201 protein-coding genes and 1 pseudogene (1 of these 202 cut by a window edge) are annotated in these 230,686 nt (G+C 63.5%); 71 read left to right on the forward strand and 131 right to left on the reverse strand.

The annotated features are described in order from the left end of the window. The first annotated feature begins 328 nt into the window (after positions 1-328). The 3 genes from F757_RS0129820 (at position 329) to flhC (ending at position 2,987) form a co-directional block, all read left to right on the forward strand. Positions 329-1,552, forward strand: coding sequence for a YeeE/YedE family protein (locus F757_RS0129820; RefSeq protein ID WP_027214521.1), 1,224 nt, complete (start codon positions 329-331; stop codon positions 1,550-1,552). Positions 1,553-2,082: 530 nt separating this feature from the next. After that, positions 2,083-2,403, forward strand: a complete 321-nt coding sequence (gene flhD / locus F757_RS0129825) for a flagellar transcriptional regulator FlhD (protein ID WP_006052742.1) — start codon at positions 2,083-2,085, stop codon at positions 2,401-2,403. 14 nt (positions 2,404-2,417) lie between these two features. Continuing rightward, a complete protein-coding gene (flhC, locus tag F757_RS0129830) occupies positions 2,418-2,987 on the forward strand; it encodes a flagellar transcriptional regulator FlhC (RefSeq protein ID WP_013342731.1) in 570 nt (189 codons plus the stop codon). A 181-nt stretch (positions 2,988-3,168) separates the two neighbouring features. Here flhC and F757_RS0129835 read toward each other — a convergent pair whose 3' ends face one another. The 10 genes from F757_RS0129835 to F757_RS0129880 all read right to left on the reverse strand — a co-directional run bounded on the left by F757_RS0129835 (position 3,169) and on the right by F757_RS0129880 (position 17,287). Then, positions 3,169-4,497 carry an Nramp family divalent metal transporter gene (locus F757_RS0129835; protein WP_027214522.1) on the reverse strand — a complete coding sequence of 443 codons (1,329 nt, stop codon included), beginning with the start codon at positions 4,495-4,497 and terminating at the stop codon, positions 3,169-3,171. 58 nt (positions 4,498-4,555) lie between these two features. Then, positions 4,556-5,758, reverse strand: a complete 1,203-nt coding sequence (locus tag F757_RS0129840; protein ID WP_027214523.1) for an acyl-CoA dehydrogenase family protein — start codon at positions 5,756-5,758, stop codon at positions 4,556-4,558. Between the two features lie 200 nt (positions 5,759-5,958). Then, positions 5,959-6,615: a methionine ABC transporter permease gene (locus F757_RS0129845; protein ID WP_027214524.1), complete on the reverse strand. Its 657-nt coding sequence runs from the start codon at positions 6,613-6,615 to the stop codon at positions 5,959-5,961. Then, complete coding sequence (locus tag F757_RS0129850; protein WP_027214525.1) at positions 6,608-7,768, reverse strand: methionine ABC transporter ATP-binding protein; 1,161 nt, start codon at positions 7,766-7,768, stop codon at positions 6,608-6,610. Before F757_RS0129850 ends, F757_RS0129845 begins: the two co-directional genes overlap by 8 nt. A gap of 13 nt (positions 7,769-7,781) precedes the next feature. Then, complete coding sequence (locus F757_RS0129855) at positions 7,782-9,185, reverse strand: LLM class flavin-dependent oxidoreductase (protein WP_027214526.1); 1,404 nt, start codon at positions 9,183-9,185, stop codon at positions 7,782-7,784. A 41-nt stretch (positions 9,186-9,226) separates the two neighbouring features. Further along, positions 9,227-10,066 (reverse strand): MetQ/NlpA family ABC transporter substrate-binding protein, encoded by an 840-nt coding sequence (locus F757_RS0129860; RefSeq protein WP_027214527.1) that lies wholly within the window; start codon positions 10,064-10,066, stop codon positions 9,227-9,229. A gap of 214 nt (positions 10,067-10,280) precedes the next feature. Beyond that, positions 10,281-11,858: an efflux transporter outer membrane subunit gene (locus F757_RS0129865; protein ID WP_027214528.1), complete on the reverse strand. Its 1,578-nt coding sequence runs from the start codon at positions 11,856-11,858 to the stop codon at positions 10,281-10,283. Positions 11,859-11,871: 13 nt separating this feature from the next. After that, on the reverse strand, positions 11,872-15,057 hold the full coding sequence (locus tag F757_RS0129870; protein WP_027214529.1) for an efflux RND transporter permease subunit: 3,186 nt from the start codon (positions 15,055-15,057) through the stop codon (positions 11,872-11,874). 70 nt (positions 15,058-15,127) lie between these two features. Continuing rightward, positions 15,128-16,336: an efflux RND transporter periplasmic adaptor subunit gene (locus F757_RS0129875; RefSeq protein ID WP_027214530.1), complete on the reverse strand. Its 1,209-nt coding sequence runs from the start codon at positions 16,334-16,336 to the stop codon at positions 15,128-15,130. Positions 16,337-16,432: 96 nt separating this feature from the next. After that, positions 16,433-17,287: an alpha/beta hydrolase gene (locus tag F757_RS0129880; RefSeq protein ID WP_027214531.1), complete on the reverse strand. Its 855-nt coding sequence runs from the start codon at positions 17,285-17,287 to the stop codon at positions 16,433-16,435. 172 nt (positions 17,288-17,459) lie between these two features. Between F757_RS0129880 and F757_RS0129885 the strand changes: the two genes are divergently transcribed. Both F757_RS0129885 and F757_RS0129890 read left to right on the forward strand, forming a co-directional pair. Further along, entirely contained in the window at positions 17,460-18,464 is a 1,005-nt protein-coding gene (locus F757_RS0129885) for a LysR family transcriptional regulator (protein ID WP_013342720.1), read from the forward strand. 223 nt (positions 18,465-18,687) lie between these two features. Next, a complete protein-coding gene (locus F757_RS0129890) occupies positions 18,688-18,990 on the forward strand; it encodes a DUF4148 domain-containing protein (protein ID WP_027214532.1) in 303 nt (100 codons plus the stop codon). 224 nt (positions 18,991-19,214) lie between these two features. Here the strand turns inward: F757_RS0129890 and F757_RS0129895 are convergent, their stop codons facing one another. From F757_RS0129895 to F757_RS0129915, 5 genes are all read right to left on the reverse strand, one after another. Next, positions 19,215-20,288 (reverse strand): purine-nucleoside phosphorylase, encoded by a 1,074-nt coding sequence (locus tag F757_RS0129895; RefSeq protein ID WP_027214533.1) that lies wholly within the window; start codon positions 20,286-20,288, stop codon positions 19,215-19,217. 208 nt (positions 20,289-20,496) lie between these two features. Beyond that, complete coding sequence (locus F757_RS0129900) at positions 20,497-21,402, reverse strand: cation diffusion facilitator family transporter (protein ID WP_027214534.1); 906 nt, start codon at positions 21,400-21,402, stop codon at positions 20,497-20,499. A 117-nt stretch (positions 21,403-21,519) separates the two neighbouring features. Continuing rightward, positions 21,520-26,388, reverse strand: coding sequence for an NAD-glutamate dehydrogenase (locus F757_RS0129905; protein ID WP_027214535.1), 4,869 nt, complete (start codon positions 26,386-26,388; stop codon positions 21,520-21,522). A gap of 158 nt (positions 26,389-26,546) precedes the next feature. Beyond that, positions 26,547-27,365: an alpha/beta fold hydrolase gene (locus F757_RS0129910; protein WP_027214536.1), complete on the reverse strand. Its 819-nt coding sequence runs from the start codon at positions 27,363-27,365 to the stop codon at positions 26,547-26,549. Continuing rightward, positions 27,365-28,396 carry a M14 family zinc carboxypeptidase gene (locus F757_RS0129915; protein WP_027214537.1) on the reverse strand — a complete coding sequence of 344 codons (1,032 nt, stop codon included), beginning with the start codon at positions 28,394-28,396 and terminating at the stop codon, positions 27,365-27,367. The genes F757_RS0129910 and F757_RS0129915 overlap by 1 nt, the downstream gene beginning before the upstream one ends. A gap of 269 nt (positions 28,397-28,665) precedes the next feature. Between F757_RS0129915 and F757_RS0129920 the strand changes: the two genes are divergently transcribed. From F757_RS0129920 to gabD, 3 genes are all read left to right on the forward strand, one after another. Beyond that, complete coding sequence (locus F757_RS0129920; protein WP_027214538.1) at positions 28,666-29,502, forward strand: DMT family transporter; 837 nt, start codon at positions 28,666-28,668, stop codon at positions 29,500-29,502. A 146-nt stretch (positions 29,503-29,648) separates the two neighbouring features. Further along, positions 29,649-30,938 (forward strand): 4-aminobutyrate--2-oxoglutarate transaminase, encoded by a 1,290-nt coding sequence (locus tag F757_RS0129925; RefSeq protein WP_035467711.1) that lies wholly within the window; start codon positions 29,649-29,651, stop codon positions 30,936-30,938. 11 nt (positions 30,939-30,949) lie between these two features. Next, positions 30,950-32,410: an NADP-dependent succinate-semialdehyde dehydrogenase gene (gene gabD, locus F757_RS0129930; RefSeq protein WP_027214540.1), complete on the forward strand. Its 1,461-nt coding sequence runs from the start codon at positions 30,950-30,952 to the stop codon at positions 32,408-32,410. Positions 32,411-32,509: 99 nt separating this feature from the next. Here the strand turns inward: gabD and F757_RS0129935 are convergent, their stop codons facing one another. Further along, positions 32,510-32,833 carry a DUF4148 domain-containing protein gene (locus F757_RS0129935; RefSeq protein ID WP_027214541.1) on the reverse strand — a complete coding sequence of 108 codons (324 nt, stop codon included), beginning with the start codon at positions 32,831-32,833 and terminating at the stop codon, positions 32,510-32,512. A 109-nt stretch (positions 32,834-32,942) separates the two neighbouring features. Further along, a complete protein-coding gene (locus F757_RS0129940) occupies positions 32,943-33,998 on the reverse strand; it encodes a GlxA family transcriptional regulator (RefSeq protein WP_027214542.1) in 1,056 nt (351 codons plus the stop codon). 418 nt (positions 33,999-34,416) lie between these two features. Here F757_RS0129940 and F757_RS0129945 point away from each other — a divergent pair, with 418 nt between their 5' ends. The 6 genes from F757_RS0129945 to F757_RS0129975 all read left to right on the forward strand — a co-directional run bounded on the left by F757_RS0129945 (position 34,417) and on the right by F757_RS0129975 (position 39,916). Beyond that, complete coding sequence (locus F757_RS0129945) at positions 34,417-35,430, forward strand: choline ABC transporter substrate-binding protein (RefSeq protein WP_027214543.1); 1,014 nt, start codon at positions 34,417-34,419, stop codon at positions 35,428-35,430. Positions 35,431-35,473: 43 nt separating this feature from the next. After that, positions 35,474-36,403 carry a 3-keto-5-aminohexanoate cleavage protein gene (locus F757_RS0129950; protein ID WP_027214544.1) on the forward strand — a complete coding sequence of 310 codons (930 nt, stop codon included), beginning with the start codon at positions 35,474-35,476 and terminating at the stop codon, positions 36,401-36,403. Between the two features lie 41 nt (positions 36,404-36,444). Beyond that, the gene (locus tag F757_RS0129955; RefSeq protein WP_027214545.1) at positions 36,445-37,410 is read left to right on the forward strand and encodes an L-carnitine dehydrogenase; all 966 of its coding nucleotides are present in this window, start codon (positions 36,445-36,447) and stop codon (positions 37,408-37,410) included. 195 nt (positions 37,411-37,605) lie between these two features. Then, positions 37,606-38,115 carry a thioesterase family protein gene (locus F757_RS0129960; protein ID WP_027214546.1) on the forward strand — a complete coding sequence of 170 codons (510 nt, stop codon included), beginning with the start codon at positions 37,606-37,608 and terminating at the stop codon, positions 38,113-38,115. Further along, positions 38,108-39,055: an alpha/beta hydrolase gene (locus F757_RS0129965; RefSeq protein ID WP_027214547.1), complete on the forward strand. Its 948-nt coding sequence runs from the start codon at positions 38,108-38,110 to the stop codon at positions 39,053-39,055. The genes F757_RS0129960 and F757_RS0129965 overlap by 8 nt, the downstream gene beginning before the upstream one ends. A gap of 363 nt (positions 39,056-39,418) precedes the next feature. After that, entirely contained in the window at positions 39,419-39,916 is a 498-nt protein-coding gene (locus F757_RS0129975; RefSeq protein ID WP_027214548.1) for an acyl-CoA thioesterase, read from the forward strand. Between the two features lie 22 nt (positions 39,917-39,938). Here F757_RS0129975 and F757_RS0129980 read toward each other — a convergent pair whose 3' ends face one another. The 8 genes from F757_RS0129980 to F757_RS0130015 all read right to left on the reverse strand — a co-directional run bounded on the left by F757_RS0129980 (position 39,939) and on the right by F757_RS0130015 (position 49,206). Next, positions 39,939-41,369, reverse strand: coding sequence for a sensor histidine kinase (locus F757_RS0129980; RefSeq protein ID WP_027214549.1), 1,431 nt, complete (start codon positions 41,367-41,369; stop codon positions 39,939-39,941). A 23-nt stretch (positions 41,370-41,392) separates the two neighbouring features. After that, positions 41,393-42,364, reverse strand: coding sequence for a response regulator (locus tag F757_RS0129985; protein ID WP_027214550.1), 972 nt, complete (start codon positions 42,362-42,364; stop codon positions 41,393-41,395). 290 nt (positions 42,365-42,654) lie between these two features. Continuing rightward, positions 42,655-43,329: an HAD family hydrolase gene (locus F757_RS0129990; RefSeq protein WP_027214551.1), complete on the reverse strand. Its 675-nt coding sequence runs from the start codon at positions 43,327-43,329 to the stop codon at positions 42,655-42,657. Between the two features lie 58 nt (positions 43,330-43,387). Further along, positions 43,388-44,179, reverse strand: coding sequence for a DUF2894 domain-containing protein (locus F757_RS0129995; RefSeq protein ID WP_027214552.1), 792 nt, complete (start codon positions 44,177-44,179; stop codon positions 43,388-43,390). A gap of 16 nt (positions 44,180-44,195) precedes the next feature. After that, a complete protein-coding gene (locus F757_RS0130000; RefSeq protein WP_027214553.1) occupies positions 44,196-44,846 on the reverse strand; it encodes an OmpA family protein in 651 nt (216 codons plus the stop codon). Positions 44,847-44,851: 5 nt separating this feature from the next. Continuing rightward, entirely contained in the window at positions 44,852-47,644 is a 2,793-nt protein-coding gene (locus tag F757_RS0130005; protein WP_027214554.1) for a DUF802 domain-containing protein, read from the reverse strand. 10 nt (positions 47,645-47,654) lie between these two features. Beyond that, positions 47,655-48,383 carry a DUF3348 domain-containing protein gene (locus F757_RS0130010; protein ID WP_027214555.1) on the reverse strand — a complete coding sequence of 243 codons (729 nt, stop codon included), beginning with the start codon at positions 48,381-48,383 and terminating at the stop codon, positions 47,655-47,657. Positions 48,384-48,558: 175 nt separating this feature from the next. After that, a complete protein-coding gene (locus F757_RS0130015; RefSeq protein ID WP_027214556.1) occupies positions 48,559-49,206 on the reverse strand; it encodes a helix-turn-helix domain-containing protein in 648 nt (215 codons plus the stop codon). A gap of 104 nt (positions 49,207-49,310) precedes the next feature. Between F757_RS0130015 and F757_RS0130020 the strand changes: the two genes are divergently transcribed. From F757_RS0130020 to F757_RS0130030, 3 genes are read left to right on the forward strand one after another with little or no spacing between them, the layout of a single operon-like run. Further along, positions 49,311-50,597, forward strand: coding sequence for an MFS transporter (locus tag F757_RS0130020; protein WP_027214557.1), 1,287 nt, complete (start codon positions 49,311-49,313; stop codon positions 50,595-50,597). Between the two features lie 12 nt (positions 50,598-50,609). After that, positions 50,610-52,148 (forward strand): amidase, encoded by a 1,539-nt coding sequence (locus F757_RS0130025; protein WP_198021453.1) that lies wholly within the window; start codon positions 50,610-50,612, stop codon positions 52,146-52,148. A 3-nt stretch (positions 52,149-52,151) separates the two neighbouring features. After that, positions 52,152-53,393 (forward strand): NAD(P)/FAD-dependent oxidoreductase, encoded by a 1,242-nt coding sequence (locus tag F757_RS0130030; RefSeq protein ID WP_027214559.1) that lies wholly within the window; start codon positions 52,152-52,154, stop codon positions 53,391-53,393. Positions 53,394-53,424: 31 nt separating this feature from the next. Here F757_RS0130030 and F757_RS0130035 read toward each other — a convergent pair whose 3' ends face one another. Continuing rightward, positions 53,425-53,697 carry a hypothetical protein gene (locus F757_RS0130035; protein WP_013342691.1) on the reverse strand — a complete coding sequence of 91 codons (273 nt, stop codon included), beginning with the start codon at positions 53,695-53,697 and terminating at the stop codon, positions 53,425-53,427. Between the two features lie 113 nt (positions 53,698-53,810). Continuing rightward, entirely contained in the window at positions 53,811-55,238 is a 1,428-nt protein-coding gene (locus tag F757_RS0130040) for a putative bifunctional diguanylate cyclase/phosphodiesterase (protein ID WP_027214560.1), read from the reverse strand. 250 nt (positions 55,239-55,488) lie between these two features. Here F757_RS0130040 and F757_RS0130045 point away from each other — a divergent pair, with 250 nt between their 5' ends. Further along, entirely contained in the window at positions 55,489-56,442 is a 954-nt protein-coding gene (locus tag F757_RS0130045; RefSeq protein ID WP_027214561.1) for a LysR family transcriptional regulator, read from the forward strand. A gap of 101 nt (positions 56,443-56,543) precedes the next feature. On the opposite strand, the gene mctP is transcribed toward F757_RS0130045, so the two are convergent. Together mctP and F757_RS0130055 are read right to left on the reverse strand one after the other, a co-directional pair. Next, the gene (gene mctP, locus F757_RS0130050) at positions 56,544-58,025 is read right to left on the reverse strand and encodes a monocarboxylate uptake permease MctP (protein ID WP_027214562.1); all 1,482 of its coding nucleotides are present in this window, start codon (positions 58,023-58,025) and stop codon (positions 56,544-56,546) included. Beyond that, positions 58,022-58,219, reverse strand: a complete 198-nt coding sequence (locus F757_RS0130055; protein ID WP_025596763.1) for a DUF3311 domain-containing protein — start codon at positions 58,217-58,219, stop codon at positions 58,022-58,024. The genes mctP and F757_RS0130055 overlap by 4 nt, the downstream gene beginning before the upstream one ends. A 342-nt stretch (positions 58,220-58,561) precedes the next feature. On the opposite strand from F757_RS0130055, the gene F757_RS0130060 reads away from it, so the two are divergent. From F757_RS0130060 to F757_RS0130070, 3 genes are read left to right on the forward strand one after another with little or no spacing between them, the layout of a single operon-like run. Then, positions 58,562-59,983, forward strand: coding sequence for a cache domain-containing protein (locus F757_RS0130060; RefSeq protein WP_027214563.1), 1,422 nt, complete (start codon positions 58,562-58,564; stop codon positions 59,981-59,983). Then, positions 59,980-60,627: a response regulator gene (locus tag F757_RS0130065; protein WP_027214564.1), complete on the forward strand. Its 648-nt coding sequence runs from the start codon at positions 59,980-59,982 to the stop codon at positions 60,625-60,627. The genes F757_RS0130060 and F757_RS0130065 overlap by 4 nt, the downstream gene beginning before the upstream one ends. Positions 60,628-60,669: 42 nt before the next feature. Beyond that, the gene (locus F757_RS0130070) at positions 60,670-61,239 is read left to right on the forward strand and encodes a hypothetical protein (RefSeq protein WP_027214565.1); all 570 of its coding nucleotides are present in this window, start codon (positions 60,670-60,672) and stop codon (positions 61,237-61,239) included. Between the two features lie 44 nt (positions 61,240-61,283). On the opposite strand, the gene F757_RS0130075 is transcribed toward F757_RS0130070, so the two are convergent. The 3 genes from F757_RS0130075 to F757_RS0130085 form a co-directional block, all read right to left on the reverse strand. Then, complete coding sequence (locus F757_RS0130075; protein ID WP_027214566.1) at positions 61,284-61,769, reverse strand: hypothetical protein; 486 nt, start codon at positions 61,767-61,769, stop codon at positions 61,284-61,286. Between the two features lie 22 nt (positions 61,770-61,791). After that, positions 61,792-62,640, reverse strand: a complete 849-nt coding sequence (locus F757_RS0130080; RefSeq protein WP_027214567.1) for an H-NS family nucleoid-associated regulatory protein — start codon at positions 62,638-62,640, stop codon at positions 61,792-61,794. A 260-nt stretch (positions 62,641-62,900) separates the two neighbouring features. After that, positions 62,901-63,239 (reverse strand): hypothetical protein, encoded by a 339-nt coding sequence (locus F757_RS0130085; RefSeq protein ID WP_027214568.1) that lies wholly within the window; start codon positions 63,237-63,239, stop codon positions 62,901-62,903. A gap of 249 nt (positions 63,240-63,488) precedes the next feature. Here F757_RS0130085 and F757_RS0130090 point away from each other — a divergent pair, with 249 nt between their 5' ends. Then, positions 63,489-63,797: a hypothetical protein gene (locus tag F757_RS0130090; protein ID WP_027214569.1), complete on the forward strand. Its 309-nt coding sequence runs from the start codon at positions 63,489-63,491 to the stop codon at positions 63,795-63,797. A 140-nt stretch (positions 63,798-63,937) separates the two neighbouring features. Here the strand turns inward: F757_RS0130090 and F757_RS0130095 are convergent, their stop codons facing one another. The 3 genes from F757_RS0130095 to F757_RS0130105 form a co-directional block, all read right to left on the reverse strand. Next, positions 63,938-65,011, reverse strand: a complete 1,074-nt coding sequence (locus tag F757_RS0130095) for a DUF6765 family protein (RefSeq protein WP_027214570.1) — start codon at positions 65,009-65,011, stop codon at positions 63,938-63,940. Between the two features lie 216 nt (positions 65,012-65,227). Further along, positions 65,228-65,578: an FKBP-type peptidyl-prolyl cis-trans isomerase gene (locus F757_RS0130100; RefSeq protein WP_198021460.1), complete on the reverse strand. Its 351-nt coding sequence runs from the start codon at positions 65,576-65,578 to the stop codon at positions 65,228-65,230. Positions 65,579-65,686: 108 nt separating this feature from the next. Beyond that, positions 65,687-66,541: a carbon-nitrogen hydrolase family protein gene (locus F757_RS0130105; RefSeq protein ID WP_027214572.1), complete on the reverse strand. Its 855-nt coding sequence runs from the start codon at positions 66,539-66,541 to the stop codon at positions 65,687-65,689. Positions 66,542-66,753: 212 nt separating this feature from the next. Between F757_RS0130105 and F757_RS0130110 the strand changes: the two genes are divergently transcribed. From F757_RS0130110 to F757_RS0130125, 4 genes are all read left to right on the forward strand, one after another. Then, the gene (locus tag F757_RS0130110) at positions 66,754-69,453 is read left to right on the forward strand and encodes a ligase-associated DNA damage response DEXH box helicase (RefSeq protein WP_027214573.1); all 2,700 of its coding nucleotides are present in this window, start codon (positions 66,754-66,756) and stop codon (positions 69,451-69,453) included. Beyond that, positions 69,450-70,112, forward strand: coding sequence for a ligase-associated DNA damage response endonuclease PdeM (gene pdeM / locus F757_RS0130115; protein ID WP_027214574.1), 663 nt, complete (start codon positions 69,450-69,452; stop codon positions 70,110-70,112). Before F757_RS0130110 ends, pdeM begins: the two co-directional genes overlap by 4 nt. Before the next feature lie 364 nt (positions 70,113-70,476). Beyond that, entirely contained in the window at positions 70,477-71,865 is a 1,389-nt protein-coding gene (locus F757_RS0130120) for an FAD-binding oxidoreductase (protein WP_027214575.1), read from the forward strand. Between the two features lie 199 nt (positions 71,866-72,064). Next, positions 72,065-72,655, forward strand: a complete 591-nt coding sequence (locus tag F757_RS0130125) for a BPSL1445 family SYLF domain-containing lipoprotein (RefSeq protein WP_027214576.1) — start codon at positions 72,065-72,067, stop codon at positions 72,653-72,655. A gap of 159 nt (positions 72,656-72,814) precedes the next feature. Here the strand turns inward: F757_RS0130125 and F757_RS0130130 are convergent, their stop codons facing one another. Next, positions 72,815-73,354 carry a YbaK/EbsC family protein gene (locus F757_RS0130130; protein ID WP_027214577.1) on the reverse strand — a complete coding sequence of 180 codons (540 nt, stop codon included), beginning with the start codon at positions 73,352-73,354 and terminating at the stop codon, positions 72,815-72,817. A 199-nt stretch (positions 73,355-73,553) separates the two neighbouring features. Between F757_RS0130130 and F757_RS0130135 the strand changes: the two genes are divergently transcribed. Continuing rightward, complete coding sequence (locus tag F757_RS0130135; protein ID WP_027214578.1) at positions 73,554-74,885, forward strand: YihY/virulence factor BrkB family protein; 1,332 nt, start codon at positions 73,554-73,556, stop codon at positions 74,883-74,885. Between the two features lie 392 nt (positions 74,886-75,277). Beyond that, complete coding sequence (locus tag F757_RS0130140; RefSeq protein ID WP_027214579.1) at positions 75,278-76,444, forward strand: porin; 1,167 nt, start codon at positions 75,278-75,280, stop codon at positions 76,442-76,444. 134 nt (positions 76,445-76,578) lie between these two features. Here F757_RS0130140 and F757_RS0130145 read toward each other — a convergent pair whose 3' ends face one another. The 7 genes from F757_RS0130145 to F757_RS0130175 all read right to left on the reverse strand — a co-directional run bounded on the left by F757_RS0130145 (position 76,579) and on the right by F757_RS0130175 (position 85,502). Next, a complete protein-coding gene (locus tag F757_RS0130145; protein ID WP_027214580.1) occupies positions 76,579-77,451 on the reverse strand; it encodes a proteasome-type protease in 873 nt (290 codons plus the stop codon). 386 nt (positions 77,452-77,837) lie between these two features. Then, positions 77,838-78,638, reverse strand: a complete 801-nt coding sequence (locus F757_RS0130150) for a transglutaminase family protein (RefSeq protein ID WP_027214581.1) — start codon at positions 78,636-78,638, stop codon at positions 77,838-77,840. Between the two features lie 10 nt (positions 78,639-78,648). Next, entirely contained in the window at positions 78,649-79,599 is a 951-nt protein-coding gene (locus F757_RS0130155) for an alpha-E domain-containing protein (RefSeq protein WP_027214582.1), read from the reverse strand. 139 nt (positions 79,600-79,738) lie between these two features. After that, positions 79,739-81,148, reverse strand: coding sequence for a circularly permuted type 2 ATP-grasp protein (locus F757_RS0130160; RefSeq protein ID WP_027214583.1), 1,410 nt, complete (start codon positions 81,146-81,148; stop codon positions 79,739-79,741). A 392-nt stretch (positions 81,149-81,540) separates the two neighbouring features. Beyond that, complete coding sequence (locus F757_RS0130165) at positions 81,541-81,993, reverse strand: HU family DNA-binding protein (protein ID WP_025596741.1); 453 nt, start codon at positions 81,991-81,993, stop codon at positions 81,541-81,543. Positions 81,994-82,308: 315 nt separating this feature from the next. Then, positions 82,309-83,784 carry a MocR-like pyridoxine biosynthesis transcription factor PdxR gene (pdxR, locus tag F757_RS0130170; protein WP_027214584.1) on the reverse strand — a complete coding sequence of 492 codons (1,476 nt, stop codon included), beginning with the start codon at positions 83,782-83,784 and terminating at the stop codon, positions 82,309-82,311. Between the two features lie 161 nt (positions 83,785-83,945). Further along, positions 83,946-85,502 (reverse strand): peptide MFS transporter, encoded by a 1,557-nt coding sequence (locus F757_RS0130175; protein ID WP_156923798.1) that lies wholly within the window; start codon positions 85,500-85,502, stop codon positions 83,946-83,948. 391 nt (positions 85,503-85,893) lie between these two features. Here F757_RS0130175 and F757_RS0130185 point away from each other — a divergent pair, with 391 nt between their 5' ends. The 7 genes from F757_RS0130185 to F757_RS0130215 all read left to right on the forward strand — a co-directional run bounded on the left by F757_RS0130185 (position 85,894) and on the right by F757_RS0130215 (position 93,942). Then, on the forward strand, positions 85,894-86,466 hold the full coding sequence (locus F757_RS0130185; protein ID WP_013342661.1) for a cupin domain-containing protein: 573 nt from the start codon (positions 85,894-85,896) through the stop codon (positions 86,464-86,466). A 169-nt stretch (positions 86,467-86,635) separates the two neighbouring features. Next, positions 86,636-88,264, forward strand: a complete 1,629-nt coding sequence (locus tag F757_RS0130190) for a peptide ABC transporter substrate-binding protein (RefSeq protein ID WP_027214586.1) — start codon at positions 86,636-86,638, stop codon at positions 88,262-88,264. 15 nt (positions 88,265-88,279) lie between these two features. Further along, the gene (locus F757_RS0130195) at positions 88,280-89,218 is read left to right on the forward strand and encodes an ABC transporter permease subunit (RefSeq protein ID WP_013342659.1); all 939 of its coding nucleotides are present in this window, start codon (positions 88,280-88,282) and stop codon (positions 89,216-89,218) included. A 2-nt stretch (positions 89,219-89,220) separates the two neighbouring features. Continuing rightward, positions 89,221-90,135 (forward strand): ABC transporter permease, encoded by a 915-nt coding sequence (locus tag F757_RS0130200; RefSeq protein WP_027214587.1) that lies wholly within the window; start codon positions 89,221-89,223, stop codon positions 90,133-90,135. A gap of 1 nt (position 90,136) precedes the next feature. Beyond that, positions 90,137-91,147 carry an ABC transporter ATP-binding protein gene (locus tag F757_RS0130205; RefSeq protein WP_027214588.1) on the forward strand — a complete coding sequence of 337 codons (1,011 nt, stop codon included), beginning with the start codon at positions 90,137-90,139 and terminating at the stop codon, positions 91,145-91,147. Further along, on the forward strand, positions 91,144-92,184 hold the full coding sequence (locus F757_RS0130210; RefSeq protein ID WP_027214589.1) for an ABC transporter ATP-binding protein: 1,041 nt from the start codon (positions 91,144-91,146) through the stop codon (positions 92,182-92,184). The genes F757_RS0130205 and F757_RS0130210 overlap by 4 nt, the downstream gene beginning before the upstream one ends. 159 nt (positions 92,185-92,343) lie before the next feature. Continuing rightward, positions 92,344-93,942 (forward strand): OprD family outer membrane porin, encoded by a 1,599-nt coding sequence (locus F757_RS0130215; protein WP_027214590.1) that lies wholly within the window; start codon positions 92,344-92,346, stop codon positions 93,940-93,942. A gap of 84 nt (positions 93,943-94,026) precedes the next feature. Here F757_RS0130215 and F757_RS0130220 read toward each other — a convergent pair whose 3' ends face one another. Then, entirely contained in the window at positions 94,027-94,917 is an 891-nt protein-coding gene (locus F757_RS0130220; protein WP_027214591.1) for an IclR family transcriptional regulator, read from the reverse strand. 277 nt (positions 94,918-95,194) lie between these two features. Between F757_RS0130220 and F757_RS0130225 the strand changes: the two genes are divergently transcribed. From F757_RS0130225 to F757_RS0130255, 7 genes are read left to right on the forward strand one after another with little or no spacing between them, the layout of a single operon-like run. Next, the gene (locus F757_RS0130225) at positions 95,195-96,286 is read left to right on the forward strand and encodes an ABC transporter ATP-binding protein (RefSeq protein WP_027214592.1); all 1,092 of its coding nucleotides are present in this window, start codon (positions 95,195-95,197) and stop codon (positions 96,284-96,286) included. After that, a complete protein-coding gene (locus F757_RS0130230) occupies positions 96,279-97,193 on the forward strand; it encodes an ABC transporter permease (protein WP_027214593.1) in 915 nt (304 codons plus the stop codon). Before F757_RS0130225 ends, F757_RS0130230 begins: the two co-directional genes overlap by 8 nt. A gap of 28 nt (positions 97,194-97,221) precedes the next feature. After that, positions 97,222-98,016, forward strand: a complete 795-nt coding sequence (locus F757_RS0130235) for an ABC transporter permease (RefSeq protein WP_027214594.1) — start codon at positions 97,222-97,224, stop codon at positions 98,014-98,016. A gap of 23 nt (positions 98,017-98,039) precedes the next feature. Continuing rightward, a complete protein-coding gene (locus F757_RS0130240; protein WP_027214595.1) occupies positions 98,040-98,420 on the forward strand; it encodes a (2Fe-2S)-binding protein in 381 nt (126 codons plus the stop codon). Then, positions 98,417-99,850 carry an FAD/NAD(P)-dependent oxidoreductase gene (locus F757_RS0130245; RefSeq protein ID WP_027214596.1) on the forward strand — a complete coding sequence of 478 codons (1,434 nt, stop codon included), beginning with the start codon at positions 98,417-98,419 and terminating at the stop codon, positions 99,848-99,850. The genes F757_RS0130240 and F757_RS0130245 overlap by 4 nt, the downstream gene beginning before the upstream one ends. Next, positions 99,843-100,982 (forward strand): NAD(P)/FAD-dependent oxidoreductase, encoded by a 1,140-nt coding sequence (locus F757_RS0130250; protein WP_027214597.1) that lies wholly within the window; start codon positions 99,843-99,845, stop codon positions 100,980-100,982. The genes F757_RS0130245 and F757_RS0130250 overlap by 8 nt, the downstream gene beginning before the upstream one ends. A gap of 32 nt (positions 100,983-101,014) precedes the next feature. Then, the gene (locus tag F757_RS0130255) at positions 101,015-102,061 is read left to right on the forward strand and encodes an ABC transporter substrate-binding protein (RefSeq protein WP_027214598.1); all 1,047 of its coding nucleotides are present in this window, start codon (positions 101,015-101,017) and stop codon (positions 102,059-102,061) included. 77 nt (positions 102,062-102,138) lie between these two features. On the opposite strand, the gene F757_RS0130260 is transcribed toward F757_RS0130255, so the two are convergent. The 11 genes from F757_RS0130260 to F757_RS0130315 all read right to left on the reverse strand — a co-directional run bounded on the left by F757_RS0130260 (position 102,139) and on the right by F757_RS0130315 (position 112,878). Further along, positions 102,139-102,438, reverse strand: coding sequence for a hypothetical protein (locus F757_RS0130260; RefSeq protein WP_027214599.1), 300 nt, complete (start codon positions 102,436-102,438; stop codon positions 102,139-102,141). Positions 102,439-102,487: 49 nt separating this feature from the next. After that, a complete protein-coding gene (panE, locus tag F757_RS0130265) occupies positions 102,488-103,423 on the reverse strand; it encodes a 2-dehydropantoate 2-reductase (protein WP_027214600.1) in 936 nt (311 codons plus the stop codon). 175 nt (positions 103,424-103,598) lie between these two features. After that, positions 103,599-104,564, reverse strand: coding sequence for a nucleoside hydrolase (locus F757_RS0130270; RefSeq protein WP_027214601.1), 966 nt, complete (start codon positions 104,562-104,564; stop codon positions 103,599-103,601). Then, the gene (locus F757_RS0130275) at positions 104,561-104,950 is read right to left on the reverse strand and encodes a cytidine deaminase (protein ID WP_027214602.1); all 390 of its coding nucleotides are present in this window, start codon (positions 104,948-104,950) and stop codon (positions 104,561-104,563) included. Before F757_RS0130275 ends, F757_RS0130270 begins: the two co-directional genes overlap by 4 nt. Before the next feature lie 15 nt (positions 104,951-104,965). Continuing rightward, positions 104,966-106,243, reverse strand: coding sequence for a NupC/NupG family nucleoside CNT transporter (locus F757_RS0130280; protein WP_027214603.1), 1,278 nt, complete (start codon positions 106,241-106,243; stop codon positions 104,966-104,968). A 76-nt stretch (positions 106,244-106,319) separates the two neighbouring features. Continuing rightward, on the reverse strand, positions 106,320-106,529 hold the full coding sequence (locus F757_RS0130285; protein WP_027214604.1) for a hypothetical protein: 210 nt from the start codon (positions 106,527-106,529) through the stop codon (positions 106,320-106,322). A gap of 402 nt (positions 106,530-106,931) precedes the next feature. Then, positions 106,932-107,564, reverse strand: coding sequence for a response regulator (locus tag F757_RS0130295; protein ID WP_027214605.1), 633 nt, complete (start codon positions 107,562-107,564; stop codon positions 106,932-106,934). Continuing rightward, entirely contained in the window at positions 107,561-109,192 is a 1,632-nt protein-coding gene (locus tag F757_RS0130300; RefSeq protein WP_027214606.1) for a hybrid sensor histidine kinase/response regulator, read from the reverse strand. Before F757_RS0130300 ends, F757_RS0130295 begins: the two co-directional genes overlap by 4 nt. Beyond that, positions 109,189-111,351, reverse strand: coding sequence for a hybrid sensor histidine kinase/response regulator (locus F757_RS0130305; protein ID WP_027214607.1), 2,163 nt, complete (start codon positions 111,349-111,351; stop codon positions 109,189-109,191). Before F757_RS0130305 ends, F757_RS0130300 begins: the two co-directional genes overlap by 4 nt. A gap of 156 nt (positions 111,352-111,507) precedes the next feature. Next, positions 111,508-111,828 carry a hypothetical protein gene (locus tag F757_RS0130310; RefSeq protein WP_027214608.1) on the reverse strand — a complete coding sequence of 107 codons (321 nt, stop codon included), beginning with the start codon at positions 111,826-111,828 and terminating at the stop codon, positions 111,508-111,510. 144 nt (positions 111,829-111,972) lie between these two features. Continuing rightward, complete coding sequence (locus F757_RS0130315) at positions 111,973-112,878, reverse strand: hypothetical protein (protein WP_027214609.1); 906 nt, start codon at positions 112,876-112,878, stop codon at positions 111,973-111,975. 350 nt (positions 112,879-113,228) lie between these two features. On the opposite strand from F757_RS0130315, the gene F757_RS0130320 reads away from it, so the two are divergent. Next, entirely contained in the window at positions 113,229-114,575 is a 1,347-nt protein-coding gene (locus tag F757_RS0130320; protein WP_027214610.1) for a class I SAM-dependent methyltransferase, read from the forward strand. 51 nt (positions 114,576-114,626) lie between these two features. Here the strand turns inward: F757_RS0130320 and F757_RS0130325 are convergent, their stop codons facing one another. After that, entirely contained in the window at positions 114,627-115,130 is a 504-nt protein-coding gene (locus F757_RS0130325; protein ID WP_027214611.1) for a universal stress protein, read from the reverse strand. Between the two features lie 255 nt (positions 115,131-115,385). Here F757_RS0130325 and F757_RS0130330 point away from each other — a divergent pair, with 255 nt between their 5' ends. The 3 genes from F757_RS0130330 to F757_RS0130340 all read left to right on the forward strand — a co-directional run bounded on the left by F757_RS0130330 (position 115,386) and on the right by F757_RS0130340 (position 118,911). Further along, complete coding sequence (locus tag F757_RS0130330) at positions 115,386-116,552, forward strand: HPP family protein (RefSeq protein WP_027214612.1); 1,167 nt, start codon at positions 115,386-115,388, stop codon at positions 116,550-116,552. Positions 116,553-116,692: 140 nt separating this feature from the next. Then, a complete protein-coding gene (locus F757_RS0130335; protein WP_027214613.1) occupies positions 116,693-117,109 on the forward strand; it encodes a MarR family winged helix-turn-helix transcriptional regulator in 417 nt (138 codons plus the stop codon). Between the two features lie 2 nt (positions 117,110-117,111). Continuing rightward, a complete protein-coding gene (locus F757_RS0130340) occupies positions 117,112-118,911 on the forward strand; it encodes a chloride channel protein (RefSeq protein WP_027214614.1) in 1,800 nt (599 codons plus the stop codon). Positions 118,912-118,931: 20 nt separating this feature from the next. Here the strand turns inward: F757_RS0130340 and F757_RS0130345 are convergent, their stop codons facing one another. From F757_RS0130345 to F757_RS36005, 10 genes are all read right to left on the reverse strand, one after another. Beyond that, positions 118,932-119,477 (reverse strand): DUF488 domain-containing protein, encoded by a 546-nt coding sequence (locus tag F757_RS0130345; RefSeq protein WP_027214615.1) that lies wholly within the window; start codon positions 119,475-119,477, stop codon positions 118,932-118,934. A gap of 143 nt (positions 119,478-119,620) precedes the next feature. Further along, positions 119,621-121,054, reverse strand: a complete 1,434-nt coding sequence (locus tag F757_RS0130350) for an efflux transporter outer membrane subunit (RefSeq protein ID WP_027214616.1) — start codon at positions 121,052-121,054, stop codon at positions 119,621-119,623. A gap of 10 nt (positions 121,055-121,064) precedes the next feature. After that, entirely contained in the window at positions 121,065-122,636 is a 1,572-nt protein-coding gene (locus F757_RS0130355) for a DHA2 family efflux MFS transporter permease subunit (RefSeq protein WP_027214617.1), read from the reverse strand. 6 nt (positions 122,637-122,642) lie between these two features. Then, complete coding sequence (locus F757_RS0130360) at positions 122,643-123,743, reverse strand: HlyD family secretion protein (protein ID WP_027214618.1); 1,101 nt, start codon at positions 123,741-123,743, stop codon at positions 122,643-122,645. A gap of 175 nt (positions 123,744-123,918) precedes the next feature. Continuing rightward, on the reverse strand, positions 123,919-124,338 hold the full coding sequence (locus F757_RS0130365) for a MarR family winged helix-turn-helix transcriptional regulator (protein WP_013342626.1): 420 nt from the start codon (positions 124,336-124,338) through the stop codon (positions 123,919-123,921). A gap of 87 nt (positions 124,339-124,425) precedes the next feature. Further along, the gene (locus F757_RS0130370; protein WP_027214619.1) at positions 124,426-124,848 is read right to left on the reverse strand and encodes a MarR family winged helix-turn-helix transcriptional regulator; all 423 of its coding nucleotides are present in this window, start codon (positions 124,846-124,848) and stop codon (positions 124,426-124,428) included. A 72-nt stretch (positions 124,849-124,920) separates the two neighbouring features. Then, positions 124,921-125,811: a transglutaminase family protein gene (locus tag F757_RS0130375; RefSeq protein ID WP_027214620.1), complete on the reverse strand. Its 891-nt coding sequence runs from the start codon at positions 125,809-125,811 to the stop codon at positions 124,921-124,923. After that, complete coding sequence (locus tag F757_RS0130380) at positions 125,808-128,477, reverse strand: circularly permuted type 2 ATP-grasp protein (RefSeq protein ID WP_027214621.1); 2,670 nt, start codon at positions 128,475-128,477, stop codon at positions 125,808-125,810. Before F757_RS0130380 ends, F757_RS0130375 begins: the two co-directional genes overlap by 4 nt. Before the next feature lie 30 nt (positions 128,478-128,507). Continuing rightward, positions 128,508-131,990, reverse strand: coding sequence for a transglutaminase family protein (locus tag F757_RS0130385; RefSeq protein WP_027214622.1), 3,483 nt, complete (start codon positions 131,988-131,990; stop codon positions 128,508-128,510). 75 nt (positions 131,991-132,065) lie between these two features. Next, positions 132,066-132,239 (reverse strand): hypothetical protein, encoded by a 174-nt coding sequence (locus tag F757_RS36005; RefSeq protein WP_156923788.1) that lies wholly within the window; start codon positions 132,237-132,239, stop codon positions 132,066-132,068. Between F757_RS36005 and F757_RS0130390 the strand changes: the two genes are divergently transcribed. Then, positions 132,238-133,344, forward strand: coding sequence for a zinc-binding metallopeptidase family protein (locus tag F757_RS0130390; protein WP_027214623.1), 1,107 nt, complete (start codon positions 132,238-132,240; stop codon positions 133,342-133,344). The two genes, F757_RS36005 and F757_RS0130390, sit on opposite strands and share 2 nt — an antisense overlap. A 3-nt stretch (positions 133,345-133,347) precedes the next feature. Here the strand turns inward: F757_RS0130390 and F757_RS0130395 are convergent, their stop codons facing one another. The 3 genes from F757_RS0130395 to F757_RS0130415 all read right to left on the reverse strand — a co-directional run bounded on the left by F757_RS0130395 (position 133,348) and on the right by F757_RS0130415 (position 136,051). Then, positions 133,348-134,625, reverse strand: a complete 1,278-nt coding sequence (locus F757_RS0130395) for a DUF3443 domain-containing protein (protein ID WP_051376903.1) — start codon at positions 134,623-134,625, stop codon at positions 133,348-133,350. 10 nt (positions 134,626-134,635) lie between these two features. Next, positions 134,636-135,085 carry a DUF2844 domain-containing protein gene (locus tag F757_RS0130400; protein WP_027214625.1) on the reverse strand — a complete coding sequence of 150 codons (450 nt, stop codon included), beginning with the start codon at positions 135,083-135,085 and terminating at the stop codon, positions 134,636-134,638. Positions 135,086-135,610: 525 nt separating this feature from the next. Then, positions 135,611-136,051 carry a phasin family protein gene (locus F757_RS0130415; protein WP_027214628.1) on the reverse strand — a complete coding sequence of 147 codons (441 nt, stop codon included), beginning with the start codon at positions 136,049-136,051 and terminating at the stop codon, positions 135,611-135,613. A gap of 748 nt (positions 136,052-136,799) precedes the next feature. On the opposite strand from F757_RS0130415, the pseudogene F757_RS34425 reads away from it, so the two are divergent. Beyond that, positions 136,800-137,382 (forward strand): annotated as a pseudogene (locus tag F757_RS34425) (DUF4410 domain-containing protein); the annotation flags it as partial. Between the two features lie 30 nt (positions 137,383-137,412). On the opposite strand, the gene F757_RS35555 reads toward F757_RS34425, so the two are convergent. Continuing rightward, positions 137,413-137,805 (reverse strand): response regulator, encoded by a 393-nt coding sequence (locus F757_RS35555; RefSeq protein ID WP_084531132.1) that lies wholly within the window; start codon positions 137,803-137,805, stop codon positions 137,413-137,415. 271 nt (positions 137,806-138,076) lie between these two features. Continuing rightward, on the reverse strand, positions 138,077-140,113 hold the full coding sequence (locus F757_RS0130425) for a cytochrome c biogenesis protein DipZ (protein WP_027214629.1): 2,037 nt from the start codon (positions 140,111-140,113) through the stop codon (positions 138,077-138,079). 391 nt (positions 140,114-140,504) lie between these two features. Between F757_RS0130425 and F757_RS0130430 the strand changes: the two genes are divergently transcribed. After that, positions 140,505-141,056, forward strand: coding sequence for a thioredoxin family protein (locus F757_RS0130430; RefSeq protein WP_013342614.1), 552 nt, complete (start codon positions 140,505-140,507; stop codon positions 141,054-141,056). Between the two features lie 85 nt (positions 141,057-141,141). Then, positions 141,142-142,056 (forward strand): LysR substrate-binding domain-containing protein, encoded by a 915-nt coding sequence (locus tag F757_RS0130435; protein WP_027214630.1) that lies wholly within the window; start codon positions 141,142-141,144, stop codon positions 142,054-142,056. 74 nt (positions 142,057-142,130) lie between these two features. Here F757_RS0130435 and F757_RS0130440 read toward each other — a convergent pair whose 3' ends face one another. Both F757_RS0130440 and F757_RS0130445 read right to left on the reverse strand, forming a co-directional pair. Then, complete coding sequence (locus F757_RS0130440; RefSeq protein WP_027214631.1) at positions 142,131-142,385, reverse strand: tautomerase family protein; 255 nt, start codon at positions 142,383-142,385, stop codon at positions 142,131-142,133. 59 nt (positions 142,386-142,444) lie between these two features. After that, complete coding sequence (locus F757_RS0130445) at positions 142,445-143,155, reverse strand: SDR family NAD(P)-dependent oxidoreductase (protein WP_027214632.1); 711 nt, start codon at positions 143,153-143,155, stop codon at positions 142,445-142,447. Positions 143,156-143,589: 434 nt separating this feature from the next. Here F757_RS0130445 and F757_RS0130450 point away from each other — a divergent pair, with 434 nt between their 5' ends. Beyond that, positions 143,590-144,528, forward strand: coding sequence for a YihY/virulence factor BrkB family protein (locus tag F757_RS0130450; RefSeq protein WP_027214633.1), 939 nt, complete (start codon positions 143,590-143,592; stop codon positions 144,526-144,528). A gap of 28 nt (positions 144,529-144,556) precedes the next feature. On the opposite strand, the gene F757_RS0130455 is transcribed toward F757_RS0130450, so the two are convergent. From F757_RS0130455 to F757_RS0130500, 10 genes are all read right to left on the reverse strand, one after another. Continuing rightward, positions 144,557-145,453: an ABC transporter permease gene (locus F757_RS0130455; RefSeq protein WP_027214634.1), complete on the reverse strand. Its 897-nt coding sequence runs from the start codon at positions 145,451-145,453 to the stop codon at positions 144,557-144,559. Next, positions 145,450-146,298 (reverse strand): ABC transporter ATP-binding protein, encoded by an 849-nt coding sequence (locus F757_RS0130460; protein ID WP_027214635.1) that lies wholly within the window; start codon positions 146,296-146,298, stop codon positions 145,450-145,452. The genes F757_RS0130455 and F757_RS0130460 overlap by 4 nt, the downstream gene beginning before the upstream one ends. Before the next feature lie 84 nt (positions 146,299-146,382). Then, the gene (locus F757_RS0130465; RefSeq protein WP_027214636.1) at positions 146,383-147,465 is read right to left on the reverse strand and encodes an ABC transporter substrate-binding protein; all 1,083 of its coding nucleotides are present in this window, start codon (positions 147,463-147,465) and stop codon (positions 146,383-146,385) included. A 74-nt stretch (positions 147,466-147,539) separates the two neighbouring features. Next, positions 147,540-148,457 carry a TauD/TfdA dioxygenase family protein gene (locus F757_RS0130470; protein ID WP_027214637.1) on the reverse strand — a complete coding sequence of 306 codons (918 nt, stop codon included), beginning with the start codon at positions 148,455-148,457 and terminating at the stop codon, positions 147,540-147,542. A 173-nt stretch (positions 148,458-148,630) separates the two neighbouring features. Then, positions 148,631-149,230, reverse strand: a complete 600-nt coding sequence (locus F757_RS0130475) for a c-type cytochrome (protein WP_027214638.1) — start codon at positions 149,228-149,230, stop codon at positions 148,631-148,633. Further along, on the reverse strand, positions 149,223-150,500 hold the full coding sequence (gene soxC / locus F757_RS0130480; protein WP_027214639.1) for a sulfite dehydrogenase: 1,278 nt from the start codon (positions 150,498-150,500) through the stop codon (positions 149,223-149,225). The genes F757_RS0130475 and soxC overlap by 8 nt, the downstream gene beginning before the upstream one ends. Positions 150,501-150,603: 103 nt before the next feature. Continuing rightward, complete coding sequence (locus F757_RS0130485) at positions 150,604-151,947, reverse strand: ATP-binding protein (RefSeq protein ID WP_027214640.1); 1,344 nt, start codon at positions 151,945-151,947, stop codon at positions 150,604-150,606. Beyond that, positions 151,944-152,684, reverse strand: a complete 741-nt coding sequence (locus tag F757_RS0130490) for a response regulator (RefSeq protein ID WP_027214641.1) — start codon at positions 152,682-152,684, stop codon at positions 151,944-151,946. The genes F757_RS0130485 and F757_RS0130490 overlap by 4 nt, the downstream gene beginning before the upstream one ends. A 7-nt stretch (positions 152,685-152,691) precedes the next feature. After that, positions 152,692-152,814 (reverse strand): hypothetical protein, encoded by a 123-nt coding sequence (locus F757_RS36900; protein ID WP_269661507.1) that lies wholly within the window; start codon positions 152,812-152,814, stop codon positions 152,692-152,694. Then, complete coding sequence (locus F757_RS0130500) at positions 152,811-153,194, reverse strand: GFA family protein (RefSeq protein WP_027214642.1); 384 nt, start codon at positions 153,192-153,194, stop codon at positions 152,811-152,813. Before F757_RS0130500 ends, F757_RS36900 begins: the two co-directional genes overlap by 4 nt. Positions 153,195-153,558: 364 nt before the next feature. Here F757_RS0130500 and F757_RS0130505 point away from each other — a divergent pair, with 364 nt between their 5' ends. After that, on the forward strand, positions 153,559-153,969 hold the full coding sequence (locus F757_RS0130505) for an organic hydroperoxide resistance protein (RefSeq protein WP_027214643.1): 411 nt from the start codon (positions 153,559-153,561) through the stop codon (positions 153,967-153,969). A gap of 75 nt (positions 153,970-154,044) precedes the next feature. Here F757_RS0130505 and F757_RS0130510 read toward each other — a convergent pair whose 3' ends face one another. The 3 genes from F757_RS0130510 to F757_RS0130520 all read right to left on the reverse strand — a co-directional run bounded on the left by F757_RS0130510 (position 154,045) and on the right by F757_RS0130520 (position 155,963). Beyond that, complete coding sequence (locus F757_RS0130510) at positions 154,045-154,380, reverse strand: DUF190 domain-containing protein (protein WP_027214644.1); 336 nt, start codon at positions 154,378-154,380, stop codon at positions 154,045-154,047. 59 nt (positions 154,381-154,439) lie between these two features. Continuing rightward, positions 154,440-155,324, reverse strand: coding sequence for a protein-L-isoaspartate(D-aspartate) O-methyltransferase (locus tag F757_RS0130515; protein WP_027214645.1), 885 nt, complete (start codon positions 155,322-155,324; stop codon positions 154,440-154,442). A 192-nt stretch (positions 155,325-155,516) separates the two neighbouring features. After that, positions 155,517-155,963: an SRPBCC family protein gene (locus tag F757_RS0130520; protein WP_027214646.1), complete on the reverse strand. Its 447-nt coding sequence runs from the start codon at positions 155,961-155,963 to the stop codon at positions 155,517-155,519. 214 nt (positions 155,964-156,177) lie between these two features. Between F757_RS0130520 and F757_RS0130525 the strand changes: the two genes are divergently transcribed. Continuing rightward, a complete protein-coding gene (locus F757_RS0130525; protein WP_027214647.1) occupies positions 156,178-157,050 on the forward strand; it encodes an endonuclease/exonuclease/phosphatase family protein in 873 nt (290 codons plus the stop codon). A 56-nt stretch (positions 157,051-157,106) separates the two neighbouring features. On the opposite strand, the gene F757_RS0130530 is transcribed toward F757_RS0130525, so the two are convergent. Next, positions 157,107-157,415 carry a hypothetical protein gene (locus F757_RS0130530; RefSeq protein WP_025596677.1) on the reverse strand — a complete coding sequence of 103 codons (309 nt, stop codon included), beginning with the start codon at positions 157,413-157,415 and terminating at the stop codon, positions 157,107-157,109. A gap of 423 nt (positions 157,416-157,838) precedes the next feature. Here F757_RS0130530 and F757_RS0130535 point away from each other — a divergent pair, with 423 nt between their 5' ends. After that, positions 157,839-159,200: a PQQ-dependent sugar dehydrogenase gene (locus F757_RS0130535; protein WP_027214648.1), complete on the forward strand. Its 1,362-nt coding sequence runs from the start codon at positions 157,839-157,841 to the stop codon at positions 159,198-159,200. A 214-nt stretch (positions 159,201-159,414) separates the two neighbouring features. Here F757_RS0130535 and F757_RS0130540 read toward each other — a convergent pair whose 3' ends face one another. Both F757_RS0130540 and F757_RS0130545 read right to left on the reverse strand, forming a co-directional pair. Continuing rightward, complete coding sequence (locus F757_RS0130540) at positions 159,415-160,431, reverse strand: alcohol dehydrogenase (RefSeq protein WP_027214649.1); 1,017 nt, start codon at positions 160,429-160,431, stop codon at positions 159,415-159,417. 446 nt (positions 160,432-160,877) lie between these two features. Then, positions 160,878-161,642 carry an SDR family NAD(P)-dependent oxidoreductase gene (locus F757_RS0130545; protein ID WP_027214650.1) on the reverse strand — a complete coding sequence of 255 codons (765 nt, stop codon included), beginning with the start codon at positions 161,640-161,642 and terminating at the stop codon, positions 160,878-160,880. Positions 161,643-161,783: 141 nt separating this feature from the next. Here F757_RS0130545 and F757_RS0130550 point away from each other — a divergent pair, with 141 nt between their 5' ends. The 4 genes from F757_RS0130550 to F757_RS0130565 all read left to right on the forward strand — a co-directional run bounded on the left by F757_RS0130550 (position 161,784) and on the right by F757_RS0130565 (position 165,586). Further along, positions 161,784-162,701, forward strand: coding sequence for a LysR family transcriptional regulator (locus F757_RS0130550; protein WP_027214651.1), 918 nt, complete (start codon positions 161,784-161,786; stop codon positions 162,699-162,701). Between the two features lie 139 nt (positions 162,702-162,840). Next, positions 162,841-163,338 carry a DUF305 domain-containing protein gene (locus F757_RS0130555; RefSeq protein ID WP_027214652.1) on the forward strand — a complete coding sequence of 166 codons (498 nt, stop codon included), beginning with the start codon at positions 162,841-162,843 and terminating at the stop codon, positions 163,336-163,338. Next, positions 163,335-164,813 carry a YncE family protein gene (locus F757_RS0130560; RefSeq protein ID WP_027214653.1) on the forward strand — a complete coding sequence of 493 codons (1,479 nt, stop codon included), beginning with the start codon at positions 163,335-163,337 and terminating at the stop codon, positions 164,811-164,813. Before F757_RS0130555 ends, F757_RS0130560 begins: the two co-directional genes overlap by 4 nt. Positions 164,814-164,959: 146 nt before the next feature. Beyond that, positions 164,960-165,586: a LysE family translocator gene (locus F757_RS0130565; RefSeq protein ID WP_027214654.1), complete on the forward strand. Its 627-nt coding sequence runs from the start codon at positions 164,960-164,962 to the stop codon at positions 165,584-165,586. A gap of 18 nt (positions 165,587-165,604) precedes the next feature. Here the strand turns inward: F757_RS0130565 and F757_RS0130570 are convergent, their stop codons facing one another. Further along, positions 165,605-167,020, reverse strand: coding sequence for an aminotransferase-like domain-containing protein (locus F757_RS0130570; RefSeq protein WP_027214655.1), 1,416 nt, complete (start codon positions 167,018-167,020; stop codon positions 165,605-165,607). A gap of 220 nt (positions 167,021-167,240) precedes the next feature. Between F757_RS0130570 and F757_RS0130575 the strand changes: the two genes are divergently transcribed. Further along, complete coding sequence (locus F757_RS0130575) at positions 167,241-168,569, forward strand: aspartate aminotransferase family protein (protein WP_027214656.1); 1,329 nt, start codon at positions 167,241-167,243, stop codon at positions 168,567-168,569. Between the two features lie 142 nt (positions 168,570-168,711). Here F757_RS0130575 and F757_RS0130580 read toward each other — a convergent pair whose 3' ends face one another. Next, positions 168,712-169,239: a DUF6496 domain-containing protein gene (locus F757_RS0130580; RefSeq protein ID WP_027214657.1), complete on the reverse strand. Its 528-nt coding sequence runs from the start codon at positions 169,237-169,239 to the stop codon at positions 168,712-168,714. Between the two features lie 151 nt (positions 169,240-169,390). On the opposite strand from F757_RS0130580, the gene F757_RS0130585 reads away from it, so the two are divergent. Continuing rightward, the gene (locus F757_RS0130585; protein WP_027214658.1) at positions 169,391-169,642 is read left to right on the forward strand and encodes a hypothetical protein; all 252 of its coding nucleotides are present in this window, start codon (positions 169,391-169,393) and stop codon (positions 169,640-169,642) included. A gap of 604 nt (positions 169,643-170,246) precedes the next feature. On the opposite strand, the gene F757_RS34430 is transcribed toward F757_RS0130585, so the two are convergent. The 15 genes from F757_RS34430 to F757_RS0130660 all read right to left on the reverse strand — a co-directional run bounded on the left by F757_RS34430 (position 170,247) and on the right by F757_RS0130660 (position 191,836). Further along, complete coding sequence (locus tag F757_RS34430) at positions 170,247-171,656, reverse strand: hypothetical protein (protein ID WP_035467725.1); 1,410 nt, start codon at positions 171,654-171,656, stop codon at positions 170,247-170,249. Between the two features lie 11 nt (positions 171,657-171,667). Beyond that, positions 171,668-171,958, reverse strand: a complete 291-nt coding sequence (locus F757_RS35560) for a PAAR domain-containing protein (RefSeq protein ID WP_084531090.1) — start codon at positions 171,956-171,958, stop codon at positions 171,668-171,670. 1 nt (position 171,959) lies between these two features. Next, positions 171,960-173,270 (reverse strand): hypothetical protein, encoded by a 1,311-nt coding sequence (locus F757_RS0130600; RefSeq protein ID WP_232221486.1) that lies wholly within the window; start codon positions 173,268-173,270, stop codon positions 171,960-171,962. 94 nt (positions 173,271-173,364) lie between these two features. Then, positions 173,365-176,982: a type VI secretion system Vgr family protein gene (locus tag F757_RS34435; protein ID WP_051376904.1), complete on the reverse strand. Its 3,618-nt coding sequence runs from the start codon at positions 176,980-176,982 to the stop codon at positions 173,365-173,367. A gap of 706 nt (positions 176,983-177,688) precedes the next feature. Further along, positions 177,689-178,897, reverse strand: coding sequence for an ABC transporter substrate-binding protein (locus tag F757_RS0130610; protein WP_027214660.1), 1,209 nt, complete (start codon positions 178,895-178,897; stop codon positions 177,689-177,691). Between the two features lie 92 nt (positions 178,898-178,989). After that, complete coding sequence (locus F757_RS0130615) at positions 178,990-182,625, reverse strand: molybdopterin cofactor-binding domain-containing protein (protein ID WP_027214661.1); 3,636 nt, start codon at positions 182,623-182,625, stop codon at positions 178,990-178,992. Next, entirely contained in the window at positions 182,622-183,149 is a 528-nt protein-coding gene (locus F757_RS0130620; RefSeq protein WP_027214662.1) for a (2Fe-2S)-binding protein, read from the reverse strand. The genes F757_RS0130615 and F757_RS0130620 overlap by 4 nt, the downstream gene beginning before the upstream one ends. Positions 183,150-183,180: 31 nt before the next feature. Next, a complete protein-coding gene (locus F757_RS0130625) occupies positions 183,181-184,380 on the reverse strand; it encodes an amidohydrolase family protein (protein ID WP_027214663.1) in 1,200 nt (399 codons plus the stop codon). Positions 184,381-184,409: 29 nt separating this feature from the next. Then, a complete protein-coding gene (locus tag F757_RS0130630) occupies positions 184,410-185,123 on the reverse strand; it encodes an ABC transporter ATP-binding protein (RefSeq protein WP_013342565.1) in 714 nt (237 codons plus the stop codon). Continuing rightward, positions 185,120-185,929: an ABC transporter ATP-binding protein gene (locus tag F757_RS0130635; protein ID WP_027214664.1), complete on the reverse strand. Its 810-nt coding sequence runs from the start codon at positions 185,927-185,929 to the stop codon at positions 185,120-185,122. Before F757_RS0130635 ends, F757_RS0130630 begins: the two co-directional genes overlap by 4 nt. Further along, positions 185,926-187,872 (reverse strand): ABC transporter permease, encoded by a 1,947-nt coding sequence (locus F757_RS0130640; RefSeq protein ID WP_027214665.1) that lies wholly within the window; start codon positions 187,870-187,872, stop codon positions 185,926-185,928. Before F757_RS0130640 ends, F757_RS0130635 begins: the two co-directional genes overlap by 4 nt. A gap of 162 nt (positions 187,873-188,034) precedes the next feature. Next, entirely contained in the window at positions 188,035-188,619 is a 585-nt protein-coding gene (locus tag F757_RS0130645; protein ID WP_027214666.1) for an amino acid synthesis family protein, read from the reverse strand. Between the two features lie 80 nt (positions 188,620-188,699). Beyond that, the gene (locus tag F757_RS0130650) at positions 188,700-189,290 is read right to left on the reverse strand and encodes an amino acid synthesis family protein (protein WP_013342561.1); all 591 of its coding nucleotides are present in this window, start codon (positions 189,288-189,290) and stop codon (positions 188,700-188,702) included. After that, the gene (locus F757_RS0130655; RefSeq protein ID WP_027214667.1) at positions 189,266-190,210 is read right to left on the reverse strand and encodes a UPF0280 family protein; all 945 of its coding nucleotides are present in this window, start codon (positions 190,208-190,210) and stop codon (positions 189,266-189,268) included. Before F757_RS0130655 ends, F757_RS0130650 begins: the two co-directional genes overlap by 25 nt. A gap of 30 nt (positions 190,211-190,240) precedes the next feature. After that, on the reverse strand, positions 190,241-191,836 hold the full coding sequence (locus tag F757_RS0130660) for a hypothetical protein (RefSeq protein ID WP_027214668.1): 1,596 nt from the start codon (positions 191,834-191,836) through the stop codon (positions 190,241-190,243). A 415-nt stretch (positions 191,837-192,251) separates the two neighbouring features. Here F757_RS0130660 and F757_RS34440 point away from each other — a divergent pair, with 415 nt between their 5' ends. After that, on the forward strand, positions 192,252-193,016 hold the full coding sequence (locus tag F757_RS34440; RefSeq protein WP_232221487.1) for a TetR/AcrR family transcriptional regulator: 765 nt from the start codon (positions 192,252-192,254) through the stop codon (positions 193,014-193,016). A 96-nt stretch (positions 193,017-193,112) separates the two neighbouring features. Here F757_RS34440 and pcaC read toward each other — a convergent pair whose 3' ends face one another. The 5 genes from pcaC to F757_RS0130690 form a co-directional block, all read right to left on the reverse strand. Further along, the gene (pcaC, locus tag F757_RS0130670) at positions 193,113-193,505 is read right to left on the reverse strand and encodes a 4-carboxymuconolactone decarboxylase (protein ID WP_027214669.1); all 393 of its coding nucleotides are present in this window, start codon (positions 193,503-193,505) and stop codon (positions 193,113-193,115) included. Beyond that, on the reverse strand, positions 193,502-194,293 hold the full coding sequence (pcaD, locus tag F757_RS0130675; protein ID WP_027214670.1) for a 3-oxoadipate enol-lactonase: 792 nt from the start codon (positions 194,291-194,293) through the stop codon (positions 193,502-193,504). The genes pcaC and pcaD overlap by 4 nt, the downstream gene beginning before the upstream one ends. 4 nt (positions 194,294-194,297) lie before the next feature. After that, complete coding sequence (locus F757_RS0130680) at positions 194,298-195,677, reverse strand: 3-carboxy-cis,cis-muconate cycloisomerase (protein WP_027214671.1); 1,380 nt, start codon at positions 195,675-195,677, stop codon at positions 194,298-194,300. A 126-nt stretch (positions 195,678-195,803) separates the two neighbouring features. Beyond that, complete coding sequence (locus F757_RS0130685) at positions 195,804-196,463, reverse strand: 3-oxoacid CoA-transferase subunit B (protein WP_027214672.1); 660 nt, start codon at positions 196,461-196,463, stop codon at positions 195,804-195,806. A 13-nt stretch (positions 196,464-196,476) separates the two neighbouring features. Then, entirely contained in the window at positions 196,477-197,184 is a 708-nt protein-coding gene (locus F757_RS0130690; RefSeq protein WP_027214673.1) for a 3-oxoacid CoA-transferase subunit A, read from the reverse strand. Between the two features lie 341 nt (positions 197,185-197,525). Between F757_RS0130690 and F757_RS0130695 the strand changes: the two genes are divergently transcribed. Next, on the forward strand, positions 197,526-198,455 hold the full coding sequence (locus F757_RS0130695; RefSeq protein ID WP_027214674.1) for a LysR family transcriptional regulator: 930 nt from the start codon (positions 197,526-197,528) through the stop codon (positions 198,453-198,455). Between the two features lie 123 nt (positions 198,456-198,578). Beyond that, positions 198,579-199,217, forward strand: coding sequence for a GTP cyclohydrolase I FolE (gene folE / locus F757_RS0130700; RefSeq protein WP_013342551.1), 639 nt, complete (start codon positions 198,579-198,581; stop codon positions 199,215-199,217). 46 nt (positions 199,218-199,263) lie between these two features. Here folE and F757_RS0130705 read toward each other — a convergent pair whose 3' ends face one another. Continuing rightward, a complete protein-coding gene (locus tag F757_RS0130705) occupies positions 199,264-200,169 on the reverse strand; it encodes a DMT family transporter (protein WP_027214675.1) in 906 nt (301 codons plus the stop codon). A gap of 240 nt (positions 200,170-200,409) precedes the next feature. Between F757_RS0130705 and F757_RS0130710 the strand changes: the two genes are divergently transcribed. Then, a complete protein-coding gene (locus F757_RS0130710) occupies positions 200,410-201,534 on the forward strand; it encodes a VTT domain-containing protein (protein ID WP_027214676.1) in 1,125 nt (374 codons plus the stop codon). A gap of 51 nt (positions 201,535-201,585) precedes the next feature. Here F757_RS0130710 and F757_RS0130715 read toward each other — a convergent pair whose 3' ends face one another. Further along, entirely contained in the window at positions 201,586-203,166 is a 1,581-nt protein-coding gene (locus tag F757_RS0130715; RefSeq protein WP_027214677.1) for a GGDEF domain-containing protein, read from the reverse strand. A 106-nt stretch (positions 203,167-203,272) separates the two neighbouring features. Further along, on the reverse strand, positions 203,273-204,151 hold the full coding sequence (locus tag F757_RS0130720; protein ID WP_027214678.1) for a CHAD domain-containing protein: 879 nt from the start codon (positions 204,149-204,151) through the stop codon (positions 203,273-203,275). A 219-nt stretch (positions 204,152-204,370) separates the two neighbouring features. On the opposite strand from F757_RS0130720, the gene F757_RS0130725 reads away from it, so the two are divergent. Further along, positions 204,371-205,957: an inorganic phosphate transporter gene (locus tag F757_RS0130725; RefSeq protein WP_027214679.1), complete on the forward strand. Its 1,587-nt coding sequence runs from the start codon at positions 204,371-204,373 to the stop codon at positions 205,955-205,957. Between the two features lie 103 nt (positions 205,958-206,060). Here F757_RS0130725 and ppk2 read toward each other — a convergent pair whose 3' ends face one another. Together ppk2 and F757_RS0130735 are read right to left on the reverse strand one after the other, a co-directional pair. Then, a complete protein-coding gene (ppk2, locus tag F757_RS0130730; protein ID WP_027214680.1) occupies positions 206,061-206,987 on the reverse strand; it encodes a polyphosphate kinase 2 in 927 nt (308 codons plus the stop codon). Between the two features lie 141 nt (positions 206,988-207,128). Next, on the reverse strand, positions 207,129-207,548 hold the full coding sequence (locus F757_RS0130735; protein WP_051376905.1) for a VOC family protein: 420 nt from the start codon (positions 207,546-207,548) through the stop codon (positions 207,129-207,131). 199 nt (positions 207,549-207,747) lie between these two features. On the opposite strand from F757_RS0130735, the gene F757_RS0130740 reads away from it, so the two are divergent. Continuing rightward, positions 207,748-208,791 (forward strand): S1C family serine protease, encoded by a 1,044-nt coding sequence (locus F757_RS0130740; RefSeq protein WP_027214682.1) that lies wholly within the window; start codon positions 207,748-207,750, stop codon positions 208,789-208,791. Between the two features lie 104 nt (positions 208,792-208,895). Here the strand turns inward: F757_RS0130740 and ggt are convergent, their stop codons facing one another. The 9 genes from ggt to ehuR all read right to left on the reverse strand — a co-directional run bounded on the left by ggt (position 208,896) and on the right by ehuR (position 220,206). After that, a complete protein-coding gene (ggt, locus tag F757_RS0130745; RefSeq protein WP_027214683.1) occupies positions 208,896-210,629 on the reverse strand; it encodes a gamma-glutamyltransferase in 1,734 nt (577 codons plus the stop codon). Between the two features lie 140 nt (positions 210,630-210,769). Continuing rightward, on the reverse strand, positions 210,770-212,185 hold the full coding sequence (locus F757_RS0130750) for an aspartate aminotransferase family protein (protein WP_027214684.1): 1,416 nt from the start codon (positions 212,183-212,185) through the stop codon (positions 210,770-210,772). A gap of 41 nt (positions 212,186-212,226) precedes the next feature. Then, positions 212,227-213,729 (reverse strand): NAD-dependent succinate-semialdehyde dehydrogenase, encoded by a 1,503-nt coding sequence (locus F757_RS0130755; protein ID WP_027214685.1) that lies wholly within the window; start codon positions 213,727-213,729, stop codon positions 212,227-212,229. A gap of 143 nt (positions 213,730-213,872) precedes the next feature. Continuing rightward, the gene (locus F757_RS0130760) at positions 213,873-214,364 is read right to left on the reverse strand and encodes an Lrp/AsnC family transcriptional regulator (RefSeq protein WP_027214686.1); all 492 of its coding nucleotides are present in this window, start codon (positions 214,362-214,364) and stop codon (positions 213,873-213,875) included. A 4-nt stretch (positions 214,365-214,368) separates the two neighbouring features. Then, positions 214,369-215,391 carry a N(2)-acetyl-L-2,4-diaminobutanoate deacetylase DoeB gene (doeB, locus tag F757_RS0130765; protein WP_027214687.1) on the reverse strand — a complete coding sequence of 341 codons (1,023 nt, stop codon included), beginning with the start codon at positions 215,389-215,391 and terminating at the stop codon, positions 214,369-214,371. A gap of 4 nt (positions 215,392-215,395) precedes the next feature. Continuing rightward, positions 215,396-216,622, reverse strand: coding sequence for an ectoine hydrolase DoeA (gene doeA / locus F757_RS0130770; RefSeq protein WP_027214688.1), 1,227 nt, complete (start codon positions 216,620-216,622; stop codon positions 215,396-215,398). A 9-nt stretch (positions 216,623-216,631) separates the two neighbouring features. Further along, positions 216,632-217,633 (reverse strand): cyclodeaminase, encoded by a 1,002-nt coding sequence (locus tag F757_RS0130775; RefSeq protein WP_027214689.1) that lies wholly within the window; start codon positions 217,631-217,633, stop codon positions 216,632-216,634. Then, complete coding sequence (gene eutB, locus F757_RS0130780) at positions 217,630-218,634, reverse strand: hydroxyectoine utilization dehydratase EutB (protein WP_027214690.1); 1,005 nt, start codon at positions 218,632-218,634, stop codon at positions 217,630-217,632. Before eutB ends, F757_RS0130775 begins: the two co-directional genes overlap by 4 nt. Before the next feature lie 174 nt (positions 218,635-218,808). Continuing rightward, the gene (ehuR, locus tag F757_RS0130785; protein ID WP_027214691.1) at positions 218,809-220,206 is read right to left on the reverse strand and encodes a MocR-like ectoine utilization transcription factor EhuR; all 1,398 of its coding nucleotides are present in this window, start codon (positions 220,204-220,206) and stop codon (positions 218,809-218,811) included. Positions 220,207-220,603: 397 nt separating this feature from the next. Here ehuR and ehuB point away from each other — a divergent pair, with 397 nt between their 5' ends. From ehuB to ehuA, 4 genes are all read left to right on the forward strand, one after another. Next, positions 220,604-221,458, forward strand: coding sequence for an ectoine/hydroxyectoine ABC transporter substrate-binding protein EhuB (gene ehuB / locus F757_RS0130790; protein WP_027214692.1), 855 nt, complete (start codon positions 220,604-220,606; stop codon positions 221,456-221,458). Positions 221,459-221,545: 87 nt separating this feature from the next. Next, positions 221,546-222,205, forward strand: coding sequence for an ectoine/hydroxyectoine ABC transporter permease subunit EhuC (gene ehuC / locus F757_RS0130795; RefSeq protein ID WP_027214693.1), 660 nt, complete (start codon positions 221,546-221,548; stop codon positions 222,203-222,205). Then, positions 222,202-222,861 carry an ectoine/hydroxyectoine ABC transporter permease subunit EhuD gene (gene ehuD, locus F757_RS0130800; RefSeq protein ID WP_027214694.1) on the forward strand — a complete coding sequence of 220 codons (660 nt, stop codon included), beginning with the start codon at positions 222,202-222,204 and terminating at the stop codon, positions 222,859-222,861. Before ehuC ends, ehuD begins: the two co-directional genes overlap by 4 nt. A 62-nt stretch (positions 222,862-222,923) precedes the next feature. After that, on the forward strand, positions 222,924-223,751 hold the full coding sequence (gene ehuA, locus F757_RS0130805; protein ID WP_027214695.1) for an ectoine/hydroxyectoine ABC transporter ATP-binding protein EhuA: 828 nt from the start codon (positions 222,924-222,926) through the stop codon (positions 223,749-223,751). A gap of 77 nt (positions 223,752-223,828) precedes the next feature. Here the strand turns inward: ehuA and F757_RS0130810 are convergent, their stop codons facing one another. The 5 genes from F757_RS0130810 to F757_RS0130830 form a co-directional block, all read right to left on the reverse strand. Beyond that, positions 223,829-225,232, reverse strand: coding sequence for an MFS transporter (locus F757_RS0130810; RefSeq protein ID WP_027214696.1), 1,404 nt, complete (start codon positions 225,230-225,232; stop codon positions 223,829-223,831). Between the two features lie 222 nt (positions 225,233-225,454). Beyond that, positions 225,455-226,219 carry a phosphocholine cytidylyltransferase family protein gene (locus tag F757_RS0130815; protein WP_027214697.1) on the reverse strand — a complete coding sequence of 255 codons (765 nt, stop codon included), beginning with the start codon at positions 226,217-226,219 and terminating at the stop codon, positions 225,455-225,457. 27 nt (positions 226,220-226,246) lie between these two features. Continuing rightward, positions 226,247-227,275 carry a lysylphosphatidylglycerol synthase domain-containing protein gene (locus F757_RS0130820; protein ID WP_027214698.1) on the reverse strand — a complete coding sequence of 343 codons (1,029 nt, stop codon included), beginning with the start codon at positions 227,273-227,275 and terminating at the stop codon, positions 226,247-226,249. Then, entirely contained in the window at positions 227,272-228,102 is an 831-nt protein-coding gene (locus F757_RS0130825; protein ID WP_027214699.1) for a HalD/BesD family halogenase, read from the reverse strand. The genes F757_RS0130820 and F757_RS0130825 overlap by 4 nt, the downstream gene beginning before the upstream one ends. Next, positions 228,099-228,809 carry a CDP-alcohol phosphatidyltransferase family protein gene (locus F757_RS0130830; protein ID WP_027214700.1) on the reverse strand — a complete coding sequence of 237 codons (711 nt, stop codon included), beginning with the start codon at positions 228,807-228,809 and terminating at the stop codon, positions 228,099-228,101. The genes F757_RS0130825 and F757_RS0130830 overlap by 4 nt, the downstream gene beginning before the upstream one ends. A gap of 270 nt (positions 228,810-229,079) precedes the next feature. On the opposite strand from F757_RS0130830, the gene F757_RS0130835 reads away from it, so the two are divergent. Continuing rightward, positions 229,080-229,550 carry a hypothetical protein gene (locus F757_RS0130835; RefSeq protein WP_027214701.1) on the forward strand — a complete coding sequence of 157 codons (471 nt, stop codon included), beginning with the start codon at positions 229,080-229,082 and terminating at the stop codon, positions 229,548-229,550. Between the two features lie 34 nt (positions 229,551-229,584). Here the strand turns inward: F757_RS0130835 and F757_RS0130840 are convergent, their stop codons facing one another. Continuing rightward, positions 229,585-230,686, reverse strand: the 3' portion of a protein-coding gene (locus F757_RS0130840) for a PhoX family protein (RefSeq protein ID WP_027214702.1). 854 nt of this gene lie beyond the right edge of the window; the window shows 1,102 of its 1,956 coding nt (coding positions 855-1,956); the start codon falls outside the window, past its right edge; its stop codon occupies positions 229,585-229,587.

Below are 230,686 nucleotides of genomic sequence, written 5' to 3' on the forward strand. Positions count from 1 at the left end.
GGCCTGAGCTTTTGGCCTGAGCTTTTGGCCTGAGCTTTTGGCCTGAGCTTTTGGCCTGAGCTTTTGGCCTGAGCTTTTGGCCTGAGCTTTTGGCCCGAGCTTTTGGCCCGAGCTTTTGGCCTGAGCGTCCGGCCTGAGCTTCTGGCTCGCGCTGCTGGGCCGCGCCGTTGGCCTGAGCTACTGGCCTGAGTTGCGACCCAACTTCAACGCTAAATTCCGACCCGGCGCCTAACCGCAACGCTCCAACCTCATCGACGACAAACGCCCCGAAAACCCAACCCAACCCCACTCCCAACCGTCACCTCGCCCTGCTGTCCGCCTGCCCATCATGTCCGATCTCTCCCCCGCCCTCACCCGCCCGCCCCGCCGTTTCGGCATGAACCCCAAGCCGCTCGCCGCAGCACTTCTACTTATCGCGCTCGGCGCCATCTACCTCGCGCAGGCGGTCAGCGGCCGCCAGGCCGCGCTGTATATCGTGGGCGCGCTGCTCGGCATGTCGCTATATCACGCGGCATTCGGCTTCACGTCGGCCTGGCGCGTTTTCATCGCGGACGGCCGGGGCGCCGGGCTTCGCGCGCAGATGCTGATGCTCGCCGTAGGCGTCGTCCTGTTCTTCCCGACGCTGGCCGCCGGCAACCTGTTCGGGCATCCGGTCGTCGGACTGGTGGCGCCCGCCGGCACGTCCGTGCTGGTCGGCGCTTTCATGTTCGGCGTCGGCATGCAACTTGGCGGCGGTTGCGCGTCGGGCACGCTGTACACGGTCGGCGGCGGCAGTACGCGGATGATCGTGACGCTCGCGGCATTTGTAACCGGCTCGGTCGTGGCGACCGCACACATGCCGTTCTGGACTGCGCTACCGTCGTTAAAGCCGCTTTCCATGGTCAAGACGCTCGGCGCGGGCGCCGCCATTGCGCTCAACCTCGCGATCTTCGCGGCCATCGCCGCGCTGACCGTACTCGTCGAGCGGCGCCGGCACGGACGCCTCGTCAACGAGCCCGCGCGGGCACCCAGCGCCTCGCCGTGGCTGCAAGGGCCGTGGCCGCTCTTCGTCGGCGCGCTCGCACTCGTGCTGCTCAATTTCGCGACGCTCGCCCTGTCGGGCCGCCCGTGGGGCGTCACCTCCGCGTTCGCGTTGTGGGGCGCCAAGATCTTTGCCGCCCTGGGCGTGGACGTCGTCAACTGGCCGTACTGGGCGACGCGCGCGAATGCAGGCGCGCTTGCCGCGCCTGTTACACACGACGTCACCACGGTAATGGACGTGGGCATCATTCTCGGCGCAATGGCCGCCGCGGCGCTGGCCGGGCGTTACGCGCCGGTGTGGAAGGTGCCGGCGCGCTCGCTTATTGCGGCCGTGGTCGGCGGCTTGATGCTTGGCTACGGCGCGCGCCTCGCCTATGGCTGCAACATCGGCGCGTACTTTAGCGGCATCGTCTCGGGCAGTCTGCACGGTTGGCTGTGGCTGGTCGCGGCTTTTGCCGGCAACGTGCTGGGTACGCGGCTGCGGCCCGCTTTCGGACTGGAAGTGGAGCGCGCGCGCAGCACCGGCTGCTGATTCCTAGCCAGGAAGTTACAAAGTCCCCTCCTTTGTAACTGGGTCCACATCATCCGGTTACAACTTTGCTCTGTCCCCAAACGCCCCAAAGTACGCGGTATTAATTACACGCTTCGCTTGGGGTTTTCGTTTTCTGTTTCATTCAGTCTTATTTACCGGTTGTGCGCACAACCATCGCGTGTTGCGCGGATAAGACGCCTAGTGGCCCGCCCTACAAGGGTTTTCATGGATCGTACGATTGCTCACGAGGGCCAAAAACCCGCGTAGCATGGCCTATTACAGGCCTGTGAAATTCTTACCGAAATTTGATGCATCTTTCTGAGATATTTTTTTGAGAAGGGATTGATTTCTTGTTTTGCCCTTCATACAATTCGTCCCAAGCTGTTACGAAATGTAACGCGATGTATCAAACGGTCGCCATCTGTATCAAGGGGGCGACCCGTAGCCGAAGGACAACGTTTTCGGCGAGGCACAAAAGACATAACGGCAAAAAGCCGACTTAGTAATTCGGGGCTTCGGAAACAGAGAAAATGGACCGTAGCAGCGAGACGCTGGACTCAATCCGCGAGATTAACCTGTCGTACATCATGCTTGCGCAACGCATGTTGCGTGAGGACAAACCGGTCGGCATGTTCCGCCTCGGCTTGTCGTCGGAACTGGCTGATCTGCTTGCCGGGCTGTCGCTCGCGCAGATCGTCAAACTGGCCTCTTCCGACCAGCTTTTGTGTTTCTTCCGCTTCAACGACCACTCGATGTTGTCGGCGTTGACGCAAACGACGAAGCACACTGCAGTTGCACCGACTCACGCGGCGATCCTGCTTGCAGGCCAGCCCGCCGAGCAATTTGCCTGATCGAGGTGACTGCGATGCAAAAGCGTAGCCTGACGGAAGACGCACAAGAAGTTTTTCGCGCCATCGCGCTGATTGAACTGGGCGCACGCATGCAGGTGCTGGAGAGCGAGTTGACGCTCTCGCGCGACCGCATGATCCGCCTGTACCGCGAGGTGAAGGGCGTATCGCCGCCCAAGGGCATGCTGCCGTTCTCGGCGGACTGGTACATGACGTGGCTTGCGAACATTCACGCGTCGCTGTTCTATAACACGTACCTGTTCCTGAAGAACGAAGCGCGCTGCTCGCATCTCGACGCGCTGACGAAGGGATACCGCCTGTATCTGGAGCACTGCAAGCACAGCGAAACCGAACCGGTGCTGGACTTGACGCGCGCGTGGACGCTGGTGCGTTTCTTCGACGCCGACATTCTGCAGTTGACGAAATGCTGCCGTTGCACCGGCAAGTTTGTCGCGCACAAACACGATCTGCAGCACAACGTCGTGTGCGGTGCATGCCAGCCGCCTTCGCGCGCCGGCAAGACGAAGAAGGCCGCGGCGGCTCGTCAGGAAGCAATCGAAGCAACCCAGGTCGCCGAAGCCGCCTGACAGCGGCAACCCGCCTTACTTGCGATGAGGGCTGGTCCGCCCGATTCGTACCGAAGCCTGAAAAAAGTCCGCGCAGTTCACTGCGCGGACTTTTTTTGTTTGATGCTCAGTTGCGTGATGCCGAGCCGTCGTTCGAGCCGCGCCGTTTTCCCCCCGATGACGCGGCGCCGCCCAATCCAACTCAGTCCACCAGTCCCACCGTCTGAACCACCAGCCACAGGTTCGCGGCGGTAATCACCGCAAAGAGCGTCCACGCAACGATTCGCGTGAGAAGCGTGTTCGCAAACTCGCCCATCAGCGCACGGTCGCTCGTCATGCGAATGAGCGGATAGAGCGCGAACGGCAATTGCAGGCTCAATACCACCTGGCTTGCGACGAGCAGCTTGCCGACCGCGCCGTTGCCCAGCATCTGGACGCCTATCAACGCAGGAATCAACGCAAGCGCGCGCGTAATGAAGCGCCGCTGCCAGCAAGGAATCTTCAGGTTGAGGAAGCCTTCCATGATGACCTGCCCTGCCACGGTGCCCGTAAAAGTGGAGCTTTGCCCCGAGGCGAGCAGCGTGATCGCGAACAACACCGCCGCAAACCCAGTGCCGACAATCGGCGCGAGCAGTTTGTAGGCGTCTTCGATTTCGGTCACCTGGTTATGACCGGTCGCGTGAAAGGCGGCAGCCGCGAGAATCAGGATCGCCATGTTAATCATCAGCGCGAGCAGCAGCGAAACGATGGTGTCGATGCGCGACATGCCGATTGCCGAACCGATGCTCGCGGAATCGCGCTTGACCGCGCGCGTCTGCACGATCGACGAATGCAGATACAGGTTGTGGGGCATCACGGTCGCGCCGAGAATGCCGATCGCCAGATACATCGGCTCGCGTGAACTCAGCGCCTGCCACGAGGGGATCAGCCCTTGTGCCACCGACGGCCAATGCGGCTTCACCAGCGCGAGCTCGACGATATAGCCAACGCCGATTGTCGCGATCAGCCCAAGCATGATTGCTTCGAGGTCGCGAAAATTCTTGCCCTTCAGGCCGAGCACGATCAGCGTATCGAATGCCGTGAGCAATACGCCCGTAGTAAGCGAGCATTTGAAGAGCAGATGGAAGGCAAGCGCGCCGCCCAGCACTTCCGCCAGATCGCACGCGATGATCGACAGCTCGGCCAGCAGCCATTGCCCCCGCGCGACGGCCGGTGAATAGCGCGCTTTGGACAACTCGGCCAGATCGCGCCCGGTGACAATGCCAAGACGCATGCTCAGACACTGCAGCGCCATTGCCGCGAGACTGGAGAGCATGACCACGAACAGCAGGCTATAGCCGTAACGCGAGCCGGCTTCAATGTCGGTGGCCCAGTTGCCTGGGTCCATATAGCCGATCGAAACCAGCAGGCCAGGGCCTGCGAACTGCAGGATCTTTTTCCAGAAAGGCGCGCCAGGCGAGACGGCGACCGAGCCTTGCACCTCGGACGGGCAGAATGGCGCTGTGGCCGTAGTCGGTAGTTTGAACTGCAATCCGGGAGTCTCTTGAGGATGAATGAAACGGCGCAGACGGGCTGCGCCGCGAACCGCCTCAAGTGTACAAAGAAACTTCCGGCAATGTCCCGTTCAGTGCAAACCGGCCGACGTCGCGTACGCGATAGTCGAGCGGATCGTGCAGCGTATGCACGCGCGCGTTGCGCCAGAAGCGGTCGAGCGCAAGCGGCCCATGCGTTGCGCGCGCGCCGCACGCGTCGAAGAGTTTCTCGCTAACATCGAGCGCCGCACGGTGCGCGACGATTTTCGCCTCCGATGTGGCGAGTGCCACATGCGCACGCGCCTGCGCGCTAAGCGAAGGACCTTCGCGCCATGCGGCATCCAGCGCCTGTGCGGCGCGCACGGCCAACGCCTCGGCGCTCACCGCCTGGATGCGCATTTCGCCAAAGCGCTGGATCAGGTACGGATCGTCGGTGGCTTTCGCCACGCCCGAAGTCAGCCACGGTTTGCCGTGCTGCGTGACATAGGCGCGCGCTTCCTCCAGCGCGCCTTGAGCAATGCCGACGAACAGGTTCGTCATTACCTGCTGCGAGACGAGCGTGCGTAAACTGGCGTAGGGTGTGTCGGCGCGGTCCAGCACCTCGTCCGGCTCCACCCTGACCTGCGCAAAAGAAACGCTGCCGCTGTCGGTCTGCCGCTGGCCGATCGGATTCCAGTCGTCGTTCGCGGTGATGCCCGCGCGCGCGGTCGGCACCACTGCAAACAGTGTCGTGCCGGACTGAGGGTCCTGCGCGGAAACCGTCATCATTTGCGAACCGCGCGTGCCGGAGCAAAAGCCTTTTTGTCCGTTCAGAACATAACCGCCGTCGCCGGTTGCAGTTGCAGCGAGCCGCGTATCCAGCGGATTCACCGCGTTGCCCCACCACCAGCGCTCTTTCACCGTCCCCCTGAGGTAGCGCTCGCGTTGCGCGGGATTGCCCCACACATAAACGCTCACTTCCTGCAAAAAAGTGAAGCCGAGCAGATGCGCGAGCGCGCTGTCCACCTGGGCGATCTTGCGAATGACCTCGTAGATCTCCGGCCACGGCGCGCCTTCCCCGCCGAATTCGCGCGGAATGGCGAGCGTGAGCAAGCCTGCCTCGGCGATCCACTGTTTTTCCTGTGCGGCATGCCCGCCGGCGTGATCGCGTTGCGCAGCGTTCGCATGCAAGGCTGCAAGCAGCGCGGCAAGATCGCGCGAGACGGGCGCGGCGGACGGCTCGCGCGCTCGCAGCGCGCCGGCTTGAGCAGAATCGTTCATGCTGTTTCCACGTGAGGACGTTTGAAGGGCGAATGAGGAAAGCGGAAGAGGACGAAGCGCGGCGGAAGGCTCGCGCCCGTCGTCCAGCAGGTTTCATGATAGGCGGTGACGCCGCCAACCGGTAGGAGCGGCGCTATTCGTCATGCGAAAGCGCTGTTGCGCCGACGCGAGATCGGCGTGCTCTCGCGCACCGCAGGACATCAGGCGCGCTGCTCGAGCCGCCGCACGAAGCGGTCGCCAACCAGTTGCACCGCGGTGACAATTGCGATGAGCAGCACGATCACCGTCACCATTACCGTGGTGTCGAAGCGCTGATAGCCATAGCGGATCGCGAGATCGCCGAGGCCGCCCGCGCCGACGGCTCCCGCCATCGCGGAGGAGCCGATCATCGCCACCACGGTTATCGTGAAGCCGCCGACGATGCCAGGCAGCGCCTCGGGCAACAGCACATGCCAGACAATGTGCCGGCGCTGCGCGCCCATTGCCTGCGCCGCCTCGATCAGACCGCGATCCACTTCGCGCAGACTGACTTCCGCCACGCGTGCAAGAAACGGAATAGCGGCGATGCTAAGCGGCACGATTGCAGCCCATACGCCGATAGTCGTGCCAATCAGCAAACGCGTGAGCGGCAGCAGCGCGACGAGCAGAATGATGAATGGCGTGGAGCGGAATGCATTCACGAGCGCGCCGAGCGTGCTGTTCACCGCGCGTTTTTCGAAAATGCCGCCGCGCGTGGTCGTAACCAGCACCAGCGCGAGCGGAATGCCGACGAGCGCCGCGATCACTGCGGAGACGCCGACCATCACGAGCGTATCGCGTATCGCGCCGACGAGTTCAGACAGCCAGAGTTCAGACATAGCCCAGCACCTCGACATGATTCGCGTGGCGGCGCGCCCGTTCGAGCAATGCGCCTATCTGCGCGTGCAACGCGCTGCGTCCGCTTGCGCGCAGCTGCGCGGACACGATAAGGCGGCCTTGCGCGTGCCCCTGAATGCGGTCGATACCGCCATGCACGAAACTCACGCCGCTGCCCTCCACGCTCAACGCTGATGCGAGGCCGGCGAGATCGGGATCGCGCGCATCGTCGCCGGTGAAGCGCACGTCGAGAAGAACGCGAGCGTCGCCTTGCGCAATGTCGGCGAGCGGCTTCACCCGCTCGGCCAGATCCGCCGGCAGATCGTGCACCAGCGTGCGCAACAGCGCACGCGTCGCGTCGTGCTGCGGAGCGCCGAACACGCGCCACACCGGGCCCGTTTCGACCACGCGGCCACGCTCGATCACAGCCACCGTATCGCACACTTCGCGAATCACCTGCATTTCATGTGTGATCAGAACGACGGTCAGATTCAGCCGCCGGTTGATGTCGCGCAGCAAGGCGAGAATTGCTTGCGTCGTTTCGGGATCGAGTGCGGACGTGGCTTCGTCGCACAACAGAATGTCGGGGTCCGTGACCAGCGCACGCGCAATGCCCACGCGCTGTTTCTGTCCACCCGACAAGCTCGCCGGATACGCATCGCGCTTTGCGGCAAGCCCGACGAGTTCGAGCAGCGCGTCCACTTTTTTGTCGATGGCCGGCTTCGGGACACCGGCAATTTTCAGCGGCAACGCAATGTTCTCTCGCACGGTCTTTGCCGAGAGCAGATTGAAGTGCTGAAACACCATGCCGATGCGCCGGCGCAGCGTAACCAGTCCGCGTTCGTCGAGTTCGACGACACTCACGCCGTTCACCCGCACCGCTCCCGAACTCGGCCTTTCAAGGCCGTTGACGAGCCGCAGCAGCGTCGACTTGCCCGCGCCGCTGCGCCCGATAATGCCGAATACCTCGCCGCGCGCGACGTTCAGCGTCACGTCCGCGAGCGCCGTGGTCGACACACCGCGCGAGTCCGCGAACACTTTCCCTACGTTGTCGAACACCACGGCGGCCTGCGTCGGCGCTGCATGCGCGCGCTCATCCGCTGCGAGCGCCGGCGAATCTTCAATGAACTGCGGTGCGTCGAAAAGAGTGGCCACGGCTTCGCTCCTGTCAGGCTTCCACTGTTTGTTTGACGCCGCTTTGCGGGCGGCGTTGCTGCGCACCGGCATGCACTGCCGGCAAACGCGCGCGTCCGCCGCCGAACAGCTTCTCGCGCAACGTCGGCGCCGGGTCGTAATCTTCCTTGTAGACGCCGCGGTTTTGCAGCTCAGGCACGACCAGATTCACGAAGTCCTCGAACGATTCAGGCATGACCGTGCGTGTCAGATTGAAGCCATCCACGCCCGCTTCGTCGATCCACGAAACGAGCTCGTCCGCAATCTGTTGCGGCGAGCCGACCACGGGTTTCGCGCGGCCGCCAAGCGTCATCTGTTCCAGTACTTTGCGTTTGGTCCACACGCCGCTCACGCTCTTGCTCGAAATGGCCTCGACCGCGGATTGCATGGAGTCCGTCTTGACATACGAGATCGGTTCATCCAGCGCGTATTGCGAAAAGTCGATACCTGTCGAACTGGAAAAATGCGCGATGCCACCTTCCGCGCTGGCATAGCGCCGATACTCTTCGAACTTTTCCTGCGCGGCGCGCTCGGTTTCGCCTACCACGACGGTTATGCCCGCGAAGATCTTGATGTCGTCGCGCGCACGCCCGAAGCTCACCGCCCGTGCGCGAATGTCGTCGACAATAGACCGCGTCAACTGCTTGTTCTGTCCACCCACGAACACACATTCCGCATGACGTGCCGCGAAATCGACACCGCGGCTCGACGAACCGGCCTGATACAAAACCGGCGTGCGTTGCGGCGAGGGCTCGCTCAGGTGAATCGCGTCGATCGAATAGTAGGGGCCGTCATGCTTTACGCGGTGCACCTTGCCCGGCTGCGAAAACACTCGTGCCGCGCGATCGCGCACCACTGCGTCGTCTTCCCAGCTTTGCTCCCACAGCTTGTAGACCACATCCATGTAGTCGTCGGCGCGCTCGTAGCGGTCGTCGTGGCTGATCTGCTGCGCGAGACCCATGCCGCGCGCGGCGCTGTCCAGATAGCCGGTCACGATGTTCCAGCCGACGCGGCCTTTCGTGAGGTGATCGAGCGTCGACATGCGGCGCGCAAACAGATACGGCGGCTCGTAAGTGAGATTCGACGTGACGCCAAAGCCGATATGCCGCGTGACGTGTGCCATCGCCGGCACGATCAGCGCCGGATCGTTGATCGGTATCTGCACGGCTTCGCGCAACGGCGTGTCGGGGCCGCCTTCGTAGACGTCGTATACGCCCACAATGTCGGCGAGAAAAATGCCGTCGAACTTGCCGCGTTCAAGTGTTTGCGCAAGACTCGTCCAGTACTCAAGGTCCGTATAACGAGCAGACTGGTCTCGCGGATGCGTCCACAAACCGTGATTGATATGGCCGACCGCATTCATGTTGAACGCGTTCAGCAGGATCTTTTTCTTCGGCATCGCGCGGCTCCTGTGGTTCTCTTCAGTATGAAAGGCGCCGCTTACCAGGCGACCGCGTAAAGATCGCCAAATGCCTTGTCGAGCGCGGCGCGCACGGCCGGCGAATGCTGATAGATCGAAATGAATTTGCGAATGCGCGGATCGTTTGCGCTCTCCGGACGCACGACCCATTGAATCGCATAGTTCCTGTTTTCCAGCCCGTCGAACAGCAGTGCGCTATTCGGATCTGTGGTGCCTGCGAGTTTGATGAAGCTCGGGTAGCCCTGCGCAAGGTCCACGTCGTCAAGCGAGCGCGCCAGTTGCGACGCCTCGAGCTGAATGATCTTCAGATGCTTCGGGTTCGCGGTTATGTCGAGCGTAGTGGCGCGATAGTCGATGCCCGGCGTAAGCTTGATCAGACCGGCTCGTTGCAGCAGCAACAAGCCGCGGCCGCCGTTGACCGGATCGTTTGCGATGGCCACCGTCGCGCCGTCCTTCAGTTCGTCGAAACGTTTTATCTTTTTCGAGTACAGCCCGATCTTCATGATCGTGCCTGGCGCGATTGCCACGAAGTTATAGCCGCCCTGCTTTTTCGCGTTTTCCAGAAACGGAATGTGCTGGAAGTAATTGACGTCGATGTCCTTGTTCGCAAGCGCCGCGTTCGGCGTATTCCAGTCGGTGAATTCGATTACCTTGACGTCGAGCCCCTGCTCTTTCGCTTCGCGCACCGCGACTTTGAGCGCCTCGATTTGCGGGCTGGTGGCAGTGCCGATCTTCAGCGTCGGCGCATCCGCCGCAAGCGCGGGCGCGGCGGATACCGCAAGTACAACACCCAATGCGCTGAGCAGCGCGAGCGTCGGCGCACGCAAAAAGCGCCGCGCGTTGAGAAGAAAAATACGCATGGTGGACTCTTGTTGACGATATGTTGAGTTCGCGGCGAGCCAGACCGGCAGTCTGCGCCAAAGTGCGAATCATCATAGTGGCCACGATGCGCGCGGGTCTACGAAGCGATTTTCGAAAGGAAAGTGCGAAAAATGATTTGCGCATAAAAAAAGCCGGACCGCGCTCGTGGCGCGGTCCGGCTTTTTCGAACACTCGAATGGGTAACGGAAGCCTTTAACGCTTCGCCACCTGTTCTCCGGTCACACCGGCAGAAGCAGGCGTTGCTGCAGGAGCCGCCGACCCCACCGCGGTGCCGGACGCTGCCACATCGCCCCAGCCACCGCCGAGCGCGCGAATCAGGTTCACGGTCGCCACTGCCTGCGTACCCTGCAAGTGGCTCGCCTGCAGTTGCGTGCTGAGCACCTGCCGCTCGCCGTCGATCACGTCCAGATAGCTGACCGCGCCCTCCGTGTACTGCGTACGGGACAGACGTGCGGCACGCTGCGACGCCTGCACGGCGTTGTTCTGCTCGCGCATCTGATCTTCCAGCAGCCGCAGATCGGCCAGGTTGTCTTCGACTTCGCGGAACGCCACGAGTACCTGCTGACGATACTGCGCAACGTCTTCGTCATAGCGCGCGCGAGCCTGCGCCAGATTCGCCTTGCGCCGGCCCCCGTCGAAAATGGGCACTGTCAATGCGGTACCTGCAAGCGGACCGAGAATGAACGCCCGGCTCGACCACATGAACAGATCGCCCAAGGTCGCCGACTCATAGCCGAATGCACCCGTGATGTCGAGCTTCGGGAAGAACGCCGACTTCGCCAGACCCACGCGTGCGTTCGCCGCCGCCATCGCGCGCTCAGCCGCCGACACGTCCGGCCTGCGTTCCAGCAGCGCCGAAGGCAGGCCAGGCGGCACCCGCACCGTGACCGGCGTAAGCGGCGCTTCGGCAAAGGAGAACTCCGCAGGCGGCTTGCCAAGCAGAATCGCAAGACTGTGTTCCGAAGCCGCGCGCTGACGCGCGATACCCACCGCATCGGCGCGAGCGCTCGCGAGTTCATTGCGCGCGCGCGACACGTCGAGCTCGCTGATGTCGCCTTCCTTGAAGCGGCGCTCAACGAGCTTGAGCGTGTCTTCACGCAACGCCACCGTGCGGCGATACAGATCCTGGTCGGTATCGAGCTCGCGCAACTGGAAATAGTTTTGCGCAACGTCGGCCTGCAACGACAACTGCACCGAACGGAACAGCGCTTCGCTTTGCTGCTCATCCGCGCGCGAAGCGTTCACATTCGAGCCGACACGCCCGAACAGATCCGCCTCGTACGACGCGCCGACCTGCGCGCGCCAGATGGTGCCGGTCGTGCCGCCCACGCTGTCCGGCTGCAATTGCGAAGCCGCCGACGCTCGCTCGCGAGTCGGACCAAAACCCGCGTCGAACTTCGGAAACCAGTCCGACTTCGCTGCGCGCGTCACCGCCCGGGCCTGCTGCACGCGCGCCGCTGCGGCCTTCAGGTCCTGATTCGCGGCGGCCGCCTGCTCCTCGAGGGCATCCAGTTGCGGATCGCCGAAAATCTTCCACCATTCGCCGCGATGCGCGTCGTCGGCGGGTTGCGCCGTTTTCCACGTGCCGGTGTCCTGCGCCGAGGCGGCTGACGTTCCTGACGCCGCAACCGGCGCCTCCTTGAAGGCAGCGGGCGTGTCCACTTCGGGACGCTTGTAGGTGGGTTCCACCGAGCAGGCCGCGAGCAGCGCGAGCAGCAAACCACTCGCTGCCGCACGGCCCCATCCGCTCAAAAACTCATAGCGTTTCATTGTTGTTCTCTCCTCAGGCGTCCGTGACCGGCGCGCCAATGCGCGGCGAGTCTTTCTGCGCGACATGAATCGTCCCGCCGGCCATCGTACGCAGCACCACATAGAACACCGGCGTCAGCATCAGCCCGAACAAGGTCACCCCGAGCATGCCGAAGAACACGGCGACACCCATTGCATGACGCATTTCCGAACCGGCCCCGGTCGACAACACCAGCGGCACGACACCCATGATGAACGCAATCGATGTCATCAGAATCGGCCGCAGACGCAAACGGCTTGCTTCAATCGCCGCCGAAAGCGGGGTATGTCCGTCGTGCTCCAGTTCGCGGGCGAATTCCACGATCAGAATCGCGTTCTTCGCGGACAGGCCCACCAGCACCATCAAGCCGATCTGCGTGAAGATGTTGTTGTCGCCGCCGGTGAGCCACACGCCGGTCAGCGCGGACAACACGCTCATCGGCACGATCAGGATGACCGCGAGCGGCAGCGTCAGGCTTTCATACAACGCGGCGAGCACGAGGAACACGAGCAGCACGCTGATCGGGAACACCCACAGACCCGCATTGCCCGCAAGAATCTGCTGATAGGTCAAGTCGGTCCACTCCAGCTTCACGCCGCGCGGCAGAACTTCAGCCGCCACCCGCTCGGCCGCGGCCTGAGCCTGACCCGACGAGAAGCCAGGCGCCGGCCCGCCGTTGATGTCCGCAGCCGTATAGCCGTTGTAACGCACCACCATTTCCGGACCATACGTCGGAGTGACCGTGACGAGCGACGACAACGGCACCATGTCGCCCGCCGAATTGCGCGTCTTCAGTTGCAGGATGTCGTCGGCGTGTTGACGGAACGGCGCGTCTGCCTGCACCCGCACCTGATACACGCGGCCAAAGCGGTTGAAGTCGTTCACGTACAGCGAGCCGAGATAGATCTGCATCGTGTTGAACACGTCCGTGACCGGCACGCCAAGCTGCTTCGCCTTCACACGGTCGAGGTCCACGTTCAGTTGCGGCACGTTGATCTGATAACTGGAGAAGGTCGGCCCAAGCTCAGGCGTTTGCGCCGCCTTCTTCACGAATGCCTCCGCTGCCTTGTTCAACTCCGCGTAACCGAGCGCGCCGTGATCCTCCAACTGCATCTTGAAGCCGCCGAGCGTGCCGAGACCGAGCACCGGCGGCGGCGGGAACACGGCGACGAACGAGTCCTTGATCGCGCCATACTGCTGATTCAACGAGCCTGCAATTGCGCCCGCAGAGAGCTTCTTGTCGCCGCGCTCCTTGAACGGCTTGAGCGTGACGAACACGATGCCCGCGCTCGAACTGTTCGTGAAGCCGTTCACCGACAAGCCAGGGAACGCCACCGCGCTTTCCACGCCCTTTTGCTTGAGCGCGATGGCGCTCATGTCGCGAATCACTTTCTCCGTGCGATCCAGCGACGCACCGTTCGGCAACTGTGCGAACGCAATCAGATACTCCTTGTCCTGCGCGGGCACGAAGCCGCCTGGCACGATACGCGCGATCAGCACCGTTGCGCCGAGCAGAATCGCGTACACCGCGAGCATTGCGCCCTTACGGCGCAGCACGCCCGTCACGCCGCGGCCATAACCTTCCGAGCCGCGATGAAACACCTTGTTGAAGCCCTTGAAGAAGCGGCCCAGCACACGGTTCATCACACGCGTCAGGAAGTCTTCCTTCGCGCCGTGGCTGCGCAGCAGCATCGCGGACAATGCCGGCGACAGCGTCAGCGAGTTGAACGCCGAGATCACCGTTGAGATCGCGATGGTCATCGCGAACTGCTTGTAGAACTGACCCGTGAGGCCCGTCATGAACGCAAGCGGCACGAACACGGCGACGAGCGTGAGCGCAATGGCGATAATCGGCCCGCTCACCTCCTGCATCGCCTTATACGTTGCGTCGCGCGCACTCAGTCCGTTTTCGATGTTCCGCTCGACGTTCTCCACCACCACGATCGCATCGTCCACCACAATCCCGATGGCGAGCACCATGCCGAACAGCGACAGCGCATTGATCGAGAAGCCGAATGCAAGCAGCAGCGAAAAGGTACCGACAATCGACACAGGCACCGCGATCAACGGAATGATCGACGCGCGCCACGTCTGCAGGAACACGATCACGACGATCACCACCAGCGCGATAGCTTCGAGCAGCGTATGCACGACCGCCTCGATACTCGAACGCACGAACTGCGTGGGGTCGTAGACGATCTTGTATTCGACGCCCGCCGGCATGTCTTGCGCGAGTTCCTTCATCGCGGAGCGCACCTCGTCCGAAATCGCGAGCGAGTTAGCGCCCGGCGCCTGGTTGATTGCGAGCGCAACCGCCGGCTTGTTGTCGAGCAACGAACGCAGGCCGTATTCCGACGCCGCCAGTTCGACACGCGCAATATCGCGCAGGTAGGTCACGCCGCCGTCCGGCGCGGTCTTCACGATGATGTCGCCGAATTCGCCCTCCGTTTTCAGACGGCCGCGCGCATTCACCGACAACTGCAATTGCGTGCCCGGCACCGAAGGCGACGCGCCGATCACACCGGCTGCCACCTGAATGTTCTGCTCGCGGATCGCGTTGACCACTTCGGTTGCCGTCAAGCCGCGCTGCGCGACTTTCTGCGGATCGAGCCATACGCGCATTGCGTAGTCGCCCGAGCCCCACAACTGCACTTCGCCCACGCCCTGAATGCGCGCAAGCCGGTCCTTGACGTTGAGCAGCGCGTAATTGCGCAGATACGTCATGTCGTAGCGGTTGTTCGGCGAGATCAGGTGGACCACCATGGTGAGCGTAGGCGAGCTCTTGATGGTCGTCACGCCAAGCCGTTGCACGTCTTCCGGCAAGCGCGGCAGCGCCTGGTTCACGCGGTTCTGCACGAGCTGCGTGGCAAGGTCCGGGTTGGTGCCGAGCTTGAAGGTCACCGTCAGCGTGAGATTGCCGTCGCTATTTGCCTGCGACTGCATGTACAGCATGTTCTCCACGCCGTTGATCTGCTCTTCGAGCGGTGAGGCGACGGCTTCCGCGATCACTTTGGGATTCGCGCCCGGATACTGCGCGTGCACCACGACCGACGGCGGCACCACTTCCGGGTACTCCGAGATCGGCAGCTTGAAGAGCGAAATCACGCCCGCCAGCAGAACCAATACCGATAGCACGCCCGCGAAGATCGGCCTGTCGATGAAGAATTTGGATATATTCATTGGAAGCTCTTGATGTTTGGAGCAAGCGGTTGGAGCATGCGCCGCGCGTTGCCTGCCGCGGCCGCGACGCTCACGAGTTCTTGTCCGCTTTGGCGCGCGTCTGTGCGAGCGGCGCGCTGTTCGGGTCCTGGTCGGTCGTCATGGGCACCATGTGCGCGCGCACCGCATCGCCCGGCCGCACACGCTGAATACCGTTGACGACAATCCGGTCGCCTGCCTTCAGACCGCCCTTCACCACGCGCAGATTGCCCTGCATGTCGCCCACCGAAATCTCGCGATACGCGACGTGATTGTTCTGGTCCACCACCAGCACGAACTTCTTGTCCTGGTCGGTGCCTACTGCTGCGTCGTCGATCAGCAGCGCCGGATGCGGCTCGCTGCCGCCCACTTTCACGCGCGCATAAAGGCCCGGAATGAGCGTGCCGTCCTGGTTGTCGAAACGCGCCCGCACGCGGATCGTGCCCGACGACGTATCCAGACGGTTGTCCACCGACTCGATCGTGCCGCTGCGTGAATAGCCGGTTTCGTCGGCGAGGCCGAGCTCCACCGGCACCTTGCTGCCGTCTTTCGCGCGACGCAGGTATTGCAGGTAGGTCTGCTCGTCGGCGTCGAACGATGCGTAGATCGGCGAAACGGATACGAGCGTGGTGAGCGGCGCGGAACCTGCACCGGCCGACACCACATTGCCTACCGTGATTTCCGCGCGCGACACGCGGCCCGACACCGGCGCGACAATCTTCGTGTAGCCAAGATTGATGCGCGCGGTTTCAAGCGCGGCTTGTGCGGCCTTCAGGTTTGCACTCGCTTCGCGAGCGGCGTTCTGCTTCTCGTCGTAATCGCGCTTGGCGATGGCGTTGTCGGCGATCAGGCGTTGCGCGCGTTCCCAGTCGCTTTGCGTATAGCCCGTGCGCGCCTGAGCCGCCGCGAGCTGCGCTTCGGCACGGTCCACTTCCGCCGCGTACGGACGCGGGTCGATCACGAACAGCGTGTCGCCCTTCTTCACGAGCGCGCCGTCCTTGAAGTTGACGGACACGATCGTGCCAGGCACCTGCGAACGTACGTCCACTTTTTCTACTGCTTCGAGGCGGCCCGAATAGCTTTGCCAGTCGGTAATCGTCTTTTGCACCACCGTGGCTACATCGACTTCCGGCACGATGGTCGGCGCGGCGGGCGAGCTCGCGTCCACACGGATCGCGCCAAAGGTGCCAAGTCCGGCAAGGACCACGACGGCAAGCGCGGCAACCGCCACACGGCGGCGAGAAAGAGGAAGAATGGTCATGTGTAGCTCCCGGTATCGTTGATTAATGTTTTGCCTGGTTCTGTTTCAGTGCTGATTCCAGCCGGTGGTTTTAGCCGCTGGGATCAGCCGCTGGGATCAGCGATATGCGCGCGCATCGAAGCGCCACTGAAAAAATCTCACTGCCTCCTGCAAGGCGGGCGGATGATCGGCCAGTGCCGCATGCGAGACCGCCGGATAGCGGACCACCTGCGTCAGCACACCCGCGTCGATCAGACTGCTCGCGTATTTCTCCGCCTCGACGTGCAGCACGTCGTTTTGCGCCGTCGCGATCAGCGTGGCCGGCAAGCCGGCAAGCCGCGACGACTCCAGCGGCGCCGCATACGGATGCATGCGTTGCGACGCCTGCGGCAGGTATGCGCGGTAGCAGGCCGCGCATTCTCTTGCCGTGATGTCCGAGCCGAGGCGCTTTTCATCGCCAAGGCGCGTGAGGCTCGGGTCCAGCATCGGCCCGAACAAAGCCTGCGCGGCAATCTGCACGTCGCCGCGATCGCGCGCGATGAAAGCGAGGCAATTGGCCAGCTGGCCGCCCGCATCATGGCCCGCCACGCCAACCTTTCTGCTATTGCCGCCAAACGCACGCGCCCGCGTCTGCACCCACAACGCCGCGCGGTGTGCGTCTTCCGGCGCTGCGGGAAACGGGAACTCCGGCGCGAGCGAATAGCCCACCGACACCACTAATGCAGGTAAATGTTCCGCGAAATAGCGCGACGCGAAATCCGCCTGCTCGATCGACCCCTTCGTGAAGCCGCCGCCGTGAAAGTAAAGCAGTACCGGCAGTGCGGTTTTCCTGGCCTGCCGGTACAAACGCAACGTGATGTCCTGCGCGTGTCCTTCTATCTGTACGTCAGTCACTTCCAGTGCCGTGCTGTCGGCCTCCGCCGGCTCGTTGGCGGCGGGCGTAAAAGAGAACGGCGGTTTGAATGCATCCATGTGGAGCCGCGCAATGCGCAAAGAACTTCAATGGTGCGAATTGTGGGTTCGGCAGACTCGTAAATAAATGCCTATAATCCGGCAACACAATTCGGCCCCTCTGAACAATCGAACAGATTGCCCGGTGGATCCGAACCCTGCTCAGTACGCCTGCCCCTTCTGGAGGTTTGCAATGGACCGGCTTCAGGCCATGCAAGTGTTCACGCGTGTCGTCGACACAAACAGCTTTACCCGCGCGGCGGAAACGCTCGACCTGCCGCGCGCCTCCGTTACCACGATCATTCAGAACCTCGAAGCGTTCCTCGGTACACGGCTCATGCACCGCACGACGCGCCGGCTGTCGCTCACGCCGGACGGCGCCGCGTACTACGAACGCTGTGTGCGCATTCTCGCGGACGTCGAAGAAACCGAGGCCAGTTTCCAGAGCGGCAATAAAAAACCGCACGGGAAGCTGCGCATCGACATGCCTGGCTCGATTGGCCGCTTGCTGGTCATTCCGAAGCTGTGTGAATTCCACCAGCGCTATCCGGACATCGATCTGCAACTCGGCCTCTCGGATCGACCCGTCGACCTGCTGCAGGAAGGCGTGGATTGCGTCGTGCGGGTCGGCGCGCTGCAGGATTCCTCGCTGGTGGCGCGGCGTATTGGCCTGTTTGAAGGCGTAACGTGCGCGGCTCCGTCATACATTGAGCGGGCCGGCATGCCGACTTCGCTCGAGGACCTGGAAAATCACAAAGCAGTCAATTACTTCTCGAGCCGTACCGGACGCACGCTCGATTGGGCATTCATGGTTGATGGCAAAGAGGTTGAAGTAAAGATGAAGAGCATCGTCTCGGTCAACGACGCCGATGCCTACGTGACCTGCGGGCTGGAAGGTTTTGGCCTGATTCAGCCGGCGCTATTCATGGTGCTCCCGCAACTGCGTTCAGGCCAACTCGTTGAAGTACTGCCCGAACTGAAGCCTTTGCCGATGCCCATTTCCGCAGTCTATCCGCACAGTCGGCATCTGTCGCCTAAAGTCCGTGTTTTCGTAGACTGGATCGCCGAAGTATTCGATCGCTGCCCATTGCTGAGCGGTCGAGGCACACTCGACGCTACCTGCTCGAAGCGCACGCTCGAAGAGCGGGAGTTTTCTCCCGCACTCGACACACCGGTCATTTCGGAATGGGTCGCGTGAGGCCGTTCAATTGAAGTGCAGAAAGTGAAACAGTGAATTCCAACCGCGGCGCTAATGCCGCGGTTGTTCTTTGTGCCTTGGTTTTTAGGGCTCTTAAAGCGATTGTTCTGGAATCGCGACAATTCATTTCGCGAAAGCGCAGTTTATCGACACGCGCCCGAAGTCTACATTTCACCCTGTCCGCAGCGCCCTCGTGCTGCCAATGAATCGACAGGAGTGAATCATGAAACGCAATCTTCTCGCAGGTCTTGCTCTCTCGCTGCTTGCCAGCGCGCCGGTTTTCGCACAAGGCAATGGCATTGGCCATGCCGGCAGTTATCAGACTCAGCCCGCCGCAACGACGAGCGGAAAAACGCGCGCCGAAGTGAAGGCCGAACTGGTCGCCGCGTATCGTGACGGCTCGCTGCCTTCGCTGAACCGCACGACGTATCCGAACAAAGGACTGATCGGCCAGACGCAGGCTGCACGCATCGCATTGCAGGAAGGCGCGAGTGGCGAAGTGACACGAGTGGCGACGGGGCAATAAGCCTGCGGAACAATGAACCGCTCTAATATTTAGCGATCCGGAATTATTTCGGCCCGCAGTAATAGACCGAAGCACATCTGCAAAGGAGTAGATCATGGCACCGTCGGAACTCGACAACTGGGATACGGACGCGGCAGTATGGACACCGTATCGCGCACCGCAAAGGTAATGCGCGGCGCAATTGCAACAAGGGCCGCTTGAAGCGGCCCTTGTTGCAGGAGTCGTTAGCGCTTTGGTACGCCGTCGCGCCATTCGCTCCAGTGCGTGACGATATCCTGCACGAGCGGATTGCCCGAGCGGTACAGGTTCTCCAGAGCAATCGTAAAGCCGCCTTGCGCGGCATAGTTCAGCAGATTGTCGGCACTCGTCTGTCCATCGTAAGGGCGGTCGAAATCGGAGCCCGCGCGCACTACGGCCACGCGGTTCAGATCGACCTTATGGACGGAAGCCGCGCGTTTGAGCGCTTCATAGGTCGCATTGTCTTCCTGCTGCGTCGTGCAATAGACGCCCTTTCCATCGGTCAGTATCTTTGTCCAGTCGCGTGCGCGTTGCCCTAGAAGCGTGCCGGACCACCAGGTGTCGCCCGCGAGCGTATCGCATTGAATGACGGTGGGCGGGCGGTTAGCCGGCGCATACGAATACTTGGCGCGCGCAGCCTGCGCCTGCGCATTGTCGGAAAGCACGACGTTGCGCGACAAGGCGAATGCCGTATCGGCCAGTTGCGTATTGAGCTGGAATACTTCCGTCCGGTAATCGAGAGGCGGCTTTTCCGAAGGGCTTTTCGTGTTGATGCCGAGATAGCCGGTGTTCCAGCCGGCTGGAACCTCGCGCCCGTCTATTTCCCATTGAATGCCGAAATCCACGAGGTATTTGGCCCATGCAGCGGAACCGACCGTGCCCTGCTGCGGGTCGATGCCGGCAATGCCCGCCACCATAAAGTACGTATGGCGCAAATCGAAACGCGGCGAGAACGTCAACGCCATGATGGAGGCCGCGGCATTGGTGTGTCCCATGCCGGTGGTCATCACGCACACGTCCTGGCGGTTGCAATGCACTGCTGGATAGTCCGGCGACAGGCCGTCCACTGGAATATCGCGCCACGGGCCGAGCTTGTCGAGCCACACCTGGCCTTCCGGGCCAAACATGGAGATGATCATCACCTTGACGGGCCGGCCGCGCGAAGCACTGTCTTCATGCGAGAAAGCGCTGCTGTCGTCCGCGCTGGCGGGTCCCGAATTAAAGGCCGCGCATGCCGCGAGTGCAATGACGGATAGCGCGCCAAATGTGCGAGTCAGCATCAGTGATCTTCCTTTTGCCTGTCATGCAGTTGGGGAGAGTGCCGCTTCAAGCCGGAAGAAGTATAGATGCGACGAAATGATTGTCTAGCGGATTACGCGGCAATTTCGCCACTCGCGCGAAGCTCTGCGCGAGCCGCATGCACCAAAAGAATGAAACCCACGGAAGAAGCTCACGAAGAAGGGCAAGGAACAAGCGCAGTGAATAAACTCAAACGCGTGGAATGTCCGGTTCGAAAAACACCCAGCGCACCTGCGGAAAGGCAGCCTGCAAGTCGGCCTCGATTACGTTGATTGCATCGACCATGGCCCGGCCGCTCGCATAGTCGATCATTTCTGCCTGCACCGCCACCACCACATGGCGTCCCCATTGCAGCGTGATCATATTGATGATGCTGCGAATTTCGCTGCGTGCGCGCAAATGCGCCTCGATTTCGCGGCGCACCTCCGGACTCGCCGATTCGCCGACGATCATCGACTTCACTTCGCGCGCCACCAGCCCGGCAATCACCATCAGCAGCAGCCCAACCGCGACCGAACCCAATGCGTCGTAGACCGGATTGCCGGTCACGAGCGTCAGCAGCACGGCAATGAAGGCCATGGCAAGCCCCATCAGCGCTGCAATGTCTTCGCCGGCTACCACCAGCAGTTCCGACTCGCGCGTCTCCCTGAACCAGCGCCACATGCTTTTCTCGGGATACACGCGGCGGATCTCCTTGAGCGCGCCCCACAGCGACAGCGCCTCCAGCACCACCGACACGCCCAACACCACCAGCGCCACATAGGCATACTGCAAAGGCTCACGCGCAACAATTCGATGCACGCCTTCGTACACGGAAAACGCGCCGCCCACGAAAAACAGCAGCAGCGCGACCAGCAGCGAATAGAAATTGATCTCGCGGCCGCCGCCCATCGGATGCAACGGGCTCGCCGGCCGGCGCGCCTGACGCAGACCGAACAGCAGCAGCAGTTGATTACCGCAGTCGGCGGTGGAGTGAATGGCTTCGGCAAACATCGAACCGGAACCGGTGAACGAAGCGGCGGCGAACTTGCAGACGGCAATGCCAAAGTTGGCGGCGAGCGCGTAAATAATGGCTTTCGGCGATTCTTCTTTCATCGTCGTAGAGGGCGTTGGACTGATTGCAAAAGGCTTTAACCGGCCAGGAACCCGTATTATGGCGATGCCGGGCGGCATGGTCCAATAGCAGCGCGCGACGCATGGGGTCCCCGACGCTCACGCCCTCTCGAGCGCCGCCATTTCGCGCACGATCACCAACAGCATCGACAGACTCGCGCCGCCCGTAGCCCGCAAGTCCGCCAGCAGCCGCGCATAGCGCTCTAGCTGCGCGGCCCGTTTGTCGCGCCATGCATGCACCAGGCCCTCCGGCGTGGAGGCGGCGTCGGCCCCGGCGAGCGCGCTCATCGTGAGCGCGCGTTTCAGGCGCGCGAGCTCGGCCAATGCGGTTGCGCGCGCCAGCATGTCCCAATGCGACGGCGCAGGCAATGCGGCCGCCCGCTCGCTGATCCAGTGATAGTTGAGCAGCGTACCGAGCGCGAAGTAGACGCCCGCCACGAGTTCGAGCTTGCGCTCGCAGGACGACGCCACCTCCGCGATGTCGAGCAGCGCCGCTGAAATCTCGCCGCTTGCTATGCGTACCGCGAGGTCGCTGTCGACACCCGCATCCACCAGCACGCGCTGGCGCTCGGACAGCGCCTCGAGGTCGGCGGCCGGCAAGAGCGCGGGCCATTGCGGCGCGAGACGCTGCGCGGCGTCGCGGCAACGCGCCAGCAGATCGCTCACGTCGTCGCTGTTCACCGCCGGCGACGACAGATGCCGCAGGAACCACAACGCCGAACGTTCGACGAGCCGCGCGACTTCGACGAACATGCGCGCCTGCACGTCGTCGGCGACGCGGTTGTCGAGCGCGTCGATGCTGCGCCACACGTCGTCCAGATCGAACACGTCGCGCGCCATGATGCACGCGCGCACGATGTCGCCCGGCCGCGCGTCGGTCTCTTCCATGAGCCGGTGCACGAACTCGCAGCCTACGCGGTTCACCAACGCATTGGTCAAGTGCGTCGCAAGAATTTCACGGCGCAGCGGGTGGCGCTGCATCGGCTCGCTGAAACGCTGGCGCAAAGGCTTCGGAAAGTATTCGATCAGCATGTCGCCGACGAGCGGGTCTTCCGGCACCGACGATTCGAGCAGCGCGTCGTACAGCCACATCTTGCTGTACGCGAGCAGCACCGCGCGCTCAGGCGTGGTGAGCCCCTGTTTCGCGGCCTGCCGCTCGGCCACTTCTTCGTCGCTTGGCAAGAATTCGATGGTGCGGTTCAGGCGCCCTGCGCGTTCGAGGTAGCGCATCAAACGCGCTTCCGCGTCGAGCAGTTCGACACCGTAGCGGCCGGCAATGGAAAGCGCCTGGGTCTGGTAGTAGTTGTCTTTCAGGACCAGCAGGCCGACTTCGTCGGTCATTTCCGCGAGCAGCGCATTGCGCTGCTTGTCGGTCATCTCGCCGTCGGCCACGACGAGTCCGAGCAGAATCTTGATGTTGACCTCGTGGTCCGAGCAGTCGACGCCCGCTGAGTTGTCGATTGCATCGGTATTGATGCGCCCGCCGCGCTGCGCGAATTCTATGCGCCCGAGTTGCGTGAGCCCGAGGTTGCCGCCTTCGGCGACCACCTTGCAGCGCAGATCGGCGCCATTCACGCGGATCGCGTCGTTCGCGCGGTCGCCCACTTGCAGATGCGTTTCGCGCGTCGCCTTCACATACGTGCCGATGCCGCCGTTATAAAGCAGATCGACGGGCGCCTGCAAAATTGCACGCATCAGTTCGGCGGGCGACAGCGCAACCGCACTGATACCGAGCACCGACTGCACCGCGGGCGAAAGCGGAATGGTCTTGGCGGTACGCGGAAACACGCCGCCGCCGGCCGAAATGAGCGAGGGGTCGTAGTCCGCCCAGCTCGATCGATCGAGCAGAAAGAGCCGGCCGCGCTCGGCAAGACTGCTTGCCGGATCGGGATTGGGGTCGAGAAAAATGTGCCGGTGATCGAACGCTGCAACGAGCCTGATATGCGGCGACAACAGCATGCCGTTGCCGAACACGTCGCCGGACATGTCGCCGATGCCGACCACCGTGAAGTCCATCGTCTGCGTATCGACGCTCATTTCGCGGAAGTGCCGCTTCACCGACTCCCATGCGCCGCGCGCGGTGATCGCCATCTTCTTGTGGTCATAACCGACCGAGCCGCCGGACGCAAACGCGTCGTCGAGCCAGAAGCCGTATTCCTGCGAAATCGCGTTCGCGTAGTCGGAGAACGTGGCCGTGCCCTTGTCGGCAGCCACCACCAGATACGGGTCGTCGGGATCGTGACGGACCACGTCGCGCGGCGGTACGACGGTCGTGCCCGCCAGGTTGTCGGTGAGATCGAGCAGGCCGCGCAGGAAGGTCTGATAGCAGGCAATGCCCTCGCGCATCCACGCGTCGCGCTCGCTTTGCGGCGGCGGGTTCTTCACGACGAAGCCGCCCTTCGAGCCCACCGGCACGATCACCACGTTTTTCACCATCTGTGCTTTCATCAGGCCGAGCACTTCGGTGCGGAAATCCTCGCGACGGTCGGACCAGCGCAGGCCGCCGCGCGCCACGCGTCCGCCGCGCAAATGCACGCCCTCCACGCGCGGCGAGTACACCCATATCTCGAACATCGGCTTGGGCTCGGGCAAACCGGGCACTTGAGGGGGATTGAACTTGAACGACAGATACGGTTTCGGCTTGCCTTGCGCATCGAACAGGTAGTAGTTGGTGCGCTGAGTCGCCTTGATGACGCCGAGAAACTGCCGCAGTATGCGGTCCTCGTCGAGATTGGGCACCTGGTCGAGCGCGCCGTCTATCGTTTTCAACAGAGTGGCGACGCGCGCTTCGCGCGTGCCCTCGAGCGTCGGATCGAAGCGCGCGACAAACAACTCGACCAGCATGCGGGCAATTGCCGGGTTGCCGGTTACCGCGCGCTCGATATACGCGTCGCTGAATGTCGAGCCCACCTGCCGCAGATACTTCGCATAGGCACGCAGGATCGTCACTTCGCGGGCGCTCAACTGTGCGCGCAGAACGAGTCGATTGAAGTCGTCGCTTTCCACCGCGCCGGTCCACACTTGGGCGAACGCGTCTTCGAAAAGATCTTTCACGCGCTCTATATCGAACTCTGCGTCGTCCGCCAGTTCAAGGCCGAAATCGTGAATCCACGCAGGCGTCGCGCCGAGCGCTTCGATCAGATACGGCCGCTCTTCGTCTACCCGCACGCCGAGATGTTCGAGCATCGGCAAGCTGCGCGACAGTGCGATCGGCATGCCCGCGCGATACACCTTGAAGCGGAATGCACGCGGCCCGGCTTCGATAGGGCGGTACAGGTTCATCGCGAGCCGCTCGCTACCCTGCACGCGCTCGATCAGCTCAATATCGCGCACTGCCGTGCGCGCGGCATAGTCGTCGCGATAGCCCGCAGGAAATGAATCGGCATAGTGTTGCAGCAGACGGTTGCCCTGCTCCTCGCCGAACGCGTCGAGCAATGCATCGGCGAGATCGTCCTGCCAGCGGCGCGCAACCTGCACGAGACGTGCTTCGAGTTCGCGCGTATCGACATCGGGCATGCCGCCGGCTTTCGCATGGACGACGAAGTGAATTCGCGCGAGCGTCGACTCCGAAAGCAGCGGCGTGAATTCGACGCTCTCTCCGTTGAACGCGTCCGCAAGCAGATTGGCGATACGCTGCCGCAAATCGGTGTTGTACTTGTCGCGCGGCACGAACACGAGGCACGACACGAAACGGTCGAAGCGGTCGCGCCGCACGAACAGACGTGTGCGCTGATGCTCCTGCAAACGCAACACGCCGAGCGCGATGTCGTAGAGCTGGTTTTCGTCGGCCTGGAAAAGCTCGTCGCGCGGATAGGTTTCGAGCACCGTGAGAAGCGACTTGGCAAGATGACCTTTCGGCAGGAAACCGGCCCTTCTCACGATGTTCGCGCATTTGCGCCGCACGATCGGAATCTCCGCCGCAGACACGAAATATGCGGTCGATGTATACAGGCCAATGAAGCGCCGCTCGCCGACCACCTTGCCGTCCGCACCGGTCAGCTTGATGCCGACGTAGTCCAGATAACCTGGGCGATGCACGGTCGCGCGCGAGTTGGCCTTGGTCAGGAAGATGGGCGAGGCGCTCGAAATGATCTCGGCGGCGGCCGGCGGCAACGCCGTGACTTCCGAGGCCGCCGCGCCGCCGGGCGCCATACCGCCGGGCTGCGCGCGCAAGCCGTCGCGCAGAATGCCGAGCCCCGAGCCGGGCACCGCGCGCAAGCCGTAGCCCGTGCCGTGTTGCACCAGTTCATAGTCGCGCTGGCCGAGAAAGGTGAAATGATCGGCCACCATCCACTCAAGGAACGCGCGCGCTTCCATTGCATCCGGGCCGCTCTCGCCCGCCTTCATGCTTTTTATCGTGATGCGCGCGAGCTCCACTATCTTCGGCCAGTCTTCGACTGCGGCCCGCACGTCGAGCAGTACCTTGGCGATGTCCTCGCGCAGTGCGTCGAGCTTCGCCGCGTCGCCGCAACGGTCCACTTCGAAATGAATGAACGAGGCCAGTTGCGAGCGTGTGTCGGCGGCTTCCTCGGCGCCCTGCGTGACACGCACAATGTCGCCGTCGGCACCGCGCCAGATGCGAAACACCGGATGCACGACCGAATGCAGCGCGAGCCCGTGGCGGTTCACCGCCATTGAAACGGAATCGACCAGAAACGGCATGTCGTCGTTGACGATCTCGATCACGGTGTGATCGGAATGCCAGCCATGTTGCTCGAGAATCGGGTTATAGACGCGCAGCCTTTCCTTGCCCGGCACGAAGCGCTGCGCGGTCTGCCAGTGGGCGAGCGCGGCGCCGTACAGATCGGCGATGGAGCGGCTTTGCAGGTCGTCGGCGTCGACGAAATCGTAGTAGTGCCGCAGAAAAGGCTCGACAATGTGAAACGCCGGCTCGGGCAAGCGCGTTCGTGCAAACTCGACGACATCGTTCAGCAAGTGCGTGACAGCTTCTTCGTTCTTTGCTTGCATGATGAACTCCCCCGGCTGGCGGCAATGGCGAGGATCGCCCGGATCGGATGCATCGTCTGAAGAACGATTATGCACCCGCATGGCGCCATGCGACCGATGCCGCGAGTTAGGTTATACCCGCTGCTCTCCTTGCTCATGCCGCAATGGCCACGCGCTGCCTAGCGCATGTTTGCGCTTCGGGTGCTTCCGGTGCCTGCGGTGCTTCCAACGCTCTCGTGCGCGAGCCATGCGCCCACCTGTTGCGCGACCCACGCCGGATCGTCGTGCGGCAAATCATGGCCCGCCCACGGATGCACGCGATGCGCGACGCCCCACGCCGCGGCGAGCTTTGTGGAACACGCCGGATCGACAAGCCGGTCCTCGCGCGAGGAAAGCAGCAGCAGCGGACAAGCCGGCTTCGCCGCGCCTGCGCGAAACCGCGCTGCCGCCCACAGTTGCCGGCATGCATTCGCAAGGCTCACCGGCGCGCTGCGGCGAATCATGCACCAGGAGTCGAGATCCGCTTGGAGCGTGCCGACGTCATTGCATGTCAGGCGATGAATGCCGCGCTCGGCACGCGGCGCGTCGTGCCAATGGCTCGCCACTTTCACCAGGTGCGGCCATGCACCCGGACGCAAGCGCTCATGCGCCCGACTGAACGGACGCATACTGGTGTTGATCAGCACCAGTCGCGCGATTTCGTCGGGGTACCGTTGCGCCCATGCTGTCGCGACCATGCCGCCGAGCGACATCGCCAGTATGTTCAATGGCCCGCTCGTGGCCTCGTTCGGCGCGCGCTCTTGCTGCGCGGCAATGCGCACGGACTCGACCATCGCGGCAACGGTAGCGGGCGCGCGCGCATGCGCAAGCGCACCGTTGCCCGACAAGTCGGGCAACAACAGACGCGACGCGCCCGTGGCTTCGCGCAACAGCTCGGGCAAGCGGCCCCAATGACGCGCCTCGCGTGTGAGCCCGCGCAGCAATATCCACGTACTCATCAAGTGTTCGGCCTGTACCAGTGATCAATCGCGCTTTGCAGCAATTGCTCGCGGCGCTGGCCTTGTGGCAGCCAACGCTGCGACGAAAAAGCGGCACGTGCGAGAAAATCGAGCAGGTTCGCGTGGCGCCGCAACACGCGCGCCGTGCGATGCGCCTTCACGGGATTGAAGAAGCCCTGGCGCGAGAACAACTGGCGCGGGTTCTTCTTGATCCACAGCCAGGAGCCGAGTTCGAGCGTCATCGGCAGAAAGACGTTGGCGGCCGGCGCACGGTCGTACGCGCAGTCCCACAGATCGCCGTGCAGCAGGTATTGATGGCTTTGCGGCTCGAACGTGTAGCCATGATGCGGATGCGCGCGCTCGAACATGGTTTTCAGCACGTACATTTCCGGCAGATGCGGCATCAGCTTGCGCGTGCGCGCGTACGGAAACCAGATGCTGTCGCTCCAGCCGTAGCCCGAATGGCAGTCGAGCGCAATGCTCATTGGCCGCGCGGCCAGCTCGGTTTCGACCACTTCGAGCAGCGCGGCGGCCTCGGCTTCCATTGGACCGCCGCGGCGCCCGCGATACCACGGCAACCATGCGCCGACGCGCTGGCCGCCTGCCAGGAGCGGCACGCGCTCGTCTGCGTTTTGCGGCGCATTGCGCATCAGGTCGACGCCGTTCGGGTTGGCGCGCGTGGCCGCCCACATTCCGCCAGGATTGACGATCGGCATGAATACGAGGCGGATGGATTGCAGTTGGCGAACCAGCAGTTCGTCCCATTCGAGCCGCGCGAGCAGCGCGCGCATGTAATCGAGCACGAGTTGCGAGCCGATGCGCTCCAGCCCATGAATGCCGGCAAAAAAGCCGATGGCGGGCGCCTGCGGATCTGTCGAACCAATGCTCGCCGTATGCACGCTGAAGCGCCGGCCCCGCACCGCCGTCTCGCAGACGGTGCGGATCGCAAGACTCGCGCTGCCCTGATCGAGGATCGTCTTGAGATCTTCGTACTCCGCAAAGGTGTCGGGAAGAAAGCTCAAAGGCTGCATGTGGGCGTCGCTGAGTATCGAGGACGGCAGGGCGAATGACGCAATATAGCCTGGCTGTCTGTCAGCCTGTATGACGGCCGGGCCAATGCACACGCCGTCACGCCGGTGTCATTCCACTGTCATGCCCCCGGGCGTAAATTTCCGCCTTTCGCCTCGCAAAGCCCCTTCGCATGAGTCGCCCACTCATCGGTCCATGCGTTCTGCTGGAATAATCACGGGCTTGCGGCCAGCTCTCAGGCGAGCCCACCCGCGCCCACTGTTCGACTTCCATGCAAACCTCCGTCGTCTTGCTGGTCCTGCTGTCGGCGCTGCTGCACGCCAGCTGGAACGCGTCGCTGCATCTGTCGCAAGACCGTGTGTGGCTGCTGGGTATGATGGCCATTCCGTACCTCGCCGTGAGCGCCGTCGGCGTGCTCGTGTTACCCATGCCCGCGCCGGCTGCATGGCCGTATATCTTCGCGTCGGTGCTGCTGGAGTTCGGCTATCTGCTCGCGCTGATCCGCGCTTACCGAAGCGGCGACTTCGGCCAGATCTATCCGATTGCGCGCGGTCTGTCGCCCATGCTGGTGTTTGTCGGCGCACTCGTATTTGCGCAGGAGTCGCTGAAGCCGCTCGCTGCCACCGGCGTCGCGCTGGTGTCGTGCGGCATCGTCTCGCTCGCGTTTCGCCGCGGTATGCGCTTTTCCGGCGAAAGCGTACCGTTCGCGCTTCTCACCGGCTTGTTCATCGCGACGTATTCGGTTGTGGACCGCATCGGTGCGCGCGTCGCGGGCAACGGCCTGAGTTACATCATGTGGGTCTATCTGCTCTGGAACGTACCGCAGTTCCTGCTTGCGTGGCATTGGCGCGGCGGCGCGAAAGGACTGTTCGTCAGCCGCGCGGCGGTGACGAAGGGCATTGCGGCGGGCGCGCTGGCGCTCATCGCCTATTGCCTGATTATCGAGGCGTATCGCTATCTGCCTATCGCAATGGTGTCGGCGCTGCGCGAGTTGAGCTCGATCTTCGCGGTGCTGATCGGCTGGCTCTTCATGCACGAGAAGCTCACGCCCCGGCGTGTCGCGGCCTGCGCGCTCGTCACGTTGGGCGCGGTGCTGATCCGCATCTGACGCGGTTGTTCGCGCCGCTCGCCCGCGCAAATGGCTCCTACATTCTTATAGAAATGGCTCTGAAGTCCAGAGCCAAATCTCACTATAGTCGCTGCATGTGCCGCGCCTTCATGCGCGGCGTCCGCCGACCAGCGAGGAGCCACGCGATGAACCTGAAGAACGCAGAATTGAAGAGCCGCAAGGACGCAGCCACGCCGCGCGGCGTCGGCGTAATGTGCGATTTTTACGCCGAGCGCGCGGAAAACGCCGAGCTGTGGGATGTGGAAGGCCGCCGCTTTATCGACTTCGCCGCGGGCATCGCGGTGTGCAATACGGGCCACCGTCATCCGAAGATCGTCGCGGCGCTGCGCGACCAGATGGATCATTTCATACACACCGCGTATCAGATCGTGCCGTATGCGTCCTACGTGGAGCTTGCGGAAAAACTCAACCAGCGCGCACCCGGCGATCATCCGAAGAAGACTGCCTTTTTCACCACCGGCGCCGAGGCTGTCGAAAACGCGATCAAGATTGCGCGCGCCGCGACCGGCCGTCCGGGCGTGATCGCCTTCACGGGCGGCTTTCACGGCCGCACGCTGATGGGCATGGCGCTCACCGGCAAGGTCGCGCCGTACAAGCTCGGCTTCGGCCCGTTTCCGTCCGACGTGTTCCATGCGCCGTTTCCCAATCCGCTGCACGGCGTGAGCACCGCCGATTCTCTGAAAGCGCTCGAATTCCTGTTCAAGGCCGACATCGACCCGAAACGCGTGGCCGCGATCATCTTCGAGCCGGTCCAGGGCGAAGGCGGGTTTTATCCGGCGCCAGTCGAGTTCGTGCGCGCGCTGCGCAAGCTGTGCAACGAGCACGGCATTCTGCTGATCGCAGACGAAGTGCAAACCGGCTTTGCCCGCACCGGCAAACTGTTCGCTATGCACCACTACGACGTGGTGCCCGACCTGATGACGGTCGCCAAGAGCTTGGCGGGCGGCATGCCGCTGTCGGGCGTGATTGGCCGCGCCGACGTGATGGACGCCGCGGCGCCCGGCGGTCTAGGCGGCACATATGCCGGCAATCCGCTCGCGCTCGCCGCCGCGCATGCGGTGCTAGACATCATCGACGAAGAAAATCTGTGTGAACGCGCTAGCGTTCTGGGCGAGCGCGTCAAAGCCAGACTGCTCGCGCTGCAAAAAGACGCGCCACACATCGCCGATGTGCGCGGCCCCGGCGGCATGGTGGCCGTCGAGTTCTGCAAGCCAGGCAGCAGCGAGCCGGACGCCGACTTCACGAAGCGCGTGCAGGCACGCGCGCTCGAACGCGGCCTGCTGCTGCTCGTATGCGGCGTCTATTCGAACGTGGTGCGCTTCCTGTTCCCGTTGACGATTCAGGACGCCGTGTTCGACGAGGCGCTCGCCATTCTCGAAGACGTGATTAAGGACAGCGTTGCTGTCGCCGCGTGAGGAATGCAAACATGGCCACACTGACTCTGCAAGATCCGGCTCTGCTGAAGAGCACCGCGTACATCGCCGGAGAATGGCAAGGCGCGGACGACGGCGCGAGCTTCGAAGTCGTGAACCCGGCAACGGGAGAAACGATCGGCACGGTGCCGCGCATGGGCACGGCGGAAACGCGCCGCGCCGTCGCCGCAGCGAACGCCGCGTGGCCCGCCTGGCGCGCGAGCACCGCAAAGCAGCGCGCGGCGATCCTGCGCAAATGGCACGACCTGATGGTCGAGCATGCCGACGATCTCGCGCTGATCCTGACCACCGAGCAGGGCAAGCCGCTTGCCGAGGCGAAGGGCGAGATCCAGTACGCGGCGTCCTTCCTCGAATGGTTCGGGGAAGAAGCGAAGCGCGTGACCGGCGACACCATCCCGACGCCCGCGAGCGACAAGCGCATTGTCGTGACGAAGGAGCCGGTCGGCGTCTGCGCAGCCATTACGCCGTGGAATTTCCCGGCTGCAATGATCACTCGCAAGGTCGGTCCGGCACTCGCGGCGGGCTGTCCGATCATCGTCAAACCGGCTGAAGCCACGCCGCTCTCGGCGCTCGCGCTCGCCCTGCTGGCCGAGCGCGCGGGCGTGCCGCGCGGCGTGTTCAATGTGGTGACCGGCGAGCCCAAAGCGATCGGCGCGGAAATGACCAGCAACCCGATTGTGCGCAAGCTCTCGTTCACGGGCTCGACGCCGGTTGGACGTTTGTTGATGGCGCAGTGCGCGCCCACTGTGAAGAAGGTATCGCTGGAACTGGGCGGCAACGCGCCGTTCATCGTGTTCGACGACGCCGATCTCGACGCCGCCGTGGCCGGCGCGATCGCGTCGAAGTATCGCAACAGCGGCCAGACCTGCGTTTGCACCAACCGCTTCTACGTGCACGACAAGGTGTACGACGCATTCGCCGAAAAGCTGTGCGCCGCCGTCGAGCAACTGAAGGTGGGGCGCGGCACCGAGGCGGGGGTCACGCAAGGTCCGTTGATCAACGAGGCGGCTGTGCTCAAGGTCGAATCGCATATCGAAGACGCGCTTGCCAAAGGCGCGCGGGTGGTCACGGGCGGCAAGCGTCACGCGCTCGGTCACGGCTTTTTCGAGCCGACCGTGCTCGCGGACGTGACACCCGACATGAAGGTTGCGCGCGACGAAACCTTCGGTCCGCTTGCGCCGCTGTTCCGCTTTTCATCGGACGAGGAAGTAATCCGGCTGGCGAACGATACGGAGTTCGGCCTCGCGTCGTACTTCTATAGCCGCGACATTGGGCGCGTGTGGCGCGTTGCCGAGGCGCTCGAATACGGCATGGTCGGCATCAATACCGGCCTGATCTCGAACGAAGTCGCGCCGTTCGGCGGCGTCAAGCAATCCGGTCTTGGGCGTGAAGGCTCGCACTACGGGATCGACGATTACGTCGTCATCAAGTACATGTGCGTGGGGGGTGTCTGAACGTGAAAACGGCACGCCCTGGCGTGCCGTTTTTCTTTGGCGCCTGTCTTTGGCGCCTGTCTTTCACACTTATGGCGCGGCCAGCAGCGCCGCGCTCACTTAGTGGGCGACATACACCGGAGCCGAATACGAGCTCGACGTAACCTCGGCGCGGCTCCCCCCTTGCGATGAACCGTTGGTCGCCGAACCGTAACCGCTCGTCTGGGCCGTACCGTTCTGCGCGGCAACGCGCGCTTCGGCGGCCTGGATGTTCTCCGGGTACTCGTAGTCGTTCGCAGTGGCCGGATTGTAGCCGGCCTTTTCCAGTTGGATCAGCTCGGCGCGAACCTGAGCGCGCGTGACCGGCTGGTTCGACTGCGCGAAGGCCGCAAGCGGTGCGGAAATAAGAGCAGCAATAACAGCGGCTTCGATCAGCGATTTCATGATAACTACCTCCAGAGATTGTTTTGTCAGGCGCTGAAGGCGGTTGTCTTCAGCAGATGGACACAGTCTAGGAGGCAGACGACCTAGGGTAAACCCCGAATCCGCGAATTCACTGTTGCGGGACGCGCGCCAATTCGCCGGCTCGTGCGCCGATTTGCGCTTTGGGCGGCACCAACCCGCCGCCCGGTTGCCGGTCGCTTCTCGGACTCATGCCGAAGCGCGCACGATACGTCCGCGAAAAATGCGACGGGGACTCGAACCCGCAAGCGACGCAAATCGACGTGATCGACATGTCGGTCTGTTGCAGCAGTTCGCGCGCGCGGCCAAGCCGCAATTGCAGATAGAAGTGCGTGGGGGTGTCCTTCAGCGACGCGCAGAAGAGCCGTTCCAATTGCCGGCGCGTCACGCCGATTTCCTGAGCGAGCCGGTCGGGCGTGAGCGGCTCTTCCATATGCTGCTCCATCACGCCGATCACCTGTATCAGCTTGCGATTGTGCACGCCGTAGCGCGCGGCAATCTCCATGCGCTGATGATCGGAACGCTGGCGGATGCGGCTCACCACGAATTGCTCCGACACCGCCGACGCCAGAGCGGCGCCATGCTTGCGGCCGATCAGGTCGAGCATCATGTCGATCGACGCAGTGCCGCCCGCGCAGGTGATGCGCCGCGCGCCGATTTCGAAGAGTTCCTGACTGGCATCCAGCGACGGGTAACGCTCGCGAAATGCCGACAGCGCCTCCCAATGCACGGTCACGTTGTCCGCGCTGCCGAAAAGCCCCGCTTCCGCAAGCACGAAGCTGCCGGTGTCGATGCCGCCGAGCGTCGCGCCCGCGCGCGCGAGCCGCTTTAGCCGCTCGCCGAGTTCGCGCGTGTAGTACGCGAGCGGCTCGAAGCCCGCGACCACAAAGAGCGTGGCGCCGCCGCGAGACTTTTCCCCGTCGCTACCCTTGCTCACGTTGCCCGCTTCGTCCAGCTCGCCAATTGCCGCGTCGGCGTTGATCGAAATGCCGTTGCTGGCCGCGACCGGCGCGCCGTCCAGACTGACAATGCGCCAGCGGTACAGCTCGCCGCGAAAGCGGTTCGCCACGCGCAACGGCTCGACAGCCGACATGAAGCCGATCGCCGAATAGCCCGGCAGCAGCAGGAAAGATATTTCTTCAGGCATCTCGCGGGAATCCGAAAAGGGCACACAAGCCGGGCGCGCAGGCGAACGTGAACGCGCGGTTCCCGGCGAGCGTAGCAAGCGCGCAGCGAGCGGACAAGGCGCGCCAAAAATCGTTGTGGGCGCATGCTGCGTTGCAATGCAGGCGCGTGCCGCCACCGCGAACTCGGGCCGACGCATGCCACCGCATGCCCCTGGTGGTTTTCCCTCGTTGTCGCGCAGAAGCAAGAAGGGGTCGCTGACGGTCGCTTTGGCAGCAATATGGGGCATTAACGTTAGTGCCATTCCGTACGCACGATTCACCGGTTCATGTAGCACCTCGTGCATCACTTGCCGGCGGGCCGCCCTTTGCATTGGAACATCGGGGCGACTCCTTTCGAAAACGCTAACAGACGTACATCGGCGTCAATAGGGGAAGGTCATGAAGTCACGCATCAAAACGCTGCTCGCCCAATTTGCCCGGCGCGGCCAGTCCACACAAGCTGGGCGACGGGCCCGGCTCGCTTGCACCGCGGCCGCCGCCTGCGTTGCCGCCGTCACCGCGCTGCCTGCGTCGGCCCAAGACCCGGCCGCCTGCCGTGCCGTGCGCTTCGCGGACATTGGCTGGACCGACATCACGTCGACCACCGCGCTCGCCTCCACCGTCTTCGAAGGGCTCGGTTACCAGCCGGTGACAACCGTCGCTTCGGTGCCCATTTCGTTTGCCGGCCTGAAGAGCAAACAGCTCGACGTGTCGCTCGGCTACTGGTGGCCTGTCCAGGAGAAAGCGATCGCGCCGTTCGTCGAGTCCAAAGCCATCGATGTGCTGCAACCGCCGAACCTGACCGGCGCGAAGGCCACCTTCGCGGTGCCAGGCTATGCGTATGACGCGGGCCTGAAAACCTTCGCCGACATCGCCAAACATCGCGATCAGCTCGACGGCAAGATCTACGGCATCGAGCCCGGCAGCAGCGCCAACGCGGCCATTCAGAAAATGATCGCCACCAACAAGTTCGGCCTCGGCGGCTTCAAGCTGGTTGAATCGAGCGAAGCGGGCATGCTGGTTTCAGTGGAACGCGCGATCCGCGACAAGAAATGGGTAGTGTTTCTCGGCTGGGAACCGCATCCGATGAACATTCAGATCGACATGAAATATCTGTCCGGCAGCGACGGCGTATTCGGCCCGAACGACGGCGAGGCTCGCGTGTACACGCTGACCTCCCCCGACTATCTGACGCGCTGCCCGAACGCGGGCAAGCTCGTGAGCAACCTGCGCTTTTCCACGCAGTTGGAAAACGTGGTGATGCAGTCGGTCATGAACAAGGAAAAGCCCGCCGATGCCGCAAAGGCGTATCTGAAGAAAAACCCGCAGGTACTCGACGCATGGCTCGCCGGCGTGAAGACCTACGACGGCAAGGACGGTCTGCCCGCGGTCAAGGCTTACCTCGGGCTTTAAGTTTCACGAGTGGCGCACTGAACAACCAGAGGAACCTGTACGCATGAACCATGAAGTCATCGTGACCTGCGCGGTCACCGGCGCCGGCGATACCGTCGGCAAGCACCCGGCCATTCCCGTTACGCCGAAGCAGATCGCCGAGGCCGCAATCGAAGCGGCGAAGGCCGGCGCCACCGTTGCGCATTGCCATGTGCGCGATCCGCAGACCGGCCGCGGCAGCCGCGACCCGCAACTGTATCGCGAGGTGGTGGACAGAATCCGCTCGTCGGGCACGGACGTCATCATCAATCTGACCGCGGGCATGGGCGGCGATCTGGAGATCGGCCCCGGCGAAGACCCGATGCGCTTTGGCGCGAACACGGACCTGGTGGGCGGCCTGACGCGCCTCGCGCACGTCGAGGAACTGCTGCCCGAAATCTGCACGCTCGACTGCGGCACGCTCAATTTCGGCGACGGCGACTACATCTACGTGTCGACGCCTGCGCAATTGCGCGCGGGCGCGAAACGCATCCAGGAACTGGGCGTGAAGCCTGAACTGGAGATCTTCGATACGGGCCACCTGTGGTTCGCCAAACAGTTGCTCAAGGAAGGACTGCTCGACGCGCCACCGCTTTTCCAGTTGTGCCTGGGCATCCCCTGGGGCGCGCCCGCCGACACCACGACGATGAAAGCGATGGTTGACAACCTGCCCGCCGGCGCGCAATGGGCCGGCTTCGGCATAGGCCGCATGCAGATGCCGATGGTCGCGCAGGCCATTCTGCTCGGCGGCCATGTGCGCGTGGGCCTCGAAGACAACATCTGGCTCGATAAAGGTGTGCACGCAACCAATGGGACGCTGGTGCAGCGCGCGGTGGAAATTATCGAGCGTCTCGGCGCACGCGCGCTGACGCCTGCCGAGGGCCGCCGCAAGCTCGGCCTGCCCGCGCGCGGCGAACGGCCGCTCGAACGGCGCGTGGCCGACGCATACGCTTGAGCACCCGGAAAAACTCATAGGCAAACAAGGAAACCTTAGCAATGGCAGTGATCGTCGATATCAAAACATTCGCCGCAATCGGCGCGGGCGTGATCGGCAGCGGCTGGGTGGCGCGCGCGCTCGCCCACGGCCTCGATGTATTCGCCTGGGACCCGGCACCCGGCGCGGAAAAGCAGTTGCGCGACAACGTGGCGAATGCGTGGCCTGCGCTCGAGCGGGTCGGACTCGCGCAAGGCGCTTCGCAAGCGAGGCTGCGCTTTGTCGATACGATCGAAGCCTGCGTCGCGCAAGCCGACTTCATCCAGGAAAGCGCGCCCGAGCGCGAGGAACTGAAGCTCGCGTTGCACGAGCAGATCAGCCGTGCCGCGAAGCCGGACGCGATCATTGCCTCGTCGACCTCGGGCCTGTTGCCGAGCGACTTCTATGCGCGGGCCGTCAACCCGCAGCGCTGCATCGTCGGGCATCCGTTCAATCCGGTCTATCTGCTGCCGCTCGTCGAAGTGCTCGGCGGCGAGAGCACGGCAGCCGACACCATCGACGCCGCGCTGCGCATCTATCGTTCGCTTTCTATGCGACCGCTGCGCGTGCGCAAGGAAGTGCCGGGCTTCATCGCCGACCGGCTGCTCGAAGCGCTGTGGCGCGAGGCGCTGCATCTGGTCAACGAAGGCGTGGCGACCACTGGCGAAATCGACGACGCCATCCGCTTCGGCGCGGGCATCCGCTGGTCGTTCATGGGCACCTTCCTCACCTACACGCTGGCAGGCGGCGACGCCGGCATGCGCCATTTCATGCAGCAGTTCGGCCCCGCGCTGGAGCTGCCGTGGACTAAACTGGTAGCGCCGAAGCTGACGGACGAGCTGATCGACCGCGTCGTGGACGGCACTGCGGAACAGGTCGGCCCGCGCTCGATCAAGGCGCTGGAGCGTTATCGCGACGACTGCATCACGAGCGTGCTGGCGGCAATCAGCGAAGCCAAGGCCCGGCATGGGCTGCAGCCCGCCGATTGAAGCTCCGGCTGCAAGAGAGCGCAGCTGCGCCGCGCAAGCGGCGCAGCGAGCGGAGCGGGCACGGCGCCCGAGGAGCCCGCTCAGGGGCCCGCTCGTGCCCGCTCATGGGCCAGGTCAGGGGCTCGCCAGCGCGCCCAGCCATGCTCCCGCTCGCGCTCCCGACCACGCCCCCCACATACCAGGAGACCTCGCACCATGCCGCAAACCGCTTCCCTGCCCTGCTACCGCGACACGGTGCGCGCGGAATGGGTCGACTACAACGGCCATCTGCGCGACGCGTTCTACATGCTGATTTTCAGCTTCGCGACCGACGAACTGATCGACCGCATCGGTTTGCCCGACGCCGTGCGCAAGCAACGCGGGCGCTCTATCTACACGCTCGAAGCGCACATCAACTATCTGCACGAGATCAAGGAAGGCACGCGTGTGCGCGTCGATATGCGCGTGCTCGCGCATGACGCGAAGCGGCTGCATCTGTATCTGGAGATGTTCGCCGACGAAGGCGGGACGCCGGTGGCCGCGGGCGAGCAGATGCTGCTCCACGTCGACACCAGCGGGCCGCGCTCCGTCGCGTTCGATCCTGACGTCGCGGCGCGCGTCAAAGAACTGGCCGACGCGCACGCCGCTCTCCCGGCTGCCGCCTATGCGGGCCGCATGATCGGCCTGCCGGCAGCGGCCCAACGCAGCCGGAGCCACCATGCTTGAGCCGCAAATGGCCGCGTTCATTGCGCGCGCCGCCGCTGTCTATCCGGGGCACAGCACGTCTTTGACGCCGCGCGAGCAGCGCGACATCTACGACCGCTATGCGGCCGCTTTGACGCCGCCATTGCCGCCGCATGTCGTCACGGAGGACGCGCCTTTCCAGACCGCCGCCGGCCATTCGATAGCGCTGCGCCTGTATCGCAACCGCGCCCGCGCGCAGGGTTCGCCGCACGGCGTCGTGCTGTACTTCCACGGCGGAGGCTTCGTGCTGGGGTCGCTGGACAGCCATCAGCTCATCACTGCGCGCCTTGCGGCGGATACTGGCCTCGACGTGATCGCCGTCGACTACCGGCTCGCGCCCGAACACCGCGCACCGGCCGCGCACGACGACTGTCTGGAAGTCACACGCGCGGCGTTGCAACACCGGTTGCCTTTCGACCTGCCCGCGAACGCCACACTGCAACTCGCCGGTGACAGCGCCGGCGCGACGCTCGCAGCCAGCGTGGCGATGCTTCTGCGCGATGAAGGCGTTGCCGGCATCGGCGGCGTTGCGCTGATCTACCCGATGCTCGGCACGGACCCACAGCCACCCGCACGCGATACCGAAGCGCACGCGCCCATGCTGACACTCGCCGACGTTCACGCGTTTCGCGACATGTACTGGGGCGAAGCCGCGCCGCGCGCCGACTGGACCATTCCGCTCGCTGCCGCGCGGTATGACCTGTTGCCGCACACGCTTGCCATCGGCGCCGAACACGACCCGCTCAGAGACGACGCACGCGTGTTCGTCGAACGCATTCAGGCGGCCGGCGGACAGGCGCGGCTGTGGATCGGTGCGGGACTCGTTCACGGCTGCTGGCGGGCAATCGATTCAAGCCCCGGCGTGCAAGCCATGCACGCCGAAGTGTGTCGCTTTCTCTCGGAACAGGCCGGGCTCGCCTGATCACCAGGATCGGCAACAAAAGTTATGCGCTATCAATAAATCACTTGTCACGCGCAGGCGAAACGTCCGTGCTTGCCCATAACTACTTCACCTGCTTCTTATGCTCATGCGCGCATTCGACCGCGCGCTTGCGCGTGTTCTGTTGGCTGACCCACTGAACAAAAGAATCGCAGCGTCAACACTGTCGTCGGCCGGATGCATCGTCATCCAGGCGCCCCTGTGCAAGCCGCGCCTGAATCGCATGGCGCTTATCGCGCGCCAATAGCCACATCGTCCATTTCCCCAAGAGAATGGGATGTGCCCGCCTTGTCGGCAGGCATGTGTGGCTGCCACCAGCAGCCGTTCCTGTAAAAGGAAAATCGTATGTTGATGCGAGAAGTCATCCCTCAAGCTCTGAATCGCGGCAACGCTCACCTTTCGGATAATCCGCTGGCAACGGATGCGCCGAAAACCTTCGTTCATTCGTTCGACATCTATCTAAAAGACTCGAATGCCTTCATGAACACGTATTTCGCTCGCTACTTCGAATGGCAGGGCGTGTGCCGGGAGCGGTGGTTCCACGAGTGCATTCACGATGATCTGCTCGGCTCGGACGGCATGTTCGTCACCAAACGCGCTCACCAGGAATACGTGCATGAGACGTTTCCGTTCCAGCGTGTGGACTGCTATCTGAACACCGTGCAGGTCAGGCAATGCTCGGCGTACTTGCTGTTCCGCTTTTGCGTCGACGGGCGCAAGGTGTCGCAGGGGTATCAGCAGATTCTGTACGCAGGGCGCGACCGCAAGATCCGGCGCTTTCCGGATGGCATAGTCGAGCGTGTGAAGGAGTATGAGTTGCCGTTGTCCGCGCTGAAGGATTAGGCCGCGGCCCATCCACCGGGCCTTAACGCCGGCGTGCCTCGCGCGCCGGCAGTTCAGGCAACGCCCTGTCCGCTGCCGAGCCCGGCAGCGGCAGGCGCACGGTAAACGTAGTGTGCACGCCGCGCACAGAAGCGCATTCGATACTCCCGCCGAGCAGCTCGGCTGCGCGGCGGCAAAAGGCGAGCCCCATTCCCGCGCCGCTGCCGTGGCGCTTGGTCGAAAAGAAGGCGTCGAAGATATGCGGCAGGACATCGGGCGCAATGCCCGGACCCGTGTCGCGGAATTGCAGCACGCAGAATTCCTGGTCCTCCAGCGCGCCAATCGTAATCTGCCCTTCGCCGCTCACATGAATCGCGTGCAGCGCGTTTTTCAACAGATTGAACAACACGAACACGACCACGGTGTCCGAGCCGGAAAAGCGCAGGGTTGCGTCGATGGGCAGCACGGTGACGCGCTCGCGTTCGCTGGCGCGAAACGGATAACGCTCCAGAGCGGAATTCACGCACTGCTGCACGGCGTGCGCGCTGAAACGGCTGCGATCGAGGCGGTCGAGCGTAAACGAAGCGAGCGCCATTTCCACCATCGCGCTCGTGCCCGACACTTCGCGCCGGATTGCGGTGGCAAGTTGGCTAATGCGCTCTGACTGTGCGGAATGCTCATGATCTTCGTAAAGGCCGTGCGCGACGGCAAGGCGATAGCCGTTGAACACATGACTCCACACGCTCGCAATTTCGTCCGCGTGCATGCCGATGGTGGCGAGCGGCGTCGCGATTTCATGCGCGATGGTGGCCGCGAGCGCATACGGATGAATCAGGTCATAGCGCACGATGGTGACGGCGAGCAACCCGAGGCTCAACGCGATAAAAAGCACGCCGGGCGGGTAGAACGGATAGCCGTAGTTGACCGCGTAGTCGACGGCGGCAAATGAGTAAAGACCCAGCGCCGCCAGGCAAAGGTCGAGACGCCGTCGCGCCTGGCCGCCCGCCTGCTTGCGCGCGCCGAAGAGAAGCTGCGCGCTGCGCACCGCGAGCAACACCGTTTGCAGCACATGCAACGGATGCAGGGGACCGGCGAGCGGATAATAGCCGAAGAAATAGTGCCGATAGCCCGACACCACCTCATTGCCGGGCAGCAGGACCGCGAGCACGAAACACAACCCATATGAGGCCAGCAACACCGGCCGCTCGCGGCGCCGCGCCGCCACTTCGGTGACGAAGTGATAGAACGTGGTGGGCAGAAAAAGAATGAACAGATAGCCGGCGCGCACCAGCAGGCCCGCTACGTGCGGGTCTTCTGTCTGAAACAGCAAGGTCCATGTGCCCTGCCACGCGAAAGTGGCCGAGCACATCAGCAGGAACGGCACCGACAGCCTCGTGATGCCTTGCGTGATGACCACGTAAAGGCCGAACACCACGAACATGGCCGACACGAAGGCGGTTGGAATGGCGTACATGGAGCTCGGCGTGCCGGCAGACGTTAGCGTGCGCGCTCACTCCGCCACTGCGCAAAGGTCAGCGGCCTGATGCCGGCTTCGGCCACTTCGGGCGACTCTATCGGGCTCCAGCAGTAGAACGCCTCGCCCCAGCCGGGAATGGGCTGCGGCTTCAGCATCCGGAACTCGACATTCGAGCGATAGGCGAGATGCGGCCAGAAGAGCGGCATGATGTCGCGCACCGCCATCTGCCTGAGCAACTCGGCGGGGCCGCTTTCGTCCGCGACGATCTCGCCTTGCGCGATCCAGTCGTGCTCGGCCCACGCGACGAAGACACTTGCCCTTCCCTCGCGGTCGAACATCAGAATGGCATTCTGCTCGGGCCGCCAGTAATACTCGACGATACCCTTGTCCTTCACCACTTCGTCGATCACCTTATGGGTGCGCGGATCGCAATAGGTGATGCCGTTCTCGCCCAGCGCGAGCCAGCCTGCCTCGGAGCAATGGCGGCTCTTTGCGTCCTTCAGGAAGTGGACGAGCCGGTTCGCCGAATCGGCGTCGGTCTTGCGCAGATACAGATCGACAATGCCTGCGTTGAATGCTTTCACGGCAACGGTCTCGTCCGCGACGCCCGTGAGCAGAATTTTCGCGCAATGCAGATTGGATATGGATGACAGAAATTCGACGCCGCTGACGCCAGGCATGTCGTAATCGACTACGACGGCGGCTACTTCGGCGAAGCGCGAATGGCGCGCCAGCACGTCCCGCTGCGGCGAAGTTTCGACGAAGCGATCAAAACCCGTTTCGCTCAAACATGCGGAAGCCGGCGCGAATTCCAGCGAATTCTCGCGCGCGTGCTGGCGAATGAACGCAAGCGCCGTTTGCGGGCGCGAGAAAAACAGATTGGTGGAAACATCCGGAAAGAACCGGCGCAGCGCGTCGAGGTAGTTGTCGTTGTCGTCTACGAAAACAACCGTGGTCGGATACGAGACGGGTGGTCGAATAAACTTGTTCATATTTTCACGTGGTTCGTCAGACCGCCGCAGCGGATCAGCGTGACAGGCTCGCCAGTCGCCGCATGCGCTCACGTGGAACAGGCCGGCGTGCCGCAGCCGGTGCTGCTATTGCTGGCGCCGGGCCGGTCTCCGTTGAACGGTATAGTACAGGGCTACCGGCTCTAACAGTACAAAGTTAAGCGCATTTGCGGCGGCGTATGCGGCCTGAATAAAACCGGATAAGCGAAGCAGATTGTCGAACGGCGGCCGCCTGGTTGCGTCGCGGCCGCGCGCTGTGCGCGTGCCGCCGGCTACGGACGTGCGGCCACTTCGTCGAGATGATCCAGCAGCGCCGCGGGGTCGTCGTAGACCCTGAGGGCACCGGCGCGCTCCAGCTCTTCTGTGCCGTAGCCGCCCGAGAGCAGGCCCACGCCGAGCGCGCGGCAGCGCCGCGCCGCGAGCATGTCCCAGATGCTGTCGCCCACCACCACCGAGTGTTCGATCTCGACGCCAAGACGTTCGGCTGCTGCAATGAAGAGGTCGGGGTCGGGCTTCGCGTATTTGACGTCGTCGCGCGTCACGACGACGGCTTTCGACGGATCGACGCCGAGCGCCTCGAGATTGACCGCTGCGGTTTCCATGCGGCCGCTGGTGGCCACGGCCCACGGCGTGCCCGCTTGCGTGAGCGCGTCGAGCAGTTCGCGCGCGCCCGGCAGCGGACATACTTGCGCGCGCAACCTTTTATACGCGGCCGCATGTGCCTGGCGAAGACGCTCGCTGCGCTCAGGGCTGATATCGCCGTGCGTCTCGCGTAGAAGCTGGTTGGTGAAAAGGCCGCCGCTCATGCCGATCTTTCGATGAATGCGCCACACGGACAGCGAAATGCCTTCGCTGTCGAGCGCTTCTTTCCAGGCCAGCACGTGCTGGTAGACACTGTCGACGAGCGTGCCGTCGAGATCGAACAGAAATGAGGTCTGGATACGCATGGTGGGCTCCTTTCGATGGCTACGCCCGCCAATATGCCACGTCACGCGCTGCGAGGCATCAGCGCGTCTTGCCGCGCCCGCCCTTGCCGCCCGTCGCCGCGCGCGGCGCATCCTTGCTGGCGGGCGCGTTGCCGCTCAATTGCTCCATCCACGACAACGCGTCGACATACGACAGAAACTGTTTCAGATAGCCCGGCGACAACTCGCGCATCAGCGATAGGGAGCGGTGCACGAGACTGCTTGAGTTGAGCGGCCCGGCGTTTCCGGGCGCCGGTTGCAGCGACTGCCGCACCTGCCCCTCGGCGCGAACCCGGGCCCACGTCTGCCGGAAATAGTCCAGCTCGGGGAGTTCGGGGTAGGCCGCGTCAACGCGTTGAAGATGTCGCGCCGTAGCTTGCAATTCGGCGACGAGTCCGGCGAGCGCGCTGGGTGTCGGCTCGTTTCGGGAAGCGGGGGCGACGGGCGCAGTTGCTGTGTTTGCGACGGGTGGGTTGGTGTTCTCGTCGTTGGGCCGGGCGGGCTGGGCGCGTTTGCCTTGATCGCCTTGGTCGCCTTGGTCGCCTTGGTCGCGTTGGTCGCGTTGGTCGCCCTGGTGGCGTTGGTCGCGTTCGTCGCGCTGACCGCTCCCGTCACCAGCGTCACGGCGTTCCACGTCCCGCGCATACGCTTCGAGCAGCGCGGCAAGCTTCGCGTCGAGCACACGCCGGGCCTCGCCGCTGTGCGCGGCGGCGCGCCGCTCGAACGCGTCCATGAAACGAAACCGCAGCGGGTCGACCCGGTCGGCGCCGCGCGCGGCCCAGGCGTCGAGGATCGCGCGCGATGTCTGCGGCGTGGCGGCTCCTTCTGTCATATCGTCGCTCTGTGTATCACTCGCGGGGCTTTCCCGCCGCGGCCGTGGAAAGCCGCGGAACGGGCGCGATCTCCACGCGGCGGTTGCGCGCGCGCCCTTGCTCGTCGGCATTCGAACTGACCGGCTGGCCGGAGCCGAACGCCGCAGCGAAGACCGACGACACCGGCACGCCCGCGTCGATCAACGCGCGCGTAACGGTCAGCGCCCGCTGCGCGGAGAGTTCCCAGTTGTCCGCGAAACGACGATTGCCCTCGCGCAAGCGCTGGTCGTCGGTAAAGCCGCTCACCATCAGCATCTCGTCGTTCGCGCGCAGATAGGCGGACAACGGGCCGGCGAGACTCTTCAACAGATCGCGCCCTTGCGGCTGCAACTGGTCGGAGTTCAGCGCGAACAGCACGTTGCCGCTAATGCCGATGCGTCCGTTGACGAGCGTCACGCGGCCGGCCGCGAGCGGGCCCGCCAGCGCCTCTTCGAGTGTCTTGCGGCGTTGCGTTTCCAGCTGACGCTGCTTGACCTCCTGCTCGAGCTTGTTCGACAGTTCGAGCTGCACGCCGATTACAGCCACCAGAATCAGCATGAACGCGCCGAGCAGCACGGACATCAGATCGCCGAACGCCGCCCAGATCGGCGTGCCCGGCTCGACGCCGCCGTCGATGTCCTCGCTCATGCCGCTCATGCCGCCTCGACTCCGTCCACGGTGCGCCGCGCCGCGAGCTGCTGCAGATCTTCAACAATCTGCTTTTGCGACATCACGCTCAGATCGACCACCTCGCGCGCCTGCGCGACGTAGTACGCAAGCTGTTCGTCACTGCGCGCAAGCGACTTGTCGAGCGCCGCTTCGATCCTTTCCAGGTGCGCGACGAGCTTGTCGTTGGATTCGCCGAACGACTGCACGGCCGCGCCGAACGCTTCGCCGAGGCTCGCCACCTCGACGGCGCCGCCGGTGATCTGCGCGGCAATCGTGCCGATCTTGTCCGCCTCGGCCTCGACCTTCTCCGTGAAGCGGGTGCCGACGCGCTCCAGCAGATCCGCGGACGTCGCAACCAGCGCGTCCACTGCCACGCGCTGTTCCGTGGATGCATGGTTGACCGCGTCGAGCAGCGTCTCCAGCGTTTCCAGCAGGCGGCTGCGCTCCTGCAGCATCGCCGTGTCGCGCACCATGCTGTCCGACAGCTTCTGGCGCAATTCGGCGACCACTTCGGCTGCGGCTTTCGGCGCCTCGGAGGCCGCTTGCACGAGGCCCCCAATCTCAGCGATGGTTGCGCTCGCATGCGCCTGGGTCTGCGCGGAGATGTCGCGCGCGGTCTGCTCGAACGTGTCGCAGATCTGCTGCTGACGGCTCGCGGTGCGCTCGCCCGCCTGCTGCCACTGGTCGCCGAGCGTCGCCGCGAGCGAATCGAGTTTCGCGGTCCATGCGGCGAGGCGCGCTTCGTTCTGGTGGCCGGCTTGTTGCCATGTATCGTCAAGCCTGGTTGCGAGCGCGTCGAGCTTCGCGGTCCATGCCGCGAGGCGTGCTTCGTTTTGCTCGCCGGATTGTTGCAGTGTTTGTCCAAGCGTGGTCGAGAGCGAATCGAGTTCCGCGGTCCATGCTGCGAGGCGCGCTTCATTCTGCTCGCCGGATTGTTGCCATTTCTCGCCAAGCGAAGTCGCGAGCGAGTCGAGCTTCGCCGTCCATGCTGCGAGGCGTGCTTCGTTCTGCTCGCCCGCCTCGCGCCATGTCTTGCCCAGCGAAGTCGCGAGAGCGTCGAGCTGCGCAGTCCATGCTGCGAGGCGTGCCTCGTTAAGCTCGCCGGTTTCTTGCCATGTATCGCCGAGCCTGGTTGCGAGCGAATCGAGCTTCGCGGTCCACGCCGCGAGACGCGCTTCGTTTTGCTCGCCGGATTGCCGCAGTGTTTCTCCAAGCGTGGTCGATAGCGAATCGAGTTGTGCGGTCCATGCCGCGAGCCGCGCTTCGTTCTGCTCGCCGGCTTGGTGCCATGTCTCGCCAAGCGAAGTCGCGAGCGCGTCGAGCTTCGCTGTCCATGCCGCAAGCCGTGCTTCGTTCTGCTCGCCAGCCTGCTGCCACTCGTTGCCGAGCGTGGCCACCATCGTGTCCAGCTTCGTGGACCACGCCGCGAGGCGCTCTTCGTCGCGCGACGCCATCACCGTCTGCATGTCCGCATGCGACTCGCCGACGGCGCGCAGCAACGACGCCGAATGCTGCTCGAAGGTCGCCGCGGCCGCAGCCAACGCCTGCTCGTGCCGCGCCGCCATTGTCTCGCCTGTCTGCTGCTGCTGCGCCAGCGCCGCCGTCCAGGCCTCGGAGACCTGCCCCGCCGCAGCTTCGAGGCGCGTGGACACGCCGCTCACCAGTGCGCCCGAACGCTCGTCGAAAGTCTGCGCGAAGCCCTCCAGCGACGCGCGCAGTTGCCGCGTCATGTCCTCGTTCGAACGCTGCTGGCCGGCGAGCGCCTCGTTCCAGATGCCGGCGACCTTGGCCGTAGCCGACTCGAATCCGCTCGACAAACCGTCCAGTTGCCGCTGCACCGCCTGCGAAACGTTCGCCTGCAAGGCCGCACTCTCGCGCGCGAGGCCGGCCATGGTTGCCTGCATCACAGGCTCGAGCGCTTCGCCGGCGGCGCGCGTGCTGTCGGCGACGCTTTGCTTCAACGACTGTTCGACGGACGCCGCGAGCCGTGCATAAGCAACCTGCGCCTTGCTGTGAAATGCTTCCTGGCTTGCCAGTTGACGCTCGTTGAACACAAGGCTGTGCTGCTCCATTGCGGCCATCATGGTTTGCAGACGGTCGACGAGCGTCGGCATCAGCTCCGCTTGCCGCTGCAAAAGGCGCAAGCTCTCGTCGCGCTGATGTGCCTGCGAATAGATGCGCAAAGTGGTCGCGCTAGTCGCGTCGAGCCGCTGCGCAGCCTCAAGCCGATCGCGGCGGCACAGCGCGGACAGCAGACCGAGCATTGCCGAACTCGCGACGCCCGCAATGGAAGTGCCGAACGCAAAACCCAGACCCTTGACCGGCGCGGCGAGTGAAGCGCGAATCGCAGCCAGATCGGTCGCGCTGTCGAGCGCGAGGCCCGTGCCGCGCAACGTCACAACCATGCCGAGCAGCGTGCCGAGCATGCCGAGCAGCACCAGCAAACCGACCAGATACGGGGTGAGCGCCGGACCCGGCAACGCAACCCGCTCGCCCTCGATACGCAGTCGCGCCGCATTGCGCAAGCTCGGATGCAACTGCGCGAGCCACGCGTCAAGCCGCGGCGGCGGCTCGGACAGGCCGTCGAGCGCGCGTGCGAGCGTGGCCGTGGCCGCGCCGTAGCGCCGCAATTCGAGCGCGCCCGCCAGATAAAACGCGCCGATCAGCAGCGTGACGGCCAGCGCGAGCCAGTTGGAACCGACATAGCCGACGGCAATGCCGCACACCGCGGCGAGACCTGCCGCGAACACAACGAGATCAATACGATATCTGGACATAGTGTCCCAGTTAGCGAGCACGAAGGGCAGCGAGCAACCCTTCGACCGGTTGTAAACGAACATCCAGCTCGGCAAGCAACACGCTTCGCATGTCCTTGCGGAACAGGTCGAGCCACGCGCCGGGCACACCGGGCGCGCCCGGAGTCGGCGGCTGCGCGGCCTCCGCCTGCTGCCCCGCGTCGCGCAGCCGCTCGAAGTGTCCGGCGAGCAGCACCGGCAGACTAGCCAGCAGGCTGCGCTCGCGTTCGGCGAGCGCACGCTCCATTACGGCGTCCAGCACCGCAAGGCGGCCCATCGCGGGCGTCCTCGCGGCGAGCAGCGCGCGCAGCCGGCCGCGCAGGTTGCCGACACCCGTTTCCATCGATTGCTGCATGGCCTGGTAGCGCTGGCGAAACAGTGCGTAGTCCACGGGCGCGGCGGGCGCAGCGACGTGCGCGGAACCGCGGCGCCTCGCGGTCACGAACGCGCTGTCGCCGCTAATCGTGTGGACGAGCGAGGTCCGAATGCGCGCGCATTCCGCTTCTTCCGCGCTGCCGAAGGTCCGCGCACCCGCCGGCACGGCGGGCGGCGCGCCAGTCAGCGCCGAGGACAGCGCGATCGCGTCCGTCCAGCCGAGCCACTGGCTCAGCCGGTCCGATAGCGATTGCCGCGGTTCGGGAACGTCGACTTGCGCGAAACGCGCCAGCAGGCGAACGAGCTCGGGGCCGCTGAGTGCTGTGCGTTGGGGGGCTTGCAACATACCGCCGGATGCAAAAAAGTCAGCAGTTTACACGCTGATGCCCGCAACGGCTTCGGTCCCTATAAGAACGTCGCGCGACGCGGACATCCTGGCGTCTGTGAATGGACGTTTTGTGCGACACCTGCCAGTGGTCACAGCCGCGCGCTCCGTGCTGCCGCCACCCATGTCCATCCGCTCAGATCGCCCCGCGCGGCCGCGGCGGGTCCGTATCGACGCAGCACACGAGCGCATCGGCATCTTCATCGCCCACGCTCAGGTAGATATGCCCAACCGAGCTGTCGAAATAGAGACTGTCGCCCGGCATCAGCCTGAACGACTTGCCGTTCTCGAAGCGCAATTCGAGCTCGCCTGCGAGCAGAAACACGAACTCCTCGCCCGAATGCCGGATGTACTCGGGGAAATCCGCCACGGCGCGCGCGTGAATGTGCGCGCGCATCGGCATCATGCGCTTGCCGGTCAGATTGTTGGCGAGCATGCCGTACTCGTAGTTCGGCGTGTCGTACACGTGCTGCTTGCCCGCCGCGGTGAACGACGGCTTCATCGCGCCCGCGGCGGGCTTGCGACGCCGGCCGAAGATCGCATCGAACTCCAGCTCGAGCGAATGCGCGAGCGCCGCGAACTTGTCGTAGGTGAGCGCGATGTCGCCGCGCTCGGCCTTCGAGATCGTCGAAACGGCAATGCCCGAGCGCTCCGACAGTTCGGCGAGCGTCAGTCCGCGCGCCTTGCGCGCCTGTCGCAAATGCCCGCCCACCAGCTTGTGATCCAGCGCAGGCGGTGCTTCGCGCGCGGGCGACTTGGGTTTTTCCACTACGGCTTTGGCCATCTCGACTCATTCCATTTGCCAGAAAATTTCTCATATGCGAGAAATTATTTTTTTCTCGTATATGATAACTCACGTCGATTCCACCATTCTGTGGGGGCCGTACCGTGTCTACCCTTGCGCTCAGTAAGTCTGGCTTGACCAGAACCCGCGTCATCACTGCCACGACCATCGGCACGGCGCTCGAATTCTACGATTTCACGATCTATAGCTTCTTCGCCATCCAGATCGGGCAGTTGTTCTTTCCGGGCGAGTCTTCCGTCAATCAGTTCCTGCTGTCCATTGGCGTGTTCGGCGTGGGCTTCGTCGTGCGGCCGCTGGGCGGCGTGGTGATCGGCGCCTACGCGGACCGCGCGGGCCGCAAGAACGCGATGGTTCTCACCATCATGCTGATGGCGCTCAGTTGCGCGATGATCGCCTGTGCGCCGGCCTACGCGGTCGCGGGACTTGTCGCGCCGCTGATCGTGCTTCTCGCGCGTCTGATCCAGGGTTTCGCGGCGGGCGGCGAGTTCGGGCCGGGCACGACGCTGCTGGTCGAATACGCGACCGACAATACGCGCGCCTTCTTCGCGAGCTGGAATTTCGCGGCTACCGCAGCGGGCCTCGTGCTCGGCGCGCTGGTCGCGACTCTCGTCAACGTCTCGTTGCCGAAGCAGGCCGTGCTCGAGTGGGGCTGGCGCATTCCGTTCGTGCTCGGCATCGTCGCCGCGCCGGCAGGCATGCTGATCCGCCGGCGCCTCGAAGAAACGCTCAACTCGCGCGAGCCTCACGAAGCGGCGCCGCGCGGCGCGCTGAGGGCCGCGCTAACCACTCATCTGAAGCTGACCATTCTCGGCACCTTCGCCGAATTGGGCGGCTCCGTGTCCGTGTACATCACCGCGTTTTTTCTACCGAGCCACGCGGTGCGTGTGCTGCATCTTTCGTCGACGTCGGCGGTCATCTCGGGTGTCGTCAGTTCGCTTGCGCTGTTCGTCGCGGCGCCGCTTGCCGGTATGCTGGCCGATCGCTACACCCGCAAGCGCGTACTGGTGATCTCGCGCGTCGCGATGCTGTTGCTCGTGTATCCGGCATTCGCATTCCTGAGCGCACATCCGTCGATGACCGCGCTTTGCATCGTCTCCGCGCTGCTCGCCGTGTTCGTCTCAGGGCAGATCGTGCCAGTGCTGGTGATGATTCCAGAACTATTCCCGAAGCATGTGCGTGCAACAGGAATCGCGTTGACCTATGTGGTCAGCGCATCGTTTTTCGGCGGTTTTTCGCCGTTTATTGCAAGCTGGCTGGTGGCGCGCACCGGCAATCTGCTTGCGCCGGCCTGGTATGTCGCCGCCGCGTGCGCAATTTCACTGGTGCCGCTAATCTGGCTGAAGGACCGGACAGGCGAAGCACTTGCATAAGGAGACGCAACGATGCAGGACAACGTGAATCAGGACGACGGATTGCCGAGCCGCAGCGCAGTCGAACTGCGCCGCATGATCGGCACGAAAGAAATCTCGCCCGTCGAACTGCTCGATGCGTGCATCGCGCGCATCGAGGCCGTGAATCCGGCGGTCAACGCAATTACCGCAACTGATTTTCCAGGCGCGCGAGCCGCGGCGAAACGCGCCGAGAAACAGGTGCTCGACGGCGAGCCGTTGGGTCTCCTGCATGGCCTGCCACTCGGTGTAAAAGACCTGGAAAATACCGCCGGACTCCTGACTACTTATGGTTCGCCCATGTCGCGCGGCAACCTTCCCACCCAGGACGTGGTGCTTGTCGAGCGCCTGCGTGCCGCCGGGGCGATCGTCACCGCCAAGACCAACGTGCCGGAACTGGGCGCGGGAGCCAACACGCGCAATCCGGTATGGGGCGCAACCGGCAATCCGTTCAATCCAGCTTTGAATGCGGGTGGCTCGTCCGGAGGTTCCGCGGCGGCGCTTGCCTGCGACATGCTGCCTGTATGCACCGGCTCGGACACGGGTGGCTCGCTGCGCATTCCCGCTTCCAAATGCGGCGTGGTGGGCTTTCGTCCGACGCCGGGGCTCGTGCCGAATTCGCGCAAGCTGGTGGGCTGGTCGCCGATCTCCGTGGTCGGTCCAATGGGTCGCACGGTTGCCGACGCATGCCTGCAACTCGCCGCGACCGCGGGCATCTCGTCAGGCGATCCACTCAGTTTTGCCGTCGATCCGCTCGGCTTTGCGGTGCCCGCCGACATCGACCTCGGCACTCTGCGAGTGGGTTGGACAGAAGACTTCGGCAGCTGCGACGTGGATGCGTCGATTCGCACTGTGTTTCGCGAGCGCATCGCGCTGATCGCGCCGTTTTTCCGCTCATGCGAGGAGGTGCACTTCGATCTGGGCGACGTGCACCGCTGCTTCGACGTGATTCGCGCAGAGAGTTTCGTCGCCGGTCTGCACAACGCCTACACCCGCGACCCGAATCAGCTCGGCCCCAACACGCGTGCCAACTACGAGCTCGGCGCGAGCATGAGCCTCGCGGACAGCGCCTGGGCGCAAGCGGAGCAAACGCGCATCTTCAAACGCTTCCAGGCCGCGTTCCAGCAGTACGACGTGATTTTCTCGCCGACCACGCCGGTGTCGCCGTTTCCATGGCAACAGCTCTACGCCGCGCAAATCGACGGGCGCGAGCAGGACAACTATTACCGCTGGCTCGCGCTCACCTATGTGGTCACGCTCACTACGCACCCGGCCGTGTCACTGCCATGCGGTCTCGATCACGCGGGCATGCCGTTCGGCTTGCAGATCGTCGGGCCGTTTCATGGCGATCGCAAGACCCTGGCGGTCGCGCACGCGCTGGAGCAGATCTTTGCGCAATCGCCCGTGCTGCGGCGTCCGCGACCCGATCTGTCGAAGCTCACGAGGCCGGATGCGTCGTTGAAATCCATCGTGACCTCGCCTCCTCTTTTCACCGACTCCAGCGCCAGCAGCGCGGGCCTTTCCGCGGTCTAACCGATGACAGCAACCAGATTCGATACGGTAGTGTTGGGCGCCGGCATTGTCGGCGTGTGCGTGGCCGTTCATTTGCAAAAGCGCGGCCGGCGCGTTGCACTGGTGGACCGCAAGCCGCCGGGCAACGAGACTTCGTTCGGCAACGCCGGGCTGATTCAGCGGGAAGGTGTCTACCCGTATGCATTTCCGCGCGGACTGGGTACGTTGCTTCGCTATGCGCGCAACCAGTCGCTCGACGTTCGCTACCACGCCGACGCGCTGTTTCGCGCCGCGCCGTTCCTGTGGCGATACTGGCTCAATTCGGAGCCCACAAGACACGCGGCCATTGCCAGGTCGTATTCGACGCTGATCGAGCACTGCGTGAGCGAGCACCGCGCGCTGGCCGCAGCTGCCGGCGCAAGCGCATTGCTGCGTCCAACAGGCTGGATCAAGGTGTTTCGCAGCAATGCCGCTCGAGATGCGGAATTCGCGCACGCAGAACAATGGCGGCGCGAATACGGCGTCGCATTCGAAACGCTCGACGCGGCCCGCCTGCAGCAGGTCGAGCCTGATCTCGACAAAACGTTGCTGGGTGCGTTGCGCTACACGCAGGCAGATTCGGTGAGCGATCCCAATGCGCTCGTCACGGCCTACGCGAAATACTTCGAGAGCCTTGGCGGACGATTCTTTACCGGCGACGCCAATACGCTGCGCGACGGCTGGGAGGTCGCGACCAGCGAAGGGACGATTGCGGCTTCGTCGGCGGTGGTCGCGCTAGGGCCGTGGTCAGGCATGCTCAGCTCGCGGCTGGGTTATCGCCTGCCGCTCGGCGTCAAGCGCGGCTATCACATGCACTATGCGCCACGCACGGGGGCACGCCTGAATCATCCGGTGCTCGACGCCGAGCGCGGCTATTTACTCGCGCCAATGGCGCGCGGCATACGCCTGACGACCGGCGCCGAAATTGCGCTGCTCGACGCACCCAAAACGCCGACACAACTCGCCGCCGTCGAGCCGATTGCACGCACGCTGTTTCCGCTCGACAAGCGCCTCGACGATCAACCGTGGATGGGCGCGCGGCCTTGTACGCCGGACATGATGCCGGTTATCGGGCGCGCTGAACAACACCAGGGTTTGTGGTTCGCATTCGGCCACGCGCACCACGGACTCACGCTAGGACCGGTGACAGGCCGCCTGATCGCCGAAATGATGACGGGCGAAGAAACGCTCGTGGACACCAGGCCCTTCAGGGTGAACAGGTTCTAGCGGCCGATAGCGGCGGCGCACGCGGCTTCTATCAGTGCAGAGGTTGCAACGCCGTCCATTGCGTCCAGCCGGTATCGCCTTGGGCCGCGCTGATACGCAACGCACGCGAACCATCCGCGAAAATGATCGATTCGGCACAACATGCTTCGGGGTCCGGAAGATCGCGCACGCCCACAAAGCCAATCTCGTGTTTGAATGCCAGATTGCCCTCGCGCAATATGTCGAGATAAGACGGCTCATCGTCGTCGAATGGCTGAGCCGTGCAACGATTCAACAGCACGGCAGCGACTTCTGCATCACACATGTCTCTCTCCTGACCAGGACAACACCGCTCGACCCGGCGGCGTTCAAGCTTGTCTTCCTGATGAAATCATTCTAGAAGTCGTGGCCGAAAAAGCCACCTGCAGCACCGCCCGCCTAACGCCGCCCACGCCGCCTTGCAAAGCGGCTGGCGCCCGACAGTTTGCCGCTGCAATCAGCAGCGCTGCCGGGGCGGCCGAACAGAAAGCCTTGCAGAAAATCGCAACCCATCTCGCGCAGCAGCGACGCCTGCTCCTCGGTCTCCACGCCTTCCGCCGTGACGGACATTGCGCATGCGTGGGCCATTCTCACAAGTGCATCTGCAATTGCCGCGCAGTCCTTGTCGTGCGGCAAGCCCGCCACAAATGAGCGGTCGATCTTCAGGCCGTGCGGCGAAAAGCGCTTCAGGTACGACATGGACGCATAACCGGTGCCGAAGTCGTCGATTGCGAGCCTCGAGCCCAGCCTGGTTAGCGCGGATATCGTCTCGCGTACGGTTAGGTCGTCCGGCATCAGCATGCCTTCGGTAATCTCCAGTTGCAGAGCGGACGGTTCAAGCCCCGTGTTCGCGAGGCACGCACCGACATGCCGCACGAGGCGTTCGTTGAACTGAGCCGGCGAGATATTGATGGAAACAGCCAGGTCCGGCGCAATGCTCCAGCGCCAGTCAGCAACCTGCGCGCATGCCTGCTCCAATACCCAGCCGCCGATCCTTTCCATCAGGCCCGCCTGTTCCGCGATGGGGACGAATTCCGCTGGTGAGACGTCGCCAAGCTCGCCGCTGGTCCAGCGCAATAATGCCTCCACCGCTACGGTCTTGCGAGACGCGGCGTTCACGACTGGCTGATAGGCCAGTGTGAATTCGCCCGCGTCGAGTGCATCGCGCAGCAGTTCCTCGATTGCAAAGCGGCGCTGCGCCGCTTCGCGCATGTCGCCCGTGAAAAACTGCAAGCTACCGGGGCCCTGCGCTTTCGCGCGGCGCATCGCAGCGCCCGCATCGCGCATCAACAAAGCCGCGTCGCGCAACTGGCCGGCGCAAAGCGCAACGCCGCCCGACGCACTTACGCGGTACTCGCGGCCCGCAATCACGAACGGCTCGGCAAACAGCGCGAGTATCTGGCGCGCATACGCCGGCAGCGTCGACACTTCGCGGTGACCGTCTGTAACAATCACAAACTCGTCGCCGCCGATGCGTGCAAGCAGGTCGTTCGCCGCCACGCAGCCCGCGAGCCGCTGCGCCACACTGCGCAACAGCCGGTCGCCCAGGTCGTAGTCGGCCATGTCGTTGATCCTGCTGAAGCAGTCCAGGTTGATGACCAGCATCGCGACATGCGCGGCCCGCGCGGATCTTAGCCACTGCTGGGCTCGTCCTGTCGCGTAGGCACGGTTGTAGACGCCGGTGAGGGAATCGATGAACGAGCCGCGCGCAGCGTGACCATGCGCATGCGTTCGCGCAGTTGCAGCTCTGAATGCCGCGTCCGCGCATGCAGGGTGCAATCTGAAATCGGAACGAGTTTCCGATAGCACGGGAACTTGCTCAGTCATCGTTACACTCCTATGCTAAGCGTTACATATCAATCTGCTGACATCCAGCTTATGTAGTCAGATACCTTTTAAAAACATCTAGGACTACGTCGCAAATGACTTCGTCATGACAGGAAAAAAAGCACTCAGACCTTGCAGCCGTGCCTCCACGATATGCCGGCATAGGACACTTGAGAATGGGCCGCGTTGATGAACGCGTAAACCAACACCGAACGCTCCGCCGCATGCCCCAAACCGCTAAGCCACACTTATGAAAATCCACCAACTGCGTGTACTGATCGCGATTGCAGACGCGGGCAGCGTCAGAGGCGCCGCTCGTGCGCTGGCTTCTTCGCCCGCTGCCGTGACGCAAAACATCCAGCAGCTTGAAGAAACGGTGCACATGCAGCTAGTTGTACGCACTTCGTCGGGCGTGACGCTCACGGCGTGCGGGCAAACACTGCTGGCCCATGCGCGGCTCGTCGCCGCTCAGATGACGCGCGCACATCAGGCTATGGACGCCATGCGCGGCGAACCGAGTGGGCGTCTTTCAATTGCCGTGACCGCGTGGGTCGCGTTGACCTTTCTGCCCGAAGCCGTGGAGCGTTTTCGCGCCAGAATGCCCGCAATCCAGCTGGAATTGTTCGAGGGGCTGCTCGCCATCGCAACACCGCGTCTACGCGACGGCAGTCTGGACATTTACGTGGGGCGGCAAGCGCCTGGCGCGACAACCACTTGCGATTTCAACTATCAGCCGCTCTTCGCCACCAGCCGCGCGATCGTGGCTCGCCGCGGCCATCCGCGTGCAGAAGCCCGTTCTCTCGCGGACCTGCTCGACGACGACTGGCTGGTTGCGCTCGATCCTGAGACGGAAGGGCAGGCGTCCTATCAGATGTTCGCCCGCTATGGCTTGCCCGTGCCGCGCAGCATCCATTTTCTGCACTCGCTCACGGTAGCGCTCGCCCTCCTCAAGCGCACGGACATGGTGAGCATTTTCCCGTGGCCGCTCGTCGAGCTGTGCGCCGCGCGCGACGGTTTGTGCGCGATCCCGCTACGGGAAGAACTGGACGACTCCACCGTCGGCATCATCATGCGCACCGGCGAGCCTGCCGATGCTGCGGCGCGATGCTTTATCGAGTGCCTGCTCGAAACGATCCGCGACGAATCATGGGACCGCAGCCCGGACATCCGCCGGGCCATGCAATCCGTGGAAGTACTGGTGTGATGCATGAGCCCTTCCGGGCGCGAGGCTCGTGCTGCTGCAAATGAAAAACGCCGCGAGCGTACGGCTCGCGGCGTCGGTAACGCTGAGTCAGAAGCGGACGATCAGGCGGTCGCAGCCACTCGCCGAGGCGACACGGCCGAGACGACAAACGCCACCACAACGTTCGCCACGAGTGCGATCAGGCCAATGTAGACGGGATATACCGCATCGCCGAGATGCAGTGCGAACACCGGCTTGAGCCCTTGAGACACCGCAAGCGAAGTGCCGAGCACGATGCCGACCAGCCAGCCGCTAAAGAGCCCAGGCGTGTTCAGGCGACGCGTGTACAGCGAGAAAACGATCGCCGGGAAGATCTGCAAGATCCACACGCCGCCGAGCAGTTGCAGGTCGATTGCGTATTGCGTCGGCAGGAACACGATGAACAGCAGCGCACCGAACTTCACGACGAGCGAGACGATCTTCGCATTGGCCGCTTCGGCTTCAGGCGTGATGTTCGGCGAAACTAGCGGACGCCACAAATTGCGCGTGAACAGGTTGGCCGCGCCGATCGACATGATCGCCGCGGGCACCAGCGCGCTGATTGCAATGGCTGCCGCCGAAAAACCGACGAACCACGACGGGAACAGCGTGCTGAAGAGCGCCGGCACTATGTCCGAAGCAGACTTCACGTGTACGCCGGCCGCGATCGCCATATAGCCGAGCAACGCAATCAAGCCCAGCAGCAGCGTATAGGCCGGCAGGAAGATCGCGTTCTTGCGCACCGTATTCGCCGACGATGACGACAGCACGGCCGTCATCGTGTGCGGGTACATGAAGGCCGCGAGCGCCGAACCCAACGCGAGCGATGCATACGCGGTGAACTGCGCAGGCTTCAGGATGATGCCGGTTGCGCCGCCCTTGGCCTTGAAGTACGTATCCGCTGCGTCGAACACATGAGCGTAGCCGCCGAGCTTGGCCGGAATCAGCCACACCGCCGCAATCACGACGATGTAGATCATGATGTCCTTCACGAACGCGATCATCGCCGGCGCGCGCAAGCCGCTTGCGTACGTGTACAGCGCGAGAATCACGAAGGCGACGATCAACGGCAATTCGCCGGTCACGCCGAGCCCCTTGATCACCACCTGCATGCCGACCAGTTGCAGCGCAATGTACGGCATGGTCGCGACGATGCCGGTCAGCGCGACCGCTGCCGGAAACCACTTGCCGCCATACTCGCCGTGCACGTAGTCTGCTGCGGTGATGTGGTGTTTTGCATGTGCGATTTTCCACAGCTTCGGCATGACTGCGAACACGAACGGGTAAACGATGATCGTGTACGGTAGTGCAAAGAAGCCATACGCACCGACGGAATAGACCAGTGCCGGCACGGCGATCACCGTATATGCGGTGTAGAAGTCGCCGCCGACCAGGAACCAGGAGATGACCGTGCCGAACTGCCGGCCGCCCAGACCCCACTCGTGCAATTGCGTCAGATCCCCGCGTTTCCAGCGAGCGGCAAAGAAGCCGATGACCGTGACAAGAACAAAGAACGCGATGAAGACGGTCATCGCCACCGGATTGACGGGATTCAGGTCGCTCATTTGACACCTCGGTACACGACGTAAATCAGTAGCGAGGTCAACGGCACCCACAGAAACTGATACCAGTAGAAAAACGGAAAACCGGCGAACGACGGACGCGTGTCGTTATAGAAAGGCAGCCACAACAGCGCGATATACGGGAGCAAAAGAATGAGCCAAAGCCAGGACCGGCCGGCCGGTGGGGAGGTCTCCATGTACTTCTCCTAGATCTATTATTGACGCCGCGTTTCAGGACTCACAGTCCCGCGCGCGGAAAACCGGTACGGGCATCGGCGTGGGGTACCCAACCAACGACGCTACCGAAACCGGAGCCTGCTGTTTACCCGTTGCCGGCGCACGAGGAGAAAGAGCATGAACCACGCCCGACATCGTCATACGAATGGCGGAGGTGATTGCGCCGGCAGCACGGCAAAGCGTCCGCGAGACGCCATACGCCGCGGGGATGTAGTATTCGCCTTCGTACGCGTCGTTACAAGCGCGCAACTACGTAAGCCGGCTACGTATTACTACGTAGCCTGGTGGCGGTCTTTTCAACGATGAAACTCAAAGCCAAGATTGTTCTGCTGGCTATCGTGCCCTTCCTCGCGGCTATTTCCAGCATCGAAATCGGTGTGCGCCGCGAAGCGACGGCGCTCGCGCACGCGCAGCATGCGACCACCCAGACCGCCTATATGGCCAGCAAGAAAATCGAGCTCAAGCATTACGTCGAGCTGGCGACATCCGCGATCGCACCGTTGTACGAAGAAGACCAGGACAACGCACGCGACGATGCGCTGCGCCGCGCGCGTGCACTCGGCATTCTGGAGAAGATGGACTTCGGCAAGGACGGCTATTTCTTCGTCTATGACATGCACGGCCGCTCGCTGATGCATCCGCGCGAGCCGGATCTCGTTGGGCGCGATCTGTCGGAGCTGCGCGATCCACAAGGCGTGCCGACCATTCAGAAGCTGCTGGCCGCCGCCGCGCAAGGCGGCGGCTATGTGCGCTATCTGTGGCATCGTCCCTCGACGGGCAAGATGGCTTCCAAGCTCGGCTACGTGGTGCCGCTCGAACGCTGGGGCTGGATGATCGGCACGGGCATCTATCTGGACGACGTGGACAACGCGCTCGCGGACATTGACCAGCGGGCAGCGACCAATATCGACAGCACGATGATGTGGATCGACACAATGGCGCTTGCCGGGCTCGCTGCGATTGCGCTGTGTGCGCTCGTGCTCAATATCACCGAGTATCGCAGTGCGGACGCCAAACTCAAGCGGCTCGCGCAGCAGGTCGTCGAATCGCAGGAAAACGAACGCGCGCGGCTCTCGCGTGAATTGCACGACGGCATCAGCCAGATGATGGTGTCGGTAAAACTGCTGCTCGAATCGGCACTCGCCCGCTTCGAGCGCAGCGAGACGCGCGTGCCCGCTGCCGAAGCCGCCCTGTCGACCAGTCTCACGCGGCTCGGCGATACACTGCGTGAAGTACGGCGCATTTCTCATGCATTGCGTCCCTCGATGCTGGACGACCTTGGCGTGGCGGCCGCAATCGAGCAACTCACGCGCGAACTGGGCGAACAGTCGGGCATTGAGATCGGCTTCACACAGATCACGCATACGCACGCCGCCTCGTTGACGGATGCCGTGAACACGGTGCTGTTCCGTATTGCGCAGGAAGCGTTGACCAACATCGTGCGCCACGCGCATGCGTCCAATGCTGCGCTTGCGCTGGAAATCTCGAACGACGCGGTCACGCTCAGCATCGCCGATAATGGCCGCGGTTTCGACGTCACGCATGCGTTTGTCGGCCGCCGTTCGGGTGTGGGCTTACGGAATATGCGCGAGCGCGTGGAAGCCCTTGGTGGTACGCTCGCGCTCAGTTCGCAGCCTGGCCACACGCTCGTCACCGCGCGCGTGCCGCTCGGCGCTGCGGCAATGCAAGTCGATAGGCAGAGTCTGCAGGAAACCTCTTCATGAACGACACATCACATCCAACCGCCCGCCTGATTCTGGTCGACGACCACCCGCTCGTTCGCGACGGCTTGCGGGCGCGGCTCGAAGCCGTGCGCAATCTCGAAGTGGTCGGAGAGGCAGGCAACGCTCAGGAGGCGCTCGCACTTGCCGCAAGTCACGAACCACATCTGGTGTTGATGGACGTCGGCATGAATGGAATGAACGGCATCGCGCTAGCCGGCATGTTCCATGAGCGTTTTCCCGCCATCCGCGTGCTGATGCTGTCGATGCACGACAACCTGCAATACGTCACCCAGGCCGTGCGCGCAGGTGCCAGCGGTTACGTGCTGAAGGACTCGCCGGCAACCGAAATCATTCAGGCCATCAGCGCGGTGCTCGATGGCAAGACGTATTTCAGCGCCGGACTCGGCGCGCGATTGATCCAGGCGTCGGCCATGCAATCGCCGGTTGAACGGCTTACACCACGCGAACGCGATATTCTGGATGCGCTCGCGGAAGGTTTGTCCAGCAAGCAGATCGCGCAGCGCACTGATCTGTCAGTGCGCACAGTGGAAACGCATCGCCTGAACCTGAAACGAAAGCTCGACATTGAAGGCCAGGCCGAGCTGATCAAGTTTGCGGTTGAGAACCGGCGCACGAGTCGCTAATGCAAAGCATGTCTCGCTGCGCAATGAGTGGAGACAATCACGATGACACGCTTCATGCCGGCGCGGGCACGTACTTTGGAGCGCGCCGCTTCAGGTTTATGTCTTGCGCTGACTTTCGCTGTGTCTGCGGCAAAAAGTGAAGAACCGCGGATTAATCGAGGACATGATCCGTTCTTTCAGATTTCCAAAGCAATAGAAGACTGTCCGGTGCCCTTGGGGCCGCTCGAAACGGAACAGGAATGGCTTGCCGACAGCCATTACCGCATTGAACGCGGCAACAGTTGCTGGATTGAAGGTCGCTGCCGCTTATCGAACGCTTACCTGTACGATAAGGAAATCGCCGAAGCGGTGCAGCGGCGTCTTGCCAATATCAACGCCGCGACTCACTGGCGCGAACAGTCGACATTGTGGCTTACGCTGCAACGCCGGTTCATTTATGTGCAAGGCTGCATTGCGTCAGGCTTCGACAAGCAGACGTTCCTCAGCGAACTCGCGAAGACCGCGGACGTGGAACGCGTGATCGACGACACGACAATTCATCCGCGTGCCTCCCAACTGCCTTATAAAACGCGTGATGACCCGGATCGGCCGGTAGTCGATCCGGGAAACTAGCTCAACTAGCTCATGGCAAAAATAGAATCCAACGGCAACCAAGGCTAACGTACGAGTGCAAATGCCTCGCGGCTCGCTATTTCGGCAGCGCCATACACGCCCACAACGGTGTAGTCCGACGCGACACACTCGAATGTGGAGTCCATAAATGTAATGACGAAATGGCGCTTGCCCAACCCCGGCAATGACACGCTCGAGAGTTCATCCACGAGAGAGGAATGAATCACTTCATGCGCCGAGTATGCGGCCAGACCGTTCGACGCAAGCGGATGAATCCGGAGGTCGCGCTCTCCCGGCGGGCCAAGCCGGTGAAATGCGGCGTCGGGAAATAGCACTGCACAGAAGGGATCGTCGTCGGGATTGAATGGACCGAACCGCTCGAAGTCGGACTCCGCTATCGGATAAGCGAGAATCACGCGGCGGTCGCTCGCGACAATGAATGGCTCGGCAGCGTCGGCTGCCGGATGAGGAACCGACTCCAGCAGGAGAACCTGGTCCTCCTGCCGGGATGATTCGAGCGTGCTCGTCATGTACTTCGCAATTTCCGTACGATTACGCGCTCGCCGCGGTCGAGGCCAGCGGAGCTGCAGCGCTCGTGGCAGGTAGTGAAGCCGCGGCTTTTCTGCGGCCCGGCGCTTTAGTTGCGGTTTTAGTTGCGGTTTTAGTTGCAGCCTTCGTTGCGGCTTTTTTAGCGCTGACCTTTCGCACTACCGCTTTCTTCGCAGCGGTTTTTACTGCGGCCTTTCCACTTCCAACAGTTTGCTTGCCCGCCCTCGCCTTTTTCGCCACCGTTTTTTTCACGGCAGCTTTCTTGCTGACTGCGCCACTCGGGGCGGAAGATTTCACGCTACCAGCTTTGCCCGCCGCCGACGCCGCGCTCACGTCGATCAGAAATTTGCTGCGATCTTTCACCGATGCAAGCCAGGCAGGGGCGGGGCCACGTCCGCTCCACGTCGCGCCGGTAGTCGGGTGACGGTACTTCGGCGGCTGGGCGCCTTTCGGCTGGCCTTTGCCTTTCGCGCGCGTCGCGAGAATGCTGCCGGACTGCACGGCCTGGCTCGCGCCGTCGATCAGAAACAGGTTACGGTTTTTCGCAGCGGCGATCCAACCGGGCGCGCGACCGTGCCCTGTCCAGGTCGCGCCGGTTTTCGGGTCCCGATATTTCGCGACCTTCTGCGCGCCTGCCGCGGACTTCGCTTTGCCGATTCCTGCATGGCCATTAACACCATTGGCCGCGCGCCGCGCTTTTGCTCGTGCTTCGATATCCGCGGTGGTCAGGCCATGCTTGAGCATCAATTCGCGAATCTGGTCGATTGCGATTTGTGCTTTTCTTGCAATCAGGGCGTCAGCTTGCGCCTGAAGCTTCTTAAGCTTTGCCTGAATCTGCTCTAACGTGGGCATTGGATTGCTCCTTATGTGGTAATCGGTCGAACTATGCCATGAATAGCGTAAGAAAGGCATAGGCCACTGGCCGGACAAACCCCAATTCGCTTGCACAACGCATGCTGGAGTACGAAATTTTTTTCTTTGATGCCCTGTGTAGACGCCTTTCGCCTGCCTTCGTTCTCTGCCTGCCCTTCTTTTATGTCGTCTGTATTGCGTGTCGCCTCTTCTCAGCCTGTTCGCCATCTCTCGTGTATTTCCAATTGTTGCAGGCTGGCTCAGGTCGGCGTAAAAACCGCGACCTGACGATCGGCAATGTACCGGACACTGCGCAAGAAGCGGTATTGCTGGTCGTCGGCGGTTATCCGGTTGAGTCCTATGCGGGTCAGCGCCAGAATCTCGTCAGCCTGGCGGGCGTCGATTACGCCTTCGTCGCGCAGATCCTCCAGAGCGTGCGACGGATCGCCAACATAGACGCTGCGCACGTTTGCGCCAATTCTCATCAGAACCACGCTTGCACCCTTGTCGAGCGCCAGTTCCAGGTAGACTGCCAGCGTTCGCAACGACTCGGGCGTGCAAGTCTGGGCCTGATAGATCGCGGCATTCGATGGCGTCATGTCGGTTCCCCGTCACCTGTAGAGAAAAGGCGGCCACTGTGCGTTGCGGCAATAGCCGCTTCTACTATAGGCAAGCATTCGGAGATTCAAAGCTTTCGGATTCATTTTTTAACGCCGCATTGGCCGGTAATCGTGCGTTACCGATCTCGCAATGCTGTTTCACCTGTGTCACAGGCGCCCTTCTACACTTCAGACGTCCATCGGGACAAAGAGCTTTGGCACCGCACATCAAGTGCAAGGAGAAGGGAAATGGACAAGAAGATCGTTGGCGCGGCACTCGGTCTGGCAGTTCTGGCGGTATCGTCGCTGGCTTCGGCACACGTGAACCTGGCCGTCGGCGTAGGCGTTCCGGTCGGCGTGTATGCACCGGCGCCACCCGTCTATGTTGCCCCTCCGGTTGCCTATGGCCCGGCTCCGGTCGCGGTAGCTTATGGCGGTTATCGCCCGTACGGCGACCGCAGCGCGTGGCGCGAGCGGCGTGAATGGAGGGAGCGTGAATGGCGCCGCGAGCATTGGCGCGAACAGCAATGGCGCGAGCATGGGCGCTGGGGTTATTGAAATGGCGCTAGCGGTTTTCAGCGCTAACCAATGAGTACTTTCAACCGAAAGTCAGCCCATAACGGAGCCGCCCCGCATGGCGGCCCGTTATCCTGGCCAGCTCCGGTCGGCCACGCGCGAGGCTTGCGCGAGCAAAGATGTCATGCGATTCGCAGGCCATACGCCGGCAGAACTTCTTGAGTCGTCACGAAACGGTGCTGTTTCACCGCGTCGTGAAAAAGCCGGTAATCGCTTTTCTCGAATGCCTCGGTCCATACAGGTCTCTCGCCCGAATCGTCTTCCGCGCGAAGCCCGGTGGCTTTGTACTTCCATGAGCCCACTCCTTTGGGCACATAATCGGCAATGGCCTCTTTCAGACCCGGAATGCCGCCTTCCCGAACAAACTCGCAGATCGCGCGCAAGCGCTCGTTGTCGTCCATGATCCGGTTCGTATCGAGTAGCTCCGTGAGCGCCGCTTTTACGTTTTCCGGCATTCCCTCTTCGTTTCCAAAGTCTTCGCGGCCGGCCACGTACGCGCGCACTGCGCGGCACGCCATTTCGGCAGCCTCGACGAATTCGGGCAGGTTGTGCCTCTGTATGAACATATTCCTGCCGTCGATGTAATGCCACTTCGCCCACGGCTGATCCGGATAGTGCAAGGCGGCCCCATGACCCACCGGTAGTGCGAGAGTGATCACGTCTTCCTCGACGTGCTGGATCAGGTGCTGCATCGCGAGTGTGAGGTTCGCCACCCAGCCCGTGCGCGTGCAGTCTTGCGCCTCCAGAGAATGGACCCGGTTGCCTGGACTTTCTATGCCGGCGAACCCCTGGTGCGCCCACGTATCCACATACGTATGCAGCGTCACGCCGAGACGGTGCAAACCCGTTTCCGTGCCGCGCTGCCGGATGGCGCGCCGCACGACCTCGCGCGCAACCGCGCTGTCCGCCCGGCATACGGCTTTTTCTTCGAGCGTCGCTCCTTCCCCTGCCGGCAGAAAATGAAACGGCGCCCACACTAGCCGGTTCTGGTCGTTCTCGGTATTCGCGTAGTCGAAGGTCTTGTGCGCAGTGGCAAAACGCTCAAACGTTTCGCCGCCCTGAAACCGTAAGATGCCCGGCGTCGTCGCGTCGTCGACATACTGGCACGCGTGGGCGACGGTCAGCGCCTCACGTTCTGTCATTCCGGCCACACGCGCGACAATGTAGATCACGCCGTAATGGAAGTCTATATTCATGGCAGACGCTCCTCATGCACGTTGAATGACAACAGCAGCATTGGTAAACGAGCGCGTGGGCGGCGAGTTGAAAAAATGTCGTTGTCGATTGCCGTGGCTGTGCTCTTACGTTCTATTCCATCTTCCATCTGGCTGGCGGATAACGCCATGGTCATAAAAAAACCCCGCTGCGTTGCTTCGTAGCGGGGTTGCGTTTCAGCGTACGTGGGCGGCGCCTTATTTGACGATGTCGATTAGTTCGACCTCGAACGTCAAGTCGCTATTCGGCGGAATGGTGCCCACGCCACGGCTGCCGTAAGCGGTGGCAGCCGGGCAGGTCAGTTTGGCCTTGCCGCCCACTTTCATGGTCTGCACGCCCTGAGTCCAGCACGGAATCACGCGGTTCAGCGGAAACGTTGCAGGACCGCCGTGTTTCGCGGACGCGTCGAATTCAGTGCCGTTGGCAAGCGTGCCGCGATAGTTGACCTTGACGACATCCGTGGCCGCCGGCTGCGCGCCAGTGCCTTGCACCAGATGTTCGACCACCACGCCCGAAGGCAGCTTCTCCGTAGTAGAAGCGGCAGCCATTGCCGTCGAGGAAAGTACTGTAGCGGCGAGCAGAGCAACGATAGATTTCAAAACCAGTCTCCAGATGGGTAGGACAGCTCATTCTAGCGCACCGCTCAGCGCGCGCCGTCAATTCAGCCGCAGCACTGAGACGGTGCTCGTGGCCTCGCCACGCGCGACAAAATCCGCGAGCGCAGTTTCGCGTTCGCGGACATCGGCGAGCGCGGCGGGATCGAGCAGCGCGGTAATCACTTCCTCCCGCTCGCGGCTTGCCTGCGCGATCACGTCGCCATAGGGGCTCCAGATCGCGCTCGCGCCGCAGGTGTCCCAGCCGCCGGTCGTCCCGACGTGATTCGACAGCAATACATACAGCGTATTGTCGAACGCGCGTGCGGGGAACCAGATGCGCGACTGGTGATAGCCGGACTTGACGCTGAACAGTCCGCTCACCAGATAGGCGTGCGCACCGTTCACTGCGGCAGTCCGTGCATGTTCGGGAAAGCCCGAGTCGTAGCAGGCGCCGAGCGCGAGCCGCCATCCGTCTAGTTCGAGCATGCAGCCTCGCGTGCCTGGCCGGTAGATCTGCGCTTCGCTTCTATATAGATACTGCTTGTGATACGGCGCAACGTCCTCGCCGCGGCAGTCGAATATCAGCGACGAAATATGCAGGCCGTCCGCGCCGTGCGTGGCCGCGCCGACGACTGCCGCAATGGCGTGCCGGCGGCATGTCTCGCGAAGCGGATCGAGGCGGGCATCCAGTGCCTCGAACGCGTATTTCGCAGGGTCGCCAGCAATCAGGCCGGGCTCATAGCCGCTCAGGAATTTCTCGGGAAAAACCACCAGTCTTGCGCCGCGCTCAGCCGCAATAGCAGTCAATTCGACCGTCCTGGCGATGTTCGCCGCTGTGTCCCCGCAAACCGGCTGTGCCTGCGCGGCCGCAATCTGCAAGGGCATTCGGGGCAACGCAGAGAGCTTGTTATCCACGTAAACTCCTTTGTATCGAAGCGCGACGCCGTGCGCCGACGCAATAGCCGATGGCGTTCAGCCAGGGCGGGTGCAAAGCTCCGGCATTTGAACACGGCGCGTTGCAACCTGTCAGTGCAATTCTTGTGAACCCACGCTTCGCGCACGCGGTCCATAGGGAAGCTGCAGCGACTAATCGCCGTGCGCGAACCCGATGCCAACGAACGCTTGCAATGAACGAACCGCCAGACCCCGATGACCCGGACGTTGCGTTGCCGGCGGCCGTGCCAGAACGGCGCCGCGCGCCGCGGCCGCGACGCATTCCGCGCAGCCGGGAGCAGCAGGCGCGGCTCGATGCCCGTGAACCGGGTTTCGAACCGCTCCCCTTTTCCATCGACGAAGACGAGGCGCGCCGCCCGTTCTCCGCGAAGCTGCACCAGTGGTTCGAAACACGCCGCTGGCAACCGTTCGATTTTCAGCGCGAAGTGTGGCGCGAAATGGAACGAGGCGCGAGTGGCTTGTTGCATGCCACTACGGGCGCTGGAAAAACGTGGGCGGTGTGGTTCGGCGCGCTGGCAGCGTTCACGCGAGCCACGCGCGAGATCGCCACGAATGAGCCGACCGCCCGGCCCACGGCTGCGCCCCGATCCGCGCTTGCCCGCAAGCGGCCCGCCGTCGTGCAGCCTGAGCCGCTCACAGTTCTGTGGATCACGCCAATGCGCGCGCTCGCGGCCGACACGGCCCGCGCATTGCAAAGCTCGGCCACGGAACTCGCCGTGCCGTGGACCGTGGGCTTGCGAACCGGCGACACCACTCCTGCCGAACGCACGCGGCAAAACCGCCGCATGCCGTCCGCGCTGATCACCACGCCCGAGAGCCTGTCGCTCATCCTCACGCGGCCGGACGCACGCGAAGTGCTCTCGCACGTGAGGCTGGTCATCGTCGACGAATGGCATGAACTGCTCGGCAACAAGCGCGGCACGCAAACGCAGCTGGCGCTCGCACGGCTTGCGCATTGGCGGCCCGATTTGCAGGTATGGGGTTTGTCGGCCACGCTCGGCAATCTTCCTTTCGCCGCCGATGTACTGCTCGCGCCCGTCAGGACACCGCGCGTGAGCGTGCACGGTCAGTTGCCGAAAGCATTCATCGTCGATACGGTCATTCCCGACACTATCGAGCGCTTTCCATGGGGTGGTCACATGGGCATGCGCCAGGTCGAGGCAGTGGCGGACGCAATCGGCGAGGCACGCACATCGCTCGTGTTCACCAACACGCGCTCGCAATGCGAAGTCTGGTATCAGGCTCTGCTCGAAGCGCGGCCCGAATGGGCCGGATCGATTGCGCTGCATCACGGGTCGCTCGACCAGGAAGTGCGCGAATGGGTCGAGCGCGGCCTGAAGAACGGCCTGCTCAAGGTAGTTGTGTGCACATCGAGCCTGGACCTCGGCGTCGACTTTCTGCCTGTCGAACGAGTCTTTCAGATTGGCTCGCCCAAAGGCGTCGCGCGTTTGATGCAGCGCGCGGGCCGCTCTGGCCACGCGCCCGGGCGGCCCTCGCGCGTGACGATAGTGCCCACGCACGCGCTCGAACTCGTCGAAGCGGCAGCTGCGCGCGAGGCGGTCGACAAGCGCCAGATAGAAGGCCGCGAAACGCCTGAGAAACCCTTCGATGTTCTGATTCAGCATCTGGTGACCATAGCGATTGGCGGCGGCTTCGAGCCGCAGGATCTATTCGACGAAGTCCGCAGTGCCTACGCATACCGGCAACTGACGCAGAGTGAATTCGACTGGGCATTGAGCTTCGTCGAAGGCGGCGGCACTGCGCTGCGCGCGTATCCGGACTATCACCGCGTGGTGCGTGAAAGCGACGGCCTGTACCGCGTGCCTCGCGAAGATCTCGTGCGTCGGCATCGCAACAACGTGGGCACGATCGTCGCCAACGGCACGCTGAACGTCGCGTATCTTGCCGGTGGCCGCATAGGCGCAATCGAGGAGTCATTCATTTCGCGGCTCAAACCCGGCGACATCTTTACGTTCGGCGGACGCGCGCTCGAGCTGATCCGGGTGCAGGACATGACCGCCTGGGTCAAACGCGCAACGTCCTCGCGCGGCGCGATGCCGCAATGGGCAGGAAGCCGCATGCCGCTCTCGTCCGAACTGGCGGACGCCACGCTCACCATGCTCGCGCGCGCCGCCGCCGGCATCTATGACGAGCCGGAAATGCGCGCGGTTCGACCACTGCTCGAATTGCAGCAGAAATGGTCGGCGCTCCCCGCACCCGGCGTGCTGGTAGCGGAAGTACTCAAGTCGCGCGAAGGGCATCACTTCTTCTGTTATCCGTTTGCGGGGCGCACCGCGCATATCGGTCTGGGTGCATTGCTCGCATGGAGAATCGCGCGGGACAAGCCGGGCACTTTCTCTATTTCAATGAACGACTATGGCTTCGAGTTGTTGTCCGCGCAACGATTTGACTGGGCTGCGGAGCTGGGGAGAGGTTTGCTCTCCGTGAAAGAACTGGATCACGACATACTGGCGAGCCTCAATTCGTCGGAGCTGTCGCGGCGCCGCTTCCGTGAAATTGCGCGCGTGTCGGGACTGGTGTTTCAGGGACACCCTGGGCAGCAGAAAAGCGCGCGGCAACTACAGGCTTCCAGTGGCCTCTTCTACGAAATATTCCGCAATCACGACAGCGGCAATCTGCTTCTCGACCAGGCCGATGCGGAAGTCCTGCTGCAGGAACTCGACGCCAAACGCATTCGCACCGCGCTGCAACGGATGAACGCAAGCCGCCTCGTTCTCACGCACCCTAAAAAGCCGACGCCGTTTGCGTTTCCGCTGATTGTCGGACGTCTGCGCGAGAAAGTCAGCACCGAAAAGCTCGCAGATCGCGTAGAGCGGATGCTCGCGGAACTCGAGAAGGCGGCCCGCGTATGAACCCTGCTTCGTTGGCAGTCGATATTGCGGGCCATGCGCTTGTGCTGTCGAGCTTGCGCGCGGCCTTCGATCCCGCGCTGCACTGCCTTTTCGTCGCGGATGCGCATTTCGGCAAGGACGCGGTATTTCGCGCGCGCGGCGTGCCGGTTCCGGTCGGTTCCACCGCCGACAACCTGATGCGTCTGGACATACTGATCGCCACCTTCGAACCCGCCACGCTCGTTTTTCTCGGCGATCTGCTACATGCACGCGAGGCACACGCCGAGGAAACGCTCGACGCGTTGCACGTCTGGCGCGCCCGGCACGCGGGTCTGCGGATCGTGCTCGTGGAAGGCAACCATGACCGGCATGCGGGCGCATTGCCCTCGACCTTGCGCGTCGACTACGTGCAGGAGCCGTGGCGGATTGGACCGTGGGCGCTATGTCATCACCCCCAGACGGTTCAGGGTGCCTACGCACTCGCCGGTCATCTGCACCCGGTCTATCGCGTCGCGACGCGCAACGACTCGGTCCGCGTTCCGTGCTTTCGTTTCGGTGCGCAATGCGGCGTGTTGCCCGCGTTCGGCAGCTTCACCGGCGGTGCACGCGACGACGGCCGCGAAAGCGACGAAAGAGTCTTTGTCGTGGCTCACGACAAGGTCATTGAAGTGCCGCTCTAGACCCGCACGCAGCGTGTGGCCGGAGCGCTCTCGCCCTACCGTTCGCGGCGAGACGCCCGTATCGGCGAATTGGCGAATTGGCGTATGGGCGAATTGGCCGACACTTCTGCACGAATTTTTCCGCAAGCACATGCACCATTCGCCGCGCTAACGCCGTGAATCGCGCGACTTCGCCGCGCCGAAGCCCGCCCCGCAAGGCTCGCAGGAAATGGCTAGCAGAACGCGGGTTTACGTGTGTTTGACTCCGTCGATCAGCTTCGTTTACTGGACGCTGAATCAGCCTGTCGATTTTCTTTCGGTCTGCTTCGGTCATCGACGGTGCTCGCAAAGCGCCCTCGCCCTCACAACATTCAGGAGACAAGCCATGCCTCAAGTGCCGAGCAGCGCCATCGACGAATTGAAAACCGCAATACGTGGGCAACTCGTGCTTCCCGAAGATGCGGGCTTCAACGAAGCGCGCAGCATCTGGAATGCAATGATCGACTGCCGTCCCGCGATGATCCTGCGCTGCGCCGGTGTCGCCGACGTGCGTCGCGGCGTCGCCTTTGCGCGCGCTCACGATCTGCCGCTTGCGCTGCGCGGCGGCGGTCATAACATTGCCGGCAGCGCACTGTGCGAAGACGGCCTCGTGATGGACTTTTCGCGGATGAAATCGGTGCGTATCGATCCTGTGGCGAGACGCGCGTACGTCGAGCCTGGCGCGACGCTGGCCGATTTCGATCATGAAGCGCAAGCCTTCGGGCTCGCCACGCCGCTCGGCATCAATTCGACTACGGGCGTCGCGGGTCTGACACTGGGCGGCGGCTTTGGCTGGCTCAGCCGCAAATATGGCATGACGGTAGACAACCTGATTTCAGCAGACGTTGTCACCGCCGAAGGCGAGTTGCTTCGCGCCAGCGCCGAATCGAACGAAGATCTGTTCTGGGCGATTCGCGGCGGCGGCGGCAACTTTGGCGTGGTGACTTCGTTCGAGTTCGCACTGCATCCTGTCGGCCCGATGGTCTACGGCGGACTCGTGGTCTTTCCGTTCGCTCAGGCAAGGGACGCGCTCGTCAAATATCGCGCGGCGTCCACGCAGATGCCCGACGATCTGAGCGTGTGGGCGGTTCTGCGGCTCGCGCCGCCCCTGCCCTTCCTGCCCGCCGAGGTGCACGGCCAGCCGGTGGTTATCTTCGCGAGTTGCTACACCGGGCCGAGCGCGAACGGTCCGGCAGCGCTCGCGCCAGTGAAGACATTCGGCACGCCGGTCGGCGAACATCTGGGCGAAATGCCTTACGCGATGTGGCAACAGGCATTCGACCCGCTGCTCGCGCCGGGATCGCGCAACTACTGGAAGTCGCACAACCTCGCCGGCATCGACGACGGTCTGATCGACGCGCTGCTTCAGTCGATTGAAAACCTGCCTTCGCCGCAGTGCGAGATTTTCTTCGGGCAGATCGGCGGACAGACGCAGCGGGTGCCCGTCAATGCGACGGCCTATTCGAGCCGCGATACGCAATATGCGATGAACGTGCACGGCCGCTGGGACGATCCTGCCGACGACGAACGTTGCATCGCCTGGGCTCGCGCATTTTTCGGCGCGGCAGCGCCTTATTCGCTCGGCAGCGTGTACGTGAATTTCATGACGCAGGAAGAAGAGAGCCGTGTGGCCGACGCTTACGGCCCGAACTACGAACGGCTGGTCGCGGTGAAAGGCCGCTACGACCCGCAGAATGTGTTTCGCCACAACCAGAACATTCGCCCGTCCATGTGAGGTTGAACAGCGAGGAGTCGGCCCGCCGGGCCCGCGCGGACTCCTCGCCTCGCCCTCTCATGGGTCTCTGCGCGGCCGGCATGAGTCAGGCACGGCAAATGCTGCTTTATCATAGACTCCGGTCATATTGGCCGGCGTCACAGCATTACCTTTATTCGATAAAGAAAAACCGCCTCGATAACGTAAAAGGATAACTCTCATGCGCAGACGACAATTCATCACGACGGCCGGCGCGGCTTTCGCAACAGCAGGCCTCGGCCTCGCCGGTTGCACCACCACGTCCCCGTCTTCGAGCGCATCGGCGTCCGCCAACGCCAACAAGCGCGACACGATCAATGCGGGAATCGACTCCACGCTTTCGCGTTTGTACGCGAATGTCGGCGGCTCGCGCGAACTCGTGGCCAAAGCGCGCGGCGTGCTGGTGTTCCCGTCAGTGATTTCGGCGGGCTTCTGGGTGGGCGGCCAATACGGCGAAGGCGCGCTGCGCGTAGGCGGTCGCACCACCGGCTACTACAGCACGGTGGCAGGATCGTTCGGCTTGCAGATCGGCGCGCAATCGAAGGCGCTTGTGTTCCTGTTCATGACGCAGGAAGCACTCGACAAATTCCTTAACAGCCAGGGCTGGGCAGCGGGCGCTGACGCGACCGTCGCCGTGCTCAAGGTCGGCGCGAACGGTGCGATTGACACGTCCACGGCAACCAGCCCCGTGGAGGCATTCGTCCTGACTAACGGCGGGTTGATGGCCGGCGTGTCGCTGGAAGGCACGAAGGTCTCGCGCCTCATCATCTGATCTTGCTGAAGCCGCGCGGCGGCTTTGCCGACCGCGCGGCGTGATGGCCTCGCGGGCGCGCTCAACGCGGCGCGCCCGTTTCTGCACCTGCTTCTGTACCCGCTTCTGCGCCCGCTTCGCCAGTCGTTGCGCCAGTCACTGCGCCAGTCACTGAGCAGCTCATTGCGCCGCGAGCGTCATCTGCGCGACTTCGCAACGCGGCCACTGACGCAACACGTCCGGCGCAAGCAGCAGCTTAGCGGCGCGAATGCCGGCCCCCATCACGATCTGCGTGCGCTCCATCACGGCCGTATCGACAAGAATGCGCCAGTCCTCGGGCAAGCCGAAAGCCGTAATGCCGCCGAACTCCATTGCGCTCAATTCGACCGCCAGTTCGCGCTTCGCAAACGAAAGCCGCTGCGCGCCAAGCGCCGCCTTCACTGCGCCGTTGATGTCGAGCCGCAAAGACCCGAGCGACACGAGCGCCGCGTAATGCTCGGCACCGTCCTTCTTGTAGCGCACCACGATCGTATTCGCGCAGTCCTCGAGACCGAAGCCATAGCGCGCGCTGAAGGCGGCGGTGTCCGACGCGTCGTCGGCGACGGAAAAAACCGTGACGCCCTGTTGCGGCAACTGCGCAAGCACTTGCGCCGGCAAACACGCGGCGAGTTGCTCGGCGGGAATCACATCCAGCTGTTTCAAGGCTTCGTGAGAATGCATGGCTGTTATTGGATGAAGACGATGGAAAGGGCCATCGCATTCTAGCGGCCCGCACGGCTCGCCGCATGGGCGCGCACGTGGCACGCTTGCTATAGTCACAGGCACAAGGTTTGCGAACCACACATGACGAAGGCTGCGTCTGGCCAGCCGAGCGGCTTGCGCACGCCGACCGGCGCCCATTCCCATCCGGACTTCGACCATGGACATCGATACGCTTTCCGCCGAGAACCTCCAGCACGTAGCGCGCACGCAGGCCAACTGGGCGATCGGAGCACTCAAGCAGTTCTCCGAAAACCGTTGCACCGCGATGGCGGCCAGCATTGCGTTCTACGCTGCCTTTTCTCTCGCGCCGACGCTCGTCATGGTGATCGCAGTGGCCGGCTGGTTCTTCGGCGCCGAAGCCGCGCGCGGCGAATTATTCGATCACATTCACGGACTGCTCGGCGACCAGGCCGCGGCAGGCGTGCAAACCATCGTCGAGAACGCGCATCACAGCGGCAGCGCAGGCGGCGTCGCGGCCATCATCTCGTTCACGATGCTGGCGATAGGTGCATCGGCCACGTTCTCGTCGCTCAACAGCGCGCTCAACGTCGTCTGGCCGTACACGGGCCCGCGCACCTCGAGCGTGATCGCGCTCGTGCGTGTGCGGCTCATCTCGTTCGGGCTGGTACTAGGCGTCGCCTTTCTGCTGATCGTTTCGCTCGTGCTCGATACGGTGATCACGTTTATCGGCAAGTGGCTGTGGGGCGACTCGCCTTACGTGGTGATCGGCAATCTGCTGCAGCTTGGCGTCGGCTTGCTGGTGCTCGCGTTTGCGTTCGCCGGGCTCCTCAAATTTCTCCCCGACGCAAAGGTGCGGTGGCGCGATGCGCTGGTTGGAGGCGTGGTTGCGGCCGTGCTGTTTTCGGCAGGCAAAAAACTGTTCGCGCTCTATCTGGCGCACGCCGGCATGGCGAGTTCGTTCGGCGCGGCCGGATCGCTCGCCGTGCTGCTGATGTGGCTGTACTTCTCGGCCGCCGTGCTGCTGCTCGGCGCGGAGTTTTCGGCAGCACGGGGCCGGCTCAACGATCCGCGCGGCGGTTGGGGCGTGCAGGCGGATTCGCCGCCCGGAAGCCGCGCGAAGCTGGCCTCCGTGCTGGCGGCGTCGACGGTTCCGGCGAGCCCGGCATTGCATGCCGGGGAGCGCAACGTCCATCCGCTCGGGCATGTGCAAGTTTCCAGCACCGGCAGCGCGCTTTCCACGGAGAAGCGCGGCGCTTCGTCCGTCTTCGAACTGAGGCGAACGCAGGCGCGCAAAAAAGCGTCCGTAGTGGCGACGGCGGCCAAAGTCGGGCGCTCGGTGATCTCCGCGGAAGCGCAGGCGACCCATCTGGCCGCGCTCACGCTGCTCGGCGCGAGCCGCAAGGCAGTGGCAGCGGATCGCTACGTGCGCAAGCACCCGTGGAAATCGGTCGCGTTCGCGGCAGCCGCGGGCCTCGCGGCTGCCAGCATGGCCCGGCACGCGCGCTCGCACGACACCGGGCAGGAATGACTGGATCCACCGTCGCGCCGCACCTTGCTGGTGCGCGTGGATCACAATCGCCGATGCCTGTCTAGTCTGCTTTTCGGCCAATCCTCATCGCCTTGCTCTAACGCAGGCAAACTGATGCGTCGCCGCTTAGACGAGTACATTACAATAACATTACAAATAAATGCCAAAAACGGGCAAGCTGAAACGTTTACAGTCAACAAAACAACAATAATGCCAATGTTACGAATCAATATTGCAAAAACAGAAACAATCCGCAATCTGCTTTAAATACAAGGCTTAGCGGCAATTGTAGGTTTTTGGCGACACTCTTTTTTTTCCAGTTCTTACCGATTGACGCGTGAGCTATTCTCCCTTCCGCAACAAGTAAACTAATCATCTGCGTGGAGAAATGGATGAAACGAATCGCACTGTCTACCCTCTCGCTGGCGCTGCTGGGCGCTACCGGCGTCGCACACGCTCAAAGCAGCGTGACCTTGTACGGCTTGATCGATGAATCGATCCAGTTCGCGCACAACACGGTCGACGCAACGGGCGCCAACAAGAACCAGGTTGGCCTGGTCGCCGGCAACCTGCAAGGCAGCCGTTGGGGCTTGAAGGGCACGGAAGATCTGGGCGGCGGTCTGAAGGCGATTTTCCAGTTGGAAAACGGCTTTGATCCGAACAACGGCCGTCTGGGCCAAGGCGGCCGCATGTTCGGTCGTCAGGCATATGTCGGCTTGACCGGCGACCAGTGGGGTACCGTCACGTTGGGTCGTCAGTATGACCCGCTCGTCGACCTGGTCCAGCCGCTGACGGCAGACAACTACTTCGGTTCGACGTTCACGACGCCGGGCGACGTTGACAACAACGACAACTCGTCGCGTACGAACAGCGCCGTCAAGTACACCTCGCCGGTGTGGGGCGGCTTCCAGTTCGAAGGCATGTATGCATTCGGCGGCGTGGCAGGTGCGACGGGCGCAGGCCAGACGTGGTCGGGCGCAGCAACGTATGCAACGGGTCCGTTCAGCATCGCTGCTGGCTACTTCCGCGCAGAAAACCCGCACACCACGGTTCCGACCCGTGCGGGCTGGGGCAGCACGTCTGACGGTACGTTCGACAACCAGATCAACGGCGCGTACGCCGCTGCGAAGTCGATCGGCATCGCTTCGGTTGCAATTCAATACGTAGCAGGCCCGTTCACGGCTAACGCACGTTACAGCAACGCACAGTACAAGCCGGACGCACAGTCGGGCTTCGGTTCGACCGAGAAGTACAACGTCGCAGGCGCGTACCTGGGCTACCAGGCAACGCCGGCACTGCTGGTTGGCGTGGGCTACACGTACACGAAGGCTAGCGGCGACGCGAGCGCAACGTATCACCAGGTTTCCCTGGGCGGCGACTACAACCTGTCGAAGCGCACGGACATCTACCTGGTCGGCGCATACCAGCACGCAAGCGGCGACCAGCGCGCTGCAAACGGCGCACTGGTCAGCGCAGGCGCAGCAGTTGGTTCGTACGGCTACAACTCGGCTTCCAGCTCGCAAGAAGTGGTCAGCCTGGGTATCCGCCACAAGTTCTAATTGAACTTGCTGAACTGCTGAAGCTCAGGCAGTTCGAAACCAGCCATGGGCGCAAGCCGGTGGCTGGTTTTTTTTCGTCGGTCGCTTTCGCACGCTTTAGCCTGCGGCAAAGGCGCACGACCTGGCGCCTGGCCCTAGCGCCGCTGCGCCTTGCCCTTGTCGGCCTCGGCAAGCGTCTGCGCCGGCTTCACATCGAATTCGTGCTCGACGCCGTCGGCGCCCACCGGCGCGCGACACAGCACTAGCGCCCGCTCGCCGTGCAGCGTCGGCACACGAGGCGACTCCTGCCAGTCCGGATCGGGAATCTCGCTGAACACCTGGCGCAGCCGCTCGCCCCACGTGCGATGAATCATCTCGAAGTAAGCGTTATCGTGATCGATCGAAACGAAACGCGTGACGCGCAACGCGTCCTTCTCGTAGACCAGCAGATCGAGCGGCAGCCCGACCGAAAGATTCGAGCGCAGCGTCGAATCCATTGAGATCAGCGCGCATTTTGCGGCTTCGTCGAGCGGCGTGGACGGCGTGAGCACCCGGTCGATAATCGGCTTGCCGTACTTGGCCTCGCCGATCTGGAAGTACGGGTTGACCGCCGACGCCTCGATGAAGTTGCCCGCCGCGTAAATCATGAAAAGACGCGGCCGGTTGCCCGCGATCTGCCCGCCAAGAATGAAGCTGCAGTTGAAGTCGACGCCGAATTCCTGCAGCGCCGCCGCCTCGCGCTGGTGTACCGAGCGCACCGCGCGGCCTATCACGCGGGCGGCGTCCGCCATGGTGGGTGCGTTCCACAGCGTGGGCTGCGACGCATCGCCGGGCTCGGACAGTTCGTGCAGCACGGCTTGCGTGAGCGACAGGTTGCCCGCGCCAAGGAGCACCAGCATGCGCTCGCCCGGCTGCTCGAACACCGACATCTTGCGCGCGGTGCTGATATGATCGACGCCCGCATTGGTGCGCGTGTCCGAAAGAAACACGAGACCTTCGTCGACGGTCATCGCTACGCAGTAGGTCATAGGAAAGGGTCCCGCAAAAAACAACTGAACGGCGCTATTGTAATGCGGCGCGGATACGCCTCTTTACCGTATTACGGCTGCTCTGGGTGGGTTCTTGATAGCGCTTTGCGTGCGGCGGCAGCGAGGCGGCCAGGCCGCGCCGGGCTGCTGCCAGCGTGTCGCCAGCCCGCAGGTTCTGTGTTACCTGCCGCGCCTTGTTATGGGACTTGTCAGGGCTTGCGGGGCTTATCTTGCCTTGTCTGGGCCTTGTTAAGACTTCTGGGGGGCTTGCCTGGATTCGCCTGCGCCTCGTTATGCGCCCCGCTGTACGCCCTGCGGCGCACCTCACTACACGCCTGGCGACAACGCTTTGACTACACGCCCCACCGCGCCGTCCTCCGCGCGAGCTACTGCCCCATCCGCGCGCTGACGGTCACCGACACGTCCAACCGCTCTTCCATGCCGCCGATCCGCCGCCCGCGCACTGGCGCCACGGCCTCGTAATCGCGCGCGACGGCGAGCCTGCAGTAGATCTCACTGGCGAAAGCGGCATGCGTGACGTCGACCGAAACCCAGCCCGTGCCGTCGAGCCAGACGTCCACCCACGCGTGGCTCGCCGCATGCGGCACGTCCCCCGGTTCGATGTAGCCGCTCACGTAGCGCGCCGGCACGCCCCGCGTCCGGCAGCAGGCGAGCATCAGATGCGCATGGTCCTGGCACACGCCATTGCCGAGCGCGAGCGCCTGCGCCGCGGTACTGGTCACTTCGGTAATGCCGGGGTTGTACCTGACCTTTTCGACGATGCGCTCGGCCAGCGCAATCAGACTCGACGCGCTGGCGAGCTCGGGCACCGATGCGGCCAGTTCGCGAATCGCACCGTCCGCCTCGGTCAGACGCGTCGCGCAGGTGAAGTGCTCAAGCGGAATCGGCCCGGCGTCGTCGGGCAGGCGGCCGTCTTTCAGGGCCATCGTGTCGACTTCGCCAGCTACGTAAAGGCGGATTTCGCGGTGCGGCTTGTTGATGACGAGCGTGTGCAGCGCGTTGCCATACGCGTCGAAGGCGGCGTCGAGCTTGCCCGGCGCGTCGATGCTCCAGCGCCGCACGACCTGCGAGGCGCCGCTTGCAGGCGTGAGCCGCAATTGCTGGATCGAGTAATGGACAGTCGCTTCATAACGATAGGACGTCTCGTGGCGGATCGTCAGGTGCATAGGAACTCCGTCAGGCGACTGGCAGCATGAGATAGGTACGTGCGACGAGATTGCCCAGCTCGAACACGCGAGCAAGGAATTGCGTCAGATACGCGTGCAGACCGGCTTCGAAAATCTGCCGGATGTCGGCATACAGGAGTTCGGCGCGCAGTTTGCCGGCGAACCGTTCGCACTGGTTTGAGCCCGAGGTGCGCAGCATCGCCAGATTCGCGCAGACGCCTTCGAGCGAAGCCAGCAGCGAGCGCGGCATCTGCTGGTTCAGAATCATCAATTCGACGACGCGCGCCGGCGTGACGACATCGCGATACACCTTGCGGTAGATTTCGAGCGCCGACACGGAACTGAGAATCGATGTCCAGTAATAGAAGTCCTCGAGTTGACGCGCGGCGTCGCGCGAATTCGGCTCCACGTCGGCAAAGCGCACGTCGAGAATGCGCGCCGTATTGTCGGCGCGCTCCAGAAACGTGCCCAGTTGCGTGAAGAAAAACGCGTCGTCCTGCAACGCGGTGCCGATCGTCACGCCGCGCGAAAGGTGCGAACGGAACTTCACCCATTCGAACAGCGCACCCGGATTCGCCATCGCCTGGCCTGACGAAATGCGCTCGTTGAACTCGAGCCACGTATCGTTGATGGTCTCCCACCATTCGGTCGTCAAGGTGCCGCGAACGGCACGCGCGTTTTCGCGCGCCGCGTGCAGGCACGAGTGAATGCTCGACGGATTAGCGGCGTCGGCCACCATGAAATCGAGCACGTGTTCGCGGGTCGGCTCGTCATAGCGCTGTGCGAAGGCGGACTCCAGCTCGGAGATGCGCAGCACCGAACGCTGCGCACGCGCCTCCTGCTCGGGCGTCTGCGGCAGCAATAGCGCCTTCAGGTTGATGTCGAGCATGCGGGCGGTGTTCTCCGCGCGCTCCATGTAGCGGGCCATCCAGAAAAGGTGATCGGCGGTGCGGCTTAGCATGACGGCGTTCCGTGTCTGATGACGCGAGACTGTAGAAAAAGAGGCTCGCGCTGGTTATCCGTATGCGCCGGCGGCTCTCATGCCTGCCCCGGCGCGCTGGGTTGCGGGCGCGGCTATCGGCGGCCGCGCGAGAACCGCGTCAGTCGACCATCCACGTGTCTTTGGTCCCGCCTCCCTGCGACGAATTGACGACGAGCGAGCCTTCCTGCAACGCCACGCGCGTCAGCCCGCCCGCGACCATGGTGACGGTCTTGCCCGACAGCACGAACGGACGCAGGTCGATATGGCGCGGCGCGATGCCGGCTTCGACGAACGTCGGGCAGGCGGAAAGCGCCAGCGTCGGTTGAGCGATATAGCCCGCCGGTCGCGCGATCAGACGTTCACGAAAGGCTTCGATTTCTGCCTTCGTGGAAGCGGGCCCGACGAGCATGCCGTAGCCGCCCGCGCCATGCACTTCCTTGACGACGAGCTCCGGCAGATGCGCGAGCGTGTACGCAAGATCGTCCGGTTTGCGGCACTGGAACGTAGGCACGTTGTTCAGGATCGGCTTCTCGCCCAGGTAGAACTCGATCATGTCGGGCACATACGGATAGATCGATTTGTCGTCGGCGATGCCGGTGCCCATGGCATTGGCGAGCGCCACACGTCCCGCGCGATACGCGGTCAGCAGCCCCGGCACGCCCAGTGCCGAATCGTTGCGAAACGCGAGCGGGTCGAGAAAATCGTCGTCGACGCGGCGATAAATCACGTCCACCCGCTTCGGCCCCTGCGTCGTGCGCATGAACACATAGTTGTCGTCGACGAACAGGTCTTTGCCTTCGACCAGCTCCACGCCCATCTGCTGCGCGAGGAACGTGTGCTCGAAGTATGCGGAGTTGTACATGCCCGGCGTCAGCACGACCACCACCGGGTCGTCGACGCCTTCGGGCGCCACCGAGCGCAGCGTATCGAGCAGAAGATCGGGGTAATGCGCGACCGGCGCAATGCGGTTTTGCACGAAGAGTTCAGGGAAAAGCCGCATCATCATCTTGCGGTTTTCGAGCATATAGGACACACCCGAGGGCACCCGCAGGTTGTCTTCGAGCACGTAGAAGTCGCCGTCGTCGCCTGCGCGCACCACGTCCACACCGGCAATATGCGCGTAAACACCGAGCGGCACATTGACGCCCTGCATTTCCGGCCGGTATTGCGCGTTGGTATAGACCTGCTCGGCGGGCACGATGCCGGCGCGCACGATCTTGCGATCGTGATACACGTCGTGGATAAACAGATTGAGCGCCTGCACGCGCTGACGCAAACCGGCTTCGAGCGTCTGCCATTCGCCACGCGGAATGATGCGGGGAATCAGGTCAAAGGGAATCAGCCGCTCCGTGCCGGACAGATCGCCGTTCACGGCGAACGTGATGCCGACCCGGCGAAACAGCAAGTCTGCTTCCGCACGCTTGCGTGCGATCGCTTCATTACCCTGCTTCGAGAGCCAACGCTCAAAGCGCGCGTAATGAGGCCGCACGGCATCGTCATGATGACGCATCTCGTCGTAGCATCGCATGTCACGCCCCGCTCTTGTTGTCGGATAGAAGGCGAATGCGCTGCGCATTCGGTGTTCGACTTCATTCAAGCAAGCGCTATGCCATTGAGCATTAGCGCGCTAAACCGGCAGACATGCACATGAAGCGCGCATCGCGGGGCGGGGCGCTTCCTTGCCATCGTACTGCCGGGGCACACGATGCGCTAGTACAGTGCATGCGCGGCATGTCCGATGCACCGCATCGAATGTCGCGGCTAAATGTGCAAGAGCGGCACAAGATCGGCGCAAGGGCCGCGCAAGAGCCGCACAACAGCCGGACGAAAAAAATCCCCGCGGATTTGCATCCGCGGGGATTTAGGCCACTTGCAGTGCGAGGCTCGAAGCGCAACAGCTCCGAGCCATGCACGAAGCGCTTAGCCTGCTGCAGCGTCCTTCAGCTTCTTCAGCGCACGTGCCTTGATGCGCACGCTAGCCGGCTTGGCCGGGAACCAGCGCTCTTCGCCCGTGAACGGGTCTTTGCCGAAGCGCTTCTTCTTGGCCGGCACGGCTTGCACGACGATCTTCAGAAGACCGGACAGCGTGAATTCGCCAGCGCCCTTCTTATGCACAGCGCCGAGGATCGTGTCTTCGAGCGCAGCCAGGACAGCCTTGGCAGCCTTCGGCTCGACCGCAGCGCGTTCAGCAACGTGTGCAGCCAGCGAGGCCTTCGTGAAGGTGTCCTTGATCGGCGACGGTGCGCTGGACGCCTTCACGGCGACCTTCTTAGCTGCGGGAGCTTTCTTCGCAGGGACTTTCTTTGCAGCAACCTTCTTGGTCGGTACCGGGGCAGCAGCCTTCTTGGCCACCTTTTTTGCGGAAGTCGGCATGTTTCTCCTACCTGTTGTGGTCAATGAATTGCACGAAGCGCACACCGTATGCGCACGCTTCAAGGCCGGATTCTACAAGCGCTGATGCGATTTGCGCGACTCTTTTGTGTATAACAGCGCAGGTTTGTTGCGCGGCGCAGACTGCCGGACACATTCTGAGCCTTGTTTCAGGGGCTAAACTGCTTTCGTGGACGTTGCATGAGCAACGCGTAAAGTGCGTTACAAGCGGTTTCAATCCCTGTGTAGCGGCATATTCTGAGCGCAGCTCAGTGCGCATGCCGACATTGCCGATACATTTTTAACGCTTTAGCGGCTCTAGGAAGCGACGCGTGGCAGGATGTCCGCCAGCTTCTTCATGGCAGCGTCGATGTGTTGAGCGGCTATGTTGCCGTAGCCAAAGATCAGACCGGCCTGCGGTTTCGCGCGCTGATAGAACGGTGCGAGCCCGTACAGACCAATCGACGCCTCGCGCGCGGCCGCCGTCACAGCCTGCTCGGTGAGCGGCGCCTTCAGGCGCGCCGCCAGGTGGATGCCGGCCGTCGGCACGATCGGCTCGAACCACGGCGCAAGCGAGCCTTGCAAATGCGCGAGCAGCATCGCACGCCGCGCCGCGTAGGTCTTGTGCATGCGCCTCAGATGCTTCGCGAAGTCGCCGTTCAGCATGAACGAGGCAAGCGCGGTTTGAGTAAGTGTGCAGCCGTGCCAGTCCGCGATCTGTCGTGCCTTGACAAGCGGCTTGAACAGCGAGGCGGGCGGCACAACGTAGCCCACCCGGAGCTCGGGGAAAATGGTTTTCGAAAACGTGCCCACGTAGGCGACCAGACCGGCGCGGTCGAGGCTTTTCAGCGGCTCCATGGGCCGGCCTTCGAAACGATACTCGCAGTCGTAGTCGTCTTCTATGATCACGGCGCCGCGTTTTTGCGCCCATTCCAGCAGTTCGACGCGACGCTCCAGGCTCATCGGCATGCCGAGCGGAAACTGATGCGACGGTGTGACATAAACGAGCCGCGCGTTGTCGGGCAGCTTGCCGACGATCAAACCCTCGCGGTCCACCGGCACATGCGCGACCCGCGCGCCGGTTGCGCTCAGGCAAGCATGCGCGGGCGGATAACCGGGATCTTCGATAGCCGCGACTTCGCCGGGACCGAGCGTGATGCGGGCGAGCAGATCGAGCGCGTGCTGCGCGCCTTGCGTGACGATCACCTCTTCCCAGTTGCTGGCCACCGCCCGATTGAACGCCAGGTAACGCGAGATCGCGAGCCGCAGTTCCTGCTCGCCCGCCGCGTCGCGATAAGTGCCGGCGCCGCGTGCCTGCGCACGCAGCGCGTGATTGACGCAGCGGCGCCAGACGTCGAAGGGGAACAGGGTCTTGTCGGTCGCCCCGCCGACGAAGTCCTGAACCGCCGCGACCGAAGGCCGCGGCGACGGCAAGCTGTCGGGCATCTGCTCCCAGAGCGGCTGGGCGCGAGCGGCGTCTTTCCTCGCCTTCGCACGTTCGCGCGACGACTGTGCCGCATGCGCATGAGGCGAGCGCTCGGCGGGCAGGCGCTCGAGACCGTCGGCGACGAATGTGCCCGAACCCGCCCGCGCGGTAAGATAACCCTCGGAAATGAGCCGCTCGAAAACGTCGAGCGTGGTTTTGCGCGACACGCCCAACTGCGTCGCGAGATCGCGCGTGGACGGCAGGCGTGTGCCTCCGGCCAGGCGCCCTTCGAGAATGCCGGCTCGCAGTTGCCGATAAATCTGCCCGGACAGATCGTGATGACCTTCAACGGCGATGTGAATTTCCATTCTGACTGGCTACCGGTGATGACCACGCCATGATACTTCCGCGTGGCCAGTTGCAAGCGCCGGTTGCAAGCACTGGTTGCCAACGCTGGTTGCAAGCACCAGTTGCCAGCACCAGTTGCCAGCGCCCGCTCGATGCGTCGCCCAGTGCCGCGCGCAAGCGCCTACTGCTGCGCCACCGCCGGGCGTTGCACGCTCGTCTCGTTTGCGGCCTCCTTCACGGCCTCGTTTGCGTCAGCATTGCACCGCTGATGCTCGCGCGAGAGCCTACGCATGAGCGGCAACAGCAGCACGGCCACCACCGCGCCAACGGCGGCAAGCCAGCCCAGGCCGGTAAACAGCTTCGTATAAAGCGGCAACGATTCGAGCGGGTCCATGTCGCCCGCCGGCATCTGCGCGAAATTGGCGACCACGCTGCCCAGATACTGCGACACGCCGGTCGCCACGAAGTAAGCGCCCATCATGAAGCCGCTCATGCGCACGGGCACATAGCGCGCGATCATCGCGAGGCCGAGGCCGCTCACCAGTAGCTCGCCAAGCGAGTACAAGCCATAGCCGCCGACCATGAACCACGACGACACGCGCCCGTTCACCGCATAGCGGCCGCTCGCCGCGTAGACGAAGAAGCCCGCCGCCACGACCGCGAAACCGAACGCGTACTTGACTGCAACCGGCACGTCCTTGCCGCTCTTCGCGAGCCGCGTATAGAGCAGCGCGAGCAGCGGGCTCAGCAGCATGATCCAGATCGGGTTGAGCGCCTGGAACTGCGCCGCGCTCCACGTGAAGAGCGTCTCGCCGAACAGCGTGAAGCGCGGATCGACATTGCGCAACGCGAACAGCGTGAGCGAGGTCGACATCTGCACATAGAAGACGAAAAACAGGATCACCTGAGCCGTAAGGATCAGCGCAGCGACCAGACCCGCGCGCTCGGAGCGTTCGCACCTGAGCAGCATGTAGCCGAAAATCGCCAGAACCGCGACGCCCGCTGCATAGACGCAAGCCACTGCAAGCGCCTTGTGTTGCAGCACGAACATGGTCGCTGCGCCAAGCGCAATGCCGCCGAGCGCGACCGCGCCGACCCGCCGCCAGCGAACCGGCTCGGCGTCCGGCGCCGAGCCGATATGCGCGAGCGTGCGAAACATCACGAAGTAGTTCGCCACCGCCAGCAGCATGCCCGCGCAGCACACGGCGAAGGCCGTGTGCCAGCCCCAATGGTCCTTGATCCACGGGGTCGCCAGCATGGAAGCTGTCGAGCCGAGATTGACGGCCATGTAGTAGATCGTGAACGCGCTGTCGATGCGCGCGTCGTCGCCTTCGTAGATGCGCCGTACGAGATTGGCCGCGTTCGCCTTGAACAGACCATTGCCGACGACGATCACGCCGAGCGACGCGTACATGAACGCGAGCCGGTCGTCGGGCAGCGCGAGCATCAGATAGCCGGCGGCCAGCACGATCGCGCCGAAGGTCATGGTGCGGCGCGTGCCGAGAATCTTGTCGCCGATCCAGCCGCCTATCGACGGCGACGCATACACGAGCGCGGTAAATGCGCCCCAGGTGAGCGTGGCGCGGCTGTCCGCGAAATGCAGCTTGTCGATCATGAACAACACGAGCAGCGCCGCCATGCCGTAGTAGCCGAAGCGTTCCCACATTTCGATCAGGAACACGGTTGAGAACGAGCGGGTCTGCGAGACCTGCACGCGGGAGTGTTGCGGTAAATCCATCATTAACCTCTTGTTCAAACTATCGGGCGACGGCGGGACTGCCGCGCGCCGCGAACCATCGGATTGCGAGAACGGCCGCATCTCCACGAGCGAGCGCCCCCGCCGTGCAGCATCGTCCTGCGCGTCGTGTATGTACCGCCGTGATATTCAGCGCGCATAGATTGGGACGCCGCTGAATCTATGCGCGCCCTTGTCCGAATGAAGGCGCGGCGTTTCCACGCCGCCGGCCGAATTGGCGGAGCGGCTTGTAGCTTCTGGCAACATAGCGACCTGTCTTGAAAAATGCAGTCAGTTTGAAGCCGGGGGCACAGGCCCGCAGCCACCGGCAAGGCGCCATCAAACCATATTTACTTATATCAAACAAATTTTGACGGGCTAATTTCCTCCTGCTATGGTCACGACAATTCATAAGAGCAATACGGCACTCGAAGTAGGCAGCAAAATCCGCGCGCTGCGGCAACGTCTGAAGCGCACGCTGGACGAGACGGCAACCGCGGCGGGAATTTCCAAGCCGTTTCTGTCGCAGGTGGAAAGGGGCCTGGCCTCGCCGTCCATCACGTCACTGGCGGGCATCGCTCATGCGCTCGGGGTCACGGTGCAGTATTTCGTCGACACCCCTAGCGAAGAACGCTCGGTGAGTCGCGGCGATCAGCTGAAGTTTTTCGGCTTCGCGGACTCGGCCAACCTCTTCGCGCGCTTGACGAACGTGGCAGGCGGCCGCCAGCTCGAGGCGATCCTCGTGAAGATGCCGCCGGGGCAAAAGCGCTCGGAAGTCACGACGCATGCCGGCGAAGAGTTTATGTATGTGATCGACGGCGAAGTGTCGTTGACGCTGGAAGGCAAGACGTTCGTACTGCGTGCAGGAGACAGCGCGCATTACGAATCGACGGTGCCGCACAGCTGGCTGAACACCGCTCGCGTGGAGTCGGTGGTCGTCTGGGTGGGCACACCGAGACTGTTTTAAGCAAGCGGGCTACTTTCCGGTTCATCCGGCAGGACAGCCTGCATTACGAAATGTAAGGATTCCTGCATGTCTGACAAACAACAAGGGCCGCCCAGGCCCGCAATAAGCAGATAGCCGGGCGCATCAGCGCCGCGCCTTCTTCTCTCGACCTTTCCTGCGATCTGAACCGATGAAAACCCCGTTTGCGTATGCGACGGCGCTGAGTGCGCTCGTCCTCACCCTAACCTCGTCGCTTGCTGGTTCTGCGTTCGCCGTCACTGTGCCGGCTGGCGTGACGCTTGCCGCGAGCCAGGAAATCACCCGCCAGGTGCCGGGCGAAACCGAATCGCTGGATCCCGCGCATGTCGAATCGTGGACCGGCAACACCATCGCGCTCGACATGTTCGAGGGCCTCACCCGCATCGACGCGGCCGGCACCGTGGTGCCCGGCGTCGCGCAGTCGTGGACGCGCACCGGCCCCGACACGTGGGTCTTCAAGCTGCGCCACGACGCGCGCTGGAGCAATGGGCAGCCCGTCACCGCAAACGATTTCGTGTACGCGTGGCAGCGCGTGCTCGATCCGAAGACGGGCTCCAAGTACACCGTGCTGGTCGAATTCGTGAAGAACGCGAAGGCAATTCTCGCGGGCAAAGCGCCGCTCACGAGCCTGGGCGTTCGAGCCGCCGATCCCTACACGCTCGAAGTCACCACCGAGGTACCCGCCGCCTTCTTCCCGCAACTGGCCGCCATGCCGACCATGGTGCCGGTCAACCGCGACGTGGTGACGAAGTTCGGTGGCGACTGGACCCGGCCGGGCAACTTCGTCGGCAATGGTCCTTACGTGCTGGCCGACTGGCAGCCTGGCAACCGGCTCGTCGGCACGAAGAGCAAGACATACTGGAACGCAGGCAAGGTGGTGATCACGAAAGTGACCTATCTGCCGATCGAAAACGACGAGACCGCGATGCGCATGTATCAGGCCGGACAGTTCGACTACACGTATTCGATTCCGTCGGGCATCTACGCGCAGGTGAGCAAGCAGTTCGGCAGCGAGCTGAAAACCGGCTTGCAGATCGCCACGTACTACTACAGCCTGAACAACGAAGATCCGCTCTTCAAGGACAAGCGCGTGCGCCAGGCGCTTTCCATGGTGCTCGACCGCGACCTGCTCACGCAGCGCCTGACCGCCGACGGCGAGTTGCCCATGTATGGCCTCATCTCCAAAGGCACCCAGGGTGCAGCGGTTTTCAAGCCCGAGTGGGCAAGCTGGCCGATGGCCAAACGTGTGGACTATGCGCGCAACCTGCTGAAAAGCGCCGGCTATTCCGAAGCGAAGCCGCTCACGTTCACCCTCACCTACAACACGAACGATCTGCACAAGAAGGTCGCGCTCTTCGCAACGTCCGAATGGCGCACCAAGCTGGGCGTGAACACGAAGCTCGAGAACGTCGAGTACAAGGTGCTGCTCAAGCAGCGTCACGACGGCAAGGTGCAAGCGTCGCGCGACGGCTGGTTCGTCGACTATAACGACGCCATGTCGTATTTCGACCTGATCCGCTGCAACAGCGTGCAGAACGATCAGCGCTATTGCAATCCGCAAGTGGACAAGATCGTCGAAGAAGCCAACCTGCAGCTCGACGACGCGAAGCGCGCCGCGCTGCTCACCCAGGCGCACGACATGGCAATGAACGACTACCCGATGGTGCCGCTCTTCCAGTACTCCGCGGTGCGGCTCGTCAAGCCTTACGTGGGCGGCTACACGTCGACCAACTACGTGGACCAGCGGGCCACGCAGGACATGTATCTGATCAAGCACTAAGCGCGGAGCATCGACATGCTGGCCTATACGCTGCGCCGCACGCTGTGGGCGGTTCCGACGATTCTCGCCGTGATCACCGCCTGCTACCTGCTGCTGCATCTCACGCCGGGCGGGCCGTTCGACACCGAGAAGCAACTGTCGGCGGCCGTGCTCGCGAACCTCAACGCGAAGTATCACCTCGACGAACCGTTGTGGCTGCAGTACGTCCACTACCTGGGTTCGCTGCTGCGCGGCGATCTCGGGCCGTCGTTCCGCTACGCCGACTGGTCGGTCAACGACCTCGTCTGGAAAGCGTTGCCGGTCAGCCTGGGTGTGGGCGGCGTGTCCGTGCCGATTGCCGTGGTGATCGGCGTCACGCTCGGCACGCTCGCGGCCGTGCGCCGCGACCGTTTTGTCGATCACGCGGTCATGGTGCTCGGCAATATCGGCAACGTGGTGCCGCCCTTCGTGCTCGGGCCCGTGCTCGTGTGGGTCTTCGCGATTCTGTTAAAGCGCTCCGAAGGCACCGGGTGGCTGCCCGCGGGCGGCTGGGGCGAAGGCGAATGGCGTTACCGCGTGTTGCCTATCGTGCTGCTCACGTTCATCAACGTCGCGGCCATTGCGCGTGTCATGCGCGGCAGCATGATCGAAGTGCTGTCCGGCAACTTCATCCGCACTGCCCGCGCAAAGGGGCTGCCCGGTCGCACCATCGTGCTGCGGCACGCGCTCAAGCCTGCGTTGATGCCCGTCGTGTCGCTACTCGGTTCGATCTGCATTTCGTCGATTACCGCCGCTGTGGTGACCGAGTCGGTATTCGCGTTGCCGGGCCTCGGGCAACTGGTGGTCAACGGTGCAATCAATCGCGACTACACGCTCGTGCTCGGCCTCGTCGTGCTGACAACCGCCGTCGCCGTGCTTTTCAATCTGCTGGTCGACCTCGTGTATGCGTGGCTCGACCCGCGCATCCGGTACTGATCATGGCCCGCTCTCTTCAATCGACTGCGGCGGCGCGCGACCCGCTTGCCGCCGTGGCCGGCGCCCCGCGCTCGCGCGGTCCGCTCGCCAGCGCCGCCGTGCGCTTCACGCGCAACCGCGCGGCGTTCGCCGGCTGCATCGTGCTGTTGCTGATCGTCGTGGCATGTGTCGCCGGTCCGTGGCTGCTGCCCAATGGTCCGATAGACAGCGACTGGTCCGCAACGAGTCTGCCGCCGACGCTGCAAAACATGCACTGGTTCGGCACCGACGAGCTCGGCCGCGACCTGCTCGCGCGCACGCTGCAAGGCGGGCGCGTGTCGCTCGAAGTGGGCCTGCTCGGCACCCTGGTGTCGGGGCTGATCGGCGTCGCGTATGGCGCGACCGCCGGTTACCTGGGCGGGCGCGTCGACGCTGTGATGATGCGCATCGTCGACATGATGTACGCGATCCCCTACATGCTGATCGCCATTCTGATGATGACGATGTTCGGCCGCGCGTTCTATCTCGTCGTGCTCACTATCAGCGCGTTTTCGTGGCTCGACATGGCGCGCGTGGTGCGCGGCCAGACGCTGTCGCTGCGCACGCGCGAATTCATCGATGCGGCGCGCGCCATCGGCGTGAATTCGCGCTGGATCATCGCGCGGCATATCGTGCCGAACCTGTTCGGCGTGGTGGTCGTGTACGCGAGCGTGACGGTGCCGAACATCGTGCTCACCGAGTCGGTGCTGTCGTTCCTCGGCCTCGGCGTGCAGGAACCCATGACAAGCTGGGGCGTGCTGATCCAGGACGGCGCGCAGAAGCTCGAGTCCATGCCCTGGCTTTTGCTGTGCCCGGCGGTGATGCTGTGCGTGACGCTCTACTGCGTGAATTTCGTCGGCGACGGTCTGCGCGACGCATTCGACCCCAAGGACCGCTGACATGCCGCTTCTCGAAGTCAAAGATCTCAGCGTGCGCTTTACGCGCCGTGAAGGCGCGCCCGTCGACGCGGTGCAGCGCGTGTCGTTTTCGCTCGAAGCGGGCCGCACGCTCGGCATTGTCGGCGAATCAGGCTCCGGCAAGAGCCAGACGGTGATGGCTCTGCTCGGCCTGCTCGCGGGCAACGGCAAAGTGTCCGGCGAAGCGCTCTATCGCGGCGACAATCTGCTCGCCATGAACGAGGCCGCGCTGAACAGAATCCGCGGCGACCGCATCGGCATGATCTTTCAGGACCCGATGACCTCGCTCAATCCGTTCCTGACCATCGAGCGGCAGATGACGGAGACACTGCAACTGCATCGCAAGATGTCGCGCCGCGAGGCGCGGCGCCGCGCCATCGAAACGCTCGAATCGGTGCGCATTCCCGATGCCGCGCGGCGCATCCGCATGTATCCGCATGAGTTTTCCGGCGGCATGCGGCAACGCGTGATGATCGCCATGGCGCTGCTTTCCGAGCCCGAAATTCTGATTGCCGACGAGCCCACCACCGCGCTCGACGTTACCGTGCAGGCACAAATCATCGAGCTGCTGCGCGAACTGAACCGCGAGCGCGGCACCGCGATCATCCTGATCACGCACGACATGGGCGTGGTCGCGGGCCTGTGCGACGACGTGATGGTGATGTACGCCGGCCAGACCGTCGAACAGGCGAGCGCCGCCACACTGTTTGCCGCACCGACGCATCCGTACACGCTCGGTCTGCTCAGCGCATTGCCGCGCCTGAATGACGACAGCGAAGACAACGACGACGATCGCCCGTTGCAAACCATTCCCGGCAATCCGCCGCTGCCCGGCGAAGTGGCCGCGGGCTGCGCATTCGCGCCGCGCTGCGCCTATTGCCTCGACGCATGCCGCGAGGTGCGTCCGGCGCTCGTTGCAATCGCCAACGACCCGCAAGCGCGACGCGCCTGCCACCGTCCGGTGGGCGAAATCCTGGAGGCACAACACGTATGAACGCGACTCCCCTTTCAGGCGAAGAAACCGGCACGCTGCTTTCGGTCGAGCAACTCAAGGTGCAGTTCGGCGTGTCGCGCGGCGGCTATCCGTGGTCGGGCAAGACCATGCTGCGCGCGGTGGACGGCGTGTCGTTCAGCGTGCGGCGGGGCGAAACCGTGGGCCTTGTCGGCGAATCGGGCTGCGGCAAGTCTGCGCTTGCGCGCGCGATCGTCGGACTTGCGCCGGTGGCAAGCGGCAGCGTGCGCTGGCTCGGCAACGAAACGGTGCTGACACCATCGCGTGGCAGCGCCAAGGTGCCGCAACGCGATACCACGCTCCTGCGCCGCGACGTGCAGATGATTTTCCAGGACCCGCTCGCCTCGCTCGATCCACGCATGACGATCGAACAGATCGTCGCCGAGCCGCTCGTCGCACAGGGCAGAAACCTCGCGCGCGCCGACGTCCAACGCCGCGTGCTGACCATGCTCGAACGCGTGGGCCTGAACGCGCAGCACCTGCGCCGCTATCCGCACGAGTTTTCGGGTGGCCAGTGTCAGCGCGTCGGGATTGCGCGCGCGTTGATCGGCGAGCCGCAACTGGTGATCTGCGACGAACCCGTGTCCGCGCTCGACGTTTCCATCCAGGCCCAGATCGTCAATCTGCTGCGCGATCTGCAACGCGAGTTGTCGCTATCGCTTCTGTTCGTCGCGCACGATCTCGCGGTGGTCAAGGCCATCAGCCACCGCGTGCTCGTCATGTATCTCGGGCGTGTAATGGAATTCGGCGACAAGCGCGATGTGTACGGCACGCCGCGTCATCCCTACACGCGCGCGTTGCTGTCCGCCGTGCCGGTGCCCGACCCGGCCGTTGAGCGCGCGCGGCGCCATCTGCTGTTGCGCGGCGAGATTGCGTCACCGCTGAATCCGCCTTCCGGCTGCGCATTTCGCACGCGCTGTCCCGACGCGATAGACGCGTGCGCGACGCAGATTCCGCAACCTGTCACGCACGGTGCGAGCGCGACGCGCGTAGCGTGCATTCGCGTCGGCGACGGCTAAAGCCAGCCGCCTCACCCCAGGACAGCAACCTCATTCCCCGGCACGGCGGTCTCGCCGTGTCGTTGGATTCGCTCGCCCTGCAATCCGCATGACGAGCGATCAGCGTGGACTGGCTAACCGCCGGCCAAAGTTTAATTACAAAAGTCGAGACATCCCATCATGAAAAATAACTCAACAAAAATCCGCTCAAAAATCCGCTCAAAAATCCGGTCAAAGCAGTCCGGAGTCACTGCCGCGATCTACTGCGCCTTCACCCTTCCCGCACTGGCCGTCGCCGCGAATGCCTATGCCGACGACGCGATCACGCAGCCCGCAGCCGACGCGAGCAACGCTGCGCCCGCCGCGCAAACGTTGTCGTCCCCACAAGCATCGCCGGAACAGGTGACGCAGGCGCCGCCCGCGAACAAGCGCCGTGCGGAGAAGGGCGGGCAGATCCGTAACGATCAGCCGGATACCACGAATGCGATTGTCAACGCCGAGGCATCGCAAGTCGTCACGCCGCCCACGCCACCGTCGAGCCAGGCATCGAGCAAGGGCTTCATCGCCGATAGTCATTTGAATCTGCAGTTCCGCAACTACGCGGACTACTTTCAGGCGCCGAACACGATCTATCGCCATGCGTGGGTGCAAGGCGCGCAGGTCAACTATGAGTCGGGCTTCACGCAAGGCCTGGTCGGCTTCGGCGTGGACGCGTCGCTATTCGGTGCGCTCAAGCTCGACGGCGGCAATGGCGCGGGCAACATGGTGCACGTGGGCAAAAGCGGCGGGGGCTCGCAGCAACTCGCATGGGCGTACCCCGGCATGTACGACATCAAGGGACGCATATCGGAAACGGTCGTCAAATACGGCTTGCAGGACGTGACGAATCCGTTTCTCGAACCGCACGACAACCGCGCGTTGCCGCCCACCTTTCTCGGCGTCTCGCTCGTCAGCAACGATCTGGCTCACACGACGCTCGAGGCCGGCAGCTTCACCAAGGTCGACGCACGCGGCCACACTAATCTGAGCAACCTGACCACCTCGTACGGCGGCACGCGCATCGACCGGCTGACCTATGTGGGCGGCACCTGGCACTATGCGAAGAACGGCGAAATGGCGCTCTACATCGATCAGGCCGATGACGTCTGGCGTCAGTACTACGGTTCGGTTTCGCAGTCGTTCGGCGATCCGACCACCATCAAGTGGAGCGGCCTTGCCAACATCTACTCGACGCACGACACCGGCGCGTCGCGACAGGGGCATATCAACAGCAATGCGTATAGCGTGTCGGTGTCCGCGCAACACGGGCCGCATGCGTTGCTGCTCGGCTATCAGCAGGTGCTCGGCGACCAGTTCTTCGACTACGTGAACGAGACCAACGGCATCTATCTGACCAACTCGATGGACGTCGACTACAACGCGCCGCACGAGCAGTCACTGCAATTGCGCTATACGTTCGACGGGAAATACGCAGGCGTGCCGGGACTCAAGGCGATGCTGTGGGGCGCCTATGGCTGGGGTGCCGATGCCTCGGCGGAAGCGGCGGAAAATGCGTCGCCTGGCGCTGCGCTGCATGATCTGTACTGGAAGAACGGTCAGCCGGTGCACGGCCATCACCACGAGTTCGGTTTCATTCCGAGCTATACGCTGCAAAGCGGCCGCTTCAAGGACACGAAAATCACGTTCATCGCTATGTGGCACAACGGCAGCGCTTACTATTCGGACGGCAACAACATGGAGTACCGTCTGGTCGTGAATGTGCCGGTAAAGGTGTTCTAGGCGCTCGTCATTCGCAAGCCGAAAAGGCGTCACGTTGCCCAGGTTCGCGCGTGACGCCCGCCGCACGGCCGCGGCGACCGGGCTCTACTCCTGTTCGGCGCCCGCAATCCGCACGCTGGTCATGGCGCGCGAGAGGCCATGCATCGGCCGGCGCAACGCCACGTCGAACGGATTGGTTTGCGGGCCGATTGCCTCTGCCTGACGGCGCAGCAACTCCACCACCATCGGCAGGCGGTCGTCGCTCAAACGCGCGGCCAGCGTGCCCACGCTCAATGCGGCCACCGCTACCCCGGTGCGGTCGAGAATCGGCACGGCCACGCCCGCCATGCCGTCGAGCACACCGCTATTGCGGCCGGCGTAACCCAACTGCCGCACGCGTTCGATCTCCGTGCGCAAATACACTTCGTCGAGCACGCCATAGCCGCGAATACGCGGCACGTTAAAGCGAATGATCTCCTCGCGCTCAGCCTCGGGCAGGAACGCGAGAATCGCGAGACTGCCTTGTCCGACACCCAGGGCGACGCGTCCACCAATGTCGCCGGTGAACGAGCGAATGGGAAACGGTCCTTCGCAGATGTCGAGGCACACTGCGTCGAAACTGCTTTTCACGAGCAGAAAGATGGTATCGCCCAGACTCGCGCATAGCCTCAGCAACGCGGGACGGCACAGCGTGCGCATGCCGCTTGGGTTGCCCGCTTGCGCTGCCAGCGCAAAGAAATTCACGCTGAGCCGGTAGAGCTTGGAACTCTCGTCCTGTTCGACAATGCCCTCCCCGATCAACGCATGCAGGATGCGGTGCACCGTGCCCTGCGTGAGTCCCACTGCTTTGGCGAGCCGCGTGACGCGGCTTCCTTCGGGCTGCGCTTCGGAGAGCGCGCGGATCACGGCAAACGCGCGCTCCAGCATGCCGGTGCCGGGCGCTACACCGGCTTCGACGCTGTGGCTGTCGGTATCTCGTTTGGCGGCAGCATTCATTGTTTGGGCTCACATTTATTTCACTCACCGGAACAAATGCAGGAATATCGTCCGGAACGGGAATGATGCCCGAGTTTCGGCCTAGGCGGCACTGGTGGTCAATAACATAGGGATTCTCCGGAGGCCATGCAACGGAACGCTTGCGCCAGCTTCCCGCATTGGTATTCCATTGTTCGGAATTTTTAGCAAAGTTATACCGGCAAACGGAATTCATCATTGACGCTTGTTAATTTGGCTAGCTAGAGTCGGCTCCATCGAGGTATCCAGAGGCCACACCATGTCGTTCCTCACACTTACAGACGTAGCCAAATCGTTCGGCGAGCTTCAGGCTGTGGCGGACGTCAACCTGTCGGTGGAAAAGGGCGAGTTCGTCTCGCTGCTCGGGCCGTCTGGTTGCGGCAAGACCACCACGTTGCAGATGATCGCCGGCTTCCTCGAAACGACCCGCGGACGCATCGCGCTGGACGGCAGCGACATCACGCATATGAAGCCGAACCGGCGCGGTCTCGGCGTGGTGTTCCAGAGCTACGCACTGTTCCCGCATATGAGCGTGGCGGACAACGTGGGCTTTGGGCTCGAAATGCGCAACGTCGACAAAGCGGAGCGCAAGGAGCGCGTGCGCGAAGCGCTGTCGCTCGTGCGGCTGGATCAGCTGGCGCATCGCTTTCCGCGCGAACTGTCGGGCGGTCAACGGCAGCGCGTTGCGATTGCGCGTGCCATCGTAATCGCACCGCCCGTGCTGTTGCTCGACGAACCGATGTCCAATCTCGACGCGAAGCTGCGCGAGGACATGCAGTTCGAGCTGCGCGGCATTCAACGCAAGATCGGCACGACCACCATCATGGTCACGCACGACCAGTCAGAAGCGCTCTCGATTAGCGACCGCGTGGTCGTGATGGAGGCCGGCCGCATTACGCAGATCGATACGCCCTACGAAGCCTACGAGCGGCCGGAGAATCGCTTCGTGTCGCAGTTCATCGGCAAGGCGAACATGCTGCCCGGCAAGGTGATCGCGCGCGACGGCGAGGCGATCCGCGTCGACCTTGGACACGATCTGTGCGAAACGGGCCGCACCGCGCAATTGCCCACCCGCGAACGCATGCTCGGCGTAGGCGACGCGGTGACGCTGTGCATCCGCCCCGAAAAACTGCGCCTGTGCGCGCCTGACGCGGGACGCGTGCCTGCCACGGTAACGAGCCGCTTCTTCCTCGGCAGCCAGTGGCTTTATCGGCTCGACAGCCGCCTTGGCGAAGTGCTCGTCTGTTGCCAGAACGAAGGCAACGAGCCGCTGCCCGAAGGCGCGGCCGTCGGCGTGGACTGGAGCAGCGAGGCCATCCGCTTCATTCAACGTGACGCGCATCATGGATAGCACGCTGCCCGCAACCGAAAACGGCAAGACCGAAACAGAGGGCGCACGGCGCGCGCCGTGGCGCGCGTTCGTGCCGCTCTGGCTGATGTGCCTTCCTGCGTTTTTGCTGTTTGTCGCACTCGTGCTCGTGCCGCTCCTGATGACACTGGTGCTGAGCTTCTATCGCTTCGATCCGGCGAGCGGTCCGCTCGCCGCGTTCCAGTTCGGCAACTATGCGGAAGTACTCGGCTCAGCGTATTTCCACACCATCTTTTTGCGCACGTTCGGCATTGCGTTTCTGGTTACGCTGCTGTGCGTGGTGATCGGCACGCCCGAGGCTTATGTGCTCTCGCGCATGCGCGACCCGTATCGCTCGATGTTTCTGCTGGTGATTCTCGCGCCGCTCCTCGTTTCCGTGGTGGTGCGCGCGTTCGGCTGGAGCATGCTGCTCAACAGTAACGGGCTTGTGAATCAGGCATTCGCGCTGTTCGGCCTCGGGCCGTACAAGCTCGAGTACACCACCTTCGCGATTGTCATCGCACTCGTGCACGTGATGCTGCCGTTCATGGTGATTCCCGTGTGGACCGCGTTGCAGAAGCTCGATCCGCAAACGGAAAACGCAGCGCTTTCGCTAATGGCTTCCCCCGCCACGACGCTGCGCCGCATCGTATTGCCGCAACTCACGCCGGGCATTCTGTCCGGCAGCCTGATGGTGTTCGGCCTGTCGGCAAGCGCCTTTGCGATTCCGGGTCTGCTCGGCGGACGCCGCCTGAAAGTTGCCGCGACCGCTGTCTACGACGAATTCCTCGGCTCGCTGAACTGGCCGCTCGGCGCAACCATCGCGCTGCTGTTGCTGGTCGCGAACCTGATCGTGATGCTCACTTACTACCGGGTTCTGGAGCGCAGATACGCCAGAAGCCTAGGTTGATACAACGGTTCAAGCGCGAAAAAACATCATGAGAAAGAACGGTCCTATTGCGCTGGTCTTCCACTCGCTCGTCATTGCGTTCGTGCTGGCGCCGCTCGTCATCGTCGTGCTGGTTGCGTTCACGCCCGACGAAACGCTCACGCTGCCGACACACGGCGTATCGCTGCGCTGGTTTCGCGCGATCCTCAATTACCCCGATTTCATTGCGGCATTCGTCAACAGTTTGAAGCTTGCGTTTGCCTCCGCCACGCTCTCGCTCCTCGTCGCGCTGCCCGCCGCACTCGCCATTGGCCGCGCGCGCTTTCCGGGCCGCGCTTTTCTGAACGGCCTGCTGCTCTCGCCCCTCGTCATTCCCGGCCTCGTGCTCGGCATTGCGTTGCTGCGCTTCTTTGCAATGATCGGCGCGACTGGTTCGTTCACGTGGTTGATCGTCGCGCACATGATCATCATCACGCCGTTCGTCATGCGGCTCGTGCTGGCTTCGGTCAGCGGGCTGGATCGCAGCGTCGAGCATGCGGCGCATTCGCTCGGCGCAGATCCGTGGACCACCTTTCGCCGCATCACGCTGCCGATGATCCTGCCCGGCATTACCGGCGGCTGGCTGCTCGCGTTCATTAACAGCTTCGACGAACTGACGATGTCGATCTTCGTTACCTCGCCGCAAACGGTGACCTTGCCGGTACGCATGTACATGTACGCAACCGAGTCCATCGACCCGATGATGGCCTCCGTTTCCGCGCTGGTGATCTTCATTACCGCGGGTGCGATGCTGCTGCTCGACCGCGTGTACGGCCTGAACCGCATTCTGATTGGCCAGCACTAATGCCTTCTTCTGTCCACGCTCTCATGCCGTCCAACTTGCCGTCGTCGCAAGCTTCACAGCCTGCGTGCGAAGCGCAGTTCGTGCGCGTTGCCGAAACGCGGCGCGACCCGCTGCGCTTTTTTGTCGACGGCCATGAAGTCTGCGCGTTGCAAGGCGACACCTTGCTGACCGCCGTATTGATGCATCAACGCCGCGTGCGCGACAGCGAATTCAGCGGCGCGCCGCGTGCCGGCTTCTGTCTGATCGGCGCGTGCCAGGACTGCTGGATGCGCACCGAAGACGGCAAGCGCGTGCGAGCCTGTTCGACGCTCGTCACCGAGGGCATGCGCGTGCTCACCCGCAGCCGTATTGCGCCGCTTCAATCCGCGAGCGCGGAACTCGCCGCGAGCGGAGACGCGCAATGAGCGACGCACGCCAGGTAGTGATTGTCGGCGCAGGACCGGCCGGCGTGCGCGCCGCCGAAACACTGGTCGCGGCAGGCGTGCGCCCAATCGTGATCGACGAAAACGCTCGCTGGGGTGGCCAGATTTATCGGCAGCCGCCCGCCAACGGCGGCTTCGAGCGCTCCAAAAAAGCACTGTACGGTTTCGAGGCGCGCAAGGCAGACGCATTGCATACCACGATGGCCGCGCTGCTGCCGCACCTCGACTATCGCCCGGACACGCTCGCGTGGGCCTGCGAAGCCGGGCGGCTCGACACGCTTGCGGCGGGACGTGAAACCAGCGTGCCCTTCTCGCATCTGCTCATTGCGAGCGGCGCAACCGACCGCGTGCTGCCGCTGCCCGGCTGGACTTTGCCAGGCGTCTATACGCTCGGCGCCGCGCAGGTTGCGTTAAAAGCACAAGGCTGTGCAATCGGCCGGCAGGTCGTGCTCGCGGGCACGGGGCCGCTGCTCTACCTGGTCGCCTATCAGTATGCGAAAGCCGGCGCGAGCGTGGCCGCTGTGCTCGACACGAGCCCTTTCTTCCGGCAGGTCGCGGCCGCGCCCAGGCTAGCACGCATTCCGTCGACGTTCGCAAAAGGGCTTTATTACGTCGGCTGGCTGAAGGCGCATGGCATACGCATCGAGCGCGGCGTCACGCTGGTGGGCGTTCAAGGAGAGCAAAACGTCGAGAGTATCGCGTGGCGTCCGTCCGACGATAGTTCGTCATCCGAAACAATCAGATGCGATGCAGTCGGGATTGGTTTTGGACTGAAGCCTGAAACACAGCTTGCCGATCTGGCAGGCTGCCGTTTCCGCTTCGACTCGCTCAACCGCTGCTGGCTGCCCGAACTGGATTCAGGCGGCCGCAGTTCCGTGCGCGGCATCTATCTGGCCGGAGACGGCGCCGGCATCGCAGGCGCGGACGCCGCCGAAGTCGCCGGACGACGCGCCGCCCTCGCCTTGCTCGACGACCTCGGCATTCGCCATCCGCGCGGGCCCGGCATGCCCGCAGCGGCATCGCTCCAACGCGAGCTGCAACGTATCGCCGTGTTTCGCGCGGGCATCGAATCAGCGTTCGCGCCGCCCGCGAACTGCGCCGCGCAATGGCCCGACGACATGACCGTGTGCCGCTGCGAAGAAATCGACGCGGGCACCCTGCGGCGCTGCATCCGCGACGGCGAAGCCAACGAGATCAACCGCCTAAAGGCGCTCACCCGCGTCGGCATGGGACGCTGTCAGGGCCGCATGTGCGGCGAAGCGGCGCTGCGACTCCTCGCGCACGAAACCGGCCGTCCTCTTGAAGCGGTGGGCCGCTTGCGCAGCCAGCCGCCGGTCAAGCCGATTCCGCTCTCGCCTGCGCTGTATGCGGACGACGTCGCTGAAGTTCCCGAGGAGGCGCGCGATGAGTGACGCCGTGCATTACGACGTGGCGATCGCGGGCGGCGGGCTCGTCGGTTCATCGGCGGCACTTGCGCTTGCCAGGCGCGGCTTGCGCGTCGGCCTGTTCGAGCGGCGTTTTTGCGGCGCGCAGGCGAGCGGCGTGAATTACGGCGGCGTGCGCTGCCAGGGCCGCCCGGTCGAGCAGATGCCGCTCGCCATGCGTGCGCGGCGCATCTGGAGTCGCTTGCCGGAGTTGATCGGCATAGACGGCGAGTTCACCGTGTCCGGGCATTTACGCCTTGCGCGCAGCGAAAGCGATCTGGACGCGCTCGAGCAATGGGCCGAGATGGCGCGCGAATACGGACTGCATGCGCAATTGCTGAGCGGCGAATCGTTTCGCCGGCGCTATCCGTGGCTCGGTACAGCGGCTATCGGCGGCTCGCTGTGCGCGAGCGACGGTCACGCGAATCCGCGGCTGGTGTCGCCGGCATTCGCGCGCGCCGCGCGTGCGGCGGGCGCAGACGTGCGCGAGCAAACCGAACTGGCCGACATTCGTCACGACGGCAGGCGCTTTCACATGCGCGCGGGCGACACGGACATTAGCGCCGACTGGCTCATTAATTGCGCCGGCGCATGGGCTAACACGGTGGCGGGCTACTTCGGTGAACGCGCGCCGATGAAGCCGATCTACCCGAACATGTGGGTCACTGAACCGCTGCCGCTTTTCATCACGCACAACCTTGGCGTGTATGGCGGCGGCATCTACGCGCGGCAAGTGGCGCGCGGCAACTGTGTCATCGGCGGCGGACGCGGCAGTGGCGACGGCGAATACGGCCGGCCGTCGACGGAAACCACGCGCGCCGTGATGCGCGACGCGTGCGCGTTGCTGCCGCCGTTGCGCGAGGCATTGCTGATCCGCACATGGAGCGGCGTGGAGGGCGAGACGCCCGACAACAACCCGATTATCGGTTCGAGCCGCGCGGTGCCGCGTCTTTTGCATGCATTCGGTTTTTCGGGCGGGGGCTTTCTGCTCGCGCCCGGTGTCGGCGAAGTACTCGCCGATCTCGTCATCGACGGCGCCACGGCCACGCCTCTCGACGCTTTTTCGATTGGCCGCTTCGGGCAGCTTGCTGCTTCGTCTATCGCTTCGAACCACGCCTGAAAACCCACATTCATCAAAGCAGGAGATCAACAATGAAATTGTTCAGGACGATCGCGGCACTCGCCGCATTGTGTGCCTTCGGTGCCGCCGCACCGGCCTGGTCGCAGACAAAAACGATCTATATCGGCATGAATGGCGGCCCAATGGAGAAGGCCTATACGAGCCAGGTGCTGCCCGAGTTCGAGAAGGCGAACAACGTGAAAGTGGTTGTGGTGCCGGGCACGTCGTCGGACATTCTCGCGAAGCTGCTCGCAAACAAGGCGAACCCGCAGATTCACGTGGTCTTTCTCGACGACGGCGTGATGGCGCGCGCAGTCAGCATGGGCGTATGCAAGAAGCTCGACGACTCGCCGGTGCTCAAGGAGCTCTATCCGTTCGCGCGCATGAAAGACGACATGGGCGCCGGCGTGCAGCTCGGCATGACGGGCATTGCGTACAACAAGAAGCTGTTTGCCGAAAAAGGCTGGGCGCCGCCCACTTCATGGATGGATTTCGCCGATCCCAAGTACAAGGGCAAGGTGGTGTTCCAGTCCGCGTCTAGCAGCACGTTCGGTCTGCACGGCTTTCTCGCCATCAACCGTTTGATGGGCGGCAGCGAGCAGAACGTCGAACCTGGCTTCACGAAATGGGCGAGCACGGTGGGGCCGAACGTGGTCGAATACGTGCCGAACTCGGCGAAGATTTCGGAAATGGTGCAGACCGGCGAAGCGGGTCTCTTTCCGTTGACGCCGACCGCCGTCGGCGATCTGTCCGACAAGGGCATTCCGGTCGGCTATGTCAATCCGAAGGAAGGTCCGGTGCTGCTGCTGGTCGACCTGTGCGTGGTGAACAACAGCCCTGACCCGCAGCTTGCGCAAAAGCTTGCACAGTTCCTGCTGTCCGCGCCGGCGCAGACCAAAGCTGCCGAAGCAGGCAAGCAGATTCCGACCAACCGCCTCGCGAAGATGACGCCGGCCATGCAGCAAAGCCTCGGCAATCTGGAAGACCTCGTGCGCAAAGTCACGGTGGTCGACTGGGATACGATCAACGCGCATCGCGCGCAGTGGGATACGCGCTGGAACCGGCAAATCGAACGTTGAACGCGCAGTTCCGACCTGAATAAAAACGCGCGCCTTGCTGTTGCAACGAGACGCGCGTTTTTCCGGCAACCGCCTGCTCAAAAGGCAACCGACACCGCCACTGCAAGCCAGATCGCCGCCACGCCCGCGAGAAACAGATGCCGCGCCACGCGTATTCTCGCGTCGCTGGTTTCCGGCTCGACTGGCGTCGTAGCCACCCACGGCACCAGCCCCAGACAACCGAAGCCGACCAGCGCAAGAATGAACACGACCACATCCGCTGCGCGCCAGCTCGTCGGCTCATACATTCCCCAATAGCCGAGAAACGCGATACCGATCGAAAAGATAGTGGCCGACGCAGCGCTGAGCGCAGGCACTGATCCGATTGGAGCCGGCATGTTCACCTCCGCTCATGGAGCGACGACTCAGAACTTATCGCCCGTTGCTTCAGGACGTGCGCGTTTGCCTCGCTTCGTAAGTCTTCAGATGGCTATAGGCGATACGCAGTAGCGACAAACTTTGCTCTGTTTTTTGCGCCTCGCCGCCGCGCGAAATCAGGTCGCCGAGAATATGATCCGCCTCGGTGTGCGAATGGTTTTCAACGTCGCGCAACATGGAGGCCGTGAGCGGCGACGGCGTGAACAGCGTTTGCGTGGCGCGCACATCGAAATCCGGGGCCATCACGAAGCCGCTGTCTTGCGCAACCGCGCGCGCTTCGCGCAACAGGGTTTCGATCACGCGCCTGCCGTCCGGCGCGGCAAGAATGTCGCCTATGGAGCCGCGCATCAGGCACGTGCTTGCCGCGAGCGTGGCAAGGAACACCCACTTTTCCCACATGCGCAGCAGGATGTTTTCGCTGACGGCCACGTCGAAATTGGCATCGGCCATTGCGTCGGCGATCGCCTGCACGCGTTCGGAAACGCCGCCCGCCAGTTCGCCGAACGTTACCGCGTGCATGTCGTTCAGATGCACGATCTGCTGGTCGGCGTTGAGCGTCGCGGCTATCACGCATTGGCCGCCGAGCACGCGCGTTTCGCCGAACTTCTGCGTGAGCACGTCGATATGACGCATGCCATTGAGCATCGGCAAAATCAGTGTCGATTCGCCGACGAGCGGTGCAAACGAATCGATTGCGTCGTCGAGACTGTATGCCTTGCAGCTCAGCAGCACGACGTCGAACGGTTCGGCGCTCACGCCGGCCAGGATAGTCTTGACGTCGCGCAGCGTGAGGTCGCCGCGCGGGCTCCTGATCACCAGGCCGTCACGCTGAAGCTTTTCCGCCCGCCCCGCGCGCACGAGAAAAGTCACGTCCTGTCCCGCCGCTGCGAGCCGTCCGCCGAAGTAACCGCCCACGGCGCCTGCGCCTACAACCAGAATCCGCATCTTTGGCCTCTCGAATGAATGTGGTCCCTCGAAGCAATGTAGCAAAGATTGGCGCACTACATCGGACAGGCACGCAGGCGGAGTCCTGGCGCGCCCCGTGACGCCGCCTGCTTCACGATGCGCGGCGCTCGCGTGCCTGCGCCCTGCGTCCTGCGTTACCTCATCGCCCTGGCAGTCACGGCTTCGCGCAAAGCGTTGCTTCGTAAAGCGCGAGCATGCCGGGAACGTCGACGCCTACACATACCTTGCATGGAGGCCGCTCGTCCCAGGCGGGCGCGGGCACCGGCATGGTGGAGGGCTTCTGGATGGTCTGGCCGACTGCGATGCCCTCGGTCAACACCCGCACAGGACCGCTGCGCGTGGTGTATAGATGCGGCGCCAGCACATACGCCACTGCCGACGAGTCGTGCACGTAAATGCCCTTCAGTTGCGCGCTTTCCTGGTGGAATGCCTCGTAATGCCTCGACACGTCCCACACGAAGCGGCCCGCCGCACCGCCGCGATCGCGGATCGACGCGAGATAGTCCTGGCTCATCACAGTGCGCTGCGTGACGTCCAGCCCGACGATTGTTACCGGCCAACGCGCACCGAATACGATGTCCGCGGCGTCCGGGTCGCCCAGAATGTTCGCCTCGGCTGCGGGCGTAACGTTGCCGGATACGCCGTCGGTGCCGAACGCGCCGCCCATGATCACCACCTGCTTCACCAGTGGCGCAATTTGCGGATCGTCGGCGAGCGCGAGGGCGAGATTGGTGAGCGGGCCGACTGCCAGCAATGTGACCTCGCCAGGATGCGCGCGCACGGTGTCGATAATGAATCGGTGTGCGGGCCGCGAATCCAGCGGGGCGGCGGGTGAGTCGTCCAGCACCATGTTGCCAAGGCCGTTGTCGCCGTGAATCCATGAAAGCGGCTGCGGCGCCGCGCGTTTGAGCGGCGCGCCGGCACCCTGCGCGACCGGCACGCCGGGCGCGAAACGGCCCGCCAGAAAACGCGCGTTATGCGTGGTCGTTTCGATTGTCGCGTTGCCGAACACGGTTGTCAGCCCGAGAAGTTCGATATCCGGATGCAGCGCCTGGAATACGAGCGCCATTGCATCGTCGACACCCGGGTCGGTGTCGTAAATCACCTTGTGCGTGGTCATAGATAGAAGGCGTCCGGCAGTTGTTCGCGCGCGGTCGTGTCGCGCACCGCGCCGTGCAGGTTGCCAAGGCGAATCGGCAGCTCTGGGCCGCCCAGTTCGATGATCACCTGGCGGCACGCGCCGCATGGCGCAATCGGCCCTTCCGTATCGCCGATCACTGCCAGGGCGGCAAACTGATCGCGCTGGTAGCCCGCTGCGATTGCGCTGAAAAACGCGGTACGTTCAGCGCAATTGCACAAACCGTACGACGCGTTTTCGACGTTGCAACCGTCGAACACCTGTCCGTCTTTAGTGAGCAAAGCGGCGCCCACCTTGAATTTCGAATACGGCGCATAGGCCTTTTCTCGTGCAGCGCCGGCGCGCTGCAGCAGTTGTTCCATGTCCATACAGATATCCTCGACTCAATTGAGCGTAATGAACATGCCCGCGATAGTCGCGCTCATCAGGTTGGAGAGCGTTGCCGCGAGCACCACACGCAAGCCGTAACGCGCAACTTCCGCGCGGCGTTGCGGCGCGACGGCGCTAAAGCCGCCGGTCAGCACGGCAATCGACGCAAAGTTCGCAAAGCCGCATAACGCAAACGACAGGATAGCAAGGGTGCGCGGATCGAGCGCGTGCAGGCCCGCCGCGCTCACGCTCGCGGCATCCTTCAGATACGGCGACAACGATGCATACGCAACGAACTCGTTGAGAATGATCTTCTGACCGAGAAAGTTGCCGGCAATCGCCGCTTCGCTCCACGGCACGCCGATCAGCCAGGCGAGCGGTGCAAACACCACGCCCAAAATAGATTGCATGGACAGATCCGGGCGGCCGAACCACCCGCCTATTCCGCCCACCAGTCCGTTGAGCAACGCAATGAGCCCGACGAACGCGATCAGCATGGCGCCCACCATCACCGCGATCTTGAGCCCCACCGTGGCGCCCGAACTCGCGGCTTCGATCACGTTCGCGGGACGCTTCTCGTCGAAGCTGAGATTGTCGAGATGGACGCGGCTTGCTTCCGTCGACGGATGAATGATCTTGGCGAACAGCAGTCCACCGGGCACCGCCATGAACGACGCCGCCAGCAGATATTCGATCCGCACGCCCAGTCCCGCATAACCTGCCAGCACCGAGCCCGCGACCGCGGCCATGCCGCTCGACATCACCGCGAAGAGTTCGGCGCCCGTCATGTCGCGTGTAAACGGTTTGACCACTGCGGGCATTTCGCTTTGCCCGAGAAAGATGGTGGTGACGGCGGAAAACGATTCGAGCTTCGACACGCCGAGCAGCTTCTGGAAAACCGTGCCGAGCACGATCACGATCCAGCGCATGACGCCGAGGTAGTACAGCACGGAAATCAGCGCGGTAACGAAGATGATGGCCGGCAGCACGCGCACCGCGAACACGAAGCCCCCGTTGCCGAATACCTCGAACATCTTCGCCTGCACGAGTCCGCCGAACAGGAATTCAATGCCGGCATTTCCATAGCCAAGCACGTTGTTCACGCCGGCCGCCGCGGCCGCAAGAATCGTCTTGCCAAGCGGCACGAACAGAATGAAGGCGCCGATACAGATTTGCGCGAGCAATGCGCTGCTTACAGTCCGTAAGCGAATGGCGCGCCGGTTAGTGGAAAAGATAAAGGCGATCAGCAGCAATACGGCAATGCCGAGCAGGTTGCGAGCGATGAGTGCCATGTCTCAAGTTCTTCATATGAAAGTGGCACCGATGCTAAACCAAACCGCTGGGAGAGAGAACGCTTTGAAGACCGAATTAGTGTGATTTGGAAAAAAATACGACAGCGCCTTCCTCGGGCGTGAGCCCAAGACTGAAATAACCTTCGAGCCGTTCGGCATCGGCGTCATTCAATTCGAATGGCGCGCGAATGAAACCGGACACGACGGCATGGTCGTACCACACACTCATCCACATACGCAGCGCCAGCACTTCCGGCGATACCCAACCCCATTCCTGCTGGGTCATGATCCTGCCTCCGTCACACAGCTTGTGGCCCAGGCGGCCATCGTGGTTGCCCTCATGGCAGGCCGCTCGTCAGGGGGAAACACGTGCCAGAAGCCGTCGCCGTGTCGAAAGAAAAATAGCGTGAGCGCACCTGTCTCGCGCCGTGCCTCGACACAGACGCAGCGCCCCATGCCTCGACGCGCAGGTGCCTGCAACTGAATGCGTGTGGACGCTGCGCCCGTCGCGTCAAGCCATTTCTCGATGAGTTCGCGCAATGATCGCTCTGACGCCGCCATGGCTCCTCCGCCGGTTCCCATCATGCATCGTAGGAGCGCGGTGGCAATGCTTCCATCGGCAGCGGCGGAATGTGGGTTCAGGATTGCCTGCTTTGCGATTCAGGTTTTCCTGACGCGTCAGTATTGCCTATTCGGCCACCAGACCGTGCCGGATCGCGTAGCGGATCAGGTCCGCATTATTGGCAAGCCCGAGCTTCTGCATGAGCCGCATCTTGTGCGTGCTAATGGTTTTCGCGCTGAGCGCAAACGCGTCTGCGATTTCATTCAGGCTCTTGCCGAGCGCAAGCATTTGCAGCACCTGGAACTCGCGGTCCGAAAGAATTTCGTGCGGCGGCGCGTCGCCCGAATAGGTTTCGAATACGATTCCTTCGACCAGTTTAGGGTCGATGAAGCGGCCGCCCTCCGCCAGCCTGCGAATTGCCGCGAGCAGTACGTCCGGGTTGCTGTCTTTCGTGACATAGCCCGTTGCGCCCGCACGCAGCGCGCGCGAGACGACCTGTGCCTCGTTATGGATGCTCAGCACGAGCAACGGCAACGACGGACGCTCGGCGCGCACGCGCCGGATCAGGTCCACGCCGCTAATGCCCGGCATTGTCATGTCGAGCAGCAGCAGATCCACCTGACAGGTGCGCAGTTTCTCGATGACTTCCGAGCCTTGCGCTGCTTCCCCCGCCACCACGATATCGGGCGTGGTCTCGATGATCTGCTTGAGACCTCCGCGCACCAGCGGGTGATCGTCGGCAATCAAAAGGTTGATCATGTCTGAAACCCGTTGTGAAGCGGTATATGGATCGATACCGAGGTGCCCGTACCCGGAGCGCTGTCGATCAGCAATGTGCCGCCGATCAGACGCGCCCGCTCGCTCATGCCGAGCAGCCCGTATGAATAGTCCCTGCGCGCGGCCTCCTGATCGAAACCGCAGCCGTCGTCGCTGACGTGCAGATCGAGTGCCGTCGGCGTGCTCGTCAGCGTCACGTCCGCGCGCGTCGCGCGGGCGTGGCGCGCGACGTTGGTGAGCGAAGCCTGCACGATGCGGAACATCGCGGTTGCGTGCGCATCCGAAAGCACCGGTTCGCCGCCGTTCAGCCGGAACTGGCAGGCCAGCCCGCTGCGCCGTCCGAAATCGTCGACAAGCCATTCGAGCGCGGACACGATACCGTAGTTGAGCGCAGCAGGCCGCAAATGGCTCGCGACATTGCGCACCATCCATATCGTTTTTTCGACCAGCTCGCGCATATCGTCAGCCCGCCTGGCCACCTCCTGATCGCCCGGAAGACGCATCTTCAGCAGCGAGACATCCATCTTCAATGCGGTGAGAAGCTGGCCCAATTCGTCATGAATTTCCATCGCGATGCGCTTTCTCTCTTCCTCGCGAATGGCCTCCATATACGCGGACAATTCACGCAATTGCTCGCGCGACTCCACCAGTTCCTGCTCGATCCGCTTGGGCTCGGTAATGTCGTTCAGCCCGACGAAGATGGCCGGCGCGTCGTCGTACGTTGCGACACGCGCGGTTGCCATGGCCCAGAACACGGTGCCGTCGGGGCGCCTGAATTTCACCTCGGTGTTGCGAAAACTGCCTTCGTGGCGCAACTGCTCGACAAGCCGGTCGCGATCCGCGGGGTCCGCATACAGCTCGCCGATATTGGCCACATGCGTGGTCACGTAGTCGACGCCGAACAGTTCGCGCAGCGGCTTGTTCGTGTACAGAATGTCCCCTTCGGGCATCGACGTGATGCAAAGCGGCACCGGGCTCGTCTCCACGATGGTGCGAAAGCGGAACTCGCTCGCAAGGAGCTGCGCTTGCGCGCGTCTGCGTTCCTCGATTTGCGACTGCAGTGTGGCATTGGCCCGCGCAAGTTCGTCGGTGCGCTGCGCGACGCTTGCCTCGAGCCCATCGCGTACCCGCGACAACGCGGCCTCGGCCCGCTTACGCACCAGTACCTCTTCCTGCAACTGGCGGTTCTGCGCCATCAGCTTCTGGTGCATGCCTCTTAGCGCGAGATGGGTGCTGATGCGGGCCATCATTTCGTCGACATGCACGGGTTTGGTCAGATAATCGACACCGCCCGCCGAGAAGCCTTCGACCATGTCCTCGCTGCCGGTGAGCGAAGTCATGAAAATTACTGCGATATTGCGCGTGCGCTCATCGGATTTCAGGCGCCGGCAGGTTTCGAAACCATCGATGCCGGGCATTCGCACGTCGAGCAGAATCAGATCGGGCTGCGAGAATTGCGCGCGCTGGATCGCCTCGGGACCGTCGAGCGCGACCAGCACCCGGAAGCCGCGCGCGACCAGGCTTTCCACGACGACAGCGAGATTCGCAGGGTTGTCGTCCGCGATCAATACGGTGGGCGATTCGTCGTCGGGCAGGGACATCTCGTTCATCGGACCGTCCTGCCTTCGAGTTGCTCCTCGACCAGATGCAGCAGCGCCTTTGACTGATAGCCTTTGGCGAGCGAAAGAATGCGCGTGGTGAACGCCTGATAATGCGGGTCGTGCTTCGCGACGCGCTGCGCCCACAGCGCGATTTCCTGCATGTCGCCAAGACGGGCGAGCAGGTGCAATTGCTGCAGTTCCCTGTGGGGCACGGCCGCAAGCGCTTCGTTCGACACCTCGGGCGCGCGTTGCACCTCTTCTGCATGCGCGTAGGTCCATTCGAGATCGAGCAAACGCGCAATCTGCGCGAGCAGTTTGTCGAAGTCGATCGGCTTGGGGAGAAACGCATTGGCGCCCGCCTGCAGACTGCGCTGTTCGTCGGCACCCGAGGGACTCGCGGAGGTCGCAATCACCGGCACCTGCGCAAAGCCGGGAATCTGCCGCAATCTGCGGGTCGTTTCGAGTCCGTCCATATCCGCCATCACGATGTCGGTCACGATCAGCGCCGGGCGCTCGCTCAAGGTCCTGGCCAGCCCCTGCCGGCCACCTGTCGCCTCGACGATCTCAAAGCCGAGGCGGCCGAGAAAATCGACCATTACCGCGCGGTTCATCGCGACGTCGTCGATTACCAGCACCTTGCGGCGCGCTCCCTCGTAACCGGTCGTCATGCGTGGCTCGGCGACTGCAGCGCGCGCGGCAGGCGGCGCGCCCGCCGCAGCCTCCAGTTCGAACCAGAATACACTGCCGCGGCCCGGCTGGCTCTGCAAATGAATTTCGCTGCCCATGGCGCGAAGAAACTGCTGACTGATAGTGAGGCCGAGCCCTGTGCCGCTCGTGCCGCGTTCCGTATGCACGATCTGTTCGAACGGCTCGAAAATGGTCTCGAATTGACCCGCGTCCATGCCGATGCCGGTATCTCGCACTTCAAAACAGACCTTGCCCGTCGCGCTCATCTCGATCAGCAGACTGACGCCCCCCTGATCCGTAAAGTTGAATGCGTTCGCAAGCAGATTGAGCAGCACCTGACGCAAGCGCCGCTCGTCCGCGCGCACGGCGTCGGGTACATCGGGAGCAACACGCCAGACAAAATCGACGTGCTTTTGCGCCACCTTCACTTCGATGATCTCGCGGATCGCGTCGAGCGTGCCGGCGAGCGGCACGTCGTCCATCTCGATGCGCAAACGGCCCGCTTCTATTCGGGCGAAATCCAGTGCGTCGCCAATCAGTGCGAGTAGATGTTCGCCGCTGCGTTGAATGACGCCAACGCCTTCGCGCTGATGCGCGCTCAGGCTGGCGTCGCGCCGCAAGATCTGCGCATAACCGAGAATCGCGTTCAGGGGCGTGCGCAATTCGTGGCTCATGTTGGCGAGGAACTCGCCTTTTGCGCGGTTTGCCGCCTCCGCCGAGCGGCGTGCTTCGCGTTCCGCCGCCGCCTCGCGCTCGTCGAGATACGCACGATGCAGCCGTGCGCCCATCGAATTGAACGCGGTGACCACGCGCTCGAGTTCGTCGGGTTCGCGCGGCGCGCGCCGGTTCAGCTTCAAGGGCTCGGCCGGCTCGCGGAAATCGTAGTCTTCGGCAGTTTGCGCGAGCACCGCCAGATGACGCGTGACGAGCCGCGTCAGGATGTAGAAGACAAACAGCGAAACCAGAAAGATGTTGGCGGCCTGAGTGACGAGAATGAGTAGTGCGGTGTGGGTCAGATCGTCGTACAGATCGGTCAACGTTGCCTGCACATACAGCGTGCCGATGCGTTCCTCTCTGTCCAGCACGCGATGCACGAGCGGGTATTCACGCGCTATGGCAGGGCCGCTTGCCCACTGGCCCGCAGACACCAGAAATGGGGCCGCGCCGCTGCCGGACTGTCGCACCTGAGCCGTGCTGACATCCGCCAGGCGCACAATGCCGCCGAGTTCCAGCCGCAGTTGCGCGTCGTCGAGCCGCCATAGGGCCTCGCCGAGGCTGTCGCGGTAGCTTTTGTCGATGTCCGCGAGACGGTTCTCGATTAGCGCGATGCCCGCGCTATAGTCTCGCTCTATCTGCAGCGCGGTCAACAACAAGGTGAGCACGCAACTAAACAGAATGGTGATGGCAAGAAGCCGGAGCACGACACTGTGCCGCAACCGCCTGAGCGGATACCGCCACTCTCCCTTGAGGTTGACAGCCATATTGCCCCCGCGAGCATGGTGATGTCAGTTCGTAATGCACGCGTTTGGCATGCGACTGCGTTTTTTCGGCACGCGCGTTCGAGAAACGGCCAATGCCCGGTTATGACGCCATGCGAGAGCGTTGCCAGCTTGCGTGTCGCACCTGCAGAAGGCAATTCACGACGACAAGCGGATGCCCCTCACCGCTGCCGGTTCGTGGACGACGCGCAGCAGCAGCTCGTCCACGCAATCGGAGAGTTCCCGAAGCATGGCCGCGGCGTCGCTGTCCAGTTCCGCGTGATGCGACTTGCGCAACTCCCGCAGCGTTTCGCCGACCCGCCGGATAGCCTTCGGTCCGCTGTCGACCAGCGGCCAGCAATGCATCAGATACCCCAGCGGCGTGACGCAGCGCCGTTCGCACCAGATATCGAACAGCCGGAAGCAGATCGAATTGATATGCTCCACCTCGTTTTCGCGCTGCGACAGATACTGAATCATTTCTGCTCATCCGGTTGGCCCATTTTGACGCCCCAATCATAGAACGAAGGCCGTCGCGCGACAGTCAGGCAGCGCGCAGAATCCACCAGGGGTATCCCGATTTCAGCGTAAGGAAATCCTGACCCCTTCGCAAGCTGGCGACGCCTAACGGCTTTGCGCCGCCCCAACCGGCCATTGCATCCAGTACTCTTGCGCAATCTCGCGGTCGGCTGCGGACAGATAGCGGTTATCCACTTCGATCACTCTGCGCTCGCGTAACCTGGCTTGCGTCAGCGCGTTCTGAATGACCGGATGCGAATTGAAAAGCCGCAAATATGAGCCGTTTCTATAGGCCGCCGTGAACCCGCGCTCGATGGTCGACGCCAATGCAGGCTCGCGCCGGGCAACATAAAAGATGAAATCCGAGCGGTATTTCAACAGCAAACGTTTTTCCACTGTCAATTCGTGGTCGTTCTGGCCGCGTGCTTCCATTTCAGGAAATGCCTCGATCAACCCCCGGGGGTAATAATCTACCCTCCCGGCGCGTGTCATGGCGTAAAGCGTGTCGGTACTGGACGTTTCCACTCTCAAGCCGGCGTCGAGCAGAATGTCCGTGTCGACCCAGCCAAGCCCCTGGCCAGCTGTCAGACGCCGCAGGTCGGCGAGATTGCCGACGCGGTCGAATTCGGGCTGCCGGTCCTTCCTTATGACGAACACGCGGTATCCAATCAAACCGCGGTTCACTGGAATACGCACGACGTTCAGGCCGCTTTCCGCGCGGCTGTCCATGCTGGTCCACATAAGGTTGATCGAGTTGCCTCCGGCCAGTTCGGCGAGGGCGCGACCGCGCTCCATCGCGACATCCGCCTGACGAATCGTGTAAGGGACGTTGGCCGTTTTCATCGCCAGGTTAAGCACCGCGAGGGCGAACGCCGCGTGTGCCTCGCCGCCGGTACGCACGCGCGGAAGCACGATGTCGAAGCCGGTGGTCGGCATGGCGCGCGGCGAGCCCGGCATACCAGCGATGCCGGCCATGCCCAATGCCGCGATTACAAGGCTCCTGCGCTGCATGATGTATCGACGTCTGATGAAAAGCGCCGGAACGTCCCCGTTGGCGTTCGGCATGTGTAAGCATCGTGTCACTGCAATGAAAGCTTTGCAATTGGGGAAATGCTCACTAAAGAACCTGTTCCGGTTGCCGTGCGACCGGGCCGGACGCGCAGTTCAGTGCGCGTCTGGCGGCAAGGCATGATCTGATATGCATCGTACCTTGCGAGCGTCCGTAAAAGTCCGGATAGCTAAATGTCGTTGCACTGCCTAGTGATTGAAATACACGGCACGCTGCCGTGGTCGTGAAATGGGTTACTTCGGCACGAATGATGCTCGGCAGAACAAGGCCGTTTTTGGAAGGAATCGACGCCATGACGCTCTGGAGCCTTTTGCGTTCGCCCGCGGTGCAGCAGATTGCCGGCATGCCGGTGCCCTGCTCTGTCGCCCTACCCGACGGTCAGCGCATTGGCGCACGAGAACCACGCCTGCTGTTCGAGATTCGCGACATGCGGGCGCTGCTGCATTTGCGCCAGGGAGCAATCGGGCGGCTCGCGGAAGACTACGTGGAAGGCCGGCTGGAAATTCAGGGCGATCTGCACGATCTCATGGCGGCCGCACCCGCCTTGCTGCGCGGCGATCCTACTCACGAAACGCATGGCTGGCTACTGGGCCGCGTGAGCCGCACGCGCCGCGCGATCTGGGAACGCACCCATCACAGCCGCGCGAGGGACGCTGCGCAAATCCAGCATCACTACGACATCTCCGACGATTTCTACGCGCTATGGCTCGACCCGTTGCGCGTCTACTCGTGCGCGTACTTTTCTTCACCTGACATGTCGCTCGCCGAAGCTCAGCAGGCAAAGCTCGATCACATCTGCAAGAAGCTGATGCTGCGCTCGGGCGAGCGCTTTCTGGACATCGGCGCAGGTTGGGGCGCGTTGTTGCTGTGGGCTGCTGAACACTACGGTGTGAACGCGACCGGCATCACGCTGTCGAGAAACCAGCATGCGTACGTCAACCGGCTCATCGACGAAAAGGGACTGCAAGGGCGGGTGAAAATGCTGCTCCACGACTATCGCGATGTCGACGAATCCGCGCCCTTCGACAAGATCGCTTCGATAGGCATGTGCGAACACGTAGGCCGGCCGAACCTTCCTGCTTACTTCGCGAAAATGCGGCGGCTGCTGCGACCCGGCGGTCTCATGATGAATCACAGCATTACGGCCGGCGGCGTCGAGAACGGCGAAGTGGGCGGCGGCATGGGCGAGTTCATCGACCGATACATTTTCCCCGGCGGCCAACTCGTGCATGTGAGCGTGATGATGGATGCGATGACGCGCGGCAATCTCGAGCCCGTCGACGCGGAATGCCTGCGTCCGCACTACGCGCGCACGCTATGGCATTGGGCGGATGCGCTGGAGGCGCGCCTCGACGAAGCTCGCCGCATTCTGGGCAATGACGCGGAAAAAATTATTCGCGCGTACCGGCTGTATCTCGCCGGGTCTGCAATGGGATTCGAGCACGGCTGGACTTCGCTGTTCCAGATACTCGCAGCGCGTCCGGCGGAGGGCGTGTCGCCAGCCGATGGTTCAGCGGACCGCATGCTTGCGGCCCGCAGCGACTATCCGTACAACCGCACCTACATGTATGCCCGCAACGCTGCGATCGACCGGGTCAACGAGGTCGAACACGCGAACGGCGGACAGCACGTCAGTTGAAACGGCTCTTCTTTCGGAGCACGCCGGCGTCCCAGGCGATGACTGCTCCGTTCACGGTGCAGTCTTGCCCGGACTCGCAGTTTCGCTTTTGCCTCTATCCGCTTCCATTGGCGCACCGGTTTCCGGACCCATCGTTACGAGCACGCTGCAACTCACTCTGTCGAGCAACAGGCCATCGGTCCTGCCAGCCCACCATCGCGCGAGCCTGCCGGCACGGTGATGCCCGACCACGATCAGATCGACGTTGAGCTCCCTCGCGAAGTGCGGAATCTGATCCAGCGGATCGCCGATCGCGAAGTGCCCAGTCGCGTGTACGCCTTTTGCGGCGAGCTTCTTCAGTCCTTCGTCGAGCACGCTTTTGACCGAGTCGTTGATCATATCCACCGGGATGGCGGACGTCATATCCGCGCCCTGCACCCACGCTGAACTATTGACGACGGAAAGCACATGCACTTGTGCCGCGAGTTGCTGCGCGAGAAGCGCACCGTCCGCGAGCGCATGCTGCCCTTCGCGTGTTCCGTCATAACAGAGAAGAATGCGCCTGAAAGCTGACATGTCGCTCTCCTTTTGGTATGCGCGGTCATGCATTGAGCGCAATGCATGCAGGCAGGAAGATGGATCTCCTCCATACATCCAGTATAGGTCGCCTGGCGGTAGGCGCTTATCCCGCGCCTGGTGCTGTCGCTGGCGAGCCGCGCTTTTATATCATATTGAAATATAATTATGACCAGACGGTATTCGCGTTCACAGGGGTTTCCCCGGTATCTTCATTGTCCCGCACAGTCCGCTCACGCCCTCTTTTTCAGCACCTTGTCCCGCTCCCTGATCCTGCGCTGGTTGTCCAGCTTCATTCCCGTCCCCGTCACCGTGCAATGGCAGGAGCGCGCGCGTTCATGTCTTGGAGCGCTGCTCGGCATAGCGTTCACCGGTGGCTCGATGTATCTGCTGCTCGGGCCCGGCGCGAACATTCCTCTGCTGGTTGCACCCATGGGCGCATCTGCGGTGCTGTTGTTCGCGGTACCGGCAAGTCCGCTCGCGCAACCCTGGTCGATCATCGGCGGGAATCTGGTCTCGGCGACCATCGGCGTAACCTGCGCAAACGTCATTGCCGACCCAACACTTGCGGCCGCCCTGGCGGTTGCGCTCGCCATTTGCGGCATGTTCGCGCTTCGCTGCGTGCACCCGCCGTCGGGAGCAGTCGCGTTGACCGCCGTGTTAGGCGGCCCCGCGATTCATGCGCTCGGCTACCGGTTCGTGCTGGAGCCGATCGCGATACAGTCGGCCGCGCTGCTGGCCGCCGCCATCGCCTATCACGCGGCGACCGGTCACCGCTATCCGCACTCGGCTCGCACGGCGCGCGGCTCGGCGGCCAGTGCAGCCGAAGCCGACGCGCGTGCGGGCTTCACTCGCGCCGATCTGGAAGCGGTGCTCAAGCGCCGCAGCGAAATGCTCGACATTGATCCTGACGACCTCGAATCCCTGCTGCGCGAAACGCAGCTTCAGGCGTTCTCGCGCAGTTTCAACGAGCTGACCTGCGAGAACATCATGTCGCGGCACGTCGTGTCGGTCTCGGCCACGACGCGCGCGGTCTCGGCGTGGGCGCTGCTCAAGCGCAACAAGGTCAAGGCGCTGCCGGTGATCGACGAGGACCGCACTTTGCTCGGGATCGTGACGCGCGCCGACCTGGTCGACAAAAGAATCTTTGGCCAGTTCACGCCGTTCATGACTTACATCGACGGCTGGCTGCGCGGCGACGCGTTACGTGCGCCAACCGTAGGCAACGTGATGACCACCGACGTGCGCACTGTTAAAGCGAACGCGCCGATCACCGACCTCGTACCGATGTTCGCGAACTACGGCCACCACCATATTCCCGTGCTGGACGCAACCGGACATGTAGTCGGCATGATTACGCAGGTCGATCTGATCTCCGGGCTATATCGGCAGACTGTGGTGAAGGCACAGCGGGCCGCGTGAGCTCTGTGCCGCCACCCGTGCACGCGCAAAAGGAACAGACGAAAGCGGCCCTCCGCGCACAGTGGCGCGCAGCGGGAGCAGCAGGTAATTTACATCATTTTGTGATATAATTTTCGTTTCTTCAAAGCGGCGGACGAACAATGAAAGAACGGGCTCGCGGGCTGCGCAAAGTCGATTTTGAGCAACTCTCGGAGTTCCGCTATCAGATGCGGCGCTTCGAGCGGTTCTCCGAACAGGCCGCACAGAGCGAAGGAATCACGCCGCTGCAGTATCTGCTGCTTCTGCATATCAAGGGATATCCGGAGCGCGACTGGGCCACCGTGGGCGAACTGGCGGAGCGGCTCCAGTCGCAGCATCATGGCGTGGTCGCACTCGTGTCGCGTTGCGAGGCGCTCAATCTGGTACGCCGCCAGACCAGCGAAACCGACCGTCGCCAGGTTGAAGTTCACATTGAAAAAGCCGGCGAACGCGTGCTCGCTAGACTCGCGGAGCTGCATCGCGCCGAGCTTAAATCGCTGAAAGGCGCATTCCAGGTTCCTCAGATCGACCTCGACTAACTATGCTCATGGACTCCCACAAGCGCGACTTTTCCGCGAACTCACGATTGCCCGGCATCTTCGCGCTCGCGGCATGCATCGGCGTGGTCAGTACGCTTGCTGCGTTCGTACTGCTGAACCTGATTCATCTTTTCACGAACCTGTTCTTCTTCGGTTCCTTCTCGTTCGCGGAACATTCGCCCGCCCATAACAACCTGGGCGTGTGGGTCATCGGCGTGCCGATAGTCGGCGGGTTGATCGTCGGATTGATGGCGCGCTTCGGCTCGGAAAAGATTCGCGGCCACGGCATTCCAGAGGCCATCGAGGCGATTTTATTCGGTAAGAGCAAGATGTCGCCGAAAGTCGCGGTGCTCAAGCCGCTGTCGTCGGGCATCGTGATCGGCAGCGGGGGCCCGTTCGGCGCAGAGGGGCCGATCATCATGACAGGCGGCGCGCTCGGTTCCCTCATTGCGCAGTGCTTCAAGGTCACGTCGGCGGAACGCAAGACGCTGCTCGTGGCAGGCGCCGCCGCGGGCATGACCGCCGTATTCGGCACGCCGCTCGCGGCCGTGCTGCTGGCGGTCGAATTGTTGCTGTTCGAATGGCGGCCCCGCAGCTTTCTGCCGGTGGCGGTGGCCTGCGCAGTGGCCGGCTTTGCCCGCGCGACTTTCTTCGGCACAGGTCCGTTGTTTCCGCTCCAGACAGCCGCGCCCGATGTCTGGTCGCTATTTTCCTGCCTGATTGCAGGGCTTTTGTCGGGTGCACTTGCGTCGGGACTGTCGGCATCCCTCTATAAGACCGAAGATCTGTTCGGCAAGCTGCCGATTCACTGGATGTGGTGGCCCGCTCTCGGCGGCGTCGTGGTCGGCATCGGCGGATGGCTAGAGCCACGCGCACTCGGCGTGGGTTACGACGTAATCGGCGATCTGCTGCATCAACACATTGCGCTGCAAATTGCGATCGTGCTGCTCGCGGTGAAAGCCGTCATGTGGGTCGTGGCACTGGGGTCCGGCACGTCCGGCGGCGTGCTTGCTCCACTGTTGATGCTCGGCGCGGGACTCGGCACCGTGCTGTCGCACTGGCTGCCAGGCAACGAGCCCGCGCTGTGGCCGCTCGTATGCATGGCCGCCACCCTCGGTGCCACGCTCGGCGCGCCGTTGACCGCTATCGTGTTCGCCTTCGGTCTCACGCACGACAGCAACGCGCTATTGCCGCTGCTCACCGCGACCCTGGTCGCTCACGGCTTTGCCACGGTGACCATGCGCCGCTCGATCATGACTGAAAAAATCGCCCGGCGCGGCTATCACATCTACCGCGAATACGGCGTCGATCCGTTGGAGCGCCACCATGTGGATGAAGTGATGACCGCAGAGGTGGACTCTATCGAGGCCGACATGACAGTCGGTGCGGCGCTCGAGCAATTCTTCGGCGCAAAGCAGAGCCGCCGCGCGTACCCTGTCGTGCGTGACGGCGCGGTGATTGGCGTCGCCGATCGCAGATTGCTCGAGCAATTCCGCGACGAGAACCCCGAATTGCGGCCCGCCCTGAGCGTGGCGAGGCTTTTCGAAGAGCGCTCTGTGGCATTTGCTTTGCCCTCCGAAACATGCCGTCTTGTCGCGACAAGACTGGCGGTGCACGGACTCGAGCGGCTGCCCGTTGTCGCGGATGCGAAGACCATGCGCCTTGTCGGCATCGTCTCGCGCAGCGACCTCGTCAAGCCTTCGCTCAGCTACTTCGAAGAAGAGCACAAAAAGGAGCGCTTCCGTCGTCTGACGCCGGCGCGCAGCAAGCGCCGTTTCGCTCCAGTCGGAAAAGCGGGCTAGTCATAGCACGCGGCTTTGCTTCAGCTCGGAGGGGACTCAGCGGGATAGACCACCACGCCGTCTGCCTGCACCCTCGCAGCGGGTGTAACGGTAGCCGTCGTGACGTGATGTGCGTCCATGATATGGCGCACCGTTTCGCCGCGCAGCAACAGATAATCGGTGATGATGCGCCGGTGACAACGCCACCACACTGCTTCCGAACACATGATTGCGCAACACCGGTGATGCCCCAGTTCGAGCAGTTCGGCGAGCCCCTTCTGAAACTCATCCGTCATTGCATAATCGGCGTAGTTGCGAAATGCGGGGTGCGTCCAGTATTCGTTCACGGAGGGCGCTTCCTCTTTGCGGCGGCCGCGCCGTCCACCGAGTTCCGCCAGATGCCTATAGTCGATTTGTGCCGGCGCCAGAGCGTCGGGCAGCGTATCGCGGTTGAACTGGGGGTTCGTGCGCGAACGCGGAATGCTACGTACGTCGACCAACAATTCGACCTCCGAAGTTTTCAGCAGAGCGATAAAATCGGAAAGCGTACGCGTGGAATGTCCAATCGTGAAAAATGGTCGCGCCATGCTGGCCTCGTCGACTCCGGGATATGCAGCGAATTGCGTGCGCAACGAGGTCTGCTCCGGCGCCTCGCTCGCTATGCTCTGCGCACGCATTCTGCGTGCCTGCCACCTCTGTTCCTGTGGCTCTTTGCCCGGCGCACAAAGCCTCAGTTGCTGGCCGAGACCGCCGTCGTGACGACAGGTGCGTCCCAGCCGCCGCCAAGCGCGCGATACAGCGCCACAGCAGCGAGCGCATGCTCGCGTTTTGCCTGATTCAGCGATTGCGCATCGCGCAAATAGGCCTCTTGCGCGGTGAGCACGTCGAGAAAACTGGACGCACCGCCCTTGTACAATTCACTCGACAAACGCAGCGCATGGTCCGAGGCATCGAGCGCCCCGCCAAGCCGCTGTACTTGTGCCGCGCCGTTCACGAGTTCGCTGCGATTGTCTTCAATCTCCTTCAACGCCAGCAGCATGGTCTGCCGCAAGTGCAGTTGCGATTCGCGCATGCGGCTCTCGCTGGCGTCGATATTTGCGCTGATACGCCCTGCGTTGAAGATCGGACTCGTCGCGCTCAATGCGGCGCTAAAGAGATTGTCGGTCAGCGTGGGCAGGCCAAGGTACGACGACGCCAGAATGCCATCGGCAAGATTCAGTCTGAATCTTGGATAGCGCTCGGCCTTCGAGACCCCCACTTCCGCCGCGCGCTGCTCGAGCGCTGCGTAGGCTGTGCGCACGTCGGGGCGCCGCAACAGCGCTTCGGAAGGCAGCGTCTCAGGCACCCTCTGCGCGGGCACCGGCATGTCGCGTGCGGCTGCCAGCAGCAGACTGTCAACACTCTCCGGTGTCTGTCCTGAGTACACCGCGATCAAACTGAGTTGATGCTGCAGGAGGGTCTGTACCCGTGGAATCTGTGCCTGCAAGTCCTGCAACTGGTTCTGCGCGCGCGCCACATCGAGTTGCGAAGAAAGGCCGTAATGCAGACGCCGTTGCGTGAGCTTCAGCGCACGGGCGCGAATCTGCTCGTTGTCGCGAAGAATCTGCATTTGCGCCTGCGCCCAGCGTAGATCGATATAGGCGGCCGCTGTATTGGCGGCGAGCGCCAGACGGACTTCGTTCAGCGCAGCCTGCCTGCCCGACAGTTGCGCCCGCGCAGCCAGAACGGCGAGACGTTCGCCACCGAACACATCCGGCGTCCAGCTTGCCGTAAAGCCAGCGCCGGCCTGACGCACATAGCCCAGCGGCGGCGGCGTGTTCTGCCGGGCATACGACGCGTCGGCCCCGGCATTCAGTTCCGGCAGCAATGCGGCGCGATTCTGGGTGACGAGATCTTGCGCCTGCCTGACGCGCTCCACCGCGGCCTGCACATCCAGATTGCCGGTCAACACCGACTCGACCAGCCGATGCATCACAGGGTCGCCGAACTGGTCCCACCACGCGTTGGCATTCACGCTGTCTTGCGGCGCATCCACGCTCCATGCATCAGGGGCCAGCGTGCTGACTGTTTGCGGTAAATCGGCATGCGTAGCGGGCTGCACCGCGCATGCAGCCAGCGTCAAACATGCCGCGCTTGCAAGCAACCTGATGGCGATCGTTTTCATCTTGAAGTCCTCAATGGGCATCGGGCGGCGGCGCGCTATTGCCGAACGGGCGTGAGAAGAACACGCTGAACAGGCCCACGACAAAGCACAGCGACACAGCAAGGAAAGTGTCGGAGAAAGTGAGCACCAGCGCTTCGCGCATCAGTACGCCATGCAATGCAGCGAGTCCCGCGTTCGCCGCATCGAGCGCATTTCCGCCGACCGCCGCGAGGCGCGCGGCCTGCTGTTGAAAAAGTGCTTCCACTGCGGGGCGGCCCGCGGTCAAATGTTCGTCGAGCCGCTCGTAGTGCAGATTGAGCCGGTCGTTGAGCATCGTGCTGCTCACGGCAATGCCGATCGCACCGCCCAGGTTGCGCATCAGGTTGAAAAGGCCGCTCGCCGAGCGCAGCCGCGACGGCGGCAACGAACCAAGCGCCATGGTGACGATGGGTGGAATGCAAAACTGCTGACCGATACCGCGCAACGCCTGTGGAATCAACAGCTCCCGCCAGCCCCATTCATGAGTGAGCGGCACGTACAGGTAACAGCCCACGCCGAACAGCACGAGTCCGAAGACCATCAGCAGCCGCATGTCGATAAAGCGCGCAAGCGTGGAATATGCAACCAGCGCAAGCAACTGGAAACAGCCCACCGACAACAACGCGAGGCCGATCTGCAACGAGTCGAAGCCCCGCACGCGGGACAGGAAAAGCGGTGTGAGGAACACCGTGCAGAAAATACCAATGCCCGTGATAAACGACAACAGACTGCCAATCCCAAAGTTGCGAATGGCGAGCGCGCGCAAATCCACAATCGGCTCTTTTGCGGTGAACGCATGCACGACGAAAAGAAAGCCGCAAATCGCGGAGATCCAGGTGCACAGAACGATGACTTCGTCACCGAACCAGTTCTTGCGTGGACCTTCTTCGAGCACGTATTCGAGGCAGCCGAGAAATCCCGACATCAAAAGGATGCCTACATAATCGCCTCGTTTCAACAGCGAGAGATCGGCCTTGTCGATGTGCACGTACTTCGGCACCATCAGCGCGACGGCAAGTCCGGGTGCCAGGTTCAGATAGAACAGCCAGTGCCACGACCATTGCGACGTGATCCAGCCGCCTATTACCGGCCCTACCGTCGGCGCGAGCGACGCCAGTGCGCCGATCGTGGTCGACGCAATCAGGCGCTGCTTGCCGGGAAACAGCACGAACGCCGTCGTAAACACCGTGGGTATCATCGCGGCGCCGAGCGCGCCTTGCAGGCCGCGAAACAGAATCATCGAATTGATGTCCCATGCGAGGCCGCACAGCATGCTCGTCACAGTGAAACCGAGCGCTGAGAACGCGAACAGCCAGCGCGTTGAGAACACGCGCGTGAGCCAGCCCGACATGGGTATCACGAGAATTTCGGCGATCAGATACGAAGTTTGCACCCATGAGAGTTCGTCCTGGCTCGCCGACAAACCGCCGCCGATGTCTTTCAGCGACGACGCGACGATCTGGATATCGAGCGTGGCCATGAAAAAGCCAATGCACATGAGCGCGAACGCGAAGACTTTGCTGCGCGTCGGCTGGTCGGCGGGATTAGCGGGCGAGTCGGTCATGATGATTTATCCACGAGCCGCTTCGCCCGACGCATTGAGGTGCACTTTCACCGTCGCGGAGAGGCCGGGCCGCAGCACGCGTTGCATGTCCTTCGGCACGGTAAGCCGCACGCGCACGGGCACGCGCTGCACGATCTTCGTGAAGTTGCCGGTCGCGTTCTCGGCAGGCAGCACGCTGAAGGTCGCGCCGGTGGCGGGCGCCAGACTCTCAACCACGCCATGCAGGTGCTGACTGGAGGCGTCGAGATCGACGTCCACCGTGTCGCCAACCCGCATCTTCTTCAACTGGTCTTCTTTGAAGTTCGCGTCGATCCATAAGCCACTCGCCGGTATCACCGTCAACAGGGAAACGCCGGTATTCGCCAGCAGGCCGACGCGCGCGGTACGGTTACCGACATAGCCGTCGATCGGAGAACGAATCGTGGTGTACTCGACATTGAGTGCCGCGACGCGCTCGGCCGCCTGCGCGGTGGCCACGCGCGCCTGCGCGTCGCCGATCTGCGCATCCAGCACGGCGAGCTGGCGCTGCGCGGCGACCAAAGAAGCGCTGCTGCGGTCCACCGCGGCATGCGCCTTGATCAGATCGGCGTTGGCGCGTTCCACGACCTGGTTGGAGACTGCGTCGTCCTTCACGAGTTCGCGATATCGCACCTGATCCGCCGCGCTGCGCGTAAGTTCCGCGCCGGACGCGCGCACTTCCGCAGCCTGTTCGTTGATGGTGGCGAGCTGCAACGATTTCTTCGCCTCCAGTTCGGTCACGGCGGCTTGCGCGCTGCGCACTTCCGCGCTGGCCTGCGCGAGGCGCGCATCATAGTCGCGTGCGTCCAGCGTGACGAGCACCTGGCCTGCGTGCACGAACTGGTTGTCCCGCACGAGCACGTCGGCCACGAAACCGTTCACCTTCGGCGCCATGACGGTGACGTCGCCGCCCACGTATGCATCGTCCGTCGATTCGACGAAGCGCCCCACGAAAAACCAGTACGAAGCGGCAAGCGCGAGTACGGCAAGCACCGTGATGATCGCGAGCAGCATCCACGGAATACGCCTGGCCGGTTTGCCGGCCTGCGCGGCGCCGGCCGGCGCGACAGTCGAAGGTGTAGTGGACATGGTGACGATGTGTGCTTATGCACTGATTGAGTTTAAAAAAATGGCGCCCCTGCTTGCGCCTCTTGCTTGCGCCTCTTGCTTGCGGCTCTTGTTTGTGCCTCTTGTTTGTGCCTCTTGTTGGCACCTCTTGCTTGCGGCTTCAGGTAGCCCGGCTTCTGCCGGTCTGGAGCCCGCGCTAAACCTGGCTCGTCACCGCAAACAGTTCGCCGCGCAGCGCTCGCGCTCGTTGCCCGCCAAATTGATGCTCGACCTCCGCCTGTGCCGCGCGCCAATGCGCCCAGCCTGCTTCGAGCCGCGCCGCTCCTTCGCTTGTCAGGCTGATGGACAATGCGCGTGCGTCCGTCTCAGGCGCCGAACTCACTACGAGGCCATTGCGGCGCAGCGGCTGGATCGTACGAACCAGCGTGGTGCGCTGCATGTGCATGATCTCGGCCAGTTGCTTCATGGTCAGCGGGCCAAGGCGTTCAAGCCGGCTCAGCAACGAGAACTGCGTGATCGTCAAGCCCACGCTTGCCAGATGGCGGTCGTAGATCTGCGAGACATAGCGCGCGGCCTGGCGGATCGCAAAGCAGTCGTCGTCGAACGAATCTTCCATGGTCAGGGTTTCTCCATCAGTGCGTATGCACATATAACGGCGAAAAGACTCGCAGGGTAGAAAACACCCAGCGGGCATTTGCGCGCGTCAACCAGTAATGCTGAACAGCTCCGCACGTAGCGCCTTGGCGCGCCCGTGGCCGAACTTCTTTTCGAACTCTTCCTGCGCGGCGCGCCACGCGATTGCCGCCTTGTCGACGGTCTTTTCACCCTTCTTCGTCAGGCTGAAAAGGAACGTGCGGCTGTCATGCTCCGCCGGTTCGGCTACCACCAGATCGTCGCGCTGCAACGGCTTCATGGCGCGCACGAGCGTAGTGCGCTCCATCACCATGGACTCTGCCAGCTCGAGGATGGGCAGACGAGGCGTGCGGGCGAGCTTGGCGAGAATCGTGAACTGCGCCGCGGTGAGCCCGATTGGGCCCAGATGGCGCTCGTAAAGCTGCGTGATGTGCCGCGCCGCCTGGCGCAGCGCAAAGCAGTTGCATTCGTCGTAGGAGAGCGGGCGGTTCATGCTACGCAGTCTATATGTGCATACGCACATAGTCAAGTGCTGTGGGTGCGCCACCTGCTGTCACACCGAACGCTAAAGCGCCAGGACCGTCACGCCCACTTCCACGCGATGTGCGCCGCCGCCGAGGATCATTCCACGCAGCAGCGACACGTCGCTGTAATCGCGCCCGATTGCGAGCGTGACGTGGTCCGTGTCGGCGAGTACGTCGTTGGTCGGATCAAGGTCGATCCAGCCGCTGCCCGGGCAATGGACCGACACCCACGCATGCGAAGCATCCGCGCCGATCAGCCGCGGCTGACCTGGCGGCGGATCGTTGCGCAGATAGCCGCTCACATAACGCGCCGGCAAGCCGAGCGAACGCAGGCAGCCGATCATGACCTGCGCAAAGTCCTGGCATACACCGCTCTTCAATTCGAACGCGCGCCCGGCGGGCGTATCGAACATGGTCGCGGAGGGTTTGTACGCGAAGTCCGCGTGAATGCGGTGCATCAGGTCGATCGCGCCCGCGGCAACGGGCATGCCTGCTGGAAAGCTCGGCAATGCATAGGCGCGCAACGACGGTCCTGGCGCGATGTTCGGCGATGCAAAGCAGAACTCCACCTCGGCGCGAAACTGCCCGCCCACGCGAAACTCGAGCGCGTCGGCCACCTCTTCCCACGCGGGCGTTGAGTGCGGATCGAGATCGGTCCAGCGCGGCGTCAGCGCCACGGTCGTTTCGCTGATCAGTTGAAGCCGCTCGTGCGGCGCGTCCAGCGCGAAATACAGAACGTCGTTGCCGAATGCGTCGATGCGGCTATTCACATACGACGGCTGCGGCTCGATGCGTTCGTGGTGCGAGACGACTCGCTGCCACGCGCAAACGATAGGCCGGATAGTGGCCAGGTGCTGCGCGGTCTCGACATAAGTCGAGTAATGATACGTAGTGCGATGTGAAACCGACAGCACCGTGGTTGCGCTTTTCATGACCCGACCTGCGATGCGACGGTGCTGGCGTGGCTGAAATAGCGCGCGCTGATTTCATGCGCGGCGGCGCCGGCAAAGCCGCCAATCTGATCGCACACGGCAATCAGACCGGCGTAGGCGCGGTTCGAGTCGAGCTCGCACAGCGACGCGAGTGTGGGCAGCGAAGCGGCCGGCGGCATCAATTGCGCAAACGGACGGTGCCGCGTGCTGCCCGCAGCCACCGCGATCTCGTCGAGCTTCTTGCGCAGACGCTCGTAAACGCCGTAGATGCCGCGCGGATTGGTCGGCTCGATCACCAGCAGATCGATGAGGGCCGGCACTTCAAAACGTCCCGGATAAAGCGCGCGATACGTGAGTGTGCTGTCGAACAATTGCAACAGCAAATCGAAACCCGCGGGGGTGGCGAGTTGGCCTTTGTCGGCGACTATGCGCACGAACGCGCACATGGCCGAGACGCGTTCGATATGCCGTCCCGCGAAGAGCAGCCGCCAGGCTTCGTCGCGAGTCATGCGGTCGCCCTGCGCGCCGCTGATCGCCGACAACTGCACCGACAGCCGTTCCAGCGCGTTCATCAGCGTGACGCGGTCGTAACGGCTCGCGCCGGGCGCGCTGACGTCCGCTTGCCCCTGCATTTGCTCCTGCATTTGCGCTTGTGCCTGCTGCGCCGCACCGCTCGAACCAGCAGCCGGCAGCAACGTCTGCAAGGCGTCGCGAAAGTCGTTGCGCGCTGCGAGAATGGTGCGCCAATGATCGTTGGACAACCGCCCACGCACCTCGCCGTTTGAGCGCGCCTGGCAACTCAGGTTCTGCCCGATGCTCGCCGCGCCCGTGCTCTCGCTGAGATTCGCAACGAGCGCGCGCTCGAAGGCCTGCGGGGTATGCGGCACAAACATGTCGCCGGGCTGCACGAGTCCGCAATACAACGCAAGTTCGACGAGCGTCGGGAAAAGAGCTTGCGCATCGTTGCCTTCGAGCGAGCCGAGAATGAAGCGCAACAGCCGCACGTTGTTCTCCGCGCGTTCGCCATAGCGTCCCGCCCAGAAGAGATTCTCTGCCGCGCGGCTCGATACCGTGCGATGCTTGCGCGCGAGGTCGGCGGGCTGCAGCGGCGAGGGCAACAATGTGAACGTGGAGGTCGGCTGGCTCGACAGCACCCAGGTGTCGACACTGCTGCCGCCGTATTGCATGGAGACCGTCGCCTGCCGTTCGGCCGCGAGCCGCGTGAAGCCGCCTGGCATGACGTGCCAGCCGCCGTTGGCATCCGCGATTGCGTACGCGCGCAACACCGAAGGACGCGTGCCGATGGTGCCCTCGTCGTAGCGCGGCGTGCAGGAGAACCGCTGCGCCTGCTGAATCGTGTAGGCGCCGGGCGCCGCTTCGATCCGTTCGCGCCACGCGTCAAGCCGCTGCCGGCCCTGCTGCGTCCCGGGTGCCCCGGGTGTCACGCCGCGCGCGGCGTGCGGCCACGTCGGCACGACGAAGGCCTCGTCCAGATGCGCAAACGCGTGCTCGCGCGCGGCCCGTTCACCGCACCACCAGGTCGCGACGCTCGGCAAAACGAGGTCTTCGTCGAACAGCACTTGCGCAATGCCCGGCAGGAAACCGTGCAACGCCGGCGATTCGACGAAACCGGCCCCCGGCACATTGGACACGATGACATTGCCCGCGCGCATTACCTGCAACAGGCCCGGCACGCCGATAGTCGAATCGGCGCGCAGCTCGACAGGATCGCAGAACGCATCGTCCAGACGGCGCAGCACGACGTGCACGCGCTCCAGACCGGCGAGCGTCTTCAGATAAAGCATGTCGCCGCGCACGGTGAGGTCCTTGCCCTCGACCAGCGTCACGCCCAGATACCGGGCGAGAAACACATGTTCGAAATAGGTCTCGCTGAACGGCCCCGGCGTGAGCAAGGCAATGTGCGGCGAAGCGTCGGCGCGCGGCGAGTCGTCGCGCATGGTCGCTCGCGCTGCCTGCACGAGCGTCGAGATGAGTTGCGAATAGCTGGGCGCAAGACGGCTCACATGCATAGAGCGGAACGGATCGGCAAACAGCGACGACACGATCAGCCGGTTTTCTAGCGCATAGCCGAGGCCCGAAGGCGCCTCCGTACGATGCGCCATCACCGTCCATTCGCCGTTGGGCGCGCGCGCAAGGTCGACCGCGACGACCTGCAGGAACTGTCCGCCAGGCGGCGCATAGCCCGTCACGGAGCGCAGATAGCCGGGATGTCCGAACACCAGCGCGGGCGGCAGCCGCCCGCCTTGCAGCAGCGTTTGCAGCCCATAGATGTCCGCGACAATCGCATTGAGCAGCTGTGCGCGCTGCGTCACGCCGCGCTCGATGTGCGCCCACTCCGCCTCGCTGATCAAAAACGGCAGCATGTCGAGCGCCCACGCGCGCGGCTCGCCGTTATCCGCGTAGACGTTGTAGCTGATGTCGTTGTCGCGGATCTGCTGCGCGACCGAAGCGCGATGCCCCTCCAGCCGCGCGATGCCGTCTTCGCCCAGCCGCTCGAAGAATTGCCGCCACGGCTCGCGCAACGCGCCGGACGCGTCGCGCAACTCGTCCCAGTGTCCCTCGTGTGCGGGCACGAGCCGCAACAGGGACGAAGCGTCCGCATGGGCTGCGGACGTATCGAAGGGAAAAGTCGATTGAAAAGCCAAGGTCGTATCGGTGTTGTGAGGGTGAGCGTGTTACCAGTAACGCAGGTCGAGCGTAAACGGAAACTCCAGGCTGCGCTGCGGCGTTTGCACGGCAAGCGGCCCCGGCGTATGGCCCGACGCGAAGAAGCGCGCGCGCCGCCGGCTTTCCGCCTCGTAAGCGTTCACCGGGAAGGTCTGATAGTTGCGCCCGCCCGGATGTGCGACATGATACTGGCATCCGCCGATAGAGCGGCCGTTCCATGTATCGACAAGATCGAAAGTGAGCGGCGCATCCACGCCGATGGTCGGATGCAGCGCCGAAGGCTGCGACCACGCGCGAAAGCGCACCCCGGCCACATATTCGCTGACGCGGCCGGTGGGCTGCAACGGCACGGGCACGCCGTTGACCGTGAGCAGATGACGGTTCTCGTTGAAGCCAAGCGCCCGCACTTCGAGCCGCTCGACCGACGAATCCACATAACGCACGGTGCCGCCGGCCGCGCCCTCCTCGCCCATCACGTGCCACGGTTCTAGCGCATTGCGGATACTCAGCGACACGCCGCTCACCGTGGTCTCGCCGACCAGCGGAAAGCGGAATTCGAAGTGCGGCGCAAACCAGCTACTGTCGAGAGCAAAGCCCTCGCGGTTCAGGTCGCCGAGCACGTCGTCGAAATCCATCTTCACGAAGGTGCCGAGCAGGAAACGGTCGTGCAGTTCCGTGCCCCAGCGCGTCAACCGCTGCGTGTACGGCGTGCGCCAGAAGCGCGCAACCAGCGCGCGCAACAGCAACTGCTGCACGAGACTCATGCGCGCATGCGGCGGCATTTCGAAACCACGCAGTTCAAGCAGGCCGAGACGCCCGGTCGGGCCGTCGGGCGAGTACAGCTTGTCGATGCAAAACTCGGCGCGGTGCGTATTGCCCGTCACGTCGATCAGGATATTGCGCAGCGACCTGTCGATCATCCAGGCGGGCAGGTTCGCGCTGTCGCGGCCGCCGAGCAGGTCGATCTGCCGCTGCAGTTCACGAAACGCTATTTCCAGTTCGTAGACCTGATCGTTGCGGGCTTCGTCGATGCGGGGCGCCTGGCTCGTCGGTCCGATAAACAGCCCTGAAAACAGATACGACAGCGACGGGTGGTTGTGCCAGTACGCGATCAGGCTGGCGAGCAGATCCGGCCGGCGCAGGAACGGACTGTCAGCGGGCGTCGCACCGCCAAGCACGAGGTGATTGCCGCCGCCGGTGCCGGTATGGCGGCCGTCGGTCATGAACTTCTCGCTGCTCAGATAACACTGCGCCGCCGACTCGTACAGGTACTCGGTGTGATCGACCAGTTCATGCCAGTTGGCCGCCGGATGAATGTTGACCTCGATTACGCCGGGGTCCGGCGTGACCTGCAGCATCTTCAAACGGGCATCGCGCGGCGGCGGATAGCCGTCGAGCACGATCTGCATGCGCAATTCGGCGGCTGTGGCTTCTACGGCTGCAAGCAGGTCGAGATAGTCGTCGAGCTGCGTGAGCGGCGGCATGAAAACATGCAGCAGCGCACGGCCGCTGCCGAACGCATCGGCTTCGGCTTTCGGACCGGCTGCACGTTTCGGGTCGCGCGCCTCGACGCAGATGGCGGTGCGCAACGTGTCCTTCGCCGACTTGCCGCGTGCCGGAGCCGCGTCGGCTGCTGCCGCGTCGCGCTGCGGCGCGTACGCGAGCACCGCGCTACCCGGCATGCCGCTCAGCAAGTCCCCCGCCGACGACGACAACGCCGCTGCCCGCCGTGCATCCGCAGGGCTCATGTCGCGCCGCTCGCCGTCGTACTGCATGCGCAACTGCGCAGCGGGGCGCAACGGCACCGGCGGCGCGAACGGATCGTGCGCGTGCTGGTAAGGGTAGTCGGTCTTCGACACCCACGGCAGCGAGTCGAGCGGCAGACGGTAACCCATCGGCGAATCGCCGGGAATCAGGTACATGCGTTCGTCGCGAAAGAACCAGCGGCCCGTCACCCACTGCGGCGGCGCGTGCGGCACGTCGCGCTCGCGCGCGAGCGGCAGCACGTAGCCGGTCACGTTGGCAAGGCCCGCATCGAACACGCGGTGCAAGCGCACGCGCTCCAGTTCGTCGTCAAGGCGTGCGTCGAACGGGTCGACGTTGACCGGCAGACGGCGCTCGCGCCACAGGTAGTACCACACGTCTTCGAAACCGGGCTGAATGCAGTCTTCGTCCAGCGCCAGCTTCGCGGCCAGATGTCTTAGGAAGCGTTGCGCGTCGGCAGCGGTGTAAGTGCCCGGCTCGCGCTCGTCGGCGAACAGCTCGGGGTTCTGCCAGCATGGTTCGCCGTCGGCGCGCCAGTACAGCGACATCGCCCAGCGCGGCAATTGCTCGCCCGGATACCACTTGCCCTGGCCGATATGCAGGAAGCCGTTCGCACCGTAGCGCGAACGCAGCTTGTCCATCAGCGCGACGGCATAGCCGCGCTTGGTCGGGCCGAGCGCATCGGTATTCCATTCGGCGGGGTCGCGGTCGCGCACGGACACGAAGGTCGGCTCGCCGCCCATCGTCAGGCGCACGTCCATGTCGGCCAGTTGCCGGTCCACCTGGTCGCCCATTGCGAGCACGTCGCTCCACACTTCTTCGGTGTACGGCTTCGTGACGCGCGGCGTTTCCAGCACGCGCGTGATGGACATAGTGTGGCTGAACTCGACTTCGGACTCGTCCACCGCGCCCGAGATCGGCGCGGCGCTGCCGGGTTCGGGCGTGCAGGCAACCGGAATGTGGCCCTCGCCGGCAAGCAGCCCCGAGGTCGGGTCGAGGCCGATCCAGCCCGCGCCCGGCAGATAGACTTCGCACCACGCGTGCAGGTCGGTGAAGTCGACCTCGGTACCGCTCGGTCCGTCGATCGCTTTGATGTCGGGCGCAAGCTGCAGCAGATATCCAGACACGAAGCGGGCCGCAAGGCCAAGCTGACGCAAGGTTTCAACCAGCAGCCAGCCTGAGTCGCGGCACGATCCGGCACCGCTCATGAGCGTTTGCTCGGGCGTCTGCACCCCGGGCTCCATCCGGATCAGATAGCGGATCTCGCGTTGCAGCCGCTGATTCAGCGCAACCAGAAAGTCAGCGGTGCCGGTTGGCGTGCGCTCGATGCTGTGAACGAACTGGGCAAAGCGCGGCGTCATGGGACGCTTCACGCGATAGGGCGCGAGTTCGAGCGCCAGGTCCGGCGTGTAGTCGAACGGGAACTGTTCGACGGAGGGCTCGAGAAAGAAGTCGAACGGGTTGTAGACCGCCATCTCGGCGACCAGATCGACGGTCACTTTGAACTCGCGCGTCCGGTCTGGAAACACGAGGCGCGCCTGATAGTTGGCGAACGCATCCTGCTGCCAGTTGATAAAGTGGTGAGCAGGCTCGACTCGCATCGAATACGAAAGAATCGGAGTCCGGCAATGCGGCGCGGGCTTGAGCCGCACCACTTGGGGCGACAGCGCCACCAGCCTGTCATAACGGTAATGTGTGACGTGGTTCAACGCGACGCGGATGGACACACCGGACTCCTGGTCTAGGTTGGCAGCCCGCCGAAAAAGCAAGCTTCATGCCGTTGATCTTAAAACCGCATGCCGCTACAGCCCTGCCACCGTGTGCCCTGCCCGCAGGCCATGCACCAAGGCGAGGCAATGCCGATGCACGATCATGCCCATACTGTGCGTTAAACCGGTGACGTCTGGCCGTGCGGCATGAACATTGCGCGGCATCCACGCTCCCAACTGCCACTTGCCGTCTCGGGCTTCGTCCATGAAAACCTTCCACTGCAACCGTTGCTCGCACCGCGTGTTTTTTGAAAACGTGCGCTGCGAACGCTGTGAGGCCTTGCTCGGCTACCTGCCGGAACTGCATGAAATCAGCGCTTTCGAAGATGCGGGCCAGGAGCGCTGGCGCAGCCTGCATCCGCAGGCGGACGGTGCGCTCTACAAGCAATGCCACAACTATGCAGTCGAAAACGTCTGCAACTGGATGATTCCGGCAGAGTCGCCCGATACATTGTGCCGCGCCTGCCAGTTGACCCACACCATTCCGAATCTCAGCGCGCCGGACAACCGGCTGTACTGGTATCGCCTTGAAGTCGCAAAGCGGCGCCTGCTTTATACGCTGGCCGAGTTCGGGCTCGAGGTCAAATCGCGCATTGAAGACCCCGAACAGGGACTCGCATTCGAATTTCTCGAAGACGGCGGCGACGGCTCGCGCGTGATGACGGGTCACGACAACGGGCTGATCACGCTCAACATCGCCGAGGCCGACGACGCGCATCGCGAGAAAGTGCGCACTGCGATGGGCGAACCATACCGCACGTTGCTCGGCCACTTCCGCCACGAAACGGGTCACTACTACTTCAGCCGGCTGGTGGAGAAAAGCCCGCGCTGGCTCGAGCCGTTCCGCAAGCTGTTCGGCGACGAGCGCGCCGACTACGGCGAGGCGCTCGCGGCCTACTACCGCGACGGCGCGCCCGCCGACTGGCAGGCGTCTTGCATCAGCGCGTATGCAACCATGCACCCTTGGGAAGATTGGGCCGAGACGTGGGCGCACTACATGTTGATCGTCGACGTGCTCGATACGTCGACCTCGTACGGCCTCGCGCTGCTGCCCGACGATCCGGACGCACCCACGCTGACCGACCGCACGCCCGTTGAAGACGCCAGCTTCGATAATCTGATGAGACGCTGGTATCCGCTCACGTATGCATTGAACAGCCTCAATCGCAGCCTCGGCATGCCCGACGGCTATCCGTTCACATTGGCCGCACCGGTGGTGGACAAATTGCGCTTCGTGCATCGCGTGATTGCGGAGGCGGGAAACAGGTCGCCGGTCCCGCAAGGCGCGCAGCGCGCCGCGAAGCCGGCCTGAACTTCAATACGCGACGTAAGGGCCGGCGCCGCCCGGGGTCGCCTGCTGCTCGATGGCCGCGTACACGGTGCGGCCATAGAAGAACGGCAAGCCCCAATCGAAAATCGACGAGGTGACGAACGCGGGGCCGGCCAGCAACGGCAACGCGGAGTCGTCTGGATACGTCTGCGCGACGACACTCGCATTCGCCACGCTAAAGCTCACCGCGCTTGTCGCGCCGTTCACGCCTTCTATCATCGCGCTCAACTGTGTGGTCGAAGGCGGACAGTAGTACGCATTGTTCGGACTCGCGCAAACCGGCAAAGCGTTGCTCCTGAAGAAGAGCCCCGTCGAGCCGCTGTCCAGAATGCTGCGCGAATACGTAGTGCCGTCGTGCACGGTCGTGAAGGTGCCGTTCGACGGACTCACGCCGATCACCTGCGCGCTGCCGAGCGTGTTGTTGCTCTGTGTGCCGATGCCGAACACCAGTTGCCCGCTCACCGACTGCGCGCCGCCCGTCACCGCGGGCAGGCTCAGCAACGAGCCGTTGTTGTCGGTCGCGAAGTATGGGATGGGGTTGGCGACCTGCAGCGCTTCGGCCAACGCGATCGACGTGCAGGCCGCGCCGTTGCAGCCGTAGTAAGTGCCGGGCAATGCCTGCGACACGCAATTCGCGCCGCAGTCATGCTTGAACACACCGATGCCGAGAATGCCGTTGGCCTGCAGCATGGCGGGCGTATTTCGCGCAACGCCCACGCTCGCGCAATCCGCGGGCACCGAAGCGTAGTTAGGATCGATCACCTGAATCGGCAACGACGCGGCCTTTTCGCCGGCAATCTGCAGGTCGGCCAGCTTCACGGCGCCCCACGTAAAGCCGTTGAAAAACTGCATGCATTCGGCGACCAGATGGCCCGACGCGTCCTTCTGCTGGGGAAGCGCCAGCGACGCCGGCAATTGCGCTGCGAACACGCGCACGCCCCATGAGCCGGTGTCGACGAGCACGTGGTCGATGGTCTGGCATTGCGTGGTGCCCGGCGCGCAAATCGTGAGGCTGACGAACGGCATGTTAGGCACGTTGCTCACGCCGGAGTCGACGCTCACGCGCACTGCATTGGCGGCGAGCGCTTGCGGCGTGGGCGTCGCGTTGGTCACACCGGGGCCGGCTGACGAACTGGTCGACGCATTCGGGGTTGCGCTGGCGGAGCCACCGCCGCCGCCACCGCAGGCGCTGACAAGCAGGGCGAAAAGCAGCGCGAAGAGCACGGCGCACGACATCGAAACAAGCCTGAAGGCATGACACATGGCGGCTCCCTTATCGAATCACGCTGGGGGCCACGCCCGCAGGCAGCGCTCGCGGCAGATATGCATAACCGGAGAACGCACGCAGATGTCCGCCTGAGTACACCACGAGATCGGCGCCCGAAACAGCGAGCGGTGTGTTTCTCTGCGCCGCGCTCGCCGCGACATAGGTATTGAACGACGTGCCGAGTACGCTCTTGAGATCGGGCAAGGTCGGCCCTTCCCACGCGACGCCGAACACCATGCCGTTGGCCGTCACGTATTCGCGCACGAGCGTGCCGGAGGGCAGCGTGATCGCATGCACCGAATACGCGTTCTGCGTCGATGCGGTTCGTGCGACCGCATGCATACGCGCGCCGTCGTTGTCGACACTGCTTGCGTTCTCGCCCAGCGTCGCATGAGCGGCCAGCGGCAACGCGCAGCCCGCCCCGAGCATTGCGCCGGCAATGCCGATTGAAAGCATCGGTTTCAAGAGAATTCCTTCGAGGTGAGATGCTCGCGACATGCCGTGGCCGTCGCGAACGCGAAACTAAACGCGCAACTCGGGCAGGCAGATTGCGTTAACGCCGCTCAGGTGCTTGCTCAGGTGCGTGAATGCGTCTACGGAGTGGCGGCGCGAAACTTTAGCGGCGAGGGTGTCGCCGGCCAATCGTTTGCGTGGGAATTTGAACGCGTCGGCAAAAAAGCGCCGGTTTGCGGCGTTTGACGCTCATGCAACGGCACGCCGCCGGCACTGCTTGCCGGCGAGTTCGAAGGGGCGGGCGCGTTTGAAACGAACGGCCGCGCGGAAAAGGATTGGCCACGAAGAGAAATACGCAGGCCATACGCACAAAAGCAGCCGATGTAAGCGCGCGTTGAACTCAGAGGCCGCCTGAAAACTAGCGGCGCACGAAAAAGCCGCGAACGGCTCGCCGGATTCCGACGAGCTTTCGCGGCTTCGGCTTGCGTGCGGCATGAGCCGCACGCAAGCGGTTCACGACCAACGTGCTTATGCCTTCGGCTGCTGTTGCTGTTGTTGCTGCAACAGCGAGCGCAATTCCTGCACGTTTTCTTCGACGCGTTTTGCGATTACCGCATACGACTCCGCCTGCGTCTGATAGGCCGCCTGCGCGAGCTGCTGCATGTCCGCGAGCGACTTGTGCAGGCTTTGCTGGATCAACTCGGCGGTTTTCGCGGAAGGCGCGGCGCCGCTCGCCGATAACTGACCGGTCAGCGACTGCAATTCGGCAAGCGTGGTACGCAACATCTCGGCCTGCTTCTGCGCGAGCGACTGCATGCCCTGGAACGCGGTCTGATTCGCCTGAACCAGTGCTTCAACGTCCTTGCGCCGCGCTTCCATGATCGCGGGCACGTCGAAGCCGGGCAGCTTGAACTGCTCCAGCATTTTGGTGAAATCGCCAAACGGATTGGCGGTATCAGGTCGGTCCATGCGAAATCCTCCTTTACGGTTGAACGACGCGAGCGGCGCTGCGCCACATGATTCACGCGAGGCAGGCACCGGCTCTTCCGGTGCACCACGCCCCAAAGCCGCTTTGCGCGGCACTGGGGTCGGACGGCACATTGCGCCCATCATGCGCCATCCGCCGTCAATGCGCCAGCGCACATACCGTTCCCGCACGCGGCGCAATGGCCGGTAAGCCGACGACCTCGTGATCGGCTATGCGCACAACAGGCGTATGGCCGCGTTCGCTGCATAGCGTTGGTTCTCCCACATTGCCGCTCATTGGCCGCTTTTTCGTCTTCCCTCGGGTGATTACGATAAAGACTGTTGAAACGCCAGTGCGGGTGAAGCATGCGTTATCCAGTGGATGTTGCCGTTGCCGCCGCTTTGCTCGTGCTCGTGCTTTGCTGCGTCATCGCGCTTGCCTTGCGCTGATCGCGCGAGCCCCGCGCGCCACGTGCAATTGCGCGCGTCTTCCCTCTTCTTCAGCCCTCCTTCCCGCCGTTCTGAAACGCCCGTTCGGCGCGTGACATGGTTCGAAATAGTTGTTCGATGGAGTCGGCAAAGCCCCTGCCGCATACTTCGTTTCGCTGCCGGTGCGTACGAAACAGCACGCATGAGATCACGAACGCTTCATGTGCGCCCCCTGTCGCCGATGATCACGATCCTCCGGTTCCCGGTCATCGCAAGGCAGGCTCGAACATTACGCCACCGCGTGCCGACTACAGGACGCATCATGTTCACTTCGATCAAGCTCATCCAGAAACACTCGCCCGTTTTGCGCGCCTCGCGATGGTCAGCGCCAGCGCGGTGCTGAGCGGTTGGACGAGCGGCAACATCGCTGGCGGAGCGCGGCCGTCGCACAGCCGGCGGTGCGTCCGGACAACATCTACGTGTGCACGTTCGCCGCGCAGGCGGACGAGGTGAAGCTCGACGGCGGGATGCTGGAGAAACTGAAGACGCAAATGGCCGGCTCGTCCGCGGCACCAAAGCAGGCCGACGACGCCGCACAAGTGCGCGAGCAGCTTGCCAACCAGATCGTCGATGAGCTGCAGTCGAAGGGGTCGCGCGCGATCCGCTCAGACGTCCCCGCGCCCGCCGACCAGAACGTGCTGATGGTGCAAGGCAGCTTCGATACCTTCGACGCGGGCAACCGGCGCCGTCGCGTGTTGATCGGCCTGGGTGCGGGCAAGAGCGAGGTCAGCAGCTCGGTGCGGATCTTCTACACGCCCGCAGGCGGCGCGCCGCGGCTCGTGCAGAGCTTCACCGCGAACGCCGACAGCGGCAAGGCGCCTGGCATACTGGAGACGGCGGGCGTGCCGCAGCCGCGCCAGGCGGCCCGCACGAGTTCAGTTCCTGTCGCGCCAGAGATTGCGCATCAACGCGAGCAGAACGTTAGGCGCGGTGCCCTTCTGGCAGTAGCCGTCGAAATTGTGGCGGCCGCGGCCGGTTTCGCGCACGTGCTGCTCGTCGAGCGAGGTGAACGCAACAATGCCGAGGCTAGGCGTGGGCAGATAGTTGCGCAACGCGCTCGCCGTATCGTAGCCGTCGCGCTCCGGCATCATGATGTCGAGCACGACCACGTCGGGTACCCAATCTTTCACACAGGTGAGTGCTTCGTTACAACCGTTCGCCGCGCGCGCTTCCACGCCTTCGTACGACAGGTAGGTGGCGAGCGCTTCTGCCGCGCCCTGATTGTCGTCGACCACCAGCACCCGCGGCACCTCGTGCAAGACCCTCACCTGGCGGGCGCTCCACCTTTGACACGTTGTTCGGGACATGTATGACGATTTGCATGAGAAAACTCTCGCAGCGCAGCAAGTGGCATACCAGTCAGCCGCGCCGACGGCGCTGACGTCAGGGCATTAATGCGCCGCGGCCGCCCCGGTGAATCACGGGAAACCGTCCACCACCCGTTCGGGTTGGCGCGCGGCTTAGTGCGAGGCGCTAACCGGAGCGCAAGCCGTCGGCGCAGCGACTTTGGCGCGGGTCGCCGACGGCGCGCGGCTTCGGCTAGCCAAACGTGAACGCATAGGCACTCACGCCCGCATCGAGGAACTGGATTTCGAACGTTCGATCCTCCACCGGGCCGCTTTGCCGCACCAGTTGATAAAGCCGCTCTTTGTCGATCACGCCTACGCCGTTCGCGTCCGTGTCCGCGCCATGCGACGCGCCCGGCGCTTTGCCGTCGATCGTCACTTTGAAGCGCACGGGCTTGCCGTCCGCCATCGGCCCTAACACCAGATGCAGGTCGCGCGCGTGAAAGCGGTACGCGATCTTCGCGCCGCTGCGTCCCGATTGCGCGCGCTCGCCCATCACGTCCCACTCGCCTTCGAGGCTCCAGCTTCCGGTGGCCAGACGCGCGGGGCTGCTGTAAGCGCGAAGCACGTCGGGCGCCAGCGTTTCCGGCGAAGCGAAACCCTCGGCCTGACGATAACCGACGTACGTCTCGCCCGAGCGCAGGTCGCGCGGATCGGCGGCGGCTTCGATGCCCGCGGCCTTCGCGGTGCCCGCGGGCGCGGGCAGTGCCGGGTGGCCGGCGTCGGCCAGCAATTGACGGATCACCTCTTCGGACTTCTCGTATCCGCCTTCGCCAAAGTGGTGATAGCGGATCTGGCCACGCGCATCGACGATATAGAAGGCCGGCCAGTACTGATTGCCGAAAGCCTGCCACACGGCAAGGTTGTTATCGATGGCAACCGGATAGTCGATGTGCAGATCGGCCGCCGCGCGCTTCACGTTCGCGATGTTGTGCTCGAACGCGAATTCCGGCGAGTGCACGCCTATCACGACGAGCCCCTGATCGCGATACCGGTTCGACCACGCCTTCAGATACGGCAGCGTGCGCAGGCAGTTGATGCACGAATACGTCCAGAAATTGACGATCACCACTTTGCCGCGCAGGTCGCTGCTTTTCAGGGGCGGCGAGTTCAGCCAGTCAACGGCGCCCGACAGCGAAGGCAACGCGCCTTCCGCCGGCAGTGAAAGCGGCGCGGCAAGGGGGATCGGTCGGGCCAGGGCGGCGGAGTCCGCATTGGTGCTGACTCTCAGGAGCGCGGTGGCGTACGCCGCGCGAGATTGGCTGGGCGGGAGATCGGCAGGCTGCCAATCGGCGGGCTTCAAGTCGGTGGGCTTTAAGTCGGTGGGCTTTAAGTCGGTGGGCTTCAAGTCGGCGGGCTCGAAATCGGTGGTCCTTGAATCTGTGGTCCTTAACTCGGTCGGCTTCAAATCGGTGGGCCTTAAAGCGGCGCGCGGTGCGTCCGCCCGCAATGAATCCGTGCGCTCCGATTTCTCGCCCGCCGGTTCGCCCCGCTGGGCCGCCCCGCGCGGCGACCACCGCTGCACCAGCTTGTCCTCAATGCCAGTCGTATTGACCGACGGCAACAAGGCCAACGCCCGCGTATCCAGACCCAGCGCGATTGCGCCGGCCGACAGCACCACCGCCGCGCCGACCACCTGACGCACGCGCTCACTCACGCCATACGAGCGGCGCAGTACCGCGACGAGCCGCCCGCCGATTGCGAGGACGATCGCAAGCGAAACCGCCGCGCCCGCCGCGAACGCAAGCAACGGCAACACGCTCGCGCCGCCCGGCCGATGCAGGATCACGCCGGTCATCACCAGCCCGAGAATCGGGCCCGCGCACGGCGCCCACAGCAAGCCGGTCGCGACGCCCAGGCCGACGGACGACAGCACGCTCGGCTCGCCGCCGTCGCGGCGCACCGCGTCGTCAAGACGATTACCCGCGCTCACGAGCGGATGCGTGAGCCGCTCGGCTATCGACGGAAACAGCAGCGCCGCGCCGAACAGTGCGAAGAACACGAGCGCGATCCAGCGGCCATATTCATTCACATGCGCGACCCAGGCGCCGCCAGCCAGAGCGAGACTCGCGACGGCGGCGAACGTCAGCGCCATGCCGGCGAGGAGCGGCAAACCGTGGCGCACGAACGACTGATCGACGCGCGCGAACACGAGCGGCACAACCGGAAGAATGCACGGACTGACGATGGTGAGCATGCCGCCGGCGAAGGCGAGAAGTATGAGCAGCATAACAATGTCCTTTCGTTCAATGACCTGGTCGGCCCGCACCGGCTGCATGAACGGCATAGGCAGCGAGGGCCGGGTGGCGGATACCGGATGAGTGCATTGAACTGCCGGCACGTATCGGGCTTGTGTCGGCGAAGACGAGGTTGTGCAAGCTCATGTATCGAGGGACGCATAGATACAGTGCGACACAAAAACAGCCGTCCGCCCACGCGCGCCCGCGGCCGCGCGCGGATGGCTTTGTATCGCAACGTATCGGCACGCGGCGCGGACACACAACGTTGCGCAGACACGCGAGAGACGACACACGGCAGATACGTGGGCGGCGTCCAATGACGTCATGCTTGCCGATTTACCTACGCGCACACCGCGCGTCTCATGCAAAGGACGATTCATCATGCCTACCCGACTCAAAACCCTCGCCACCATCGGCTCGTTCGTCGCGCTCGCGCTGGTCGCGAGCCTCGTCGGCACGCGTGGCGGCGCCATCAGCGCCGCCGAACGCAACATGCCGGCCACGCCGCAAATAACGGGCATCGACAAATGGATCAACAGCACGCCGCTCACGCTGCCCGAGTTGCGCGGCAAAGTCGTGCTGGTCGATTTCTGGACCTACTCGTGCATCAACTGCGTGAACACACTGCCCTACGTGAAGAACTGGTACAACCAGTACGCCAGTCAGGGGCTGCAGGTCATCGGCGTCCACACGCCGGAATACCCGTTCGAACGCAACGCGGGCAATGTCAGCGCCGCCGTCAAGAAGTTCGACATCCGTTATCCGGTGGCGCTCGACAACGAATACGCGACATGGAACGCGTTCAACAACCAGTACTGGCCCGCGGTGTATCTGCTGGACAAGCAGGGACACGTCGTCTACAGCCATTTCGGCGAAGGCGACTATGCACAAACGGAAGCAAAGATTCGCGAGTTGCTGGCGCAACCCGGTTGATGCAACGCCGCGTGAGGTGTTGACGCCGCCATGCCCGCCTGCGAGCATGCGGCAATCGAAATCAGACAAGGCGCCAGGCGAGCCCATGCGAGCACCCAACCATCTGAACGCGCTGCGCGCTTTCGAGGCCGTCGGCCGGCACCTGAGCTACGTTGCCGCCGCCGAGGAACTGCACGTGACGCCGGCCGCAATCGGCCAGATGATTCGCGGGCTGGAGGAGACGCTCGACATCGAGCTGTTTCATCGCTCGACGTCGGGCGCGTCGCGGCTCGTGCTGACCGACGCCGCGCGCGCGGCCATGCCGGAATTGCAGGCCGGCTTCGAGTTGCTCGCACAGGCCGTCGAGCGGGTCAAGGCAAGCAAGGCACGCATTACCGTGACGGTTACGGTGCCCCCGGCGCTGGCGGACAAATGGTTTCTGTATCGCGTGGAGCGGTTTCAGCGCAAGTATCCGCGCTACGATCTGCGTATCGACCTGTCGTTGAGACTTGTCGACTTCACCGCCGATAGAGTCGATGCCGGCATTCGTTACGGGACCGGCCACTGGCCCGATCTGGCTGCGACCTTTCTGATGCGCGACGAGTTCTTCCCCGTTTGCAGCCCCGCGCTGCTCGAGGGCGAGCATCCGCTCAGGACACCGGCGGACCTGAACCACCATCCGCTGATCCACGACATTTCGATGCGCGCCGCACCGGCGTTTCCCACCTGGCGCTCATGGGTGCAGAAGACGGGCAACGCGGGCGTGGTCAATTGCGACCGGGGCTTGCAGATCAACGACTCGGCCGCGGCGATTCACACGGCGATCTCGGGCAACGGAGTGGCGCTCGGCAGAACCTGTCTTGTCGAGCGCGACATTGCGGAAGGCCGGCTGGTGCGGCCGTTCCCGCAAGCGCAGAGCTGCGACCTCGCCTATTACGTGGTGCATAGAAAAGACAACGGCAGCGAGCCCGCGGTGGTGGCCTTCAAGGAGTGGCTTCTTGCCGAAGCCAACGCCAGATGATCGCCCCCGCGTGGGCTGCGCGCGCAGCGCGCTGCGCATGGCAGGCGTCGGCGCGCCACGCGGGTATTCACTGCCTATGCGCTATTCGTGCCGCCAGTCCTCTTTAGCGCCAGTTGCTTGCGGTATGCCTCGACCGGCAAGCCGCCCCAGCCCCAGTTCTCCATGTCGACTTCCTCGATCACGACGAAGGTGGCTTCCAGCGGCTTGTTCAGCACGTCCAGCAACAGGTGACTGACGCCGCTTATCAAGCGCGCTTTTTCCTCGGCGGTGACCGCGTTTGCGCCGGGCGTGTTTCCCTCGCGCGTGACCTGAATCGTGACGATAGGCATGTCGTTCTCCGTGGCAAAGGCGGGCGCCGCGAACCGGCGCCCTGTTCGTTGTCGATGCTTCAGTGGCCGGCGCTCTGGCCGCCGTCGACGTGCAGGATCTCCCCTGTCACGAACGGCGCGGCGTCCAGATACAGCACCGCCTGCACGATGTCGCCCATTTCGCCCATACGTCCCACCGGATGCAGCGCGCCCAGCGCCGCGTGCGTTTCGACCGGGTGCATAGGCGACTTGATGACGCCAGGCGATACCGCGTTCGCGCGAATGCCGGCCTTGGCGTACTCGATCGCGATGGACTTGGTGGCCGCATTCAAACCGCCCTTTGTGAGCGAGGCCAGCACCGAAGGCACGCCGCTGATCGCATGGTCCGTGAGACTGGTTGTGATGGTGACGATATGCCCGCTCGAGCGTTTTTCCATTTCGGCAATCGCAAGCTGCGTGATGTGGAAGAAGCCGTCAAGGTTCACGCCTTTCACCAGCGCGTAGTCGTCGGACGTATAGCTCGTGAACGGCTTGGCGACAAACACGCCTGCATTGTTGACGAGCGTGTCGATGCGGCCGAAGCGCGCCACGCCCTCCGCGATCACGCGGCGCGCGGTGGCCGGATCGGCAATGTCGCCTGCCACCGTGACGATGTTTTCATCGTCGACCGGAGTAATGCTGCGTGCCGTTGCGACCACGCGGTAACCGCGCTGACGGAACGCCTTGACCAATTCTGCGCCAATGCCTTGCGAGGCGCCCGTCACCACTGCGACTTTTTCCGACGTATTCATGTTGTGCTCCAAAGTTGTCATCAGATTCAGAAAATGAGGGCTGGCTGCAAGACCGGCTGCCGCCTGACGCGGGTGTCTTGCAGTGCGCCCTCGGTGACTGAACTATCGGCTTTGCGCGGCCATTGAACAAACGAGAAGATCTGCGTCGGCGGAAAAGAAAAACTACGGCGGTCGCGGCGGGGGGGAAATCCGAGGGGTTGCGGTTGCCGCTGCCGCTGCGGTTCCGGCGAGGACAAATTCCGGCGCACGGCAGCAAGCGCAGGCGAGCTACGCCCGGCTGCGGAACACGTGAACAACACGCGTGAGACAGGTGCGGCGTCCAGGCACGGGGCATGCACAGAACAATCCAGCGCCGCGGCCCTGCCTGCCGGCCCGGCGGGACCGGCTGCCCGAACCGGCCGCGGCGCATCTTCACGTTCAATGGCGAGGCGGTTATGAACAAGGTCTCATCGCCCGGACGGGCACCCAGCAAACACGCACGGTTGAGCAACGTTTTCACCGTGGTCGTCAACGCGGGCAAGCGCTTCATGTCGGACCGCTGCCCGATGATGGCGGCGAGCGTCGGTTTCTATTCGGCTTTCTCGCTCGCGCCGACGCTCCTGATGGTGCTCGCGGTCGCAGGCTGGTTTTTCGGCGAAGACGCGGCGCGCGGGCGCCTGTTCGATCAGATGCGGGGCATTCTCGGCAAGGACGCCGCCGAGGCCATGCAGACCATCGTCGAACACGCGCATCGCGCGGACGGCAGCGGCATTGCCGCCGTGGTGTCGGTCGTGCTGTTGATAATCGGCGCGTCAGCGACCTTCACGTCGCTGAATACCGCGCTCGACGTGGTGCTCGAGGCAGAGAAAGACGTCAAGAGCAAGAGCAGCATCACGTGGCTCGTGCGTACGCGGCTCGTGTCGGTGAGCATGGTGCTCGGCCTGGGCTTTCTGCTCGTGGTGTCGCTGGTGCTGGATACCGCAATCACCTACGCAGGCCACGCGATATTCGGCAATTCGCCGCTCGTCATCGTCACTGCGGTGCTGCAAACGGTACTCGGACTGATCGTGCTGGGCGCCGCCTTCACGGCCCTGCTCCGCTGGATGTCCGACGCGAAAGTCAGTCTCACGCACGCGGCGATTGGCGGGATGACAGCGGCGGTACTGTTCTCCGCGGGCCGGCACCTGTTCGGGCTGTACCTCACGCATGCAGGAACGGCCAGTTCGTTCGGCGCCGCAGGCTCGCTCGCCGTGCTGATGATGTGGCTGTACTTTTCGGCGGCGGTATTCCTGTTCGGCGCCGAAACCACCGCCGAACTCGCGGGCCGCAACGAGGCAAAGGACGAGCACAAAGACCGGCCGTTATCGGTCGGCGCGGCGCGCTCGCGCGGCTGAACGCCAACGCGGTTGAACGTCAGCCCGGTTAGTGCTGCACGCCCCAGCGCCGCACTGTGACGCGTTCCAGCGTATCGAACACCAGATGCTCGATCAGCAGTCCGATGACGATAACCGCCGCCAGCCCCGCGAAAACGCGGTCCGTGTACAGCTCGTTGCGATTCTGGAAAATGTACCAGCCCAGCCCGCCGTTGCCGGAACTCGCGCCGAACACCAGTTCCGCCGCGATCAGCGTGCGCCATGCAAATGCCCAGCCTACGCGCAGGCCAGCCAGTATCGAAGGCAATGCTGCCGGCACCAGGATCAGCAGCACGTGGCGCACTCCCGTCAGGCCGTAGTTGCGCCCCGTCATGCGCAGCGTGGCCGGCACCGACTGGAAACCGGAGTAGGTGTTGAGCGCGAGCGGCCACAGCACCGAATGCACGAGCACGAATAGCAGGCTGCCGGTGCCGAGCCCGAACCAGAGCAATGCAATCGGCAATAGGGCTATGGAAGGCAACGGGTTGAACATCGCGGTCAGCATGGACAGCAGATCGCGGCCCACCCGCGTGGAGACCGCGAGCGACGTCAGCACGAACGCGAACGCCGCACCTAGCAGATAGCCGCGCAGCAGTACCGACATCGACACCGCAGTCTTTTGCAGCAATTCGCCGGACCACACGCCTTGCGCAAAGGCGGTGACGGTTGCCCCGAAGGTGGGCAGCAGCAGGTCGTTATTGACCACGCGGGCGGCGACTTCCCATACGGCGATCAGAACCAGCGCGATCAGCGCCTTGCGCAGCCAGCTTTGCGCGAAAACGCGCTTGCCGAGCGGCAACGGCGCTTCGAGCACGAGTTCGCCGAGCGGTTCCAGCGGACGCTCGTATTCGTCGCGAATGGGCGGCAGCAAGGTCGTGGAGTTGGCGGAGGCGGCAGGCGAACTCATTGCACGGCCTCCGTTTCCTCGAACAACAGGTTGTGAATGCGCGCCACGCTGCGCTGAAAATCGCTGCGTCCAAAACTGTCGTGCGAGTACTGGTGACTGTTGAGCTCCGCACGCACGCGGCCCGGATGCGGCGATAGCAGCAAAATGCGGTTGCCGACCACCAGCGCTTCTTCGATCGAATGCGTGACAAAGAGCAGCGTGAAATTCACCTCTTCCCACAAACGCAGCAGTTCCTCCTGCATTTTGCGGCGTGTCAGTGCGTCGAGAGCCGCGAACGGTTCGTCCATCAGCAGCACGCGCGGCTGCATCGCGAGTGCCCGCGCAATCGCCACACGCTGTTTCATGCCGCCCGACAACGTATGCGGATACGCATTTGCAAACGCGGAGAGACCGACCTTGTCGAGGTAATGCAACGCACGTTCATTCGCTTGCGCACGCCCGAGCTTCTTTGCGACCCTCAGCGGAAAGGCCACGTTTTGCAGCACGGTCTTCCACGGCGGCAACTGGTCAAACTCCTGGAAAACGACGATGCGGTCGGGGCCCGGGCCGCGCACGACTTGAGCGTCGAGCGAAATGGTGCCCGACGTGGGCTCGATAAATCCACCCACCGCCTTGAGCAGCGTCGACTTGCCGCAACCCGACGGTCCGAGCAGCACGAAGCGGTCGCCGCCGTAAACGTCGAAGCTGACATCGTGCGTCGCGCGCACAGTGCGCTCGCGCGTGCGGTATTCGAGGCTGACGTTCTCGACCGACAGCAGCTTCTGGCTTGCGGCCGGAGCGTCGTGCAAAGCGCGGCCACCGCGCTTTGCATGTTCGGGAAAGAGTAGCGTGGGATTAGCCACCATTGGATCGCTCCCAGGTTGCGGACTGCGCGGACAGCTCAGCACTGCGCCGCACTGCACTGAAGTAGGAAATGCAGAGCGTCATGCTCAACTGCCCTCTGCGGTTGCGGGGTCGTCGAAGAAATACGCCTTCCATGACTTCGGCTCGTTGCGGATCGCGCCGACGCGGTACATGAACTGCGCCAGACCCAGCGTGTTCTGCGGCGCAATCTTGAACTGCACCTGCGGATTCGTGATGATCCTCAACAGCAGCGCGCGGTCGATCTTCGACTTGTTCACGCGCAGATAAATGTCCGCGGCGGCTTCAGGGTTCGCGGCGATAAAGCGCGACGCATCGGCGAGCGCATCGACAAACGCGCGGTACGTCTTCGGATTGTTGTCGCGGAATTTCTCGGTCGCATAGAGCACCGTTGCGGAACTTGGGCCGCCGAGCACATCGTACGAATTGAGCACGATATGCGCCTTCGGATTGGCCGCGAGTTCCTGATCCTGAAACGGCGGATTGCCGAAATGGCCGGTAATTTCGGTGCCGCCGGCAATGATCGCCGCTGCGGCATCGGGATGCGGCAGCGCCTGCGTGTATTTGTCGAGGCGGTTGTACTCCTTGTCGCCCCAACGCTTTGCGGCCGCGTATTGCAGCACGCGCGACTGCACGGACACGTTCACCGCCGGCACCGCGATGCGGTCTTTCGCGCTGAAATCAGCAATGCTTTTGACGTCCGGATTGTTGCTCACGAGGTAGTACGGCAGATTGCCGAGCGAAGCCACGCCCTTCACGTTCTGCTTGCCATGCGTGCGGTCCCAGATTGTCAAAAGCGGGCCCACGCCTGCGCCCGCAATATCCACGGCGCCCGACAGCAAGGCGTCGTTGACGGCTGCGCCGCCCGAGAGCTGCACCCAGTCCACCTTGATATCGACGCCCTGTTTGCGGCCTTCCTTTTCGATGAACTGCTGGTCGCGCGCCACGTTCAGGAGCAGATAGACAATGCCGAACTGCTCGGCAATCCGGATCTGTCCTTCGGCATGAGCCGGCGCCGCTGCGCTCATACCCGCAGCGCCGACTGAAACGGCCAGCAAGGTGGCGGCAATACGGCGAGTGAGGCGACTAACACGACTAACGCGACTGACAAGCGTCGAGCGTGCAGCGGTCGGGTAAATCCTGGCGAACATCTAAACTCCGGTCGGCGAGTGGTATTGAGTGTCTGTCTTGCGTCGAACGGCAACGCACTCATCGTGAGGGACGATCAGAACGGCACGTCGCCTTCAATCGTCGTGCGATAGAGTTTGCGGCGCAGATGGTCGGGCGTGCCGGCCGCGAGGTGCATCAGCGAGCGGTTGTCCCAGAACACCATGTCGTGTTCGGCCCAGCGGTGCCGGTACACATGCTCGGCCCGCACGCTATGCGCGAAAATTTCGTTGAGCAGTTGCTTGCTTTCGTCTTCGGGCAGGCCGATCACGCGGGTCGTGAAATGCTCGCTCACGAACAGCGCCTTCCGCCCCGTCTCCGGATGCGTGCGTACGATCGGATGCTGCACCGGCTTCACTTGCGCAATCTGTTCGGGCGACAGATTCGGCCGCCACGGGCTGCGCTTTTGCAGTTCGGCATATTTGGCAAGATAGGTGTGCTCGGCCGTGCGTCCCTCCACCGCGCTGCGCAAATGCGCGGGCAACGTGTCCCATGCGAGGTGCATGTTGGCGAACAACGTATCGCCGCCTTCAGCCGGCAATTCCTGCGCGTGCAGCAGCGAGCCGAGGCTCGGTTTTTCCTTGTACGAGAGGTCTGAATGCCAGTAGTGACCGGCATCGCCGAGCCCGATCGGCTTGCCGTTTTCGACGATGTTCGACACCACCAGCACTTCGGGATAGCGGGGCAACTGGAACTGGTGCAGCACGTGTATCTGCAGCGGACCGAAACGGCGGCTAAAGGCGATCTGCTCGTCCGGTGTAATGCGTTGATCGCGGAACACCAGCACATGATGATCGAGGTGCGCCCGGTGAATGCGCGCGAAATCCTGCTGATTGAGCGGCTTGCTCAGATCGAGCCCGAGCACTTCGGCGCCGACGGGGCCGTCGAACGGGCGAATTTCAATCGGCTGACTGGCGATCGCGCCGCCGGCATGGCGGCTGTCGTGGGCGGCGGTGGAGGCAAAAGCTGTCGTCACGGGACACTCTTCGTCGTATCTGTTCGCGGGGCGCCGGCTCGGCGCAGTCAGACGAATGTACCGGCGTGCAGGCGCGAGGACAACGAAGCAAATGCGATACGGTTATCTGCTGGAGTGATAAACCCGATGTTGCGGCGTGCAACGGTCCGCGCAAACGGCGTTGCGCTCGCGGCTCAAAGGCGGCCTGGACGCGGATCGGGCACGAAGCCGTCGCGATTGGGCATCGTCACGCGCGGCAGCGAAGCCGCGTCGAGTCGCGCATCGGCAGGCACGATGCCGTTCTGATTCAGCAGGAAGGCACTCACCGCATACACTTCGTCAGCGGAAAGCGATTCGGGCGCGTTGTACGGCATCGCGCGGCGTATGTAGTCGAAGAGCGTCGTTGCATACGGCCAATAGCTGCCCACCGTGCGCTTTGGCTTCGCGCTCGACAACGTGCCCTTGCCACCTACGAGTGCATCGCCGAGGCCGCCTTCGCCGTGTGCGCCGTGGCACGCCGCACATTTCGCGGCGAACACCCGTGCGCCTGTGGCGACGTCGCCGCTGCCTGGCGGCAGGCCGTGGCCGTCCGGCGCCACGTCGATGTTCCAGGGCGCAATGTCTGCTTCCGTGAGCGGGGTACCAACGCCGTGCGCCAAGCCGGCATTGCGCGCATCGGGCCTGTTATCGCGCTGGCCAAGCGAGCAGCCCGCGAGCGCGATCAGAGCAACGACAGCAACCCGCGCAGCCGGCATGATCCGCAGCGGATTCCGTAGCGAACGACGCTCACGCATTGCGCACCTCGCCATCCGCCTGCACGCGCCACTGCTGGATTGCGTTGTAGTGGTACTGCGAATTGAGCCCGCGCGCGGCAACCAGTTGTTCCCGCGTGGGCTGCACGTAGCCGGTGGAATCGGTGGCGCGAGACAGCAGCGCGGCGGGCGCGCCATCCCAGCGCCAGTCCGCTTCGAAGCGCGTCAGCGCGCGGTCGGCGGGCACCCCATCTAGCCGCGCGAGCCGCCAAGACGCGCCGCCGTCCGTGGAAACCTCGACCTTGCGGATGGTGCCGCGCCCGGACCATGCAATGCCGCTAATCGGGTAATAACCGTGCGTGGTGAGGCGATGCCCCGGCGAGGGCCGCGTGATAACTGACTTCGCATCCATCTCGAACACGAACTGACGTGCCGTGCCGTTCGCGAGCAGACTCGTGTACTTCGACGTCTCCTCGCGCGTTTGCAGCGGCGCGTCGACCACTTTCAGCCTGCGCAGCCATTTGACGTTGGTATTGCCCTCGAAGCCGGGCACGATGAGGCGCAGCGGATAACCGTTCTCGGGCCGCAGGCGCTCGCCGTTCTGCGCGTAGACCACGAGCGCGCGCTCCAGAATGCGCTCGAGCGGCAGGCTGCGCGTCATCGCCGCCGCGTCGGCGCCTTCTGCCAGCAGCCAGGCGCCGCGCTGGGCACGGGTAAGCGCGGATACACCGCCCACCTCTTCGAGCAATGTCGAAAGGCGCACGCCCGTCCATTCGCAACACGACAGCAAACCGTGGGTCAGTTGCACCGGCAGGCCGCTCGGGCCGTTCCATTCGCTACCGGTATTGCCGGAACATTCAAGGAAGTGAATAGCCGACTGCGCCGGCAGGCGCAGCAGGTCGTCCATCGTGAAGAGCTTCGGCGTACGCACGAGGCCATGAATCGTCAGACGGTGCTGGTCCGGATCGATGTCGGGCACGCCGCCGTGATGGCGTTCGTAGACGAGGCCATTCGGAGTGATGGTGCCGTAGAGGTCCGCCAGCGGCGTCATCGACGAAGCGGCGCCGGGCAGCGGCCATGCGCGGGCGCTTCGGCGCACCACCGTCGCCTCGCGCGGCGACGGCACGCCATACGGATGCTCGAGCACCGGCGCGCCGGGCACGCGGCTGGAGGGCGCGATCTCGAGCGGCTTGAGCAACTCGCTTGCCGCCGCAGCTTGTGACGCGACGAGGCTGCCCGCCGCAAGCCGTCCAAGCAGACGGCGGCGGCCAGGCGATGGAAGCGGACGGGACGGCGTTTGGCCAGGGCTCATTGTGGCAGCGGCGCTTCATTGAGAAGTCGACGATGCTAGCAATGCGCGCGCTCGCGGCCAAACGATCAATCGTGATATGCAATGCAGCGAATCCAGGTTCGCTCTACTCGACCGTGGCCGCCGGCACCTGCATCAGATTGCGCAGCGTCAGTCTTGCCTCCAGCCCGCCGCCGGCCCGGTTGCGCAGTTCGAGCGTTGCATCCATCGCCAGCGCGAGTTGACGCGCGATCGCAAGGCCAAGACCTGTGCCGCCCGTTTGACGGTTGCGCGAACCTTCGAGCCTGTAGAACGGCTGGAACACATTTTCAAGCGAATCAGCAGGAATGCCGGGGCCGCGGTCGAGCACCGAGATGGTGGCCTGCTGGTCTGCGGACATGGCAATCTGTATCTGCGCCGCGCCGCCGAACTTCAACGCGTTATCCACCAGATTGCCGACGATGCGCCGCAGCGCCTGCGGGCGTGTCATCACCGGCGTGCCGAAGCGGCCTTCCAGCGAGACGTCCTGATCCGCATCCACGTAATCGCACACGAGACTGTCGAACAGCGCATCCGGATCGATGCGGCGCGGCATTTCGGTCGCGCCGTGCAAGGTGCGCGCGTAGGTAACGCCTTCTTTTACGAGCGCCTCCATTTCCTGCAAGTCCTGACGCAGTTTCGCGCTTTCCGGTTCGCCGTCCATCATGTCGACACGCAGACGCATGCGCGTGATCGGCGTTTGCAGATCGTGCGAAATGGCCGCCAGAATCTGCATGCGCTCGGTCACATACATCGCAATACGTTCCTGCATCGCATTGAATGCGCGCGCCGCGCGCGCGACTTCCGAAGGCCCGCTTTCGCTGAGCCGCCCGGCCTTGAGGTCGGGGCCGAGCGCATCCGCAGCAACCGCCAGTTGATGCAGCGGGCGCGTGGCCGTGCGCACCGCGAACCAGCAGCAGCCGAGCAGCACGGCGAGTTGCAGCAGCAGCACGAGCGGCAGCCATTGCGAGAGCGGCGCGCCGGACATCGGACGCATGTCGATGGTAAGCGGCGTGCCGTCACGCAGTTTCAGGTGGACCTGCAGGCGTTCACGGTCGCCGGGCACCGCATTGACTGTGAGCGGGTAGCTGGTGCCGATGCCTTCGGCAATGGAACGCGCGACGCGCGCCGACAGGTTCGCATCCACGGGGCCGCCGCTCACGCCCGGACCCAGCACGAACTCGTAGCTGCGCCGCGCGAGCCGCGGCAGCCACTGAGCGCGTTCGTTCGCCGGCAGGTGATCGAGCAGCGCCACCGAGCTCGCGACCTCGCGCTCGATGTAGCCCATCATCACGTTCGTCATGGTCTGGTCGCGTTCGGTCATGGTGAGCCAGAACGACAACGCCTGCGCCGACGCGAGCCCGACAAACAGAATCACGGTCAAACGCGCGAACAGCGTGCGCGGCCAGTGCAGCGACGCAAGCAGCTTCATTGCTGATCCTCGATTACCTGCACGGCGGCCGAAAACACATAGCCCTCGCTGCGCAGCGTCTTGATGTAACGCGGTTCGCGCGCGACGTCGCGCAAACGCTGACGCAGGCGGCTCACCATCAGGTCGATCGAGCGGTCGAACGGATCTGACTGACGGCCTTGCGTCAGGTTGAGCAGTTGATCGCGCGTCAACACGCGCTGCGGATGGTCGAGAAACACGCGCAGCAAGCGGTATTCGGCGCCGCTGAGCGCCACCATGGTGCCTTCCGGATCGAGCAGATGGCGCGCCGTGGTGTCGAGCCGCCAGTCGCCGAAGCCGAGCATCTGCGCGCTTTCCGTCACCTGCATGCCGGGCGGCAGCATGCGCGCGCGGCGCAGCACGGCGCGGATGCGCGCGAGCAGTTCGCGCACCGCAAAGGGTTTCGGCAGGTAGTCGTCGGCGCCCATTTCCAGGCCGAGAATGCGGTCGGCCTCTTCGTTGCGGGCGGTCAGCATCAGCACGGGCACCGTGCGGAACTTGCCGGCGCGCAGTTCGCGGCACAGCACCAGCCCGTCTTCGCCGGGCATCATCAGATCGAGCACGATCAGGTCCGGCGTGCCCTGGTCCAGCGCGGCGCGCATTTGCCGCCCGTTGGCCGCGAGCGAAACGCGCATGCCGTTCTTTTCCAGGTAGCCGGCGATCAGTTCGCGAATGCCGCGATCGTCGTCGACGATCAGTACGTGGTCGATCGTGTCCATCAATGGATCATCTCTTTTGACGTTTCACCTGCACCCGGCTCGCGTACAGCATCGAACACTGCACCGGATGCGCCCATTCCGCCGCGACGCCTCCCGCGACGAACGCGATGATTGCCAGCAGCCGTTTCATGCGTCCTCCACGACGGAAAGACTGGCGCCGTCGGAAAGACCGGCATCCAGCGTATACGGATCGATCCCTTCCAGGCAACCGATATTGACGCGCCACAGCGCGGCGTCCTTGCGGGTCTGATGAAACGGATAGATACCGCAGTGCTTGCAGAAAAAATGCCGCGCGACGCGTGTGTTGAACTGATAGAGCGTGAGCGCATCCTCGCCCTGCGTGATGGTCAACTGGTCGCGGGCAAACGGTGGGCTCATCAGCGCGCCCTTGCGGCGGCACAGGCTGCAATTGCAGCGCGCCGCGGGAGTAACCGGCGTCTTCACTTCGAATCTGACGGCTTTGCAGTGGCAACTGCCCTTGAGCGTCTCAGTGTGCGCTTCGGCCTGCATGTTGGTCTCCTGTGACTGGCAATGCCTGCTTTATAGCGCGCGGCCGAGCGGGATTTATGTCGCAATGTATCCGAACCTGCATCTGACACAAAACATTGCACCGGGCGCGTCGCTGCACGGGTTCGCTGTGTGGCGGCACACGTGTGCACTCCAGCGCGACGCGTTGGCCGATTCATCGCCGGCTGCGCCGATTTGTATCGCTCTGTATATGGGGCCTCGCGCGATACACAGCATTGCAATACCCGGCTTCGCTGACACAAGCCAGATACCCGCCGCGGTTCTAATCTCGTCAACGACGGATTCGGGGCAGCGCCTCGGGCTGATCCGGACGGATTGCTTCTGCTTCCCACTTATGGAGAACGACATGTCAGACAAAGTGCTGTACACCGGCAAGACCCACACCACCGGCGGACGCGACGGCGCCGCGCGCAGCTCCGACGCGAGGCTCGACGTCAAGCTCGGCTCGCCCGGCGCATCCGCGACCGGCACGAACCCGGAGCAGATGCTCGCCGCGGGATGGTCCGCGTGCTTCATCGGCGCAATGGGTATTGCCGCGAAGAACCTGGAAGTCTCGCTGCCGGCGGACACGGCTGTAGACGCCGAGATCGATCTGGCCATGAACGATAGCGGCTATTTCCTGCGTGCACGGCTCAACGTCAGCCTGCCTGGCATCGCGCGCGACACGGCGCAGAAACTGACGGAGATGGCGCACCAGACGTGCCCGTATTCGAAGGCTACGCGCGGCAATATCGACGTGACGATCACGGTGGTCTGAAGCCGGCCGCTGCCAAGCCGCTGCATCCGGCGGCTTGATAGCGCGCCGTGGCTCACCGCTGCCGGTGAGTCCGCGCTATCGCGCCGTGCTCGCGTCGGGGTCGCCGATTACGCCGAATTCCACGGCCGTCTTCACGTAGAACAGATGCACGCCCTCGGCGCGCAGCCGCTCGAACAGCGTGCGGGCTTCTTCACTCGTCATCGCCATGACGACCGACAACGGCTGATCCGCCAGTTCGAAAAAATGCGCGGAATGGACACGGTGGTGGTGGCCGATGCCTTCGCTAGCCGGTATCACAGTCGCGCCGCGCAGGCCGAGTTCGCCGGCCAGATTGACGAGCCAGTCGGCGAGCAGCTTGCCGCGATGGCGGCGATCGTGCTGGGTGAAGAAGGTGATCTGGTAGCCATTCATGTTGATCCTCCTTTGCGCCAAGCCCTGTTGTGGCCGGGTAGCGCGCCTCGCCACCCGGCTCAGGCGAGTGCCAGCAGGCAATGACGGCTGGCCGCCTCGGCCGCGCTCATCGGGCACGGACCTCCGCGTTCAGCGCCGCCAACGCCGGCGCTTCCGCCGCCGCTGCCCTTACCGCCTGCATTGCCTGCATTGCCGGCACTGCCTGCGTCGCCTGCACTGCCGACGCTGCCTGCACTGCCTGCGCTGCAACCACCACCGCCGCCGCCATTGCCACTGCTGCGGCGCGCCGCACCGGACGCGGGCCACGCGTCCGCACCGACGAGCGGCACGAAGCTCACTTCGCCGAGCGAGCTGCTTTGATAATCGTCTTCGCCGCAGCGAACGAGTTTGATAAGCCGCTGATAATGGCGGTCCCGGCCCACCGGCATCACGATGCGGCCGCCCACGGCGAGCTGTCTGCGCCAGATCTCGGGAATATGCGGGCCGCCCGCCGCCGCGATGATCGCGTCATAAGGCGCGTGCTCCGCCAGACCCGCGGTGCCGTCGCCGAGATAGACGGTCACGTTGCGAATCTCCAGTCGCGCGAGAATCTCGCGCGCCTTGGCGACGAGCTCCTCGTGCCGCTCGATCGAATGGACATGTGCGGCAAGCGCGGCAGCCACAGCGGCCGCGTAGCCGGAGCCGGTGCCGACATCGAGCACCACGTCGGCGGGAGAAAGGTCCGCGGCCTCGATCATCGTCGCAACAATGGCGGGCTGCGAGATGGTCTGCTCGTTGCCGATGGGCAGCGGCCTGTCTTCGTAGGCGAGATCGCGCAGGTAATCGGGCACGAAGGCCTCGCGGGGCACCCGGCGCATCGCGGCCAGCACTCTCGAATCGCCAATGCCGCGGCGGACAATCTGCCGCTCCACCATGCGCTCGCGGGCCTCGTTGAAATCGGTCATCGCCACCTCCGTCTTGCAGACGGCGCCCGCGTGCCGCGTCGCAGCAGAAACGCCGGACAGCTGACATCGACATGATGGCCGGCGAACGCGGGAGCTTCGTTCAGTCTACGCCCAGAACGGGCAGTGCAAAACGGGGGCGGCTCAGTAGACGCTCAGGCGCGGCGCGGCAGCCGAAGCTGCCCGCTCTGCGGCTCAGTCGGGAATCTCGGGTTCGACCAGCTTGGCAAGCTGCATCAGCGATTCCTGCCAGCCGAGGTAGCACATCTCCACGGGAATCACTTCGGGCACGCCTTCCTGAAGAATCGACACCTCGGTGCCGCACAACACCTTGCGAAATGTGATCGTCGCGGACATTTCGCCGGGCAGGTTCGGATCGTCGAAGCGGTCGGTGTAGCGGATTTTCTCGGACGGCACGAGTTCGACGTACTCCCCGCCGAACGAGTGGCTGCTGCCGCTGCTGAAGTTGCGAAACGACATCTTGTAGGTGCCACCCACGCGGCCCTCGAAGTGGTGAACCTGGCAGGTAAAACCATACGGAGGCAGCCATTTCGCGAGCGCGTCCGGTTCGAGGAACGCGCGATAAACACGCTCGGCAGGGGCGCGCAGAACGCGGTGGAGTTTGATGGTTCCGGTAGTCATGGTAAGCCGCCTTTCGGTTGAGAAGTGGGACACACTGCTACGACGATGCGACGGGAGCGAAATCGACACCCCGCACAAAAGAATTTGTCAGACGCCGCCGCGACCGGCGCTCGTGCAGTGCCGGTGCTCCCGCCGTTTGCGGCCGGCGCGGACGCTTTGGCGTGAGCCGCGTCCCGGCGATAGACTACCAGGACAGCTCTTGCAGGAGGGTCTCATGCGGCTCGTCGACTGGAACATTCAGTGGGGACGCGGCGTGGACGGTCGCGTCGATCTCGCCCGCATCGTGCGCGAGGCGCGCGCGCTGTGCGATTTCGACATCATGTGCATGCAGGAAGTGACGCGCGGCTTTCATGAGTCGCCGTCGGCGGGAGGGCTCGCGGGCGGTCCGGGCGCCGACCAGTTCGCCGAACTTGCCGCCCTGCTGCCCGGCATGACCGTGATCGACGCGCCCGGCTCGGACCTTCCGCCCATCGGCACAGGTACCCGGCGGCGTCAGTTCGGGAACGCTATCGTCACGCGCCTGCCGGTCAGGCAGGTTCTGCGCCACTCGCTGCCCTGGCCCGCCGATCCGGCCAAGCCGTCGATGCTGCGCGTCGCGCTCGAAGCCGTGATCGACACCGACGTTGGACCGTTGCGCGTCATCAGCACGCATCTGGAGTTTTATTCGGAAACGCAGCGGCTCGCGCAGGTCGAGCGGCTGCGCGAACTGCACCGCGAGGCCTGCGATCACGCGCGACGCCCGGCACGGGCGGAAAAGCAGGACAGCCCGTTTGCCGACACGGGGCGTCCAATGAGCGCAATTGTCTGCGGCGACTTCAACAGCGCGTTCGGAGGCGCAGCCTATCGCAAGATGCTCGAACCGATTGCCGACGCACCCGCGTTCGCCGACGCCTGGACGCGCGCGCACGGCGACAGCGCGCGCGAGCCGACCGTCGGCTTATACGACAAGGAGCAGTGGCCCGACGGGCCGTTTGCGTGCGACTTCATTTTCGTGACCGAAGACCTGGCGCCGCGCGTGGCTACGTGTGAGGTGGACCCACACAGCCGGTCGTCCGACCATCAGCCGATGTGGCTCGAGCTGCGGTAAGCGGCGGCCACGTACGACGAAAGCCGGCCCGGCACGACGAAAGCCGCCCCGGCGCGCTAAATGCGTGGCAGGTCGTCAATGCATTTTTCGATGTGGCCGTCGGGGACGTCGGTGTCGATTCCGTCGTGCCCGTTGGTGTGGGAAACGGCCACGATCTTCGGCCCGAGAAAGCGCGTGCCGCCGAGCGTGAAAAGGGACCAGACGGCGTCGCCGCGGCGAATCGCGGCCACCACCTGGGCAACTTCGACAATGGAAGTCGGCGACAACCAGTTGCGCGTGGCCGGGTCCACAGCCGCCCAGCGCACATGCGTGATCCGGTCGTTCGAAGGGTTGATGCGCACAGCGTCGATACCGAACGTAGCCATGATATTTCCCCCAGCACCCTGGCACTGACTGACCATCCTAGCATGATCGTCCAAGGCGTCGAGCGCGGCAAGCGCTGCCCTGTCGGGGCTTTCGCGGGGCAATAAAAAAGCCGACACCGGACAAACCGGTGTCGGCCAAGTACTGATTCAAACACACATGGTAGGGATCAGCTACCAGGTAGCCGGGATTACGGCAGCGTCGGCGCAATCTTTAATTTTTCGCGGTGAGCCGGGTGGCTGGTGCATGACGGCGTGCTTGCCTCGCTGCCGGGCCCCGCCCTTGCGGTGTGGCGTGCGCCGCCAGGGTTTTGTCCCCACGCTCTGACGCTCGCGCTGGCAGCGCCTCGTTCGCGATGCCAATATCAGATCATCACGCCGGTGCGTGAGCTGTCTCGTACTTCACTTAGTGAGCGGGAGGATAAAGTGCCGCGCTCTATCGCCAGGTGGTTGATCCCGAGTCATCTGATCGCCGCGCTCGCGGCGTTGCTGATGTTGCCCTTCCTGAGCCTCACGGTGGGTGTGCGCGTGACGCATGCCGCTGCGCCCGTGCAGGCCGTCACTTGCGAAGCTGTCTCCACGACGCGGCCGCAGCCCGTGCTTCCAAAAGGGTTCACCGAGCAGATCCTGTACAAAGGCTGCCTCAATCAGCCCACCGCCATCAGTTTCAATTCGGATAAAACGCGGGTTTTCGTCGCAGAGAAAGGCGGGCGCGTGTGGAATTGCGAGGTGGCCTCGCCCACCTGTACGTTATTTGCTGACCTGAGCAGCGAGGTCTGCAACCAGGACGATCGCGGGCTTCTCGGGCTTGCCGTCGACCCGTTGAACGATGCGAAGGTCTACGTTCTCTACACGACGCCTCGCGCCGCCGGAGCATGCAGCGGATATTTTCCGACCGCCGGGCAGCTCTCCCTGGTCACGGCTGCCGGCGAAACGAAAATCCTGCCCGCAGCCGGCGCAACCAGCCAGACGTGGTGCTTTTACTCGCAGTCTCATAGTATTGGCGCCCTCGTGTTCGGCAGCGACAACAAGACGCTCTTCGTGAGCGCGGGCGACGGCTCCAACTTCCAGCAAGTGGACTACGGCCAGCTGGACAACGCTTGCGGAGACGGCACCAACCTGCCGCAAGGGTCGTTTCGCAGCCAGGGCGTCTCGCCATACAGCGACGGCGTCATTCTGCGTATCACGAACCCCGGCACGGGCACGCAAAGCGTCGCGACGATCGCCAACGGCTTGCGCAACCCGTTCCGCTTTGCCCGCGCGCCTGGCTCGACGGACGACCTGTATATCGGCAACGTGGGCTGGAACACGTGGGAATCCATTGACCACGCGAGCATTGCCGGCCAGAACTTCGGCTGGCCGTGCTACGAAGGCCCGAACACGCAGCCCGACTATCAGGCCACGAACTATTGCGGCAGCGTTGGCGGCGTCACCGCGCCATTTTTCGCTTACGGCCACCAGAGCTACGTTTCGGACGAGGACAGAAAGGGCAAGACCTGCGGTGGCCGGCCCTCGGGCGGCGGGCCGGATCAGAACGGCAGCGTGATCTCGGCAATCGGCTTTACCGACGGCACGAGCCGCACTTATCCCGCGCCGTATGACAAGGCCTTGTATTTCGGCGACATTCTGCGCAAATGCATCTGGACGATGCAGCCTCCCGATAACACGCCGCGAACCTTTGCCAAGGCTTTGGAGGGCGGACCGGTAGACTTGAAGACCGGTCCGGCAGGCGATCTTTTTTACGTTGACCTGATTACCAGCACGGTCAGGCGCATCAGTCACAAGTAGGCGCGGCGGGCGGGTTGGCCGCGCGTCGCGAGTTGTGGCGTGACGTGAAGTGCTGCAGCGACCTGGGCCGCTGACGCGAACCGGTCATATGGATGCGGCCGGCGAGGTGCGGCCGGCGAGGTGTGGCCGGCCAGGTGTGGCCAGCCCGGCGCTGCAGCGATGCGGCTCACTTCATGTGACCGCATCGAGCTTGCACAGCCGTTGCCTGGCTTCGTCAGCCCATCTTCAGCACCACGCGGAAACGGGCGTCGCCGCTCATCATCCGTTCATAGGCTTCGGCCGCGCGCTCGAGCGGAAATTCTTCGATCATCGGCTTGACGCCGGACAGCGCGCTGAACGCGAGCGTGTCCTGCGAATCCGCTGACGTCCCCGACGGCCAGCCCTGAATCGAACTGCGCCCCATGATGAATTGCGCGATCGGTACCTCGACGGGCTCTTCCGAAATGCCGACCATGATCAGCTTGCCGTTCAGGCCCAAGCCGCCGACCGCCGCGCTCATGGCCTTGCCGCTCGTCACCGTAGCGAGAATGACGCGCGCGCCGCCGAGCTTCTGCAGTTCCTCGGCAACGTTTTGTGCGCGGCTGTCGATGTAGTGGTGAGCGCCCAACTCCTTCGCGAGCGACGCTTTGTCCTGCCCGCGCGCGATCGCAACGGTCCGGAAGCCCATTTTCCGCGCGAACTGCACGCCGAGATGCCCAAGCCCGCCCACCCCGAGGATGGCGACGACATCGCCCGCGCGCGCGCCGCTATTGCGCAGTGCGTTATAGGTGGTGATGCCCGCGCACAGCAGCGGCGCGGCATCGGTGTCCGACAGGTCGTCGGGAATGCTGGCCAACGCCTCGACCGGCGCGACGACGAACTCCGCATAACCGCCGTCGTAGCTGATGCCCGGTATTTGCGCTCTCTCGCAGAGCACGAAGTCGCCCTGACGGCACCGCGCGCAGCGCCCGCAATGACCGCCGTGCCAGCCGACGCCCACGCGCTGCCCCACTGACCATCCCTCGATGCCTGCGCCGAGCGCGTCGATCACGCCGGCAATTTCGTGTCCCGGAACTCGCGGAAATTGCAGACCGGGCCAGTGGCCTTCCTTGGTCAGCGAATCGCTATGACAGATTCCGCACGCCTGCACCTTGATCCGGACCTGGCCGTCGCCCGGCTGCGGGATATCCCGCTCGACCACCGTTAACGGCCCGCCTGCTGCGTCAACCTGTACCGCTTTCATGCTGGACATGGATTTCACCTCGCTTCTCGTGGATGAGATAGGCGCTCGGGGACGGCAAGTGCCAGACAGCGCGCGGCGGCAGATCGACGCTCCGGGCTTTCCTCGCGCGACACGCGGACGATCCGCGCCGGCGCGACAGCGCGAACTCATTGACCATAGTGAAAAACGAGGTGAAATCCAACCTGCGCGTCGAGTGGCAAGACGCCTTATGTTCTGCGTTGTTGTCGGCTTCCAGAGGAAGCCGACGTCCGGACCACGCGACTCATCCGTCGCAGGCAAACCGTCAGCCCGCTGCGAGCGCCGCGAGAGAGCCGACTCCCTATGGTGGCGAGTCGGCGGGCTTCGTGATGACCTGCGGGGCAGTTCGATAGCGCCGTCATTCCCTTCCGGGAGATCGGGGCGTGAAGGGCGAGACTGGCCAGATGCGGAAAACTCCGCCCGCATCCCCGCCGCGCCTAGATCTGTTGCTGCCCGCCATCGACGAACAGTTCGGCGCCGTTCACGAAACTTGCATCGTCGGACGCGAGGAACAGCGCGGCGCTCGCTATTTCAGCCGCCTCGCCGAGACGGCCCATTGGGATCTGAGCGGCGAGGTAATCGGCGAGGCCTTGCTGCTGGGCCGCGTCCGGACCGGCGAGATCCAGCAAGCCGGGCGTACGCGTGGCGCCCGGGCTGATCGTGTTCACGCGGATGCGGCGCTCCTTCAGATCGAGAATCCAGCTGCGTGCGAAGGCCCGCACTGCCGCCTTGGAGGCCGAGTACACGCTGAATGCCGGCGTGCCCCCGCTGCCTGCCGTCGAACCGGTCAGGATCACCGATGCACCTTCCGCAAGCAGCGGCAGAGCCTTTTGCACGGTGAACAGCACGCCCTTGACGTTACGGTCGAATGTGTCGTCGAAGTGCTCCTCGGTAATGCTGCCAAGCGGCAGCATCGAGCCGCCGCCGGCATTCGCAAACAGCACGTCGAGGCGTCCGTGCTCTTCCTTGATCTGCGCATAGAGCGCATCGAGTTCGCCGAGCTTGGTTGAATCGACCCGTACGCCCGTCGCCTTGCCGCCGGCTTCGCGAATCGCCTTCACGGCCGAATCGAGCTCTGCCTGACGACGGCCCGTGAGGTAGACGTGCGCGCCTTCCGCGGCGAAGCGCTGCGCGCTGGCGAGGCCAATGCCGCTGGTCGCGCCGGTAACGAGTGCGATCTTGTTTTCCAGTTTGCGTGTCATGGTGCTGCTCCTTCGAATGAGTGGGTCGGTAACCGCGCCCAGTGTTATGTGCTGCCGTGTGAGAAGAATATCGACGCATCGGCGCATTCGAAATAGAATCAATTGCAATCCAACGTTGCAAAAATGAAAAGATGAGGAACGATGGCGAAGCTGCCTGATTTCGAAGGACTCGCGATGTTCGCCAAGGTGGCGGAGGAAGGATCATTCGCGGCTGCGGCGCGGGCGATGGGCGTGTCGGTGGCCACCGTCTCGCGCGGCGTGGCCCGTCTCGAGGACCGGTTGGGCGCGCGGCTTTTCAACCGCACATCGCGCCAGCTCTCGCTTACCGAGTTTGGCCGCACGATCTGCGAGAAGGCCGGCGAGATCTATCGGCAGGCCGAGGAGGCGGAAAGCGCCGCACGCGAAATGTCGGTGCAGCCGCGCGGCCTCGTGCGCCTCGCCGTGCCTATGTCGTTCGGGCTGCGCTGGGTCGCGCCGTTACTGCCCGCCTTCTTTCGGGCTTACCCGGAGGTGTCGATCGACCTGCATCTGTCCGACGCGTCGGTCGATCTGGTTGCCGAGGGTTTCGACGCCGCGCTGCGCATTGCGGCATTGCCGGATTCGTCGCTGATCGCGCGACGGTTGTGCGCGGTGACGCAGTACGTGGTCGCGTCACCGCAATACCTGGAGCGCGAGGGACGGCCCACGCATCCACGCGAGCTCGTCGACCGGCCATGCCTTTCGTACGCCTATCGTGCGCGCAGCGAGGTATGGCGCTTCACGAACGACGCGGGCGAAGAAGAACCAGTCGTGCCGACCGGACCGTTGCGCGTGACGAATTCCGATGCGCTGTTGCCCATGCTGCTCGATGGCCTCGCAATCGCCGAGCTGCCGGAGTTCATCGCCGGCGAATACCTGGCCGATGGCCGGCTGCAAACCATTCTCACCGACTGGTCGCTCACCAGGGGCGGCCTTTACTTCGTCACGCCGTCGGCGCGCGCGCGGCCCGCGAAGGTGCGCGTGCTGTCCGACTACTTCGCCGAACATCTGTCCGATCCGACGTGGCGATGGCCGAAGTAGCCACGGCGGCTGCACGTCGCCGCACGTCGCTCACTGCGCGCAACTGATCGCTGCGGCCCGGCTTTCGCATTTTCAGGTGGGGTGGAATAAAGCACCGGCTGCCGTGTTCACCCGTATAGAACATCACCAGGGAAGAGCGATGACTGTAGTTAATACTCCGAAGCATGTTATCCGACTCGCGCTCGTGGTTTGCCTGTCTTGCGCGATGGCGCCTGCCTCATTCGCAGCGAGCGCCGGCACGCACACTGAAGCCGGGCCGGAAGCGGCGTTCCTCGAAGAGAACGAAATAGCAATGACGAAGATGATGGACGGCATGGATGCCAAACCGTCAGGCGATGTCGATAAAGATTTCGTCGCGATGATGATGCCGCACCATCAAGGCGCGATCGATATGGCGCAAGCCGAACTCAGGCACGGAAAGAACGAGCAATTGCGCCGGATCGCGCAGGAAATCATCGTCGAGCAACAGCAGGAAATTGTCGCCATGCGCATTGCGTTGGGGCAGCCTTTGCCGCCGTCGGCCGCGGCGCCGGATCAGATTGGTCCGGGCAACGCATCAAGTCCGGCCGTGCAGCCGGCGCACCACAGCATGCACAGCATGTCCAGGTCGATGTCCAATCACGAGGATCAGCAATGAAGAAGAACATTTCCCGGTTTTGTGTCGCCGCGGGCCTCGCTGGCTTCGCGCTTGGCGGCTCTGCGTGGGCCGGTCAGGCACCCGGCGCGGCCAGCGCACCTGATATCGCTGTCAGCCATCACGACCGCGTTTATGCAGCCGAGCAGTTCTCCAATACCGTCTCTGTGACGGACCCCGCGGACAACCGGCTGCTTGGCGTGATCCGGCTGGGCGATCCTGCGCCGACGAATTTCAGCCCGCTGTATCGCGGTCAGGTGCTGGTTCACGGCATGGGGTTCTCGCCCGACCACAAGACAATCGCTGTCGTGTCCATCGGATCGAACTCGGTCTCGTTCATCGACACCGCGACGAATGCCGTAAAACACGTGACCTATGTCGGACGCTCACCGCACGAAGCCTTCTTCACGCCCGACGGCAAGGAAGTATGGGTCACCGTGCGCGGCGAGAACTACGTGTCCGTACTCGACGCAGTGACGTTCGAAGAAAAGACCCGCATCACGGTGCCCGCCGGCCCCGGCATGCAGATATTCTCGCCGGATGGCAAATATGGGTATGTGTGCTCGTCGTTCAATCCCGAAACCGACGTGATCTCGGTGGCGGATCACCAGATCGTGGCTAAGGTCAAACAGGATAGTCCTTTCTGTCCGAACATTGCGGCGAGCCCGGACGGCGACGAGGTGTGGTTCACCCTCAAGGACGTGGGCAGGACGCAGGTGTTCGAAGCTCGGCCGCCCTTCAGGCTTCTGAAGACGCTCGACACCGGTCCGATCACCAATCACGTGAACCTGGTGAAGAACAGCAATGGCACGTTCGCGTATGTGACCGTGGGCGGACTGAACGAGGTCAAGGTCTATCGCACCGGCACCTTCGAGCAGGTCGCGACCATTCCTGTCGGCAGTTTGCCGCATGGCATCTGGCCGTCCGGAGACGGTACACGGGTGTATGTCGGCCTTGAAAACGGCGACGCACTGGCCGCGATCGATACGTTGACCAACAAGGTCATCGCGCAGATTCCGATTGGCCAGGCGCCTCAAGCGGTGACCTACGTTCCGGGCGCGGTGCCCGAAGGCGACGGCACGCAGAATCTGCAGCCGCTCGGCGTGGCGGGCAACACGGTGCATCTGCATCTGACGGCTGCGGATGCCGGCACTTCGGCGCCGGCCAATCCGCCTACCAGCGTCGCGCTTTTCGATCAGGGCCTGCTGCAAGTGCTGCAGGCCTCCGTGACGGGGCTCAAACCTAAGCAGCCTTACGTGCTCGGACTGTCCGACAACCCAGCCGGCCACGGCGAGATCGAGGGACTCGCCACGTTCATGACGAATCCGGCAGGCTCGGCCATCGTGAATGCAATCGGGCAGATCCGGCAGGTGGTATCGGTCAACGGGCCGCAGCCGGCCAGCGGCCGCCGCTATCTGGTGATCGCACCGCAGGTGGACGGAAAGCCGGGTTCACCGGTTCAAGTGCAGGCGCTGTGATCGTGGCGAGGGGCCGCAAGGCCCCTTTTTCACATGGCAGGCTGACGCGGACTCTGTACCGGACATCATCCTCATAACCGTACAGGTACTGTACCGGCAACGCTGGCTAGAATGCATCAATCCCAGTACGAACACCGGAGTCCGCCATGTTCTCAATCACACTCAGCGCGCTGCCTGCGGGCATTCTGTTCGCGCTCGTCACCACCGTCACGCCAGGCCCGAACAACACCATGTTGCTGGCCTCGGGCGTCAACTTCGGCTTTCGCCGCACCTTGCCGCACATCTCGGGCATCAGCGCGGGCGTCGTGCTGTTGATGCTGTCGGTGGGAATCGGGCTCGGCGAGGCTTTCGTCCACTTCCCTGTGCTGTACACGGTACTTGAAGTGGCAAGCGTCGCTTACCTGCTCTATCTCGCATGGAAGATCGGCACGTCCGGGGAACTGAAGGTCAAGCAGGGCGAACGCCGGCCAATGAAGTTCTACGAAGCCATCGCGTTCCAGTGGGTGAACCCCAAGGCATGGATGATGGTGCTGACGGCCGCCACGACCATTCATCTGAGCGAGAGCTACAGCATGAACGCGGTTGCAATGGCCGTGCTGTTCTATGTGATCGGCTTTCCGTGCATCTGCCTGTGGGCCGGCTTCGGCACCGCGATGCGGCGCGTGTTGTCCGACGCGCGGCGTCTGCGGGCCTTCAACATCACGATGGCGTTACTGCTCGTGCTGTCGCTGTACCCGATCGCGCTGAAGCTGTTCAACACAGCCACTGCGTGAGCCGCGCAACCCGGGCGGCTAGATCGCCCCGCGCTGCACGCGTTCGATGAAGCGCCACAACGCGTCGTCGGTCGAATAGGGGGCGTTGAAGCGAAACCACGCGCTCGGCGCGTCGTCGGGGCGAAAGTATGAGCCGGGCGCGAGCCAGATGCCGTGCGTAAGCGCCGCCGTCGCGATGTCGCCGGCGCGCCCCGCGTCGATGGCGAGGCGCGCCCACAGAAAAAGTCCCGCGCGCGGCCGATGAAACACCTCGAGACCAAGCGAGTCGAGCCGCTCCTCGACCGTGGCATGCGCGAGCTTGAGCCGCTCGTTCACCGCTTCCACGTGACGCGCGTAGCGCCCCTCCAGGAGCACCTTGTCGACGATCCGCTCGATCGCCTCCGACGACGTCAGACCCACCGCCATTTTGGTGCGCGCCAGTTCGCGCAGCACCGCGCGTTCGGCCACGACATAGCCGCAGCGCAGTCCCGGCGTGACGGTCTTCGAAAAACCGCCTACGTACAGAACGCGCTGCAAGCCCTCCATTGCGGCGAACAGCGGCGCGCCCGACGGCGCGAGTTCGCGGCTCACGTCGTCCTCGATCACCCACATGCGCTGACGCTCGGCGATCTGCAGCAGACGGAAGGCCGCCGACATGCCGAAAGTCGCGCCGGTCGGATTCTGCAGCGTCGTGTTGACGAAAATGGCCTTGGGCTTGTGCTCGGCGACGAGCGCTTCGAGCACGTCGGTATCCACACCAGCGGGCGTGCGCGGCACGCCATGCACGACGAGCCCGGCGAGTTTGAGAATCTGCAGCAGATTGCAGTAGCCCGGATCTTCGACGATCACCGCGTCGCCCGCGCGCAGCAAAGTGCGCACGATCAGATCCAGCCCCTGCGTGGCGCCCTGAGTGAGCAACACGTTGGACACGTCGACCGGCAAGCCGTGCCGGTCGAGCTGCTCGGCAATCCGTTCGCGCAACGGCGCAAAACCGTACGGGTGGCCGTAATCGCCGAGCCGCGCGGCAGGGACGCGGCTCATGGCGCGCAGCGCATGCTGCAGGCCGGTTTCGTTGATCCACTCGTTCGGCAGCCAGCCGCCGCCAGCCTTGATCGGCACGGAATGATCGGCGAATACGTCGGACAGCAGCCACGTCGCGGTGAGGCTGGGCGGCTGCCAGTCGGTGACGGCGGCGCGCGGCGCGGGCGAGCGCGCCGCGACGCGATAGCCCGAGCCGCGCCGCGCGACTACCAGCCCCATCGACACCAGACGGTTGTACGCCTCGGTCACCGTGAAGGTGCTCAGTTCGTGGGTCTGCGCCAGTTGCCGCACCGACGGCAGCAGCGCGCCCGCGCGCAGCGACTGCGCCTCGATGGCCTGCGCGAAACCCTGCACGACCTGCTCGACCAGCGTCGGGGCGGCGCGCCGGTCGCGCTCGAGGTTCAATTCGATCATGATGAGCAATGGGGGAAGAAGTCGGCCGCGGCCGACGGCTCGACGTGAATGAGCTCGGCACAGTTGCCGCGAATTCACCAACACAGTTAGCGCGACACCGCGTCAACTGTTTATGCCGCCATTAAACCGCGAACGCTACAGTTTTGGCTATGCCCCGGCGGAATTCCCCGGGCAACGCCCAAAGCAAGTCCCGCTTGGGAAACCGCTTCGAGGAGAAACCATGACTTCGCGCCCTGTCATCGACGATCTGTCGTCTTTCTGGATGCCCTTTACCGCCAACCGCCAGTTCAAGGCCGCACCGCGCCTGCTCGAGTCGGCGAAAGGCATGTACTACCGCAGCACCGACGGCCGCGAAGTGCTCGACGGCTGCGCGGGCCTCTGGTGTGTGAACGCCGGCCACGGCCGCGACGAGATTGTCGCGGCGATCACGCAGCAGCTTTCCAAACTCGACTTTGCGCCGACGTTCCAGATGGGGCACCCGCTCGCGTTCGAAGCGGCCACCAAGGTGGCGGAGCTGATGCCCGAGGGACTCGACCGTATCTTCTTCACGAACTCGGGTTCGGAGTCCGTGGACACTGCGCTGAAAATCGCGCTCGCCTATCACCGCTCGCGCGGCGAAGCGCAGCGCACGCGCCTGATTGGCCGTGAACGCGGTTATCACGGCGTGGGCTTCGGCGGCATTTCGGTAGGCGGCATTGCGCCGAACCGCAAGACGTTTTCCGGTGCATTGCTGCCGGCGGTCGACCACTTGCCGCACACGCACAATCTCGAGCAGAACGCATTCTCCAAGGGCCAGCCGGCGTGGGGCGCGCATCTCGCGGACGAACTCGAGCGCATCGTCACGCTGCACGACGCATCGACAATTGCCGCGGTGATCGTGGAACCGGTCGCGGGCTCGACCGGCGTGCTGATTCCGCCGCAAGGCTATCTGCAGAAGCTGCGTGAAATCTGCACGAAGCACGGCATCCTGCTGATTTTCGACGAAGTGATCACGGGCTTTGGCCGCGTGGGCAAAGCCACGGCCAGCGAATATTTCGGCGTGACGCCCGACCTCATCACGATGGCCAAGGCGATCAACAACGCGTCGATTCCGATGGGCGCGGTCGCGGCCAGCCGCACGGTGCACGACACGATCGTCAACGCCGGCGCGCAAGGCGCGATCGAGCTGTTCCACGGCTATACGTATTCGGCGCATCCGGCCGCGGTCGCCGCCGCCATTGCCACGCTCGACCTGTATCGCAACGAAGGCCTGTTCGAGCGCGCGGCCACGCTCGCGCCCACGTTCGAAGCCGCCGCTCATTCGTTGCGCGGCGCGAAGCACGTGAAGGACATCCGCAATCTCGGGATGATCGCGGGCATCGAGCTTGAATCGCGCGACGGCGCGCCGGGCGCGCGCGCCTACGAGGCGTTCGTCAAATGCTTCGAGGCGGGCGTGCTGGTGCGCTTTACCGGCGACATTCTGGCGTTTTCGCCGCCGCTCATCATCAACGAAGAACAGATCGCGCACATCTTCAAGACGGTTGGCGACGTGCTGGCCACCGTGCAGTAAGGATAGGCAAGCCGCGCGGAGCGGCGCTCGTGCGGGCTGACTGCTTGCGGCGCGCTGGTGGCTGGTCGCGGTTTGCCGGTTGCGGCTTGCCCGTTGCCGGTCGCCGATTGCGGCGCCCTGCAACCGGCGACCGGCCGTCGGCTCAATGATGATGCGCGCGCGCAGCTCGCGTCTGCGCCGCCTTCTTGGCTGCGGCTGAGCGTCCGGCCGCGCCCTTGGTCGCCGCGGCCTTCTTTGCCGCCGCCGAGCGGCTCGCGGCCGGACGTTTGGCCGCCGCCGACTTCGCCTGCTTCGACATGGCCGAATGCGAAGCGCCGGCCTTGCTCTCGCGCTTCAATACATTGGTGCTGGTGCGCGAGCGCTTCGCCGTTGACTCCTTGCTCGCCGTCTTTTTCGCGGCGCCTTTCTTCTGTCCCGCGGCGCTGTCCTTCTCCGCTTTCTTGCGCGTGGCCTCGCTCGTTGCGCCCTTCTTCGGCGCCTTCAGATCGACGCCCGCACGACGCGCTTCGGACAATCCAATGGCGACGGCCTGCTTCGGCGAGCGGACCCCGTGCTTGCCGGCGCGCACCTTGTCCACCTGTTCCTTGACGAACTCTCCAGCTTGCGTGCTCGCCGATTTGCCGGCGCGTTTGTCGGCTTCGGCGCGCTTGAGGGTTTTTTTCTCGGGCATGACAGTTCTCCGATTGACTGTGGCCCATGCTGTGCAGCAATGCCTGTGCCGGAGTGCCGGGACCGCGTGCCAGGACTCGCGCCGTCCACGTGGACAGCGTATGGTGTAGTCAGGGACCGGCGCACCGGACCGGCCCGAACCGGAGACGTCCATGAAGATCCCCAACGTGCGCGCGGGTGCGCATATCGAAGGCGTTCACTGGATCGCCGAATACGCGGAAGACGTTCACGAGATTCGCATCTTCCGCGAAGGGCAGGAAATCGACGTCCACGACGCGCCTTCGTCGCTGTTCGGCGACGAGGAGAACGCGGGCTCGAAGAGCACCGCCGATCATCGCGCGGCCGAGGCTGCGGTGCTCGCTTATTTGAGGCGCTTTGTGGCGGAGCATGACGCGGAGGAGTAAGCGGGCCCGCGTGGGTTGAGGGTGCGGGTGCGGGGTGCGGTGCGGGACGTCGATCGGGCGATTGAGAGCAGCAGTTCGGTTTCAGCAGCTTCACACCATCGGCCATTCTTCGGTGCCCTTGTGCACGCGCTTGGAGTCCGGCATCGGCTGCAGTCGCCAGGGTGAACCATGTTCCCTGTACCACCGGTCGCACCGCTCCCGTCTGATCGACCTGTCCGTGCACAGGCCGTCTTCAATCGCTTCCATGTACATGACCATTGAGACATAGCGCCGCCAGCGGCGCAGTCTAAAGACACCGTCCCCACCGCAATATAGAGCCAGCAGAGCGCTGCCTCGGTAGCCGACAACGACCAGCCCGGGTTCTGCTCCCGCCAGTCCCACAGGGCGAGGGCCGTCACCGGGGCTGCAAGCGCAATGCACATAAGCAGCCACTTCGTTACGGGGCCTCATGTGAAGCCTGCGCCACCTTTCACGCGTCTCGAGGCGTGATTCGAATGGGGCGGAATAGAGTACGTGTTTCGGCATGTATCCTTCTGTTTTCAGCGAATGAAGCCCCGCAGAAGCCCGTCAATAATCGCCCTCACAAAAACCGCGAAAGCTCTCGCTACAGCAACCGTAACCAGCACTTCATTTGCCAGTGACGCAGAACGAGAAACCCGATCATTAGGGCCGCAAAGAGGTAAGAGGAAACGGTGAGCTTCAGGTCCCAGGGCGCAACCAGCAGGCAGACCATCCATGCCGCTCCACACAAGATAATCTCGGGCCCCAGGATGGGGTTGTACTCGTATTCCTTCTTCCATGGCACCCCCACGCGATCCGGTTCTTTCGCCACCACATTCAAGACGACACCCCGCTCATGCGGCAACGCGACGAGCTGTGCGCCCTGGCCGAAGTGGGCCATTCTTGCGGCCAGCGCCTGCAGCACCCATCGCGCCACCGGAGCCTGTGGACCGATAGCCGTCTCAAGCGCATGTTCTTCCACCTTCAGGCCCGACTCCCTCACCGCCCCCAAGGTGGCGTGTTGCGCCAGGCCCTTCAGACGGCTGAACCAGAAGTGATGGATACGTGTACGCTGCACCTGCTCCGAATCCAGCAGCAGTGTGAGCGCCTTCCCGGCCTGGTCGGCTTCCGCAACGATCTGCCGTAACAGCCAGGCCTGAACCTTCGGCTGCTGCCTTGTCGCCATCAGTGCGGGCAAGCCGAACAGCAGCGCGACGGCCGCCTCCGAAACGCCGGGCTTATCGCCCAGCTTTCCGTCATTCAGATGCCAAGCCAGCAGGAGACGGTGCTGCGGTCTCATGGTGATCCCATACCGGTAGTAGGTCGGGCGGTCGTGGTCCTTGAACCAGTCTTCCGCAAATCCGGGGGCCTGGTCGTTGCCGATCCATCTGACGTGCGGCGTGCCCGGCAACCCGGCCTGTTCCCAGACCGCCTGGAAGTCAAGCGATGCTTCAGCCCGGTCGCACTGGATCACGACTTCAAATGACTGGTCTTTCGCCACCAGCGCCAGTTGTGGCGCCAGCGGTGCCAGCATGGTTTCAATCAGCACACGTTCGCGCTGGACGGCATCGCTCCCCTCGATGCTGGCAAGACACATGACCCGCCCGGGATTGTCGGGCGGCTCACCTTCCAGCTTCAGCATGCGCTCTGCAAGGTCGGGCTCGGGTGTCAGAATCACGCTGTCCAGCACCGCCAGGCCCGCACGACTTTCCCTCCGCCAGGCAGTTATCAGAGACCAGCGCGCGGTGTTATCGTATGCCGCGATGCGATTAGGCTCGTCATACATATGCCAATACACAAGACCACTGAGCGCGACCCAGCAGAAAAAAGGCACCGCCAAAGCACCACGGATGATTCTGTCCCACGGCACGGGGCCAGCCTTCGGCAGGCCGGACAGGACGATCCAGAGTGCGACACCTTCCACGATCAGGTACAGCGCGACAAAGATCCAGACCGACGGCAGTTCCCTCGCCTCATATTCCGCAGGAAATCGCGGCTCCCAGTCAAAAGTCATTTAACCTCCGGTCACACTTCCACTGTCCATTCACGCTGCGACGCGCGCAGCCGTGGTGGCGGGCTGCACCTGCAGCGGCACAGATCGTCCTCCAGTGCGTGTTGCCTGCCGCCGAGGTCATCACCGGCCAGCCGCGCACCATCTGGCTCGATCACCCCAATGGACTTGCAGGCGGGACACTGAACGCGTGCGCCGAGGTAACTCATTTTCCGGTCATCGAGGCCGATATCGTCCACTCCGTCAAGCACGACGCCATTCGCCGTGGTCCGGTCATGCTGGAATATGCAGGCGCGTTCTCGCATGTCAGGCTCCCACCCATTCCCAGCTGGCCCGGCCGCCGGACTCTTTCAGGGTCGGCATGGTCTGTCCGCGCTGCACCGTGACGACGCCTGCGAAGTCGTACCGGTAGTCGTTCTCCCACCCCTGCCGCATGCGGGGCAGCCAGCGGCCACTGCGCGGGCACACCGATCCTGGCTCGCAGAATTGCCGCGTCTCATCAATGATGTCCAAGAAATACTGCTTCACAGGTGTAGGCGCGCTGGCCTCCCACAGCCACTGCACCGGGCCGTTGAGGCTCACGCCGTTGCCCCGCTCCATCAGCATTTTCACGGGTTCAGTCGTTGCAACGGCCCCTGCCTTGAACGGTACGAGCTGCAGGCTACGGTACGTGCTGTAGCCAGTGCGCACGGCGCGGTACAGGCCGTCCTCGGCAAATGTCTCACCGGGGTTGACCGGCCACCAGGACATGTCACGGCGATGCGTTGCCTCCCACTGCTCGCGCTCCTGCGGGGTCGAGGGGTAGTCACGGTCGAACGTTACGCGAGTTGGATTTTTGTAGTCCGAATGAAAATCAACATAGAGCAGACTGTTCTGGATTCCGGTCACTTCCATGCTCATGAAAGCACCCGCATACAAATCGTAGGTTCCAGCAGCAAATTTATCGATGTTGTCAGTCTTAATTCGCAGAACGACGGCGCTATGCGGTGCAAGATTCACCTCGCCATCAGGAAACTGCGCGGGATCGACTAGCGTCTGTCCAGCAAGATCAAGGCCGAACTTTGCATCCATGCCGCTCTGCGTATCACTCACGCCCAAGCTGTCCTTTCCCATCCCTGCGTCCCATTTATCTGGCGTCCTAAACTTGATTCGGTACTCACCATCGTTCGCGAACTTGACGGAGACGATAAAGCCATCCTCGGCACGATGAATTGAAGACAACGAAACATCGAACTTCACAAGTTTCCGGCCGTCCTGGACGCCCGCGTGTTTTAACTTGTTCATCAGATCGAATATCTTGGATACAACTGGCCGGCTGAAGTCCCTTATATAACTGCTCCGCATCTCTCCGCCGCACTTCACGCCGTAGAGATCAGGCAGCGTTACATCGCTTGAAGGGTCTTTCGGAGAACACAGCAGTTCAGCCATCTGCCGGGCTGCTTCCAGATTCTCACCGTCCAGCTTCAGCTCAAAGATTCCAACACCGCTGATATTCCTGCTTCCGTCTGAGTCGCCAATCTGCACCCGCAGCACATCACCGGAAACCGAGACTTCATTGTTCCCGTATGTGTTGATGCTGCCACCGGCAGCTCCATTCGTCGTGTAACTGAATTGCATCGTCCTGTTCTCCGGGTTCACGGTCGCAGCGTGAACGTTGACACCAAACGTAAAGCACAGCAGGGCCGCCCGACCCAAAAATTTAACCCAAGCACTACGCGTCATAGCCGACCCTCCATAACTTGTTCGTCGCCAGCGAAAACTGTCGTCGCACATATTCCAGGTAATATGGCTTGATGCCCGCTGTAATGCGACCGGGCTGCAGCGGCGCATTAGCACCCTCGCCCATTACATTGCCGCCATATGGCACTCCGTTGGAATCGCGCGCGGTGTTCGCTGCATATCCTTGCCAGAAAGGCGTTCCCGCCTTTGCATCAACCAGCGAGAAATCAATCTGCTCATTGTTGATATACGATTCGTGAAGCCAGCCACCCTGGTCGTAGTATTCATCGGGAAAGTTGAAATAATGCCCGCATTCATGAGCTTCGACATTTGCATCCGGATAGTCATAAATTTTTTTTCGAAATTCGTATTTGTACCGTTCGCCCCATGATCCCGTGTCCGCCCGAAGCACCTGGGGAAACAGTTTGAGCGATACGTGTGGGCTAAAGCCGGGAATGGGCGTACCCCTGATCGACACACGAAGATCGACCCTGAATTTGACATTTACCCGGCATCCGCACGCTGCACCTTTCGCACATCCGTCCAGGACCAGTTTGTAGCCACCCTGGTTCAGCACCGCCTCGATACGGCTGATTAGCTTCTTGACATCGAATTGTGAGCCCACCGCATCGCGGTAATCCATTTTTACTCCATCGACTATGGAACCGGGCGTCATCTGAGAATGGGCGGAATACTCATAGGGGACCGTCGTTTTGTCGGCAGGCATCGATGTATCGCGCGCGCCATTCAGATCCACAGGAAACAGATCCATCGGAACCAGCATGGCCCGAACCGTGCAGTTTATCGTCTTGTCCTGCGTGCTGTATGCGAATTCAAACTTCGAGTCCCTGGAACCACCGCCCCTAAACCATATAGCACCGTCCGCGCTCTTCCACGGCTTACGAGATTTCAGCATGCCCCAATACGATGTAGCTTCAATATGCTGTTTTACCTCGGCCTTCAGGTCCGGGATTTTCCAGCCACACGGAGCAGCGCTCACCAGCTTGATCGGGTCGGGCGCAATATTGGTCTGTTTCTGGTCGTCTGGATTGTCCAGCTTGACCTTGACGTTTGGAATCGCTATATCGACATTCGATGGCTTGCCGTCGAACGGTGGAAATTCACCAGTACCCGCGTCAGGCGCAGGAGCAACCGCTCCCGTATTCGCCAGCGACTCCCACTGCGAGGCGTCGGGTGCGGGCGCTGGCGGTGCTGGTGGCGGCACGAAATGCGGGTTGGTGCGCCACACCTCGCACTGTGTCGTGTACGGCACAAATACCGGAGCGAATGCCGCGCCGCCCAGGTCCATCTGCGCAGGTCCCGTCTTCTTCAGGCCGCTTGTCCTGAACACGGCACCACCGCGCGAGCCGAATTCGATGCCGCCCGGCGTCATGCGCAGGTACGAGCCGCCCACATTCAGCACAATCTCCTTCGATGACTTCACGTGCAGCACGCCGTCCACCGTCTCCATTGTCATGTCACCCTGCGAGGCGAGCTGCATGCGGCCACGCTGGGCCTGCGCAACGAAGTCCCCCGCAGCCGTGATGAGGCGCATGCCCTTCTGCGAGAACATCGACAGCAGGTCGCCTGCAGCTACCGTAAAACGCCTCAGCGTACTGAAATGCACGCCTTTCTTCGCACTGCCGATGATAGGGCCGTCTGCGGCCACCTGTACGCCGTCGCCCGAGGCGATAGCGACCGGCCCGGGACCGCTCACCAGCACGCCAGGCTTTTTCATATCCTTCAGGCCGTCATGGATCGCCTGCTGCGCATCAGGATCGGCGGACGATGCCGTGGACGCCTCCGCAGAACCAGCAAGTGACTTGACGAACGCCTGGTGGTCCTTCAGTTGCGCGTCCGTCTCGTCCATGGCGAGCACTTTGCCGCCTGCGCCTGGCCCGTTATGCGCGGTCACCATCACGCCGGCGCCGCCCCGGCCAACCAGATGCCCTGACGTGCGCAGTTCCGCTCCCGCCCCTCTCGGCTGCAGGTCGCCATCCGGTATGAAGCCCAGGTTCAGCTGCGAGCGGCCCGAGTGTTCGGTACTCAGTTCGATGCCTTCCTGCCCCTGCCAGTCATCGAACCAGAGCTTGTTACCCGAGCGCGTACGTATCTCGCTGCGCGATATGCGCCTGCGCGAACTGTTGATAAGGTCCGGGTTCACGCTGTTTGGCAGGAACGCCAGCGCGAACGGCTTGTTCGGGTTGCCTTCATAGAAGCCCGCCACACCGTGATCGCCATCCACGGGCGGCATGTTCAGCCCCGAGCGGCCCTTGCTGGCGAAGGGTTTGGCCATGCGTATCGGGATACTCTCGCCGCCCTTCGGCCAGTTGCCGAAGTCACAGTGAAAGCGCACGATAATGCGCCCTTCCGCATCCAGATAGGGGTACGTGTATTTGTCCGGCGACGTGACCGTAAAACCCAGCGTGTGGACACGCGGCCATCTGGATTCGTCTATCGGCAACCGGTAGGGCCGCCCCGCAGGGATCGCGCGGAACTTGTTGTAGTAGTTCTGGTTACGCGCCCCCCGATGCACCACCTTCCAGACGAACAGTCCTTCCTTGGTTTCGAACGCCGTGCTGTCGTCCATTGCGTCCAGCTCGTCCGGCTTCATGATGCAGCCTGGCCGGATCGACGGCATCGTGGACTTGCCCCTGAAGACGACCTGCTGCGCCCGCGCCGCTTCGTGCCGCAACACCGCCTCGCGCTTCGCGCCTTCTGCATCCGCGTGCTGGGTGCCCCAGACCACGGGTGTGCCCATCATCGTGCCGGTTTCCTGTTCGGTTATGAACGGGTTGCGTGCACGCCCTTCCTCGCGAAGGACCGTCACCGCATTCTCCGGGTTGTAGTCCGCCACGATGAACGACTCGGGCACCGTGCGCGTTCCGACCTCCAGCGAGAGGATCGTCTCGTTGAATGGAGTCAGCAGTCCCGTGGGAGGGCGATTCGGCAGTTCGATAGCCGGACGCGTATAGCCGTCGATGTCATCGGCAATCACCAGGACCTCGCCGTGCCTGCCTTCCTCCGTGAACCAGAACAGGCCCGCCTGCTCCATTTCAAGCTGGCAATAGGCGAGGTCACCCATGTTGTACTGGAAACGGAACGGGTGCCTGGGATGCTTGCGCCGCAGGCGCTGCTCGATGTGCATCCACGGCCGCATGCCGTTACGTTCGATGACTTCCCTGATGATTTCGGCCGATGTGCTGTTCTGGTACGTGGCACAGTTGCTGGGTCCGTCGAGCATGGCCAGGCGCTGCCGGATTTCGACGCGATAGCTGTGGCCGTCGTGAGAACGTGAAACTGATCCAACACGCGAAACGAAGCCCTGGAATTTACGAACCGGTGCGGTTTCCTCGGTGTGGAACGCGAAGTCCGCCCACTGTCCGAGAATATCCCTGCGCGACACCCGCTCCGGTGTGAAAACCTTTGCCGTGATCCTGTAGGGCTTGCACACCTGCTCCCGCACTTCCCATTCGATTACCGATACCTCCGGCAGCGGCCGTTTTTCTTCTTCCTTTGATCCCCGGTCGTTCCGGTAACGACGGATCAGTGTGAGGTGCGCCGACTGCCGGCCCGTCAGATTCGTCTGAGGACGATCAGATTCCGCCATGGTTACCTGCCTGTTTATTCTATGGATTCCTAAATTACAGGCCGGTAGTTCAGAATCGCTTTCGGCCCATCTGTCGCCAAATTTGAATCCCTGATGGTTCGGCAAGCTGGCGCGCGGCTCAATAGGACAAGTTCTAAAAACAGGCGCGTTCTATGCGCAATGAATGGCCTTTGCAAAAGGTCCAACAAGCACTGACGATAATCAATGAGGCTTCTGCTCTGCGCCCGGCAAGTGACTTAGCCGTCAGCACATGATCTAGCGAGTGTGACGTGTGCCATAAGTAGCAACAGACTGTGCCTGGGGCTGCTCTGACCGTTAGCAACGACCATTGCAGCACGCCGACCGTCGCCAGGGAATCTGGGTATGGATCCGCCTGAGCCAGGCACTGTTCACGGAATATGTCGAGGGTCATCGCAGAAGACATGCGATCTCAAACAGGAAGCAAAGAACCGCCGGGCATCTGAACCGAGCGGCGGACTGCGGACATGGAGAGTCCGCGCCCCGCATCGCGGTCGTTCGTCGCGGTCGTTGTCAGCAACCGCAGGGGCAGAGAGTCTTCCGCCACGGCCCACCCCATCGAAAGCAAGCCACGCAAAGGCGTAACAGGCACCGAACACGTCGGCACGCGGACTCAAAAGGTTATCTAGCAGCTACTGCCACGCACGAGAGGCCCGCCCCCCCCAGCCCCCCGCGCGCTCTTAGCAACTCACTCCCCAGGCCGCAGTTTCTTCACTTCAGCGTCCGAAGGCTGCACACTCGCGCCGTCAATGTAGCGATACGAAGTCATCACGCCCTTGCCGTCCTTCAACCCCGTCACGCCGACATAAGCGCCCATGGTCGACTGATTGTCCTGCGCGCGATAGGTGACCGGCCCAAATGGCGTGTCGACGCTGAGCCCCTTGAACGCCGCCGCGAGCTTGTCGGTATCCGCGGAACCGGCTTTCCTGATGCCTGCCGCAATCGACATCAGCGCGGAGTAGCCGACCACAGAGCCAAGCCGCGGATAGTCGTGATATTTGGCCTGATAGGCGTCAACAAACTTCTTGTTCGCAGCGGTATCGATCGAATACCACGGGTAGCCCGTCACGATCCAGCCGCTCGGCGCTTCGGCGCCGAGCGGATCGAGGTAATCCGGCTCGCCGGTCAGCAGCGACACCACCGTGCGATCCTTGAAGAGGCCGCGCGTATTGCCCTCGCGCACGAACTTGCCGAGGTCGGCGCCGAACAGCACATTGAAGATCGCATCGGGCTTCGCATCGGCGATCGCCTGCGTGACCGCGCCTGCATCCACGTTGCCAAGCGGCGTGGCCTGTTCCGCGACGAACTGCACGTCAGGCTGCGCGGCGCTCAGCAGCTTCTTGAAAGTGGCCACCGCCGACTGGCCATACTCGTAGTTCGGATAGACGAGCGCCCAGCGCTTCTTCTTCAGCCTGGCCGCTTCGGGCACGAGCATCGCGACCTGCATGTACGTGGAAGGACGCAGACGGTACGTGTATTTGTTGCCGTCAGCCCAGACAATCTTGTCGGTTAGCGGTTCGGCGGCCAGAAAGAAGATCTTCTTTTGCCTCGCGAAGTCGGTGAGCGCAAGCCCCGTGTTCGACAGAAAGCCGCCGAACAGCAACTGCACCTGTTCGCGTGCAATCAGCTCCTGCGCGACGCGAATCGTGTCGCCGGGGTTGCCGTTGTCGTCGCGCGAAATGACTTCGAGCTTCTTGCCGAGCACGCCGCCCGCGCCGTTGATCTGTTCGAGCGCGAGATTCCAGCCGTTTTTGTAAGGCCCGAGAAAGGCCGGCTGCGCCTTGTAGCTGTTGATTTCCCCAATCTTGATGGTCTGCTGGGCGTTCGCGCCGAAGGCAGCAAATGAAAAAACCGTCGATAGCGTAAGGCGAGAGATCCATCCTGCGCGCGTGGTCATGCGTTTCTCCGTATCAAATGGATTGCGGGAATGCGTTGGTTTTCTAGCGGCTTGTCTGCCCCGTTCGTCGCTGCGCGCCTGCGTTCGCGCGCTCACTCGGCGCGGGACATGGCGCGAACCCGCGCGACGCTTGCCGTCACGTCCTGCCAGGCGGGCTTGCCACCCGCGAATTGCTGGCGCAAATATGACACGAGTTCGGCGACCTGGGCGTCGTTGAAACTGTCGCGGTAACCCGGCATCGTACCGAGTTCGGGCCGCGCAGGCGAGCCGATACCGTCGAGAATCACGCGGATCAGATTATCGGGCGTGGCGCTATGCAGGTTCGTGTTGAGCGCGAGCGACGGGTGCGCGCCGAACAGTTGCGGCCCGCTTCCCGTGTGATGACACGCGGCGCAGGCGCCGTCGAAAAGCCGCGCGCCCACGCCCGAGGGCGCGCCGCGAATCGTGCTGGCCGCTTCGTATTGGCGTGCCATCGCCGCCACGTCGACGTTGGGCTCAAGCGGACTCAGCGACGCGAGATACGCGGCCATCGCGCGAATGTCGCTATCGGGCAACGCTGCGAGATCGGCGACAACCGGCGCCATCGGCCCGGCGGCCACGCCGTGCAACGGCGCGTGACCGAAGCGCAGATAGCGGAACAGTTCGTCCTCGGTCCATGGCACCGGCGAGTTGGACAGCGACGACAACGCCGGCGCTTCCCACCCTTCCGCACTGCCGCCGCCCATGAAAGCCGCGCCGGTTTTCTCGGCGCCGAATGCATTGCGCGGCGTGTGACACGCGCTGCAATGTCCGAGGCCATTGACGAGATACGCGCCGCGGTTCCATTGCGCGCTTTGCGCGGGGCTTGCGGCGAAGCTGTTGCGGGCGAGAAAGAGGCCGTTCCATGCGGCCATGAGCGGGCGCGCGTTGAATGGAAACCGCAGTTTGGTTTCCGGCGGACGCAAGCGCACAGGCGTTTGCGACATCAGATACGCGTACAGCGCCTCGAGGTCTTCGTCGGAAGTGTTCTTGAACGATGTGTACGGAAAGGCAGGATACAGCCGGTGTCCGTCGCGGCTAATGCCTTCGCGCATCGCGCGAATGAACGCTTGCAGCGACCACGAGCCAATACCCGTTTGCACATCGGGCGTGAGATTCGTGCTGTACACGATGCCGAAAGGTGTTTCCAGCGGCTTGCCGCCGGCGTTCGGCACGCCGTTGCGCGCGGTGTGGCACACCGCGCAATTGCCGAGCGATGCCAGCACCTTGCCGCGTGCGACGAGTTCGGGAGCGAATGCACTCGCAAGCGGCGGCGCAATCGGCGCGATGGGCTGCGGCGCCAGCGACAAGGCCCCGAGCCAGCCCGCCGCGCCTGCTGCCAACGCGCCCAGAAAACCCAGCCGCCAGCGCTTTTTCCGGCGCGCGGCGGCGTCCTCGGCTTGCGCATCCGCGAGTGCGGCGCGAATCGTTTCGGGTGTGAACGGCGGCCTGCGAAAGCGCACGCCCGTTGCGTCATACAGCGCGTTGGCAATCGCGGCCGCGCCGGGCAGCGAGGCCGACTCGCCCGCGCCCATCGGCGCCTCGCCGTGGCGCGGCATCATCACGACGTCGATCACGGGCACTTCGCGGAACGTGAGGATCGGATACGCGCCCCACTCCTGGCTCGTCACCGCGTTATCGCCGAACGTCACGCGTTCTTTCAGCGCGCGGCTCGTCGCCTGAATCACGTTGCCATGAATCTGGTGACGCACGCCGTCGGGATTGATCGTCGTGCCATTGTCCTGACCGACCACGACGCGCGTTACCGCGAGTTCGCCGCTTCTGCGATTCACTTCGACGTCCGCGACCCACGCGCACCAGGCCGCGCCGAAGCCGGGAAACTTGCTGTGCACATAGCGCGCGTAGGCAATGCCGCGGCCCCGCGCAATGTCGCCTTCTTCGCGCGGCTCGGCGGTTGCGGCTTGCCGCGCACGCGGCTGCCAGCCCGCGCGCTCGGCGACGGCTTTCACCAGCTCGGCCCCGCGTGGATCGCGCAAATGCTTCAAGCGAAATTCCACAGGATCGGCACCCGCCTCGACCGCCAGTTCGTCGATGAACGACTCGTGCGCGAAGGTGTTGGGCAGCGCGGACACGCCGCGCAACCACGAGGCGCGCACGACAGGCGGTGTGTCGTCGCAGACAATGCGCATGGCGCGGTAGTCGTAGGGCGGCACCGCCGTGCGGTCGCCCATTTCGAATACCTGCGGTTGCGCCGGCAACGCGCCAGTCAGCAACAGCGCGAGCGTAGGCGCGTCGTTCGATGGGTAACGCGTCGCAAAATCGTAAGCCGCAAGTTCGCCTTCCGCGCTCAAAGCGCCGCGCACATCCATCAATTGCGCGGCGCCCTTCGGCTCCCATGCATGCTCGTCCTCACGCGACAGTTGCACGCGCACGGGCGCCCCCGTTGCACGCGAGAGCAAGGCGGCGTCCGCGGCGACGTCGTCCGCGCAATTGCGGCCGTAGCAGCCTGCCGCGTCCATGCGCACGATCTCGATCTGCGCTTCATCCATAGACAGCAGCAACGCGAGGTCGGCGCGCAGCGAATGAGGGTTCTGCGTGCCGGACCACACCTTCAATGCGCCGTCACGATAATCGGCCACCGCGCACGAGGGCCCAATCGACGCATGCATCTGAAACGGCCAGACGTATGTGCGATTCAGCGTGCGGGCAGGGTCGAGCGCGAGCGCTGTATCCACATCGCCTTCGATCACGAGGTCGCGACGCGTGGCCGGATTGGCGCGCAGCGCGGCTTCTACCTGTTCGCTGGTTTCGAGCGGCGGCAACGGTTCAGTGTTTTTCCACTGTACGTCTAGCTGCTTCGCGGCCTGCTGCGCGATTTCCTCGCGCTCCGCCACGATGCCGACGAAGTCGCGTATCACCACCACCTTGACGATGCCAGCGAGATCACGAATCGTCGCTTCGTCGACGCGCAGCAAACTGTTGCCGACGAAATCGCCCTGCGCGAGACCCGCATACGGCGGGCGCACGACGCGACCATGCAGCATGCCGGGCACGCGCACATCGTGCACGAAGCTCAATTCGCCGGTTGCCTTCGCGGGTATGTCCACGCGCGGCGCCTTTTTGCCGACCACCGTATAGGCGCTGGGGTCTTTCAGAGGCGCATCGGCGCGCAGTTGCAATTCGATGCGTTGCCCCGCAATGAGCTCGCCATAAGCGATGCCTCTGGTGCCCGCTCCAACTCCGGCGCCTGCATGATCGCGTTCGACCACGATGCCGTCGCGCACGGCAAGCTTCTCCGCGCCGACGCCAAGCCGCTGCGCCGCCTGGGCGATGAGCCACTGCCGTGCCTGTGCCGCGGCATGCCGCAACGGCACGGCCGTGATCTGCAACGTGGCGCTGGCAATGGTCGGCCCTTGATTCGGCGTCTCTTTCGTGTGGCCGAGTACGATCGACACGCGCGTCAACGGCACATCGAGTTCTTCGGCGACAATCTGCGCGAGCGCGGTGCCGATTCCCGTCCCCAGATCGACATGGCCATTGAAGGCAACCACGCTGCCGTCGTCGCGCACGGCGAGAAAGAGCTCAGCCTCGCTCGGGACAAACGACGAACGTGAGCCGGGTTGACCGACCGCCGGTTTGACGGGCGCTGGCGGCGGCCGCGTGACGATCAGCACGCTTTGCGCGTCGTAGAGCTGCCTGCGCGACGGCGGCTCGACGCGGCGATCCACGCTGAAGTCCGGCCCGGTCATGCACGCGCTCCTTTGTCGCCGTCATCGTCGTCATCGCGCGTCTGCTTCTGGATTGCCAGTAGTTCGGCGGCGCGTTGCACCGCCCGCATGATCTCGACATGCGTGCCGCAACGGCACAGGTTGCGCGACAGTTCGCGGCGAATCGTCTCCATGCCCGGATGCGGATCGCGCTCGAGCAGCGCCTTCGTCGTCATGATCATGCCGCTCAGGCAGTAGCCGCATTGCGCGGCCTGTTCTTCGATAAACGCCTGCTGCACCGGATGCAACGCAGTGCGCGTGCCCAGCCCCTCTAGCGTGGTGATCTCGTGTCCCAACGCTACCTTCGCAGTCGTGACGCATGCGCGTGTCGGCATGCCGTCGAGCAGCACCGTGCATGCGCCGCATTCGCCGAGCCCGCAGCCGAACTTAGGCCCGTTGAGCGCGAGGTCGTTGCGCAGCAGGTAAAGCAAGGGCGTATCCGCCGACGCGCTGACAAAATGCAGCGCGCCATTGACCTTCAACGCGAGCGGTGCCGGCCCGTTCATGCGCGCACCGGTCGCGCCGTACATAGCGCGTTCATAGCACCACCGGCACTTCAGTAGCAGGAGGCGTGTTGCGGCTGCGCCGGCAGCGGATCAAACCGTCGATCATCACCATGCCCACGCCCGGAATATCGCCAAGTTGCACGCTTTCCAGCAGCGTGTTTGCCGCCGTATGTTGCGCGCGGTCCATGAACACGAGATCGGCGGGACGGCCTACTTCGATCAGCCCCTGGCGCAGGTTGCGTTGGCGTGCCGTGTTGCCGGTGGCAAAGCAGAACGCGATTTCCGCAGGCACGTCCGCAAGACTCGAAATCAGCGCGATCATGCGCAGAATGCCGAGCGGCTGCACGCCGGAACCAGCGGGACTGTCGGTGCCGAGAATGATCCGGTGCGGGCATTTCAGTTCGACCGCATGACGCGCGGTCAGCAATGCAATGCGTTCATTGCCGTTATGGACGATTTCCAGCGCGCGGCTCGACTGCTCGCACAAATCGCAAACATGGCGGTACGACAACGACGTATGCCCGCCATTGATGTGGCCGATCACGTCCGCATCGGCCGCGAGCACCACGTCGCGGTCGATCAGCCCTGAGCCTGGAATCGACGGGCCGCCCGTGTGAATCGTGCTTTGAATGCCGTATTTGCGGGCCCACGCGACCATCTGCGCCGCCTCTTCGCCGGCCTTGACGCTGCCGAGCCCCACTTCGCCAAGCAGCTTCACACCGGCCTCGGACAGTTCCTTGAAGTCTTGCTCGACCATGCCCTTTTCGATTACCGGCGCGCCCGCCATCACCTTGACGCCGCCGCCGACGCCCGCGCCGCGCATGCCCTCGAACGAACGCTGCGCGGTAATGGCAAGCGCTTTCACGCCGAGCACATCTTTCGGACGACCAGGCAAATGCACTTCACCGGCCGAAATCATTGTGGTCACGCCGCCGTTCAGGTTCGATTCGATCCAGCCAAGCTGATTCTGACGCGGCGTCCAGTCGCCGAATACCGGGTGCACGTGCGAGTCGATCAACCCTGGCGCAACCGTGGTGCCCTTGCAATCGACGGTGGTACGCGCGCCTTCCAGGTCGCAGTCCTTTTCCTTGCCGACAGCCACGATCACACCGTCGTCGATCACGATCGTCGTGGCGTCGAGAATCGGTTGGTCGATGTCTCCGGATAACAGCAGGCCGATGTTGGTTACCGCGACCTTGCCCGACAAGCCTGTCAACGTCTCTGCTGCCATCTGCCTCTCCTTTTGCAACGACGGTTGGATCACACGCTCAGGTACGCGCGCCTCACTGTTTCGTTCTTCGCCAGTTCGCCGATAGCGCCGCTAAAGCGGATTTGCCCTTTTTCAAGCACATACGCGCGGTCGCTGACCAGCTCCGCGAAGTGCAGGTTCTGCTCGGACAACAGAATGGACAGCCCCTCGCGCTTGAGCTCGAGAATCATGTTGGCCATCTGTTCGACGATCACGGGCGCGACGCCTTCCGACGGTTCATCGAGCAACACGAGATACGGATTGCCCATCAAGGTGCGCGACACGGTGAGCATCTGCTGCTCGCCGCCGCTCATCTGTCCACCGGGACGCCGCGGCATTTCGCCGAGATTGGGGAAGAGCCGGAAGAGCTTTTCCGGCGTCCATTGCGGCGCGCCTTCGCGCGGCGGCTGGCGGCCCGTGTCGAGGTTTTCCATCACCGTCAGATCGGCAAATACGCGCCGGTCTTCCGGAACGAAGCCCATGCCCATGCGCGCAATCCTGTACGGCGGCAGCGCGGCGATGTTCTGCCCGCGAAACGTGACCTGGCCCCGCCGGCGCGGCAGCAAGCCCATGATCGCTTTCATGGTGGTCGACTTGCCCGCGCCGTTGCGGCCCATCAACGCGACCACTTCGCCGCGCCCGACTTCGAGGCCGACGTCGAACAGAATATGCGCGCGGCCGTAGAACGCGTTGAGGCCCGCAACTTTCAGCATCGGCTCGCTCATTGCAAGGCTCCTTCGCCACCGTGGCCGCCCACTGAGTCGTGCAGCGCGGCGTGCGGCTGAAACGTCTTGCCGGTGCCGAAATACACTTCCTGCACGCGCGGGTCGTTGCGGATCGTTTCGCCGTCGCCCTCCGCAATCAGTTTGCCGCGCGCGAGCACGATCATGCGGTCGGCGTAGGCAAACACCACGTCCATGCTGTGCTCGGTAAACAGCACGCCGATTTGCTGCTCGGCGACGAGCCGCCGTGTCAGCGCCATCAGCTCGTTACGCTCCTTCGGTGCCATGCCCGCAGTCGGTTCGTCCATCAACAACAGCTTGGGACGGTTCGCAAGCGCAATCGCCAGTTCCACGCGCTTGACGTCGCCATAGGCGAGCACGCCACATGCGCGATTCGCGTCGGCGGCCATGCCCACCTGTTCGAGCAGTGCGAGGGCTTCATCGGCATAGCGCGAACCAGCGGGCTTCCACAGGCCGAAGGTCTTGCGCTCGCGCGACACGAGCGCCATCTGCACGTTCTCTAGCACGGTCATCGAATTGAAGGTGGCCGCGATCTGGAACGTGCGGCCCACGCCGCGTCGCCAGATATCGCGTGGACGCATGCCGACGAGTTCGTGTCCGTCGAAACGGATCGACCCCGACGACGGCGCCAACTGGCCATTGACCATGTTGAAGCACGTGGACTTGCCCGCGCCGTTCGGCCCGAGCAGCGCGAGAAGCTGGCCGGCTTCGAGCGTGAACGACACGTTGTCGACAGCCTTCAGTCCTCCGAACGACCTGGAGAGGCCGGACACCTGCAGCAAGCTCATAGCCCCTCCTTGATTGCCGCGCGTTGGGACGCGGGTGTCGCGGCGTTCTCCGCGTTGTCGCGGCTGTTCGCGTCGTCGCCGAAACGCTCGCGAATGAAACCGACAATGCCCTGTGGAAACGCAATCACCAGCAGCAGAATGGCGAAGCCGAGCAGCGCCTGCCAATAATCGGTCTGGCGCGCGACGGTGTCCTGCAGCCACGTGAACACGGCCGCGCCGACTATCGGGCCGGCGAGCGTTTGCAGACCGCCGAGCAGCACCATAACCAGACCGTCGACCGAGCGGCTCACACTGATCACTTCGGGCGAGATCGTGCCCTTGGAGAACGCATACAACGAACCCGCGAGTCCGCAGAACAGCGACGCGATCACAAAGGACGCCCACTGCACGCGCTTCACGTCGATGCCGATAGCCTCCGCGCGCAACACCGAGTCGCGCGACGCACGCATTGCGTAACCCAGCGGCGAGAACAGCATGCGCCGCAACAGCCACACGCCGATCACCGCGCAAAAGAGCGTGACGTAATAGAACGCCACCGGCGACGAAAGCCAGTCAGCCGGCCACAAACCGAGAATGCCATTGCTGCCGCCCGTCACATCGTCCCACTGGAAAACGACCGACCAGACGATCTGCGCAAAAGCGAGCGTGAGCATGGCCAGATAAACGCCCGACAGACGCACGCAGAACCAGCCGAATACCAGCGCGCCGCCCACTGCGAGAAGCGGGGCCAGCAGCAGCGCGGCTTCCATCGGCAGGTTCAGGACCTTGAGGAACAGCGCCGCGCCATACGCGCCGAGCCCGAAGTACGCGGCATGACCGAACGAATGCATGCCGCCCGGCCCCATGATGAAATGCAGACTCGTTGCAAACAGAACGGCGATCAGTATTTCGACCAGCAGCACCGGCATGTACGGAAACGCATTGGCCGCGAGCGGCGCGAAGAGCAGAACCAGCAGCACGATTGCGGCCAGCCATTTGACGCGTTTGCCCGCGGGACGCAACGGCGTTTCAGGCGCCGCCATGCCCCGCACCGCGGCACTCGCGCGACCGAGCAGCCCCCAGGGTCGCACGACCAGCACCACCGCCATCACGACGAACTCCGCCACGAGCGTGAAGCGGCTCAACGAGAGACCGACGCCGAAAATCGTCACATGTCCAATGCCGATGCACAGCGCCTTGATCTCCGCAATGATCAGCGCCGCCACGAAAGCGCCCGGAATCGAGCCCATGCCGCCCACCACGACGACCACGAACGCATTGCCGATGGTCTCGAGATCGAGTGAGAGATTCGCCGACATGCGCGGGCCTTGCAGTGCGCCGCCCAAACCGGCGAGAAACGCTCCGACAAAAAACACCCCGGTAAACAACCACGCCTGATTGATGCCGAGTGCGCCGAGCATTTCGCGGTCCTGGGTCGCCGCGCGCACCAGCGTGCCCCAGCGCGTGCGCGTCAACGCGTACCAGAGCAGCAGCAACACCACCGGACCGATCACGATCAAAGCGATGTCATAAGTGGGCAGCGGATGGCCGAGGAAATTTACCGCGCCAGCCAGATGCGGCGCGCGCGGCCCGAACAGATCTTGCGGTCCCCACAGCCATAGCGCGGCGTCGCGAAAGATCAGCACCAGCGCGAACGTAGCGAGCAGATGAAAGAGCTCAGGCGCCTGGTAAATGCGCCGCAAAACGATGACCTCGACCAGCGCGCCGAGCACGGCAACCACCAGCGCGGCGGCCAGCACGGACAGCCAGAAGCCGCCGGCCGTCTGACCGAAGCGGCTCGCCATGCTGTACGCAATGTAGATGCCGAACATATAGAACGAGCCGTGCGCGAAATTGACGATGCGCGTCACGCCGAAGATCAACGACAAGCCCGCGGCGACCAGAAACAGCGTCGACGCGTCGGCAAGTCCGTTGACCAGTTGTACCAGCAAATTCGAAAGCATCGAGACCCTCGGCAGCTTGCCGACCACCCGCACGCTCATCTCCGTGCGGCCCGGCCAGCAGACGTTGCAACGCGTGCGGCACTGTGCTCGCACGCATCAACGGCAGCACACTACCTGAAAGAAATCCACTGTGGGGAGCCGCCAGGCAAACGCATGCAGATCTCAGCGCAAGCCATCTTCGCCCTTGATCTCGTTCGCCTGCAATCCGCCGATGCGCGGCAATGGCCGACCGGAAGCCGTCACCGCGACCGCCACCACGATTTCGTTCGCGCGCGGCGCATCCGACACCCGCGCTTCGATCGCATCGAAGTGACTGCGCACGAAGGCCGCGTCCTTGTGGCCGAGCGGCACGTCGATCGCGGTGCCGAGCGTGCCCATCTTTTTCGCCGACGGCACGAGCGCCGCGCCCTTCTCCACCGCTGCGCGCAGCGGTGCGCCGAGCTTCGGATGCAAGATCGCCGCAGCATGCTCCAGTTCGCCAGCCTCGCCGACAATCGCAGCCTTGCCGTAGCTTTGCGCTTCACCGGGCTCGATTCCCAGTGCTTCGACGCAGCGCTTGCCGAGCAGCGCGCCCAGTTCCTCGCCCGCGTCGATCAGTGCATCGAGCCTGGCCTCAAAGCGGCCCGCATACGGATTGTCGATCACGGCGATAGCGACCGCGCGACGCACGGGCGGATCGACGTTTTGCCCCATTTCCATGCGTGTTTCGTCCACCTGCACGACCAGCTTGCGAAGCCTGATTGCCATTTCGCTCTCCGAGTTTCGATGTACCTGTCGCTGCATTCAGCGCGCTTGAGCACGTATTCACCGCGTTTTTCAGCGCGTTTTCAGCGCAAGCCGTCCTTGCCCACGATCGCCTCTTTAGCGAGCCCGCCGACGCGTGCATGCACGCGCTGCCCGGTGCTCATCGCGAGGATGTAGACCACTTCGTCGGCGGCGGGCGCGCCCGGCACGCGCACTTCTATCGCGTCGAAGTGACTGCGCACGTAGCTTGCGTTGACATGCGTAAGCGGCACGTCAAGCGCGCTGGACGGCGCGCCGACTTTTTTCGTCGACGGCACGATCGCGTTGGTCGGCACGCCGTTCTTTTCCAGCAACTCGCGCATCGCATAGCCACCGGGCACATGCCACAGCGCACCGTGTTCGAGCTCGCCGCGTGCGCCGACAATCGCGCCCTTGCCGTAGCCTTCTATCGACGCATGCGCAACCGCCATCGCTGCAAGCAGGCGTTGCGCCATATCGAAGCCGATGGGCTTGAGCGCTTCCATCGCGTGCTCGATTTTCGGCTCGTAGCGGCCTGCAAACGGGTTGGTCATGACAGCGGCAATGGCACCGCGCCGCAGCGGCTTTTCGGGCGCAGGCCCGAACTCGTGAAAGATGTCTTCGACGTGCGTCAGCACGCGGCGTATTTCGAACACGGAGCCTCCGTTGTGGGGTGAGCGCGATGCGTCGCAAGCAAAGCGTCCGGGCGGTGCATGCCGGCTGTGCGCACGCGTCCTTGCAAAAACAACGCGGCGCCCGCTATCACACCGCGCTCCAGCAAACGCTGCGCCGTTTCTACACCGCGTGCAAGTGCAAAATCTGCAAGCGGCTGCGGGAGTGAGGGAACGTCCACGGTTACCAGTTGATCGCCAAGATCGGTATCGTCTTTCAGCGACGACGCCGGCATACGCACGATACCGGCATGGTCGAGGTTCACCGCGTTCGCGATCATCGTCGCGGCGGCGTCCGCGCTTGCCGCGTCATGCGCGAGCACGGTGACGCTGTCCGCAATGCCAAGACTGAAACTGCGCCCGCGCCAGCCGCTCGTCGCAATGCCGCGAATCGGCATGCCTGCGTCCAGCGTGAGATTCGCGTCTAGCCCAAGGCCGTCGGCGCGCTGCAGTTTCGCGAGCGACTGAGACAGATCCGCAAACACGCCCACGCGATACTGGTGGCCTTCGGTCAGATGAAACGCAATGTCGCCGCCGTTGTTGATGTAGGCGCGGGTGATTCCTTCGCGTGCGAAGGCGCTGATCAATTCGTCGGCGACGCTGCCTGCGACGGCGGCCATCGGCGTGAGAAAACGCGCGCGATGTGGATGACATGCGCACCACATGCGGCGGGCCACCGCGCCTTCCAGCGGACATTCGTGCACAGAGGCATCCGCTCGCAACGGTTGGCGCAGCCGCTTCAATTCGCCGACGAGTTCGGGCAATACGTCGACAAAACGCGCCCAGCAACTGGCATAAGCGGATTCGAGCGCGGCGGGCTCGCCGTCGGCGCTGAGAATCAGATCGATCGGGCCATGCTGCCAATGCCAGCGCGTCGCGTCGATACGGGTGCGGGTCGGGTTCATCGCTTGAAGTGGGCCAGGTGTTCAGGCGGATCAGCCGAGCATCGGCGGCACGGCCGGCGGCCACGGATTGTCCGGATTGCGCGCCAACGTGCGGCGCGCGAGCGGTGCGCCTTCGGTGTGCTCGGGGCCGCTCGCCAGCACGCTCTGCAATGATCTCACCGCATCCAGATGGCCGCCCAGGTCGCGATAGGCGTCGTACGTCATGGTGAATTCGATTGGCGCCACAATGGCCGGAGTAGGCACCGTGCCGAACGAACGGTCCGGCATGCGCGATACGTCGACCATCACGGTAATGCCGCCGCCCGGCCACACATAAGCCGGTGCGCCGCCGCAGGTCACGTTCACCAGCTTCTGCTTGATCGCACGCGTGAGCAGCACGGGGTTCTCGGTCGCCCCCGCGCGCAGACTGCCGCCCGCACCGCCGAGAAACAGCACCGTGGCAAGCGAAGGCTCGCAGTTCTCGCCGATCCGTTCCACCGTGCGGCGGACCGCCTCCGGCATGGCCGCGATGCGCGGCACGAGATCATGGTCGAGTTCATACCACTGCGCGTGTTCGCCGGTGGTCGACACCATCAGCAGACGCATGCCGGGTTTCGCGACTGCGGGATCGAAGCCTTCGATAATCGCGAGCGGGTCCTGAATATCCGTGCCGCCCCAGCCAATGCCGGGATTGGCCACCTGAAAATAGCGGCCCGGGGTCGACTTGCGTCCGCGAATCCTGATGCCCGAGCGTGTCATGCCAAGGCAACGCCCCGCCTGATGCTCGGTCAGCACGCCGGTAATGTGGTCGTCGACCACCACCACTTCGTCGGCGTGGCCGAACCACTGTTTGGCGAAAATGCCGATGGTCGCGGAACCGCAGCCCACCCGCATGCGCTGCTCTTCGACACCGTCGACCACCGGCGCCGCGCCCGCGCGAATCACGAGGCTCGCGCCGCCGTCTATGCTGAGTTCCACCGCCTGCTTGTTGCCGAGCGCAAGCATCATGTCGCAAGTCACGCGGCCTTCTTTCTTGCTGCCGCCGGTCAGGTGATGCACGCCGCCGAGACTCAGCATCTGCGAACCGTATTCCGCTGTCGTCACATGGCCGACTATTTCGCCCTGGCAACGCACGTTCGCCTGTTCGGGACCGAGAAAGCGGTCCGTGTCGATCTTTACCTTGAAGCTGCAGTAGCTGAAGATGCCTTCAGTGACGACCGTGACCATGTCCACGTCGTCGAGCTTCGAGGCAACGATAAACGGCGCGGGCTTGTAGTCGGGATAAGTGGACGATGCGCCCACGCCGGTCACGAAAAGTGCTTCGTCGGCGACAGGCTCTTGCGTTTCGGACGATACGGCGAATTCGACCAGCGCGTCCGCGCTTTGCGGAGCGGATTGGGATCTGGAGAGGAACACTACCGGGTCCACGCGAATCAGCCGGCCTTGCGCATTCGCATAGCGATCGCACGCACCGGTGCGTCCCTCGGATATCTGACACAGCACCGGGCAGGCATTGCATTCGATCTTGTTCGACGCCATACGCTCGCTGCGCGGCGCCGCCTTCTCGAGCACGGTGGGACCCGGCGTCGAGGCAATATCGCCGTCGACGCGCTCCGCACCGAAATCGACCTTCGTATGTTCTGTCATGGTGGGGGTTCCATACGACGACATTACAATCGGTCCCGCCCGGCTGCTGAAAAGCCCTTGTTTCAGGGCGTTTTCGTGTGACTCGCATTCTTTCCATGTTGCGGTCACTCACCGTTCGTGTAGTATTTGCTACACCAAACTTGTTGGAAATCTACTCGATCAAAATAGACTGCGCAATGAATTTCCGGGCTGCGAGCGCATGGTGCGTCGCCGCATCGGAACGGCGATAACCGTGGGGCTACTGCTTTGCTACGCCGCAATCCACGCCGAAGCCGCAGCCGAAGCCGTGCGCTGTGCATTGCATAAGAGGGGCCGCGCAGCGCGCGCTGTATGATGAAGACGGCTGCATGCCGGCCGCACTCCGTGCAAGGAATCGAGCCGTTCAACCATGCCAACGAAGAGGCACCACACCGCCATGAGTCCCACCGCCGCCCGCAAGCCGGGCGCCACCGGCATCCGTGCGAAACAGGCGCAGGACACCCGCGCCAAGATTCTGAAAGCGGCAATCAAGGTGTTTGCGAAGCAAGGCTATGCGAGCGGCCGCGTGGAGAGCATTTCGAAGGCCGCGCGCTCGCACGACCGGATGATCTACTACTACTTCGGCAGCAAGGAACAGCTCTTCGTCGAGGTACTGGAAACCATCTACACGCAATTCAACGAAGCGGAAAGCAAACTCGATCTCGACCTGCAGAATCCGGTGCGTGGTCTTGAACAGATGGTCGAATTCGTCTGGCAGTACTACCTCGATCATCCGGAATTCGTCACGTTGCTCTCAAGCGAGAACCTGCATCAGGGCAAGCATGCGAAGAAGTCTTCGAAGCTGAAGGAGATCTCGGGCTACGCCATTTCCGTCGTGCAGAAACTGCTGGATGCAGGCAAAGCCCAGCATGTGTTCCGAACGGACATCAAAGCGCGCGACGTGTACCTGATGATCGCGTCGCTCGGCTATTTTTATAACGCCAACCAGTACACGCTGGGCGCATTTCTCGGCGAACCGCTAATGGATAAGGCGGCGCTCGCGCATTGGCGCGAGGTCATCAAAGACACCGTATTGCGCGCGGTGCGGCTGCATTCGCCGGCCGCATCCGATTCGAATGCCGGCGTTGAAACGACGCACACCGCGAATGTGATGGATGCGGCTACTGCAACCGATACGACTGCGCGCGTACAAGCCGGCTAGCTGAAACGCCGTACAAAATGAAAACGCGCGCCCGGGTGCGGGCGCGCGTTCGTTTTTCAAAGCCTGGCTGCCGCGACAAAAACGCGGCGAAAACACTCAGGGCTTCGCCGCTGCATCGTCCTCGCGGAAAATCTTGTCGGCCAGATGGAAAGCCGAGTTCGCCGCCGGCACGCCGCAGTAAATTGCGGTTTGCAGCAGTACTTCCTTGATCTGCTCGCGCGTCACGCCATTGTTTTTGGCAGCGCGCAAGTGCAGTGCGAGTTCCTCGCTGCGATTAAGCGCGACCATCATCGCAATGGTCAGCAGGCTGCGCGTGTGTCGCGGCAAACCCTCGCGCGTCCATACCTCGCCCCACGCGTAGCGGGTAATGAAGTTCTGAAACTCTTCTGTCAGTTCCGTGCGGTTTGCCAGCGAGCGGTCGACATGCGCGTCGCCCAGCACCGCGCGGCGCACGCCGAGTCCGGCTTCGTAGCGGTCTTCGTCGTTCATTTGGACTCCGTCAAAAAGTCGATCACTGTCTTCGTGAAAGCGTCGACCTTCTCGATGTTGGAAATATGCGAGGCGTCGAGCTCGACATAACGCGCGCCCGGAATCGCCTGTGCCAGTTCGCGGCCTTGCGCGGGCGTCGCGGCCACGTCGTGCGTGCCGCTGATTACCAGCACCGGCAGCTTGATGCCGTGCGTTTCGGGGCGCAGATCGGTGGCGTCGATCGCCTCGCAGTTCAGCGCATAGCCTTCCTTGTCGGTATGCACGAACACGTCGCGGATCATCGCGAGCACCACCGGCTCACGTTCGATGTAGTCGGCGGTGAACCAGCGCGGCAACACCGCGTCGGCAAGCGCCAGCATGCCTTCGGTGCGAGCCCGCGCGGCACGCGGCACCCACACTTCCGGCGAACCGATGCGCGCCGCGGTGTTGGCAAGCACTACCCGCTCGAAGCGGCTTGCATGACGCGCGGCCAATGCAACGCCCGTGAGTCCGCCCATCGACACGCCGCAGAAATGCGCGCGTGCGATCTTCAGCGTATCCATCAGGCCGAGCACATCGCCCGCCAGATGCTCTATCGTGTACGGTCCTTTCGGCGCCTCGGAATGGCCGTGGCCGCGCGTGTCGTAACGCAGCACGCGAAAGTGCTTCGCTAGCGCCGCCACTTGCGGCGTCCACATGGACAGGTCGCTGCCGAGCGAATTGGACAGGATCACCCACGGCGCATTGCCGTGACGGTCGCCGTCGATTCGATAATGAAGCTCGGTGCCGTTGACTGCGGCGTAAGGCATGCCGTTACTCCTTCGAAATGGCGCGCTCTGAACGCGCGGTATGAAGTGCCAGCGCCGCGTCCACATAAGCGTGCGCCTGGCCGACGTAGTGAGCGGGATCGAGCAGTTGCTTCAGACGCTCGACAGAAAGATGTTCGGTCACAGCCGCATCCGCCGCGAGCAAGTCGAACAACGTTCGCCCTTCGCGAATGGCGGCTTTCGACGCTTGCTCCACGAGATGATGCGCATCCAGCCGGCCGATGCTGTCGCCCAGCGCAAGCATGACAGCTTCGCCGAGAATCAGACCGTGTGTGACGTCGAGATTCGCGGCAAGGCGCGGCACGTTCACGCTCAGGCCGCTCGCGATCTGCTCGATGTTCGCAAGCGCGCCGCCCGCGAGCCGCGCGAGGTCGGGCAACGCATCCCACTCTGCCTGCCAGCCGCCGAGCGCGCGCTCGTGTTCCTGAACCATGCCCGCGAATACCGTGGCAACCAGTCCCGGCGCGCGCGTGGCCGCGGTCAGCACGGCCGCGCAGCCAACCGGATTGCGCTTGTGCGGCATGGTCGACGATCCGCCTTTGCCGGCGGCAGCCGGCTCCGCAAGTTCGTCTATTTCGGTTTGCATTTGCAAGGAGACGTCGCGCGCTATCTTGCCTAGTGTACCGATCAGCATGCCGAAGAATGCCGCGGTCTCCGCAATGCGGTCGCGTTGCGTATGCCACGGCAACGCAGGCATCGCGAGGCCCAATTCCTGCGCGAGCGCTTGCGTGACGCGCGGCGCGGCATCGCGCAGACTGGCGAGCGTGCCGGCGGCGCCGCCGAATTGCAGCACGAGCACACGCTCACGCAATGTGTCGAGCCGGTCGCGGTGGCGCAGCAACGCATCCAGCCATTGCGCGAACTTCAGGCCGAGCGTGATGGGCAGCGCCTGCTGCAGCCAGGTTCGGCCGATCATCGGCGTGGCGCGATGCGTGGCGGCAAGCTGTGCGATCGCGTTGCAGGCGGCCTGCAAACCGCTGTCGAGCAGATCGAACGTGTCGCGCAGTTGCAGCACCGTCGCGGTGTCGATAATGTCCTGGCTCGTCGCACCCCAATGCACGTATTTCGATGCTTCGGCGTCCGCCGCTTTGACGCGCGCGGTGAGTTGCCTGACGAGAGGAATCGCGAGATTGCCGCCGAGCGCCGCGTCGCGCGCGAGCGCGTCGGCGTCGAGTTGATCGGCGTGGCAGGCGGCCTCAATGGCCGGCAGCGCCGCTTGCGGGATCACGTTGTGCGCGGCGCAAGCGCGCGCGAGGGCCGCTTCGACATCGAGCATCCGTTGCAGCGTGGCGCGCGGCGCCCAGATGTCGTTCATCGGCTGCGTGCCGCAAAGGAGGCCGGTCAGCCGGCCGCTGGAGTCGAGCATGATGACTTCGATGATCGGGGAGTTCTGACGAATGTAGCACTGTGCGCGGCAACGCGGTGCGCGCCGCGGCATGTGGACCGCGGCGCGCAGATGTCAACGCATGTTGTGCCGAACGCTATCGCTCGCTCACGCCGCCCGCGGCGCTTGCGTACCGTCGATCAGCGGCACGCCCGTGAGCTTGAGCAAGGCGTCGAAGTCGATGTCGGAGAAGATTTCGCGCACCACGAGGCCCTGGTCCGTCACGTCGATCATCGCCAGATCCGTGTAGATGCGGTCGACGCAACCCACGCCCGTCACGGGGTAGCTGCACTCGGCGGCGATCTTGCTTTCGCCCTGCTTGGTCAGGTGCTCCATCATCACGTAGACCTGCTTCGCGCCGATAGCCAGGTCCATCGCGCCGCCCACGGCCGGAATCGCGTCCGGCGCGCCGGTGTGCCAGTTGGCGAGGTCGCCCTTCGCGGACACCTGGAATGCGCCGAGCACGCAGAAGTCGAGGTGGCCGCCGCGCATCATGGCGAACGAATCGGCGTGATGGAAAAAGGCGCCGCCCGTCAGCAGCGTGACGTGCTGCTTGCCGGCGTTGATCAGTTCGTCGTCTTCCTCGCCCTTTGCGGGCGCGGGGCCCATGCCGAGCAGGCCGTTTTCGCTGTGCAGGAAGATTTCCTTGTCGGCGGCGAGGTGGTTCGCCACCAGCGTCGGTACGCCAATGCCCAGGTTCACATATGCGCCTTCCGGAATGTCTTGCGCAACGCGCTTTGCCATTTCATCGCGGGTCAGTTTCTTCATGTCGGTCTCCGGTTCAGGCAGCGGCGTCGCGCGGGTTGGGTTGCGGCGCGTGAGCCGCTTGCGGCACTTCGATCACGCGCTGCACGAAAATGCCTGGCGTGACGATGTTTTCCGGGTCGAGCGCGCCGAGCGGCACAACTTCCGATACCTGCACGATGGCGGTTTTTGCCGCGCTTGCCATGATCGGCCCGAAGTTGCGAGCCGTCTTGCGATACACGAGGTTGCCCCAGCGGTCGCCCTTGTATGCCTTGATCAGCGCGAAGTCCGCATGCAGCGGCGCTTCGAGCACATAGTGCCGGCCGTCGATCAAGCGGGTTTCCTTGCCTTCGGCGAGCTTCGTGCCGTAGCCGGTGGGTGTGAAGAATCCACCAATGCCCGCGCCCGCCGCGCGAATGCGCTCGGCCAGATTGCCTTGCGGCACGAGTTCCAGCTCGATCTCGCCTGCGCGATAAAGCGCGTCGAACACATACGAGTCTGTCTGGCGCGGGAACGAGCAGATGATTTTGCGCACGCGCTTTGCCTTGAGCAACGCCGCGAGGCCGATGTCGCCATTGCCCGCATTGTTGTTGACGATGGTGAGTTCGCGCGCGCCTTGCTCGATCAGCGCGTCGATGAGCTCCGAAGGCATGCCGGCCGTGCCGAAGCCGCCGATCATGACGGTCGCGCCATCGTGGACGTCGGCAACGGCCGACTGCAGTGACTCAAAAATCTTGTTGATCATGTCGAATTTCCTTGTGGGGCGCTGCGCGCCTGGCGTGGCCGAATGGCGCCAGCTTCCTCACGGCTCACCGCCTGGTTGCTCGCGCTCATGTTCGTATAGCGAACAGTGATTCGATTAGCGAACGATTCGGCGATTATGGTTGGGCTCGCGCCGCGTTGTCAAGGCGCGGACTTTCCCTTAATCATAGGTTCCCGCCCGCGCAACCGCGCGCCCCTTGTTTGCATGCGCCGGCGCGGCCGGGCAGCCGGAACCAAAACAAACCCCACTATCGCAGTGAGGGATTCTTCCGCTACCCTTTATCGACATATCGAATACTTCCACGCGCCCCCCGGCCGAACAGCATGTCGGACACTCACCTTGACCTGAACCTGATCCCCTATCTCGTGGCGATGGAGGACACCCGCAACGTCAGCCGCGCGGCCGAGCAGCTCGGCGTGAGCCAGCCGCGCGTGAGCACGGCGCTTGGGCGGCTGCGCGAATATTTCGACGACCCGCTCTTCGTGCGCACGTCCAAAGGCATGGAACCCACGCCGCGCGCGCTCGCCATCCTGCCCGCCGCGCGCGACGCGCTTCTGCGAATCGAAAAAGGCATGCTCGACGTGCAGGAGTTCGATCCGGACACCAGCACGCATACCTTCTCGATCGCGCTTTCCGACGTCGGCGAAATCGTGTTCCTGCCGCGGCTGCTGCAGCTCTTCGCCGAGCGCGCGCCGCACGCGAATCTGCGCTCGGTCTCCCTGCCGCCCTCGCATGTTGAACGCGGGCTCGAATCGGGCGACGTGGACCTCGCGGTCGGTTACTTTCCGGACCTGTCGGGCAATAACTTCTTTCAGCAGCGGCTCTTCACGCACCGCTTCATCTGCCTGATGCGCGCAGGTCATCCGCTGTCCAGAGCGCCGCTCACGCTCGCGCAATTCGTGGCTTCGGGGCATGCCGTGGTGCGCGCCGAGGGACGCAGCCAGGAAGTGCTCGAACAGTACCTCGCGAAAAAGCGCATTACGCGGCGCGCGGTGCTGGAAACGCCGCACTTCATGAGCCTGCCGTTCATCCTCGCGCGTACCGATCTGATTGCCACCGTGCCGCATGCGATCGGCTTCGCATATGTGTCCGAGCATGCGTCGATCACCCTCGTCGAACCGCCGCTGCCGCTGCCGCGCTTCGACCTGCGACAGCACTGGCATCGCAAGTTTCATAACGATCCGCGCGGCACCTGGCTGCGCGGCGTGGTCGCCGGACTTTTCAACGACGCGCTCGACGAATGGCCGAAATGAAAAAGCCAGCCCCGCGCGCCGGAAGGGGCATCGGCACGAGGCGGCGTAAACATGGAACAATGACTGTACTCATGAACCCGCGCGCGCTCCTCGGGCAACGCGCGATTCCCGCAGGAGCGACGGATGACCAGCAGCAATAAAGAACACACCACGCCCGCGGCCGGCAACGGCCGTCCGAGCCGCGAAGAAGCCGAAGCAGCCGTGCGCGTGCTGTTGCGTTGGGCCGGCGACGATCCCTCGCGAGAAGGCCTGATCGACACACCGGCGCGCGTGGTGCGCTCCTACGAAGAGTTCTTCGCGGGCTATCAGGTCGATCCGCGCGAAATTCTCGCGCGCACCTTCTCCGAGGTGGACGGCTACGACGAGATGATCGTGCTGAAGGACATCCGCTTCGAAAGCTATTGCGAGCATCACATGGTGCCGATTATCGGGCGCGCGCATGTTGCCTATCTGCCGGGGCATCGCGTGGTGGGTATTTCGAAACTCGCGCGGCTGGTGGACGCATTCGCGAAGCGCCTGCAGATTCAGGAAAAGATGACGGTGCAGATCGCCGATACGCTGAACGAGGTGTTGCAACCGGTGGGCGTCGGCGTGATTCTGGAAGCCGCGCACCAGTGCATGTCGACGCGTGGCGTGCACAAGGCCGGCGTGACGATGGTCACTTCGCGCATGCTCGGCAGCTTCCGTACCGACCCGTCCACGCGCCGCGAGTTTCTGTCGATTGTCGGCAACCCCGGGGCGGTGGCCGTGCCGAATACGTAAACGCAAAGCCGCCGCACGCGGCACGTTGCGCGAGGGGCATCCGGCATCAGGCCGCCCGGCGCGCGCCGAGCGTTTGCCCGAAGGTCGCGAGTAGGACAGCCCCGAGCACGCACGCCACGCCCATCAACTGCGCCACGCTGACCGGCTCGCGCAGCAGCAGCGCGGCCAACGCCAAAGCGCTCACCGGCACCAGCGCGGTCATCAGGCTGGCCTCCGCGCCGCTCACGCGCGCCGCACCCTCATACCAGAGAACGAAGCCGGCCACGGTGGGAACCAGCGCGTAATAGACCACGCCGGTAATGGCCGCCGCGTCGAGCGGCAAGGTCCACGGTTTCTCGAAGCAGGCCGGCACGACGCAAACCGCGAAGCCGATGCCGCACATCAACGCCGACAACGGCAACGGCGCGACCGGCGTGCGCAGCTTGCGATTGAGCAGAATGAAGAGCGCCTCGCAAACCACCGCCGCGAACACCAGCAGGTTGCCCGGCAGCGAACCGCCTTCATGCGGCGCAACGCCGGCGCCCGAACGCACGGTGCACGCGAGCACGCCCGCCGTGGCAAGAACGATCGCACCGAGCAGCGCCGGCGAGGGTCGCTCGCCCAGCGCGAGCATGGCGACCACCGCCGATACTGCCGGCAAGGTGCCGGCAATCACGCCTGCATCGCCCGCCGAGGCGAGCTTCATGCCGCTAATCAGCAGGACCGTATAACCCACGCTGCCCGCCGCGGCTTGCGCGACCACCAGCGCCGCGTCGCGGCGGTCAAGCCGCGGCCAGCGTACGCCGCGCCAGCGCATGACCAGCACGAACAACGGAAAGGCTATCGCAAAGCGCAGCGCGGTCGCGCTGAATGGCGGCAATCCGGCCGCAATGGACTTGCTCACCACCACGGTGCTGCCCACGCCGAGCATTGCCAGCGCGCAGCAGACGTAGCCGACATAACGTGAATTCATCGTGCATCTCCCTCGCAAAAGAAACAGCCCGCAGAATAGGCAGGCGGCGCCATCACGTCTTGAACGAAATTGCAGCGCGTCGCACGTGGCCGCGTTCGCGGACCATCGGGTATCCTCGACGATCAGGGACGTCCGCGCGACAGGAACGCGTTTTGCGTGAGCGGACCCGCCGGGCTGCCGGAACGGCGCACCCAGCTTGCCAACCCGAACAAACGCAAAACAGCGAGAGGAGCCGCGCAATTGGTAGAGTTTCCGTCCTCGGCGGTGTCCACCTGGGGCGGCGCGGTCGTGTTCGCCAACGTGCTGATGACGCGCCTCGGCGTGCCGATTCCCGCCGTGCCGGTTTTGCTGTTCGCCGGCTCCGCGATCGCGGCGGGCACCCTGTCGTTCTGGCCGGTGCTGTGCGCGGCCGTGCTCGGCGCGCTGATCGGCGACGGCGTCTGGTTCACCGCAGGCCGTCTTTATGGGCGCAAGCTGATCGGCGTGCTCGGCCGGATGCTGCCTGCCGTGGACGCCCGCATCGAACAGGCGCGCGCGCTGTTCGAGCGCTTCGGCGTGCCGCTCGTGTCGATCTCGAAGTTCGTGCCTGGCCTTGCGCTGGTCACACCGCCGCTGATGGGCACCACCGCCGTCGACGTCCGCATCTACGCCATCTGGGATCTCACAGGCGCGACCGCGTGGGCCACGTTCTGGCTGCTCGGCGGCGCAGCGGCCGAACGGCAGTTGCACATGCTGCTGGAGTTCGTGCGGGCGCGCGGCGGCACCGTGATTGACGTGCTGATAGGCGCCGCGCTGCTGTATCTCGCGTATCGGCTTGCGCAGCAGCGGCGGGCGCGCCGCCAGGCCGCCCTGCTCAATAGCGCCGATACAGCCGGGACCGCCGGCGGAGCCAGGCAAGCGCGAGCGTCGCGCTACGCCGGGGGCCGCAAGCCTACGCCTAAGGTCCTCGACGCCCGTCCGCAGAGCGCGGCACCCGGCGCAGCCTCGCCGATTCCCGGCGCGCTCCCGCTGGATCCCCATTCGCCGGAGCAGATCGACGGCGCGCTGCGCACTTTTGACAGCGTGATCTACTGCGTATGTCCGGACAGTGCGACCGCCGCTGAGATTAGCGTGCGCATGCGCAATTATGGCTACACGCGGATTCGCTCACTGCACGGCGGGCTGGAGGCATGGCAACGGCGCGGTTTTCCCGTGGGCTTGCTGCTGGCCGAAGAGATGCCCTCGGGCAAGTGGACCCGCTCACGCGGCGAGGCGCGCGGCGACGCGTCAAACACATCAGGCACATCGAACGCCTCGCACGCCTCACACGCCTCAACCGCCGTGACGCTGCGCGGTTTTGCACCGCGAAGCCGGGCACGCGCGTGAGCGCCCGTCCGGTGCAGTCGACGCGCGTCTAGCCGGGAGTATGAGGCGCGCTTACGACGGCGAGTCCTGCGCCACCGAGCCCACCGCCGCCGGCCCGCAAGCAACGCGATTGCGCCCCGCCGCCTTCGCTACGTAAAGCTGGCGGTCGGCGGCGGCAAGCAGATCGAGCGCGTTTGCGCCCTGCGCGGGCACAATCGTCGCGCAGCCGACGCTGACCGTGACCGTCACCGTGCCGGCGCCGCCATGCAGAATGTCCTGTGCCTGCACGCTTCGCCGGATCTTCTCGGCGACAGCGCGCGCGCCATCGGCCGAGGTGTCCGGCAGGATCACGGCAAACTCTTCGCCGCCATAGCGCGCGACCAGATCGACCGCGCGGCGCACCGTCGACGATATGCATTCGGCCACCGCACTCAGTGCCTCGTCGCCGCTTGCGTGCCCATAGGTGTCGTTAAAGCGCTTGAAATGATCGATATCGATGAATAGCGCGGACAGCGGCTGGCCGCTGCGGCGCGCGCGCCGCCACTCTTCGTCAAGACGGTTATCGAGTGCGCGCCGGTTGCTGAGCCCGGTCAGCGGGTCGGTGGCGGCCAGACGCATCAGCGCTGCCTGCGCGCGCAGCCTGCCGTGCAATGCATAGGCAAGCAGCCACGACACCACCACGAACACCGCGCCGAACGCAATTGTCAACGCCCCGCTGATCATGGCCCGGTGGCGCCACGGCGCGAGCACGTCGTCGACCGCGGGCGCGACGACTGCAATCAGCGGCGTGCCGGGCACATGCACATACGTGAACATGCGCTGCACGCCGTCCATTGCGGAATGCGCCACATAGGAACCGGCGCTGTGCGCGGCCATTCTGATGAAGGTCGGCGACTTCGCAATGCTCGTGCCGATATCGCTCGGCGAGTACGGCTTGCGCGCGATCAGCGTGCCGTCATTCATGGCGATGAACACCGAGCCCTGTTTGCCGACGCTGATCCGCTCGAGCAGGTGCTGGAAGTATTCGATGCGAATGGCGAGCAGCGCGACTCCGGCAAAGTTGCCGTCCCGATCGTTGATACGCCGCGTGAGTCCGATCGACAACTTGCCGTCACGCAAACGCGAGTGGAACGGATGCGACAGATATAACCCAACTGCCGGGTTGCGCTGATGCACGACGAAATAGTCGCGATCGCTGAAGCGAATGCTCCGGTTGATTCCGCCGCTTTGCGAGGCGATCACCTCGCCGTTCGCGCCGACAATATAGGCGCCGCCCAGAAAAGCGGCCGTTGTCGCGCGATCGAACAGCACCGCGCGCCGCACATCGTCAGGCAACCCCGCGCTCAGATCGAGATGATGCTCGGCGCCGTCCACCATTGCCTGCAACGAAAGGGCATAGATCTCTACGTTTCTTTCGAGGTCGCTGGAAATGATCGAGACGAGATTGCCGGAGGTCTCCCGCGCATGATCGAGCGCGTCGGCGCGGCCATTAGCGAGCGTGAGCAGCGTGAGGCCCGCCATTGCGACGGCCACCAGCGTGCCGGCGAGACCCGCCAGCACCGGGTGGTTGCCCACGTAGCGCGCGACCCCGGCTCCGTTGTGCAGCAGTTTCCGGCGCCAGCGCCGCCCCTGTGAATGCCCCCGATATGCCACCTGCGCGTTGCCTCCGTTGCAAACGGGCTGCATCGAACGCGAGCGGCCCGCTTTCAGATCTTATATGCAGGCGCTGTGCCTGCCAGGCGCCGCGCCGCTTCACGCGTCATAGTTTGCGCAGCAGCCCCGCTGCCGAGCGCATCCGGCGTTTGCGTTCCTTGTGCAGCGAGTGCAGCACGCTCCCGGTGTCGCCCGCGCCGGAGAGCAGATCCGCGTTGTCGCGCAACAGCATTTCGCTCGCGACAATATCGTTTAGCGTACCGAAACGTTTCTGAACCTGCTTCAAACGTTTGAGCGTTTTCTTGTGACTGCCGCTCAGAACCGGCTCGAAAAACTCCAGCAGGTAACGCAGCTTTTTACCGGCCTTTCTCACGTCGTGAAAGGCGGCGTAGTTCGAACGCCTGGCGTGGCGCGCGCGTTTTGCGCGCTTCGTCAAAGAGCGCTCAGAAGCTGCAATCCGCTTGCTCGCGAATTTGCGCAGCGGCACGCGTTCGTGCGCGGTGTTGAGCTCCGTTGATGCGCTTGTCAACGCATCGCGCAGTAGATGCTTGACGTCCGCGTTGCTCAGCGTCTCGCGGCTCGTCGAAAGCGCGTTGCCGCGCGCTTCTTCGAGCGCGGGGGCGAAGTTGCCGGCGCCGTCCTCGTGCCGGATCAGTTCGATCAGAATGTCCCAGTCGCGCGTCTTGCCCGCTGCCGTGGCGAGATACTTGTAGAGCGCCCGTTGCCGGGTGTTTCCGCCCTTCTCGAGCAGCGGCCCGAACGCCCACCACAGCGAACGCAGGCGGCGCAGTGAAACGCGAAGCTTGTGCAGCGCTTCAGGAGACGGGGCGTCGCGCACCGCATTGGCGTACGCAATGGCGTCGCTCACGAGCGGTGCCGCATACGACGCGAACGCCGCCTGCGCCGTGGGTTCCGGCGTGCTGGAGCCGGCGGCCGCAGGGCCACCGTTCGCCTTACGGCTTTCCTTCTGACCGTCGCGCTTCATGAAGACTCCTGGAAGGTGCGTGTTTCAGCGTAGCAAAAAAGATTCCTGTCTGCCATGGACGGGCTGCCGAAGCCCGGCAAGACCGAGGCGGCATCCGCCACGCCGGCTATGCGTGCTGCATTCAGGCGCACGCGCGGCCACGACACGCGGCTGTCATCGTACCGACATGCGCGCCCCGCACGATCCAAAGCTCCGCGACTTTTTTCAGGGGCACACGTCATGCCGGAACTTTCATACCCTCAACCGGGTGGGATCAGTGGCAAGGGGCGCAATATCGGCCTCGTGATCTTCCTCGCCGTGATCGCCGTGGGCATCGGCTATTGCAGCATGCAACTGGTGGGCGACCTGCAACCGGTGCGTGAAGGTTCCGTGCTTCCTTATCTGCTGCTCGGCATCGCGCTGCTGATCGCACTCGGATTCGAATTCGTCAACGGCTTTCACGACACCGCGAATGCCGTCGCCACGGTCATCTACACGCATTCGCTCGCGCCCAATCTCGCGGTGGTATGGTCGGGCGCATGGAATTTTCTCGGCGTGCTGACCTCGAGCGGGGCCGTCGCGTTCGGCATCCTGCAACTGCTGCCCGTCGAACTGATCCTGCAGGTGGGCAGCAGCGCGGGCTTTTCGATGGTGTTCGCGCTGTTGATCGCGGCGATCATCTGGAACCTCGGCACCTGGTATTTCGGCTTGCCCTCGTCGAGTTCGCATACGTTGATCGGTTCGATAATCGGCGTCGGCCTGATGAATCAGTTGATGCACGGCGTGAACGGCACGAGCGGCGTGGACTGGAACCAGGCGCTCGGGGTCGGCAAGTCGCTGCTGTTTTCGCCGCTCGTCGGCTTTCTCGCGGCAGGGTTGCTGCTCATGATCCTGAAAGCGGTAGTGCGCATTCCCGCACTCTATGCGGAGCCTAAGGGCAAGGAACCGCCGCCGTTCTGGATTCGCAGCCTGCTGATCCTGACGTGCACGGGCGTTTCGTTTGCGCACGGGTCGAACGACGGCCAGAAGGGCATGGGCCTCATCATGCTGATCCTGATCGGCACCGTGCCCACGGCGTATGCGTTGAACAAGGCGGTGACGCCCGCACAAACGCAAACCTTCGTGGCGGTCGCCGAACAGACCTCGGCCGCACTCGCGCGATATACGAACGGCGCGCCGCAGTCGGCCAATCCGCGCGCGGATGTCGAAGCTTATGTGCGCACGCATCAACTCACGCCCGCCACGTTGCCCGCGCTGAAGCAGCTGACGGACGTCATCGCGCAGCAAGTCGGCGCATCCGGTTCGATGGCCGCGGTGCCGCAAGGCATGGTGGATAACGTGCGCAACAACATGTATGTCGCCTCTGAAGCGATTCGCCTGATGGAAAAGGCGAAACAACCGGCCTTTGCACCAGCGGATGCAAAAGCCATCGAGAACTTCAAGGCGCAAACGGACCATGCGACAAAGTTCATCCCGACATGGGTGAAGGTCGCGGTGGCTATTGCGCTCGGCATGGGCACGATGGTCGGCTGGAAGCGCATTGTCGTGACCGTCGGCGAAAAGATCGGCAAGCAGCATTTGACGTACGGACAGGGCGCGTCCGCCGAACTCGTCGCGATGATGACGATTGGCGCAGCCGACATGTACGGTCTGCCGGTTTCCACCACGCATGTGCTGTCTTCGGGCGTGGCCGGCACGATGGCGGCCAACGGCTCGGGCTTGCAATGGGCCACCGTGCGCAGCCTGGTGCTTGCATGGGTGCTGACGCTGCCCGCCTCCATTGCGCTCGCGGCGGGCTTGTATTGGGTGTTTCGGGCGGTGTTCTGAAACGTAGACCGGGGGGCCGCCGCGGTTCGTTGCGATGGAGCCCCCGGCTGACAGCGGCTCAACGACAAAATCCACGCCTGACCGATGCCGGTCGCCCGAGCGCTCAATACACCTCAGGCACGATCATCGAAGCCGGCACCGGCTGACGGCTGTATTCGTCGTGATAGACACGCGCGGGCAACTGGATAGTCGGATGCTCGATCTCGTGGTACGGCACCTGGCTTAGCAGGTGGTGAATGCAGTTCAGCCGCGCGCGCTTCTTGTCGACGGCCTGCACGACCCACCACGGCGCTTCGGGAATGTGCGAGCGTTGCAGCATCACCTCTTTGGCCTGCGTATAGGCCTCCCAGCGGCGGCGGCTTTCCAGGTCCATCGGACTGAGCTTCCACTGCTTCAGCGGATCGTGAATACGATTCTGGAAGCGGATTTCCTGCTCCTCGTCGGTAATGGAGAACCAGTACTTGACGATCTGCACGCCGCTGCGCACGAGCATTTTTTCGAACTCCGGCACGGAGCGGAAGAACTCTTCGTATTCCTCGTCGGTGCAGAAATTCATCACCCGCTCCACGCCCGCCCGGTTGTACCAGCTACGGTCGAACAGCACCATCTCCCCGCCGGCCGGCAGGTGCGAGACATAACGCTGAAAGTACCATTGGGTGCGCTCGCGATTGTTCGGGGCCGGCAGCGCCGCGACGCGGCACACGCGCGGATTGAGCCGCTGCGTGATGCGCTTGATCGCGCCGCCCTTGCCCGCGGCATCGCGTCCCTCGAAAATCACGACCAGCCGGTGCCCCGTCTGCACGATCCAGTCCTGCAGCTTGACGAGTTCGCCCTGCAAGCGGAACAGCTCGCGAAAATACATCTTGCGTGCTTCGCGGTTCTCGCGCGTGAAGGTTTCGGGACCGTCGAGAATGCGGTCGTCGACCTCCATTTCGAGTTCCTCGTCGTACGCGTCGATGAGGTCTTCCTCGAAACGGCGTTGCCGCTCAATCAGCAACTCGGCTTCAGGTCTCGGATCCTGCTCTTTCATTGCGGCTCTCCTCGCGGCGGAAATGATCGGGCGCGCGGCGGCATGCGCGACGCGGACGCGCCCGATTATCGGTGCGCCCGGTGTCAGCCGTGTTACCGCCCGGCCGCTTCATGATAGCGAGTTTTGCGCGGACAGCCGCCGCTAGCGCAGCGGTTTGGCAAAGCTGATTTCGTGCCCGTCTGGGTCCGTGATGTGGAAGTAGCGCTCGCCCCACGGCGCGTCGGACGGCTCCAGCGAGGGCGTCAAACCCGTGGCCAGCGCCTTCCGATAGATCGCATCGACATCCGATACGTAAACGATCACGCGGCCCCACCAGTTCACTGGCGCACGCGGGTCGGCGATCAGGTTCAGGAACGTGCCGCCAAACGCAAACGACGTGAACGCAGCGTCTTCGCCGCCGAATTGGAGCGGAAAGCCGAGGGCCCGGTAAAAGCCCACCGCCTGCCGCATGTCGCTGGTGGCGAGGGTGATCGCGCTGAGCGACTCGATGCGCGGTTCGTCTGGTGTACTGCCGGTCGATGTTGCAGTGCCGGGAGAATACGTGGCGGATGGGTCGATCATGGCTCTCTCTCTCCAATAACGGCGCGGTGTGACATGACATGAAGTAGCGTCGCGCGGCATGCCGGCCGTCGATGGCGAGCAATCAGCCTGCCAGCACAAAGTGTCTCACACGGCACGATGCATGAGACGTGCGCCGCTTCACACTTGAAAACCTTACGCGCGCCCCGCATCTGCGTTTCCGTTTATCCGGAGCATCGCCATGGGAAGCCGTCCACGCTTCATTGATGACCTGTCGCGCGCCGCATCCGACGCCCCCGGGCCGAACTCATTCACTCCTCTATCCGACGACGCCCTGCTCGACGCCTATTCGCGCACCGTAATCGGCGCGCTCGAGCGCGTGCAGCAGGCCGTCGCCTTCATTTCCGTCGAACGCCGGCTGCCCGGCGCCGCGCCCGGCCGCGAGCGCGGCGCGCGCGGCGGCACCGGCTCGGGCTTCATCTTCACGCCGGACGGCTATCTGCTGACCAATAGCCACGTCGTACGCGGCGCAACGCACATTCAGGTGACGCTGGCCGACGGCGCGAGATTCGACGCCGATCTGGTCGGCGACGATCCCGGCAGCGACCTCGCGGTGTTGCGCATCGGCTCGCCGGAGCCGCTGCCTCACGTCGAGCTTGGCGAATCGTCGAAGCTGCGCGTGGGGCAGATCGCCATCGCAGTCGGCAATCCGCTCGGCCTCGCGCAGACCGTCACCACCGGCGTGGTGTCGGCGCTGGGCCGCTCGCTGCGCTCGAACTCCGGCCGCATGATCTACGACGTGATCCAGACCGATGCCGCGCTCAATCCGGGCAACTCGGGCGGCCCGCTGATCAATTCCGCAGGCCAGGTGATCGGCGTGAATACCGCGATCATTCCCGGCGCGCAGTCCATCTGCTTCGCCACCGCAATCGACACGGCGAAGTGGGTCATCATGCAGATATTCGCGCATGGCCGCGTGCGGCGTGCGTATATCGGCGTAGCGGGCACCACGACGCCGCTGTCGCGCCGCGTGCAGCGCTATTTCGCCCTGAGCGCGCAAAGCGGCGTGCATGTGATGGAAATCGTCAAAGGCAGTCCCGCAGCGGCGGGCGGCTTGCGCACGGACGACACCATCGTCGCCATCGACTCACAACCCGTGCAGGACGTGGACGCGCTGCAACGCACGCTCGACGCGTCGCGCATCGACAAGCCGGTCAACGTAACGGCGCTGCGTGGCGCGCAACGGCTGGAACTCACGTTGACACCCGTTGAACAGGCAAGCTGATTCGCACGCAAAAAAAGACCTCGGGCTCTTTCGAGCGCGAGGTCTTCTGCTGTTGCGAGCGGAGCATGCGGGCAGATGTTCCGCGCCGCCCGCGCGAACTACGCTTACTGGATGATCCGCGTCACGCCACGGCCGCGCGGATCCGCTGCCGGCTCGGGCGTGTTGTCGTTGATCTTGATTGCCTGGATGTCGCCGTTGAAGTTCTGCGCCTTCAGCGTATAGCCCTTGGCCTCCACGGCCTTGGCGAGCTCGCCGTCGATCGGCAGGTACGGCTCCCAGAAAATCGTGTTCGGCGGCAGCAGTTGATGATGGAAGCGCATCGCAGCGACTGCGTCCGGCAACGGCATGTTGAAGTCGTAGATGTTGTTGATCACCTGGAAGATCGACGTGAAGATGCGCGAGCCGCCAGGCGTGCCGATTACGAGCGACACCTTGCCGTCTTTGGTGAGGATCGTCGGGCTCATGGAAGAGAGAGGGCGCTTCTTCGGTTCAATCGAGTTCGCGTCGCTGCCCACCACGCCGAACATGTTGGCTACGCCCGGCTTCGCTGAGAAGTCGTCCATTTCGTCGTTCAGCACGATGCCCGTGCGGTCCGCCACTACGCCGGAACCGAAGTAGCCGTTCACCGTGTAGGTGTTGGACACCGCGTTGCCCCACTTGTCGACCACGGAGAAATGCGTGGTCTCCGCTTTTTCCGGCATCGACGTGCCGAGTCCGGGTTGCACGCTCTTCGTGTCCGACGGCGTTTCCGGATTCACTTCGGCCGCGCGCTTGGCGATGTATGCGTCGTCGGTCAGTTGCGCAACGGGTACCTTGTAGAAGTCCGGGTCGCCGAGATATTGCGCGCGGTCGGCAAATACGCGCTTTTCGATCTCTGCGATCAGATGAATGTACTGCGGCGAATTGAGCGGGACGTCCTTGAAGTCTGCCGCGCGGTCGGCTTTCATCTTCAACAGCTGGACGAGGCCGATGCCGCCCGAGCTCGGAGGCGGTGCGGTGTACACGCGGTAGCCCTTCCAGTCGGCCGCAATCGGCTGACGCCAGACGGCTTTGTACTGCTGCAGATCGGCCTTGGTAATCAGACCATGACCGCGCATGGACTCCGCAATCAGGTCAGCCGTCTTGCCCGAATAAAAGTCTTTCGCGCCCTGGTCGGCAATGCGCTGCAGCACAGCGGCAAGGTCGGGCTGCTTGAAGTTCACACCCTGCTTCAGGTTGCCGAAGTACGTGTCGAAGTTGGTTTTGCCGGCGAATTCCTTGGCCGCTGCATCGCGGCGCTGCTGCAACTGCTCGCTCACCTCAAAGCCGTCGCGCGCATAGTGAATGGCCGGCGCGAGCACCTGCTTCCACTTGAGCTTGCCGAAACGGCGCTGCGCCTGCCACATGCCGTCTACGGTGCCGGGCACGCCCACGGCGCGGTAGCCATACAGGCTCATGCCTTTGATGACCTCGCCCTTGTCGTCGAGATACATGTTCTTGGTCGCGGCGAGCGGCGCGCGTTCGCGATAGTCGAGGAAGTACGGCTTGCCGGCCACGTACAGCGTCATGAAGCCGCCGCCGCCGATGTTGCCCGCTTCCGGATAGGTCACGGCAAGCGTAAAGGCGATGGCCACCGCGGCGTCGACCGCATTGCCGCCTTCCTTGAAGATCTGTTCGGCGGCGTCCGCGCTGTATTCGTCGGCGACCGCGATGGCGGACGCAGTGAGTACCGCCGGTTGCGCTTTCGCGGGCGGCTTCGCGACGGCCGGCGTGGCCTCGAGGAAGCCGAAGGAAACAGACAACACAGTGGCCAGCGCAAATACGCTGGCGGACGCTCTGGCATTGCGGAACAACTTCATTGATATCCCCCAAGACGACTGTTTCACCTGACGATCACTACAGTTCCCTTGGGCTTATAACATGTGAAGCGCCTCTTTGCGAAGCCGCGCAATTTCGTAAGGCGGCTGTTGCGGCACACAAAGAGGCGCACAGTTGCGGGTCAAACAGCGGACGCGGGCGTCAGAACTTGCGAGGCCACCTCGTCTACAGCCGCGCGCGCGAGCTTTACGATTTCATCCACATCGGCACGTGAAGTCACGAGCGGCGGCGCGAACCCAAGAATGTCGCCATGCGGCATCGCGCGAGCAATCAGACCCCGTTGCAACGCAGCAGCAGACACGCGCGGGCCCACTTTTAGCGCTGGGTCGAACGGCCGGCGCGCATCCTTGTCGGCCATGAATTCGAGCGCGGCCAGCATGCCCGCGCCGCGCACTTCGCCGACCAGCGGATGCGAATCGAAAGCCGCGTGCAGTTGCTCGAGCAGATACGCGCCGGTCTGCTCCGCGTTTTGCGTGAGATTCTCGCGCTCCAGAATGTCGAGGTTCGCGAGCGCCGCTGCCGCACAGATCGGATGGCCCGAATAGGTCCAGCCGTGACCCATCGGCCCGAGTTCCTGCGAAGCCTTGTCGATCACATCCCACACGCCTTCGCTCACGATCACGCCGGAGAGCGGCGCATAGGCGCTCGTCAGCCCTTTCGCGACGGTAATCAGATCGGGCGTGATGCCGTAATGCTGCGCGCCCATCTTCGAACCGAGCCGGCCGAAACCGCACACCACCTCGTCGCAGATCAGCAGAATGTCGTGCTTCTTGAGCACCTGCTGGATGGCGGCCCAATAGCCAGCCGGCGGCGGCAGGATGCCGCCTGTGCCCATGACGGGCTCGCCGATGAACGCGGCAATCGTGTCGGCGCCTTCGCGCGCGATGAGTTGCTCCAGTTCTTCCACGCAGTACGCGACGAACTGTGTTTCGTTCATGCCGGCCGGCGCATTGCGATACCAGTGCGGGCACGTGGTGTGTTTGACGCGTTCGATAGGCAGGTCGAAGCATTGATGGAAGCTCGGCAAGCCAGTGAGGCTGCCGGTCACGATACCCGAGCCGTGATAGCCGCGCTGCCGCGAAATGATCTTCTTCTTGTTCGGCCGGCCCTTCACGTTGTTGTAATACCAGACGAGCTTGATCTGCGTTTCGTTCGCGTCCGAACCGGACATGCCGTAGTAAACCTTCTTCATGCCCTGCGGCGCCCATTCGATGATGCGCGACGACAGTTCGATGATGGTATCCGTCGAATGGCCCACGTACGTGTGGTAGTACGCGAGCTTCTTTGCCTGCTCGTAGATTGCCTCGGCCACTTCGGTGCGGCCGTAGCCGATATTCACGCAGTAAAGGCCCGCGAACGCGTCGATGAATGTCTTGCCCTGGTGGTCTTCAATGCGGATGCCCTTCGCCCCCGTCACGATGCGGCCCGGCAGCGCGCCGCTCGCATGGTCGTGAGCATGCGTGGAAGGATGCATGAAGTGCGCGCGATCGGCGCTGAAGAGTTGTTCGAGTTGCTGCAGTTGTTCGGGCTGAGTCATGAAAGGCTCCTTCGTTCCTTCGTTAAATGCATGGATTGGGGTTACGCGGCTGCGGCGCTGCGAGCGGCAAGCGTGCCGGTCAGCGGCAAGCCGAGTTGGCCAAGACAGAAATAGCGCGTTTCGACAAACGGTTCGAAGCCCTCGGCGCCGCCTTCGCGACCCAAACCCGACGACTTGATGCCGCCAAACGGAATCGGCGCGCCGGTAAACTTCGCGCCGTTCACCGAAACCATCGCGAAGTCCAGACGCCGGATCAGCTGAAACACCGTGTTCAGATCGCGCGAACAGACGTAAGCAGCCAGGCCGTATTCAGTGTCGTTCGCACGCTCGATTACTTCGTCTAACGAATCAAATGCCGTTACCGCGGAAATCGGTGCGAAGTTTTCTTCGTCGTAAATGCGCATGCCCGGTGCGGCGTCGGCCACCACGGTCGGCTCGAAGAACCAGCCGCCGCGTTCGTGCGCCGAACCGCCCACTGTGATGCGAGCGCCCTTCGCTTGCGCGTCGGCCACGCGTTGCACGGTCGCGTCGAACGCGGCTTGATGCATCAGCGGGCCCACGTCCACGTCGGCTTCGAATGCCGAGCCCACTTTCAACGCGCGAACTGCGTCGCTGTATCGCGCGACGAACGCCTCGTACAGCGGACGTGCAACGAAAATGCGATTCGCCGCGCAGCAGTCCTGGCCCGACGTCTGAAACTTCGCGGCAACCGCGACCCGCACGGCTTCAGCGAGGTCTGCATCTTCGGTCACGATGAACGGCGCGTTGCCGCCCAACTCGAGCGCCGTCTTCTTGATGCCGGCTTGTGCGACGGCCTGCATGACCAGCGCGCCAACGCGAGTGGAGCCAGTAAAGCTCACCGAGCGCACGCGCGAATCGCCGACCAGCGTTTGCATCGCCATTTGCGGTTCGCCGAGGACCACGTTGAACACGCCCGGCGGAAAACCCGCCTCTTCGGCGAGCTGAGCGAGTGCAAGTGCGGAGAACGGTGTTTCATGCGCAGGCTTCACCACCACCGTGCAACCCGCGGCGAGCGCGGCCGCCGCCTTGCGCGTGATCATTGCACACGGGAAATTCCACGGCGTGATCAAGGCCGCGACGCCCACGGGTTCGATCACGGTGCCCAGTTGCGCACCATCGATATGCGTGGGAATGGTGCGTCCATTCAGGCGCCGCACTTCATGCGCGAACCATTCGACGAAGCTCGCGCCGTACGCAATCTCGCCGCGTGCTTCCGCAAGCGGCTTGCCCTGTTCGAGCGAGAGAATCGCGGCCAGGTCGTGCTGATGGCGCAGGATCAGTTCGTGCCAGCGCAGCAGCAACGCGGAGCGTTTCGCGACCGGCAGCCAGCGCCATGCGGAAAACGCACGCTGCGCGGCGTCGACTGCCTGCGTGATCTGCGCGGCGTCGAGCATCGGCACATGTCCGAGCACCTGCTGGTCCGCGGGATTGTGCACGGCGACACTCGCCGCACTTGCGCTATGGACCCAACGCCCGTCGACGTAGCACAGCGATTTGAACAGAACCGGATGACCCAGCAACATGACGACCTCCTGTGTGCGATGTATGTCTGTCACTGTACGGTGAGCGGCATCGCTGTTTTTTCGGTTCGCGTGGGCTGCGGTTTGCGTTTTTTCCGTAATGCGCGGCGGGGCGTGGTGTTCTTTCGGCAGCTTCGCAGCGTGCGTCAACTGTCCTCGCCGAACGACTCCTCGGCCCACTCGGGCACGCCTTCAGGCATGCTCTTCACGACCTTCGTGACGATGTACGTGAAGTACTTTTCGATACCCAGTTCGTCGGTGAGTAAAGAATCGATAAAGCGCTGATAGTGGTCGATGTCGCGCGACATCACGTGCATCACATAGTCCACTCCACCGCCGGTTGCATGGCATTGCACGACTTCCGGCGAAGCGCCGATGCGCTCCTCGAAACGCCGCATGTCGTGCGCGGTGTGGCGCGCGAGCGTCACCTCCACCACGACGCGCGCACCCTTGAACGCGCGCAGCCAGTCCACGTCGGCGCGATACCCGCGAATCACACCGCTGTCTTCGAGCCGCTTGACGCGCTCCCATGCCGGCGAAATGGACAGACTGATTTCTTCCGCGAGACGCGACTTGGTGATGCGTCCGTCGCGCGCCAGAATGCGCAGAATCGCCAGGTCATAGCGGTCGAGTTTCATGCGCTCAAACGCCTACGGGTATACCGCGTTCGACGACATCGGCCAGCACTGCAACGGTGTCGCCGATCCGCACGAGCCCTGGAAAATGCCGCGCCGCCAGCAGACCGCGACGGCGTGCGCGATATTCGACCGGCGCAACGCCGGTGCGCGACGCGTCGTAGATGCGCGCGATCACCTCGCCGCTTTCCACCATGTCACCGAGGTCCTTGCACATTTCGAGCAGGCCGTCGTGTTCGCTGGTGGTGAAGCAGGTGCCGTCGGGCATGTCGAGCAAGGTCGTGGTGCGCGGAGCATCCGCGGGCGGCTCGTGAGCCAGCACTCCAGCATGCTGCAGAAAGCCCCGTATGCCGCGAGCCGCAACCGCGACGCTTTGCGCCGTGGCCGAGCCGCCGCCGCCGAGTTCCGTTGATACGAACACCTTGCCCGCTTCCTCCGCCGCAGTGTCATAGAGCCCGACGCTGTCCAGTTCCAGCATTCGCATCGAGTAAGGCGCGCCGAACGCACGCATCGCCGCTTCGCAGCGCGCCTGCTGCTGCGCCTCTGGCAGCACGTGAATCGCGGCGAACGGCACGAAGTCGAGCGTGCGGCCGCCGGCATGCAGATCGAGAACATAGTCTGCGAGCGGCAGCAGGTGGCGCTGGAAATAGTCGGCGATCTTCTCGGTGACGGTGCCGTCCGGTTTGCCAGGAAAACTGCGGTTCAGATTGCCTCGGTCGATGGGCGACGTGCGGCTGCCCGCGCGAAACGCCGGGTAATTCATGAACGGCACGATGATGACGCGGCCTTTCACGTCGTCGGCCCGCAGCGTTGCGGCAAGCTGCGAGAGGGCGATAGGCCCTTCGTATTCGTCACCATGATTGCCGCCCGTGAGGAGCGCGGTTGGTCCGTCGCCGTTGCGGATGACGGTGATCGGAATCATCACGGCGCCCCACGCGGAGGCGTCGTGCGAATACGGCAGTTTCAGAAAGCCGTGCTGCTCGCCGTCTGCATTGAAGTCGATTGTCGGCTGAATGGGCGAAGCGCGCATATGCCTACTCCTTCACGAACAGTTTGCGCGGCGTGTTGCAGAACGGCTCGACCCCGTCTTCGGTAATCAGAATGCTTTCGGTAATTTCGAGGCCCCAATCGTCGAGCCACAGGCCGGGCATGAAGTGGAACGTCATGCCCGCTTCGAGGACCGTCTTGTCCCCCGCACGCAGGCTCATGGTGCGCTCGCCCCAGTCCGGCGGATAGCTCGCGCCGATCGGATAACCGCAACGGCTGTTCTTTTCGATGCCGTATTTGTGCAGCACCGCGAAGAATGCATTGGCGATGTCTTCGCAGGTGTTGCCAGGTTTGGCCGCGGTGAGCCCCGCCTCGATGCCTTCCACCACCGCGCGTTCGCCCTCGACGAAGTGCCGAGGCGGCTTGCCGAGAAACACCGTGCGCGACTGCGGACAGTGATAGCGCTTGAAGCAGCCCGCGATTTCGAAGAACGTGCCCGCCCCTTTGACGAACGGTGTGTCGTCCCAGGTGAGGTGCGGAGCGGCGGCGTCCGCGCCGGTCGGCAGCAACGGCACGATGGCCGGATAGTCGCCGCCGTGGCCCTCCACGCCGCGAACGCCCGTCGAGTAAATCTCGGCCACCAGGTCGTTCTTGCGCATGCCCGGCTCGATTCGCTCGACAATGCGCTCGTGCATTGCTTCGACAATGCGCGCCGCCACGCGCATATATTCGATTTCGCGCGGCGACTTTACCGCGCGTTGCCAGTTCACGAGGCTCGTTGCGTCCTGCCATTTCGCTTGCGGCAAATGCTCGACGAGCGAACGGTAAGCCGCCGCGCTGAAATAGTAGTTATCCATTTCGACGCCGATTCGAAGCGCTCCCCAACCGCGCGCCTCGATCACCTCGCGCGCGAGGTAATCCATCGGATGGCGCACGGCAGACTGAACATAATGATCTGGATAACCAACTATATGGTCATGCTGCATGAACACCGTGCGCTTCGCGCCGTTTGCGTCCTGGCCGCGGCCGAACCATACGGGTTCGCCGTCCAGCGCCAGCAGCACACATTGGTGCACATAGAAAGACCAGCCGTCGTAGCCGGTCAGCCACGCCATGTTGGTCGGATCGGACACGATCAGCAGTTCGATCCCGGCGGCCTGCATCGCCTTCCTCGTCTTGCCGATACGTGTGTCGTATTCGGCCCGTTCGAACGGCAGGCGTACGGCCGACGCCTGATCGCTCACGTTGCGTTCCAGTTGTGTTGTCTCGGACATCGTCCCCTCTTAGCGCTGCACATCGTTACGGAAGATCATTCCTGCGTTGGCCGCACGCGCCCGCTGTAAAGCGAGCGCCGCAATGGCCGTGTCCTGCGCGCCGGTGCCGGTCAGATCGCAGATCGTCACGTCGGCATCGTTCGCCCGCCCCGCGGCCTTGCCCGCGATCACCTCGCCCAGTTCGACGATGCTGGCGTCGGCCTTGATCGCGCGAGCACTCAGCGCATGGTGCAGTTCGCCGAGTACACGCGTTTGCTGCACGCGGTCGCACACGTAGCGCGCCGCAGCCAATGCGGCCGGCGCGATTTCGTTCTTGTGCTCCGCATCCGAGCCCATTGCGGTGATATGCAAACCGGGGTGCAGATGCGCAGCCTCAATCAGGGGCGTGCGGCTCGGCGTCGTCGTAATGGCAACGTCCGCTTCGGCGAGCGCGTGCGCGACATCGCGTGCGGCTTCGCAACGCACGCCGAGCGCGGCCGTCATCTCTTCGGCAAAGCGCTGTGCGCTGGACGGATTGCGCGCCCACACGCGCACGTGTTCGACACGCCGCACGAGCGTCAGCGCCTGCAATTGCAGACGAGCCTGCTCGCCGGCTCCGAGCACCGCCACTTGCGGCGTCTGCTGCCTCGCAAGCCAGCGCGCCGCGACCGCGCCGGCGGCGGCGGTGCGCACTGCCGTCAGATAGCCGTTGTCCAGCAGCACCGCTTCGGTCAGGCCGGTCTTCGCCGAGAGCACCAGCATCAAGCCATTCAGGCTCGGCAGACCGAGCGCGGGATTGTTGAAGAAGCCGGGGCTAACCTTGATCGCGAAGCTGTCGAACCGCGGCAGGTAGGCGGTTTTGACATCCACTTCGCCGTTTTGCGCGGGTAGATCGAGGCGCAGGATGGGCGGCATCGCGACGTCTTCGGTCGCCAGTGCGAGGAAGGCCGCTTCGACCTGATCGATGGCCGCGAGATCGAGCGGCACCAGTTCGCGAAGCTGCGCTTCGCCGAGCAAAGTGATAGACGTCATGTGGTTTCGTGTGATTCGGATGGCGCGGGCACCGCATTGACGATGCGGCGATGCAGTTCGATGTCGATATTTGCACCCGTCACGACGATCACGAGCGGACCGCGCGGAGCACGCGCGTCGTGCAGCGCGCCGTCGAGCAACGCCGCCATGCCGACGGCCGCCGCGCCCTCCACGACGAGGCGCTCATGCAGGTATGCATGGACGATACCGCGCGCAATGGAGTCCTCGTCGAGCAGCAGCGTGTCGTCGATCAGATCGCGCGTGAGCTGATACGTATAGCGGTTTTCAAGGCCGATGCCGCCGCCGAGCGAGTCCGCGAGCGTTTCCACTTCTTCGACCAGCACTGGCCGGCCGCTTGCGAGACTCGCATGCATTGCGGCGCCGCGCGCCATCGTCACGCCGCTCATGCGAATCGCGCGGTGCGCGCTCTTTGCCGCAAACGCGACGCCTGCAAACAGACCGCCGCCGGACAACGGCACCACGATATGCGCAACGTCCGGCAACGCTTCGACAATTTCCAGGCCGATGGTCGCCTGCCCCGCGATAACCCGCAGATCGTCGAACGGCGGTACATACGCGAAGCCTTCTTCGCAGACAAGCCGCAGGGCTTCGCGCTCAGCGTCGTCCTGGCTCTTGCCGACAATGCACGCGCGCGCTCCGAGCGCGCGCACTGCCTGCACCTTGTTGTCCGGCACGAGCGCCGACATGCAAACAGTTGCTTCGATACCGAGCGCGCGTGCCGCATGAGCCACCGCGCGCCCGTGATTTCCCGTCGATGCCGTGACCACCTTGCCGCAGCCCTGCGCTGCGAGTTCGGTTAGCGCATTGGTCGCGCCGCGCAGCTTGAAGCTGCCGGTCGGCTGCACGGTTTCGAGCTTGAGATAAACCGGCGCGCCCGCGATGGCCGACAAGCTCGGCGACTCGACGAGCGGGGTGCGCAACACGCGCCCCTCGATACGGCGACGCGCGCGGTAGACATCGGCCAGCGACAGAACGGACATGAACTCGGCCCTGCACGAAAGGGGTTAGTCCGATGCTGCCGGTTCTGCACGACGACTGGAGCGTCGAGCCGCCTGCGGCCGCATCGTTTCGAATGCAGCCCAGTCTAATGTTCTAAAAAGCGATTTCTATTGTCCTAGTTCATTTCGCGTGCTGCCTCGCAACGCGGCTGCCCGTCAGGTGAAATCGTGCACTTGCGGATACTGCTCGAAGACCTCGCGCATGGTGTCCAGCGCCGCCTTGTAGGTTTCGTCGCTCACTTCGGCGCCGACGCACACACGCACTGCGCTCGGCCGGTCCGCGCCGCGCACGAGGAACGGTTCCGCGGAAGTCACCGCAATATCGCGGTTGCGCAGTTCCCTGACGAGGCGGTCCGCCTGCCAGTGTTCCGGCACACGCAGCCACGCGGACAAGGCTTGCGGATGTGCGCCCAGTACATAAGCGCCGAGCGCTTGCTGCAAGAGCGCCTGACGTCGCCCCAGACGTTCGCGCTGAATCTGCACGAGCCGCGCCGCTGTGCCGTCGGCAATCCAGCGCGTGGCGACTTCGGCCATCGGCGAGGTCGCCATCCAGCTGCTCACGCGCAATACGCTCTCCGCGCGCAGCGCGAGACGGCGCGGCGTGGTCAGGTAGCCGATGCGCAAGCCGGTCAGCACCGACTTCGTCATGCTCGTGCAGTAGAACGACAACTCGGGGATGAGACTCGCAATCGGCGTCGCCGGCTTAGCGGGCAAGGGGCCGTACACATCGTCTTCGATCACGTACACGCCGTAGCGCTCGGCAATGCGCGCAATCGCGCGGCGCCGCGAGTCGGGCATCATCGCGACAGTGGGATTGTTCAACGTGGGCGTGCAGACGAGCGCGCTGATCCGCTCGCTGTCGCACATCTCCTCGAAATGTTCGGGATGGATGCCGTATTCGTCGATCTCGAGGCCTTTTAACGTAAAACCGAGCACGTTGGCCGAACCTATCACGCCGTGATCCGTCAGGCTTTCGCACAGCACCGTGTCGCCCGGGCCGACCAGCGAGGCGAGCGCGAGAAAGATGCCGTGTGCGGCGCCATTCGTGACGAGCAGCGTATCCGCCGAAGCCGGCATGCCGAGCGACGCGAGCCACGCCACGCCCGCCTGCCGGTGATGCTCGAAACCCGCAATGGGCCGGAACGCGCGAATCCACGGTTGGTCATCGAGCGTGGAGAGCGTCGCACAGACCTTGCGCCACATCGCGTCGTGTTCCGGCGTGTGAATGATGCGCGCAATCGAAAAGTCGACCACAGAGCGCTCGGCCGTGTCGAGCATGTAGTTGGACATGGTTTCCGTGACGCGTGCCGCCACGAAACTGCCGCGGCCCACTTCGCAGCGGATCAACCCTTGCCGCTCCAATTCCTTGTAGGCATTGGTCACGGTCTGCACGCTGATGGCCAGCTCCGCGGCCACATCGCGCTGCGGCGGCAAGCGCGCGCCCGCGGGCAGCGCGGCGCTTTCTATATCGCCCGCTATGGCCTTGACCAGCCGCTTGTATTTCGACTCCACGCCGTGCACCGCCCGCACCGCATCACGCCACTGCCCGATCACTTACGTCCTCCAGTGTTGCACTGCTCCACGTGTGTGGATACCTTGTTGCGAGTGCCTTTGCCGGTACTGTGTTGCAAGTACCAGGCTGCGAGTCCCGCTTACGAGCGCGCTTTGCAGCCTCGTGCGTCCTCGTCGTAAACCCTTGCTGTCCGCTTTGCGCCAAGCCTGTCATACCGCCTGCCAACGCCTCTCATACTGCCGCGAAACAGGCCCGGAAAATTATTGTCCTAGAGCAATCGGATTAAAAAATTGGCTTTGTATGCTGCATTCAGGGTTGCAGCTGGAGGCCGGGCAAGAGGCGGCGTCGCCGGCTCTGCGCCTCGCCGCTTGCATGATGCGTCGCCACATTCATCACCTTGTTCATTACCTCATTCACCACGTCAACAACGGAATCGATATGAAAGCGAAGCGCACTTCTGGATTGCTCGGAGCCCTCTGCGTCGCTGCGGCGACGCTTGCCGTGCCGGCGCAGCACGCGTCGGCGGAAACGACGTTGCAGCGCATCCAGCGCACGGGCGAAGTGCGCATCGGCTATGCCAATGAAGCGCCGTTTGCCTACACCACGCCTGACGGCAAGGTGACGGGCGAATCGCCGGAAATCGCTCGCAAGATCTTCGCGAAGATGGGCGTGAAGAAAGTGGACGGCGTGCTGACCGAATGGGGCTCGCTAATTCCCGGTCTGCGCGCGGGCCGCTTCGACGTGATCGCAGCGGGCATGTACATCACACCGGAGCGCTGCAAGCAGGTAGCGTTCGCCAACCCGCAGTATCAGATCAAGGACACGCTGCTCGTGCCCAAAGGCAACCCGAAGAACCTTCATAGCTACGCGGACATCGGCAAACAGCCCGACCTGAAGCTCGCGGTGATGGCGGGCGCGGTGGAACTCGCCAATTCGCGCGATGCAGGCGTGAAAGACGCGCAATTGATGCAGGTGCCCGACACGACCGCCCAATTGCAGGCGGTACGCGCACGCCGCGCGGACGCCGCGGCCGGCACCGCGCTGACCATGAAGGGCCTCGCGGCCAAGGCCTCCGAGCAGGTCGAAGCAGTCGCAAACTTCACCGACGACCCGAAGCACACAGGCTATGGCGCGCTCGCGTTCCGCCCGGAAGACACGGATCTGCGCGACGCGGTGAACAAGCAGTTGCATGACTGGCTCGGCACGGCCGACCATCTGCAAACTGTCGAGCCGTTCGGTTTCGACAAAACGAATCTGACCACCCGCACCGCCGCTGACATCTGCGGCAAGTAAGCGAGCTGCGGATGCGCCCGCGAGGGCCGGCCCCGAGTCCCCAGGCGCGTGCAGAAGCACACGCCGTCATGCAAGCGAGGAACCGCCATGCGTGAACTGTTTCCCCTGTTGCTCCAAGGCACGCTCGTGACGGTCGAGATTGCCGCCTTCGCAACCGTGCTCGCCATCGTCATGGCGTTCGTTGCCACGGCGGCCAAGCTCGCGCCGTGGGCGCCGCTGCGCTGGCTTGGCAATGCCTACGTCGAGATCTTTCGCGGCACCTCGTTGCTCGTGCAACTATTCTGGTTTTTCTTCGTGCTGCCGCTGCCGCCGTTTCGCATCGAGATGACACCGTTCACGGTCGCCGTTGTCGGACTGGGTTTGCATTACGGCGCATACGGTTCCGAGATTCTGCGCGGCGCATTGCGTTCGGTGCCAGGTGGACAATTCGAGGCCGCGCTCGCGCTGAACATGTCGCCGCTCACGCGCATGCGCCGCATCGTGCTGCCGCAAGCGATGATCAACGCGCTGCCGCCCGCCACCAATCTGATGATCGAGTTGCTCAAAGGTACTTCGCTGGTCTCGCTCATCACGCTGTCGGACCTGACGTTTCGCGCGCGGCAGTTGGACGAGGCGACCTTCAAAACCGCCGAAATCTTCATGCTGACACTCGTGATCTACTTCGTGCTCGCACAGATTCTGGTCGCGTTGATGCGGCACTTCGAGCGCCGCGTGAGCCACGGCATTCTCCAGAGGGCCGCCCGATGAACAGCTTCTTCGATCTGCATTACGCCGAGCAGATTCTGCCTGCGCTGCTGCGCGCGTCGATCTACACCATCCTCATCACGCTCGTGGGTTTCGCCATCGCGCTGGTGCTGGGGCTCGTTCTCGCCGTGCTGCGGCGCAGCCACGTCAAGGCGGTGTCGCGCACAGTCGGCTTCATAGTCGAATTCATTCGCAGCACGCCTTTGCTGATTCAGGTGTACGTATTGTTTTATGTGCTGCCGGTGTACGGCATCACGATGTCCGCGTTGACGGCAGGCACGGTCGGCATTGCGCTGCATTACGCGTGCTACACGTCGGAGGTGTATCGCGCGGGCCTGAACGGCGTGGCGCGCGGCCAGTGGGAAGCGGCTTGCGCGTTGTCGCTGTCGCCGTGGCGCACCTACAGCGGCGTGATTCTGCCGCAGGCGATCCGCCCGGTGATTCCCGCGCTCGGCAACTATCTGGTGGCGATGTTCAAGGACACGCCCGTGCTCTCGGCAATCACCGTCGTTGAATTGATGCAGCAGGCCAAGAACATTGGCTCCGAGACGTTCCGCTATCTCGAGCCGATCACGCTCGCAGGCATTTTCTTCCTGCTGATCAGCGTGAGCTTCGCGCAACTCGTGCGGCGGCTCGAATACGGTCTGAGGTTGCCATGACCGTGAAGACCGACCTCGATGCCCTTACCCCGCCGCATTCGGCCTTATCCGTGGAGAACCCGATGAAACGAGACGATCCCGCTTCCGTACTGGAGCCTCAGGCCGCCGCGCCGGGCGAGGCGCCCATGGTGCGCTTCGTCGGTGTGACCAAGCGCTACGGCACGCTCACGGTGCTCGACGAACTCGACCTCGACATTGGCCGCAACGAGAAAGTGGCGATCATCGGCCCGAGCGGATCGGGCAAATCCACGCTGCTGCGCGTGCTGATGACGCTCGACCCGCTGACGGACGGCATGATCGAAGTGGACGGCGAGCCGCTCACGCATATGCGCAAGAACGGCCAACTGGTGCCCGCATCGCTGAAGCATTTGCGGCGGGTGCGCAGCAAGATAGGCATGGTGTTTCAGAGCTTCAATCTGTTCCCGCACATGACGGCGCTCGCCAACACGATAGAAGCGCCGATGCAGGTGCTCGGCCTCTCACGCAAGGAAGCGACCGAGCGGGCGCGCGATCTGCTGTCGCTCGTCGGGCTCGAGGACAAGTGCAATCACTACCCGTCGCAATTGTCGGGCGGCCAGCAGCAGCGCGTGGCAATTGCGCGGGCGCTCGCCATGCGGCCCAAGGTCATGCTGTTCGACGAAGTGACTTCCGCGCTCGACCCCGAGTTGTGCGGCGAAGTGCTGAATGTGATTCGCCGGCTGGGCAGCGAGCACAACCTGACCATGCTGATGGTGACGCACCAGATGGGCTTCGCGCGAGAATTCGCGGACCGTGTGTGCTTTTTCTCGCAAGGCAAGATCATCGAGCAGGGTCCGCCGCAGCAGTTCTTCAGCGCGCCGCAGCATGAACGCACACAGCAGTTCCTGCGCGCGGTGAAGGAAGCGGTGTAGCAAAGCAGCGCGTGCCACGCTGCGTCGGGCAATCATGCGATTATCGGGCCCACGCGGTGCGCGCCTTTGACGCCGTTTCAGGCGGTGCCGCGTCGGCCGCGTGCGATTTCGTCACCGGCGTCGTGCGGCAGGCGCGCGGTGACCGGAATCGATAGAAACGAGAATAGGCCCACCACAACGAAAGCCGGCCAGAAGTCGGAGAACACGATGCGCGCATGGCCCTGCAGGTTGTGCGAAATCTGCAGCACGAGGCCGGCAATGGTCACGCCAAGCCCGAGCGAAATCTGCTGGATCACACTGGCCACGCTGGTTGCACGGCCCACGTCGCGGCTCGGAATGTCGGCATACGCCAACGTGTTGAGCGAAGTGAACTGAAGCGACGGAAAGAAGCCGCCAAACAGCACCACGCACCAGATCAGCCAGTGCGGCGTGCCGGGAAAGAACAGTCCGTAGATGGCGATGGCCACTCCCGCGCAGCCCGCGTTGAACATGAGCACGGTGCGAAAGCCAAACCGCTCCAGTATGCGCGGGGCCGCCGCCTTCATGAAAATTGAACCGAACGCCGACGCGCAGGTGATCGACCCTGACACGAACGCCGTCATGCGGAGCCCTTCCTGCAACGCAAGCGGCAACAGAAATGGCACCGCGCCCAAACCGATGCGAAACAGCGACCCGCCCGCCACGCTTGCGTGAAAGCTGGGAATGCGCAGCAGCCGCAGATCGAGCACCGGCATGTCCACGCGATTCGCGTACAGCACGTAGAACACGAGCAGCACGACGCCGACGGCGCACATGCCGGCCGACACCGCGTTCGGCACCAGTTCGCCGCCCACGAGCGAAAGCCCGAGCATGAACAGCGACGCGCCGCTCGCGGACAACAGAAAGCCGATCCAGTCGAGCGGGCCGGGATGCGCTTCCCGCACATTGGCAATGTGCCTGTTGGCAAGCCAGATGCCGAGCAGGCCGATCGGAATGTTGACGAAGAAAATCAGGCGCCAATGCAGATAGGTCGTGATGAAGCCGCCGAGCGGCGGACCGACCACCGGCCCGAGCAGCGCGGGCACCGTCAGATAATTGACCGCGCGTATGAAGTCCGACTTCGGCACCGAACGGAAGATGATGATGCGGCCCACGGGAACCATCATCGCGCCGCCAATGCCTTGCACGAAGCGCGCGACCACGAACATGCCGAGCGAAGTGGACGCCGCGCACATCAGCGAGCCGGCCATGAAAATGCCGATGGCTGTGCGAAACACGGTGCGCGACCCGAAGCGGTCCGCAACCCAGCCGCAAATTGGAATGAACACGCCGAGGCCGATCACATACGCGGTGACGGCGAGCTTCAGAGTGATGGGGTCCTGGCCCAGATCGCGGGCCAGCACGGGCAGCGACGTCACGATGACCGTGCCGTCCACGTTTTCCATGAACATCGCGCACGCGACGATCAGCGGAACGATGAAAGCGCCTAAAGCGAAGGGCATTGACGAGGCGACGGGTGAGGAAGCCGTCGATATAAAGCTTCGATTATGGCATTGCAGCGCAACGCGGGGGGCTGCGGTTGCCTCGCCCGACGCAAATGCAAGGGGCATGAAAGACGAAGAGCCGGCGTGGAGCCGGCTCTTCGCGTGCATCGCAAAGCTCGACGCGGTTCAGCACGAAGTCAACGAATGCTCAGCGCAAACTCAAAACAACTCGGCTCAAACTCAGCGAGAAGCGCTGACGAGCGGCTGCAACTGCGGCAGGATTTCCGTAGTGGCGCGCGCTACGTCATTGGGAAAGTCGATCTCGATCCACGGAGCGCCGGTCACGTCGGCGGTGTCGAACACCTGGCTGCGCTCGAGCAGCAGATCGCGCACCGCCTCCTCGTGCGGCATGTTCGCCCGGCCGCCGTCCACATAGCCTGCCACGATCTGCGCAAAACGCCGCGCCGTTTCTTCGCGAAAACGGAAGAAGCCCACGGACTCGCCAATGGTGTCGTATTCCAGATTCACCGCGAGCTGCTTGCGCAACTCCACCGGCACGCCGTCTTTCAGACACAGCTTGACGGGCTCGTCGCCGGCTTCGAAATCGCGGTCGATCAACAGGCGGTTGACCGTTTCGCCCGCCACCAGCGCGCTCAGAATGCGCTCGTCGTAGAGCACGTCGGCGTCCATCAGCAGCACGTCGCCGCCCCGCGTGAGCGCCTCGGCCACCGTGTGCACCGTGAGCACGCTGCCCAGGTCGTAGCGCGTGTTGAGCACCGTTTCCACCTTGTGCGGCCAGTTGATGCGCACCAGTTCCCCCTGCACCGACTCCGGCTGAAAGCCGAGCGCCAGCACGACTTCGGTCACGCCGGCGGTTTCGAGCATTTGCAGATGCCGTTCGAGCAGGCTCATGCCGTCGAACTGCAACAGGCATTTCGGGAACTGGGCTTCCGGCGGTTGCTGGAGACGCAGGCCGAGGCCCGCAGCGAGGATGATGGCACGCATGCGCGGTCCTTTGAAAAGATACGGAGTTTAATCGACGGCGGGAACGCGCCCAAGGGCACGCCGCCGTTGCCAGCTTCGTTCGCTGAAATGCAAGACCAGCAGGCCCGGCAAGCCTAGCAGGATTTCGCGCGCGCGCTTGGCGAGCGACAGCGCTAGCGCCGCGTCGGGCGGCAAACCCACCAGCGGAGCAAGCAGCAGATAGCCGCCTTCCTGCACGCCGAGCGAGCCCGGAATCATGAAGGCCGCGCCGCGAATCGCCTGCCCCAGGCTTTCGAGCAGCAGAGCATCGACCCAGTCCACGGGATGACCGAGAAAGCGCAGTGCAAGCCACACTTCCACCGTGCCGACAATCCAGCCCGCGAGGCTGAACGCGAAGCTCGCGGCCACGCGGGCGCGCTCGCGGTACATGGCCTGCACGGCGGCGTCGACGGCTTCGGCGCGCGTCATCAGTCCCGACCAGTCGCGCTTGCCGAATACCTTGGACAGCACGCCCAGCAGGCGGCCGAACAGTCCGCGCCGCTGCGCGTAATAGAAGCCGACGATCATGCCGCCCAGCACGGCCGTTGCAATGAGCGTTGCGGTTCGCAGGTCGTGCAGCGCGCCGTGAGCGGCGTAGGCGCCAAACATCAGCAGGCCGAACAGCGCGAAGATGATCTGCGCGAGCGCCTGCGCCGTCGTGCTCACGGTAATGGCGGCTGCCGCGTCGCGCATGCGCATGCCGCGTTGCGACAGTTGCCGCACCATCACGACCGGTCCGCCGATCTGGCCGGCCGGCAGCAGGCTGTTCACGGATTCGCCGATCCAGCGCGCGAACAGCGCGTCGCGCACCGGCAGAGGCTCATGCGCCTGGGCGTTGTTGTCGCGATGTCGCGGCAGCAGCGTCGAGATCGCGCCTGCGTCGAGCGCGAGCGGCACGACATGGAAGGCCGCCACGAGCGCGAGCCCCCAGCCGGCCGCGAGCAGCGTGGACGCAACCGAACCGAAGCCCTGCCATGCGAGCAGGCCGACAAAGAGCGCCGTGCCGATCGACAGCAGAATCAGGGCCGCCCGAGTCATGTGCGGTCCTCGCCGCGGCTGTTGCCCCGGGTCATTTGACGGAACACCTGGCGGAAGCCGAAATACGCAATGGCGTCTTTCATGTTCGAAATCAGGCGGCGCCACGGGCGCATGTTCGGGTCCGTGACGTATTCGAACGTCAGGGACACGCGCATTTCGTTCGGGCCGGCCGGCGTGATGCGATGGCGCAGCTTGTCGCCGTCGAAGAACACGAGGCCGCCCGGCGGGATCTGCACCGAGCCGGGTTGATCCGGTACATCCGGGTTGCGCGTATGCAGTTCGTAGTCGAGCCGGCACGACGATTCGTCGATCACGCCTAACAGCAGCGTGTAGCGGCGGCCGTCGTAATACGAAGTATCGTAGTGCCAGCCGATGTGGTCGCCCGGCCGCGTGTAGTAATAGAGCGCGTAGGCGTGCGGGTCGTCCGCCGGCGAGACTTGCAGCTTGTCGCCGCTCAGTTGCTCCAGCCAGCCGATCAGTTCCTTCGAGCGATACAGTTCGGCGATGAACGGCGCAAGACGGTCGATGGTATGACGGCTCACGCTGCCGCCCTGCTTGTGGCCCGGCAGGTAATTGCGGTTCACTTCGTCGAGCAGCGCACGCGCGCTGTGCACGAGCTGCGCGGTGACTTCGGGCGCGAGGAAGTCCTCCATATAGAGGAACGCGCCCTGGTCGGCAAAGTCCTTGCGCAGGCGCGGATTGTCGAACGTGCGCGTGCGGCTAGCGACCGCGCGGTCGGCGTCGGGCGCTGCGGCCTGCTCCAGCGCAGCGACGGACGATTCCCGGGTGATCGATGCGCTCACGTCGTCTTCGGCGTGTGTACTCATTTGCCTGCCCAGACCTGACTCGTTTCTGAAGCCGCCGCGGCCGCCGTGGCCACCGCCGACGGCTTTGCGCTGCGGCGCACCACACGCCGGTAATCGATCATGACCCACACGGCGAAAAGCGGCGCGCCGATAGAGGCAACCACGACGAACGGCAACACGACGCTCGTCAGCGTGACGATGGGCAGCAGGTACAGCACGTCTTCGGTTTCGAAGCCACCTACTGCCGCCTGTTTCGTGCCGGCCTTGCCCGCCATTTCCTCGATCCGCATGCGCAAGAAGAATATGAGCGCGACGGCGACGCCGGCCACTGCACCGAGCCAGCCCGGCCCGACCACAAGGCCGGCGTGGTTCGATGCGCTCGCACCGACGCCCATGCCGACAAACAGCATGACGGTGACGAGCGCGTCTGCTGCGAGATCGTAAAAATGACCGATCCGGCTCGTCTTGCCGCCGATGCGCGCGAGTTCGCCGTCGGTGTGATCGACGAAATTGGACAGCACGATCAGCAGCGCGCCGGCATTGGTCCACGCAAAGCCGCCGCGCGCAAGGCAGAGCGCGCCGGCCACGCCGATCAAGAGGCGCAGCGTGGTCAGATGATTGGGAGACACCCGCGTATTGACAAGCGGTACCACGAGCCAGCGGGCTAACCGCGCGTCCCAGGTTCTGGGCGGCGGTACGTTTATAGGAGTGTGCGGTCTTGAATTCATAACCCGGAAATATATACGGGATCGCGAAAGATTGCTTTCTTCCCGTTAGTTTCTTTGCCGTGCCCCAAACTCGCCGCGGTCTTTGCGGAAGGCCCGCGCGTGAAGCAGGATTTGCCGAATCGCGCTAAAGTGCGGGTCCTGTTGCGCCTGCCCCGCCGAACCTCTTCGACGCGCGCCATCTTCGCGGGCTCGCCGGCCTGCGTCGGTCGCCGGGCCGCGCGTTGTGCACACACTACATTGCGCTATATCGAACCTGCCGCTGTCGAAGCTATGAAACGCTTTTTCCCGCTTGCCGCTTCGTGTGCCGTTTCGCGTGCCGTCCGTTGCGCCGCCCTCGCGGTCGCGGCCGGCGCGCTGCCGCTTGCCGCCCATGCGGCTGCTCTGGACGCGCCGCTCGCGTGCAACGAAACCGGCCATCAGTTCATCGCCGATCTGGCCGTCCAGCAACTGATCGATCCGAAGCCCACGCGGGTCGAGAGCAACTCGATCAATGCATTCTCACCCGCGCAAGGCGCGGACCTGAGCGCGTTCGGCTTCCACGTGTTCGCGGTGGTCGGCTACGAGAAGGACGATCCCATGTTTCGCGTGGGCGAGGGCGAGCCGGTGGCGCGCTCGGCCTATGGAGTGGTGGTGTTCGGGAGTGAATCGAAAGTGAGGAACGCGGTAACGGCGGCCGGCGGAACGGCGATCGTGCACCGCGTGGCGCCGCTCATTACGGCAATTTTCTGCAAGCGCAGTTGAGGCGGCGCATTCGGGCGCGCCGCCTCGCACGCCATTACAACTTGATGGACGTCGGATCAGCCGTCAGGTAGCCGACCGTTGCGCCAAAGCGGTCCTTGTAGTTGGCGCGCACGAGCGGATCGAGCGTGGCTTTCACTTTGTCGTGCAGCGGGCTTTCCCAATCGCCGACGTGCTGGAAGTTGCTCATCACATAGGTCCAGCCGTTGATTTCGTCGACTGCGTGCAGGCCTGTCGACTCCGCGCCGGCCGGGCACGACAGCACGCGCGAGAGCGTCTTCGTGTCGACGTTGTACGCCCACAGGAAGTTGTTCACATGCATGCCGCTGTCCTCGCCGATGAAGAGCGTGCGCAGCTTCTCCGAGAACTTCAGGTTATCCGGGTTCGCGATACGCTCGGCATTCGCGGTATTGCCAAGCGCGTCGGCCGTGGCCAGATCCTCGCCAACGAGTGCCGCGGGAGCCGCCATGTCGACCGGCACCCACTCGCTATTGATCGCGCCGCCGCTGCGGTCGCTCTGGCCGCCCTTCATGTTCAGCGCGTAGACCGCACCGGCGCTGATGGTCTTGTCGACGGCCACGTCCGTCGAGGCGGCATTGCCGCGCACCATCGACTTCTCGATACGCGACATTGCCGAATACAGCACCTTGTCCTTGATATTGACCGTCGTGCCTTCGAGCTTCGTGAAACCCATGCTTCCGCCCACGAGCGCCGCGTAGCGATGCGTTTCGAGGAAGGCCGCGGCCTTGGTCATGCCCGGCTTCACGCGGACCCAGTTGAACGTGCCGTTGAAATTGATCTTCGTGTATGACGCGTCGGCGGGGTCCGCAGTCTTGACGTCCATGATGTCGGCGGCGGTCAGCGTGTTCGCGAGCGCCTCGATTTCGTCGCTGGTCGCGTGGCCGAGGTTGATCCACGAAAGCGTGGCCGCGCCCGCGCCGCTCGACGACACCTGCGTCCACTTGGCGACATACAGCGTGCCCGCCGACAGATCGGCCTCGCGATCCGCGACGAACATGAAGAGGCCGCCGTTGGTGGCGTCGTCGCCCATCAGCACCGTGCGTTTGTCCGGCATCACCTGAACCAGTTCGTGCGAGATGCGGCCAAGGCAGTAGTGCTTCCTGATGCTGCCGGTGCCG

The organism is Burkholderia sp. WSM2232, from assembly GCF_000472545.1.
GTDB lineage: Bacteria > Pseudomonadota > Gammaproteobacteria > Burkholderiales > Burkholderiaceae > Paraburkholderia.

Excerpts from the sequence above, each read along its gene's own strand:
- F757_RS0129820 (WP_027214521.1), top strand. The coding sequence starts at position 329 with ATGTCCGATCTCTCCCCCGCCCTCACCCGCCCGCCCCGCCGTTTCGGC.
- flhD (WP_006052742.1), top strand. The coding sequence starts at position 2,083 with ATGGACCGTAGCAGCGAGACGCTGGACTCAATCCGCGAGATTAACCTG.
- flhC (WP_013342731.1), top strand. The coding sequence starts at position 2,418 with ATGCAAAAGCGTAGCCTGACGGAAGACGCACAAGAAGTTTTTCGCGCC.
- F757_RS0129840 (WP_027214523.1), bottom strand. The coding sequence starts at position 5,758 with ATGAACGATTCTGCTCAAGCCGGCGCGCTGCGAGCGCGCGAGCCGTCC.
- F757_RS0129845 (WP_027214524.1), bottom strand. The coding sequence starts at position 6,615 with ATGTCTGAACTCTGGCTGTCTGAACTCGTCGGCGCGATACGCGATACG.
- F757_RS0129855 (WP_027214526.1), bottom strand. The coding sequence starts at position 9,185 with ATGCCGAAGAAAAAGATCCTGCTGAACGCGTTCAACATGAATGCGGTC.
- F757_RS0129860 (WP_027214527.1), bottom strand. The coding sequence starts at position 10,066 with ATGCGTATTTTTCTTCTCAACGCGCGGCGCTTTTTGCGTGCGCCGACG.
- F757_RS0129865 (WP_027214528.1), bottom strand. The coding sequence starts at position 11,858 with ATGAAACGCTATGAGTTTTTGAGCGGATGGGGCCGTGCGGCAGCGAGT.
- F757_RS0129870 (WP_027214529.1), bottom strand. The coding sequence starts at position 15,057 with ATGAATATATCCAAATTCTTCATCGACAGGCCGATCTTCGCGGGCGTG.
- F757_RS0129875 (WP_027214530.1), bottom strand. The coding sequence starts at position 16,336 with ATGACCATTCTTCCTCTTTCTCGCCGCCGTGTGGCGGTTGCCGCGCTT.
- F757_RS0129880 (WP_027214531.1), bottom strand. The coding sequence starts at position 17,287 with ATGGATGCATTCAAACCGCCGTTCTCTTTTACGCCCGCCGCCAACGAG.
- F757_RS0129885 (WP_013342720.1), top strand. The coding sequence starts at position 17,460 with ATGGACCGGCTTCAGGCCATGCAAGTGTTCACGCGTGTCGTCGACACA.
- F757_RS0129890 (WP_027214532.1), top strand. The coding sequence starts at position 18,688 with ATGAAACGCAATCTTCTCGCAGGTCTTGCTCTCTCGCTGCTTGCCAGC.
- F757_RS0129895 (WP_027214533.1), bottom strand. The coding sequence starts at position 20,288 with ATGCTGACTCGCACATTTGGCGCGCTATCCGTCATTGCACTCGCGGCA.
- F757_RS0129900 (WP_027214534.1), bottom strand. The coding sequence starts at position 21,402 with ATGAAAGAAGAATCGCCGAAAGCCATTATTTACGCGCTCGCCGCCAAC.
- F757_RS0129905 (WP_027214535.1), bottom strand. The coding sequence starts at position 26,388 with ATGCAAGCAAAGAACGAAGAAGCTGTCACGCACTTGCTGAACGATGTC.
- F757_RS0129910 (WP_027214536.1), bottom strand. The coding sequence starts at position 27,365 with ATGAGTACGTGGATATTGCTGCGCGGGCTCACACGCGAGGCGCGTCAT.
- F757_RS0129915 (WP_027214537.1), bottom strand. The coding sequence starts at position 28,396 with ATGCAGCCTTTGAGCTTTCTTCCCGACACCTTTGCGGAGTACGAAGAT.
- F757_RS0129920 (WP_027214538.1), top strand. The coding sequence starts at position 28,666 with ATGCAAACCTCCGTCGTCTTGCTGGTCCTGCTGTCGGCGCTGCTGCAC.
- F757_RS0129925 (WP_035467711.1), top strand. The coding sequence starts at position 29,649 with ATGAACCTGAAGAACGCAGAATTGAAGAGCCGCAAGGACGCAGCCACG.
- gabD (WP_027214540.1), top strand. The coding sequence starts at position 30,950 with ATGGCCACACTGACTCTGCAAGATCCGGCTCTGCTGAAGAGCACCGCG.
- F757_RS0129935 (WP_027214541.1), bottom strand. The coding sequence starts at position 32,833 with ATGAAATCGCTGATCGAAGCCGCTGTTATTGCTGCTCTTATTTCCGCA.
- F757_RS0129940 (WP_027214542.1), bottom strand. The coding sequence starts at position 33,998 with ATGCCTGAAGAAATATCTTTCCTGCTGCTGCCGGGCTATTCGGCGATC.
- F757_RS0129945 (WP_027214543.1), top strand. The coding sequence starts at position 34,417 with ATGAAGTCACGCATCAAAACGCTGCTCGCCCAATTTGCCCGGCGCGGC.
- F757_RS0129950 (WP_027214544.1), top strand. The coding sequence starts at position 35,474 with ATGAACCATGAAGTCATCGTGACCTGCGCGGTCACCGGCGCCGGCGAT.
- F757_RS0129955 (WP_027214545.1), top strand. The coding sequence starts at position 36,445 with ATGGCAGTGATCGTCGATATCAAAACATTCGCCGCAATCGGCGCGGGC.
- F757_RS0129960 (WP_027214546.1), top strand. The coding sequence starts at position 37,606 with ATGCCGCAAACCGCTTCCCTGCCCTGCTACCGCGACACGGTGCGCGCG.
- F757_RS0129965 (WP_027214547.1), top strand. The coding sequence starts at position 38,108 with ATGCTTGAGCCGCAAATGGCCGCGTTCATTGCGCGCGCCGCCGCTGTC.
- F757_RS0129975 (WP_027214548.1), top strand. The coding sequence starts at position 39,419 with ATGTTGATGCGAGAAGTCATCCCTCAAGCTCTGAATCGCGGCAACGCT.
- F757_RS0129980 (WP_027214549.1), bottom strand. The coding sequence starts at position 41,369 with ATGTACGCCATTCCAACCGCCTTCGTGTCGGCCATGTTCGTGGTGTTC.
- F757_RS0129985 (WP_027214550.1), bottom strand. The coding sequence starts at position 42,364 with ATGAACAAGTTTATTCGACCACCCGTCTCGTATCCGACCACGGTTGTT.
- F757_RS0129990 (WP_027214551.1), bottom strand. The coding sequence starts at position 43,329 with ATGCGTATCCAGACCTCATTTCTGTTCGATCTCGACGGCACGCTCGTC.
- F757_RS0129995 (WP_027214552.1), bottom strand. The coding sequence starts at position 44,179 with ATGACAGAAGGAGCCGCCACGCCGCAGACATCGCGCGCGATCCTCGAC.
- F757_RS0130000 (WP_027214553.1), bottom strand. The coding sequence starts at position 44,846 with ATGAGCGAGGACATCGACGGCGGCGTCGAGCCGGGCACGCCGATCTGG.
- F757_RS0130005 (WP_027214554.1), bottom strand. The coding sequence starts at position 47,644 with ATGTCCAGATATCGTATTGATCTCGTTGTGTTCGCGGCAGGTCTCGCC.
- F757_RS0130010 (WP_027214555.1), bottom strand. The coding sequence starts at position 48,383 with ATGTTGCAAGCCCCCCAACGCACAGCACTCAGCGGCCCCGAGCTCGTT.
- F757_RS0130015 (WP_027214556.1), bottom strand. The coding sequence starts at position 49,206 with ATGGCCAAAGCCGTAGTGGAAAAACCCAAGTCGCCCGCGCGCGAAGCA.
- F757_RS0130025 (WP_198021453.1), top strand. The coding sequence starts at position 50,610 with ATGCAGGACAACGTGAATCAGGACGACGGATTGCCGAGCCGCAGCGCA.
- F757_RS0130030 (WP_027214559.1), top strand. The coding sequence starts at position 52,152 with ATGACAGCAACCAGATTCGATACGGTAGTGTTGGGCGCCGGCATTGTC.
- F757_RS0130035 (WP_013342691.1), bottom strand. The coding sequence starts at position 53,697 with ATGTGTGATGCAGAAGTCGCTGCCGTGCTGTTGAATCGTTGCACGGCT.
- F757_RS0130040 (WP_027214560.1), bottom strand. The coding sequence starts at position 55,238 with ATGACTGAGCAAGTTCCCGTGCTATCGGAAACTCGTTCCGATTTCAGA.
- F757_RS0130045 (WP_027214561.1), top strand. The coding sequence starts at position 55,489 with ATGAAAATCCACCAACTGCGTGTACTGATCGCGATTGCAGACGCGGGC.
- mctP (WP_027214562.1), bottom strand. The coding sequence starts at position 58,025 with ATGAGCGACCTGAATCCCGTCAATCCGGTGGCGATGACCGTCTTCATC.
- F757_RS0130055 (WP_025596763.1), bottom strand. The coding sequence starts at position 58,219 with ATGGAGACCTCCCCACCGGCCGGCCGGTCCTGGCTTTGGCTCATTCTT.
- F757_RS0130060 (WP_027214563.1), top strand. The coding sequence starts at position 58,562 with ATGAAACTCAAAGCCAAGATTGTTCTGCTGGCTATCGTGCCCTTCCTC.
- F757_RS0130065 (WP_027214564.1), top strand. The coding sequence starts at position 59,980 with ATGAACGACACATCACATCCAACCGCCCGCCTGATTCTGGTCGACGAC.
- F757_RS0130070 (WP_027214565.1), top strand. The coding sequence starts at position 60,670 with ATGACACGCTTCATGCCGGCGCGGGCACGTACTTTGGAGCGCGCCGCT.
- F757_RS0130075 (WP_027214566.1), bottom strand. The coding sequence starts at position 61,769 with ATGACGAGCACGCTCGAATCATCCCGGCAGGAGGACCAGGTTCTCCTG.
- F757_RS0130080 (WP_027214567.1), bottom strand. The coding sequence starts at position 62,640 with ATGCCCACGTTAGAGCAGATTCAGGCAAAGCTTAAGAAGCTTCAGGCG.
- F757_RS0130085 (WP_027214568.1), bottom strand. The coding sequence starts at position 63,239 with ATGACGCCATCGAATGCCGCGATCTATCAGGCCCAGACTTGCACGCCC.
- F757_RS0130090 (WP_027214569.1), top strand. The coding sequence starts at position 63,489 with ATGGACAAGAAGATCGTTGGCGCGGCACTCGGTCTGGCAGTTCTGGCG.
- F757_RS0130095 (WP_027214570.1), bottom strand. The coding sequence starts at position 65,011 with ATGAATATAGACTTCCATTACGGCGTGATCTACATTGTCGCGCGTGTG.
- F757_RS0130100 (WP_198021460.1), bottom strand. The coding sequence starts at position 65,578 with ATGGCTGCCGCTTCTACTACGGAGAAGCTGCCTTCGGGCGTGGTGGTC.
- F757_RS0130110 (WP_027214573.1), top strand. The coding sequence starts at position 66,754 with ATGAACGAACCGCCAGACCCCGATGACCCGGACGTTGCGTTGCCGGCG.
- pdeM (WP_027214574.1), top strand. The coding sequence starts at position 69,450 with ATGAACCCTGCTTCGTTGGCAGTCGATATTGCGGGCCATGCGCTTGTG.
- F757_RS0130120 (WP_027214575.1), top strand. The coding sequence starts at position 70,477 with ATGCCTCAAGTGCCGAGCAGCGCCATCGACGAATTGAAAACCGCAATA.
- F757_RS0130125 (WP_027214576.1), top strand. The coding sequence starts at position 72,065 with ATGCGCAGACGACAATTCATCACGACGGCCGGCGCGGCTTTCGCAACA.
- F757_RS0130130 (WP_027214577.1), bottom strand. The coding sequence starts at position 73,354 with ATGCATTCTCACGAAGCCTTGAAACAGCTGGATGTGATTCCCGCCGAG.
- F757_RS0130135 (WP_027214578.1), top strand. The coding sequence starts at position 73,554 with ATGGACATCGATACGCTTTCCGCCGAGAACCTCCAGCACGTAGCGCGC.
- F757_RS0130140 (WP_027214579.1), top strand. The coding sequence starts at position 75,278 with ATGAAACGAATCGCACTGTCTACCCTCTCGCTGGCGCTGCTGGGCGCT.
- F757_RS0130145 (WP_027214580.1), bottom strand. The coding sequence starts at position 77,451 with ATGACCTACTGCGTAGCGATGACCGTCGACGAAGGTCTCGTGTTTCTT.
- F757_RS0130150 (WP_027214581.1), bottom strand. The coding sequence starts at position 78,638 with ATGCACCTGACGATCCGCCACGAGACGTCCTATCGTTATGAAGCGACT.
- F757_RS0130155 (WP_027214582.1), bottom strand. The coding sequence starts at position 79,599 with ATGCTAAGCCGCACCGCCGATCACCTTTTCTGGATGGCCCGCTACATG.
- F757_RS0130160 (WP_027214583.1), bottom strand. The coding sequence starts at position 81,148 with ATGCGATGCTACGACGAGATGCGTCATCATGACGATGCCGTGCGGCCT.
- F757_RS0130165 (WP_025596741.1), bottom strand. The coding sequence starts at position 81,993 with ATGCCGACTTCCGCAAAAAAGGTGGCCAAGAAGGCTGCTGCCCCGGTA.
- pdxR (WP_027214584.1), bottom strand. The coding sequence starts at position 83,784 with ATGGAAATTCACATCGCCGTTGAAGGTCATCACGATCTGTCCGGGCAG.
- F757_RS0130175 (WP_156923798.1), bottom strand. The coding sequence starts at position 85,502 with ATGGATTTACCGCAACACTCCCGCGTGCAGGTCTCGCAGACCCGCTCG.
- F757_RS0130185 (WP_013342661.1), top strand. The coding sequence starts at position 85,894 with ATGGTCACGACAATTCATAAGAGCAATACGGCACTCGAAGTAGGCAGC.
- F757_RS0130190 (WP_027214586.1), top strand. The coding sequence starts at position 86,636 with ATGAAAACCCCGTTTGCGTATGCGACGGCGCTGAGTGCGCTCGTCCTC.
- F757_RS0130195 (WP_013342659.1), top strand. The coding sequence starts at position 88,280 with ATGCTGGCCTATACGCTGCGCCGCACGCTGTGGGCGGTTCCGACGATT.
- F757_RS0130200 (WP_027214587.1), top strand. The coding sequence starts at position 89,221 with ATGGCCCGCTCTCTTCAATCGACTGCGGCGGCGCGCGACCCGCTTGCC.
- F757_RS0130205 (WP_027214588.1), top strand. The coding sequence starts at position 90,137 with ATGCCGCTTCTCGAAGTCAAAGATCTCAGCGTGCGCTTTACGCGCCGT.
- F757_RS0130210 (WP_027214589.1), top strand. The coding sequence starts at position 91,144 with ATGAACGCGACTCCCCTTTCAGGCGAAGAAACCGGCACGCTGCTTTCG.
- F757_RS0130215 (WP_027214590.1), top strand. The coding sequence starts at position 92,344 with ATGAAAAATAACTCAACAAAAATCCGCTCAAAAATCCGCTCAAAAATC.
- F757_RS0130220 (WP_027214591.1), bottom strand. The coding sequence starts at position 94,917 with ATGAATGCTGCCGCCAAACGAGATACCGACAGCCACAGCGTCGAAGCC.
- F757_RS0130225 (WP_027214592.1), top strand. The coding sequence starts at position 95,195 with ATGTCGTTCCTCACACTTACAGACGTAGCCAAATCGTTCGGCGAGCTT.
- F757_RS0130230 (WP_027214593.1), top strand. The coding sequence starts at position 96,279 with ATGGATAGCACGCTGCCCGCAACCGAAAACGGCAAGACCGAAACAGAG.
- F757_RS0130235 (WP_027214594.1), top strand. The coding sequence starts at position 97,222 with ATGAGAAAGAACGGTCCTATTGCGCTGGTCTTCCACTCGCTCGTCATT.
- F757_RS0130240 (WP_027214595.1), top strand. The coding sequence starts at position 98,040 with ATGCCGTCCAACTTGCCGTCGTCGCAAGCTTCACAGCCTGCGTGCGAA.
- F757_RS0130245 (WP_027214596.1), top strand. The coding sequence starts at position 98,417 with ATGAGCGACGCACGCCAGGTAGTGATTGTCGGCGCAGGACCGGCCGGC.
- F757_RS0130250 (WP_027214597.1), top strand. The coding sequence starts at position 99,843 with ATGAGTGACGCCGTGCATTACGACGTGGCGATCGCGGGCGGCGGGCTC.
- F757_RS0130255 (WP_027214598.1), top strand. The coding sequence starts at position 101,015 with ATGAAATTGTTCAGGACGATCGCGGCACTCGCCGCATTGTGTGCCTTC.
- F757_RS0130260 (WP_027214599.1), bottom strand. The coding sequence starts at position 102,438 with ATGCCGGCTCCAATCGGATCAGTGCCTGCGCTCAGCGCTGCGTCGGCC.
- panE (WP_027214600.1), bottom strand. The coding sequence starts at position 103,423 with ATGCGGATTCTGGTTGTAGGCGCAGGCGCCGTGGGCGGTTACTTCGGC.
- F757_RS0130270 (WP_027214601.1), bottom strand. The coding sequence starts at position 104,564 with ATGACCACGCACAAGGTGATTTACGACACCGACCCGGGTGTCGACGAT.
- F757_RS0130275 (WP_027214602.1), bottom strand. The coding sequence starts at position 104,950 with ATGGACATGGAACAACTGCTGCAGCGCGCCGGCGCTGCACGAGAAAAG.
- F757_RS0130280 (WP_027214603.1), bottom strand. The coding sequence starts at position 106,243 with ATGGCACTCATCGCTCGCAACCTGCTCGGCATTGCCGTATTGCTGCTG.
- F757_RS0130285 (WP_027214604.1), bottom strand. The coding sequence starts at position 106,529 with ATGACCCAGCAGGAATGGGGTTGGGTATCGCCGGAAGTGCTGGCGCTG.
- F757_RS0130295 (WP_027214605.1), bottom strand. The coding sequence starts at position 107,564 with ATGATCAACCTTTTGATTGCCGACGATCACCCGCTGGTGCGCGGAGGT.
- F757_RS0130300 (WP_027214606.1), bottom strand. The coding sequence starts at position 109,192 with ATGAACGAGATGTCCCTGCCCGACGACGAATCGCCCACCGTATTGATC.
- F757_RS0130305 (WP_027214607.1), bottom strand. The coding sequence starts at position 111,351 with ATGGCTGTCAACCTCAAGGGAGAGTGGCGGTATCCGCTCAGGCGGTTG.
- F757_RS0130310 (WP_027214608.1), bottom strand. The coding sequence starts at position 111,828 with ATGATTCAGTATCTGTCGCAGCGCGAAAACGAGGTGGAGCATATCAAT.
- F757_RS0130315 (WP_027214609.1), bottom strand. The coding sequence starts at position 112,878 with ATGCAGCGCAGGAGCCTTGTAATCGCGGCATTGGGCATGGCCGGCATC.
- F757_RS0130320 (WP_027214610.1), top strand. The coding sequence starts at position 113,229 with ATGACGCTCTGGAGCCTTTTGCGTTCGCCCGCGGTGCAGCAGATTGCC.
- F757_RS0130325 (WP_027214611.1), bottom strand. The coding sequence starts at position 115,130 with ATGTCAGCTTTCAGGCGCATTCTTCTCTGTTATGACGGAACACGCGAA.
- F757_RS0130335 (WP_027214613.1), top strand. The coding sequence starts at position 116,693 with ATGAAAGAACGGGCTCGCGGGCTGCGCAAAGTCGATTTTGAGCAACTC.
- F757_RS0130340 (WP_027214614.1), top strand. The coding sequence starts at position 117,112 with ATGCTCATGGACTCCCACAAGCGCGACTTTTCCGCGAACTCACGATTG.
- F757_RS0130345 (WP_027214615.1), bottom strand. The coding sequence starts at position 119,477 with ATGGCGCGACCATTTTTCACGATTGGACATTCCACGCGTACGCTTTCC.
- F757_RS0130350 (WP_027214616.1), bottom strand. The coding sequence starts at position 121,054 with ATGAAAACGATCGCCATCAGGTTGCTTGCAAGCGCGGCATGTTTGACG.
- F757_RS0130355 (WP_027214617.1), bottom strand. The coding sequence starts at position 122,636 with ATGACCGACTCGCCCGCTAATCCCGCCGACCAGCCGACGCGCAGCAAA.
- F757_RS0130360 (WP_027214618.1), bottom strand. The coding sequence starts at position 123,743 with ATGTCCACTACACCTTCGACTGTCGCGCCGGCCGGCGCCGCGCAGGCC.
- F757_RS0130365 (WP_013342626.1), bottom strand. The coding sequence starts at position 124,338 with ATGGAAGATTCGTTCGACGACGACTGCTTTGCGATCCGCCAGGCCGCG.
- F757_RS0130370 (WP_027214619.1), bottom strand. The coding sequence starts at position 124,848 with ATGAACCGCCCGCTCTCCTACGACGAATGCAACTGCTTTGCGCTGCGC.
- F757_RS0130375 (WP_027214620.1), bottom strand. The coding sequence starts at position 125,811 with ATGAAAAGCGCAACCACGGTGCTGTCGGTTTCACATCGCACTACGTAT.
- F757_RS0130390 (WP_027214623.1), top strand. The coding sequence starts at position 132,238 with ATGAAAACCTTCCACTGCAACCGTTGCTCGCACCGCGTGTTTTTTGAA.
- F757_RS36005 (WP_156923788.1), bottom strand. The coding sequence starts at position 132,239 with ATGGACGAAGCCCGAGACGGCAAGTGGCAGTTGGGAGCGTGGATGCCG.
- F757_RS0130395 (WP_051376903.1), bottom strand. The coding sequence starts at position 134,625 with ATGTGTCATGCCTTCAGGCTTGTTTCGATGTCGTGCGCCGTGCTCTTC.
- F757_RS0130400 (WP_027214625.1), bottom strand. The coding sequence starts at position 135,085 with ATGCTTTCAATCGGCATTGCCGGCGCAATGCTCGGGGCGGGCTGCGCG.
- F757_RS0130415 (WP_027214628.1), bottom strand. The coding sequence starts at position 136,051 with ATGGACCGACCTGATACCGCCAATCCGTTTGGCGATTTCACCAAAATG.
- F757_RS0130425 (WP_027214629.1), bottom strand. The coding sequence starts at position 140,113 with ATGCTGCTCATACTTCTCGCCTTCGCCGGCGGCATGCTCACCATCGTC.
- F757_RS0130430 (WP_013342614.1), top strand. The coding sequence starts at position 140,505 with ATGCCTACCCGACTCAAAACCCTCGCCACCATCGGCTCGTTCGTCGCG.
- F757_RS0130435 (WP_027214630.1), top strand. The coding sequence starts at position 141,142 with ATGCGAGCACCCAACCATCTGAACGCGCTGCGCGCTTTCGAGGCCGTC.
- F757_RS0130440 (WP_027214631.1), bottom strand. The coding sequence starts at position 142,385 with ATGCCTATCGTCACGATTCAGGTCACGCGCGAGGGAAACACGCCCGGC.
- F757_RS0130445 (WP_027214632.1), bottom strand. The coding sequence starts at position 143,155 with ATGAATACGTCGGAAAAAGTCGCAGTGGTGACGGGCGCCTCGCAAGGC.
- F757_RS0130450 (WP_027214633.1), top strand. The coding sequence starts at position 143,590 with ATGAACAAGGTCTCATCGCCCGGACGGGCACCCAGCAAACACGCACGG.
- F757_RS0130455 (WP_027214634.1), bottom strand. The coding sequence starts at position 145,453 with ATGAGTTCGCCTGCCGCCTCCGCCAACTCCACGACCTTGCTGCCGCCC.
- F757_RS0130460 (WP_027214635.1), bottom strand. The coding sequence starts at position 146,298 with ATGGTGGCTAATCCCACGCTACTCTTTCCCGAACATGCAAAGCGCGGT.
- F757_RS0130465 (WP_027214636.1), bottom strand. The coding sequence starts at position 147,465 with ATGTTCGCCAGGATTTACCCGACCGCTGCACGCTCGACGCTTGTCAGT.
- F757_RS0130475 (WP_027214638.1), bottom strand. The coding sequence starts at position 149,230 with ATGCGTGAGCGTCGTTCGCTACGGAATCCGCTGCGGATCATGCCGGCT.
- soxC (WP_027214639.1), bottom strand. The coding sequence starts at position 150,500 with ATGAGCCCTGGCCAAACGCCGTCCCGTCCGCTTCCATCGCCTGGCCGC.
- F757_RS0130485 (WP_027214640.1), bottom strand. The coding sequence starts at position 151,947 with ATGAAGCTGCTTGCGTCGCTGCACTGGCCGCGCACGCTGTTCGCGCGT.
- F757_RS0130490 (WP_027214641.1), bottom strand. The coding sequence starts at position 152,684 with ATGGACACGATCGACCACGTACTGATCGTCGACGACGATCGCGGCATT.
- F757_RS36900 (WP_269661507.1), bottom strand. The coding sequence starts at position 152,814 with ATGAAACGGCTGCTGGCAATCATCGCGTTCGTCGCGGGAGGCGTCGCG.
- F757_RS0130500 (WP_027214642.1), bottom strand. The coding sequence starts at position 153,194 with ATGCAGGCCGAAGCGCACACTGAGACGCTCAAGGGCAGTTGCCACTGC.
- F757_RS0130505 (WP_027214643.1), top strand. The coding sequence starts at position 153,559 with ATGTCAGACAAAGTGCTGTACACCGGCAAGACCCACACCACCGGCGGA.
- F757_RS0130510 (WP_027214644.1), bottom strand. The coding sequence starts at position 154,380 with ATGAATGGCTACCAGATCACCTTCTTCACCCAGCACGATCGCCGCCAT.
- F757_RS0130515 (WP_027214645.1), bottom strand. The coding sequence starts at position 155,324 with ATGACCGATTTCAACGAGGCCCGCGAGCGCATGGTGGAGCGGCAGATT.
- F757_RS0130520 (WP_027214646.1), bottom strand. The coding sequence starts at position 155,963 with ATGACTACCGGAACCATCAAACTCCACCGCGTTCTGCGCGCCCCTGCC.
- F757_RS0130525 (WP_027214647.1), top strand. The coding sequence starts at position 156,178 with ATGCGGCTCGTCGACTGGAACATTCAGTGGGGACGCGGCGTGGACGGT.
- F757_RS0130530 (WP_025596677.1), bottom strand. The coding sequence starts at position 157,415 with ATGGCTACGTTCGGTATCGACGCTGTGCGCATCAACCCTTCGAACGAC.
- F757_RS0130540 (WP_027214649.1), bottom strand. The coding sequence starts at position 160,431 with ATGTCCAGCATGAAAGCGGTACAGGTTGACGCAGCAGGCGGGCCGTTA.
- F757_RS0130545 (WP_027214650.1), bottom strand. The coding sequence starts at position 161,642 with ATGACACGCAAACTGGAAAACAAGATCGCACTCGTTACCGGCGCGACC.
- F757_RS0130550 (WP_027214651.1), top strand. The coding sequence starts at position 161,784 with ATGGCGAAGCTGCCTGATTTCGAAGGACTCGCGATGTTCGCCAAGGTG.
- F757_RS0130555 (WP_027214652.1), top strand. The coding sequence starts at position 162,841 with ATGACTGTAGTTAATACTCCGAAGCATGTTATCCGACTCGCGCTCGTG.
- F757_RS0130560 (WP_027214653.1), top strand. The coding sequence starts at position 163,335 with ATGAAGAAGAACATTTCCCGGTTTTGTGTCGCCGCGGGCCTCGCTGGC.
- F757_RS0130565 (WP_027214654.1), top strand. The coding sequence starts at position 164,960 with ATGTTCTCAATCACACTCAGCGCGCTGCCTGCGGGCATTCTGTTCGCG.
- F757_RS0130570 (WP_027214655.1), bottom strand. The coding sequence starts at position 167,020 with ATGATCGAATTGAACCTCGAGCGCGACCGGCGCGCCGCCCCGACGCTG.
- F757_RS0130575 (WP_027214656.1), top strand. The coding sequence starts at position 167,241 with ATGACTTCGCGCCCTGTCATCGACGATCTGTCGTCTTTCTGGATGCCC.
- F757_RS0130580 (WP_027214657.1), bottom strand. The coding sequence starts at position 169,239 with ATGCCCGAGAAAAAAACCCTCAAGCGCGCCGAAGCCGACAAACGCGCC.
- F757_RS0130585 (WP_027214658.1), top strand. The coding sequence starts at position 169,391 with ATGAAGATCCCCAACGTGCGCGCGGGTGCGCATATCGAAGGCGTTCAC.
- F757_RS34430 (WP_035467725.1), bottom strand. The coding sequence starts at position 171,656 with ATGACTTTTGACTGGGAGCCGCGATTTCCTGCGGAATATGAGGCGAGG.
- F757_RS35560 (WP_084531090.1), bottom strand. The coding sequence starts at position 171,958 with ATGCGAGAACGCGCCTGCATATTCCAGCATGACCGGACCACGGCGAAT.
- F757_RS0130600 (WP_232221486.1), bottom strand. The coding sequence starts at position 173,270 with ATGCAATTCAGTTACACGACGAATGGAGCTGCCGGTGGCAGCATCAAC.
- F757_RS34435 (WP_051376904.1), bottom strand. The coding sequence starts at position 176,982 with ATGGCGGAATCTGATCGTCCTCAGACGAATCTGACGGGCCGGCAGTCG.
- F757_RS0130610 (WP_027214660.1), bottom strand. The coding sequence starts at position 178,897 with ATGACCACGCGCGCAGGATGGATCTCTCGCCTTACGCTATCGACGGTT.
- F757_RS0130615 (WP_027214661.1), bottom strand. The coding sequence starts at position 182,625 with ATGACCGGGCCGGACTTCAGCGTGGATCGCCGCGTCGAGCCGCCGTCG.
- F757_RS0130620 (WP_027214662.1), bottom strand. The coding sequence starts at position 183,149 with ATGAACGGGCCGGCACCGCTCGCGTTGAAGGTCAATGGCGCGCTGCAT.
- F757_RS0130625 (WP_027214663.1), bottom strand. The coding sequence starts at position 184,380 with ATGGCAGCAGAGACGTTGACAGGCTTGTCGGGCAAGGTCGCGGTAACC.
- F757_RS0130630 (WP_013342565.1), bottom strand. The coding sequence starts at position 185,123 with ATGAGCGAGCCGATGCTGAAAGTTGCGGGCCTCAACGCGTTCTACGGC.
- F757_RS0130635 (WP_027214664.1), bottom strand. The coding sequence starts at position 185,929 with ATGAGCTTGCTGCAGGTGTCCGGCCTCTCCAGGTCGTTCGGAGGACTG.
- F757_RS0130640 (WP_027214665.1), bottom strand. The coding sequence starts at position 187,872 with ATGCTTTCGAATTTGCTGGTACAACTGGTCAACGGACTTGCCGACGCG.
- F757_RS0130645 (WP_027214666.1), bottom strand. The coding sequence starts at position 188,619 with ATGGCAATCAGGCTTCGCAAGCTGGTCGTGCAGGTGGACGAAACACGC.
- F757_RS0130655 (WP_027214667.1), bottom strand. The coding sequence starts at position 190,210 with ATGAACCCGACCCGCACCCGTATCGACGCGACGCGCTGGCATTGGCAG.
- F757_RS0130660 (WP_027214668.1), bottom strand. The coding sequence starts at position 191,836 with ATGACAGAACATACGAAGGTCGATTTCGGTGCGGAGCGCGTCGACGGC.
- F757_RS34440 (WP_232221487.1), top strand. The coding sequence starts at position 192,252 with ATGAGTCCCACCGCCGCCCGCAAGCCGGGCGCCACCGGCATCCGTGCG.
- pcaC (WP_027214669.1), bottom strand. The coding sequence starts at position 193,505 with ATGAACGACGAAGACCGCTACGAAGCCGGACTCGGCGTGCGCCGCGCG.
- pcaD (WP_027214670.1), bottom strand. The coding sequence starts at position 194,293 with ATGCCTTACGCCGCAGTCAACGGCACCGAGCTTCATTATCGAATCGAC.
- F757_RS0130680 (WP_027214671.1), bottom strand. The coding sequence starts at position 195,677 with ATGCTCGACTCCAGCGGCCGGCTGACCGGCCTCCTTTGCGGCACGCAG.
- F757_RS0130685 (WP_027214672.1), bottom strand. The coding sequence starts at position 196,463 with ATGAAGAAACTGACCCGCGATGAAATGGCAAAGCGCGTTGCGCAAGAC.
- F757_RS0130690 (WP_027214673.1), bottom strand. The coding sequence starts at position 197,184 with ATGATCAACAAGATTTTTGAGTCACTGCAGTCGGCCGTTGCCGACGTC.
- F757_RS0130695 (WP_027214674.1), top strand. The coding sequence starts at position 197,526 with ATGTCGGACACTCACCTTGACCTGAACCTGATCCCCTATCTCGTGGCG.
- folE (WP_013342551.1), top strand. The coding sequence starts at position 198,579 with ATGACCAGCAGCAATAAAGAACACACCACGCCCGCGGCCGGCAACGGC.
- F757_RS0130705 (WP_027214675.1), bottom strand. The coding sequence starts at position 200,169 with ATGAATTCACGTTATGTCGGCTACGTCTGCTGCGCGCTGGCAATGCTC.
- F757_RS0130720 (WP_027214678.1), bottom strand. The coding sequence starts at position 204,151 with ATGAAGCGCGACGGTCAGAAGGAAAGCCGTAAGGCGAACGGTGGCCCT.
- F757_RS0130725 (WP_027214679.1), top strand. The coding sequence starts at position 204,371 with ATGCCGGAACTTTCATACCCTCAACCGGGTGGGATCAGTGGCAAGGGG.
- ppk2 (WP_027214680.1), bottom strand. The coding sequence starts at position 206,987 with ATGAAAGAGCAGGATCCGAGACCTGAAGCCGAGTTGCTGATTGAGCGG.
- F757_RS0130735 (WP_051376905.1), bottom strand. The coding sequence starts at position 207,548 with ATGATCGACCCATCCGCCACGTATTCTCCCGGCACTGCAACATCGACC.
- F757_RS0130740 (WP_027214682.1), top strand. The coding sequence starts at position 207,748 with ATGGGAAGCCGTCCACGCTTCATTGATGACCTGTCGCGCGCCGCATCC.
- ggt (WP_027214683.1), bottom strand. The coding sequence starts at position 210,629 with ATGAAGTTGTTCCGCAATGCCAGAGCGTCCGCCAGCGTATTTGCGCTG.
- F757_RS0130750 (WP_027214684.1), bottom strand. The coding sequence starts at position 212,185 with ATGACTCAGCCCGAACAACTGCAGCAACTCGAACAACTCTTCAGCGCC.
- F757_RS0130755 (WP_027214685.1), bottom strand. The coding sequence starts at position 213,729 with ATGTTGCTGGGTCATCCGGTTCTGTTCAAATCGCTGTGCTACGTCGAC.
- F757_RS0130760 (WP_027214686.1), bottom strand. The coding sequence starts at position 214,364 with ATGAAACTCGACCGCTATGACCTGGCGATTCTGCGCATTCTGGCGCGC.
- doeB (WP_027214687.1), bottom strand. The coding sequence starts at position 215,391 with ATGCGCGCTTCGCCCATTCAGCCGACAATCGACTTCAATGCAGACGGC.
- doeA (WP_027214688.1), bottom strand. The coding sequence starts at position 216,622 with ATGTCCGAGACAACACAACTGGAACGCAACGTGAGCGATCAGGCGTCG.
- F757_RS0130775 (WP_027214689.1), bottom strand. The coding sequence starts at position 217,633 with ATGACGTCTATCACTTTGCTCGGCGAAGCGCAGCTTCGCGAACTGGTG.
- eutB (WP_027214690.1), bottom strand. The coding sequence starts at position 218,634 with ATGTCCGTTCTGTCGCTGGCCGATGTCTACCGCGCGCGTCGCCGTATC.
- ehuB (WP_027214692.1), top strand. The coding sequence starts at position 220,604 with ATGAAAGCGAAGCGCACTTCTGGATTGCTCGGAGCCCTCTGCGTCGCT.
- ehuC (WP_027214693.1), top strand. The coding sequence starts at position 221,546 with ATGCGTGAACTGTTTCCCCTGTTGCTCCAAGGCACGCTCGTGACGGTC.
- ehuD (WP_027214694.1), top strand. The coding sequence starts at position 222,202 with ATGAACAGCTTCTTCGATCTGCATTACGCCGAGCAGATTCTGCCTGCG.
- ehuA (WP_027214695.1), top strand. The coding sequence starts at position 222,924 with ATGAAACGAGACGATCCCGCTTCCGTACTGGAGCCTCAGGCCGCCGCG.
- F757_RS0130810 (WP_027214696.1), bottom strand. The coding sequence starts at position 225,232 with ATGCCCTTCGCTTTAGGCGCTTTCATCGTTCCGCTGATCGTCGCGTGC.
- F757_RS0130815 (WP_027214697.1), bottom strand. The coding sequence starts at position 226,219 with ATGCGTGCCATCATCCTCGCTGCGGGCCTCGGCCTGCGTCTCCAGCAA.
- F757_RS0130820 (WP_027214698.1), bottom strand. The coding sequence starts at position 227,275 with ATGACTCGGGCGGCCCTGATTCTGCTGTCGATCGGCACGGCGCTCTTT.
- F757_RS0130825 (WP_027214699.1), bottom strand. The coding sequence starts at position 228,102 with ATGAGTACACACGCCGAAGACGACGTGAGCGCATCGATCACCCGGGAA.
- F757_RS0130830 (WP_027214700.1), bottom strand. The coding sequence starts at position 228,809 with ATGAATTCAAGACCGCACACTCCTATAAACGTACCGCCGCCCAGAACC.
- F757_RS0130835 (WP_027214701.1), top strand. The coding sequence starts at position 229,080 with ATGAAACGCTTTTTCCCGCTTGCCGCTTCGTGTGCCGTTTCGCGTGCC.